Consider the following 230686-nt stretch of genomic DNA (forward strand, 5'->3'; position numbering starts at 1 on the left):
CAGGAAAAAGGACCGGTACGCTATCGCTATAGAGGCAGGCAAGATTATTGAGGAAAAGGTTCTGGATAAAAGAGATGAATATGTCAGGTTGATTTTTAAGCCACTTAAAAAACTGGCGGACGACTCCGTTCTTAACCCCGTTACCGGTGAAAAAATGGTCTTTAACGCAGCATTTCTTGTAAAAAGTGATCATATTGAAATTTTCGATCAAGCCGTAAAAGATTTGTATGATAAGTACCAGGAAAGATTTATCTTTAAGTATTCAGGCCCCTGGACCCCCTATAATTTCGTTAAGGTTAGCTGGTGACCTGGAGGTAGTGTATGTTTATAGTTGACGATATACTTTTGTCTCCATTTAAAGGGCTCATGTTTGTATTTAAAGAAATTCATAAAGAGGTTATGAAGGAATTCTGTGACGAAGAAAAAGTATATGAAGAGCTCCGCAGGCTTCAATATTTGTTGGATATTGGAGAAATAAGCGAAAAAATGTACGAACGTATGGAGAATGCCCTGATTGAACGCCTTCAAGAAATTGAAGAATATAAGGAACAAATGGAAGAGGAATCGGATGAATACTCAGAATAACAAAACCATTCTCCTCCGAATTTTCTGTCATTATTACTTCTGCCCCCGTCACCTTTGTCGGAGCATCCCATATACTATACAAACAAAACCTGTAATGTGCTTGGAAAAGCTTTTTTTTTGAGAACTTTTCGATATCCCCGGAGCGATCCGGACGGCCGGAGGTGTTATTTAGTGAAAAACGATAGCGATGGCGATATTCTGGGTAGTATTCTGAGAGGCATCGGTGAGATGGTTGATCTGGTACAAAAAATGGATTCCGAGAGAAAGACTGAGATAAACAGGACGGGGACCTTCGGCAATTTAACGGATCGTAAGGGACTCGGCTGCTGTTATGGTTTTACCTTGAAGACCGGTTTGCCGGGGAAAAAACCTCCCGGCGACTGCGACACTATGCCTGGCGGCGCACAGCAGGATATTATCTTTAAAAATAGCGATCCGGTAATAGACGTATTTGACGAGGGTGACTTTGTCCGGGTAGTAGTAGAGATACCTGCAGTTTCAGATGAAGATATAGTCCTTCACATCAAAGAAAATATCCTTTATTTAACCGTCTGGGCCAAGGATGAGCCTTTCAACAAATCCATAGCTCTGCCTCACCGGGTAAAACCCGGCACTATGCGAAAATCCATCCGTAACGGCATCCTGGAAGTACTCTTAGACGTGCAGGACTAAGTATCAAAAGCAGGTGAATAATTTAAATTGAATGAGCAGCTGACTTTTATTGTAGCCAAGGCCTTGGGCAAGGATGTCGGCAGGGGTATCGCCCGGATGGACCCTGCCGATATCCAGGCGCTGGGACTGGAAATCGGGGAACTGGTGGCTATCAGCGCCGGACGCCGGACGGCTGCCCGGGTCCTGCCTGCCCACTCCGAATACAGGGGTAAAAAATTACTGCAGATTGATGGGATTATCCGGGAAAACGCCGGTGTTAGCCTGGGTGACACAGTTCCAGTCAGCAGTGTGGCCAGCCGGAACGCCAAAAAAATAATTATGACCCCCATCGGCTCTGGAACTACCCAGATGGACGCGGCCTTTATCAGCCGTTCGCTGCAAGGCATGCCCCTGATTAAAGGAGACAAGGTAAGAATTTCATTATTGGGCTTAAGAAACCAGGAATTTGTGATAGAAGACACAATACCCGAAGGATTTGTGCTGCTTAAAAAGGACACCGTGGTAGAAGTGTTGCAGCTCAAAGGCTCGGGTATAAAAAAGGCCAATCAAATCACCTATGAGGATATCGGCGGCATGGGTAAGGAACTGGGCCGGATTCGGGAAATGATTGAACTGCCCCTCAAGTATCCGGCTTTATTTCAGCACCTTGGTGTTGAACCACCGAAAGGTGTGTTATTGTGTGGCCCTCCGGGCACAGGCAAGACATTGATTGCACGTGCTGTGGCCAATGAAGCAGGCGCCTATTTTTTATCCGTTAACGGACCGGAAGTTATCAATAAATTTTACGGCGAAAGCGAAGCCAAGTTAAGGGAAATTTTTGAAAAGGCCGCTCAAAAGAGCAGGAGCATTATCTTTCTGGATGAGATCGACGCCATTGCGCCCAAGCGGGTCGAAGTTACCGGAGAGGTCGAGAAACGTGTAGTGGCCCAACTGCTTACCTTAATGGACGGACTGAGCTCGCGCGGCCAGGTGATCGTCATCGGCGCCACCAACATCCCCGATGCGCTGGATCCCGCCCTACGTCGTCCCGGCCGGTTTGACCGCGAAATAAACATTGGTGTGCCTGATTACAAAGGAAGGATGGAAATCCTGCAGATCCACACCCGCGGCATGCCCCTGGAAGAGGATGTCGACCTTGAGCGGGTGGCAGAATTAACAGGTGGCTTCGTAGGAGCAGACTTACTAGCTCTCTGCCGTGAATCAGCCATGCATCGCATCAGAAAATATTTACCCCATCTGGAACCGCTCACGGAAGGGCTTCCCGCTGACCTGGTCGCCAGGCTGCGAGTATCTATGCAAGATTTTCTGCAGGCCTTGGAAGAAGTTGAACCGTCAGCCACCAGGGAATTTCTGGTGGAGGTGCCTAACGTGGGTTGGGAAGACGTAGGGGGACTGGACGAGATCAAGCAGCACCTGTGTGAAACTGTCGAATGGCCCTTGAAATATGAAGAGCTCTTCGATCAGGCGGGAGCACAGGCGTCGCGAGGGATACTCTTATACGGGCCACCCGGCACAGGCAAAACCTTGCTGGCGCGGGCGATGGCCAACGTGGCCAACGCCAACTTTATCTCGATCAAAGGTCCCTCCCTTTTATCCAAATGGGTGGGAGAATCTGAAAAGGCTGTACGGGAGGTTTTTCGCAAAGCGCGTCAGGCAGCGCCTTGTATCATTTTTTTTGATGAAATAGATGCCCTGGTTTCTTCCCGTGGCATGGGGGGCGGCGCTGTCGCAGAGCGGGTGTTGAGCCAACTGTTGACCGAGATGGACGGAATTGAAGAATTGCGGCGGGTGGTAGTGCTGGGCGCCACCAACCGGCTGGATCTGATCGATCCGGCCCTGCTGCGGCCAGGCCGTTTTGACCTGCAGTTGCAATTGGGGCTTCCCGACTGTGCCGCCCGCCGGCAAATCCTGGCTGTGCACACCCGGAAAAGGCCTGTGGCAGAAGATGTTGATTTGGACGGGTTGGCCGTCGAAACCGCAGGTTTCTCCGGCGCGGAAATCCACCATCTATGCAACCGGGCAGCGCTTGCTGCAGTGCGTGAGTATTTGACCCAAAATCTCAAGTCTCAACCGGAACCTCCGGCTATAACGCTCTGCAATAAGCATTTCCGCCTGGCCTTGGCGGAACTTAAGTCGTGGGCGACACCGGACGATCCGCGCAAAGCTCGACCCGAAGCAACAGAATAGAAGAGGTTGGAGGTTTTGGCATGGAAAATGGGCTGCGACCCAGAAAGCAAAGAGATGAAGACACGCTGGTGGTTCTGGTAGACCGCCTGCTGGACAAAGGCATCGTGATTAATGCCGATATCGTAGTGTCCGTGGCCGGGGTGGAACTGCTGGGAGTAAAAATAAGGGCGGCGCTTGCTTCCTTTGAAACAGCAGCCCGCTATGGCCTGGAATTCCCCTCCGGTACCAACATTGAGACCGCCGCCTGGAAAGAGGCCATTATCGAAAAAGAAAATTGCCCGCAGTGTGAAAAGCGGATACCGAAGGAAGAACTCCTGACTGAAGGGTGCCCGTGGTGCGGGTGGATTTCTGCCAGAGGGAAAAAACAAAAAGAGGCGATCGCATCTTTGCCTTAAATATTGACAGAAAGAGGGACGTCATGATGAAAATGGATGACCAAAAATGAAACAATTCCTGGCTGCACTGGATTGCCGGAGCAGGGCTATATGGTGGCACTTGTGCAGCCACGGCCATGCAAAACTCAGCGACCTGGCACACGCAGCCGGTCTGGACAGCGACATGGAGGTTATACTTTGCCTGCGCCAGGTAATTAACCCTGTTGCCACAACCCTTTTAGGCGAGCCGGTTGTAGAATTTGCTTCTTGCCGTGTTGATCAGGCGACAGGCGAAAAAATAAATTTCCATTGGTGGCTTAAGCCCGCCTTTTGGTCGAGGCCAGCTAAAGGGCAGCCCCTTGTTGATGTATTTGAAACTGGTAACGAACTGGTGATAATTGTTGATCTCAATGACAGGGCAGACTCCTGCCAACCGGAAGTAACCTGCCGAAATGGTATCGTTATGATTAGATTCGACCATTCAAGCGACCGGTGATCATTTTGATCTCCTAATACAAATAAGCGAGGTACAGCCATGCCTCTGGAAATCGATGCCGATAATTTAAAACACGGTTTACTCGGTCTTGTCATAGCCCTGCTTGAGATCATCAAGGATGCTCTAAAATTACAGGCACTGGCTCGCATGGACGACGACAGCCTGGAAGAGGATGAAATAGAGCGATTAGGCCGGGCACTGCGTGATTTGGACCGGGCAATTGAAGAGATGAAGTTGGAGCAAGGTGTAACCGAGTCCGTTAAAAATGTCCGGGACGGTCTGGATCGTATCGTCGACGATGTGGTTGACCGGATCCTTAATCCCCGTCGTTGGGAAGAAGAAGTAGATTGAGGGGTGAAAGAATGAATCAACGGGCAGACGACGGTGCAAAAGAGGCTGCGGACCGGAACTCGCCTGCGGTGAAAGCGCTGGCGCGCCTGCTGGTAAAGGCTGAACTGGAAAGAATGGAACTGGAAAAAGAAATACGAACTGCAGTGCGGGAAATTGTGCGATTAACCGTTCAGGACGCTGTCCACATCGTCCTGAACGAAATGGCGCAGCAAAATAACATAGTGGAATCCTTAAACCAGGCGCCTGCGGCAGCACTGGAACCCGCGGATGATGTAATACTTACTGATATTCTACAAACGCCGGATCAGAAGCAGCTGTACCGGCAGCCTCAACCGGCCGCACATGAGCCCGCAGGCCTGTATCTTTACGGAGTAGCCGCGGCAGAAACAGGAATTGAACTGGGTATTACCGGTATTGACGGTCGCCGGGTTTATTCCCTGGCCGCTGCAGGCTTATGCGCTGTAGTACATGACTGTGCTGCCGAACCCTACCGGCCGGATAACGATGAACAGGCCAAAGAATGGCTATTCGACCATCAGGATGTGTTGGACCGTGCTAAAGAAAAGCTGGATACTATCTTGCCCTTTGGTTTCAACACCATTATTTACGCTGCAGACCGCCCTCCGCAAGAGGTGTTGCAAGAATGGCTGTCACAGGAAAGCAAGCAATTGCAATCGCTGCTTGAGCGCCTGAAAGATAATGAAGAATACGCGGTCAAAATCCTGGCGCCTGAAGAAGCTTTAAAACAGGCCGCCTTACGGGAAGACCCCCACCTGCAAAAACTGCAGCGTGAACTGGAGGGTAAGCCGGAAGGAGCACGCTACCTCTATCGGGAAAAACTGGAACAAGCGGTTAAGGAAGCCCTGGAAGATATTGTGGAGGTTTACTTCAGAAAAGTTTACAGGGCGCTGCGTCCTTTATGCTCAGATATACAGGTAGAAAAAATAAAAAAGACATCGCCCGGAGCACGCATGGTCGCCAATCTTTCCTGTCTGGTACAGAAAAACCGGTTGCAGGAATTAGGCGTCGCACTGGCGAAAATTCAACAACATGATGGTTTAACAGTGGATTTTACCGGGCCCTGGCCGCCTTACAGTTTTGTCGGCCAGCTTGCTATGCCGACTTAAATACTAATTCCCGGTTGTCCATCGCGAATTCATTCGCACTGTGCAAGTTCGATTCATAGTTTATTATTGAAGAATCATGGTTTGTTCATTTGAGAGGTAGAAGATATGGTGAGCAAGAGCAAACAATTATATCCTTTGCAACGCCGGGAAGCGACGCTCAACGATCTTCTCGACCGTCTTTTAACTAAAGGGTTGATGTTAAACAGCGACGTGGTGGTTACTGTGTCCGGCATTCCACTGCTTGGGCTAAATTTACGACTGGCCCTGGGCGGCATGTCCACCATGCTGCGCTACGGTTTTATGACGGACTGGGATGAGGCCATCCGCTCCGTAGCTAAAAAAAAGCAGGTCGAGGCAGGTCCACGCCTGGAAGATGGAGAGCAGCTGCTCCTTTCCCTGTTTGGTTCTTGCTGGTACAGCAAGGGTATTTATTCCGCCTGGCGGCCGGGATTGATTCACCTGACCAATCGCCGCCTGCTGCTCTACCAGCAGGAACCCTCAGAAACGCTGCTGGATATTAATTTATGGCTGATCAGTGGAATTGATACCCGGCAGGTAGCGCACTTCAGCGATCAAAACAGGCAGGAAGTTTGGCTCACCATGACTTCCGGCGACGTGGTGCGGCTGCATTGTGTAGACATTGAGAACTTATTGGACACCCTGAAAAAAGCACAAGCCCTGGCCGGCTCTAAAGACATTAATCTTGCGTCTCCGGATATAGACGAGACAATCTGGTACTTGACGACAGACGGCGCCGGCAAGTTTGCCTGGCAGTCCGGCGCCTTTTGCGTGCGGGATGGCGCACTATGCTGGTTGGGACGCTCCGGACAAAGCCTGTCGTTCCGCATGGCAGCCGCTGATGTGCTGGCAGTAGAGTTTATCGCAGAAGATATTATGAGCGGCCCGGACGGCAAGCTGGTATTGGAAATGCATTACCTGGGCCGCACTAACACGGAAAAAGCTTACTTTGCAGGTAATATGGACGCTTTACGTCCGTGGATCCGTCTGCTCCGGGAGGCCCGCCGCGATATTCTGGAAACCTGTCCGGTTTGCGGAGCGCCCGCGCCCAGAGGCCGGTTACTGAATAAGGGGTGTGACGCCTGCGGCTGGCTCAGCGCCCGGTTAAAACGGCTCCTGCCTTAGAATCATTGAGCTGATACCCGGCGCTTGTTCCAATTAACCAACTGGTCTTTGTTTCAGCGCGCAATGCTTTCCAGATATTTTTCAGCTGCTACGGCTGCCGTAGCGCCGTCGGCAACGGCCGTTACGACTTGACGCAGCAGCTTTTTGCGCACATCGCCGGCTGCAAAAAGGCCGGGACAGCTTGTCGCCATGTTTTCATCGGTGATTACATAACCCTGGTCGTCCAGTTTTACCAAATCGCGAACCAGCCCGGCGTTGGGCCTGGTACCGACATAGAGAAATACTCCGTCAACTTTTATCTCCTCCACATCGCCGCTTTGTACGTTTTTCACCCGGATCCCTTCGACAAAGTAAGCGCCGAGGATTTCCTCCACTACGGAATGCCATATGAATTCAATTCTCGGATTGCGCCTCGCCCTCTCCTGAAGGACTTTTGTCGCCCGCAGCTCGCCCCGCCGGTGAATGATATATACTTTCTCGGCAAAACGGGTTAAAAATATCGCTTCCTCCACCGCGGCGTCGCCGCCGCCCACAACCGCGACCGTCCTGCCTTTAAAGAATGCCCCGTCACAGGTGGCGCAGAAAGACACACCCAGCCCGTGGAGTTCCTCCTCCCCTTTAATACCTAATTTTCCCGGCTGAGTCCCGCTGGCCAGAATCACCGCCCTGGTGACAATCTCTCCCTCCCCGGTCCTTACGGCAAAGCCGTTTTCCATACGCAACAGCCTTTGTACGTTGGCATCAAGCACATTTAACCCGAAGCGCCTTGCCTGCACGTCCATCCGTCTTGCCAACTCCGGTCCGCCAATCCCTTCTTCAAACCCGGGGTAATTTTCAATACGCTCCGTACCGGCTGCCTGCCCACCCAAGGCGCCCTGCTCGATCAACACGACATCCAGAGCCGCCCTGGCGGCGTAGAGGCCTGCCGCCAACCCCGCCGGTCCCCCGCCGATAATAACGATATCTTTCATTTCCATAGCCAATTGCCTCCAAACTTTTTCAATATATAGTTAAAGCTAATTATCCGTACTCTCTTTTGTTTGGGCGCCTCTTATGGTTGAGCAAATAGGCGTTTAATTTCGGCCAGTAGTTCAGCGCTGGACATAGATCCGTCAGCGCTTTACTTCGGCAATAACAGCTTACAACTGTTTTGAAACGGTTTTATGGTTTTTTTAATAACAACTCTGCTAGATATTCAAATATTTCCCTTCTTCTCACTATCCCTATAAAGAATCCACCATCATCCACTACAGGGACAAAATTTTGAACGATGGCAAGCGAAAGCAAATCTTCGATTTCAGCGTCAATCTGTACAGGATTATTCTTCATACGCTGTGGTATATCCCGCAACAGAATTGTTTCTGTATCTTTAAAGCTCAGGTCATGAGTATTTTTTAACTTCCACAACAAATCGCCCTCGGTTATTGTTCCTGCATATTTTCCTTCATCATTAATTATTGGCACAGCCGTATACCGGTGATATTCCATTTTTTCTAAGGCTTGCCGCATCGTAGATTTTAATGGCAAATAAACGACCTCACTTTTTGGTAAAAGGAAAAAAGCTATTTTCATGGAAACCCCCTTGATATGTAAAAAAGTTATTATAAATTAAACCACAAAATTGTTAATAATTCATTAAAATAACACAAAGAAGCCCCGTCAGGAGTTTTAATCACCCCGAGGAAGAAAATGACTTGTCTTACGGCAAGTTGTATCGATATACCCAGATCGAATTGAGGTCGATATTTGGTATAATGAATATTGCGCATAGTTAGGCGGACTTGGAAGAAACCATGCCTTGTACATAGAACCCTATTCTCAGGACGAGCTTGTCATGATTTCTTCTCATAAACACCCTTATAGCCAAAAAGAAGTGATTTCTACGAAAGACCTTCAAAAAGAAACTCTCCTATGGAGAGAAAAAGGTTCTGCTGCGCGAACTCTTGTTGAACAGTTTTTAAACGACAAACAATTCCATTTTAAAAACCGGATGGAAGTAAGCGACACGGAAACAATAAAGCATATGGTTATTGCCGGTGTAGGAATTGCGTTTGTACCGAAACTGGCTGTCAGACAAGAGCTCTCCTTGTTACTGCTCCGTACCGTAAATGACAGCAAGTTTCTTATCCCCATTCATTTTACTGTCATATCGGCCAAGGACCAGCATACTTACCCGACGGTACTTGCATTTTCAAGCTTTTTAAGGAAGTGGCCTTTAAACTGACCGGTACCCATAAAGACTCCACCTCGCTGTCAACGGCATCCATACAGGATGGAAAAACTGGTCCAACTGGCCAAAGAACACAAGGCGGACGTCGTCATCCACTGTTTCACTTACTTTCTGTGACCCTTATCTGGTCGAGGCCAACCGGGTTGAAAAGGTACTGAAAGAGTACGGAATCCCCCTTTTGAAATTGAAACCGACTACGGCCAGGAAGATTCCGGACAGCTAAAAACAAGGTCGAAGCATTAGATACTTTCATAGATCCTGTCCCTGTAAACCTTCACCCATCGCCGCAACCAATAATCTATTATCGAAAGTCAATAAATGCAATTCCGGTAACCTTTTTTGTAACGTCTTTGCAGTGGCCAGGTGCCATAAGTCGGCGCCCCGTAGCGGCCATTTTTGAGATAAGGATTTAAACTTATCCCAATCCGGTATTAGGTACAGACGCCTCCATGGACCTTCTTCCAAGGATTCAAAACCGGCATTTACAAGCACATCGGCCAGAAGACCTTCACGCCTTATACGAGATATAACCGCATAAACCTCGGCGTAGGAAAGAGAAGAAATAAGATGAGTACCTTCCCGGCACGACCAGTTTACCGCCTCTTCACTGTGTTTATCCTTAAAAAGCGCGGACAAAACGGCTGAAGCATCCCAGTATATGACAACGGGATTATTGTTATACACTAACCTCTGTCCTCCTCCAACATTTTACGGGCCAATTCACCCGGCAAGGGTAAAGGAGGAGGTAAATTTCTCACCTTTTTTTTCTTTTTAGCAGTTTGGATCAAACCCTCCCTCTCCAGGCTTGCTATACGCTCGGCAAGGGGAAGGTCTTCTTCTGCAGAAACTGGAATGATTCGCCCTACGGGCTTATCCCGGTCGGTAATAATAACTTCCGCCCCTTTTTGGACCTCCTTAAGCAACTTGCTAAGATTTATTTTAGCGTCACGGATACCAATACTTATTGGCCTCAACTCTACCCCTCCCCTCAAGTTAACCACAGTAACTATGATTATATTATAATCACTATAACCACAATAATCAAGGACATCGGCTATATCAAAAAAGGTATCTTGTAAAACTGGATACCCGAGTGTAACTGTGCGGTTATTTGCTTCGATAATCTTCTGGTTCTGATCAAATAGCTATAGTATCTTTGGCATACTTGGTCAGGTAGTAGTAGTGCTGTGAGAGTGCCTGGCAGGAGTCCAGTTAAGAGGTAATCCCTCTCTTAAAAAACGATAGCGCCGAAGTCTGACTCCGGCGCTACACTGATGTTTCATGGTGGGCGATGACGGGCTCGAACCGCCGACATCCTGCTTGTAAGGCAGGCGCTCTCCCAGCTGAGCTAATCGCCCGTATTATGGTGACCCCTACGGGATTCGAACCCGTGTTACCGCCGTGAAAGGGCGGTGTCTTAGACCACTTGACCAAGGGGCCATTTTGGTAGTTGGTGGTGTGTGGTTGGTGGTTGGTGGTTTAACCCAACGACTCACGACCCACGACTAACGACTCAAATGGTGGGCCCACCAGGATTCGAACCTGGAACCAGCCGGTTATGAGCCGGATGCTCTACCGTTGAGCTATGGGCCCAAGAATGGCTCCCCGAGTAGGATTCGAACCTACAACCTACCGGTTAACAGCCGGTTGCTCTACCGTTGAGCTATCGAGGAACATCGGCAAGGACTATTATACGATAATTTGTACTCGCCGTCAATGAATCTCTTGCTGATAATTTATTCCGAAAATATACTTAATGAAACAACCATGATTTTAAACCACCAGCCACCCTGAAAATGCAGGTGCGAATTCTCATTCGCACCTGCATCGAGACGTATTTTTTATTTTACATTTAATCCAGGTAGTCCTTTAACTTCTTGCTGCGGCTGGGGTGGCGCAGCTTGCGCAGCGTCTTGGCTTCTATCTGCCGGATCCGTTCCCGCGTTACCCCAAACTTCTGGCCGACCTCTTCCAAGGTCCTGGCCCTGCCGTCGTCAAGGCCGAAGCGGAGGCGAAGCACCCTTTGTTCCCGCTCGGTTAAGGTCTTTAAGACCTCGTCCAACTGTTCCCGCAGAAGGGTGAAAGACGCTTCCTCAGCCGGCGCCCTGGCGTCGTGGTCCTCAATAAAGTCACCCAGGTGGGAGTCTTCCTCTTCCCCAATCGGCGTTTCTAAAGATACCGGTTCCTGTGCTATCTTCTGTATTTCCCTGACCTTCTCCTCGGAGATGTTCATCTCCTTGGCTATTTCCTCCGGGCTTGGTTCCCGGCCCAATTCTTGCAGCAACTGCCGCTGCACCCGGACCAGTTTATTAATAGTCTCAACCATGTGCACTGGAATCCTGATGGTCCTGGCCTGGTCGGCAATGGCTCTGGTTATGGCCTGACGAATCCACCAGGTCGCATAGGTGCTGAACTTGTAGCCCTTGCGGTAATCAAACTTTTCAACAGCCTTGATCAAACCCAGGTTGCCCTCCTGAATCAGATCCAGAAAAAGCATCCCGCGCCCCACATAACGCTTGGCGATACTGACTACCAGCCGCAAGTTGGCCTCAGCCAGTCTTCTTTTGGCCCCGTCATCACCAAGTTCCATACGTTTCGCCAGATCCACTTCTTCTTCGGGAGTGAGCAGGGGAACGCGACCGATTTCTTTGAGATACATACGTACGGGATCATCTATGCCCACGCCTTCAGGGACGGTAAGATCTACTTCAACCTCTTCGGCCGGGGTTTCTTCTATTGTTGAACCGTCAATAGGTTCTATTTCCGGTACTTCCGGAACAACTTCTATGCCCAAACCTGCCAGTTTTTCATAAATATCATCAATTTGTTCAGGAGTTAGGTCGGTACCCTGGAGACTGTCCATAATCTCATTATAGGTCAGGACGCCGCGTTTCTTTCCTTTTTCAATGAGTTCCATAACGCTTTCAGTTTTGAGTTCGTCTCTCACATGCCATCACTCCCCTCTTTAGGGCACTTCCCGGTATTACTTACAATCAGTTTCTGGTAATCTTCCTGCAGTTTCCTGGAGCGGGCCTGGTCTCCAACCTTCTCAGCCTCATCTATGCCCTGTAAAATCATCAGCTCACGCAGCAAATGGTAATGGCTCCCCAACTTTTCAGCCTCACCTATTTCTTTCAGTATTTTTTCTCTTCGCTCCTGCCTCCGGCAACGAACGACCGACTTAATGTGGCTGTGTAATATTTCAACCGGGTCATCCCCGGGTATTTCCTGGGTCAGCAGCATGCCCAACAAGGCCTGCTCATCATCATCAAGGTATTGTGCTATTTCTGCCGGCTGGTATTGCGGTTTTCCGGCAATTTCCAGGCAATATTTAAATATTTTTCGGTAGCGCGGGTCCTGAAAATGCTCACCGCCCATTTTTTCATGGACGGTCCGGGCCAGGGAGGGGTCCTCCAATGCCAACCTCAACAGGACTGCTTCAGCTTTACTTCGAGCGTCGCTAGTATCCACTTTACTAACGATAGTATGCATGTTTTTAGCAAGATTATCCGGATTTGTCCATTTTTTACCCGAAATTAGCTTAAGTCTCTTAAATTCTCCATAAACCGTTTCCCAACTCAAATTTAGAGTGCGGGCTGCCTGCTTTAGTCCCTCTTCCCTTTCTATTTCGCTGCTGAAGCCGGCCAGGCTTGGAAACACTTGCCGAAGTACTTCAAGCTTATCAGCGGGCGTCTTGAGTGGTCTTGCTCCCGCTGCCTGCTCAAGTTTGTATTGAAACAGCAGCGGCGCCCCGTTAACAAGCGTTTCCCATGTCTGGATGCTATGTTTCTTCAAGAACTCATCCGGATCCTTCCCGTCCGGGAGCCTTAAAACCCTTACCTGGCAGCCCAACTCTTCCAGCAGATCCAGACTGCGTGCGGTAGCGGCTTCCCCAGCTGCATCCGCGTCATAGGCAATCACTACATCCCTGCTGTAGTGAGTCAGCAGCCTGCCATGCTCGTGGGTCAAGGCTGTACCCAGGGAAGCAACCGCGTTTTTAATCCCGTGCTGGTGGGCGGTAACCACATCCATGTAGCCCTCCATCACCACCACGCAGCCCTTTTCCCTGATTGCAGTCCTCGCCAGGTGTAACCCATAGAGCAGGCGGCCCTTGCTAAAAAACAAGGTTTCAGGGGTGTTCAGGTACTTCGGCAGGGAATCGTCAAGAACACGTCCTCCGAAACCAGCTACCTGCCCGGTGGCATCCCAGATGGGAAAGATGAGCCGGTTGCGAAACCGGTCATAATACCTTCCTGCTTCATTTTTAACCGCCAGCCCGGCCTCGACTGCCTGTTCAGGTGTTAACCCCTTCCTCTCCAGAAAACCGAGCAGGGAATTCCATTCAGAAAGAGCAAATCCCAGTTGGAATTCTTCCTGCAGCTCCGGAGTAACCTCCCGCCTTGCCAGGTATTTCCTGGCGTTGGCTGCGGCGCCATGAGTCTTTAAGGTTTGGCGAAAGTAATCACGGGCCAGTTTGTTGGCCTCGCGGAATAGACTTAAGCGCCGCTCCTTTTGCTGTTGAGCCGGGCTTTCGCCGGCCGGTATGGCGACACCCACCTGCTGCGCCAGCACGGTTACCGCCTCATGGAAGCTGAGGTTCTCTTTAAGCATTAAAAATTTAAAAACGTCACCACCGGCTCCGCAGCCAAAACAATAAAAGATCTGCTTTTCCGGCGTGACTGTAAATGAAGGTGTCCTTTCATTATGAAACGGGCAGGAGCCGGTATGGTTTTTGCCCTTTTTCTTAAGTTGTACATAGCGGGAAACCACTTCAACGATATCAGACCGCTGGCGGACTGCCTCCACAATGTCCTCAGGAATTAAGCCCACCCAAACCACCTTCTGCTAACAAAACATATAAAATGATTTCAACAAATAATTATATTGTCCTGCTACAGCGTATATTAAATAAATTCAGCAAAAAACTCTGTATTTAAAGAATATTCGCTGCGAAAAGAAATTTTCCTCCTAATAACGACAATATTTTGATTAGTATTGCCATAATATGTAATTCATAACCTTATATTGCAACTTATTCCACCCAGGGAAGCGGTAAAAAGGTTCTTTGATAGAAACGGATAGCAAACCTGTCGGTCATACCTGCAATGTAATCACAGATAACCCGCTCCGTGTTTGCATTCCGGACCCTTAAGAGGTATTCTTCAGGCAAAGCCTCACCGTGTTCTGAGAAATGATGAAACAGCCTTTGGACAACATGTTTTGCTTTGGCCTCCTCCCGTTTCGCATCGGAGCCGATATAGACATGCGCAAAAAGAAAATCACGCAGTTGGTCGGTCGCCGACTGGATTGCCGGACTCATTCTAATAACACCGGGTTCCTCCCAATTCGTTTGAACCAAGTCCAGCACCATCGTGTTAATCCTGTTGCGGTGTTCCCGCCCCAGAACCGCCAGGCACTCCTCAGGAATATTTCCCATGGTCAGGATACCGCCGCGTATGGCGTCATCAATATCATGGTTGATGTAGGCGACTCTATCTGCGATTTTTACGATCTGCCCCTCCAGGGTGGCGGGCCGGGTGTCCCCGGTGTGGTTTAGGATACCGTCTCTGACTTCATAGGTCAGGTTCAGCCCTCTCCCCCCCTCAAGCACATCCACCACCCTCAGGCTCTGCTGGTTATGCTTAAAGCCGCCCTCCATGACCTCGTTAAGAGCATCTTCGCCCGCATGACCAAATGGAGTGTGGCCGAGGTCGTGTCCCAGAGCGATCGCTTCGGTAAGGTCCTCGTTAAGCCTTAAGGCGCGGGCAACGGTACGGGCAATTTGAGCTACCTCCAGCGTATGTGTTAGCCTGGTCCGGTAATGGTCCCCTTCCGGGATGGTGAAGACTTGGGTTTTATATTTAAGCCTGCGGAAGCTCTTGGAATGAAGTATCCTGTCCCGGTCACGCTGAAAGCAGGTGCGGACATTGCATTCATCTTCCGGCCGCTCTCTGCCCTTGCTCGCGCTGCTGAGGCAGGCGTAGGGCGACATGATGCGGCGTTCCAATTCCTCGGCGCGCAGGCGAATATCCATGCTCCATCACCTATCTTAAAAATAAGAGTTCAGATCACATCAAGAAATGTAGGTACGGTCTATTCGTACACGACCCTTTAGAAATGCAGTACATATGATGATTAGCAGTAACCCCTTAAACTGCTCGCACCTACCCGCATCGCTAAGATTTCATTTTCTGCCGGCGCAGCGCCGGCGGCATGTGGGACTATCCGATAAGGTAGTATCACTATTGAAATGTGCAACAATAATTCTACTAAGAAAGTTGTTTATCCTGCCTGAATCCTTGAAACGTTTCAGGGGGAAAGCAATCCCGGCATATTGATCCGCCGGGATTGGTCATTAAAAATTTATGCCTTTTCTTCTTTGTTTAGACCAGGAGCTGCCACAGAGACAACTATGATAAGGGCGCTCTGGACAGGACAAAATAGCTTGGACCTTTAGCCTGCAGGTCACTTAACATGAGTTCAATCGAATCGATCCTGACAGTCCCGAAAGCTTTACCCGTATCCTCTCTGGCCTTTTCCATAACATCGATAAAACCGTATGGAGACCGGGCGCGGGCTAATGTTAGGTGAGGGGAGAATTTTCTTTTTTCCGGCTCAAAGCCCATAAATCCCATTTCCCTTTGCACCTGGCGTTGCAGTATTAGGAGGGGGGCGGTTTCACCGCCTATCCCTACCCATAATACACGCGGCCGCTCCACTGAAGGAAAAGCGCCGGCGCCCTTCAGGACCAGTCTAAATGGAGCAATCCCCGTCACTGACTTCTGCAGGGCCATGCTCACGGCGGGAACCTGTTCTTCGGGAACATTACCCAGGAACTGTACCGTCAGATGCAGATTTTCCTCCCTCACCCACTTCAGGTCGGAGGGGATCTGACTCAGGCTCCTGATGAAGGCGCCCAAGGTCCTTTTAATTTCCTCAGGAAAGTTGACGGCGATAAACAGCCTCATCTGCCTCAAAGGTCTCACCTCTTTAAATTAGCCTCAATCAGTTTTTGGCCTGCTTGAGGCTTGCCCAATTTACAAGGCTTCTATAACTTTACCTGCCAACAAAAGGTGTATGACGTTATGCTTTTATTAAGGATTAAATAAGCTTTACAGTGTGCTGTGGTCCTGTTTTCCATCCGTTGCAGCGTTGACCTCGGCCTGAGCAGCTGTTAGCAAAATAGACCAATCTCCGTTTTTTCGCATTATTGAACGCTTTTAATAATAATTGTTCATCATTACACATTACTTTGAGTATGGCTACTTATTTTGCTTGCATAATTTTAACTAGTATGGAAAATAGTTATTATCTTTTAGCGTTGACGTATTCAATGGCTTCCTTGCCAGTTATGTGCTCGACGTCAATCGCAATAATATAAGTTTGCGTACATCCGGTTATTTCCTTATGTTTGGCTTCTTCAGGTCGATCTCCTGAATACTTTTCAACTAAAGCCTTAAAAGCTTCTAGCCATTCATCACCTTCTACAATTCTTGCTTTACCAAAAGCTATAACGCTACGAAAATAAGTTGTATATTTTTCACTTACTATCGTATCTTCATCTATTACTGAAAAGGATACCTTTGGGTTCTTCGTAATAGCATCGATTTTATGTCCGGCTTTTGCTGAATGAAAATAGATTTTGTCATTGAAATAGACATAGCTAAGTGGAACTGCGTAAGGATAATCTTCATCACCTAAGCACGCCAGGACACCATTTGTGCATCTGTCCATTACAGCTACGGTGTCTTCCATTGATAATAATTGCTTACCTCTTCTTATTTCTCTAAACATTAGTTATTTCCTCGCTTTCATCGCATAATCATTAAATATTGGTACTATGCAAACAACGTAAATAGACATTGTCTACTATAACATATTTGGCCAACCATATAAGATGGCTCTGACTAACTTATCATTAAAAATAGACTTCAATCCTTCAACTAATTCATTATTAATTACATTATCCATCAGATGACATTTTCAGTCCAATAATTCCTATTAATATAAATCCAATAAAGATTAATCTTATCGTATCAGCTGGTTCTTTGAATAGAATTATCCCCAGTGCCACAGTACCAATTGCACCGATTCCTGTCCAAATTGCGTAAGCTGTTCCTAATGGAAGACTTCTTAATGCCAACGATAAAAAATAAAAACTTGCTATCATCCCCATTACAGTAAAAATACTCGGTACAAGCTTTGTAAAACCTTGAGAGTATTTCAAGCCTACAGCCCAACCCATTTCTAAAAGTCCTGCTATAACTAATAGTACCCATTTCATGTTCTTCACACCTCCTTAAATATCAAACATAAAAAAGCCCGAGAGATACACATAATATCTCCCAGGCTTTTATCCTTCCGTGAACACAGAGAAACTGTGCGTTTTATCTTGGTCCAGACCAGTGCTTTTTATAAAAACTGCGGAACCCTATAAAACCTTAAAATATAAAATTTTCTCTTAAAATAGTACCATAAGTCATTAACTATTTCAATTCTTATTTTGATTGGTCTTTGTTGATTACAGCGGCTTGAGCTGCTGCCAGCCTGGCGATAGGCACCCGGAAAGGCGAGCAGCTTACAAAGTCAAGACCAATAGAATGACAAAATTCAATGGAACTGGGATCCCCGCCATGCTCCCCGCAAATACCGATTAACAGACCGGGGCTGGTTTTGCGGCCAAGTTCTACGGCTATCTTCATCAATTTACCGACTCCCTTGCGGTCCAACACCATAAAGGGGTTGTCTGTAAGTATTTTTTGGTCTAGATAGGCCTGCATAAACTTCCCTTCAGCGTCGTCCCGGGAAAAGCCAAGGGTCGTTTGGGTAAGATCATTGGTGCCGAAGGAGAAAAAGTCGGCATAGGACGCTATTTCATCGGCCAAGAGAGCGGCCCTGGGAATTTCAATCATGGTACCAACTGTATAGTGAAATTCTACTCCCGCAGCTTTCATCACTTCCCCGACTACTCCGGTAACCATTTCACGTAAGGAAGAAAGTTCATTTTTATCGATCACCAGCGGTATCTCAACTTCTGGAACAGGTTGGCAACCTTCCTTAACTAGCTGGGCAGTCGCGTTAAAAATTGCCCGTGCCTGCATGGCATACACCTCGGGGAAGGTTATACCCAGGCGACAACCCCGGTGACCCAGCATCGGGTTTGCTTCGTGCAATGCCCGGACCTTGCGCAAAAGGTCCTCTTTACGGCGCAGCTCTTCCCTGTCTCCGTTACTCAAGCGTAAAGTGGTTATTTCCACCATCAAATCTTCCATATTAGGAAGAAACTCATGCAACGGCGGGTCGAGCAGGCGAATTGTTACCGGAAGCCCATCCATCGCCTTCAATATGCCGTAAAAGTCACCCTGCTGCATGGGCAGCAGTTTATCAAGAGCAATGTTCCGTTCTGCTGCGCTGGTTGCCAGGATCATCTCCTGTACTATAGGCAGGCGATCCTGCGCCATGAACATGTGCTCGGTCCGGGTCAACCCAATACCCGCGGCTCCGAACTCCCTGGATTTAAGCGCGTCCTCCGGTGTCTCGGCGTTGGCCCTCACTCCGAGGGTACGTACCTGGTCGGCCCACTCGAGGAGCAGCCGGAACTCAGGGGAAAGGACGGGATCCAGCATCGGCACGGTACCCAAGATAACGTTGCCGGTGGCTCCATCAACCGAGATAATATCGCCCTGCTTGATTACCAGCCCGGCGACTTCAAACAGATGTTTATGATAGTCAATCCGCAGCGCCTCGCAGCCGCAGACACACGGCTTGCCCATCCCCCTGGCCACAACAGCGGCGTGACTGGTCATACCGCCCCTGGAAGTGAGTATACCCTGGGCTGCAACTATCCCGTGGATATCGTCCGGGGTGGTTTCCGTGCTCACCAGAATGACCTTCTTGCCTTCCTGACCCATTTTTTCAGCCAGGTCGGCGTCGAAAACAACCGAGCCTGAGGCGGCGCCGGGAGAAGCGGGCAGTCCCTTAGCGATAATATCCAGCTTTGCGCCCGGGTCAATCCGGCGGTGCAGAAGCTGGTCAAGCTGGCCGGGCTCGACCCTCAAAATTGCCTCGTCCCTGGTGATCAGGCCTTCATCCACCATATCCACGGCAATCTTGATGGCAGCCTGGGCCGTCCTTTTCCCGTTGCGGGTCTGCAGCATCCACAACTTGCCCCGCTCAATGGTGAACTCAATATCCTGCATGTTGCGGTAATGTTGTTCCAACAGGCTGCAGATGCCGGCAAATTGCTTGTACACCTGCGGCATATCCTGCTCCAGGGCATCAATAGGCTGCGGGGTACGTATACCGGCTACCACATCCTCGCCCTGAGCGTTGATCAGATACTCGCCGTAAAGTTTTTTCTCGCCGGTAGAGGGGTTTCTGGTAAAGGCCACACCGGTGCCGCTATCATTCCCGATATTGCCGAATACCATGGCCTGGACATTGACGGCAGTGCCCAGGTCGTCGGGTATCTTGTTGATCTTGCGGTATACTATGGCACGGTCATTATTCCAGGAATTAAAAACAGCGTGAACAGCCATGAAAAGCTGCTCCATGGGCGACTGCGGGAAAGTCTTACCGGTTTCCTTCAAAATCAAGCTCTTGTAATCCGCAACGACCTTGCGCCATTCCTTGGCGGGAAGCTGGTTGTCAAAATAAACCCCGGCCTTTTCCTTGTGGTTCTCAAGGAGTTTTTCAAACTTGTGGTGGTCTACTCCCATCACCACCTCGCCAAACATGTTGATAAAGCGGCGGTAACAGTCCAGGGCAAACCGTTCGTTGCCGGTGCCTGCGGCAAGGGCCTCCACTGTGAGGTCATTAAGACCCAGGTTAAGCACAGTATCCATCATGCCGGGCATGGATATGGGAGCGCCCGACCTGACTGACACCAGCAGCGGGTCTTGTTCGTCGCCAAACTTTCTTCCCAGCATTTCCTCCAAAACTGTAATACCTTCACAGACCTGCTCTTCCATGCCTTTGGGAAACGCCTGCCCTTGAGCTGAAAAGTCCCTGCAGGCCTCGGTGGTAATGATCAGGCCGGGCGGCACCGGGAGACCAATATTGGTCATTTCGGCCAGATTGGCTCCCTTACCGCCCAGTAGATTTTTCATGCCTGCGCTGCCTTCTTTGAATAGATAGACGTATTTCTTACCTGACAAGCCTTTCACCCCTATAGTATATTTCCAAAACACGGCTGGCAGTTTCTTCTACCGCCCTGTTGGTAACATCAATAACCGAACAGCCTATTTTCTTCATAAAACCTTCAGCATAATCCAGCTCCTTCAGGATACGTTCCATGCTGGCATAGTCGGCGTTGGATGTGAGTCCCAGGCTGTTAAGGCGTTCACGGCGTATTTCATACAGTTGCTGAGGCTTGATGGTGAGACCGATCAGCCTGTGCGGCGGCAGGTTCTGGAGTTCTTCCGGAGGGGACACCTCAGGTACCAGCGGCACATTGGCGGCTTTAAGCCGCATATGGGCCAAATACATGCAAAGCGGTGTTTTCGAGGTGCGGGAGATGCCGACTACCACCAGGTCGGCGCGTCCGATGCCCCGCGGGTCCTTGCCGTCATCATACTTTACTGCAAATTCAATGGCTTCGACCTTATGGAAATATTCGTCATCCGTCCTGCGTACCAGGCCCGGCTCAAGTTTGGGCGAATTGTGGACCAGGCTGGCCACGGCGTCCATCATCGGGGTGAGGAGGTCCACCGTAGGAATGCCCAGGTTCCTGGCCTCCCGCACCAGCCTGTCTTTTAGTTCCGGTATAACCAGGGTGTAGGCGATAATGCATTTGAAGTGTTTGATCTCCTCTAAGAGTTCTGGTATCTCGTTTGGGTCATTGACATAAGAAAGCCTTCGTATCTCTACACCACCGTGGTTAAACTGGCTGGCTGCGGCCCGCGCCACCAGTTCTCCGGTTTCACCGATTGAGTCGGATACGATAAATATAATCGGTTTAAGATCATTGGAAATGATAAACACCCCCTTATTGTCCCTCTCCCAGTTCAACAAAAAGCCGGGTAATATTGGTCTTGCTTAAACGGCCTATTACTTCCAGTCCCTCGCCGCCATCGGCCTGGGTCGCGCTGCGTACCACCGGTAAAGCATCCACCTGGTGCGTAATCAATTTCTTGGCGGCCGACCAGACCGTCTCGTCACTGGTGGTGTATATTACATTCGGCATACGGGTCATAATGACCCCCACCGGGAGCTGGTGAATATCATGTCCTCCCAAGGTGGTCTTGAGCAAGTCCTTGCGAGAGAGAACCCCCTCCAGCAAACCCACCTCCTTGACCACAAACAGTGTACCCACGTCTTTAATAAACATAGCTACCACAGCGTCGTAAACAGAGCAATTTTCCGTAACAACGGCGGGAATCGATATGATCGTCCCGACCTTTACGCTGCATAGTTTTTCCGCCACAACCCGGTTGGGCGACCTGCCGCTGTAGTAATAACCCACTCTGGGACGTGCTTCCAACAAGCCGGACATAGTCAGGATAGCCAGGTCTGGCCGCAAGGTGGCTCTGGTCAGGGAAAGCCTTTCGGCGATTTGATCGCCTGTGATTGGTCCTGATCTTTTTACTATTTCTAAGATTGTCTCCTGCCGCCTGGTTAACTCCAAATCCATCGCCCCTTAGAGCATATATGACATACTATTTATAAAAAGCCTCTATATAATATATATTATATAGAGTATAAATTCCCTCCTTTAATCAGGAAAAAATTTATATTAGGCTCCCTGTCCCTCAATTACAATTTTACCCAGATCCGCCACCTGCTTCACCAGAGCAGCCAAGCCGGCCAAGAGAGCCAAGCGGTTAGCCCGAACCTTTTCATCCTCCACCATTACCATCACCGAGTTGAAGAAACTTTCCAGGGGTTCCTGCATAGTGGCAATGGCAGCCAGTACGGCTTGATAATCCTGTTTCATCTGAGCATCATAGACCTTTTGCTTAATATCCAACAGGCTTTCATAAAGCCCCTTCTCACTGGCGTCCTCCAGCAGGGAGGGGTCTATGGCGCGCGTGCCAGCGTTTTTACTGAGGTTATTGGCCCTGATAAAAGCTGTCAGGAGGTTGCCGAAAGCCTGATTCTGCCGGAAGCTGTGCAAAGCCTGGAGCCTTAACAGTGTGTCGCTAAAATTGTCGAAACCTGCGGCAAGCACTGCTTCTATGGTATCATAGGAATAGCCTTTATCGCTAAAAATACCTCTGAGGCGCTGTTTAAAGAACTCCGCCACTTCTTCCTTGACATCGGTTAAGCCTAGCTTGAGCCGGACCTTCCCTTCATAGCCCCGGTAGGCCGTTTCAACCAATTTTCCCAGAGAAAGGGCAAAATCACCCTCAAGCAAAATATGGCTTATTCCCAGGGCTTGACGTCTTAAAGCATAAGGATCCTGGGAGCCGCTTGGCTGAATGCCGATAGCAAAGCAGCCGACAATATTGTCGGTCTTATCCGCTATACTCAATATTTTCCCGGGCAGCGTGGCAGGCAGTTGATCACCGGCAAAACGCGGCAGATAATGCTCATAGATAGCCGTAGCCACCGATTGCTCCTCACCGGAGCGCACCGCATACTCCCTGCCCATAATCCCCTGGAGTTCGGTAAATTCGAAGACCATATTGGTCACCAGATCGGCCTTGGCCAGGTAGGCGGCCCTGAGGGTATCCTTCAGCTCTTTTTCCTCAGCTCCCATTGCCACGGCTAAGGCGCCGGCCAGTTCCCCAAACCTTACCACCTTATCGTAAATGGTCCCCAGTGTCTCCTGGAATACCACCTTTTTTAAAGCCGGTACTTTATCGGCCAGCGCTGTTTTCAGGTCCTCCTGATAGAAGAAATTGGCGTCGGCGAGGCGGGCCCGCAGCACTTTTTCATTACCCGCCCGGACTATATCAAGGTGTTCCGACTTACCGTTCCTGACCGCAATAAACTTTGGCAATAATACGCCGTCAGGTCCGAGTACCGGAAAATAGCGCTGGTGCTCCCGCATTGGTGTTACCAGTACTTCCCTGGGCAACCCGAGGTATTCCCGGCTGAATTCGCCCACTAACGCAGTCGGGTACTCCACCAGGTTGTTGACCTCGCTCAATAGTTCCTCGTCTTCTTCCACCCTGCCGCCTGCGGCGCGAGCCTGTTCCTGGACCTGCTGCCAGATCGCCTGTTTTCGTTCAGCAGGGTCAACCAAAACATAATTACTCCGCATTTTCTCGAAATATTCCTGCGGCGATACTAGTGTTACAGCTTCCCGGGTTAAAAAGCGATGACCGCGGGTGGTCCGCCCGGCTTTCAGCCCGGCAAATTCAAATTCCACTATATCAGGGCCGAAAAGCGATACAATCCAGCGGATTGGCCTGGCAAAGCGGACGTCCAGGTCCCCCCAACGCATCGGCTTGGGAAAGTGAAGCCCGCTGATCAAACTCGCCCCTGCCTGGGGTAAAACGTCCAGGGCCGGACGGCCCGGCTCCCGTTTTACAGCAAAGACATATTCGACATGGCCGACCGGTTTTTTGAGCAGGTCACCTACCGCGACTCCCTGGCTCCGGGCAAAACCTTCGGCCGCTCTGGTCGGCGAACCGTCAGATTTGTAGGCCACTTTTACCGCAGGTCCCTTTACTTCCATCTCCAATGACTGCTGGTGGATAGCCAGGCCCTCCACATACAGCGTGATGCGGCGGGGAGTGCCGTAAGCCGCCAGCCGTTTATATGAGAGACGCTGCTCCTGAAAAAGGGCGGCCGCATTGTCCTTGAGCTCCGCCAAAGCCGGCTCCAGAAACCTGGCCGGCATTTCTTCCACACCTATCTCAAGCAGGTAATCCTGCGCGTTAATTGTCATCACCTACGCCTCCTTCCTCTTCAGGAGCGGGTAACCCATCGCCTCACGCTGCGCAACGTAGGCCTGGGCACATACTCGCGCCATGTTTCTAACTCTGCCGATGAAGCCGGTCCGCTCGGTTACGCTGATAGCCCCCCGGGCGTCTAATAAGTTGAAGGTATGGGAGCACTTGAGCACGTAATCGTAAGCCGGCAGGACAAAACCTTTTTCAACCACCCGCAAGGCCTCCTGCTCATACATTTCAAATAGCTTAAACAGCATATCCGTATCCGCCAATTCGAAGTTATAGTGAGAGTGCTCAACTTCTCCCCGGTGATGCACATCACCATAAGTTATATGATCAACCCAGGTAATGTCGTAGACACTGTCCACGCCCTGGATGAACATGGCCAGACGCTCCAGGCCATAGGTGATTTCAGCGCAAACAGGGCGGCAGTCAATACCGCCGCACTGCTGGAAGTAGGTGAACTGGGTCACTTCCATGCCATCCAGCCAGACTTCCCAGCCCAGGCCCCAGGCGCCCAGGGTGGGGGATTCCCAGTTGTCTTCAACAAAACGGATGTCATGTTGATCCGGGTCGATCCCGATAGCCCTGAGGCTGTCCAGGTAAACCTCCAGCACATCATCGGGTGACGGCTTTAAAATTACCTGATATTGATAATAATGCTGCAAGCGGTTGGGGTTCTCCCCATAACGGCCGTCGGTAGGCCGCCGCGAGGGTTCAACATAGGCCACCCGCCACGGTTCGGGACCAAGCGCCATCAAAAACGTTGCCGGATTCATCGTACCGGCTCCTTTTTCAACATCGTAGGGCTGCTGAATGAGGCATTTCTGCCGTGACCAGAAATCATCCAGCTTGAGAATAAGTTCCTGAAAGTTCATAATTACCTCCCTCTATGAAAAAATATTATTGTATATTTTGGAATAAATAAAAAACTCCCGGTCCCAGGTATCACTACCAGGGACGGGAGTTCGTTCCCGCGGTTCCACCCTGCTTGGCTGTGTTTCGGTCGTCAGACGTCGGAGGTCAGGCGTCAGAAAAAGAACAGCCCTCTTTTGGAAGCAAGCTTTACTAACTTTCACCGGTTCTATTGTGCTACGTGAAAATACATATGGCTTCTGCAGTGTCGGCCCAATGTAGGTGCGAATTCATTCGCACGATGCAACATTAACCTCAACAAGTTCGGCGCTGACGCGCCGTTGTGCGATTGAAACGGCGCCTACATCGGCTGGTATTTTCATAATACATGGCGCCGCGATAGCGGCGTGGGCAACTACCCTGCAAAAGACCGGTTGCAGCTTTCCTCTTGCGGCTTGGAAACCCCTTCACCGGAGCTGTTTTACCCGTTTCCACCAATACGGGCTCTCTGACAAAACAATAATCCGGCTACTATTTTTCCTCATTGCCTGATATTTTTTTACCAATTTAACAGATCCGGTGAGTAAAGTCAATGCCTGTGTCAATATTTACTTGTCATATCAGAGGCTTCCAGACGGTACTTTTCGGTTATAATCCTTCCTTTTCTGCTGTACAGGGCTCACCAACAGGCTCAATGTCCCGGCGCTCAAACTCCAGGGTGTACTTATGGGCCATCGCCGTCACCGTGCCAAGCGCACCCAGAATAGCTATCTCACTGCTGGCCAGAGCCCCGATAAGCCCCAGCGCCCCCACGGAAGCAGGGACTTCAAATACGGTTTCGTCACCTTTTTTTAATTTAATCCTATAGTTTTGCCCCTTGTGGAGCAGGCTCTTAAACTGCCCTACCATTTCCTGCCCGCGTGCCTGAAAGCGCTCACCTATATTGCGTCCCTTTTCCTCGAGATCAACCAGCGCCTGGACCACATCGCCCCCCGCCTCCTCAAGCGCTTCCCTGGCCTCCTTGTACCCAACTCCCAGCCGGGCCCTCAGTATGTCAATCTTTTCAAGATCACTGTTCATTTTTATCCCCTCTCTTCATTTTTTCTATTTACTCCCCATAAGATGATTTTTATACATAACGGGATAAAAAAGCAGCTGATTTTAATTCCCCCTCCAGGTGGTACCGGATGTATTTCCGGAGCATGTTCTGGAGTTGTTTCCTGGTGGGCTCGTCCACTTTGAGCTGGTGCAGTCTGGCGGGATCCCAGTCGGCCAAGATTTTCAATACCTCCACCTGCCCCCGGTTGCACGGCGCCGCATCCAGGTCGGCCGTACTGCAGTCGCCGCACAGTACCCCTCCCATGGACGGACTGAAGGAAAGCGGACCCTGCAACAACTCGGCGCCGCAACTGGCACAGGCATCTAAAACCGGGCTGTAACCTAAAAGTCCCGCGGCTTTGATTTCAAAGGCCCGTATCAATAATTCCGGATCTTTCACCGCCAGCAAGCGAAGAGCGGCCAAAAGAAGCAAAAAAAGAGGCCCATTAGGTTCTCCTTCGGCGGTAAAGGCATCAACCAGTTCAGCCATGTAGCTGGCCCGGCTGATGCTCCCAAGGTCCCGTCTGAGCGCAGGAAACATCTCCACCACCTCACACTGGCTCACCGAGTCAAGTTCCCGCCCGCGATGGATCAAAAAATTGGTGCGGCTGAAAAGCTGAACGGCCCCCCGTTTCCGGCTGGAAGGCTTGGCCACGCCATGCGCTATGACCCTGAGCTTGCCGTATTCACGGGAATAGAGGACTAAGATTTTATTTCCTTCACCACAGTCTCTTGACCGCAGCACAATGGCATCCGCTTTATATAATTTCACAAGCTGCACCCCAGCTTTTTTGTGCTACTCTTCCTCCTGGTAACCGAAGTTATGCAGCTGACCCTCCCGGTTGCGCCAGTCAGCTTTTACCTTGACCCACAGTTCAAGGTAAATTCTGGAGCCTAAAAGTTTCTCCATCTCTTCACGGGCCAACCGGCCAATTTGCTTCAGCATCCTGCCCTCTTTCCCGATCAGGATCCCCTTTTGAGATTCTCTTTCCGTATAAATAAGGGCCCGCACAGCAACAACACCGTTTGGCCGCTCGGCCAATTCCTCGATTACCACTGCGACAGAGTGGGGTATTTCCTGAGCCGTCAGTTCAAGCACTTTTTCCCTGATCAGCTCAGACATGATGAAGGTCTCGGGCCTGTCGGTAATCATACCGTCAGGGTAGTACTGCGGACCGGCGGGCAGGTAACCAGCTACCGTGTCAAGCAGCCGTGCTACGTTATCACCAGTGAGCGCGGAGACCGGTATTATTTCGGAAAAATCGTACAGCTTGCTGTACTGCTCTATCAAGGGAAGCATTTCTTCCCGCCTGACCAGGTCAACCTTGTTGATCACCAGCAACACTGGTGTTTTGATTCCTTTGAGCTGTTCCATAATAAAGAGATCCCCGGGACCGGGCGATTGAACAGCCTCTACCAGGAAAAGGACGACGTCAACCTCCCTCAGGGACCTCAATGCTACCTGCACCAAATGCTCGCCCAACCGGTTTTTCGGCTTGTGAAAGCCGGGCGTATCCAGAAAAACCACCTGGCAATCATCCTTTGTAAGAACACTCAGGATCTTGTTTCTGGTGGTTTGGGGTTTGTCGGACACAATAGTTACTTTTCTGCCGACCATCTTGTTTAAAAGTGTCGACTTGCCGACATTGGTCCGGCCAATCAGCGCCGCGAACCCGGATTTGAAATCATCTTTCACGCTATTCAAAGAATCACCTGTTTTCCTGTCCTTAGTAATTAGCAGCGGCTGGATAATTTATATTAGACGCCACGCCGGCAGCGGCGCCACGTATCATAAAAACACCAAGCGATGCAGGTGCAAGTTCCAGCCTAATGTTTAACGCAAAACCTATAACTATGAGTATTACCTATTCACCGGTTCAATCAGTTTTGGGAAGGTTTTTTGTTCCCGGGCGGCACGGCCTGGTCGGCTTTATCCAGTCTAAAGGCAGAGGGAAGCAGTTCAGCCACCGTCCGGACCAAATAATCACCCTGTTTATTAGCCATAAAGACTTTGATTTCGCTGCCGAACTCAGACAGAGCCTGACGGCAGGCGCCGCAAGGGGTACAGTATTCTTCAGTTCCCGCCGTTACGGCGATTGCTTCAAAATCGCTCGCCCCGCAGGAAACAGCCTTGAATAAAGCCACCCGTTCAGCGCAGCAGGTCAGGCTATACGAGGCATTTTCGATGTTACACCCCGTGTAATATCGTCCGTCCCTGGTTAGAATCGCGGCTCCCACCCTGAATTGGGAATATGGCGCATAGGCCCTATCACGGGCCTCCATTGCCGCCTTGATTAACTTTTCGACAGGAAAATCCAAAACAATCCCACCTTTTTGGACGTGGGTCGTGGGACGTGAGACATGGGTATCTGCTGCATTCCTCCGGGGTCAATGTGTACAAAACACACCCATTGTCATCGTGGTTTTGTTGTAAGTACGATTTCTAGCACACTCGCACTTCGAAGCAGCTTAAGAGATTTCTACTGCTTTCCCGTTGGCTTTGCCGCGAATGAATTCGCACCTGCATTTTTGGGTCCCGCGTCCATAATATCAATAGGCATATCTTCTATGTATTATTGCCAACTTCCTACACTTTACGACTAGGCAATCCCATATTTATTCAAATAAACCCGCACCGATACTCATACATCCCTCGTCTGGCATTCCATTCTTCTATGTATTATAACTTACGCCTTCCGACCTGCTACGTCCTAATTTACACGATAAAAGCATCACCTGCTTACTCACGTCCCACATCTCACTCACCAGCCTGCCAGTTTAAAAACTACCATGGTTGCGAGTATACCCAGCAGGGCTCCGGCAACTACCTCAAGCAGGGAGTGCACTTGCGCGTCCAAACGACTGTGCGCTACCAGCAGGGCTATCACCAAAGCGATGCTGGCCACCAGGGCGCTTCCGGTATACAGAGCCAGGGCAGTACACCCTGCAAAGGCTACGGCTGTATGGCCGCTGGGCATACCCCCCTTAACGTAGGTACCCTTGCTGGTTATAGCTTTACCTATTGTCACCAGAACCATCACCAGCAACAGCGCTATCATAGTAACGGAAAGCGGTGTTGCTTTTACTCTGGCGCCAAGATTAAATGAAGAACCTTCAAGGCGGGGGTAGAATATGATGTAGGCCACCACCAAAGAGTTCAAGGCGGTCATCAGCACGGCTCCGGCCGCGACGTTTTTGGCTATCTTCGCCAGGGGATGAAACTCCTGGACACAAAGGTCCACCACCGCCTCGATCGCGGTATTAAAGAGCTCTGCCATAATCACGAGGGTAATCGCGAAAAAAATTAACAGCAAATCCCTTGAGCTTACTGGTATATAAAGACCCAGTCCCAGTACCAGCAAGGCCGCAGTTAAGTGGATACGCATATTTCGCTGGGTCTTAACCGCATAAACAACTCCAGCCACAGCGTAGTTGAAGCTGTCTAAAATTTTGCGCAATCCCACAAAAGTTTCCTCCACTTCATCGATCGAAATACTTTTATAATGCTGTGTAGTGTCCGGTGCATGGGCAATTACCCTGAAAATGCAGGTGCGAATTCATTTGCACAAAAGTGACTTCAGATGCCCAAGTTCGGCGCTGGCGCGCCGTGTGCGATTGAAATGGCGCCTACATCGGATGGTATTTTCATGATACGTGGCGCCTTGATAGCGGCGTGGGTAACTACCCTGGAAATTACACTGAACGCTAGGTTTTCATTCTCTGCCGGCGCATATAAAGCATGGTTTCCAAGTAACTAATTATCAAAGTTCCTTAAAGTCCTTGCTCATGCCCCGGCCTAACATACTTTTTATCCGCTGATTGCAACAGCAGCTCAAGACCCCTTGGCAAGTTGTGAGGCTTGCTAAAACGCGGTTACTCCTTTAACAGACGTACAGCTACCTGGATATGTTCAGGCTTGCCAGGATCTCCTCTTCTTTCAGGCGCATCATTTCGCGACCTTCTTCCTCCTGGTGATCATAACCCAGCAGGTGCAGGACTCCGTGGGCGGTCAGGTAGGCAGTCTCACGCCGGAAGCTGTGGCCATATTCGTCAGCCTGGCGCCGGGCGGTCTGGACAGAAACCACCACATCGCCGAGGATTAACTCTTCCTCCTGACCGGGTAAAGCTTCCCCTTCCAGCATGGCAAAGGACAGCACATCGGTAGGGCTGTCGATACCGCGGTATTCGGAGTTCAAACTCCGGATGTACGTGTCATCGACTAATACCAAACTTACCTCGGCATCTTCCCCATAACCCTCACTCTTCAGCACTGCCTCAGCAACCCCGGACAAAAATTCAGCCAGGTCATCATCCACCGTTACCTCGTCCTGTAAGTTGCTTACGAGCACTGACATTTTTCTTTCTCCTTTCGATCTCCTGGGACATATCGGGATACTCAACCCGGGAGTGGAAAATACCGGACAAAACCCTGACAAAGGAGTTGGCGATGAGGTTGAGATCCTTAAAGGTCAAGTCGGACTCTTCCAGCTGACCGTCGTTCAGCTTATCCTTGATAATCTTGCGTACCAGGCCTTCCACCCGGCCAGGTGTACGATTGTTGAGGGAGCGTACGGCGGCTTCCACCGTGTCGGCCAGCATTACGATGGCTGCTTCCCTGGTCTGAGGTTTGGGGCCTTCATACCGGTATTCTTCTTCCGTAACCGTTTCGGGGCGGTCGCTTTCCAAAGCTTTATGATAAAAAAAGCTGACCAGACCGCTGCCGTGATGCTGTTCAATAATATCAATAATACCCTGGGGCAGCTTGTGTTCCCTGGCCATTTCCACTCCGTCCTTGACATGTGAGGTAAGGATCAGGGTACTCAAAGAGGGTGCGATTTTATCGTGGGGATTGTCGCAGGTCATTTGATTCTCAATAAAGAAGTATGGCCTTTTGATTTTCCCTATATCATGGTAGTATGCCCCCACCCGGACCAGCAGCGACTCGCTCCCGACAGCGTCGGCGGCAGCTTCAGCCAGGTTCCCGACGATAATGCTGTGGTGATAAGTACCCGGGGCTTCCGTTAGAAGCCTTTTTAGCAACACATTGTTGGGGTGGGATAGCTCAAGCAGCCGCACCGGCGAGGTAAGGCGGAAAGTGTGCTCCAGAAAGGGCAGGGACCCGTTGGTCAGGATTGAAGACAGGATACCGCTGGTTATCCCTAAGGCCAGGCTTGACGTAATTAACAGGCCAAAGGGGGTCCCGTATACCAGTCCAACGATAAAAATAGCCACGACATTGGCCCCACTGGTATAAAACCCGGCCCGTACCAGATCACCCCGCTGGCTCAGCTTGGAAACACTGTAGACACCTGTAATCCCGCCGATCAGTCCAACCAGGCCGAAGCGAATCTGGTTTTCTGTCATGATTACCAGGATCAGGCTCATCACCGCGACTACCAGTACGGCCAGACGCGAATCAAGGAGAATTGCAATGAGCATGCCCGCCGCGGCCATGGGTACCATGTAGCCGAATTGCGCGCCGAACTCCGGCCATTGGCTTACGTTAATGGCAATGATGGCCTTGCCGACCGCCAGTACTACCAGGACAATAATGCCTAAAAGGTAAATCAATCCGGGATGGTTGTAAATATCCCGGTTTTGTTGATAAAGGTAGAACAGGACCACGACCACTAGCAGTACCATCAGCAGGAAGACACCGAGGATTGAGGGCCAGGGCAGCTTCGGGCGGGTCAAACCCAGGGCCTGGAGTTTAATCAGGTGATCCTCGGTTACAATTTCACCTTCACCGATAATTTTTTCCCCTTCCTTCACCGACACCATGGTCGGCGGAACCAGGGACATGGCCTCCTCCTGTTTTTGCTTCGTTATTTCCATATTAATGAAGGCGTTTGGCCGCAGGTAGCGGTCGATAGCACCTACAGAAAAATTCTCATAGTGTTTGGGCAGACTCATCCTCGCAATCTGGCTGCTCAGGGTTTTCTTGGCGTCTTCCAGCTCGTCCTGGGACACACCGTCACCAGTTTCCAGTAGACCGGCAACCATAGTGTTGAGAGATTCTTCCACCTGCCGCGTAGTAGCCTGGGGCGACCCGGCCAGCGCTTCAATTTCATCGGCAGGCAGGACAAAAGGCAATATCTCGTGCAGCTTAGCCACCTTGCCGGCCAGGTCAAGGCTGTTGTCGCCCTGGATCTCCCATACCTTACCGGTCAGGTCTGTAATATCTTTCTGCGTACCGTTTACTACCTGAGGGTCCGTGGAATAGACTTTGTCCACTTTTTCCGCAGCCTGCAAGCGTTGTTCGTTGGTTTTTTCCTTATCTTCAAAGACAATACTTTTTTCCGCCTTAAAGGTCCTGGGAGATACCTGCCCGACCACCAGGTTGCTCTTACTGGGCACAATATTGGCGGTGAGGATAAAAGTTAAAAGAAACAAAAACAAAATTGCCGCGCTGCCCCTCCGTACTTTGCGGTGCCTCACCAGCAGGGACAGGACGGCTGTCAATTTATCCTTGATCCTGCCAAAAGTGAGCTTGAGCCGCACTCCTGGCCACCTCCTTACTGCCCCTTGTCATAAGCCTTAATAATTTCCTCCACCAGAGGATGCCGGACTATGTCGTCCCCGGTCATAGTATGGATGCTGAGACCTTTGACATCCTTTAAAACAGAAAGGGCATTAATCAGTCCGGATACCTGCCCCCTGGGCAGGTCGGTCTGGGTAATGTCCCCCGTAATCACCGCCTTGGAACCAAAACCAAGCCGGGTCAGGAACATTTTCATCTGTTCCGGTGTCGTATTCTGCGCCTCGTCCAGAATAATAAATGAATCTTCCAGCGTCCTGCCGCGCATGTAAGCCAAAGGCGCAATCTCTATGATGTTTTTTTCCAGGTATTTTTGGGTGCTCTCAACCCCCAGAACATCATAGAGACTGTCATAAAGAGGACGCAGGTAGGGGTTGATTTTTTCCTGCAGGTCTCCCGGCAGGAAACCAAGCTTTTCCCCTGCTTCTACAGCGGGGCGCGTTAAAACCAGACGCTCCACGTCCTTGTTTCGAAGCGACTTGATGGCCATAACGACGGCGAGATAAGTCTTCCCTGTCCCGGCAGGGCCGACTGCAAAAACCACATCATATTTTTTGATGGTTTCGACGTATTTCTTCTGCCCGATGGTCTTTGGCTTTATTTGCTTGCCGCGCTGCGTCACCATGGCAACATCCGTAGCCAGGCTCTCAAGGGCATGTTTGGCGCCGCTCTGGGAGGCCTTGATGGCGTATCCAACCTCCTGAAAAGTCAAACGGTTTCCGGCACGGCAAAACTTTTGCAATTGGGTTAAGACTTCACGGGCCTGTTCAACTCTCTCCCTGTCACCGGAAATGGTCAGTTCCTGCCCCCGGGCTACTATACGGACCTCCAGCGTTTTCTCAATCTGGTCCAAGTGTCCGTCATTCTTCCCGAATACCTCGGCAGTGGTGCCAATGTCGTCAAGCTCAACCCTTGCCTCAAATTTTTCCGCCAATCAGGCAGTCCTCCTTATTACACTACACAGTCTTTACTGAATAAATATTAAGGTTTGAACAAGCTCTCGGCGCCTATCTCTTCAATGGTTTCAACTGTCACCTTGACCCGGACAATGTTTTCCGGATGACCGGTCTGAACTTCCTCCAGCGAGCGATTGACTATTCCGGCCTCTTCGGGGACCAGTCCGGCTGCTTCTGCCAGAGCCCGCTCCCCAGCAAGGCTGCGCGCTCCTTCAATACCAAGTTCTTCACGGTATTCGGCCATCTCAAAATATTTTATGGTTACTAGTTCGACGGGTACCTCAAGATTCCTCCATTGAGGGATTGTTTTAACAAAAGTCTCGGTTTCATAGAGTTCGTAGGGAATATTTTGGTCGCCAGATAAAATTATTTCCTTACCTTTAAATTTAATACTTACGCGGGTTTCCGACCTTCCAGTAAGACGTCGTCCAGTCTCCGCAATTTTGGCTTCACCATAGCCGTCGTACCAGACCCTGGCCCTGACGATGCCCCGGGCGTGGACGAAGCGGGAGGGCTTTTTAGGCTTATTAGCCTCCTCACCCTGCTTCTGTTCTTCACCAGGCTTGGGCGGCTCCTCAAGCGGGGGTATTTCTCCCGATATTAAAACCTGTCCGGGCGACACGGTGTCTCCCTCCTTAACTGCCGGGTGACCGTTTAATACCAGCACATCCTTGACCAGTCCGGCTTTGGTCGCGATGATATGGGAGGGCCGGTTATCTTCCGCATCGGGGACTACACGCTCCGCTACCTCTATCGTCACTTTGGCGCCTTTAATATATACGCCGGTCCAGGCCACCAGGGGAAGCTTTTCTTCTAAAGCCGCTTCCACCCTGCCGGGCTCGACCCGCCATTTCGGCATACCACGGTTGAGCCCCGCTTCAGCCGCGGCGCCCAGCACTTCGGGAACAGTCAACCGTTCGGTTCCTTTGACTTCGATAAACCAAACAAACGAAGAAAGAAAGTAAAGCGCGCCGAGGAAAAACAAAACTCCCAAAGCCAGCGCTTTTCTGCGCAGCAACCGTTTATATAGAAAAGGAAAACCAACGCGCCGCTCAAAGTGAAAACGGCATTTGGTCCGCCTGGCGATGTGGCGCAGTGCTTTGACAGCGCCCAGGCGAACTTTCAGTAGAACAGCTCCTTCTCTTACCCTTGTTATATCCCAGAGGTAGATGCCTCTGCTGGCAGCCATGTTGACGAATCTTTCCGTCGCTTTCCCGGTTACCAGGATCACCACGTAACCCAGCAGAGCAGACATCAGTCTAAACAATAACATAGAAAATCCCCCGAATTCAAGTTATGATATTTATTTCTTCATCAAAGGAAACTGAGCGACCGGATTTTTCCTTCCACACACAGCTCGTCCGGCAGTATATTACGAAGCATCAGGTTCTCACCAACGACCGCGACTTCGCCTTCCCCTACGCTTACCCTGACCCCTTCCGTAGTGTACTCTATTATTCCGCGGTGGTTTTCAATAAAAAGCTGAATATTGCCGATCATGATTATCTTCGGCAAATTCAGGACCACGTCTCCGGGCAGTTCCATTGCTTCAGAAAACTGCCTTTTAACTTTCCTTTGAAAATCGCGCCAGCCCATAAAAAATCCCCTCCTCGCCACAATTTTATGCGACTGAAGGGGAATAAATTACTATTTAATGGTAATCGCACCTGCAATATCCTTTACATACTGCCATTCCTCTGGGTCATGTGCGAATGAATCAACCATGTTTTTCAATCACATAATACCAATGAAAATTGTTAACCGGTTCTCGAAAAGCCTTTGGGGTAGTGGGCTTGGGGTTATCCTCCGCTCGCTTCGCAATTCTCCATTTGTGAAACAAGAACGTCATCCCGGCCGCAACTCCAGACAGCCCTCCGTTAGCTACGCGCTATTTAAGCTTTTCTGCATGCAACGCACGCGCTAAGGAACACACCCAGGTGCTCCGCTCGCTCCGGATAACCCCAAGCCCGCAAGTCAAGCCTTTTCGAGCAATATTCTTGAGACAGGTGCGCTACACTCGCATTTTATAATAGGTGCAAAACTATGTTTCATATTAATTCGCGCCCACATTTGCTTGGGAATACTTCGTAGGCTGGACACTTGTTTTCAGTGTAGTTGCACATGCCGCTGTCGCAGCACCAGCAGAGAATGAGAGCTTAGTGATGTTATTCTCAGTAGTTCCGCCTTTTGGAACGGAGACCGCCGCGAGGACCCAGTATTTGCGACCAGGCCATTCCCTTGACCACCTGACCAGGGCATAGCATATCGCTGAACGGACCTTCCTGGTCACTGCGCTCGCATCGCTTCCGGGCAGGGCCCCCCTTTTCGCCTTCCATGCCGCACGGAGCTTTGACTTCAGCCCCTGCTACAGGACCTTCAGGGCACAACCCGGACGGCTGTCCTTTCACGGGGGGGGCAGCCATTTCCTCGGCTAAAACTACCGGCTCGCTGTATTCCGCTAACGGCTCTTCCTCCCAGTCCCTTCTCATGACGGATAATTCATCAGGCTGTTCATAGCCAGGCGGTTCTTCGCTGCGCCGGGTAAGGTACTCAGGAATTTTGAGCTTGGGCTTCTCTTCACTTTCAGGCACAGGCCTTCCCATACCTGGCGGGGGCCCGCCCAGAGGGCCATCGAATCTGCCTTTGCCCCCGGCACGTTCCATAAGGCGCCAGATACTTCTCGCCAGGAGGAATAAAAAGACCAGCCAGAATATCGTATTCAATTTAACACGCCCTCGTATATCGTTTTACTCCGGTTGACTGCATGGATTTTGTCCGGCAGGATTATTTCACAGGCAGGTCAGGGCCGGCGTCCTCTCTTTGATGACCGATCCTGGACAACGAATCCCTCATCTGGGTATCAGAGAGCAGGTTTTGCAAATTATAATAGTCCATCACACCAAGCTTGCCCTGGCGCAGGGCTTCTGCCATGGCAAGAGGCACCTCGGCTTCAGACTGGACGACTTTGGCTCGCATTTCCTGTACAGAGGCCTTCATCTCTTGCTCCTTGGCCACGGCCATAGCCCTTCGTTCCTCAGCCTTGGCCTGGGCAATCCGCTTGTCCGCTTCGGCCTGGTCGGTCTGCAACTGTGCGCCGATGTTCCGGCCCACATCCACATCAGCGATATCGATGGAGAGAATTTCAAAAGCTGTTCCGGCGTCCAGCCCCTTGCTGAGAACAGTTTGGGAAATCAAATCGGGATTTTCCAGGACAAGTTTATGGCTTTCAGCGCTGCCCACAGTCGTAACCACACCCTCACCGACGCGCGCGAGAATCGTCTCTTCGCCGGCGCCCCCTACCAGGCGGTCAATATTGGCCCGTACGGTTACCCTGGCGATTACCTTAACCTCAATCCCGTCCTTGGCTACCGCCGAGACCAGAGGGGTTTCCAGCACCTTCGGGTTGACACTCATCTGTACAGCCATAAAAACATCACGCCCGGCCAGGTCTATTGCCGCCGCCCGCTCGAAGGGCAGCGGTATTGCGGCCCGTTCCGCGGCAACCAGCGCATTTACCACCCTATCCACATTACCTCCGGCCAAATAATGCGCCTCCAACTGGTTTACGGTAATGTTAAGCCCTGCCTTATCTGCCTTAATCAGCGGGTTAACAATCTTTGCAGGAGGTACTCTCCGCAGGCGCATTCCTATTAAGGTAAAAATGCCTACCCTGACCCCCGCCGCGAGCGCAGATATCCATAGCCCTACCGGTATAAAACTAAAAACAACTGCAACAGCGATAAAAACAAAGACAACAAGCATCAGCGAAGCGATAAATCCTGCGTTCATAGTTAATTTCCTCCCTATTAATTTATTTTATAGAATTTCTACTGCTTTTCCATAGGGCTTGTGTGAATGAACCAACTAAAGCTTTCATCCACAAACTCTCAATGAGAATATGTACCCACCATTTAATCACTGATCCGGTTATTAATGTAGGTGCGATTTCAATTGCACACGCCGCGCCAGCGCCGGACTTGTGGGAGCTAATGTAACATTTGTGCGAATAAATTCGCACCTACATTTTTTGAGATGCGCTCTGTGTGCATTTTCAGGTTATTTCTTTAACAACCACTCTAGTTCCTTCAACCTTGATAACTTTGACCGCCGCTCCAGTACTGACAAATTCTCCTTCAGTCACTACATCCAGACGGTGACCATCAATTTCGGCAGCGCCGGACGGGCGCAGCGGCGTAAGAGCCGTTCCTTCCCAGCCTGTAAAAAGGCTTAGTTCAGAAAGTGGGGCTACGTAGCCTTCTTCTTTTTGCTGCCTGTTTTGAAGAGTCAGCTTATACCACATATTGTAGCGGGACATCAGCTTAATTCCGACAAACAAGATAATTATAGTGGCGACAAGCGCCATAACAAGTGCTGAAGTAGCCTGAGTGACATCAACCGCAACTAATAATATTCCCCAGCCCACCAATATAATTCCTGTAATGCCAGCCACTCCAAATCCAGGAAATACGAAAATTTCCAATATCAGAGCAATTAAACCCAGTAAAAAAGCAAGATAGGCCAGCCAGATAATAAGCGCGGGAGACATAATATGGGTCCACCTCCTTATTGCAAAAAATGCTTGGCTTAAGGCCAAGCATTATCTTTTGTGTTTTTTTCAGTGAAATTTCCGTTTCCTTGCCGCTTCAGACTTTTTCTTCCTTTTTACGCTGGGTTTTTCGTAATGTTCATGTTTCCTGGCCTCTGCAAGTACACCGGCTTTTTGACAGGTGCGCTTGAAACGCCGGAGGGCACTGTCCAATGTTTCATTTTTACCCACTTTCACTTCCGCCACTAACTTTCCCTCCCTCCGCTAAAACCATAAAGCCGAAATCTATCTAATAGTCAAGCTGCTCTCCCATTGTACAAATACCATGTTATTATACAACAGGTTTTAGCCAGGAGTCAACCGCTACAATTGACTACAATGACCTTGAATAAGCATTTCAGTACAAACATGTTGGTTTGGCCTGCGCGTCCTACCCTGGCGGCCAGTTTAAAGGCCTTCCTGCCAGCAGGTGGTAGTGGATATGCATAACCGTTTGCTGGGCATCACGGCCACAGTTATTCACCAGGCGAAAGCCCTCCTCCGCTAAACCCATTTTAACAGCCAACCGGGCAGCTGTTAACTGAATCTGTCCCATCAGGAAGGTGTCCTTTTCATCCATATCCGCCAGAGCCGGAATGTGCTTTTTGGGAATAATGATAAGGTGGACGGGAGCCATGGGATTGATATCTTTAAAAACTAGTACCTGTTCGTCTTCATAGGCGATCTCGGCCGGTATTTCCTTTTTGATTATCTTGCAAAAAAGGCAGTCCTGCATGTTTTCCACCTCCTCCCACCTGGGAATAACTTCTCTAGAACTTTAATTCAACACAATTTTGGTAATTCCTCCACCTCAGCGAGCGATAATTTTACCTGTTAGGTGGTTCTCCTCTAATCCCTCAATCTTAACCCTGACTACTTGGCCCGACAGGTTTTCATCACCGGGGAAAACGGTCCTGACATAATTGTCGGTCAGCCCTTCGTATAAGCCGTATGAATCCGGCAAGCTCCGTTCGACCAGCACAGGCAGGTCCATCCCAACCAGTGATGAGGCAAACCGGGCAGCCATTTTTTCGCCCAGCCGGATCAGTCTATGACTGCGCTGGTCGCTTGTTGGCGGGTCTACCTGATCCGGGTAGGCAGCAGCCGGGGTTCCCCGGCGCGGGGAATACTTAAAGACATGCAGTCTGCTGTAGGCTATTTTTTCGACGAACCTGTATGTATTCATAAAATCCACTTCCCGCTCACCCGGGAAGCCCACTATAACATCAGTGGTAAGGCCCAGGTTGGGGATATTCTCCCTTAAAACCTCCACCAGGCGCAAATACTCCCAGGTATTATAGCGCCTGCCCATCCGTTCCAGTATTTGATCGTCGCCGGACTGCAGGGGTACGTGCAGGTGCCGGCAAAACTTGTCCGAACCGGCCAGCACTTCAACCAAGTCCAGGGTAATATCATTGGGTTCTATGGAGCTGAGACGCAGCCTCAACAGGCCCGGTATATCACTAAGGCTGCGGAGCAAAGCGGACAGTGTGTGCTCCCCACCCAGGTCCCGTCCATAAGCGCCGGTGTGAATGCCGGTAAGAACAATTTCTGTAAAGCCCGCTTCCACCAGCTGCCGCGCTGTTTTCAGGACGTTCTCCGGTTTCCTGCTGCGCAGCGGACCTCTGGCCACAGGTACGATACAGTAGGTGCAGCAATTGTCGCAGCCTTCCTGAATTTTCAGAAAAGCACGGGCCCGCCCGCTTAGGGGGATGGAAGAAAACTCTTCAAACTGGTCGCTTGCATTATAAGCGCTCACAGCCGCTAGAGGCTTTCCGCCCTTAACGGCGTTTTTTACCAGTTCTACAATCCTGGAGCGCTCCCTTGTTCCCACGATCAGGTCGACACCAGGAATTTTCATAACCTCGCCGGTTGAGGTCTGGGCGTAGCACCCGGTAACTACTACCAGCGCAGCGGGGTTCCTTCTGGCGGCTCGGCGTATTAACTGCCTGGATTTACGGTCACTCAGGTGGGTCACGGTACAAGTGTTGATAATGTATAAATCAGCCTCGTCCTCAAAATCCACGATCTTATAGCCCTGATCCTGGAAAAGCCCGGCCAGGGCGGCTGACTCATACTGATTTACCTTGCAGCCAAGGGTAGCTATACCCACCCGTTTTTCATCCATCCAGTTTCCCCCCCAAATCACCACACTGGTATAGTATTATCGCAAGCACGGCCAGGCCGGCGGTTTCTGTCCGTAAAATACGAGGTCCCAGTGTCACCGGTCTGACACCATGCGAGCGGGCCAGCTCCACCTCTGCAGGGGTAAAACCGCCTTCCGGGCCGATGAAAACATAGATATCCCCCCAGGGTCCACTTACCCCCAGGACTTTTTTAAGCGATTCCTGGTTTTCTTCCTCCCAGGGGATCACTGCGGCAGTGTTGTCAGGCATGCCTGCCAGAGCTTCTTCCCACCCTGCCGGTGGCAATACTTCCGGAACATCAGGCCGGCGGCACTGCTTGGCGGCTTCACGGGCTATACGCTGCCATCGCTCGAGACGACACAGCGGCTTGTCCCCCGCCAACTTAACAACCGACCTGTCGCAGATTAGCGGGATTAGCCTGCATACTCCCAATTCGGTGGCTTTCTGAACGATCAAGTCCATCTTATCATTCTTGGGCAAGCCCTGGACAAGGGTAATCCGGAGCGCAGGCGCACCCCCGGCATTACTTTCCGAAACAACAGCGCAGACTACTGATTCCCGGCCGGCCTGTTCGATCACAGCCTCATAGACCATACCCCGCCCGTCAAGGACGGTCAGGGTGTCTCCCGGCTCGAGACGCAGTACCTTTACAATATGTACAACATCCGGCCCGGTTATAGTGACCCGGCCTGCCTTGACCTGTTCAGGAGAAACAAAAAAACGGGGCATCGTAAAAACTCCATAAGCTTTTTTCAATTTAAAATTATCAAGGATTGGCTTTTGCTACTAAAGCGACCCAGCCGCCGTCCTCCGACTGTTCAACAACAGAGAGCCCGGCTGACTCCAAAGCGGCGATAACTTCAGGACCGCGCTCGCTGATAATGCCTGAGGCAATGAATATGCCGCCGGGAACCAGGGTTTTTGATACATCTACAGCGAGGCCGGCGATTATGCCGGCAATAATATTGGCAACAATCAGGCCGGCCTTGCCCTCTATGCTGGACAACAAATCTCCCTGTATAACTTTTACACGACCGGCAACCCCGTTACGTTCAATATTAGCTAGCGCGGTACGGCAGGCTACAGGATCATGGTCAACTGCAACAACCCGCCCGGACCCAAGCAATGCTGACGCTATGGCCAGGATACCTGAGCCGGTACCGACGTCGTAAACGGTTGCGCCGTCCTGAACATACTTCTCCAGCAGTTTGAGACAGAGGGCTGTGGTCGGGTGGGCGCCGCACCCGAAGGCCATCCCCGGGTCCATATCGATGACCAACTCACCGGCGACAACAGGATAATCCTCCCAGGACGGCTTTACAACCAGCCGCTGCCCCACATGCACGGGCTTGTAATAGGCTTTCCAGCAATTCGCCCAGTCTTCCTCCGCAACACGGCATGTACGCAATTCAGGAGCTGGAGTAAGCTCCAGGCTGTTTAAGGCAGCCCTAAGCGCTTCCAACCGCCCGGCCAATTCAGCGCCGGAAGCCAAGTACCCCTTGACCACAGGACGTCTTTCACCAGGCGACGGCGTCTCGACGCCCCACTCGTCGGGTTCTGCTGCCGCAGCATAACGAAGAATAACGGCGGGATCCTCGATAACAACCCCGCCTGTTCCCATATCTTGAAAAATATCAGCAACCAATTCCACCCCTTCGGGTGGAACCTGCACAGCCACTTCCAACCAATCCAAACGTAACTCTCCTATTCTGTGGTCAGGCGTAGGGCGTAAGGCGTTGGACGTAAATTATACTGCATTCCTTCCAGGTCTTTTATACACCTGAGCCGACGTCAAAAGAAACAGGTTCTTTTCTACGCCTTACGCCTTGCGACCTACGACATCAATTAAACTAAGAAAATCTAAAACCACATGAGTATCTTTATTTGAAAGAATTCACACAATCAACTACCCCATAAACGCGTCTCTCATTTTTCCAAAGAAGCCTTTGTCGGCGCCTGTTGCGGAAGCTTGCGGGTTGTCTGCGCCCAAGCGGGCAAATTCCCTCAATAATTCTTTTTGCTTCTCGGTCAGCTTGCCTGGCGTCACCACTTTGACCAGCACATGCTGGTCACCGCGTCCATAGCCGTTGACGTGCGGGACGCCCTTGCCCTTAATCCGGAAAACAGTGCCCGACTGGGTTCCCTCCGGTATTTTAAGCCTTTCATTCCCTTCCAGGGTAGGGACCTCCAACTCGTCGCCCAGGGCTGCCTGGGTAAAAGAAACAGGGACTTCGCAGATCAGGTCATCGCCTTCCCGCTTGAAAACACGATGGGGCTTGACATGGATGTAGACATAGAGGTCACCGGGCGGCCCGCCCTTTGCCCCGGCTTCACCTTCACCGGACAGACGCAGCCGCGATCCGTTATCCACCCCGGGCGGCACCTTGACTTTGATGCTCCGGGTCTTGCGGACCTGGCCCTCTCCACGGCAGGTCGGGCATGGCTTGTCAACAATCTTGCCGGCGCCGCGGCAGCGGTCACAGGTACGGGACTGGACAATACGTCCAAAAGGAGTACTCTGGGTAAACTGCATCTGTCCGGTGCCGGCGCAGGCCAGGCAGGTCTTGGGCTTGCTGCCGGGGGCCGCGCCATTTCCACCGCAGGTGCCGCAGGTCTCGGTGCGGGGCACCTTGATTTCACGCTCCAGCCCGAAGGCAGCCTCTTTCAAGTTCAGCTCCAGGTCAGCCCTGATGTCGTTGCCCCTTTCGGGGCCGCTACGCCGCCTGCCGCCGCCACCACCGAAGAACATCTCAAAAATGTCCCCGAGGCCGCCAAAATCACCAAAGCCCTCAAAACCACCAAAGCCCTGTCCGTCAGCCCCGGCATGGCCAAAACGGTCATAGCCGGCCCTTTTTTCCGGGTCGCTTAAAACAACATAGGCCTCACTGATTTCCTTGAATTTGGCCTCGGCTTCTTCCTTATTGCCGGGATTGGCATCGGGGTGATGCTGGCGCGCCAGCTTGCGGTATGCTTTTTTAATCTCATCCGCAGACGCATTTTTGGATACGCCCAGGACCTCGTAATAATCTCGTTTTGCCATCTGCACCACCTCTTCTAACTACAACAAAGGAAAGGGGAACCGTAATTCCCCTTAACAAAGGTTACTTTCGGGTTTATTAGTTTGAAATACAAATCCATTCTACCATAAATGAGACAATATTTTTAGGGGGGTTATTTATCCTCTTTTACTTCGAAGTCAGCGTCAACAACATTATCTTTAGGCTCCCGGGCGGCTGTGCCTTCCTGACCTCCACCGGCTGCGCCGTCACCCCCCGGCTGTCCGGTTTTTTGATACATGGCCGAGGTCAGTTCGTACAGCGGCCCGGTCAGCGCTTCCAGCTTAGCCTTGATGTCATCAATATTATTGCCTTTAAGCGCTTCTTTGAGGTCATCGGCAGCCTTCTGCAGCTTTTCAATAGAAGCCGCGTCGGCCTTATCCTTGAAGTCCTTGATGGATTTTTCCGCCTGGTAAACCATGCTGTCGGCCTGGTTGCGGGTATCGATCTCTTCCTTGCGCCTGGCATCCTCGGCGGCATGTATTTCTGCCTCTTTGACCATATTATTGATTTCCTGGTCGTTGAGTTTGGTAGAAGCAGTGATGGTCATGCTTTGTTCCTTGCCGGTGCCCATGTCCTTGGCCGAGACATTGACGATACCGTTGACGTCGATGTCAAATTTGACCTCGATTTGCGGCACTCCCCTGGGAGCGGGTGGAATACCGGTCAGGGTAAAGCGGCCCAGCGTCTTGTTGTCCGCAGCCATCGAGCGCTCGCCCTGCAGCACGTGGATTTCCACAGTGGTCTGGCCATCCGCGGCAGTGGAAAAGATCTGGCTTTTTGAGGTTGGAATGGTGGTGTTGCGCTCAATCAACCTGGTAGAAACACCGCCCAGGGTCTCAATGCCCAGGGACAGCGGAGTCACATCAAGCAACAGCACATCTTTGACCTCACCGGCCAGGACCCCGGCCTGGATCGCCGCGCCAACGGCAACACACTCGTCCGGGTTGATGCCCTTGTGCGCTTCCTTGCCCAGGAACTTACGGATGGCTTCCTGGACGGCGGGAATCCTGGTTGAGCCGCCAACCAGCAAGATTTTGTGGATATCCTTGGGCTGCAGCCCGGCGTCTGAAAGAGCCTGGCGGGTCGGCCCCATGGTCTTTTCAACCAGGTCTGCCGTCATTTCCTCAAACTTGGCTCTGGAAAGAGTTATGTCTAAATGCTTCGGCCCGCTGGCGTCCGCAGAGATAAACGGCAGGTTGATATTGCTGGTGGCTACCCCGGAAAGCTCTATCTTTGCTTTTTCGGCAGCTTCCTTGAGGCGCTGCATGGCCATTCTGTCGTTGCGCAGGTCAATCCCCGTATCTTTTTTGAACTCGGTCGCAAGGTAGTCGATTACCCTCTGGTCAAAGTCATCTCCACCCAGGCGGTTGTTGCCGCTGGTAGCTTTAACTTCAAAGACTCCGTCTCCCAGTTCAAGGATAGATACGTCGAAGGTGCCGCCGCCCAGGTCGAAAACCAAAACAGTCTGTTCGTCTTCCTTATCCAGGCCGTAGGCCAGGGCTGCGGCCGTAGGCTCATTGATAATACGTAAAACTTCCAAGCCCGCTATTTTACCGGCGTCCTTGGTGGCCTGACGTTGTGAGTCACTGAAATAGGCCGGCACCGTGATAACCGCCTTATCCACCTTTCCACCCAGGTAGGCTTCCGCGTCAGCCTTGAGTTTCTGCAAAATCATGGCGGATATTTCCTGTGGCGTGTAATTCTTGCCGTCAATATTTTCTTTGTGATCGGAGCCCATGTGGCGTTTAATCGAACTGATAGTGCGATCCGGGTTGCTGACGGCCTGCCTTTTCGCTACCTGCCCGACCAGCCTTTCACCGGTTTTTGAAAATCCCACCACAGAAGGGGTGGTCCTGGCGCCTTCCGCATTGGGAATAACAACCGCTTCGCCGCCTTCCATTACAGCAACGCAGGAGTTGGTGGTACCCAGGTCTATTCCGATAACCTTAGACATTGTATTCTACCTCCTAGAATCTGTTTCCAAATTATTATAAAGCTACAGCAACTTTAACCATGGACGGCCGGATTACTTTTTCTCTCAGGGAATAACCCCGGCGGAACTCTTCAACAACTGTATTGGCAGGGTGCTCACCGGAATCGTCCTGGGCCACCGCCTCGTGCCTGGTAGGATCAAAAGGTTCCCCAACTGCCTGGATGGGGGTGACACCTTCGGTTGCCAGCACATCCAACAGCTGCTTGTAAATCATCTCCACCCCAGCTTTAAAGCCCTCTATCGAGTCACCCTCCGCCGCCAAAGCCAGACCGAAGTTGTCAAGCACCGGCAGGAGAGCGACCACCAGCTGCTCAGAGGCATATTTATAGTAATCATCCTTTTCCTGCCTGGTGCGACGCCGAAAATTTTCAAAGTCGGCCTGCAAACGAAGCAGCCGGTCATAATAATCTTGTGCCCGTGTCGTCTGTTCGGCCAATAACCTTTGCAGTTCGGCCGGATCACTGCCCGCAGCAGGAACCCCTTCCGCTTCCGCTTCCTGGTGCCCGTTATCCTCTACCGCGCTTGTTGTGGGATCTTTCTCCATAACACTTTGCTCTTTTCCCTCGTCGGAAATTTCCTGAACATCTTTCTCTTTCTTTTCATCTTTTACCAACATTGTTCACCTCACAGACCAGACAAGCTGGAATCTTTTGGCTTGAAGTCTTCTTCCCGTTTCTTAATTATAGTATCGATTCTTAAGATTGCCTCGGCCACCTCACCGGCGGCCTTAAGCGCGTATATTTTTACTTCGGCCGGATCGACAATACCCATTTCCAGCATGTCGGCTACCTGCCCGCTGTCACAGTCGACGGCCAGAGAATTTTTTCCTGTTTCAACTTGTGCGGCAATCACATCCCCCAGTTTTTCCAGGGGATTGAAACCAGCATTGGCGATAATCTGGGACATAGGACGCTTGAGCGCCTCCACCACACAGTCCACCCCGTACGCCGCCATGCCGCGGATACCTTCCCGCACTTTTTCCACCTCGCGGGCTACCGCAAGTTCCAGCGAGCCGCCGCCAGGCACCACCCCGCCCCTGACCGCCGACTGCACGGAGGCAGACGCGTCCTTGGCGATACGCTCACGCTCGCCAACCACCTCGGAAGTAGCGGCGCCTACCAGCACAGTGGCCATCGGCTTGCCTCTTCCTCCCTGGACCCAGACCTGTTCAAGTTTTTCGTCGTTATAGACCCGGTCTGCGAATCCAAGGTATTTTAGGAGTTCCTCTGTAGTTCTTTTCAGCCCGGTCCGCTTGATCATCCTGGCTCCCGTATGTTCGGCGGCCTTACGCAGTTCCTTGTTGGCCACCCGCTGGACCACCATAACGCCTGCGTCCGTTAAAATCTCCTCAGCCGCATCGTTTACGCCGCGGTCGGCCAGTACCAGTCCCACTCCCAGGCTGGTAATTTTTTGGACGTTTTCCTTGAATTCGGCCTGCAGCTGCAGGTAACGCGCAAACCCGGACTCGGTCCCGAGGGCTTCCTCATCAATTTCCTCCGGCTCCAAGGCGTCGTCGATAATCAAGACCTTGACCTCACCCAGTTCCCCGGGCATCTGGCGGTTCATCCGCTCCTTATTAATAATTACGCCCATGAAAACCTGGTTTAAAGCGCCCTCTTCAGCTACAACGGTATCTGAAAACTTAAAAGAACTGTCCTTTAGCTTCTCCTCCCCAATCAACACCGCGGCCCGCTTCACCAGGTCGGCAATGTCCTCGTGGCCGCGGCCCGAAACGAGCGCCACCTGGCGCACAAACTGGTCATGCACCCCGTTGATCTGTTGAGCCTGACTCTCCATCACTGCCAGCGCCTTCTTTAGCCCCACGCGCATCCCCTCAATGACTCGCGCGACAGGGACTCCCTTTATAACCTGCTCCACTCCGAAGCCGACCAGGGCGCCGGCCATCACCGTAGCCGTGGTTGTCCCGTCGCCGACTTCCTCCTGCTGTGCCTTGGCTATGTTGATGAGCATTCTGGCAGCAGGGTGGTTGGCCTCCATCAAGGTCAGGATGGTAACCCCGTCGTTGGTGATCACGACCTCGCCGAATTTATCAACCAGCATCGTGTCCAGTCCTTTGGGACCCAAAGTCCCCTCGACGGCGCTGGTTATAGCCCGGATGGCGTTGGAATTGGTCAGCAAAGCGGCCAGCCTCTCGTCCACCTCGGCCCCCTGAGTCGCTTCCTTTTTCAAGCTCAAATACGGTACCCCCTCACTTTCCCATGCCCTTCATCATGCGCTCCAGAGCTTGTGAAAGGTTCTTGGTCATAAAATCAACTACACTGATTACTTTGGCATACTCCATCCTGGTCGGCCCCAGCACTCCCATGGAGCCCATCTTCCGGCCCGCTACCGAGTAGGCGGCTGTGACCATGCTGCACTCCTTGATTTCCTTGTTCTTTATCTCACCGCCAATGCGCACGGTAACGCCCACATCCTGCTCCTCACCGGTCATTAACCCGTAAAGAAGCTTTTCTTGCTCCAGGATGCTGAGCAGGGTCTTAACCTTTTCCACGTTGTGGAATTCTGGTTGGTTTAACATATTAAATACCCCGCCCAGGTAAATTTTATCCTCGGATTTCATGGTCAGGCTGTCTTCTAACAGCTCCATGGCAAGGTCGAGAATATGTTTGTGCCTGGCCAGTTCAAAATAAATTTCCTTTACCAAAGTAAGCTTGATGTTTTCATTGGTAAGACCCCGCAGCTTGGCGTTTAAAATCCGGGATATGGTTTCCATGTCATCAGTGCTGATGCTTTCAGGAATATCAATCAACCTGTGGTGCAGAGTTCCGTTGTCCATTACCACCACAACCATGGCCTGGGTAGGGTTCATCGAAACCAGCTGGATATGCTTAAACCGGCTGGTACCAATGCTTGGGGTAAGCACCATGGCGGTATAATGGGTGAGTTGTGAGAGAAGTTGGCCCGTTTTCTGTATAACCTGGCCGATATCTTTCACCTTGATGTCAAACTCACTGCGAATTAGATCTTCCTCTTCCGCTGATAAGTCGTGCTTTTGCATCAAATAGTCCACGTAGTAGCGGTAGCCCTGCTCGGAGGGCACTCGCCCCGCGGAAGTATGAGGTTGTTCAATATAACCCTGCTCTTCTAAATCAGCCATTTCGTTACGAATGGTGGCAGGGCTGACGCCAAGCCTGAACTTTTTAGCTATGGTGCGGGAACCAACGGGTTCAGCGGTAGCAATATAATCGTGAACGATGGCCAGAAGCACCTTTTGCTTGCGGTCATCCATTTTCATGCATTACCCCCCCCTTTTGTTAGCACTCTAACCTGCTGAGTGCTAAAAACCCGCTAAATAAAAAATAGCACCAACTCCATCCACTTGTCAAGGAATATAGCGCAAAAGCATTCAATAATTCATATAACCCGGTCGTTTAACACGCCTTCCCGCTGAAATCACACAAATTCCAGGAATACCCGGTTGGCCAGGGGAAGCCCCCTTTCGGTCAGCCTGAAATAATCCCCGTCAATCTCAGTAAGCCCGTCCTTTGTAAGCCTCTTAATTTCAGACCGGTAGACATCCTCCAAGCGCCGGCCAAAACGCTGCCGGAAGGCCGCCAGGCTAACCCCCTGCAAAAGCCTCAAACCCAGGAACATGGTCTCCGACATTTCAGTTTCCACGGTAAGGGTTTCCCTGTCGGCAACCCTGAGTTCTCCCCGCCGGAGCCTGGACCGGTACTTTTCCGGCTCGCGTTCGTTGGCAAAACGTTCCCCCCGGAAGCAGGAGTGGGCAGCCGGTCCCAGCCCCAGGTAGGGCCGGTTTAGCCAGTAAACCAGGTTGTGAACACACTCGCGCCCGGGCCTGGCAAAATTGGAGATTTCGTAGTGATGATAACCGCTCTTTTTTAGTGAAATTATGGCGGTGTGGTACATGGATAGTTCCAGTTCTTCCGGACAAGCCCTCATATCACCAATGGCAACTGAACGCTCCAGAGGAGTTCCCTCCTCCAGTTGCAAGCCGTAAGCTGCAACATGCTCCGGTTCAAAAGCTACTGTCCGGTCGAGCGTTTCCTGCCAAACCGCGAGGGTCTGGCCCGGTATACCGTAAATCAAATCGATATTAATGTTGTCAAAACCGGCCTGCCTGGCCAGCCGCACCGCGGCGCCCGCCTGCGCGGCGTTGTGGACACGGCCAAGCGTCTTTAGTAAACCGTCTGCCAGGGACTGCACCCCGATACTGAGGCGGTTTACCCCTGTCCGCCTTAATTCGTAAAGACCTCCGGCATCAATAGTACCCGGATTGGCCTCAACCGTAATCTCACAATCCGGTGTCAGGCGAAAAATTGACCTTATATATTTAAGAATCTCCCTCAGGTCTCCCACGGGCAAGCAGGTGGGCGTGCCACCCCCGATAAAAAGGCTGGATATTTCTTTCTCAACTTCGTCCAGGAAAGATCCGTATAGCTGGATTTCTCTGATCAGCGCTGCCAAGTAGTCCTTTGCCGCTGTCCGGCTGTAGGGGTAAGAGATGAAATCGCAGTAACGGCACTTTTTAAGGCAAAAAGGCACATGAATATACAGACCTATTGCCATGCTCCGCCCCCTTACCGTGAAAATAAAGCCCGGCTTACTAAGAAGCCGCCCAAAAGAATGTGGGTGAGAATTTCGTATGCAACAAAAGTGAAATAACCCGGTTTTTCCAATCAGGCCAGATTCTTCAGCGCATCTAACAACGAGCGCTTTTTCATATCGTCCTGAAGCCGGACTTTAACCTCCTGCCACACCTCACCGCACCTGTCGGTGTTGCTCTTGCCAACTATCGACCTTATGGCCAAATCTATTTGCTTGCGCTCTTCCTTAGTTTTTGGCTCAATACCCAGTTCACCCAGAACCGGCTTCAGATGTCGAAGGTAGCAGCTCATAAAATGATTCCTCCTTAGTTACGGTGGTTAAGAATAGCTGAGTATGAATAAACTCGCAACCTGTGCTTAGTACGGGTCGTAAGGCGTAGGGCGTAGGACATAGATGAATCCTGCATTTCTAAGAGGTCTGTATATGATATTATGCACACTGTACAATTTAAAATTTTTTGCGTTGGATGGGATTATGTGGGTGGTGAATTCAAATTGCACTTAACCTGCAAAGCAGTAGGAATTTTAGCTCATTTCTCTGGTGACTTTGCGAGAATGAATCCGCCCCACACATTTTTTGATAATACTTCTCTGCGCTTGATTTGGTATGAACAAAAAGATTTTTACTTATCACCTACGCTAAGGACGGCCATGAAGGCTTCTTGCGGGATTTCTACGCTGCCCACCTGCTTCATCCGCTTTTTCCCTTCTTTTTGCTTTTCCAGCAGCTTACGCTTGCGGGTGATGTCACCACCGTAGCATTTGGCCAGCACATCCTTACGTACCGCCTTTACCGTCTCCCTGGCAATGATCCTGCTGCCGATTGAAGCCTGAATCGGTATTTCAAAGAGCTGGCGGGGGATTAGACCACGCAGTTTTTCAACAAAGCTACGCCCCCGGTGATAGGCTTTGTCCCGGTGCACGATAATCGAAAGAGCGTCCAGGACTTCCCCGGCAATCATAATATCAAGCTTGACCAGATCAGACTGTTTATAGCCGGCCAACTCGTAGTCAAGGGAAGCATACCCCCTGGAGCGAGACTTCAACTGGTCAAAAAAATCATAGATAATTTCGCTGAGCGGCAGATCGTAGGTAAGCATCACCCGGCTGATGCTGATATATTCCATGTTGACAAAGATCCCGCGTCGCTCCTGGCACAGTTCCATCACCGGACCGACATAATCTTTAGGCGCCATGATTAAGGCCCTGACAAAGGGCTCTTCAATAAAAACAATATTGCCAATCGGCGGGAGCTTGCTGGGATTTTCTATTTCAACCACGGTATCAGCCGTGGTGGTCACCCGGTACACGACGTTGGGAGCCGTTGTAATTAGACTTAAGTTATACTCACGCTCGAGCCGCTCCTGCACAATTTCCATGTGCAGTAAACCCAGAAAACCGCAACGGAAGCCAAAACCAAGCGCCTCCGAGGTTTCGGGTTCATAAATCAGAGAGGCATCGTTAAGCCTGAGTTTTTCCAGGGCATCTCTCAAATTTTCATAGTCAACGGTATCAACCGGATAGAGGCCGCAATAGACCATGGGTGTAACCTTGCGGTAGCCCGGTAAAGATACCGGGGCCGGGCGTTTAGCGTCGGTCACAGTGTCTCCCACCTGGCAGTCCTTGACGTTTTTAATGCTTGCGGCGATAAAACCAACTTCGCCCGAACGCAACTCACCAATGGAGACAGGCGCCGGCCTAAATATACCGACCTCGTTGACCTCAAATTCCTTGCCGGTGGCTACCATCTTAACCTGCGTCCCGTTTGCAACCGTACCGTCAACAACTCTCACATAGGCTATGACGCCCTTATAGGGGTCATAGTGCGAATCAAAGATAAGCGCCCGCAAGGGCGCCTGCTCCTGACCACCGGGCGGCGGGATCTTGGTCACAATCTGTTCCAGGATTTCTTCAATTCCGATACCGCTTTTGGCCGAAGCCATGATGGCCTCCGAGGTGTCCAGGCCGATGATGTCCTCAATTTCCTGTTTGACCCTTTCCGGCTCGGCGCTGGGTAAGTCGATTTTATTGATTACTGTTATTATTTCGAGGTTGTGCTCAAGCGCCAGGTAGACGTTGGCCAAAGTCTGCGCTTCTATCCCCTGGGCGGCGTCAACTACCAGCAGCGCTCCCTCGCAGGCAGCCAGACTGCGCGACACCTCGTATGAGAAATCTACATGGCCCGGAGTGTCAATCAGGTTCAGTTGATATTCATGACCATCTCCGGCCTTGTATTTAAGGCGTACGGCCTGCATTTTAATCGTAATGCCACGCTCGCGCTCCAGGTCCATCTTGTCCAGCACTTGCTCGGTCATTTCACGGCTGCTCAAGGCGCCGGTATACTCCAGAAGCCTGTCCGCCAGGGTTGATTTGCCATGGTCGATATGAGCAATAATACAAAAATTACGGATTCTATCCTTCTCCCACTCCATTTTGGGGTGCTCCTCCTTGCTTCCTAAAACAACTATATAATTATAACACCCCAATACAAGCGTATCAATTCCTAACGCCCGTCACCCCTGCACCTTTGCAGCTGCTCCTGCAAGGGAATCTGCACGCCTGTCTCAAAAGTGTTCAGAAGCTGTGCAAATTTGCTTTCCAGGGCCAAGTCCTTAATCCTGGCGTCCCAAACCCTACCCCCCCTCTCCAGAGCCTGGTATGCGTTCTCCATGAGGACTTGACGGCTTTGCGTCTCCCACTTGTTCCACAGCTCAAGATCCGGCATTGGCAGTTGGGCTTTTTCCCCCAGGAATTCAATCCGGCAAATCCCCTTTTCACCTGTATCGAGGCTGAAAGCAGCGATACGAGCCGGGTAAACCATCAAGTTAAACTGCCCCAGAACAACGATAAAGCCGAGCAGCACAGCAACCACACATACAGCTGTACCCGCCAGATATTTCAACCCATTCACAAGTCTGCTCCCGCAATAATGTCCCATTTAATTTACAGATACTTATTCCTTCCTTAATATTATGGGTAAAAAAGACCGGCAACTATACTGTTTGGGGTAGGCTTTTTAGAGGCGTAGGGCGTAGGTCGTAAGGCGTAGGTTATCCTGCTTTTCTCTTGGGTCTTTTTAAACTCTTGAGAATATCATCAGACCCACGTCCCACGTCAAATTTTACGCCTTACGACCTACGCCCTACGCCCAACCCAAAATGCTTTACCTTAAAAGAAATAGCTATATCACACCAGTACAATGCTCAGAACAAAAAAACTTTTTCACTGTTGTCTTATTATTGCGGCCAGCGCGGAGGCCATGAGCCTGACCGAGCGGGCCGCCTCTTCAGTCGAGTTTTTGGTTGTTCCCACCTCAACCAGCAAGGCGTGGGGGTGCAGGTTTTGGTTATAGATACCATCTTTCACTCTTATCCCCAGCGAGAGACCGGGGTACATACTATTAATTTTGTCGGAGAGCTCCTGGGCAAAGGCGTGGTTCTGACGCCAGTTGGGGAAAGGACGCCGCGCGTCCGAGCCTACAATAAAGAGAAGGGTGGCTACTTCCTGCCCGTTGATATTGACTATACTTTGTTCCCTTGTTTTGCCGGAGTCGCGGTGGATATCCAGGATTACCATGGTTTTGGGGTTAGCGGCCAACAGTTCCCGCGCCGTTTTTTCCGATTCCAAATAGGACGTGTTATAGTCAGCGTCGTTGATTCGCTCCGACCTGGCAGTTTTAATCCCGTACTTGCCTTCCAATTCCTCCCGGAGCGCAGCCGCAACCGTCACCACACCACCCTTCCGGCCATCAAGCCGTTCCACCCCGTCGGTTAAACTGTAAGTTTCACCGGTATGTGTGTTGTAAAGAGCTACCAGGCAATCGTCAGAAAGGACCGCAGCAGTCCCGGGCGGCTGGGCCGGGACTGCTGTGACCTTCACGGCAGGAGTTTCAAGGCGCGCCAGGAGCGGTATCTCTGACTGCATGACACCGGCCGGGTTACGCAGGTTCGCCCTGGAGACAGCCCCCACCCCATCCAAAATGATTTGCCAGGCTGTCAGGTCGCCGGTGTCACCTTCAAAATCGCTTCTATTGAGGACCGGCATGCCTATTTTCATTATTTTCATGGCATCCCACTGATAGAAATTCTCCGTCCAATCCGAAGCTATTTTGAAAACATGGGAGAATGCGGGACAGGCAGGTAAATGGGGAAATACCTTTATGGAAAAGAACAAAATAAAAACACCTGAGACGACAGCGATAAGCTGACGCATGGCAGCTAACAGCATACCCCTTTGGCGAAAGGCGGGAGCAGGGTACAATAAAAACCCCTCCTTACCAGGCTTGTTCCTAAAACTTTATGCCCGGCAGGAAGGGTTTATGAGGAATTTCCGTCAGCGCAGGACGGTTGGCACAAAAGCGTCAATGAGTCCGATAACAAATGCCGATATCAGCGCTCCTACAAGCGATACGCTGAGCAGGCTGGGAATTATGAACTGGGCCAGGTAAATCACCACCGCGGCGGCAATGAACCCAACCAGCCCCCTGCTCTGCGGTGATACGCGATCACCCAGCAGAGCTTCCGCAACGTACCCCAACACGGCAATCACAAGGGCGGCAATAAGCGCGCCTACCAGGCCTCCCCTCAAAACGAAGCCTGGTGAAAGCCAGCTGACAACAATAAGAACGAGTGCTGAAACTACAAAACGGATAACCAGTCCTAGCCATTGCATAAGTATCACCTCCTGTCTTTTGATCTAGAAATAGCTTTCACCAAAAAAGGTAAGTATATACTGCTGGCCCTTGCATTTTTTTTTTGCACATGGTAAAATTGTTGCCGTTGGGAGGTGAGAATAACATGCCGAACATAAAATCAGCTGTCAAAAGGGTTGAGATTACCCGGTTACGGACATTACGCAACGCCAGGATTAAATCGGCGCTGAAAACCACCATTAGGAAATTTGAAGAGGCCCTGAAAATGGCCGACCGCGAGGACGCCAGTCTCAAGCTGCGCAATGCGGTGCGGGTACTGGATAAGGCCGTGACCAAAGGCATTTTACATAAAAATGCAGCGTCCCGGAAGAAATCCCGCCTGACCAGGCGGTTCAACAAGATTACGGGCTAAACCACCAAAACCACCCGAAAGACAAGGGGGTGGTTTTTTTGTTGCTTTAGCCTGTTAAGTAAAGTACCGCTTCGGCAGAAGCACATGCTCCAGCAGCATACACAACAGCATCCCGGCAATGAAGCCGTTGCCTAAAATGTAGCGGACCAGGGCCGGCGCCCCTTCGAAAGCCCCGGTAGGGAGAAACATTAAGCCGGTCCCAAAAAGCAGCGGCAGACCAACCACAAAATAATCTCTGGACGTGAGTTTCATCCTGGCATAATCTTTTAAACCAAAACCAACCATCTGGCAGAAGGAAGCCAGCAAGGCCGAATACCCTACCGGCTCCGGGATCGAAGCCAGAAAAACACCTACCGGCGGCAGGAGGCCCATAACCAGCAAAGCAGCGGTAAATATAACGAAAGGAAGGCGCGAGGCCACTTTGGTCAGGCTGACCATCCCCGCCCCCGCCGAGTAGGGAACGAACCCAACCGTTGCCCCCAGCCCGGACAGGATATCGGAAAAGCCGGTCAGGGCGACTCCACGGTCATAACTGCGTTTAGGCAGCTCAGCCTCCAGTACCCGCTCCATAGCCAGGACGCTCGCCACCAGATTGGAAAGGACCAGGAGTCCCGTCAGAACACAGGTCAGGACGATGCCAAGGTCAAAAGTGGGGCGCCCCCAGGCAAAGATTTGCGGTAGGGCTACCATAGAACCATATCCCCATGCAACCCCGTGACTGACTCCGGCCAGCGCCGCCAAAATCCAACCGCCGGCGATACCGGCCAGGATGGCGACGCTGCCGAGAAAACCCTTTGCTTTCAGGCTGAACCCAACAACAATGACCACCACAACAAGTGAGATGATACTGGACTTCAAATCGACCTGGCCGTGGCTTGTAGTAATACCCAGCATGCCCCTTACGAAAGTGCCGCTAAGCTGCAGCCCCAGCAAAACCAGCACTGACCCGGTAACAGCAGGCGTGAAAAGCTTCAAAGCACGGCCGATGAGCCCGCTGAGACCAATTACAACCAGGATCAGCCCTGTTATGATGACACCAAATTCCAGATCTGTGCGCAAGACAGCCATGGGCTTACCCAGGCCGGGGGCCATAGCGGCAAGGGTGATAAAAATACCCCACCACATCCCGGAAGGTCCTTCAATAATAGGCAACCTGTGGCCAAAAGAGACCTGGAGAACAGATGCCAGGGCCTGCAAAAAAAAGGTCCGTTGCGCCAGTGAGGCAATACCGGACTGGTCCAGGCCCAGGGCATTACCGACTACAACCGGTACCACGGCTGAATTGGCCAGAGTGAAGATGAGCCACTGCGCGGCATAAGCCAGGGTACGGTTCAGCGGTGGACGTTCATCCAGTCCGTACAAAAGGTTTTCGCTCCGCTGTGGTACACTGTCTGCCATTTTGAATATCTCCCAAATAAACTTGAATTGAAAATATTAATATTAAAATAGCTTGCTTAATCACACCCGCATTAAAAAACTGACTCAAAGAATTATCTTGATGTGGGTGTATAGCAAGTTGTAAAGGAATGGCTTTCTGGTCCGTACACACTATACTGACTCCACTCGCAGTCAACCGCTCTTCCTCCTGCCACTGAGGGTGAGCAGGAAGGTCTCCATGGCCGGGTAAAACTCCATTTTTCCTGTCTTTACCCCCACATCCAGCTCCGAAAGCGCTGCCAGGGCGCCGGTTAAGAGGGGTTTGCTGAAATTCCTGCTCTGGGCCGCCGCCTTCTTGGCTGCAAAGGGGTGAATTTTAAGCCTCTCAGGAATCTCCCTGGCCGGGCAACCCCTTTCGTTCAAATCACGTACCATTAAAAGAATGCGAAACTGCCTGGCAATCATCGAAAGTATCTTGAGCGGAGGCTCCTTTGCCGCCAGCATATCCTTAATGCCAGCCAGAGCTTCCCGGCAGCGCCTGTTTCCTACCGCGTCCACCACCGCAAAGATATTTTCCTCCAGTCTGGGCGGGCACAACAGGTGTACTTCCTCTGTTGTGATAGCATCACGCCCGGCCGTGTAATGAATCAGTTTTTCAATTTCCAAGGAAAGCGCCTGCAGGGATGGGCCGGCTGCGTTCAACAAGGCGTTTGCCGCCCCCGGCGCAAACCTCCTGCCCCCCTGTCCCGCCCGCTTGGTCACCCAGCGGCTCAAGTCCCCAGGGCTAAGATAGACAAATTCCATTTCGCGGCCGTATTTTTTAATGGCCTGAAAGAGCCGTTTTCTTTTATCAACATTCTCCCCCGTGCTAAAAACCAGGCAGGTTGAAGGAGATGGATCTTTAATATACTGCAGCAGCGGCGTTTCCCGGCCGGATGGCTTGGGGCCTTCCCCCTCACCAGTTTCTTCCCCCCGCTTGGAGGCCTTGAAGAAGGAAGGGTTTTTAACCACAACCAACCGCCTGGCAGCAAAAAAAGGGAGTGTTTCAGCCCGGGCCGCAACTTCCGCCGGGTCCGTCGCCTCTCCCTCAATCAGGTCAACATCCAGGCCAGCCTGGCCGCCCTGTTCGAAATGTTCCTTTAAACGCGCCAGAGCAAGATCGCGAAGATAGGTTTCCTCACCGTAAAACAGGTAAACCGGCGCAACAACCCCCCGTTTCAGGCTGGCGTCAAACTCCATAAACGGGTTCACCGCGCCCCTAGACATGAAGTCTGGCCTCCACTGCCGCAACCTTTCCGGACATGGTCAGCTTTTTATCCCTCCGGTCATCGATGCGTACGGTAGTTACGACCCTTACCGCGCCTTTTAAAAAGGGCTGTTCGTGCATTTCCCGGACCAGTTCCAGAACAAGCCCCAGTTCACCCTCAATGATGGTGGACATGGACATCAGTTGGTAAGAAATCCCTTTCGCCTCCTGCAGCACTTTCACACATCCCGCCACATACTCACTCAAGCCGGCAGACTGTGTGCCGACAGGCACCACAGTAACATCAACGACTGCCACTCACACCCACTCCCGCAACATTTTCTTTCCATTATATTAAATATACACAGGCCTTACAACCAGCCTGGAATTGGCGGTATGAGAAAAGCGTATTTGTCATTTATTTAATTTAGTCTCTTCTGTAACAATTCTCTGGAGTTAATAAGTTATCCTAATTTCCCTATGCCCTATTGTTTGGCTTTCCAAAAAAGAAAACTTTGCCTGCCAATAGAGGATTTTGTCATAAATTGCTGGAATTATACTACATTTGTCTGCTACAATTTTTTATGATCTTTTTTCAGGAAAATTCTTAAGTTGAAGGACTGAGTTATGGACACGCCGGAAAGCTACGTGGTTTTTACAATTGACAACCAGGGTTATGCTTTAAACCTTAATGTTGTTGAGAGAGCTGTTTGTGCTGCTGAAGTAACACCTTTGCCGGGAGCTCCCGATATGGTACTTGGTGTTGTTAATATACACGGGCGTTTAATTACCGTTATCAATACACGCAAACGCTTTAACCTGCCTGTAAGGGAATTAGACCCGAAAGACAAGTTTGTAATCTTATCAGATTCAAAACGAATCGCTGCTATAGTCGTAGACGACGTAACCGGTATTATGGAAACCGCCGCGGAGGACGTGCTCCTTGCCAAAGATGTTTTTCCAGACATTGAAAATGTGGAAGGCATAATCAAGCTGGCAGACAGCATCATCTATTGGCTAAACCATGATAACATCCTTTCTTATGACAAAGGACGTGACCAACATTCCTGACAACCTTCCTTTTTCGCAGCTTAATGATTACCTGTCAATAAACCTTGGCTTGCATTTTCCCAAGGAACGCCGGCACGACCTGAAGCGGGGACTCGCCGCCGCCGGTATTGAGCTCGGTTTTGATAATACGTTAACATTCACCCGCTGGCTGATAACCACACCAGCGACAAGAAAAAAAGTTGAAGTTTTGGCAAGCCACCTTACCGTGGGCGAGACGTACTTTTTCAGGGATGAAAACTGTTTCCGAACCCTGGAAGAACATATCCATGCAATTTTACGACAATCCCCACCACCGGGAGGAAAGCGGTTAAAAATCTGGAGCGCGGGCTGCAGTACAGGAGAGGAACCCTATTCCATCGCTATCCTGCTCAGCAAATTCAGTCATTTCATGAAAGACTGGAACGTCACAATTCTGGCCACAGACATCAACCCGCTGTCTCTCAGAAAAGCCGTCCGCGGACTGTACGGCGAGTGGTCATTCAGGGGAACTCCAGAGTGGGTCAAACAAAAATATTTCATAAAAAAAGAAAGCGGCCTTTTCGAAATACAGCCTTCCGTTAAACAAATGGTTGATTTTTCCTACCTGAACCTGGTAGAAGATAGTTATCCATCATATATTAACAACACTTGCGAGGTTGATATAATTTTTTGCCGCAACGTACTCATGTATTTTGGAGCCGCTAGAAGAAATCTCGTGGTTCAACGGCTGCACAGCTGTCTTGCGGAGGGCGGCTGGCTGGCCGTAAGTCCAAGTGAAATGTCACCGGATCTGTTTTCACAGTTTAGCACGGTTAACCTGTCAGGTACGGTTGTATACAAGAAAGACCGGCATCAGTCCACCTCACCGGTTTGCCGGGCTACCGGCGGTATTTCACTTGACCCGGCGGCTTTTATAAAACATGGTCCCGGCAATACAAACAATGGGCCGGAAGCCGGTTTAACAGGACTGTCGTCTGCAAACCATAAAAGTCCCCAATTAGACGAACAGGTTCTTGAAGATGCAGACCGCTTATTCAAAACAGCGTTTGCTATGTTTGAGCGCTGCCGTTATGCTGATGCCGCCGAAAAATTAGCCGTTGCTTTATCCTCAATTTCCGCAGGCGAAACGTCTTATGTGGAAAAGTCCTTGGCCCTCATGGCCCGGGCCAACGCCAATCTTGGGAAACTCCATGACGCCAAAGATTGGTGTGAGAGAGCAATTGCCTTTAATAAGCTTGACCCCTCCCTTCACTACCTGCTGGCAACTATTTTACAGGAGCAAAACCAACATGAGGAAGCTATCTCCGCTTTGAACAGAACGCTTTACCTGGACCGGGATTATTTGCTGGCACACTATGCGCTTGGCAATATTAAAAGGCAGCTGGGGAAACTGGAGGAATCAGACAAGCATTTTGACCATGCTTTAATAATCCTGGGCTCTTATGCTCCAGGCGATCTACTGCCGGAATCAGACGGCATGACCGCCGGAAGGCTTTCGGAAATGATCATTTCCATGAAGTCCGGAGGCTTGCACGCACTTGCCTGAAACGCTAAAAGGCTAAGGGGGGGTTAAGATAATTTCAAAAGAGGAAAAGGAAACAATTCTCAAAGCAAGAGCAAAAGAGCTTGCCCGGAAGGAAGAAACCGGCGCCGTAAATTTAGCGCAGGTGGAAGTCGTTGAGTTTTTGCTGGCTCACGAAAACTATGCTGTGGAGTCCAGGTATGTTCAAGAGATCAGCCCGTTGAAAGAACTTACGGCATTGCCGGGCACGCCGCCGTTTATTCTTGGGATTATCAACTTTCGAGGTCATATCCTGACAGTCATTGACCTGAGGTATTTTTTCAACCTGCCGCAAAAGGGTCTTACCGGCCTGAACAAGGTTATTATAGTACAGGCGTCAGAGACAAAAATCGGTATCCTGGCAGATACAATTCATGGTATCAAATCTATTCCTGTTAACGAACTCCAACCGCCGCTTCCCGCCATGACCGGTATTAGGGGTGAATATATCAAAGGCCTAACCGGCGAGCGGCTGGCTGTTCTGGATCTGGAAAAGCTCCTGTCGGATAAACGGATAATAGTACACGAAGAAGTAGATTAGGGTTGCAGGATTTTTAATAAAACAGGAGGAGCAATCTGTGAAATGGTTTTTTAACGCAAAAATAGGCGCAAAGATTATGACCGGCTATGTATTTGTAGGCATTATTGCTATAGTAACATGCTATATAGGTTTACAAAGTATAAATAAAATTAGCAGGATGAACCAGGAGCTATACGAGGTCAATACGCTCTCTCAGATATACATAGATGATGCAATAGACAAATTCAATGAAACCAGTATTTTTTTGGCTGTCAGTCTTATAGATGGGGACAAAAAAACCGGTGATATTAATTTGGCTGATATCAGCAAAAATGATGAAAAAATCAATGAAATATTGATAAATCTTGAAAATATAAACAATAACGAGGATATTAAACGGGAGATTGCACAAATTAAAACAGCAACAGCTAATCTGAAACTGTTAAATGATAACCTTTTTGACCTTATACTGGCAGGCCGGATGAACGAAGCACGGTCCACGTTTTTCAGCAACACTCCCTATGCGACTAGAATAATTGAAATGTTAAGGCATACGCATGACCTTGTTGAAACCCAGGCTAAACAGAAAGCTGAGGCGAACCTGGCTGAGGGAAAACAAGCTGCAATAGCGATGTTTTTCATTCTGGTTATAGGCCTAACCCTGTCTCTGGGGCTGGGCATCCTGATCACCCGCCGGATTACACGTCCCTTAAAAACTGCGGTGATGATTGCAGACCAAATCTCCATGCGTGATCTCAAAGTCGAAGTTCCAATAAACTATGGGCGTGACGAGGCGGGCTTGATGATCCAGGCTTTTCTTAAAATGGCGGAAAATTTACGGGGTGAAATCAAGCAAATTTTCGGCGGAGTGGATGTGCTGGTATCTTCCGCCAGTGAAATATCCGCTTCTACCATACAGTTTACGGCCAGCGCCACAGAAACAGCCGCAGCCGTGAGTGAAACAACTACTACTATTGAAGAACTTAGACAGACTGCGAAGTTATCCACACAGAAGGCAAATTATATCTCTGAAGTTACCCATAAGGCGGTGCAAGCTTCCCAAGAGGGTCAAAAAAAAGTGGAGCAAACACTCGAAGAAATGTACCGGATACGCCAGCAGATGGAGTCTATCGCCGAAAGTGTCGTGAGACAAAGCGAGCAAAGCCAAGCTATTGGAGAAATTATATCCTCAGTGGACGATATAGCTGAACAGTCAAACCTTCTGGCTGTTAACGCATCCATCGAAGCAGCAAAGGCCGGCGAAGAAGGAAAAGGGTTTGCCGTAGTGGCGCAAGAAATCAAAAGCCTCGCCAAGCAGTCCAAACGGGCCACGGCTCAGGTGCGAACAATCTTAAACGATATTCAAAAAGCCACCAGTTCTGCTGTTATGGCCACGGAACAGGGTAGTAAAATGGTTGAATTGGGAGTGACGCAGTCCACCGGGGCAGGCGAGTCGATCAAGGAGATGGCCCGCAGCATTTATGAAGCGTTACAAGCGGTGACCCAGATTGCAGCATCCGCCCAGCAGCAGTTTGCCGGCACGGAGCAAACCGCCATGGCGATGGAAAACATCCGCCTGGCAAGCAATCAGAACGTTGAAGGATCAAGGAAAATAGAAACAGCGGCAAGAAATTTGGACGATTTGGGTAAAAATCTCAGGCAGTTGGCGGAGCGTTACAGCGTCTAAAGGTATAAAGGGAGCAGCGAGATGGGGAAAAAAGATGAGGATTTGCTGATCAGGCTTCGGACGATGTTCAAAGTTGAAGCGGGTGAACGACTCAAGGCAATTACCTCAGGGCTTATGGAACTGGAGAAAGAACTTTCTTCCGACACGCAGGCAAAGATAATTGAGACTGTTTTTCGTGAAGCGCACAGTTTAAAAGGCGCTGCAAGGGCTGTCAACATGCAGGAAATAGAGACGGTCTGCCAGTCACTTGAGGGCGCCCTGGCACGTTTGAAGCATGGAAAAATAATGCTTTCATCCAATCTTTTAAACATTTTTCACCAAGCTGTCGACACTGTGGGCATGCTGCTTTTTTCGCCCGATAAAAATCCCGGTGAAGCTGAGGTATTGCTAAAGCAGCTTGAATCGCTTGAAAGCTGTAAAGATGTAAGCAGTACTGGATATCAGTCTTGCACTTCGTCAGAAATAAAGGAGGGACACAAGCCCCAAACCGACCCGGCAGGCTGCCCGCAAGTGAAAACCTGCCATGAAATTCCGGCAGAAGATACGCCCGGAAAAATGAACAGCAGCGGGAGTGTAAAGGGCATTTCGGGGAAGAGCATGGCGCCTGTGCAAGAAATCCCACCTTCTACGGAAACAGTAAGAATTGCGACGTCTAAACTTGATTCGCTCTTACTGCAAATTGAGGAATTGCTTTCGGTAAAGCTTGCAGCAAAACAAAGCGCGGAGAATTTATTGGATTTTAAGGCCGGTATCGACCTGTGGGAAAGAGAAGGAGCAAAAATTCAACCGGAACTACTGCTGCTCAGAAAGTACCTGGAAAATGCGGGGAAACCCATAGAAATGAAGCAGGCGGGTTTGCTCTTGGCCAAAGTGCTTGATTTCATCGACTGGAATTATGCTTTTGCAAAATCACTTCAGAACAAGTTTAACGAGCAGGTAAAAACTGCCGAAGCCGACCGGCTGACTCTTGACGGCAAGGTAAACACGCTCCTTGAAGACATGAAGAAGGCGCTAATGCTTCCCTTCTCAACTGTCCTGGAGACATACCCCAAAATGGTCCGCGACCTCACTTCCAGAGAGGGCAAAGAAGTGGACTTGCAGTTGCATGGTAAAGAGGTCGAGATAGACAAACGAATTCTCGAAGAGATCAAAGACCCGCTGATCCACTTGGTGCGCAATTGTGTCGACCACGGAATTGAGAAGCCGGATATACGGGAGCTAAGCCAAAAGCCGCGTCGCGGTAGAATAACGATAGCCGTTACGCAAGTTGAAGGGACCAAAGTCGAAATAGCCGTTACAGATGACGGCGCCGGTATTCATGTTGAAAAGGTAATAGAAGCTGCCGTCAAACGAGGCGTCATAACCCACAAACAGGCAGAAAACATTGGCGTGCAAGAGTCCCTGGCGCTTATCTTCAAATCGGAAGTTTCCACCAACCAGATTGTCACGGAAATCTCCGGCAGGGGGCTCGGCCTTGCTATTGCCCAGGAAAAAGTTAACAAGCTGCGCGGCAGCATGTCTGTGGAAACCAGTCCCGGGAACGGCACATCAATACGGATACTTCTTCCCGTTACCCTTACGGCCTTGAGAGGTATCATGATCAGGGCAGCCGGACAAATATTTGCATTACCCACCTCAAATGTGGAACGGGTGGTAAGGACGCGGCGAGATCAGATTAAGACGGTCGAAAACATGAAAACTGTCTTAGTTGACGGCAGAGTCATCTCCCTGGTAGGGCTTAGTGATGTCCTTGGACTGGACGGGGAAAACAATGAAGATGAAAAATCTGATTACATCAGGCTTTTGATTCTTTGTTACGCAGGGAAGAGTATTGCCTTTCAGGTCGACGAAATACTCAAGGAACAGGAAATCCTATTAAAAAGTCTTGGCAAGCCGCTTTTGCGGGTGCGCAACATTGCCGGCGCCACGATACTTGGCTCGGGCAAAGTGATCCCTGTACTGAATGTCAGCGATTTGATAAAATCCGCAGTAAATATCAATGCCAAAACAAGCGCCATGACCGTATCAACACAGGAAAACAAGCCAAAAAAACGTTCTGTTCTGGTTGTTGAAGACTCAATCACCGCAAGGGTACTTTTAAAAAATATTCTTGAATCCTCAGGGTACAGGGTGAAAACTGCTGTTGACGGAATTGACGCTTATACCAACTTAAGAACCGGTCAATTTGATTTGGTCGTATCGGATATCGAAATGCCTAGAATGAATGGGTTTGATTTAACGGCAAAAATCCGGTCGGATGATCAGTTATCTCATCTGCCCGTTGTGCTGGTAACTGGTCTGGAATCCCGCGAGGACAGGGAGCGGGGCATTGATGTAGGAGCCAACGCATACATTGCCAAAAGCAGTTTCGATCACAGCAACCTGCTGGAAACCATCCAAAAGATTATTTAATTAGCGGAGTATAAAATGATTAAAGTCCTGGTAGTTGATGACTCTCCCGTAGTACAGGCCTTGCTGATACATATTCTCAGCTCGGATCCGGAAATAAACATAGCCGGCGCCGCAAACAACGGTGAAGAGGCGCTTTATTACGTAAAAACTTATAAGCCGGATGTCGTTACCATGGATATGCACATGCCAAAAATGAATGGTTTTGAAGCCACAAGGAAGATCATGGAGACTCATCCTGTCCCTATTATTATTTTAAGCGCCAGTTGGGATCACGTGGATGTTGAACAGACATTCCAGGCTCTCGGAGCCGGAGCGGTCGCTGTTTTGGAAAAGCCTGCAGGGACTACACACCCTGATTTTGATCATATGGCCAGGGTACTGATCCAGACAGTAAAGTCGATGTCCGAAGTGAAGGTTGTTAGAAGATGGGCCAGGTTCCGGCCGGCAAGCTTAGCCGCAACACATCCTCCTGTTGTTTTTGAAAAAAATCCAGCGGAAATCAATTGCGTTGCTGTTGGCGCTTCTACCGGCGGACCAATGGCGCTTCAAACACTACTAGCCGGGATTACCAGCGATTTTCCAGCTCCATTATTAGTTGTCCAACATATCACAAAGGGCTTTCTTCAGGGCATGGTAGAATGGTTGGCTAATTCCACAGGACTTTCTGTCAGTATTGCAACACAGGGTACCTACCCGCTTCCGGGGCATGTGTATTTTGCCCCTGACAGTTCTCATCTGGGAGTCGATAACACCGGGCGTATTTTTTTGAGCAAGAAAGAACCGGAACATGGCCTGCGACCGGCCGTGTCCTATCTTTTCCGCTCGGTTGCAGAGGTTTTCGGACCAAACGCTGCCGGTGTGCTGCTTTCCGGGATGGGTAAAGACGGCGCGGTTGAACTGAGGTTAATGAAAGAAAACGGAGCTGCAACCATCGTCCAGGACAAGGAAAGCTCCGTTGTACACGGCATGCCGGGTGAAGCTGTCAAAATAGGCGCCGCTTCATATATTCTCCCGCCAGACGAGATCGCCTCAACCCTGTTGAGGCTGGCAGGTAAAAAGTAAAACACTACTTAGGGTTTACCCTAAATCATGGCTAACCATTCTGTAATGCAGGGGGGTAAAACTTAGATATGAGTCAAGATATAAAAATATTGATTGTCGAGGACAGCCCCACCCAGGCTGAACAACTTAAGGCCACTCTTGAAAAGCATGATTACAAAGTCGAAATTGCCCACAACGGCAAAGAGGCGCTTGCGAAGGTTAAACTGCAAATGCCCCTCGTTATTATCAGCGATATTATTATGCCTGAGATGGACGGCTACCAGTTCTGCGAGAAAGTCAAGGAAGACGAACGGCTAAAAAACATACCGGTTATACTTTTAACGTCCCTTTCCGAGCCCACAGATGTTATAAAGGGCTTAAAGTGCAAGGCTGACAACTTTATTATCAAGCCATATAATGAAGAGTTCTTACTCTCCCGCATCCGCCATGTTCTGATCAACTTTGAGCTGCGAAAAAACCATGCGGCGGAAATGGTTACAGAGTTTTATTTTGCCGATCAGAAGTATTTGCTTACTTCAGAACGCTTGCAGATTATTGACCTTCTCCTCTGTACATATGAAAATGCCGTGCAACAGAAATCCGAACTTGAGCAATCATACCTGCAACTTCAGAAAGCTCACGAAACCATTAAAATTTTAGAAAAAAACTATCGCACCATTCTCGAAAGCAACGCTGACGCCATGGTGGTAGTAAACAAGGACGGTATAATCCGTTATGTTAATCCTGCGGCGGCAGCTTTATTCAGTCGCAACGCAGAGACATTCCCCGGCGAAAAGTTCGATTATCCCATAGTTGCTGGTGAAATCAAGGAAATTAACTTAACCGACAGCAATGGAGCTGTCCTTACTGCTGAAGTACGCGTGGTGGAAACCAACTGGGAGGGTGAAAACGCCTACCTTGCTACACTCCGGGATGTTACCGATAACGTTAAGTTAAGAGAAAAGCTGAGAATGCTGTCGTTAACCGATGAACTCACCGGCCTGTACAACCGGAGAGGCTTTTTTACCCATGTCCAGCAATACCAGGATACGGTTAACGCCAGGGACGGCGGACTACTGTATATTGATATGGATGACTTCAAACAGATTAACGACACCCTCGGTCACGATGTTGGAGACAAGGCCATTATTGAAGCTGCAAATATTATCAAAAAGAGTTTTCGTGAGTCTGATATTATAGGGCGTATTGGTGGAGACGAGTTCGCTGTTTTTGTTACCGGCGCCGGTAATATAGACTACGACGTTTTTTTGGACCGGCTTCATGAAAACCTTCAGGCCTTTAACTCTGAGAAAGATCACCAGTATAAACTTTCACTTAGTGTCGGCAAAGAATATAACAGTCCGGAAAATCCCCGCTCCCTTAACGAGTTGCTAATCCGGGCCGACCAGTCGATGTATGAACAAAAGAGGCGCAGGTAAAATTTACATAAAGGCTTCCACCTGGTCCAGAAGGATGGTAAACAAATCCAGTCCCTCCTGTACCGGAAGAGGCGCTGAAAGGTCCACCCCGGCCGCTTTAAGCAGGTCTAGCGGGTAGCCGGAGCCACCGCTTCTTAAAAAGTCAAGGTAGCGAGCCACCGCCGGTTCACCCTCTGTCAGGATTTGCCTGCTTAAGGCAACCGCCGCAGAAAACCCGGTAGCGTACTTGTAAACGTAAAAGGCTTCATAAAAGTGCGGAATGCGCGCCCATTCCATATCTATGTCCCGGTCGACAACTATGCCGGGTCCGTAATAATCAAGGTTAAGCTGGTGATAGATCTCACCCAGCAGGTCAGGCGTAAGGGCTTCTCCTGCTTCCACCCTGGCGTGAATGATTTTCTCAAACTCGGCAAACATGGTCTGCCGGAAGACCGTCCCACGAAACTGCTCCAGGTAGTGGTTGAGCAGGTAGAGTTTTTTGTCCCTGTCGGTCACGGTCTTGAGCAGGTAATCCATGAGCAGGCACTCGTTGACGGTAGAAGCTACCTCTGCTGTGAATATTTTATAATGGGCGTAGATATAAGGCTGTGCATTAAAGGCGAAATACGAATGCATGGCGTGCCCCAACTCATGAGCCAGGGTAAAAAGGTTGCTCAGGTTATTCTGGTAGTTCATCAGGATGTACGGGTGGGTCCCGTAGGGCCCCCAGGAATAAGCGCCGCTTGACTTGCCCTTGTTTTCGTAAATATCCACCCAGCCGGCTGCAAGTCCCCTGGCCATGATTTCCCCGTAAAAGCTTCCCAGGGGCGCCAGCGCTTGTTTGATAATTTCCACAGACTCCGCATAGGATATATCCCAGTCTACCTCCCCGGCCAGGGATACATACAGATCATACATGTGCAGTTGATCCAGGCCCAACCTCCTCCGGCGCAGGTCAACGTAACGTTGCATGGCCCCGTTATTGCGGCGCACCGTTTCGATGAGGTTATCGTAAACCTGCGGCTGGATGTTATCTTCAAACAGGGACGCCTGCAAAGCTGACGGGTGCCGGCGCACACGGGCGTAAAAAATATCACGCCTCACACTGGAGCTAAGCGTGGCGGCAAGGGTATTGCGAAGCTTATGATAAGAACTATACATGGAAGTAAAGGCATCGCGGCGCACCCTCCTGTCCCTGCTTTCCATGAGACGGGTATAGCGGCCGTGCGTGACCTCCACCCGCGCGCCCTTTTCGTCTTCAATGGGCTCAAAGGTGATGTCCGCGTTATTGACCATTTTAAATATGTTGGACGGAGCCTCCGTCACCTCTCCCGCCTGTGCTATGATTCTCTCCTCGGCCGGAGAAAGAGTGTGGTCCTTTTGCCGCATAATTTCTTCAAAAGCAAATTCGTACAGGTCCAGGCCGCGTTCCGCCCGCCGAAAACCGGCCAGAGTCTCTTCCGGCAGGGCCAGTATTTCAGGCAGAATAAATGACACTGCCGTCTGCGCCTCGGTGCTGAGGCTGTCGGCCCGGTCGGTCATCGCCTGGTAAATAGAGTTGGTATTGTCCTCATCCCGCCGCATACGAGCATAAGCATAGATCTTTTCATTGAGCTGCTGGAGGCGTTCCTCAGCCCGCAAGGTTTCCAGTAAGACTCCGGGCGACTCACCCAGACGGCCTTTAAAAGCCTGGATTTCCTTGACCATTATCCGCAGCTTTTGGAAATCCCGCTCCCATTCCGCGTCTGAAGCATAAATATCTTCCAAACGCCATTTATACTGCTCCGGTACTTCCGCCCGGGTGGGGATTTTTTCTTGTATAACCACTGGTAGCCCTCCTGTTTTATTTGAATCTTTTAGTGCAATATAGTACTTTCCATCCATTATCGATATAACCTTAATCTCTTCAAGGTGTATGAATTTATACCCGATGGGGATTCTATTTTTGAGGTGATAAAAATGGAACAATGGCCTTGTTTTAATTGCCAGCACTATGATACCTTTGACAGCCACGAGGAAGATGCTCTAGCCTGCAAACTGAACCGTGCCGTAACCCACATGAACTGTGATTTTCAGGAACCTTTGTCCCTGGATCCCGGCCAGACCATCCCTTGAAGTTACTTTTAAACAAATCTGGAGGACAGGCGCCCTTTCCTCGAATACTGCCTGGAGCACGAGGACAGGATGAAGACGAGGAATTGTGCGCCAGATCTGACCGCTCCCTCACGAATCAGTCGCGGCGGAACCAGGCTGTCCAACGGATCCTCCCTGCCGCCTTGGCCGCAACAAGGTATCCGCCTCGATAAAAATGCGGCCCACTGCCGGTACTGCAGTTTTGATGCTCCTTTCAATGCTGTCTATAGCCTGCTCGATCTGGTCGGTTTCCAGCCCGTCTACAAAATGCACATTGATATTAACCAGGATTTCTTCGGGGCTGATGTGCATCGTCAACAACTCCATGCACTCTGAAACTTCCGGTATGCTGTGCACAGCCGTCAAGATTTTGCTCCGGTCCGCTTCGCAGGCGCTTTCGCCAATTAGGAGGTCCTTGGACTCCCTCGCCAGGAAAAACGCAATGCCCGCCAGCATCAGACCGATTACCATCGAGGCGGCGGAATCATAGAAGGCATTCCCTGTGATCTGGGTTAAAAAAATCCCAGTAAAGCAAGTACAATTCCCACCATGGCGGCGGAATCCTCAAAAATGACTGTAAGCAAGGCCGGGTCCTTGGCCTCACGCAGCGAACGCCAGATACCAAACTTACGCGTAGCAGAAAACTGCTTGTAGGCAATACGCAGAGCTATACTTTCCAGGAATATGCCCAGCCCGAGTATAATGTAATTTATGGTTGGGTTTGTAATCCGGTGCGGCTGAAGAAACCCCTTCGCACCCTCATAAACAGAAAAGGTAGCTCCCACTGCAAACATGGAGATTGCCACCACAAAGGCCCAAAAAAAACGCTCCTTGCCATAACCAAAAGGATGCTGGACGTCCGGGGGGCGCATGCTCAGGCGCTGGCCTATTAAAAGAAGCAGCTGATTGCCGCTGTCGGCCAGAGAGTGAAAAGACTCTGCCAGCATGGCCGAACTCCCGGTAATCAGCGCCGCAGCTAATTTCACCAAGCAAATAACAATATTAACGACCAAGGCCGCCCAGATTGCTTTAACCGATTCTCCCAAGAGAGGACTCCCCTTATAGAAAAGACGTCCCCATTATTGTGTTATGTTTATTAGAAAATATTACACAGTAACAATCTGCGCCTTGGGAAAATTCTGTTGTTAGACTTCAAGTAATTTGCTATCTGGGATTTCTATTAAGTATGAGATCCTAAGGGTTATGAATGTTTTGTTTGCCACATCATCATCCGTATAAACTTCAACCCGGGATCAAAGTCCGTACAGACTCTACGATTTGTATGTAGGTCCTTTTAGAACCATCTTTGTTGGTAAGAGTTTTCGTTCTAGCATACATAGCATGTACATTATACCATTCTCACATCAATCTGCTTAGTATATTTTTGACGAAAATGGCACTTCCAGTTGAAGCCTTCAAACAGTAATGCCATTATTTTTTTGATTATTTGTTATAAATACTCTCTTCTATGTCATATATCTTTATCTTTTCTCTATAATACTCACTCACCGAAGAATTTCGGATTATCGAATTTGTAGTAAATACTTTTGCTATTAATCCACTATTAAATAGATCTCCCTTAAATATTGATTCTTCACAATGAGCTACAAGCAAATAAATCTCTGACGCACCAAGCCCCTTTAATTTCTTGGCGCTCCGTATAAATGTTCCACCATAGCTACAGAGATCATCAATGATAATAGCTTTAAATCCTTTTTCTCGAATATCACCCATCACTTCAAGCTGTGTTATTTCACCCGTATCAAAATCCCGTTTTTTGTAGCCTACTAACTGATGCAAATCTAACTCCTTACTATAGCGTTTTGAAGCTCCTGCATCAGGAAAGAATATAAAATCTTTATTTGCATCAAAGTCTATTTCAACCATTACTTGTCCAAGCAAATTAATAGTAGGATAAAACGATGTGCACCTATCCAGCAATGCTGGGGTAACATCTGAGTGTGGTTCAACCACATCAACACCAGAAAACTCCAAAGAATTAATCAAATTACAAACATATTTCAAAGTAAATACTGACCTATTCTCAGTCCTATCCATCCTGCTATAAGGCATGTAATAAATCAGAAGAGAAGTTAATTGCTTGTATTCATCCAAGTAACTTTTGACAAATAACAATTTAATTAGATCATCGTCATTCTCATATTTGAAAGCAATTTTATTAATGCCTTGTTTTATATTGTTGTATATTTGTTTACCATTAACTCTAGTTTCCCCATTAGGATATGTTTCAAATTCAAGCTCCACATCGTTTAGTTTAATCATACACAATCTCCTTCTCCAACGTTAGTGCTGCATCTTCACCCTATAGGCCTCCCTCATCATTTTGTTAATGCAAGTATCTTGTGATGCTTTTACACAAGGTTTTCCCATTCAATCATATTTAAATTCAATTTTCCCCATACTATGGACATATTATACCATATTATATCACTAGCGTTGCATAAAATTTAATCGCGGATTCAAGTCAGAGTTTTTATACATTCTTAGCCTATTGCCCCTTGAACATTGTAGGCAAGCATCTCCGTAAGAACTTCACAGCTATTTCTTCAAAATCCATATTCCTGCGGCCATCAAGCTAAAACCTACCACCGCCCTACCCACCGAAAGCTTTTCGCCGACCAGAAAGATGGTGAAAACCACAATGAAAAAATAATACGTGAAAGACTGGACCGCAGCAACCAGCGGCAGGTTTTTGACGACATCGTTGGCGCGGATAAAGGCGGTGGCCAGGGCGATATTGGCGGCCAGGATCAAGGGCAGCATCAGGACATTGTAACGGACCACCGGGTAGAACTCCGCCGGGACATGTTTGACCTGCCAGGAGAGCATAAAAGAAAGCGCCATTGATCCAAATATAAGTAAACCAGCAATTACCGCCATTTTTTAGCAGCCCCTGTCCTTTATAAGAATTGATTACCAGAAAATCTTTTTGTAAACCTGGATGCTTATCTCTGAAATAATATAAACATTTCCCCAAATACATAAACCATACCATACCGGGAACAAAAGAGCGCGGCGGTATTATCAGGAAAATATTAAATCTTTATCAGTTTTTATGCTCTTCATTGTTTTCCCGTATCGGCGGTTTTGCCGGAACTTCTTCTGGTTTATCCTGCTCTTGTACTTCACCTTTTGGTGTCTCCTGCTTTTTTTCGTCACCTTTTGGTGTTTCAGTATTTTCTGGCGTTTTCTCTTCCTGCTCCTTAATCTGCTCCTGTTGGTCATCTTTTTTCGGCTCTTGTTTTTCTTTTCCCTGCGTGTCGACCTGCTTGTTTAAAGCCTCCTGTTTCTGTTCGTCTTCCTGCGCCTGGACATCTTGAAGCCTTACGGCCGGTTCCGCACTGAGCCCCATGGCGCCGGCCATTATCGTTCTGAATATATCCGCCGGCTGATTGCCGCCGTAGGAGGTCAGATAGTGATACCTGTCCATGTCTTTCTCATCGTAGCCCATCCATACCGCGGCGGTGTAACGGGGGGTAAAACCTACAAACCAGGCGTCTTTATTGCCGCTAAGCCCTTTAAATACTGGCGTGTCAGGCAATTCGGTGGTACCCGTCTTGCCGGCAACCTCAGCGCCGCGAATCCCTGCCCTGCAGCCGGTACCCGACTCCACGGCCGTGCGCAAAACATCTCTGATAGCGTTGGCCGTGGAAGCTTTCATAACGGCAGTTCCCTCCGGGTGGCTGTAAATAATTTTACCCTCCGGATCTTGTATATATTTGATGGCATGCGGTTTTATATATACGCCCTGATTTGCAAACGCTGCATAAGCCCCGGCCATTTGCAGCGGGGAAACCCCTCTGGTTAAGCCTCCCAGGGCCAGCGGCAGGCAACGGTCATCATCTGTTAAATTAAAACCCAGTTTACCGGCCATCTCATAACCTTTATCGACCCCAATCTGGTTCAAGAGCCGTACCGCGGCGACATTGCGCGACCATTGCACGGCTGTCCGTATACTTATCTGCCCGTAAAAACCCCCATCTGAGTTTTTCGGTTCGTAGTTACCAACTTTAAATGGGGTATCGGAAACTATTGAATCAGGGCCGTAACCCGCTTCAAATGCCGGGACATAGACTGCAACCGGCTTAAAGGCCGAGCCGGGCTGCCTGGCAAGTTGAGTCGCCCGGTTGAAACCGTGCCTTGCCACATACTTTCTTCCCCCAACCAAAGCCTTTATTTCTCCCGTGCCGTTTTCCAGCAGGGCCACCGCAGCCTCCACTTTTGCAGAAGGAAATAAATCAGACTGTTCGAATACTTTCTCAGCCTTATGTTGTATTTCGGGATCCATTGTTGAGTAGATTTTTAGGCCGCCTTTCAGCACTTTTTCCTCGCCAACAGCGCTGATAGCTTCGTCAATTATATAATCAGTAAAATATGAGTCGTTGCTTTCAATTTCCCGGCCGTCATTTAAACTAATAGGCGCTTTAAGAGCTTCATCACCTTGTTCTGTAGTAATAAAACCCTGCGCAATCATTTTTTCGATAACAATATTGCGCCGCTGGGTGGCAAAAGCCGGGTTTAAATATGGGTCATAACTGCTGGGCGCCTGGATCAGGGCAGCGAGCAGCGTCCCCTCGGCGACAGTGAGTTGTGCAGAATCCTTATTAAAATATACCTTTGCCGCAGCTTGTATTCCGTAAGCGCCTTCCCCGAAATATGCGCGGTTTAAATATAATTCCAATACTGTATCTTTTGAGTAACGACGTTCAAACTCTACAGCCAGGACGGCCTCTTTAATTTTTCGCCACAGGCTTTGCTCCGGGGTTAAGAAGTACAGCTTCATGGTTTGCTGGGTGATAGTGCTGGCGCCCTCCGTGATCCGGCCTTCCTTGGAGTAGTTATAAAGCGCGCGTATGATTGCTTTTGGATCTACCCCATGATGCTTGTAGAACCTTTCATCTTCAATTGCCACAAAGGCCTGTTGAACGTGTTTGGGAATTTTCTCGACCGGAACAGGGATCCGGTTTATTTCACCGTGAATTACTTTCAACAAAGTCCCATTGTTGCCGTATATAAAGGAGGTCTGGTCGAATAGAGCTGCAACAGGACTTATACCGGACAAAGTGGAAAAAACATTGTTAGCATAAAAATAACCCCAGATCGAGATGTTCAATGCTAAAAAAATAAAAACCAGGCTACTTATTATGGCGGCTCTAATAAGTGCCTTGCTCCATTCTCGGGCCATGTTGAATTATCTCCTTAATTTCGATCAGTGCAAGGAATGATTACCACAGTGGAAATATTCGCCAACGGCGAGAAATATCCTACCGTGGAAAAACGAAAAAACAAATTGGATAACACTGCAGTCTAAATCCTGTTCCCGCCGGCGCAACAGAGAATAAAACAACAGTACAAGTTTAACATGAAATTAATGTATTTATAATCAACAGTTAATCGAAGGTAATATTCTTTTAACTCAACTGCTTTAAAGTATTGATTGAGGTGGTGATGGAGCTGCCGCTAATCCTGGTTGTAGACGACGAAACCAACATTCTTGAACTTTTAAAGTTCAACCTGGTTAAAAACGGCTACCAGGTGGTCGGCCTGACCAATGGCCTAGATGCCATTAAGTTCATGGAAAAAGACAAGCCGGACCTCATCATTCTTGATATCATGCTGCCTTACATGGACGGTTACGAGGTCCTGCGCATCCTCAGGGCCGACCCTGAAACCACCGGTATACCCATAATAATGCTGAGCGCCAAAGACGAAGAAATCGACAAGGTCCTGGGGTTGGAGCTCGGTGCGGATGATTACGTCACCAAGCCGTTTTCACCCCGTGAGATGGTGGCCAGGGTAAAGTCGCACCTCCGCCGGAAGGCCACAGCGTCCCAGAAAATTGAGCAAAACAATGAGATTCAGGTAAAACGGCTGATAATCAAACCGGAAAAGTATGAAGCAAGTATGGATGGAAAAAAACTTGACCTGACCCCCAAAGAATTCGAGCTTTTGCACCTGCTGGCGTTAAACCCCGGCCGCGTTTTTACCAGGGATATCCTGCTCGAGAGAATCTGGGGCTACGATCACTCCAGAGAAACACGCACAGTTGACGTTCACATCCGGTACCTGCGCCAAAAGCTCGAACGGGACCCGGCAAACCCTGAGTATATTGAAACGGTACGGGGAGTTGGTTACCGTTTTCATGAAACAAGCTAAATACGTGGCCGTTAAGCCACTTAAAATATAAACAAACAAAATAATCTTAGGAGGAGATGCATATGCACAACAAGTTAAAGGGACTGGTAGTTGTAATTCTGTGTCTGGGAGTAGTTCTGGCCCTGGCCGGTTGCGGCGGCGGAGGCGACAGCAGCGCCAAACCGGCTGCCGAGAGTAAATTGTCCGGCAATATCACGGCAGTTGGCTCAACTGCTATGCAACCACTGGCGGAACAAGCTGCCACGCAATTTATGGCTAAAAACCCGGACGTGAAAATCGTGGTCCAGGGCGGCGGCAGCGGCACCGGCCTGACTCAAGCCGCACAAGGCGCGGCTCAAATCGGCAACTCCGACATCTTTGCGGAAGAAAAGAGCGGGATCGACGCGTCACAGCTGGTTGACCACCAAATCTGTGTTGTGGGCATGGCGGCGGTCGTAAACCCGTCCTTAAATATCGATAACCTTACCAGACAACAACTTGTGGACATCTTTACAGGCAAAACCACCAACTGGAAAGACGTGGGAGGATCCGACCAAAAAATAGTACTGGTGAACCGCCCGAAGGCCTCCGGAACAAGGGCTACTTTCAAAAAATACGCGCTGGGCGGGGCCGAAGAAGCTGCCGGCATTGAAGAAGACGCTTCCGGCACAGTCCGTAAAATTGTTAAAGATACCCCCGGGGCCATCGGCTACCTGGCGCTGTCCTACCTTGACGGCAGCGTTAAAGCCGTGAGCATTGACGGCGTCGCGCCAAGCAAGGAAAACATCACCACGGGAAAATATCCGGTGTGGGCTTATATGCACAGTTATACCAAGGGCCAGCCGGACACGGCAGTGGAAGCCTTCTTAAGTTACCTGATGACCGACGACGTCCAAAAGACCATCGTCCCCCAGCTCGGCTATATACCGGAAACAGATATGAAAATAACCAGGGACAGCGCCGGCAACATCAAGAACAAATAATATAGAAAACAACACTATAAGCCTGGCGAGCCGGCCCAATCCGGCCCGCCTCCTCAACATTACAGGAGCTTCAGATTTATGAAAATAAACAGTGATATGCTGGGTAAAGTTTTGACCATGGGCGCGGCGCTGCTGGCCATTGTTTCTACCATTGTAATTATCATTTTCATATCCACCAAAGGGCTGTCTACCTTTATCAACACCGGGATCAGTGTCAAAGAATTCCTTTTCTCCACCACCTGGTTTCCCGACCGTGCGGTGGAAGACGGCGGCCCTCAGGTCGGGGTGCTGGCTTTCCTGCTTGGCTCCATTATCGTCTCCCTGCTGGCAGTTTTGGTAAGCGCCCCCTTAAGTATCGCCTGCGCGGTCTTTATTCAGGAAATTGCCCCCTTTTGGGGGCAGCGGCTGCTGCAACCAGCCATTGAAATTCTGGCCGGCATCCCTTCCGTCGTATACGGCTATATCGGCTTAAGCCTCCTGGCGCCTTTTATCCGCAACAACATAGGCGGTCTCGGCTTCAGTGTTTTGGCTGGTTTCCTGGTGCTGTCGGTAATGATCCTGCCGACTATCGTCAGCGTCTCCACCGACACCTTGAGAGCCCTGCCCCAGGAATGGAAAGAAGCGTCTTACGCCCTGGGCTCCACCCGCTGGCAAGCCATCCGCCTGGTGCTGCTCCCGGCAGCCCGCTCCGGCTTGGTTACCGGGATAGTCCTGGGGCTGGCCCGCGCCTTCGGCGAAGCCCTGGCCGTCCAGATGGTTATCGGCAATACCAGAAAAATTCCGTCTTCGATTCTGGATCCCGTAATCACACTCACCAGCGCCATCACTATGGACATGGGCAACACCCCCATGGGCTCCCTTTGGAATAACGCACTGTGGACAATGGGACTGCTGCTGCTCTTAATTTCCTGCTGTTTTATCCTGATTGTCAGATTTGTAGCGCGAAGAGGAGGAATCACTTCATGAGCGCACGCCTGGCTGATAAGGTTGCCACAATTGTATTCTGGGCATGCGCCCTGATGGTGATCGTAATATTGGGGTCAATGATCGGGTACATTCTGTACCACGGTGGAAAATCAATCGACTGGGACTTCTTAACTAAACCACCCCAGGTCATCCAGGCTGGGGGCGGCATCGGCCCGCAGATTTTCAACTCCTTTTACCTGCTGGTACTTTCGATGTTGTTCACCATTCCCATTGGCCTACTGGGCGGGGTTTACCTGGCTGAATATGCCCGCAACAGCCGGCTGACCGAAATCATCCGTCTCTGCATTGAGACGCTCAACTCGTTGCCTTCTATTGTCGTAGGACTTTTTGGGCTCCTTGTTTTTGTCAATATGACCGGTTGGGGTTATTCTCTTATGTCCGGCGCGCTGGCACTGACCGTAATTAACCTGCCGCTCATGGTCCGTTTCACTGAGGAAGCCGTACAGGGCGTGCCGGACAGCTTGCGGGAAGCCAGTGTAGCCTTGGGCGCCAACCGCTGGCAAACCATTATTAAAGTCGTGCTGCCCTGTGCTTTTCCCGGTCTGGTCAGCGGCGCCATAATTACCTCCGGACGGGTGTTTGGCGAGGCCGCGGCGCTTCTATTCACTGCCGGCATGTCCAGCCCGGCCCTTGACTTCAGCCAGTGGAACATATTCAACTCCAGTTCGCCTCTGAATCCTTTCCGCCCGGCTGAGACCCTGGCCGTTCACATCTGGAAAGTGAATACCGAGGGACTTATTCCAGACCTGCGCAGGGTAGCTGACGGGTCCGCAGCAGTGCTGATCCTGATCGTGCTGGGCTTTAACCTGTCTGCTCGCTGGCTGGGACGCAAAATTTACCGGCACATGACAGCGACCTAAAATACACGCTAAAACCTTAATACAGAAATAGTCTCTAATCAATGGCTCCTTTGGAAGTTTTTCCCTTTTTAAAGAGCAATTTACCAATGCTGCAACAGACGTAGAGGCTTCCGGCTGGGCAATTTTAGTCTGGCAGCCTGCCTGGAACCGGCTTGAAATACTGACTGCTGAGAAACATCAACATTTGACCCAATGGGGCGGTATTCCCGTACTGGTGTTAGATGTATGGGAACACGCCTATTACGTGGATTACCAGTACCGGCGTCCCGATTACGTCAAAGCCTGGTGGAGCATCGTAAACTGGCGCGAACTGGAAAGGAGACTTCTGTTAGCAAATCAGGGACAATTACCGTTAACTCTTTCAACATAGTGACGGTCCGTTGGCAGATGAAAACTTAGACTGGTCTGGTCCCCAGGCAAGGTTGATATGATTTATTTATTACCCCAGCGGTGAAATAACATGTTTTCCACACCAATCAGTTCCAGTGCCCGCCCGGCTGAATGGTTGACGATCTCCTGAACAGTTTCCGGACGATGGTAGAAGGCAGGCATGGGCGGCATGATCACTACCCCGATACGTGACAGTTTTAGCATATTTTCAAGGTGAATAGGGCTCAAGGGAGCTTCTCTCGGCAACAGAACCAGTCTGCGTCTTTCTTTAATAGCGACATCCGCAGCCCGGGAGATCAGGTTATCCGAATAACCGGACGCAATAGCAGCAAGGGTTTTCATACTGCAGGGAGCAATAATCATGCCCTGGTGGTTAAAGGAACCACTGGAGACAACTGCAGCCATATCGTCTTCCGGATAGCAACAGTGGGCCAGTTCCATTACCTGCTCTACCGTATAGTCAGTTTCAAGTTCAATAGTACGTCTGGCCCAGCGGCTTAAAATGAGATGTCCTTCAATTTGACACTGCCTCAAATATTTTAGAACAGTTATCCCGTAAACAGCCCCGGAGGCTCCGGAAATTCCAACTACAACTCTCAAAAAAACACTCTCCCTTTAAATTTAGTTTGAAGCAACGATTAAATATGCTGAAAATGCAGGTGCGAATTCATTGGCACAAATGCAACATTGGCTGCCACAAGTTCGGCGCTGGCGCGCCGTGTGCGATTAAAATCGCACCTGCATCGCCGGCATTTTCATCATACGTAGCGCCATAATAGCGGCGTGTGGAACTACCCGGTTAAGATTTAGAATAAGAAGGTGCTGTTGCCAGGAAAGAACTTGCTGACAAAAAACAGCACCAGGAAAATATAAATAAACGGGTCTAAGCCGACGACAAATTGATACCGCGGGGCAAGTATCTATTGCTTACACCAAATAAGGCTTGTCTATTTCTCTTGGGAACTAACCTAAAACAAATTTATTTTCCAATTCACGGATCTCCGCCAGGCCGATAAGTTTATTAAACTCGGTAAAGGAAATCATCTGTCTCAAAATATTTTGTGTCGTACCTGTTTTCCTTAATTCTTCCATCAAATTTTTCACAGCCTGAGCTGTTATGTAAGTCGAGGAAGTCGGGAATATAACAATATGATAGCCCAAATATTCCAACTCCTGAGCAGGCAGGAGCGGCGTCCGGCCCCCTTCAACCATATTCGCCAAAACCGGAACCTTGAAGGTTGATGTAATCTCTTTCATTTCATCAACAGTCTCCGGCGACTCAATAAACACCACATCAGCCCCGGCTTCTTCATAAGCCCTGCCGCGGCGAATCGCCTCCTCAATCCCCAATACAGTCCTGGCATCGGTGCGGGCAATGATAACAAGATCCGGGTTTTGGCGAGCCTCCGCAGCCGCCTTGATTTTGCCGACCATTTCTTCTATTGAAACGACTTGACGCCCCGTCATGTGTCCGCATTTTTTTGGCGCAACCTGGTCTTCCAATTGAATTGCCGCTACGCCGGCCTTTTCATATAAGCGCACAGTGCGCATTACATTGACGGCGTTGCCGAAACCGGTGTCCCCGTCAGCAATAACCGGAATATCAAGGGCACTGGCAAAATTGGCAGCCCGCTCCACCATCTCGGTCATGGTTAACAGCCCCACATCAGGCATACCCAGATGGCTGGCCGCCTGACCGTAACCGGTCATATAAACGGCTTGAAAACCGGCTTTTTCAATAATCTTTCCTGTTAATACATCGTGGGCTCCAGGAGCAACCAGTATTTCCCTGGCTGCAAGTAGTTGTCTTAATAGTTTCCCTTTACTCATAGTTGTGACTCCTCTTGACCATTAAATTTTTATTTGCAGATTATTAAGGACCAGGCTCAGGGCATCGGCAGGGCACTCTTGGGCCAGAACGCCAACGGCATAAAGTAAATAATTTTTATCAATAAAAAAAATTGGTTCTTCCGGTAACAGGGAAATCCCGGGATCAGCAAAAGCTTTATTGAGAATCTCATAAACCTTTTCCGGTGGGGAATGGGTAAAAATACCGCCAACCCCAATAACAGACTTAACTTTGCGTAAATCCCGCCCTATCGGAGTACCGGGCACTATCCCCAGGACCGGATCAAAACTCTGGGACAAATATCCGGCGTGCCGTTTAACCGCTATTTCAATAGCAGTGATGGCCATAGCCTCGTCAAAGAGCTTCTCCTTCTCCGTAACGCTGATATGTTCCGGCTCTTTTTCCAGGTAATTGGCGTAAGCCTGAATTTCCCTCGCCAGCTCTTCTCCTTGCAGGCCCACCTTGGCCAGAACCCGGCCGACGCCGGCGGTTTCTATGATACCAGTGGCGCTAACCCGCAAACCCAGGTTGCCCTCCACTGTCCGGTAAGAAACCTGCTTTTCGTTTAATACAACCAGCCCTTTTTCTTCAATTGTTAAATCAGCTAAATCAGGTAAAACCGAGTGGACGTCAGTCGTAGCCCCGCCAATATCAATCACCAGCACACTTCCCAGACCCTCTTGTTCCGGGGCGCCAACCGCTAAAAGTTCGGTCCCCAGCAAAACAGCTCCGGGGGTTGGCATTACCCTGGCGTCGGAGACAATCTCCAATAACTCCCCCAACCCTTTTGCATGGGTAATTTGCTTGATAAACTCCCGGTGGATGGCCTCCCGGGCAGGTTTGACTTTGAGTTCGTGAATCGTCGGCATCACATTCGGCACTCTGACGGTTCCAATTCCTGCAGCTTGAAGATCTTTTTCCACTTGGGGCTGGGCCTCAATATTACCGGCGATAATCACTACTCCCCGGGTCCTGCTTTTTACGATCACCCCGGTATTTTCAAGAAGGGATTCCGCGTCACCGCCATCAGTGCCGCCCGCCAGGAGGATAATGTCGGGCCTTATTTCCTTAAGGACCTGGATCCGGAAATCCAGCGGAGTCTCATGGGATATAACCTCCAGCACCCTGGCCCCGGCGCTCATTGCCACCTCTTTGGCCGCCTTGGCGGTAACCCGCGGCATGTAACCCAGCGCTGCCATACGCAATCCCCCGGCAGCCGAGCTGGCCGCCAGCGTTTTGACAGAGCTGATGTCCGTGCAGCCCATTTGTTGCGTCAGGTTCTGACGGGCGTTGAGCAAGCCTGTTTCAATATTCTCTATTGTCGTCGGCGCCTGAGAACGACCGGCAAAAACCAACGCTTTACCCTTGCGGATAAAAGCAGATACCTTGGTATAGGTGCTTCCCACATCATAAACTAGCAGATCAACCTGTGCCATCAAGTTCCCCCTTAAGACAGCTGTAAAGTTGAATCAGTCTATTGTCATGTCAAAGCTTGGATATGAATTGGACATCCCTGATGAGCTGAATTTATAGGCTAGTTAAAGGTACACGTAACCGTCCATGATCCGGCGCGCCGTACGTCCAAAGGCCGCCCTCTCCAACCGTACCTCATGACCTTCTGCCTGGACTTCAACCTCAATATCAATAACTCCGGCCGGATGGCCAATCCGGACCAGAGAGGATGGCATTCCAGCCATTTCGTTGACAATTGTTCCCGGGATCCTGGCTGCCACCCCTGTACAGGTGGCGCCGGTACCGGCGTAGGTCTTGTGCATAACCTGCATATACATCAGCCTTGACACCAAATCAACCTGACCGGCTTTGATTTTGTTGCCGGTCGTAAAAGCAACGTAATCCTGGGGCCCGCTGACGAACGCAATCATCGGAAAAGCGGGAGAGCGTTGTAATGCGTCCGCCTCATTTTTGGCCATGCCAATAATGACGGCAGTCTTGCCACGGATCTGTTCCAGAAGCGCCAACATCTTTTTGTCACCGTTAATCTCAGACGGGGTTTCAATACCGGTCAGCCCCAAATCACCGGCCCGTACAAAAACCATCGGATTGGCCACATCCACAATGGATGCTTCCAACTTGCCGAACCCGGCAATATCCAGGACATCAACCAGGTTGCCGGTAGGTAAAATTTTACCGGTAGCAGCGCCCGCTGTTCCCGCAAAATCCATCATTATTTTGGCGCCGGCGCCGGGGACCCCGTCGATTTTGTAATCACCCGCCACCATGGCTTTGCCGTTACGCACAGGGACTTCGGCAACCAGAATTTTTCCGGTGTTGGTGTTGTTGATGCGCACCCTGGTGACCGGTTCTACAGCCCTTACCAGACCTTCATCAATAGCGAAGGGGCCGACTCCCGAGGATATATTGCCACAATTCCCGGAGTAATCTACCAGCGGATCTGTAATACCGACCTGTCCAAAGGTATAGTCCACGTCGGCATCCGGGCGGGAAGGCGGCCCGATAATCGCTACCTTGCTGGTTAAAGGATCGGCTCCGCCCAATCCGTCAATCTGCCGCACATCCGGACTACCAAAAATTTCCATGATTTTCCGGTCCCTTTCCCGCGGGTCATCCGGCAAATCATTTTCCTTTAAAAATATACCTTTGCTGGTGCCAGCCCGCAAAATAGCGCAGCTAATCCTCCGTATATCAGACATTTTCATTCTCCCTCTTGCTTAAATAGTCGGAAACCCACTTGACAACATCCTGTGGGTTGGTTCCGGGACCAAAGAAACCATCTATACCTAAGAAACCCGTCCCTTTTGTTTTTATTTTTTCTTCGAATAAAGCATGTTCCTCTTCCTTTTCAGCAATGCGTCCGCCGCCCATGACCAGCACCTTATCCCTGATTTCCAGTTCTTTTAGGCGCCGGTCCAGCCTGGGAAACAAGCTGAGCCCCAATCCTAAAAGGTTGCTCACGCCGACCACATCCGCTTTAGTCTCGGCAGCCACCTCAGCTACCGTTTCGGGTAAATTCATGCCCCGTAAAAATATGACTTCATAACCGGACTGTTCAAACACTTCCCGGATAATATTGATACCAACCACGTGGGCGTCTGCCCCAACTGTGGCTAAAAGCACCTTTCCCTTTTGAGTAACCTCGGGTTTAGCTTCCACAGCAACTTTTTCTCCGGTAAAGGAAAGTCTCTGTGGAGAAATGTTCACCGGGCCGTAACCAGGCACATAACGGCGAATACCATCTTTTCCACGGTGCGTCCGCACCCCTCGCTTCAGGTCCCAACCACCCGCTCTGGGGGCATCCAGGACGCCCTTTTTACCGGCGGAAACAATCCTGTCGATCAGCTCCTCGGCCCCGTACTTCAACCATAAACCGGGGCAGATTTCCTCCGGAGACAACTCTCCGGGCAGTTCAAGGGCGGCCGCCAGCACAGCCAATGCCTCGGTGATAATCTCAGTCTGCCTGCGTTCTATGAAAGGCTCGCTGATTTCGTACGACGCTGTGTTTTCAAAAACATTTTGGGTGGCCCAAATCGCTTTGGCCATCGAAGAGCCGGTCGGAATACCTACGTTTTCTGCAGCTTTAGGCCGGTAAAAGTTCGCTCCTCCCAGCTTGGCGCTGATGGCCATCCGGGCAAAGTGGGCTTGCTCGGCAATCAGGTCGGCCGGCGGGTTCTGGAAGGTCTCGGGCACTACAACCAGCGACTCGCTCCACATAACCTGTCTGAAGGCCCGCATCAAGGCAAGGTCGGCCAAAAGATTAATCCCCGCCACATTAATCTGAAGCGCGCTAAGGGCGCATGGCAGACCGGCATGGATGGCCAGGCCCTCGGACAATAGACACATGGCTAAAGCCATGCCGTCGGTTCCGCCGATATTGACAAGGTGCTTGTGGGAATCAGTTTGCACGAAAATATTGTTGTCCGCGCATACCTGAAGCGCTTTATAGCCGTTTAGTACTTTGGTCCTGTAGTCATGAATACCGCGGCCCCCAAAATGGACATGGATAACCGGGCCTATATCGGTACCGTCAAATCCGGCAATGAATGAATTGATGATCGACAGATGCGGCGTATCCCCCGTGGCGTTGATCCGCATCGGGTGCTTCGAGCCTCCGCCAAGCCGGACCAATTTCCGCTCCCCGGACGGCGTAATGCCGCCTTTCCCCCTGGACTGCTCAATTAACTCCGCCCCGTCCAGGGGATCAATATGGCGGGTGGCTTCCGAATGGACAAAATGAAACAGGGTTATGCCGAGCTCCCCGGCCGTTTTATACATTTCCAGGGACTCTTTATATGTTTCTTCTCCGGAATTACGGCCCAGGATCGGATTCTGGACGGGGATTCCGGTCATAGCCGCCCGCCTGCCCAATTCTGTAATCCGGTAACCACTGCGTTCCACCCCGCTGACAACGCGGGGATACGGCTTTGGTAAACCGCTAACCGAGCCGTCCAGGCCGATCCTGGGCATCTCCACGCCAAATACTTTTTCGTATGCCTGAACCCTCTCATAGTCATCCAGGATGATTTTTTTAGTTCTTTCCTGCATTATCTCCGCCTCCCAAGAAAATGGCAATCAAGTGGCTCTGTATGGAAGTGCATTAATCCAATGTAAAGCCTAGTCAACTAACACAATTCCCAACCGCCTGGCTGCTTTCCGCGCCTCCTGCAGGGACGGGCTCGCGTTTTTCAGCGTCAGGCGGGCGCCGCCCCTGTTAAGGGTCTCCACCATTGCATTCTGCCCGGCAGCAAGTACAGTAACCCGTTGCATCTGGGGTTCATCCACCTGCAGGATTTCCACATTTATTTTCATTTCTCGAACCTTCTGCATAATCTTCCGGTAGGCCGCGCTGTCATCGGTGCCTACCCCTAAGACCGCCCCCATTAAAATTCCGGGAACGTTAATGCCGCGGCGGGCAAACAATTCAGGATACAACTCAATTTTTACGCCTTTGATTTCACCTTTGGCCAAGACATGGGCAATCCGAGCGGCATTTGTGGGCGAACCCACAGCCTGGCTGCTGCCTCCAACCACGGCCTCGCCAAAAGGTTTGACAATGGAATTTGCTTTTTCCGCTAAAGCACGGGCCTCATGCAAAGCATAAGCCATGGTATCTTTAATTGTTTGCTGTTCCTGTTCTTTAATCTGGCCGTTTACATAGTAATCAACATCAAGATTTGTCTTAAAAAATGGCTGCATGTATTTAATCACTACCGGTACTATGTGTTGAGCCGATACGGGATGAACCGCCGCCGCCATGGCGATCATCACGTCAACCGGCACGTTGACCGGAATGTTGGTATGCAGGGCCAGGTTAGCAGCCAGGTTGCCGATAAGCACTCCTCCGCCGATATGAGTGGCGCAAAGTCCCGCAACCGTTACCCGGGGAGTACACGGATTACCGATGGTGGGAGACAGGGCCAGGACCACCGCTTTAGCCATGGCCTGGGGAGAGCCTTTACGGAGTTCCACCAGGGTTGCCGCGGCAGCAGCCGCCCCGGCGCCAAAGCCTTCCATATTGCAGCCGGTTGAAGTCTTACCGGCCCGGAAAATGGTGCCCACTTTGAGCATGACAGCTACCGCTCTGGCCAGTTCTTCCTTATCCTCAACAGTTTCTTTCAAGGCCTTGAACAACCCGGTATAGGTACACGAATCTCCTGTTCCGGCACAGGGCTGCAGGCCGCATGAATGGTTACCCACCTGAGCGGCCAGAGTATAAACTAAAATTCTATTGATCAAATCATCTTCAATTAAGCGTCTGGCAAAGTTTTGCTCTGCCAGTTCTTTGGCTACTTTACCGAATAAAAAGCTTGAGCCGGAGGTAATACCGACTTCAGCAGCATAAAGATTATGAGCAAAAGCGTTTATCACAGCATTCAATACTTCTTGTTTTGTCATGGAATTCCGGAACATGGCCTCCGCCAGGACAACCTCGCTCACGGGCAGATCCAGTTCAGAGGCAATCTCAATAGTCTCGCCAAAGGTTAGACTGCCAATCCGGTACCTTTTTTTTTCAACTAGCTCCAGGATCTTATCCAACACCAATCACCTTCCGGTTAAGCGCTCTATAACCTTACTTCAATACCCAACAATTCCTCCAGCGGTTTAATCACGGCACAGATATCTTCCCGGCCCAGCCCGGCGGCCCGTGCCTGTTCAAAGATCTGTTGAACCGTGCAGGTCAAAAGCATCGGGACCTTAAGCTCTTTTGCTGTTTGAATCGCTAATTCCAGATCCTTGTACTGCAGATCGACGGTAAATCCGGGAGCAAAATTTCCTTTGAAGATAAAATGCGGCATTTTTGCCGCGAGAGCATAGCTATCGCCAGAACTAGCTCTAATTACGTCAAACAACGTCTGAGGATTTAATCCTAATTTTGTTCCCAGGACGAATCCCTCGGCCGCCGCCGCCATATTGACAGCCAGCAAAAGGTTGTTGACAAGCTTGACGGCGTCACCGGCCCCCACGTCACCCACATGGTAAATCTTCTTGCCGATAACCTCCAGCAAAGGGCGGAAACGATTCACCGTTTCCGGCGCTCCTCCCACCATGATGGTAAGGGCGCCCTCAGTCGCGCCTTTCACACCGCCGCTTACCGGCGCATCCAAGTAATTTAACTGCCGCTTGGAGGCGATTTCGGCCATTTTCCGGCTGAAGCCGGGCGCTACACTGGACATGTCGATAACTGTCGAACCGGGCTTTGCCCCGGCAAAAAAACCCTGTTCGCCTAGAAGCACTTCTTCAACAATGGGTCCGTTCGGCAGCATGGTAATCAACACATCCACCTGTCCGGCCAGCTCCTTCGGTGTGGCGGCTCTCACAGCCCCTAAAGCAACCAGTTCCTGTACCACTTTTTTATTTACGTGGGGATTGACAATCAGGCTGTATCCGCCACGCAGTATATTTATAGCCATCGGTTTACCCATGGCGCCAAGTCCGATAAAACCTACCCTCACCGTTTTTCCCCCTTACTACCTAAGCCCGTCTTCGCCTTTTACTTCCTCCCTCTGCAATCCGCCGATACGCGCGTGGGGGCGTCCGGCATCCGTCACGACCAGAGCAACCAGTATTTCGTTACTCCGCGGGGCGTCGGCCAGCCTGACTTCCATCGCGTCATAGTGGGTACGTACAAAAGCCGCGTCTTTATAGTGAACCGGTACATCCAAAGACGTCCCTATTCCACCAAGCTTTTTGGCGGAAGGAATGATAGCTTTGCCCCCACCGACCTGTTCTCTGAAAGGCTTGCCTAAACGGGGATGAAGGATAGCGGCGGCATGTTCAAGTTCACCGTTTTCACCAACAATAGCGCCCTTGCCATAACTTTGGACATCTTCTTTTTTAATTCCTAAAGCGCTCACGGCACGTTCGGCCAGCAACGCCCCTAATTGTTCCCCTACGACCATCAATTCGGTCAAATCTTCAATATACCGGCCGGCAAAGGGGTTTTTGATCACAGCAATGGCCGCGGCTTTACGGATTGGCCTGGCAACCTCTTTTTCTCCGTCCTTGTGAGTTTCTTCCACCACAGCGACAATTTTGCGAATCTCCATTTTCAGTCCTCCTTTATTATTTTGGTTGACATAATCCTTCCGGGACCATGGCTACCCCGGTATCCAAAAAGATTACCGCCCCATAAATAACATCTTTGTCAACAAGCTCCTTTGCTTTAGCTAACCCGTTAGCCAGGGCTTTTTCTTTTGTCCCCGGTTTTAAATTTCCCAGGTGAACCGTAACCAGATGACCGGGTATATCCGTGTTGGGATCTATTTTCTCCGCGGGCAATTGAATAATGCCCGGGTCCACGGCAAAGCAATGGTTGGCGACAATGGTGGCGCAGGCGTCTGCAACCCTGGCCGTATGAGCCAAAACAGTCACCGCGCCGGCAATGCCCTTGGTAAAACTGCGCCCTCCCAGACCACTGGTGGCCACCCCGCCGATACAACCCTTGCCTGCCAGGTTAACCACATGAGTAAAGCCGGTTGAGTCGATGCCTGGCGTCAATCCGATCCTGGTCTTTTCTTCATCGCATAACCTTACGGCAATATCACCTCCGTTATTGATCAGAACCTTTGACGCGCCCTTTGCCGCCAGCAGATCCGCAACGATATCGGCAAAGGCTCCGGCTACCGCCGCCATTGGCGTGAGGGTTTCATCACCGGCAACCTCCACTGCCTCCACCATCAACTTCAACGCCAACGGCGCTTCCGCCGGGTCAAGCCTGTTTGCCGTATTTCTTTCCTTAGCCAGGCTTTGCACTTCAGCTAATTCTTTCAGAACTTTGACGGCATAAGCCGCCGCTTGCCGTAACTCGGCGGTCATGGCGCGATCGCCGGCGCTGGCTGCCAGCAACATCTGCATGGGACCGTAATCCAGAAACACCCGGTCATTGGACAAGGTTGTAATCATGCTCATTGTTCCTTCCGAGTCAACACCACTTTTGACTCTTTAAACTCGCTCAGCCTTTTAATGGATTTTATGTGTCCGCCTATTTCTTCGTATTTTTGGCGCGTCATGGTATATTCGACCGGAGCGACGGTAGCCGGCGCAGGCACCCAGGTGAAGGCCTTCGGTACAACTTTTTGCACATCCACCATGAAATTGATGCCGCCGCCCGGAAATACAAAGGCCGGCGCTCCGCCTATGGTTAATCTGGCGGCGCCGTTATGCACCGCCTGGGTTACTTTGATTGGATGCGCCGCCACCCCGGCCCGGGCGCTGCCGCCGGTTCCCCCCGTGTAAAGGGCCGAAACCATAGCTTTTTCGCAGTTGCCGGCAATTAGTTCAATAACTTTCCGCACGTCAGGAGTTATGGGAATTTCTTGCACCGAACCGTCGTTTCGCACCCGGAAAAGAGCAGCTTTTTGGGCTGTAGTTTCAGTAACCAGAATCTTTATTCCCGCCTTTGCCACTGACATATCAACGGATTTTATGGCGACCTCCGGGTTTTCAATACTGGTACCGCCCCAGCCATGTCCAGGTTCACCAAAATAACGGCCGCGGGTGCTCTTTCGCGCATTCGGTATGACCCCGCTCCAGGACATGCCCACCGCCTCGCCGGCCAGGTGTTCGGAAAGGAGCCCCACCACATGATGGTCAAGAATGATGGCTTCATCCACAACTTCTTTCAGGTGGGCCGCAAACATGCCGATGGTGGCGCTGCCGCAGCCGACCCGCATTTTGGTGTCTTCCACCCCGTTGATAACCGGTGGATGGCCGACTTGCAGCTCTAAAGCGCTTCCTTCCTCAACCTTGAGCTTCACCCGCTCGCCGTTGGCAATTTCCACAATGGTACGGGCAACAATGAATCCGTCTTGACCTGTTAGAAGGTTGGCTCCTCCGACCGAAAGCATTTTTGAGCCGTACTCTTCCGTGTCAACCATACCTACTACCTTGCCTTCACGTTTAACCTTGCTGCCCTCTTCTCCAATGTAAAGATTGGTATCGATCTTCACTTTGACGCCGCTGTAACTTAAGGGAGCCTCCGTAACCACCGTGACTACCTCAACCCCGTCAACGGTGTCCTGAACGATGTGCGGCGCCGGCCGGCAGCAGGGATAATTGGTTCCCGCTCCCACCGCGGTAATCAACGGCCCGTCCTGAGACACTTCGGTCACTAATTTCCGGTTGCGCACCAGTTGTCCGTTTACGTTCTGGTAGCGCCGGCAGGCCCCCAGGTAGCCTTCCAGAATTTCGCACTGGACCGGACAAGAGGAACACTTGACCGCTCCCTGTTTTCTTGCGCTTCTGGTCGCTGCCTGAACGGGGCAAACTCTGGTACATATTCCGCAGCTGCTGCAGTTTTCCCTGACAACAGCTTTCTTGTTTTCAATAAAGACGGCTTTATTCGGGCATTCTTTTTGGCAAATCCCGCACCCTTTGCACAACTGCAGATCGATAACAATCATTCTTTTACCCACCTCACTTTGTCATGTGGGAAGATAATTATTTTACCGCGTATTTGCGATTGGGCGGTGGTGTGTTCCGGCTTTTAGTCACTTTGACCACTCCGTCCACCAGCACCATCGCTACCGCCGGCAGATCGCCGGCCGCCAGGGCCGCCAAAGCGTCAGCTCCCACCGAACCCATAGGCGCGTCCATCACTACCAGGTCCGCTTCTTTCCCTGCGGCAATGAGTCCGGTTTCAAGTCCAAAAGTCCTGGCCGTATTTCCGGTGGCCATAGCCACCACCTTTTCCGGCGGCACTTCCGACATAGAGGCAAGAAAACTCATGCTGCGTAAAATACCCAGGGGTATAATACCGGAGCCGGAAGGGGCGTCATTACCCAAAATGACCCTGTCCAGGGCGCCTTTTTCAGCAAGCTTTCGTACTGTAAAATCAGCAATCTTTTGATTGCCGCACTGCACAATTTCCAGGGTTAAGTCCGTATCATTAATTAACTTGTCAATCTCGTCACAGGCTACCGCCGTAGGCCCGCCGTTAACGTGGGAAACAACAGTAGGCTGAACGGCGATAACATCGCCGGCCGTTACTGTGGAGCTCCCCGGAATTGAGGTGCCGCCAGTATGCATGGCCACTTTCATGCCGTATTTTTTGGCCCACTCCACCATCGGCGCTGCATCTTCCGGTTTTTTCACACTGCCCAGGCCGACTTCCCCAACCAGCCAGACGCCTTCTGCGGCCATTTCCGCAAAATCTTTTTCAACCAGACCCTTTTCCAGGATCACAGCCCCGCCGTGGACCTTCAAACCTGACGAATGTAAGTTGGCAAAAGATTTATGCGCCAGGATAGCCAGGGCCTTAGTGCCTGCCGGATCCTTGGGGCGGCCCGGCATGTGGGCTTCACCGGCTGAAATGAAAGTCGTCACCCCCCCGTGCACCGCGCTGTCCAGGTAATCCTGGGTCTTTTGCCGGGGCGTGTAATCACCGAGTACGGGGTGAACGTGGGAATCGATGAGGCCGGGTGTCACGGTCATGCCGCTGACGTCGATGAGCTTGTCCACAACAATATCCTTGAGTATTTCAGCCCCGCCGATACCGGCAATCCTGCCGTCCCGGATTAGGATAGTGTCGTCTTTACGCAAGGGGTTGCTAATGTCCCCTGTGACTAGCGTCCCAATGTTCGTTATCGCAATAGTTGCCATAAGGCATACCTCCTTGGAGGGCTCAATATTTTTTAAATTGGTCAAAAATTTCTTTTCCGATACTGTTAATTACACTTTCGGGTGGCTGCGCCTTCATGGCGTAAGGCTGCCCCACAGGCACGGTGGCGTTTATGATCATAGCGGACCCCGCAATTTCTTCAGAAAGGGACGGATCCAATACCTGGCCCTGGGTCCTCTTGATAATATTGATGTCTTTGTCGGCCTGCACCCTGGTGGACCACGCCCACATGACCTGCTTCAGGTTTCCCGGGTCGATGTCGTCGTCAACCACGATCACGTGCTTGATGAAGTTGCTCAGGCTCATTGCCGCCATGGCCGCCCTGACCGGCTCGCCCTCGGTCTTCTTGTCCATGCTGATAACCATATTTAACGGGCCGCCGGAATCAACCCAGCTGATATCCTTGACAGCCGGCATGATATTCTTCAGGTCGTGGAATATATCGGCCTGGATGGGCATGTGGGCGTACAGGTTTTCCTGGTGCGCCCCGAAAACGCTGATGATGGCGCCACCTTTTCTGGCCGTAACAGCCTTAATCTCCACCAGCCAGGAAATGCGCTGGGGCCCCGAATAGCCGGTAAATTCACCGAAAGGCCCCTCCACCGACCTCCGTTCCGGCAGGATCAGACCTTCCAGTATGATTTCCGCATCCGCAGGAACCAGCAGCTCCCCGCCGAAAGCCTCGGACTCTACCACCCGCAGGCCTTCTCCCAGTACACCTCCCGCCACTTCGTACTCGTCCTGGGATATCTTGGTCAAGCCGGCGCCGGCCATGAAAAACGCCGGGTGGTGGCCCAGCACTAGGGCAATAGGTAAAGCCTCTCCCCTCTGTTCGTATTTTGAAAAAGTGCTCCACAGGTGGCGCGGCGACATCCACAGTCCCAGGTGGTTTCTGTCGATCACCATCGCCCTGTTCCAGGAAATATTGTACCGCCCGCTATCACCGTCCCTGGTGACAACAATCGGCGTCAAGTAAGGTCCTCCGTCCATTTCATTGATCCTGGGGATGGGTAAAACACCGAGCTCCACTTCCTGCTCCCGCCATACCAGCTCCTTGACAGGGGCGCCGGTATGGTTGACACGGACTACGGGTTTGGGGTTCATGGAGCCCTGGTAATATTTTTCCATGATCAATTTTCTTACCGGCTGCTCCACCCCAAGGGCCACGGCCATTTTTTCTATGTTCGAAAAGGCGTTAAACAAAAGTTTAAAAGCTGTGTTTTCCTGTTTTAAGTTGACCAGGTTGTTAAATAAGACCAGGGGATGCCGCTCATCCCTCTCAAACAACTCCATTACGGCCGAAGCCTCATATTTATGGGGCGCCACGAGCGTATCGGTCCGCTTTATCTCATCCGGAAAGGCGGCTTCCAGCTCTTCAAGAAAAGAATTCAGGTCCTTCATTTAAAATTAGCCTCCTTAACCGGTTACTTTTTGGGAATATAGATGATATCCAGCATATTTTCCTCTGTCAGCGGCTTGTTCAGTCTGGCCAGAGTGGTATCCTTTGTGCCCTCGGAGACTTTGACATACTCCTCGTACTGATAGTACTTGTCACATCCGGGGCAATGAATGGGCGCTTTAAGCTCGATTAAGGTATTGTCCCCGTAAAAGAACTTGCCGCACCTGGGGCAATTGAAATTAAACATTTTCATTTTTCTTTAACCTCCTTCCATACCCGCAAATTGCACCCGGTTATTTAAAACTCCAGCTGCGCGCCGGCATTTAAAGGCATAACCTTTTCTTTGAATTCCCGCTGCAAGCGGCACATAGCTTCAAAACCCGTGCAGTGGCCCACAACAAACTTATCAATTTCAAACCTTTTTAAATGTTCGACAGTCAGTGCCAAACGAGCCGCCGAGGCGCCGGACAGATGCAGGCCGCCCACCACAGCGAGTATGTTTTTGGCGCCAAAGCAGCTAACAGCATGCTCGATGGTGTTGATGATCCCCGCATGCCCGCAGCCAGTTACTATAACCAGGCCGGAATCGCTGTGGATGAACAACGCCTGCTCATCTTCAAAGCCATCCCGTACAAATGTCTCTCCATCCCTTATAAAAAAGCTGCCCTCATCCTCTTCCCATGCATGAACCCTGGGGATCGGCCCGGAAAGCGCAACCCTCTCGCTCACAGCCAGTGTTTTCCTGTTAAACTTAAATACCGCGCCGGCTTCTTCCAGCTCCTTCACTGAGAAAGGAACACCGATGTAATTCATCCGGGATCCGTTTTTCCCGTATTTTTCATCAAAAATGCCCGGGTGGCAAAAAACTTCTGTTTTTCCTCTGGACTGCAACAGGGGCAGCAGCGCTCCGGTATGATCCTTGTGGCCGTGGCTAATCACTACCTTTTCGATATTCTCAGCCCTGTGTCCGGATTGCTCGATATTACCCAGCAGGGTGCGTCCCCTTCCGGTATCGTATAGTATTTGCTCTCTCCCGTTGTCAATCAGCACGGCCAGGCCGTGCTCGCCCAGCAGTCCCTGCAAGTTGCCGGGCAAAAACGGAAAGGCCACGCTGTTTTCAACAAGAACCGTAAGCTGGATTTTATTCCCCTGAAGATGCTCAACCCCGGCAGTCGTCATATTCAATTCACCTTCCCTTCTTTTTTTGCCGGCAGTTCAAACGTAAAACCATTTCGAAACTGGGCATGGCCTATTACCAACAGATTGCGGCCGGTCAACCAGCCGCAATCTAAAAAAACCGGCCCGTTACCTTGTCTTTCCCGGCTTATATAACTAACTATACAATGGGCGCCTGCCGCTACTTGATCCAGCCTTGTTCTTTGTAGTACTTCAGGGCGCCGGGATGATAGGGTATGCCCATATCCCTGCCCATTTCCTCTTTTTTAGCCAGAGACATAGCGCTGGCAACTGTGGGATAGCGGTCAAAATTCTCTGCTATGGTCTTGACAATGCTGTAGGCAACGTCGTCGGGCATATCCTCACGGACGATAATGTTGCAGAGGGTTGCGATGCCATTGACAGGGTAATCCACACCTTTATAGGTTCCCGCGGGTATAGTGTAGGGAATTGTGCCTGTATTGGACTTGACTATTTGATCAATCGCGGAGTCTGACAGGGACAATAATTTTATCTGCTTTTGTGAGTTGACGTTTACGATATTGGGCGCCGGACAAATCATCGCGCCGTAAAGAATAGAGTCTATGTGCCCGTCGAGCATTTGCTGGGCTGCCTCGTCAAAACTTATCATCTGGCTCTGAAAGTCATTATAGGTCAAGCCATAGGCGTCCAGTACCCGCTTGGTGTCCTGTTCCACAGCCGAACCTTTTGGCCCGGGGGTTATCCGCTTGCCCTTCAGCTGCTCAATAGAGTTGACGCCTGAATCAGCCAGAACTGTTATATGTGTCGGCTCAGGGAAAAGCGTGGCCAAAATACGGAAATTTTTCAACTCACCTCTCTCCTCAAAAGGCCCTTTGCCTTCCCAGGCATCTCCTGTGGTGGCGGACAGGGAAAAGGCTACCTGCAGTTTCCCTTCGGATACTCCGATAACGTTGGCAAAGCCTCCTATAGGAGAGGTGGAACCACTAATGTTTGGATTGGCCTTGGTCACATCCTCAAGCATGGCCGTCCCGATTACCTGCCAGGCCCCACCAGCGGGAGCTGTTCCCCAGGCAACCTGATATTTCTCCGAATTCGCGCCTGACTGTGCTTTTTGCTCTGTTTCCTGCTGAGCGCCCTGGCCGCCGCATCCGGCCATAAGAAAAATACCCAGCGCTAAAACCGCTATAATGCTATAAATCTTTGTCCTCTTAAACATTTTTAACCTCCCGGCATTATTTAAATTTAACCATCCGACTTCCTCAACACGTACACACAAGCTGGCTTTTAAAACATGGTTATTGATCAACCTCCCTAATTAATATTTATCTCGCTTTGCGCAATCTCTCGCCGGTGCGTAAACTGCAGCCAAAAGGACGCCCGCCATCAGGACCATACCTATGGAACTCAACCACCAGGACGGCACAATTAATAAAATTGCGGCAATCCCGGCTACAATCCGCTCCGGCAAGTTTAAATCACGCTTAAAATAGCCTTCACAGGATACGGCCAGGCAAAATACGCCCATACAAGCGGTAATCACGCTTACAATAACATTACCGGCGGAGCCAAGCAGCAAAAGTGACTGGTCATAAGCAAACATGAAGGGAACGATATAGGCCACCAGCCCCAGACGGGCGGCCACCCAGCCTGTTTTCCAGCCATCGGACCCGGCGATGGCAGACGCGGTATATGATGCGGCGGCTACCGGCGGGGTAATCAGGGACAGGCAGGAATAGTAGAAGGCAAACATATGGGCGGCGATCGGGGGAAGTCCCAGGGCAATCAAGGCGGGAATAACAGTGGCCACCTGGATAATGTACGCCGGGGTGGTAGGCAGCCCCATGCCCAGGAGCATGGCAATCAGCATGGCCAGGAACAAACCGATCAGCAAATTCCCGCCGGCCAGGCTGATAAAGGCGGCGCCAAGCCGCTGGCCCAGCCCGGTCAGGTCCACCGACCCCACGATTATGCCGGCTGTGGCACAGGAAACTATCACCACCAGCATGCCCATGGCGCCGCTTTCCAGGGCGGAGAGGATGGTCGGCAGGTTTAAACGGGTGGACGGACGAAGTTGGCAGGCAACCAGGGCGGTGACGATACCAAGACCGCCGGCCAGCCTGGGTGTGTAGCCGACAAGAAGTAAATAAACCAGGACAAGGATGGGAATAATCATATGTCCGAAATTCTTCATTGTCTCCTTGATGGTCATTTCCGGCTTCGAGCCTGACAGCTTCAGGCGCCTGGCCTCCAAATCCACGGTTACAAAAAGGCTCAGGTAGTAAAGTACGGCCGGGAAAATGGCGTAAATAATGATATCCGAATAAGCAATACCACTGAAAGCGGACATTACAAAGGCGGCCGCGCCCATGATGGGGGGCATGATCTGCCCTCCGGTGGATGACACGGCCTCCACGGCGGCAGCAAAGCTGTCTTTATAGCCCGCCTTCTTCATCATGGGGATGGTCACGCTGCCAATAGTGGCCACGTTGGCCGTCGCGCTGCCTGAAATAGTCCCCATGAGCGAACTGGCCACCACGGCCACCTTGGCCGGCCCGCCTACCGACCGTCCCGAAAAAGCCGAAGCCACGTTGCTGATTAAAAAGCTCCCGCCGCTACGCACCAAAATCGCCCCAAAGATAATAAACAGGGCTATGTCCGTGGCCGACACGCCCAGGGGAATGCCGAAAATGCCGCCCAGGGAAAGATAATTAAAATCCAGGACCGCCGTCCAGTGCGACGGCGTCGAATACAGTACTCCGGGCAGATAAGGAGCCACAAAGGGATATAGCAAAAACACCACACCAATACCGGCTAACCCATTTCCCACAACCCTGCGCGTTGACTCCAATACCAGTATGATGGCTGCTATGGCGAGGATTATTTCATACCAGCTGAGGGAACTGATCATGGTGAAGCGTTCCGCTGTGACCCAGTCATAAAAGGCAAAAAGATAAGCGACTACAGCTGCCAGGGCAATTAACAGCAAAAGGTCAATCCAGCTCACCCCAGCCTTTTTTTCCCCTCTGGAATAGACTAAAAAAACAAGCGCCAAGCCAAGACCCAGGTGGATGGTCCTCTGCGCCAGGACGTCCAGGCAGCCAAACAGGGAGGTGTATATGTGAAAAAGGGACAAAATCACCCCAATGATCGCTCCCACCCTCTGGTAGACCGGCCGGTCATGCCAAAACTCATTCCAGGTAGTTAAAGTTACCAATTTTTTCGGACCTCCGTGTTCTTAGTTCTCAATTCCTTTGTTTTATGGACTATGTCTTCCGGCCTTAACGGCAGGTTAAAAAACTGCGCTCCCACGGCCCGGGAAACGGCGTTGGCAATGGCAGCCGCGACCGAAATGGTGGCAGGCTCCCCTATTCCCACCGCGCCGTAGGGGCCTTTCTGGTCGTTAAGGGGCAGTACAACGCATTCAACCGGCGGGATGTCAAGGGAAGTAAGCAGAAGATAACTGCTGAATCTGGGGTTTAGCACCTTTCCTTCTTTTAATTTTATCTCCTCTGTCAGGGCGTAACCTGCACCCATGGATACCCCCCCTGCCACCTGCCCTTCCAGTAAAATTGGGTTGATGGGCCGGCCGATGTTTAAAACGCTGACAAGTTTTTTTAAATGAACTTTCCCGGTACACGCATCGACGCTTAGCCCGGCCAGTTGCACCCCGTAGGTATAAACGCCATAAGGACTACCCTGACCATTTTCCGGGTCCAGAGATGTTGTCGCATACGTGTGACTTTTGGTGACCTCAAGGTTGATAGCCCGGGCCCGGGTCTCCCTGTATATCTCCCTGAAACCAAGATACCCCCTGGAACTGACCAGCCTGGGTTCCCCTGTGCTGGAATCAAACCGCAGATCTTCCACAGGCACCCCCAAAATGGTTGCCGCCGTCAGGAGCATTAGCCCTCGCCATTCTTCAGCGCCATCCTTGACGGCCTTACCCACTACGGCGGTGAGCCTGGTGCCCGAAGTGGTGCCTGAATCCAGGGTCTGTCTGGTATCGGCTGAGACAAAACTTACCTGGTCTATTTCCAGCCCCAGGCCTTCCGCCGCTATCTGTACCAGAACGGTGCCGGAGCCCTGGCCGATGTCGGGCGATCCTACAGCCACCTGCACCCTGCCGTCCTCCAGGAGACGGAAGGTGGCCACCCCTTCATCCCCCATGCCGGTTCTGCCGTTCCCGTAATAGAAGCAGGCCAATCCCCAGGCCGCTTTTTCCTCCGGATGGCTTGGTGATGGCGGAAAGGCGGCCATTATTTCCCTTGCTTTGAGCAGCCCTTCTTTCAAGCCGGGCTCATGGTCCACCGCCTGACCGGTGGTAAAAATGTCACCTTTTTTCAAAACATTTTTCATCCTTAACTCAACCGGGTCAATACCGAGCTTCCCGGCCAGGCGATCCATCTGTCGCTCACAGGCAAAGGCCACCTGGGGCGTCCCAAAGCCGCGCATGGCCCCGCACACCGGGTTATTGGTCAACACTCCCCATCCTTCCAGCCAGACGTTTGGCACCCGGTACGGCCCCGCCCCATGGATAATCATCCTCTGCATGACCGAAGCGGTATAGTCTACATACCCCCCGGCGTCACCGATTGCCTCCATTCTTACTGCGATGAGCCTTCCCTGGGCGTCTGCCGCGTGGATATACCTTAATACACAGGCATGCCTCTTAGTAGTTGTTTGGATGCTTTCTTCCCTTTCAAGAGTCATTGAAACCGGCCGCCCCGTCTTCCAGCAGAGCAGGGACGCCATACAGTTCAAGGGCAGGTCGGACTTTCCGCCGAAACTCCCCCCGATATAGGCGGCTGTTACTTGCACCCGTTCCAGCGGCCAGCCCAGGATCCTTGCAATCTCCCTGCGGTCCAGGTGAACGCTTTTAGTGGAAGACCAGACCAGAATTCCGTCATCCACAGGTTCGGCCAGCACTGCCTCGGGTTCTAGATAGGCGTGTTCCACCCTCGGGGTGCGGTATTCCCCTCTAACTACCGCGGCTGCCTCCTCTACAGCCGCCGCCCAGTCGCCACGCACCACTTTCTTGTGCCAGCAAAGGTTTCCCTCGGGAGAAATCTTTACAGCACCGTCCCAAAGCCCCTGTTCGGGTGTTTCAATCACCGGCAGCGCCTGGTATTTTACCGCTACCCGGCCCGCCGCCTCCTCCGCCGCTTCCTGTGTTTCGGCCGCCACTACAGCCACTGCCTCTCCCAGGAAACGGACCTTCTCTTCCGCCAGGACAAGCTGGTCCTTGATTCCGGTCATGCCCACATGATTTTCACCGGGAATATCACGTGCGGTCAAAACCGCCTGTACTCCCGGAATATCCAGCGCCGGTCCGGTGTCGATTGACAGGATCAGGGCGTGGGCATAGGGACTGCGAACAGCTTTCCCAAAGAGCATACCGGGCCTTTTCAGATCTCCCGCGTAAAGGGCCTGCCCGGTAACCTTATCGTAAGCGTCGGGCTTGACTATGTTTTTCCCAACCACCCTCAGGGTCATTTCACCATCACCTCTTCTTTGAAAAACCATCAACGCATTTCTCTGAAATGATATTTTTTGCCCGTTCATACTTACTTCCGATCATAGTTGATCGAGCAAACTCATCCGGCTCACCCCCCTTAATTGAGAAAAAAGTACATATTTATTCATTATCATAGTGAAAGGAGCTGTTAACTGCGCCATTGCAGTTCAAGCACGATATCTCCAACTGCTAAGGCCTTATAAACACAAAGAGACCATCATTTCGTTCATTCCAGTCTTGAACGAAATGATAGTCTCCATCGACTAAAAAAAGGTCATCCTTAATTTAAACTTCACTGTTTATGTATAACTCGATCGAACAGTGATCTTTTAACGCAAGTTATTATTTTAATTACTAGCAAATACTGTGCCAAAGGAAAAACCGGCTTTATATTGTGTCATAATCCTGTAATAGCCAGAAAAGAACAACCTTTAATCAATTTGCCTGTAAATGCAAAACAACCTTTTGATTTCAATTTTGCAATAGTCAGCTCATATCCCCACAAAAACACCCAATCTCAGGAGAAAAGCAATATTACAATATTGAAATATTTAGTTTCAATATTGTAATAGAATACTCCATAATTCATATAATTGTCCCGGAGTCTCAATCACTCCGCCTCTTTTTCCAGTCCATACTCGGCTATCTTACGCCATAAGGTAGTGGTGCTGATACCTAACACTTGGGCTACCTTTACTTTTTTATATTTTTCGACCTCCAGGGTTCTTTTGATCACAGCCCTCTCAGTTTCACGTAAAGCTTCGTTTAAATTATTTCCCCCGGTCTGGATCTCTACTACTACAGATTCTTTGGCGCCCCCTGCTCCCGATCGCAGATATGCAGGCAAATGCTTTGGTGAAAGAATTTTTTCCTCATGCTTTACCATATTCATAGCGTACTCAATACAGTTCTGCAGTTCCCTTATATTCCCCGGCCAATGGTGGCTCTGCAGTATCTTCATGGTCTCAATGGCTATATCTTCAATAAATTTACCAAAGGTTTTATTGTATTGCTGTACAAAATGACTTGCCAGTAAAGCGATATCCTCAACCCTCTCCCTTAAAGGAGGGACTTTTATTTGGATTACGTTCAGCCGGTAAAACAAATCCTCACGGAACTTCCCCTCAGAAATCAAGTAATTTATTTCTTTATTAGTCGAAGCGATAACTCGCACGTCAACCTTAATAGGTTTGCCGCCCCCGATACGTACAACCTCTCTTTCCTGAAGAACACGCAACAATTTAGTCTGAAGGCTGATTTCCATTTCACTGATTTCGTCAAGGAAAATAGTGCCGCCATTTGCTTGCTCAAAAACACCGGTGCTGCCACCTTTTTTCGCCCCAGTAAAAGCGCCTTCCTCATAACCAAAAAGATTGCTTTCAATTAAAGAGGCCGGCAAGGCCCCACAGTTCAGCGCCACAAAAGGCCGGCAACAGCGTTCACTGGCATTATGAATCGACTGGGCAAACATTTCCTTACCCGTACCCGTTTCACCGTAAAGAAGAATTGAGGAGAAACCATCTGCCACAAATTTAGCCATATGTTTAGCTTTAACTATGGCTTCAGTTTCCCCGATGATATCGTCAAAAGTAAAGCGGGTTTGCTGCAGTCTTTTAACTTCTTCATAAAGCTTTTGCTGCTGGCGAGTTGACTTTTCATTGTTAAAGCCAAGACCAAAGTTCTCGGTGATGGGGATACGGACCGCCATAGCGCCACTGATTGAAAAAGATTTGCCGACTTCCGGCTCAAAGGCTTCAATGGCCTGGCGGGCTTGCTGACTCGTCTTGCCTTTATATTGAATCCGTTCCGTTCCTTCAGCGTTATAGACAAATAACCTCTCGCCCTTCTCATTAAATAGTACCGCTTCACCCCCGGCCACACGGGCTATCATCGGCAAAGCCCTCTCCAGGGAAGCCCGCAGTTTATGCTCTTTTTTAACCCGTTCGTCGTTGCTGCAAGTCAATATATAGTTCCCAATCGGAAAAGCCCAGTCTCCTGCCCGATCCACAATTCGGGACAGGCCGGCCAAAGGCCGGCCGGCTTGCGCCGCCTCCCTGGCTAATTCACATACTTGTCCAGCCAGTTCTCCAACCTCCTGACCATTTGCGTCTACCATACATATTCTTCGCCCTGAAAAGTCTGTAACAGACGCAAAACCACCGGTCAACCTGGCAAGAAAGGGTAACATTGAGACAAGTTGCTCTAATTCCATATTGTTTTTTTCCATAAAATTACCCTCTTCTCAAGTTTTTTTGATATCGCCTAGCTAGAGATAATGCTATATTACTGTCTTTGGACTATGGCCTCCGGAAGAACTTTACCCTGGTCGAAGAACACCCTCTATGATTTCATAAACAACAAACTCTCCTTTTAATTTCCTGAAAAATAAAAACGCCAGTGATCAAGTGCGTCACTGGCATCTTTGCCGTTTGTAAGGTCAAATACAACAACGTATATCAATATTTGGATTGAATTTATCTTATAACAAGGCTTTGAAAAATGTCAATCAAAAGCCGCTATAAAATTGTTCCTTTTTTTCACCAAACCTGTTTCAATCCATACTTTTCCAGTTTCAACTCTTTTTCCCTGTCTCAACCTCAATATTGCTACCATCCGTTTCTATTTTCTCCACCTGTACTGCTCTACCTGTGCTTATATCGTCCTTGAAATAAAAAATATATACGTACAAGCTTCCATAGTAATAAGCCCGGCTGTCGTATAACAGCCGGGCCTTCACCATTGCCGCAACTTGAAACCATATAATTCTTCCGCTGTTAGAGGACATTCAAAATTTTGACGACTACGATGGACACAAAAACCATCAACAGTGGTATGATACCAACATTCAAGACCCTATCCAGCGCACCAGGCAGGATAAGTTCCGGAGCGGATGAATTCACCGCGGCCACCCCCGCCAGCTCCTTAGTGATAAGCATTGCGATCAAAGTTATCGTGGCAATCACGCCAACCCCGGACACTAAGGATGTGGCTGTGGCAGCCGTGCTCGCGGCAGCCGTTGTTACGGTGCTTACTGTGGAAATCATGGTTTCTCCCCCCCCTTTATGCAGCATATCGTTCACCCTGATTCCTTTGATTGCTGGAACAAGAAAACCTTATTGTTTTATTAACTTATATCTCACCTCCCTCCCTAATATAACATACATTATTTTTACCTAATTTATTGAATCAACAATTAGTGAACATTGAGTATCTCGGAAAAAGTTAAAAAGCACCAGGTAAAAGGCGGTGAACATTCCATTTAACGTATTTACAGGAAAAGAAGCACAGCAGGAGGGTGAAGAAGAGACAAAGAGATTTCACAGGTAAATAATACCATCTAAAAATGGCAATAAAAAACCAGGCCTTTAAAAAGATACATTTTTAAAGGTAAATGGGCTTGAGAGGAAGCTTTGCAAACAAGCTTTCAAGCTGCTTTCAGCGAGGCGCCCAGTGCCTCAAGCCAGATATCAAAATCCTGATTTTCATATTGCTCCACCCAGGCATCAAGGTGTTGATTAATGGCAGCGAAGTGGGTCCGCCAATACCATGCCTTAAGGCTCCTTACCCGGCAGCGTTCCAGGTCATAGTCCTTCTTTTTGCGGGAGAAGGAACGTTCCGAGCCGGAACGCAGCTTATAAACAGACTTCCACGCCTCAGAGCCGCGGGGAGTGGCGGTAAAAAAGCGCAGGTCGCCATGCGGCTTGGTGTAAACCGTGCGGCCGTAGGCGGATGGCGAACACGGCTCATCACAACAAGCCTGGTCTTAACAAGCCTTTTGCCGGCAACCTTGGGGCAGTGCCACTTTAAGCGGTTACGGTTTTTTTTGGCAGCCCCAGAAAACCATAGGAAAGCCCTTGGGGCCCAAAGCAACGCCAAAGACCTCCTGGATCAACCTCTCAGGGCGGGCGGGAAAAGGCTCGCGGCCATCCATAGCCTGTTCAACAAGCTTATCCACTACCCTGGGATGTTTTACCGGCAACTTTTCACCGGCCTTAAGCTTTTTAGACGGTTTTCTAGAGGGCTTTCTCAGCCGCTTACGCCGTTCAGCCTGACTGGTATCATCCTCAAGCCAGAAGCGGTCAATAAAGTCATAGAAAGTGCCGACACCAGGAGTTTTGCCGGGATCGAAACCCGAGAGGACAGCCAATAATTTATCAGAACGCAGCTTGTCAACCCATTCAGTAATACCAAAAACCTTCATATCGCTCATTAATATAAGAGAGCGCAGGAGATCGACAGGTTCAAACTCGACAGGCCTTCCAAAACTCGGGTACTTTTGCGAAAGCAGTGGTATGGCAGGGTCCAGATCCAGTAGCCAGACCTTGGTCAAAGGTTCTGCAAACGACTCAACCCTGCATGGATCCCCGGCCCAAAGCAGCGGGATCCACCCGCGGAGGAATTGTTGGTACTGGTAGTGAGAGCGACAAGATAAAAGCATAGAAAAAACCCCCAATCAGAATTAATGGTAAATAATACCATCACTTTGATTTTGGGGACCTTTCAGAAAAGTCAATAGTTATATTTGCTTATTTTTAGCCAATGAAAATAAATATGTAAATATATCTAGCAATTACTAATAATATCAACTATTTTCGCTCCCATTGCTTTAGGGGGTGAAAAAATAATAGCCCTCGCTGGAGGGCTTGGGGATAGTCAATTATGACTTTCCGAAAACATTCAACATTATTTAAGGAGAGTATTTTTCCACAAGAAAATCTCCATCTCTTTCGTTATAAAAATAATCAAGTACCGAATATAAAGTTTCGGACCATTAATAAGATCGAGATTAAAACTCGAACTCCACATCTGAAAACCTGTCTCTTATCTCGTCAATAACCCTTTTCTCTTCCTCGATACCGTTTGCTATAAAGGTTACTGAGAAGCGGACATAACTGCCGGCGTCATCCCAAGGGACGGTTGAGATAAGTTTTTCGGTGATAAGGTACTGCGAAAAGTCTTCGGCGTTATCGAACCTTCTGCCACCCTTTATGCCTTTGGGTGCTTTTACATAAAGATAAAATGATCCTTTTGGCTTTCTGGCATTAAATCCAACTTCATTCAATGCTGATACCAACATATTATGCCTTCTGGAGTACTTCTCGCTGATTTTTTCTGTAATCTCGGGGTGCTCGAGGGCGTAAATCCCAGCTTTCTGTATAGCGGCGAACTGGCCGGAGTCGTTGTTGTCCTTTACGGCGCCAAATCCTTTTATAATCAACTCGTTCCCGGCGACCGCCGCCAGCCTCCAGCCGGTCATGTTGAACGCCTTGGACAAGGAGAACAGTTCAACCCCCACATCCCTGGCCCCTTCAACCGACAGGAAAGACAGAGGTTTCTCCCCGTCGAACGTCAACCCGGCGTAAGCGGCGTCATGAACTACTATGATGTTTTTTTCCTTGGCAAACCGCACTACCTTTTCGAAAAACTCTCTGGTTGCGCTTGCCCCGGTAGGATTGTTGGGATAATTCAGGTACAACAGCTTGGCCCTTCTACAGGTTTCCTCATCGAGAGACTCTATATCGGGTAGAAACTCGTTCTCCGGCGTTATCGGAAGGTTGACCACCTGGCCGCCAAACCACCTGGTCAGAGTTCCCAGCACCGGATAATTAGGCACCGGCATTATAGTAATGTCACCGTGGTTTATAAACACTGCCGGGAGCATCGCCAGCACCGGTTTTGAACCGATACCGTGTATTATTTCCGTTTCGGGATTCAAACCTTTTACGCCGTAGACCTTCTCGATGTATTTGGCCGCCGCTACTTTAAACGCCTGGATCCCATTATCGGAATATCCCCGGTTCTCAGGCCTTGCGGCCTCTTCCGCCAACTTGTCCACAATTCCCATATCAGCCATTTCATCGGGTTCCCCTACTCCCAAATCGATTATTTCCACACCTGGATGAGCTTTTCTGGCTGCATCTTTAGCGCGTTTAATCTTTTCGAACTTGTAAATAACCGTATCCTTACCGAAGTTCGAGCCCCCGATCCTTTCAGCAAACATTTCCTGAATAAAACTTTCCGACACGACTTATCCCCCTTTTATCCACATATATTTGAATTGTGAGTACCATCTATTTTTCAATCAGGCAATATCAATCTCCTTGTAATAAAAGTCTTTTTGGCTTGCGGGCTCTTTTATGGTAATCGTCTTTTATAGTTATACCAATTAACCCCGCCAACAGAGGAAATAGTACCAATAGATGTATAATCGTGTTAATCCCCCAGTATTCAACGGGTAATCCTATCAAAGCCACTCCCAGTCCCCCAAGGCCGATTGTAAAGCCCAGCATTAAACCGCCATTGCCTTATTTTCTTTTAATATGTCCTGAGCTAATACAACGGTCACTGAAAAAGAAGACAGGAGAAACGTACCAGCCAGAATCACTAAAAAATAACTTAAAGCTCCGCTGCTGTTCAAGTAAAGGTATAACAGTGGGGTAGCCAGAATTAATGAGTCAACAATTACCGGCTTGCGCCCAATAATATCAGAAATATATCCGCCAATCAACCCTCCCACAGCACCGGCAAAAAGCATCAGAGACAAGTAATGACTTCCGGCAATCAAAGATATATTTTGTTGCTGATAATAAAGGGGAAGGAACGCCACCAGTCCAAAGTAGCAAAATGAGCGGAAAGCGACCATTACAATGATCCTTATCAGGTTGCTTTGCTTGGCCGGACTGCTCCCCGCGAACCGGTCGCTGTTGACCAGGCGGCCTTTCCGTATACCGCATCCACTGCGAGCATCATCAGCAGGGACAGGCTCCCAAGCCTGGTGAGGTCTCGCTGGCCTATCATGGGGTAGCTTGGCTTAGCAAAACCGAGTAGCTCAGAAACAGAAATGCACGGTTCACTGCCTGACAAAAAATTCTTACATATCATGTAGCATCCCATAATAAAACCTTATTCCGTCTACAAAGCTTTAGCTGCTCTTTTTCCCCGTCTTAACCTCAATCCTGTTCCCGTCCGTTTCCATAATCACCGCGCCGTCCTGGTCGGTGCGGTAAATCGTGACGCCTTCCTGGTACAACAGGTCCACGGTGGATGGCGCAGGGTGGCCGAAGGTGTTGTGGGCTCCTACGGTTATAACGGCAATGTACGGATTTACCTTGTCAACCAGTTCAGGCAACAGGGAGCGGCTGCCATGGTGAGGCAGTTTGAACACATCCGACTTCAGGCCCTCGCCACTGAGAAGCATTTTCTGCTGGGCTTCCAATTCTATATCACCGGTAAAAATAAACGAGCTGTGGCCATAGGTCAACCTTAAAACCAGGGAGGCGTTGTTTAATTCGGCCCCTCCTATGGACCCATTTTCTTCCGGCCACAGCACTTCTATATATATCTCCGGGTCAAGCCGCAATATATCCCCTGACCCGGCCGCCTGCACCTGGATTCCGCTTGCGATCATCTTTTTCAACAATGCGATGTAGGCTGGAGGTGCCTCCTCGCCTGTTTTCTTTGTGCCGTTAGCAACGCCGCCAGCTGGTTGGTCAGTTGACGCGGGTTCACCATCCAAGGTCCCGCCACCTACAGGCGATACCAGCGCCAGGTCCACGGGAAAGTTGTTAATCAGATATGCCGCTCCCCCGCAGTGGTCCTCATGCGGGTGGGTCAGCACGAGCGCATCAAGCCGGTTCACCCCTATCTTCCTCAAGTAGGGCGCCACTACCTGGTCACCAGTGCCGGTACCGGTCTGGAATTCCTCCCGCCTGCCGCCGGTATCAATCAGCATATTTTTACCGCCGGGCGTCTGCACCAGAATGCTGTCACCCTGCCCCACGTCAATGAAATGCACCACCATCCTTTTGCCGCCCGGCCAGGGCCACCAGATTATGAGCAGGACCAAAACCAGAGCGGCGCCTGCCGGAGCCCAGCTTTTCAGCCTCTGCCGTGCCGGAGAACCGGATTCAGTGTAAGCGGCACCGGCCGCATAAAGGAGCCCGCCATACCAGGCCACGGCCAAAAGAGCCGGCGGCGTAGCCAGATATACTACCGCACCGGGCAACTGCTGTAAGAATTGCACCAAACCCAGGAACAGGTCCACCACAATGACGGTACCAGCGTTGACCAGACCGGCCAGCGGCAGCCAGACCTGGCCCAGTCCCGCCGCCAGCAGCCCGAGGGCCAGGATCAATCCGACCAGGGGGACGGCCAGCAGGTTGGCCGGGATGGAAACGGGTGAGATAAGGTTGTAATACCAGGCCACCAGCGGTATGGTAGCAAGCTGCGCCGCCAGGGGAATAGCGATACCCTGGGCCGCAGCCCGCGCAATTGTTGGAGAAATTCCTTTAAACAGTTCTATGAAAAATTTCGCAAGCAGCGGGCTCAGATAAAGTAAACCCCAGGTCGCCGCAAAAGAGAGCTGAAAGCCTGGGTGGTAAATCTGTAAGGGGTTCCAGAGCAAGATAACCAGTGCGGCCAAAGCGAGAGTGGTGGGCCAATCCTGATCGCGGCCCAGGTGGCGCGCCCAAAGAAAAAGCAGCGCCATCAGGGTGGCGCGCATAACGGCCGGATTGATACCTGTCATAATAGCGTAAAAAAGTAAAACCGGGGTGGCCAGAGGCGCGGTCAGGCCCGGCGAAATCTTCAGCATGCCGAAAAGAGAAACCAGACCGGCCAGCAACAGGCCCACATGCAGGCCGGAAACGCTCAGGATGTGCACTATACCTGTTTCATTAAAAGCTTCCCGTGTTTCCCTGTCTATCAGCCCCTGGGTTCCGAAAACCACTCCGTTTAAAACCGCCGCTTCAGAGGGCGGGAGTGTATAGGTTGCAGCGGTCGAAAGCTTCTGCTTGACCCACAGGGCGAACCGCCCCACCAGATTACCTCCGTCCTCGCCAATTTTCTCTACGGAATTCTTGTTGTTGACGGAAAGGGTAACCCAGACACCCTGTCGCTCCAGGTAGGTCCGGTAATTGAAAGCGCCGGGGTTGCCGGGGGGATCCGGGCGATACAACAGGCCGGTGATTCTAAGCAGATCACCGTAGCTATATAACTGCTCGACGTCCTTTACGGACAGGCGCACCTGTCCGCAGACCGGTTTCCGCTCACCCCCTTTAACCAATTCCCTGGCCTCGCAAAGATAAAAGACCTTATCGCTTCTTAAATCCGCTCCGGAGACCAAACGACCGATCAAAGTTACCTGCTGTCCCGCGTAATCAACCAGGGGGGTCCTGCTCTCTTCGATGGAAAGCCGGGAAAAAGCCAGTCCTAACAGAAGAAAAAGCGCTAAAATAACCCCCGGGTTGTACCGCCAGGCGAAAGTATAACCTGCCACAGCAACCAGGAAGCAGCCAACAGCCAGGGCTAAGGCGACTGAAACCTTGAAACCGGTCAAATCACCCAGCAAAACACCTGCCATATATAAGGCGGTAAAAATCACCAGGGGCCTTTGCATTGCACACTCCGTTTTGCAGTTGGATTCATATAAGCTAATTCTATGTCCTCCACACATAATCCTACCATGAAATGCACAAGGTTCATAATTATGTAAATTAAGGCCCTGCTGCTTTTCACAAAAATGTGAGGCGCAAATTCTTCGCACCCACCCATTGAAAAAGCTTTATTAGATTGGAGGATTTAATAAAAATCCCTTAAACTGCTCCACAGTGTTAGTATGATTAAAATCGCGCCTGCATTGGCTCAAGTTGTTATTCTCTGCCGGCGCCGCGCCAGCAGACCGTGGAACTTGTGCGGGTAATTATTGTTAACTACGAAACCGCTTCAATCAAATCTGCATTACTTGATATACAGCCTCCCCCACCTCTTCACTGCCGTATAAGTAATTACACATCTACATGGGTTCGAGAAGATTGGTTCATAGAGCTGTGGCATTCTTTCTTTTACACGACGGTAAATTTCGAGAGGTCCTGGGTTGCAAGCAAATTAAACAGTAATAAATCTGTTCAAAGGGTTCTTCATTGGCATTTCCACAATATCCTATGAGATCACTGGAATTGACTTCCGCATCGCCGAAACAGCAGCAAGCATAAATACATCCGTTTGGGGTAATGGTCGGGGTCAATATCACAAAGGGGCAACTTCCGTTGAAATACTGTTCATACTGTGTATCAATATAGTTTTCTAAACGGATGGCCTGAGCTGCGCGTCCTAATCTTAAAGGCCAATATCAAATTATTCTGCATATCCGCTGGAGAAAGCGCTAGTAAATTGGGAATATCATTTTTGCATATGGAGCCATCTTTGGTAACAACGGTATTGACGGTAACAGAAATACCAAGCTCAAACCACCCTGCGGATTGATTCTACCGGAACATACTTCAGATGAAAGCTGTCGCAGTTACCATCATTGAGCGCAGTCCGCTATGGTACAGCTCCGTCATAATTTGTTTTACTATTTCTCTGGAATTTGCCCAGAAACAGTCGTAACAACTCCCCCGAAAATTCCATATTGCTGATATGTATAATCAGTCAACTCCCGTACCATGTCATACAGGAGGCATGTGCTGTTTGGCCCTGCCGGAAAGAACCGGACTGGATTCCCTGAGCCAGGCCTTATTTACGTCTTCCAGTTCATCTTTGGAAATGCCCAATACTTTATGAACATTCTCCTTTGTGACCCCGCTGTTTCGGCTCATCAGCAGATTGACGCCTGCCCTGATTTGCAGTTTAATAACTGTCTTTTAATGATGTCGTTGGCAAGCTCCGGGAGAGTATTGGCAGTATCCACATTCACCCTTAATTTAGTATGAATCCTGTTTGCTTGCAGTACTCTGCTGATTGAATCCATTAATTCTTCGTATTTACTCCCAATTCTTCTTTTGTCATGGACCTCATAGGGTCCATCGACGGTTACCTGGATCTCGTCAACAGGGAACTCTTCAAATATCCACATATAGTCATTCAAGCAGACTCCATTGGTAGTTATTTGCGTATACCATTTTTTCCACAAGTCCTGATTTTACCATGCCATTAGTCCTATTTTTTATGACCTTTGTCCTGAAAACAATAAACAATCCCGGCCAATACCGGGATTTCAGAACCTTTAACGGATCGAACCTTTTCGCTCAGCAGTCGTCATAATGATCACTTCACCAATCGCTAATAATAATAGCCGATTGGTGGTGATGTAACTCTTTCGAAACGGTGACGATGCTTTGGCCTGCCATTTAAGCTCGTTTTAGTGCTTATCCGGTGATAATGCCCATGTTTATTATAAATGGCAGGGCCGGTCATTATTTCTATTACGTGGTCATGACCATGGGGTCTATCCTTTACAACTATAACAATGATGCGGTGATAATGGCTATGACCCGATTCGTAAGACAACTCGGTATATCCTGAACATTGATGCGAGTGATCAAACTCGAAAGATGTAGACCCGGCATACCAATGACGATGTTCCTTTTCAAGCAATTGCCTCACCCTTTTTCATCATCATATACAAACGGGTCCCCGGTTGCCACATGAAAAGGGAGTTTTTTTGCCATCGTCCCCACTTTTTCACTGAACCGTGATCAGGTCTTTCAACTGCTCAAACCGTTTATCCCCGATCCCGGATACCTGTTTGATGTCCTCAATGGTTTGAAAAGGACCGTTAATCTCCCTGTATTGAATTATCCGTTGGGCATACGCCGGTCCAACCCCCGGCAGCGTGTCCAGCTGAGCCTGGTCGGCTGTATTTATGTTCACCTTTCCACCGGCCTGTTGAGCCCTATTTCCCGCCCCTGCTGAAGACGCCGCAACGGGCGAAACAGCAGCCGCCGCTGATGGATTCGTTGACCCTACTGCTCCAGGCTGGCCTGCCGCTCCCTTAACCGGCACATAGATGGTCTGCCCGTCGGTTACCGGCGTCGCCAGCTTTAAAACATCCAGGTCGGCCTCACCAGTGGGGCCGGCCTTATTTACCGCGTCGATGATCCTCGAACCCGCAGGTAACTGGTAGACACCGGGCTTTACCACAGCTCCTGTGACGTGGATTAACAGATCCTTGGTTTTGCTGTCATCCGCCACCTCTTCCCGGTCAAGGGCGGCTTTGTTTTCCTCGGCGGCACGTTCTTTCATTTGGGCAAACCGGTAACCCCCGCCGAAGATAATTATGCTCACCAGCACCAGGATTACCAGCTGTTGTTTGCGATCCAGCTGCAACATGCGCTCCTCCCGCCTGTCCAAGGGCAAACCCTTTAAGAGTATTTTTAGGTTAATTCTACCAAGAGCGACTATTTCCTCCTTTATTTTTTGCTGACAAACAGGCGGCCGTCGGTCCCGAGGGTGGCCAGCAGGACTTTTCGCGGGGTCAGTTCACGCTTCTTTAAGGCCTCTGTCAGCCACTTCTCATCCAGTTCGATATCCTGTAAATTTTTGCGCATGATATTGCCGTCCATAACCAATACCGTGGGCAGTCCTTCGTAGGGTGTTTGGATCCCGAGATCAGCGGGGATTACCGGACGGTACTGGGACTTTGGTATAATGCTGAGTTTACCGGAAGTTTCCAGGACTGCAAATTCCACCTCGGACGGGTCGACGATTCCTTTATCGCGCATTTGAGCCAGCAGGTCATCAAGGTTGTAGCGGGCCTTGCGCATCTCCCCCCGTAAAAGTTCCCCATTTTTAATAATCACCTGGGGGGCGCCGCAAATAATACTGCGCAGGGTATGGCTGAAAAGGGTCGCATACGAGACCACAACTTCTAAAGCCCCCAACATGGCCAGAGGGAGGATGCTGTGCCACAGCGGCGCCTCTTTGGCCTCCAACGGTATGACCGCCAGTTCCGCAATAATGATGGCGACAACAAAGTCAAATGGAGAAAGCTGACCGATTTCCCGCTTTCCCATTAACCTGATTACCAACAGGACCACAAAATATACGAAAACCGTACGGTATACATATTCCCATATCAGCATTTGGACACCGGTCTTTCGAATTGATTTATATTTATACAAATTTATGAATTGCCGCTTTTAATAAAAATTATTACTTTACAATGTGTTAAAAACGAGTAAAATATTTATAAGGATGCTCACTTGTATTAAAATGAGATATATCTCAAAATAAGACAGTATTAATTCTCCTTGTCTGAAACACAGTTCATCTCATATTGCTACATAAAAAACCATGTCTGTTGAATGTAAAAGACCTTTAAACTTTATACAACTAGACAACGGAGGTAAGGACAGTGTCAGAAACAATGCCCCACCGCAATCCCAAAAATATTCAAATAAATAAGAGTTGGTGCAAGGGTTGCGGGATTTGCGCCGGACTCTGCTCCAAGGTTTTGGCCATGGACGGCGGCGGCAAGGTTTTCGCGGCGAACCCTTCCCTCTGTACCGCTTGCCGCATTTGTGAGACCCACTGCCCCGACTTTGCCATATCAATTGGAGTGGATGTGAATTAATATGAATGATGTTGCTCAGCTGGCCCGTTTAATGCAGGGTAATGAAGCTATTGTGGAGGGCGCGCTGGCCGCCGGCCTCCGCTTCTTTGCAGGGTATCCCATTACCCCGTCCACTGAGATTTCAGAACTATTAGCTGCCAGATTACCTCTCTATGGGGGCAGGTTTATCCAGATGGAAGACGAGATGGCCAGCATGGCTGCCATCATCGGCGCCTCCCTGGCTGGATTGAAGTCACTTACCGCTACCAGCGGTCCCGGCTTTTCACTTAAACAAGAGAACATCGGCTTTGCCTCGATGGCTGAGGTGCCCTGCGTGGTGGTCAATGTACAGCGTCACGGACCAAGTACCGGTATTCCCACCGCCCCGGCTCAGGGGGACGTTATGCAGGCGCGCTGGGGCACCCATGGCGACCACCCGGCAATCGCGCTCTGTCCTGCTTCCGTACAGGAATCATATTCGCTGACCGTGGAAGCTTTTAATTTTGCAGAAAAATACAGGACACCGGTAATTCTTCTTACCGATGAGGTCATCGGCCACATGAGGGAAAGGGTGATCCTGCCCCAACCGGATAAACTGAATGTGATCGACCGCAAAAAACCACCGGCCGGTCTTGAAAAATACTATCCCTACAGGCCTGGCGAAGACGGCGTTCCAGCTATGGCTGATTTTTGTGAAAATTACCGCTTTCACGTAACCGGTCTGGTACACGACGAAAGCGGCTTCCCCACTACCGACGCGGATGTTGCCGAAAAATTAATCAGACGCTTAAACAATAAAATTATGGATAACTTGGACGATATTGTCCTGAGTGAGTCCTGGCTGACTAAAGACGCGGACATTATTATCGTAGCCTACGGCGCCGTCTCACGTTCAGCCAAGAAAGCGATCAAAGAAGCGCGCGTGGCTGGTTTTAAGGTTGGCCTGTTCCGCCCCATCACCATCTGGCCGTTTCCGGAAAAAGAAATCGCTGTCCTGTCCCGGCAGGCTCACACCATGATAGTACCCGAGATGAACCTGGGCCAGCTCAAATTGGAAGTTGAGCGTGCCGCCTCGGGCAGGTCCAGGGTTATTGGAGTCAATAAGGTCAACGGTGAATTGATTACTCCCGGCGAAATTTTAGACGCAATCATAAAACAGTAAAGTCGGTGAATCATTGGTGCAAAATAATGTTAATAAATATTTGCGCTCTGAAAAGCTCCCTCATATCTGGTGTCCCGGCTGCGGCAACGGGATTGTATTGGGCGCCATAACCCGTGCTTTCGGCCTTTTAGACTGCGACCAGGACAATACCGTCGTTGTTTCCGGGATCGGCTGTTCTTCCAGGGCCACCGGTTATCTTGATTTCTGCACCCTGCACACCACCCATGGCAGGGCCCTGGCCTTCGCCACCGGGATCAAAATGGCCCGGCCGGAGCTTAAGGTGTTTGTTTTAATGGGTGACGGCGACAGCACCGGTATTGGCGGCAACCACTTTATCCACGCTGCCAGGCGCAACATCGACCTTACTGCCATTATTTTCAATAACAGTATCTATGGTATGACCGGGGGGCAATCCTCCCCTCTCTCACCGCTCAACTCAAGGGCAACCACCGCTCCCCAGGGGACGTTTGAACGACCCTTTGACCTGGCGGAACTGGCGCGGGGAGCGGGGGCCACTTACGTGGCAAGAGGCACCACCTACCATGCCAACATGCTGACCCAGTTAATCAGGAACGGAGCTGACCACAAAGGCTTCAGCGTCGTGGAAGCTGTCACCGCCTGCCCGATCTCTTACGGCCGGCGTAATAAGATGGGTAACGGCTACGACATGCTGCTCTGGCAGAAAGAGCACAGCGTCCCTGTTGAAAAAGCCAGAAAGCTGACGCCGTTAGAAATGGAAGGAAAGTTTGCAATTGGTGAACTGTATAAAGCAGATGCTCCCGAGTTCACTGACATTTATGAGCGTTTCATAGAGGAGAAGCAAAAAAAGAACGAGGAGGAGCGGCATCGTGGCGTTAACTAGTGAAATTATACTAAGCGGCACAGGTGGTCAGGGGTTGATCCTGGCGGGACAAATCCTGGCGGACGCCGTGATCAGAGACGGTAAGAATACTGTCCAGACACAATCTTACGGGCCGGAAGCCCGTGGCGGGGCCAGTAGAGCAGAAGTCATTATCAGCGACGGAGAAATTGATTACCCCAAAGTCACCAAACCCGACATTTTGCTTGTTATGAGCAGGGAAGCTCTTAAAAAATATGCGGGCAGCATCAGCGAAAACGGGACATTGATCATCGACGACACTTATATTACGGACCAGCTCCCAATAGGCGCCAATGTTTTCGCCGTACCTTACACCCGCATCGCCAGGGAAAACCTCGGCAAGGAAATGTTCGCCAACGTGGTGGCGCTGGGCGCTCTGGCCGCAATTACAGGTATAGTTACCAAGGAATCACTACAGTTGGCTCTGATGTCCCGGATACCACCGGGGTCGGAAGCTTTAAATAAAAAGGCGCTGGAACTCGGCTGGAAAAGCGCACACCAGGCCGCGGCCTAACAGTTTGGTCGTAGGTGGTTAGGCATAGGGCGCAAGGTATATTCTGTATTTCTTTGGGTCGAAGTAAATCACCTCTATTTGGTGGGAATAAACGGTTTTGATTTGAGTTAGCAGTTGTTGTTTTTTGGCGTCTAAAACACCCGCTTGGGGGTTGCAGGCGCTTTCATATTATATTGCGCTTGCGGCAAACGATTGATTTTGTTTGAAACCCTGGTAGGAATTAATTAGAAGTTAAAGAATAATATTACTAACCGCCCCAAGAGTTTATAGTATGGGAGTACTAATCAATGACAAGACTCGCCCAGGTCAGTGAAAGTGGCCAGAAAGTAGCCGAGGCCATTGCCACGGTGCTAAAAGTCGATGTAGAAATAATCGATACCGATCTGGTCCGCGTGGCCGGCACAGGTATAATTCGTTACGATGTCGGAACCAGGCTGTTGCGCGGCTTTGTCAATAAACACGTCCTGCAGACCGGTAACCATATTTTCATCAGGGAGGCCGGTTTTCATGAGATTTGCCTGTCCTGTCCCCTGACCGGGCAGTGCTTTTACAAGGCTTCCATTGTTTATCCCATCACCGCAGGCTCGGAAACTATCGGGACTATCAGCTTGATTGCCTTTAATGAAGAACAAAAGGAAACCCTCGGGACCAACTCCGATTCTTTGATCGAATTCATCGGCCGCATGGCGGACTTAATAAGCAGCAAGGCCCTGGAAAGCGAGATTTTAACAGAACGCATGGTAATGTCAAACCACCTTGAAGCTGTTGTCGACTCTGTTGACGAATGCGTTATCGCCGTCAATAGCGAAGGCTTTATCACCCACTTCAACCGTTCTGCGGAGCGTGTCTTCGGCACCAGGAAGAAACAGATCCTTGGCAAGGACTCCAAACAAATCCTGCCCACCCTGCCCTTTTGGGAGGTGCTGCAAGAAGGCAAGGGCTTCAACTCGCGCGAGGTTTTCATTGCTTATGAAGGGCGCAAGCTCCATCTGTTGAGCACGCTCAAGCCAATCAAGCTGGACAGCGGACAGGTAGTCGGTGTTGTGGGCACCTTCCGGGACTTTAAAGAAACACAAAAACTCGCTTACGAAATCATGAGCAACCAGGAAATGATCGTTTTTGAAGACATCGTGGGGATCAGCAGGCCGATGCTGGAGATAAAGGCCAAGGCCCAGAAAGTAGCAGCCAGCAACTCGACCGTCTTAATTGTGGGAGAAAGCGGCACCGGCAAAGAAATCTTTGCCAGGGCAATTCATGCTGCCGGGCCACACGGTCACCGGCCTTTTATCTCCATTAACTGCGCTGCCATGCCGGAAAACCTCCTGGAAATAGAGCTTTTTGGGTATAACGAGGGCGCCTTCAGCGGAGCGCGGCGCGGGGGCAAACAGGGCAAATTTGAGTTGGGCGCCGGAGGCACTATTTTCCTGGAAGAAATCGGCAATATGTCCCTGTACCTGCAAACAAAGCTCCTGAAAGTCCTCAAAGAGAAAGGGATTGAGCGGGTTGGCGGCACGCGGGTAATCCCGGTGGATGTCAGGGTCATTGCCGCAACCAACACTGACCTGCGGGAACTGGTAAGGAAAAATATCTTCAGGGACGACCTCTACTACCAGCTGAGCGTCATTCCCCTGGTGATACCCCCACTGCGGGTACGGCAGGAAGATATCCCGATCCTTCTGGACTTTTACATGAAACGGTTCAGCAAGCTACTGGGCAAAGAAATCAAGGGTTTTGACGACGAGGCGCTGAACTCCTGTATAAAATATTACTGGCCAGGCAATGTTCGGGAGCTGGTCTACGCTGTGGAATACGCCATCAATCTGGAGGAAAACGACTTGATTACCATGGAGAGCCTGCCTCAGGCCTTGCGCGAGTCGGTCAAAAAAGGAACATCCGCCGGCATTACCGGTGACGGTAAGCTGATGCCCCTGGCTCAGTTGGAAAAAGAGGCCATTATAACTGCCCTGGACCAATTTGGTTGGACTGATGAAGGCAAAACCAGGGCCGCCAGAGTCCTCGGGATCAGCCGGGCGACCATCTACCGAAAAATTCAGAGGTACGACCTGGCGCCCGCTTGAAGAACACATAAGACTTCGCCTAAACCCGCTGCCTTTATTGGAGCGGGTTTTGTTATATTATATGACTGTTGCCCAGTATAACCAGAGAAACTAAAATTTTCATATTAAGATAAATTACACCGTTTTCCACAAGGAAATTTCCAATTGATGTCGAAAACTGAACAGTCACAACAATCCAAAAAATGTTCATTATGAGAAAGGAGGAAATTCCTTTTTGGATAAAGCACCTACCGGAATAAAGGGCTTTGACGAATTGTTGTACGGCGGAATTATACGTGGCAATACTGTTCTACTGGAGGGAGTCCCCGGCGCCGGTAAAACCACTTTTGGTATAGAGTTCATCTACCACGGGATCACCGAATTTAATGAGCACGGGGTAATTGTTACATGCGAGGAATTACCCGAATCAATATACCGTGACGCTCTTAACTTTGGCTGGGACCTGAAGGATCTGGAGAAGGCCAACAAACTGCGAATCCTATGCACCTCTCCGGAAGTACTGGTGGATCCTGATGTTAACCTTATAGAAACTGTTGTTCGCGAGGTTGGCGCCAGGAGAATCCTGGTCGACAGTATCAGCCATTTTCAAAATGTTATTAATAACCCGCTGTTCCTGCGTAAATCAGTTTATAGTTTTTGCAACGGTTTGCGCCGTCTGGGCTTGACAGCCTTTTTGGTTAAGGAGCGGGTTAGCGATGGGACCCGGGATTACGCATTTGAAGAATACGTGGTTGACGCGGTAATCCATCTGGAAAACAGGGAACGTCCGGGCCTGCACCGGCACCGGGTGATGGAAATAACCAAAACCCGGGGCCAGGAGCACATCCCCGGGAAACAGACCTTTCGCATTACTAATGAAGGGATTAAAGTTTTTCCTCTGGTTGGTTCAGTGGACATTGGTGTCGTGGAACACCAGGAAAACGGGCTGCTGCATACAGGTGTGCCGGGGCTCGACGAATTATTGCAGGGTGGGTTACCCAGGGGTTTTAGCGTAGCGGTTGCCGGCAGTTCCGGAACCGGTAAAACAGCATTGGGTATGCAGTATCTGGTTAAGGGAGCCCAGAACTTCGGCGACAAAGGGTTATTTCTGTCTCTCGAGGAAACCCCGCAGCAATTAATGGCCAACGCCCGGCGCTTTGACTGGGATATGTCCGCCCTTCAAGAACAAGGACAGCTTCGAGTTTTGTATATGCCTCTTTCCAAGATGGAAATAGATGAGACTATTATCAAGCTGGGCGAGATGGCAAAATCATTTGGAGCCCGCCGGCTGGTAATAGACTCCATTTATGTTTTTCTTTCGCGTATTGACAACGCAGCTGTCCTGCATGAAAAATTCTATAGCCTGGTCACCTATTTAAACAGCCTTAACTGCACCACTTTATTAATCAGCCCGGCCTGGGAACTGGCAGACAACGGCAAAATTGAAGTAATTCATTCAGTAGTCCAGGGAACCATCCTGCTTAAGTCAATTCTATCGCAAAATCGCCGGGTCAGGCAGTTGGAGCTATATAAAATGCGGGGAGTCAACCATGCCATGGGCAACCACTTGTTGGAAATCAATTCTTCGGGTATACAGGTATTCCCCCGGCTAGGAGGATAGTTTCAGATGAGTAAAAGAGCTTATTTTGGAGTGGAAGGTCTGGATCGCAACCTTGAGAAAGGCTTGTTGTATGGTTCCCAGATTATGGTGGAGGGCGATTCCGGTATTGGTAAAACCGTGCTGGCGGGGGAATTTATTAAAGAGGGTTTGCGATGCGGCGATACTTGTGTCTATGTAGCCTGTGATGAGCCTCCCATGGCGATGCGCGAGCATTTACTGAACTTCAAAGTCGGCACCCCTGCTTATGAAGAAACGGGCAGGTTAATCTTTGTCGACGCCTATGAAGAAGGAGAAAGCCTGGAAAAATACGCCCTTTCGGATCTTCGCAACCTGGATAAGTATTTTGCCCTGGAAACAGAAGTACTGCGTGGCAGCGCCGGTCGCAGGGTGAGGTTGGTGGTAGACAGTTTGAGCACCCTATTTACTTCCATAGATCCCGCTGATATTTTGGATTTTCACAGGGCCCGGATTAAACATCTCCGGAAAAAAGGGATCCTGGCTATGGATATATTTGTAAGCGGGGTCCTGGAACCCAAGCTGGTAACCATCACCGGTCATCTCTATAATTTTATGCTGAAGATGAGTTTCAGCGGCAACAGGCATAATCCTGTGCGCCTATTGCAGATTGGCAAGGTAAAAAGCCAGCAATTTGTATCCACTCGCCACATATTTACAATAAGTCCTGTGTACGGCATCCTTGTGCCCGCTGATATGGGGGTGATCGTATGAAAGATGACGTAATTTCCAAGGAAATAATCAACTATTTGTATATGAGCATATGTAAGACACTCAAAAATGTTCCCTTCAGCAACCGCTATTGGGTGGAGCAGATTATGATGGGACCGGCCCGATATATCCTCGAAGAGTACGATGATGAGCTGCATTTTACATCAAAGGACCCCGTAGAGGTTTGTATAACCTTTCTCGACTTTCTGGAAAGCAAGGGTTTTTTGCTTAGTGAGGATTACCACATGGAAGAATTTAGGGATGACCTGTTGGTACATATTGAGCGTGATAAATGTATTTACCGGAAATATTGCATGCACGCCCCGGAGGAAGGGTTACTTTTTTACTGCGCGCGTGTCGGTACTTTTCAGGCGGTTTTACACAAAATCCTGGGTAAAAATTATGAAGCGACAGTTGAAACAGACCAAAGCGGAATCTGCCACGGGAAGCTGTCCCCCACAACCAGACCTAAAGAGGAGATTGTTAACCGCGATGGACACATGCTGAAAATAGCAGGCCGGCGGGCTATACTTCTATCACATCTGACCTTTGCCTCCCTGCTGACGTCGATTAAAGAACACGCCCCCCACACTTTAAAGCACGTGCTTTATGACGCCGGTTACCGGTCGGGGTCTTCCGTCGCTCTTAAAACCAAAAGTTTATACCCAGACCCGGTTGAGTGCTTACAAGCACTTTTAGATGAAATTAAAAATCTTGGGTTGGGTTATGTAGAACTGGTTTCCTTCAAACCCTCCCATGGCCGTGCCAGGTTAAGGTGTTATGATTCTATCCAGGCGTTCATAGCAAAAGAGCACGGCTCCCTTTACCGGACTCCGCAGGTGAATTGCGACTTCTTGAGAGGGATATTTGCATCTTTTGTCAGCATCATACTGGATAAAGAAATCATTTGCGAAGAGATGGACTGCCAATCAATAGGGGGAGATTACTGCGAGTTCCTGGCCATGCCCCTTCCAAAGAACCTGTTGGATAAAGGAGGAGCACCGTGACAGGAGGATTGACTGATGAATTTGATCAAGTCCTACAAAGTATCATAAGGATTGAACTGTTAACCTTTTTTCAGGCAAATCCGCATACACGAGATACAGTTGGCGGTTTGGCCCTTCGTTTGCACCGCTCTCAACACCAGGTTGAGCTGGCGCTTAATACACTTTGCGCCATTGGCATTCTGGAAATAGGCGGAACAAAAAAGGTCAATATTTATTACCTGAGCAATAGCAACATGGTCAGCGTCTATTTCCAGGAACAATGCGAGAAATATGGCATTGAGCCGCACTTAAGGTAACTTATGGTGTTTACGGTTGTGGAGGTGTGCTCATTTTGTTGGAATTAGCAGAAGAATGGTCCCGCTTGGCTTTAGATCACCTGCCTGTAGGATTATTAGTAATTAACCGTCACAGGAAAATTCGCATTTTTAACCAGACCCTGTCAAGGTTTCTCGGACTAAAGAGTGAAAAAGTCCTGGGCCGGCCATTGCTGGAACTTATGGACGATCGGGGAACTGAATTTAACATATTGCTGCAGACCCTTATTACAGGTAAAGAGTTTCAAAATGTTAAGCCCCAAGCCGTGACTACAGTCTCCTGTTGTGTTGCCTGTCTGGTAAACACCTACCCGGTCAGGAACAGGACCGGTATAACGGTGGGCGCTATGGCCGTGTTTTCACCGGCAGCACGCCTGCAAGAGATGGAAAACGCAGTTGTTAAAGCCGAAAAGCTGGCTATCCTGGGACAGATGGCGGCTGGAATGGTGCATGAAATAAGAAACCCGCTCACAGCAGTCGGCTGTTTTTTGCAATTATTGCATAAGTGTTTAAAGGGAAATCCCAAAGAAGAATATATACCCATAATGCTGGCCGAACTAAACCATGCTAACAGGCTTATTTCAGAGTTTTTGCAGTTTGCCAAGCCCGGTTATTCCAGACCTGGCAGGTGTTCTATAGTTGAAATAATAAAAGATGTGGTTTTGCTTGTGGAAAGTGAAGCGCTGTCTCGCCAATTTAACATAGAGGTAGACCTTGATGTTAATATTCCAAAAATCATTGTTGACAGTGGTCAACTAAAACAAGTTTTCATAAATATTATAAAAAATGCCTTTGACGCCCTCTCCGAAGGTGGAAAAATTTTTGTACAAACCACATGGAACGAACTTGAAGGTTTTGTGCAAATTTCTTTCAGGGATACCGGCGTGGGGATCGATAAGGAAACTCTAGAAAATATGTTCAACCCGTTTTTTACTACCAAGGAAAGCGGTACCGGCCTGGGCATGTTTACAAGCAAAAAAATTATTGACAACCACGGAGGCCGGATTGAAATACAGAGCGAACCTGGTAAAGGGACCACAGTAACAGTGTTGCTGCCCGTTGAGCAACAACATGCATATACTAGAACAGGTATTTAAAGTAGCGTTATGGGCTTAGGATTATTAGTCGTGAGACGTGAGACGTGGGACGTGGGTATATTCTGCATTCCTGTAGGGTCGAGAAAATGAATTCGCACCCACATTTATAAACAGTTTGCAATTTATAAGCATAGCGGGGGTTGCCATCATGGCGCCACCCGCTCGGCTACATGGCTAAAAACACTATTATCAGTACTTACTTCACCACAATGTTGACCAGTTTGCCGGGAACCGGGATGACTTTAATGATTTGCTTACCCTCTGTCAGTTTCAGCACCCTCGGATCCTGTATTACTTTTTCCTGCATCTGCGCCGCGCCAATCCCGGCCGGTACCAGCATGCGGTCACGGACTTTGCCGTTGATCTGCACGACGATGGTGACTTCATCCTCCACTAGCGCCGCCTGGTCGAAGGAAGGCCAGGGCTGCCGGTGGATGCTGCCGGTATGACCGGTCTCCTCCCACAATTCTTCAGTTATATGCGGGGCGAAGGGCGCCAAGAGGAGCAGCAGGCTTTCCACTGCCTCTCTTATTACTGCCGGATCACGGTCAGTTTCGGGTAGTTCCTTGTACTGGTAAAGAGCGTTGACCATCTCCATTACTGCACTAACGGCGGTATTAAAATTAAACCTGGCGCTGATGTCCTCCGTCACTTTCTTGATGGTGGCGTGGGTAACTCTCCGCATCGACCGGTTTAGGCCAACGAGTCCACTGGACGGACGCTTTGGCGCGGTTTTCAGGGTAGACGCCAGTGAAGCCACCAGACGCCAGACTCTTTTGAGGAAACGGAAACAGCCCTCCACCCCCTGGTCGCTCCATTCCAGGTCGCGCTCCGGAGGCGCCGCGAAGAGAATGAACAGCCTGGCGGTATCAGCCCCGTAACGGGCCACAATATCCTCCGGGCTCACCACATTGCCCTTGGATTTGGACATCTTGGTCCCGTCTTTTAGAACCATCCCCTGCGTAAGCAGGTTGGTAAACGGCTCCTGATTGCTAATCAGTTTCAAGTCATAGAGCACTTTGGTGAAGAAACGCGAGTATAAAAGGTGCAGGATGGCGTGTTCCACCCCGCCGATATACTGGTCTACCGGCAGCCAGTAGTCCACCTTGGCTTTATCCCAGGGCCCGTCAATATCTCTCGGGCTGGTGTAACGGTAGTAGTACCAGGAAGAGCACATAAAGGTGTCCATAGTATCGGTTTCTCTGATCGCCGCCCCGCCGCATGAGGGGCAAGCGGTGTTGACAAAATCAGGGCAGTCAGCCAGCGGCGACCTGCCGGTGGGTTTAAACTCCACGTCCATGGGCAGCAGCACCGGCAGGTCAGTCTCTGGTACCGGAACAACCCCGCAACGTTCACAATATATGATCGGAATTGGCGCGCCCCAGTAGCGCTGGCGGGAAATCAGCCAGTCCCTCAGACGATAATTGACCCGGAACTTACCATTACCCATACCTGCAAGTTCGCTGGTGATTTCTTTCATGGCGCGAGTATTGGGCAGTCCGTTAAAGCGACCGGAGTTGACCAGTAAGCCTTCCCCATCATAGGCTGATTCCATGGTCGCCGCATCCAGCTCAATGCCCTCCGGCTGGATCACCACACGGACTGGGTAGCCGTACTTACGGGCAAATTCAAAGTCACGCTGGTCGTGGGCAGGCACGCCCATGACACAGCCTGTGCCGTATTCCAGCAGGACGTAGTTGGCAATCAGTACCGGAACTTTTTCCCCATTCAGGGGGTTGATACAATATGCCCCGGTCTGCAAACCAACCTTTTCTACCTCGTTCGAAGTACGGTCGATTTCGCTCAAGTTCCGCACCTTGCGGATAAACTCTTTGATCTCCGCTTCCCGCTCTGAGCCTGCAATCAGCTTTTCCACCAACGGGTGTTCCGGCGCCAGGACCATGTAAGTTACCCCAAAAATGGTATCCGGCCGTGTTGTGTAGACTGTGATGACCCCGTCGAGTCCGTCCAGCTTAAAATCTATCTCCGCGCCCTCGCTGCGACCGATCCAGTGCTCCTGCATGGTCTTGACCTTATCAGGCCAGCCCGGCAGGAGTTCCAGGTCTTGCAGCAGGCGCTCCGCATAGTCGGTAATCTTAAAAAACCACTGCGCCAGTTCCTTTTTTTCCACAGGGGTATTGCAACGCTCACAACCCCCGTCCTTGACCTGTTCGTTGGCCAACACCGTGGCGCAGGCAGGGCACCAGTTGACGGCAGCTTCCTTTTTGTAAGCCAGTCCGTTTTTAAAAAGCTGGAGAAAAAGCCACTGCGTCCACTTGTAGTACCCGGGATGGCAGGTTGCAACTTCCCGGTTCCAGTCGTAGCTGATTCCCATCTGCTTTAACTGGGCCCGCATGTTGTCGATATTAGCAAAAGTCCAGTCGGCCGGATGGATGCCGCCGTGTTTGATCGCCGCATTCTCAGCCGGCAGGCCGAAGGCGTCCCAACCCATCGGATGAAGGACGTGCAAGCCCTGCATCGTTTTAAACCGGGCTACCACATCGCCGATGGAGTAGTTCCTGACATGGCCCATATGTAGTTTGCCGGACGGGTACGGAAACATTTCAAGGCAGTAATACTTGGGACGATCCGAATAATCGGGGATTTCATATGTTCCCTCTTCTGCCCAGCGGGTCTGCCATTTGGCTTCAACTTCTGAAAAATTATATTTGTCGTTAATAGGACATCCCCCTAATAGCAAAAGTGCGCGCTACTGGATTAAAGCGGGCAAAAGCCCGCCTTCCCCCAAAAATTCTATCACAAAATCTGTAAATCCTCAAGTTTCTATCATAATTGATAGTGTTTTCGTAAAAAAATGCGGGCGTATTCATTCGCATACGACATCATAGAAAAGCAGAATAAATAAAAAAACCCTCTTCATCCCAACAGGGACGAGAGGTTTTTCCCGCGGTACCACCCTTTTTGGCAAAGCAACCTGTAGCCAACCACCATCAGAACAACATTTCCTTTTTTGAGGAAACCGGCTCGATGACGTTAAGCCCCCGCGTCTTTACCCGCTTCACGCGATAACGGCGCGTCCGGCACGGAGTACTGCTTCCCCCGTGCGGCTCCTGGGCGAGTTCGCCAGCCTGACCCACCGCCTTGCACCATCCGGCGGCTCTCTGAATAAGTTGCGCTGCCTACTGCTCCCTATCATTGCCTTTCTAGTTAAACTGAGACTTATTGTAAGATACCCAAAACTTCTGTCAACATATAACTAACTATAATTAGCAGCCAGCTGTTTAAATATTTACCGGAACCCCTACCACCGGCGCGTCTCCCCAAAGGCGCTCAAGATTGTAGAACTGGCGAACAGCATCCTGAAAGATATGGACTACAACATCACCGAAGTCCAAAAGTACCCATTCACCTTCCCTGAAGCCCTCCCGGCGCTGGGCGGTGACCCCTTCTCTTTCCATTTTTTCCAGAATGTTCTCTGCGATGGCCTGCACCTGGGTCTTGGACCTGCCGCTGCAGATGATAAAATAATCAGCAATAACAGTGATTTTCCTGATATCAAGTACGGTCACGTCCCAAGATTTTTTTTCTTCCGCCGCCAGCACAGCAATATTCACCATTGCCTGTGGACTTAATAACAACGTCACTCCTCCTTGTTGGTGGGGGTATCTTCCAATACACCATAGTATTCTACTACGACAGGAAGTTTCCTGCTTCAATAAAAGGTTAAGAAAAAACCTCCTCTTGGGAGGTTTCTATTTCTACTGGTCGTCTCTTGCCTTGGCTTCATTGACGGTAATTACCCGCCCGCTTAGCTCAGTCCCGTTCATTGCTGCGATCATGGTCTCTGCATCTTCATCCCGGACTTCAACAAAGCCAAACCCGCGGGAGCGACCGGACTCACGATCAGTAATAACGCGACTGCTCAACACTTCACCGTGCGCAGAAAAAGCGTCAGCAAGATCTTCAGCTTTTGTCGCCCAAGGTAAATTGCCTACATATAGGGTTCGCGCCATTGACTAATCACCTCTTTCCCTTTAAGAAACTGTTTTTAATGAAGCTATTATTTGCAAAAGGGAATAACCTAATGCAATCTTAACCAGTCAAAGATTTTTCCATATTTCAATCCAGGTAAATATTATTGCTCGTTATATACGTCTCAACTGGTTCGGGAAGAAGGTACTTAATCGGCTTTCCCTTGCGTACGCGCTGCCGTATATCGGTGGAAGATATGGCCAGGGCAGGTACTTCCATGTAAAAAATATTATTTTTAAGACCCTGCGGCAAGGCTCCTATTTTCTTCCATATCTCTCCCTGTTTATAACCAGGCCGGGTGGCTGCTATAAATCGACAAATTGATAAGAGTCTTTCGACCTTTTTCCAGTTAAGTATTTCCGCAACTGCATCGGCCCCAGTTATAAAAAAAATCTGGGCGCCAGGATAAAGGCGGGATATCTCCTGAACGGTATCAATAGTGTAGGTCGGGCCTGGACGCTCTATTTCGATAGGCGACTCTTCGAAAAATGGATTCGTGGCCACGGCCAGTCTGGTCATCTCATACCGGCGCCAGGCTTGAGTTCGTTTAAAATTTGGCTTATGAGGGGGCTGACCGGCCGGGATGAAAATGACCTTTTCCAGATCGTATTCATACCTGGCGCCCTCCGCGGTCACCAGATGCCCATAATGAATGGGATCAAAGGTGCCCCCCATAATGCCAAGCCGGGATATTTGTTTTGGCTCTTTACTCATAAAGCAATTGTAACGTCTGATCTGGAGAAAAGCAAGTAAAATGTAGAAACAACTTACATGTTAGACTCGTTAACCATATATATGAATATTACAGTTCCAGAGCCAGGTTGTTCCGGTGAATAACTTCATCAAAATCCTTGTGCCCCAGGATGCGTGCTATGTCCCTGGTCTGCGCCCCTTTAATCCGTTCAATATCTTCCGAGGAGTAGGAAACGATGCCCCTGGCTATCTCTGTGCCGTCCGGTCCGGCGATAACTACCGTGTTGCCTATATCAAAAGAGCCTTCCACTCTGGTTATGCCGGATGGCAGCAGGCTTTTACCCTGTTTAGCCAGCGCCCGGGCGGCTCCCTCATCAACGAATATCTTACCGCAAATTGAGGAACTGAAAGCTATCCAACGCTTTTTGTTTTCCATTTTATTGGCGCAAGGCCAAAAAACGGTACCCACCGCCTCTCCCTCAATAACCCGACGGATGATATTTTTTTCCTCCATATTGGTTATAACCGTGACAGTACCGGAATGCATGGCAATCCTGGCGGCCTGAATTTTGGTAGCCATCCCGCCGGTTCCCAGTTTGGAGCCTGCGCCACCGGACAAGGCCTCAATTTCAGGAGTCATTTCCGTTACGTCCCGGATCAGTTGGGCGCTTTTCTCTTTGCGCGGATCCGCAGTAAAAAGTCCATCTATGTCAGACAGCAAAACCAGTAGTTCGGCGTCGATCAGGGTGGCCACCAGGGCCGACAGGTTATCGTTATCACCCAGCTTGATCTCATCCACCGCCACTGTATCGTTCTCGTTGATGACGGGGATGACCCCGAACTGGAGCATCGCGTGCAGGGAGTTCCTGGCGTTTAAAAAGCGCTTGCGGTCGGAAAAATCCTCGCGGGTTAACAGTACTTGACCCACGGTGACCCCGTACTCGGCAAACAGCTTTTCATAAATATGCATCAGGACACCCTGACCAACTGCGGCGGCCGCCTGTTTCTCCGGGATGGTCCTGGGGCGCCCCGGCAGGCCGAGCTTGCCTGCTCCCGTTCCGATGGCCCCCGAAGTGACCAAAATTATTTCTTTGCCCATATTATAGAGGTCCGCCAACTGCCTGACCAGGCTTTCAATCTTAAAAAGGTTGGGCTTGCCGGTGGCATGAGCAACAGAACTGGTGCCCACTTTAACCACGATCCGCTTGAAAACCTGAAAATTACGTTTACCCATGCACTACACCCGTATCATTCAAAATTAACCTGGAAAAAGTATACCATACCCATATTCACGAACAAAGTTCAAAAACCTAAAGGAAGCAAGGGGGCGGACAGAAAATTGCTCGAAAAGGCGCCGGCTCATTCGACATATTCAAATTCAAAATCTCCGATTTTAACCGTGTCGCCCTCTTTTATGCCGGCCTCCTTAAGGGCGTCATCGATACCCATGCGCTTGAAGATCCACTGCAGGCGCTCGACCGCCTCATCGTTTTCCAGGTCGGTCATGGCCACGTGGCGTTTGATTTCCTTGCCGCCTACCAGAAAGATCCCTTCCTCACGTGATATGCTGAAACGCGGTTCGGCACGGTGGACGACATGCTCCGCCGTTTCTTCCTCAGGGGGAGTTATACCGGGAAGGTCTTCCAGCAGCGCGGCTACTTTGTAAATTAAAGGGCCAAGCCCGCTGCCGGTCGCCGCCGAGATGGGAAAGATCTCATAGTCATTGCCATAGGCTTCCTTAAGCCTTGTCAAGTTTTCCGCAGCTTCAGGCAGGTCCATTTTATTGGCGACAATAACCTGTGGCCTGGACCCGATCACAGGATTGTACAAGATTAGTTCGCGGTTGGTTACCTTAAAATCCTCCACCGGATCCCGTCCCTCGCTACCCGCGGTATCCAGCACATGGATCAAGAGCCTGGTGCGTTCCACGTGACGCAGAAACTCATGTCCCAGGCCGGCGCCTGCGTGAGCGCCTTTTATAAGGCCCGGAATGTCGGCCATAACAAAACTGCGCCCGTCATCGACCCGTACCACACCCAGGTTGGGCGTAACCGTGGTAAAGGGGTAGTTGGCTATCTTCGGTTTAGCTGCGGATACCTGCGAAATCAGAGTTGATTTACCCGCGTTGGGGAAGCCCACCAAACCAACATCCGCCAGAAGCTTGAGTTCCAGACTGAGCCAGCGTTCCTCACCCGGCTCGCCTTTTTCCGCCAGTTTGGGAGCCTTGTTGTTGGGAGTGGCGAAGTGGGCGTTGCCCCTGCCACCGCGACCGCCGCGGGCTACTACCACCTGCTGGCCATTTCTGACCAGGTCCGCGATCAATTCGCCCGTGTCATCATCCCTGATTACCGTTCCGACCGGCAACCTGACCACCAGGTCGTCAGCAGAAAGCCCGTACCTGTTTTTGCCTTCGCCGTGCTTGCCCCGTTGTGCCTTATAGTGGCGCTTGTAACGGAAGTCCACCAGGGTGCGCAGTCCTTCATCGGCCTGGAACACAATATCCCCGCCCCGGCCCCCGTCACCGCCCCACGGGCCGCCTTCCGGTACGTATTTTTCCCGCCGCATGGCGACACAGCCGTTTCCTCCGTCGCCGCCCTTGACAAAAATCCTTGCTTTATCAAAAAACATGTATATCACCCGTTCATATTTTAACCAATTTTATTAAGCCCTTGACGGGGCAATGTAAAAAAGATCTCAATGCCGTTATTGGCCACGGCCAGATTCAATCTCCCCCCATACGGGCTGAGAAGTTCCCCGGCCGGTATAAGCGCGGTCTCGAAACGGCTGAGATCAGCCAAAAGGGGTTCCGGGAAAAGCAACCGGCAAGTGTACTTCCTCTCACTTTCACCAAGGACCACTTCGATGCGCCTATCCACAATTTCAGGCGCCGACATCGTCTCAAAAGCGCTCCTGAGGCAGAGTTCCAGCACCTCCCCTACTACCGGTCCCGGGACTGCGCTCTCCGACAGGTCAGAAGTTATATTGAGCACAAGCTCTATCTGGTACATGGCGGCATCGTTGATGGCAATTATCAGGGCAGCGGTCAGCTCCGGTATGGCCACCCTGGCCGTCTTACTGTACTGGGCTATCTCTACGCAAACCTGATTCAGGTAGTCCATAACCCGGTCTACCTTATTCATCTGCAACAGCCCGGAAATAACTTGAAGATGATTTAAAAAATCATGCCTTTGCACCTGAATAGCGTCTAAGAGCTTTTCCAGATTCAAATCGTAGCCTCCTTAAATGTTTCCCAAAGCACTTTTTTGACGATTGCCAAATGGTGACATATACATTCTACGAAACATTCTTTAAACCCTTCAAAAAAATAAGCGGTCCGCTGGAGGACCGCTGTTCTTCAATGCATTTTATACAATTTCCTCGACCTTATTAATACTGACAACCTTCTTATCACGGCCTTTTCTTTCAAAACTGACCACACCGTCTACCTTTGCAAACAGGGTGTCGTCCCCACCTTTGCCGACGTTTAAGCCCGGGTGTATTCTGGTGCCGCGCTGGCGGACTAAAATATTGCCGGCCAAAACAAACTGGCCGTCTGCCCGCTTCACGCCGAGCATTTTGGGCTGGGAGTCGCGTCCGTTCCGGGAACTACCTACACCTTTCTTATGTGCCAATGCAATTCACCTCTCTTTTCAAATACTTTAAATTCTATCGAAAGGCCAATCAAGCTTCAATTTTTTCAACAGTCACCTGGGTGAACGCCTGGCGATGGCCCTGTTTGCGACGGTAATTCTTCTTAGCCTTATACTTGAAGACTATAATTTTCTTACCCCTGCCGTGGCGAACCACTTTTAAAACTACCCTGGCTCCATCCACAAGCGGAGAACCGATTTTCACGCTATCGCCGTCGACCAGCGCCAGAACACGGTCTATTTCAACCGTTTCATCAGGTTGGGCGGGCAGCTTCTCAATATAGAGGGTGTCACCCTCGCTCACCCGGTACTGCTTGCCGCCTGTTTCGATAATCGCGTACATTAAACTAAAAACCCCCTTATATTTCGGGACTCGCCGGGGATGGTAGGGACTTAAACCAGCAGTCCCGTTTTTAAACCTGTCCCGTGCGGTTACCGCATAGTAAAAACGCCTACAATTTAATATTTTAACACACCGGGAGGTTTTGTCAAGAATTCAATCAGATTTTGACCGGGCGCGCCTTAGCATAGGTCCGGTAGACCTTGCTGACTTCAACAGGTATGGTCTCACCAACCAGGGTCCCGGCGCCCTCGATGTCCAGGATAAAACCGTTAACCCTGGCAATACCGTCGTTGGTATTGGAAACATGAGGTTCTTCCACCTTGACTTCCAGTACTTCACCGGGCTTAACCGGGAAGTTGTGCGCCTGGATGCCCTCGTTGTCCTGCAGCGGACGGATAGCCACCGACTCAATATGCTGGTTGGTCGAACCCCGGATATAGAGGTTTTTGCCGGTCTTGCTTTCCAGGTCGCGCAAATTGGCTCCACCGCTGCCAATCAGCCGCGCCGCAACCACGGGGTTGGCCTCCACCAGGATGGTCTGGGCCGTGGTCTGGCGGGCCATATTGTAAATTTGGTTCTTGTAGTGGATCCCCAGGGTCTCCTCGGAAAGCACCCTTCCTCTGCCATCGCAATAAGGACAGTGCTTCTGTAAAACTTCCGACAGGCTGGGACGAACCTTCTTACGGGTCATTTCCACCAGCCCCAGTTGGGTAATGCCCAAAATATTGGTTTTAGTTTTATCACGTTTAATCTCTGCTTCAAGCGCCTGCAGCACCTCCTGCTGGTGACTTTCCTCGGTCATGTCAATAAAGTCAACGATAACAATGCCACCAATGTTGCGCAGGCGCAGCTGCCTGCTGATTTCACGGGCGGCTTCCAGATTGGTCTTCACTACCGTGTCTTCAAGGTTGGTGGTACCCACATACTTCCCGGTGTTGACGTCAATGGCGGTCAGCGCCTCGGACTGGTCTATCACCAGGTACCCACCGCTTTTAAGCCAGACCTTACGCTTTAACGCCTTCTCTATTTCCTGCTCAATACCATATTCCTCAAAAATATTTTCCCGCTCGTCAAGAAAAACTTTCAGCTTCAGGCGGGGACCCGTGATGTCCAAAAGGTCCAGCACTTTTTCATACTCGTAGCGGGAGTCCAGGGTAAGGCGATCGACGTCCTCGGTAAAAATGTCTCTAAGAATCCGCTGGACCAATTCCAGGTCGCGGTGAACCAGGTTTGGTACGGGTCCGTACGCAGCCCTGCTGAGAATTTTGCGCCACAGTTTGGTCAGCAGGTTAATGTCCTGGCGCAGTTCTTCCTCCTCCACCCCTTCCGCCACAGTACGGACGATTAAGCCCATACCTTCCGGCTTAACCCTGGCGGCAAGATCCTTCAGCCGCTCACGCTCCTTGTCGGACTCGATCCGGCGTGAAATACCGATGTAATCCACTGTGGGCATCAGCACCAGGTAACGTCCGGGCAGGGTAATATGGATAGTCACACGTGGTCCCTTGGTACCGATTGGCTCCTTGACGATCTGTACCAGAGTTTCCTGCCCCTGCTTTAAAATATCACATATGTTGGCGCTCCCAAGAGCCGAACCGCTCATCCCGTTGGTTTCCGGCGTGCGTGCGGGCAGGGCGTCCTCAACGTATAAAAAGGCATTTTTTTCCAATCCTATATTAACAAAGGCCGCCTGCATGCCGGGCAGCACATTCTCCACCCGGCCTTTAAAGATATTGCCTACCAGGCGCTGGTTAATCGCCCTTTCAATATATACTTCAACAGGGACTCGATCTTCCAGTACGGCGACCCTGGTTTCCTCTTCGGCAACATTAACGACAATTTCCCTAAACATAAAAATCCTTTCTCCTCTATAAATACGTCAAGATACTTCTAAAACACCCGATAGGTTATATTTTTATTTATTAGGTACAGCACCTTACCACAGCGTTTTATTATCTTTGTCTACCGCGCTAAAAAGGCAGGTCCTGTACAGCACATATTTTCCCTCTATTGGTAGTTCGCTGCTTGTTGAAAAAGCCTCCACCACCTCCTCAAACCTAATATTATCACGGCTTCCGGTTTTTAACTCGGTTTCAATTATTATTATATCATTATCCAACCTGCCCGACATGGCAAAAATGCCTGGCCTGATATCGTAAACTCTATTTTCCCCCGCCTTGTTTTTTCTCTGGACCAGTATCTCGGACCGGCCAAGAAAGGCTTCTATAGCCCGGTCCAAAGCACCTTGGCTAACCGCGCTTTTGAGCCTGGCCTCGCCCCGGTAGGTAGCACGCTCAACCATAGACATCAGGGCGGGCGCCCGCTCCCCAAGCCTTCTCACCTCAACCAGGCGCAAGCCTTCCGGCAGTGTCCCGGACAAGTCTCTCTGGATGGAGGACACAGGTACCTCCCTGACCAGCTCAAGGTCCGCATACTCTGCTTCCCCCGCCGTTCCCACCGCCAGAGGGGCCGCGAAGGCTATTTTGGGATGGGGGTTGAAGCCGCTGGTAAAGGCTATGGGCAACCCGGCCCTCCTTGCCGCCCGCTCAAAAGTCCTCAACAAATCCAGGTGGGAGATATAGCGGGCAGGCCCTTCCTTGGCATACATCATACGGTACACAGGCATATTTATACCCCCCCCGCCAAACTGGGTTTGGCCTCCAGATCTGGACACAGCCCGCAGCCTGGACAGTCTCCTGTCCGGCAGTCTACAGTGGTCACACCCGACAGGGCCCGGCGATGCTCTTCCGCCAGGTAGCGCCTGGAAACACCGCTGTTGATATGGTCCCAGGGCAGAGGGCCTTCATAATCATAGCGGCGGCCTGCGTACCAGGCCGGCTCAAGGCCGGACAAGCGGAAGGCTTCCAGCCAGCGTTCCAAATTGAAATACTCCGACCACCCGTCAAACTTGCAGCCCAACTCCAGGGCATGGATTAAAACTGTTTCCAGCCGGCGATCCCCCCTGGCAAAAACCGCCTCCATGAAGCTTAGCCCGGCGTCATGGTAGTTGAAGACAAGGCCGCGCTCCTTCAAGCGGACGGCCAGATAATCCTGTTTCCTTTTAAGCTCGGCAAGGGTATCCTGGGGCTCCCACTGGAAAGGCGTGTGCGCCTTGGGGACGAAAGATGAAACGCTTACCGTAACCCTCAGCTTGTTGCGCGGTACACGCGCTTTGCGGCCAAGGTCAAGCACTTCTTTGGCCAGCCGGACAATGCCGTCCAAGTCCTCGTCTGTTTCCGTAGGCAGGCCGATCATAAAATATAGTTTGATCGCGCGCCAGCCTTCCCTGAAAGCCGCGGCGGTGGTTTCAAGCAGGTCTTCTTCGGTAACACCTTTATTGATGACGTCCCGCAGCCGCTGGGTACCGGCCTCGGGAGCAAAGGTCAGCGAGGAGCGCCGCACCCGCTGCACCTCCTTGGCCAGTTCCACCGAAAAGTTATCCACCCGCAGGGAAGGAAGCGATACCCCCACCCCACGTTGAGCGTGTTGATCAAGAAGGGATTTAATAACCTTGCTGACCGGTGTATAGTCGCTGGTGCTGAGAGAGGTCAGAGAAATCTCGTCGTACCCGGTGCTCTCCACCAGTGCGGCGGCCTGTTCCAACACGGTCGAAGGCTTTTTTTCACGCACCGGACGGTTGAGCATGCCGGCCTGGCAAAAACGGCATCCTCTGGTGCAGCCCCGCAGCACCTCCAGCATAATCCGGTCATGCACCACCTCGGTGGAAGGGACCAGCGGCCGCCTGGGAAAAGGCGCCTGATCAAAATCCCGCACTATTCTTTTGGTAACCCTGGCAGGCACACCTTCCTGTACCGGTTTCACCTTTGACACAGCTCCATCTGTCCGGTATTCGACCCGGTACAACCCCGGCGCATACACACCCGGAAGCCTTGACGCCTCAAGCAAAAAGTCCCGGCGTGGAAGAGCCCTTTGCTTTCCCTTTCGAACACTGTCCAGCAATTCACTGATTAACTCCTCCCCCTCGCCTATGGCGAAGAGGTCGATAAAAGCAGCCATTGGCTCCGGGTTGAAGGCACAAGGCCCCCCGGCTATCACCAAAGGGCATTTTTCGTCCCGCTCCGTGGATTTCAGGGGAATACCCGACAGATCCAGCATATTAAGCACATTGGTAAAGGACATCTCGTACTGCAGGGTAAATGCCACCACATCGAAGTCCCCCACCGGCCGGCGGGATTCCAGGCTGAATAAGGGGAGATTGTACTCCCGCATTTTTTCTTCCATATCAGGCCAGGGCGCAAAGACTCTTTCCATTAAGGTATCCACGCGCCGGTTTACAATCTCATAAAAAATTTGAAGCCCCAGGTAGGACATACCCACCTCGTAGACATCGGGAAAAGCAAAAGCCACCCTTAAGTCCACATCGCTCCACTCCTTGTGGACTGCATTCCATTCCCCCCCGGCGTAACGGGCGGGTTTTTTTACCAGGGGCAGTATCTGATCAAGCACATCCATATACTCTATATCTCCTAAGCTCTCCGGCATTCCTTTTCCGAGCGGGTCAAACAATACTCTACCAATAGTATAACCAAAAAAAGCCGGAAGAATATTCCGGTACAGGTTATTCTACAACCAGTCAATAAAAACCTGCATCCAAAATAAGAGGCAGGTCTGGCGTTAGAAGTAAGGGGACAGCTATCATGCTACCTGAGAACAAACCGCAACCTAACAGTCGTAAGGCGTAAGGCGTAAGGCGTAGGGCGTAGATTATACTGCTTTTCTATTGGGTTTTTTAAACCCGGAGAATATTATCATACCCACGTCCCACGACAATTTTTACGCCTTACGCCCTACGCCCTACGACCAAAATCTAACCTGCTTTTAACACGGTACAATGAATGGCATTCAGCAACTTTATGTAAATAAAACCACAATTACTATTTGAGTAGTCTGCCGACAGGGCTATCTATGCCGTCTTTAAGCAGGGCGTCAACAATCTGGGCCTCGCTGACCACACCGCGATACTGATAATCTTTATCCACAAGAAGGACCAGGTGAAAGCGCTTGGGGACGAACAACCGGATGATATCTCCCAATCGGACTGTATCAAACGAAACCAGCGGCTCGCCCGGCAACACGCCGGCCGAGGCCAGTTCCTTTTTTTTCTGGGCCAGGTGCCTGATAAAATGGTATGAAGCCAGGGACTTTTCATTTGTAGCGGCATAAAGGAGGAAAAGGCCGGTTACCATTATATCGAGCCCGGACATTCCCGCAGCCAGCCCCGCGGTTCCACCCAGCACGATGGCCGCGCCCCAGAACTGCCCCCACCTTGCGGCCCGGTAAGTCGCCTTTTTAAAGCCTATGCGCCTGGCCAGGTAAGCCCGGTAAACCCTCCCGCCGTCAAGGGGAAGCGCCGGAAGCAGGTTAAAGGCAGCCACCATCAGGTTGCACTGAAGGAAGAAAGGGCCGAGGTCGTTGTCCCACAACCCATTGTTTTTCAGTGCGGCGCCCAGTCCAAACAGCAGCAGGTTGGTGGCAGGGCCGACAGCAGCCACGTATACTTCTCTGGAAGGATCGAACACTACCTCACCGCCGATGCGGCTTACACCGCCGAAGGGCAATAGTTCAACATCGGAAACATTGACTCCAAACCAACGGGCCGCCGCTATATGGGCCATTTCATGGAGCAGTACCACGGCAAAGGCAATCAGCCCCTTACCCAGCACCCCGGCTATAAAAAACAGCCCCAGAAGGGCCAAAAAACCATTGTTGAGGTTGATATTCACGCCATTTATGCGGCCGACTTTCAAAGAAAAATCCCCTTCCTCTTTACCTAAAACTGCAACCTGGTTAACGGATCAATGAGCTTATTGTTTTCCCTCATTTCAAAATGCAGTCCCCCTCCGGGGATATCACCGGCAGTTCCCACCTCACCTATGACCTGCCCGGCCTGGACAGACTGTCCTTCCTCCACCGTCAACCGCGCCAGTTCACCGTAGAAGGAAAAAGAACCCTGTGCGTGTTCGATCAAGATATACTTGCCTAATTCAGGGCTGTCTCCCAGCCGCTGTACCGTACCGTCCTGTACCGCTCTCACCGGGCTGCCCACCGGCGCGGCAATGTCAATCCCCGAGTGAAAACGCTCCATGTTGTCAATGGGATCCGTAACCATACCATAGCCACGCACCACCTGGCCGGAGACCGGAACCTGCAGGCTTTCCGGCGCAGCGGTCAGACCGTTTTTAGAAATAACAGGCTGGGGGTTGCTGAGCAAAGGCCAGTCAGTACTGGCTATTTCCAGACCAAACTGGACCACCCTGTCAAATACAGGCTGGTAATTCCATTCCGTGGTCAGGACACCCTTGAGGGTTTCCCTGGCTTCAACACCCCAGGGGTTGGCGGTTTCTTTGAGAGCGAGGAAGACTACCAGGATTAGCAGCGCTGCAAAAATCCTGAACAGGCCATGGCTTTTATAGATCACACGCTTTGGCTTCTTCCAGTGAGGAGGCCGGTAGGTGGACATAAGGTCCTCCGGCTTGAATGCTCCGCTTGGCTTAATACCTGTACCTTTCAAAGTATATCCCCCCGTGAAGGCTTGTCTGATAAAGTATATTTCCTTATATAGGAAATATGACAGTCCTTCTCATAAAAATAGAGCCCGAAGGCTCAGAAGATAGCGCACAAAAATTAATATGTTATTATACACCTACCGCAACGAAGCGGCAGTGCATGAACACCATCGATTGGTCGCGATAGACCGATCGTTTCAGGGAGTTGCCGGCGCCGTTAGCACGGCGCCGCGATCATGAAAACATCAGGCGATGCAAGTACGGTTTCAGTCCTGCCAGCGCCGCACTTGCGGCAACTTAATGTTACATTTGTGCAAATAAATTTGCACTTTTTTTGGAATTCGCACTGTGAGCTGAACAGCTGTACGGCTATCTTCAGAGAAAAGGAAGCAAAAGAACCGTCCCCCTGCTTCCAAAGAACCGTCCCCCTGCTTCCGTTAAAATACAATCTTCTGCCTTCGCATGTTGATATTGAGAAGAATACCGAGAGCCGCCAGGTTGGTTATCATATTGCTTCCACCGTAGCTGAACATCGGTAATGGTATACCGGTGACCGGCATAATCCCGGCGGTCATACCCACGTTAACCAGGACGTGGAAAGTAAGCATGGAGACCACGCCGACCGCCAACAAGAATCCGAAATTATCCTTGGCGTTGATGGCGATGTAGATACACCTGTAGATCAACACAAAGAACAAAAAGAGGAGAAATATCGCCCCGGCAAAACCCAGTTCTTCCCCCACCACTGAAAAAATAAAGTCTGTTTCCTGGATCGGTAGAAAGTTCCCGTGCGTCTGGCTGCCGTTAAACAGGCCTCGCCCGAACAACCCGCCCTGGCCAATGGCAATTTGGGACTGAATGATATGGTAGCCGTCTCCATGCCAGTCCTGCCAGGGATTGACAAAAATAATCAGGCGTTTTAACTGGTATTCTTTTAAAGGTATCCAGAGATTAAAACCACTGTGGGCTTCCAACCAAAAATGAGCCCAGATCCACAGGGTAGCCAGGGCCAACCCCCCCAGGAGCAAACCGATTAACAGTGAAGGCCGCGCTCCCGCCGCAAAAAGCATACCAAACATGATGGCCATAAACACCAGGGAAGTACCCAAATCCGGCTGTTTCAAAATAAACAGCAGGGGTACGCCGATAAAGGCAAAGCAGGGCAAAAGGTCCTTGAAGCTGTTTAACCTGCCCTGTCGCGAATTCAAAAAAGCAGCAAAACAAATGATAATAATTAGCTTTGAAAATTCCGAAGGTTGAAAGCGGAAAGGGCCAATTTCTATCCAGCGCTGCGCTCCCAGAGCCGAATCGCCAACAAAAAGCACCGCGCCCAGCATGATCAGGTTAAGGATATAAAGGGCTTTGGTGTGCTTGGCCAGGTCCTCGTAATGGATATACAGCGCCATCGCCATGGCCACAAAACCAAGGACGATGTTGATAAATTGTTTTTTGACAGATGCGAAGGCATCGGCGCTATTGTTCACACCTTCAACCACCGGCAGGACTTCGGTAGGTTTGGTGGCGCTATAAATAATCACCAGGCTGAAAAGGATGATCGTGGTGACCGTCAATAACAGGGTGTAGTCTACTTTTTTTAGCAGTCTGCTTTGTGTGAACATAGTTGACACACTTTCTAATATTTTTAAACATACTTACTATATTATATTACACTGTTTTACATAAAAAAAGCCCGTTATATGGATAACGGACTGGTATTAATTCACTACCGGAAAATTAATAAGCTGTACCAGTTCTTTTCATGCCAACCACAGGAATATTGGCTACCAGCGCCACTGTATTGCCGCTGGAGTCCAGGCTGACCTCCAGGCCGCTCTCATCGATGTCCATGTAGTTGGAGATAACCTGGATCAACTCGGACCTTAAAGTCTCAAGCAACTGGGGTGATATGCTGCTCCGGTCGTGAACCAGAACCAGGCGCAGCCTCTCCTTGGCCACGTGCTTGCTTCCGCTATCCCTCCCAAAGACCTTTTTCAGTAAATCCAGCACTTTAAGCGCCCCCTTCCTGCTACTTCAGGCCGATTATTTTCTTCAATTTTTTAAAGAAGCCGCTTTCTTCATCGAGGTTCATCATCGGCACTTCATCGCCTGCAACACGGCGGACTATATTCTGGTAGGCCTGTCCCGCCCGGGTGTTTTGGTCAGTAACCACAGGCTCGCCACGGTTGGTGGTTATGACGATCATCTCGTCTTCCGGAATGACCCCCAAAAGGTCCACCGCAAGAATATCAATGATGTCTTCAATGCCCATCATGTCTCCTTGCCTGACCATTTTAGGCCGGATGCGGTTGATGATTAACTTCGGTTCGCGCAAATCCGCAGCTTCCAGAAGGCCGATAATACGGTCTGCATCCCGCACCGCCGATACCTCGGGGGTGGTCACCACCACGGCCTTGTCAGCTCCGGCTATGGCATTGCGAAAACCCTGCTCTATACCCGCCGGGCAGTCGATGATGATAAAATCAAAATCGCTTTTTAAGTCCTCGCAGAGTTGACGCATCTGGTCAGGGCTAACCGCGGTCTTATCTTTGGTTTGAGCCGCCGGCAAAAGGTGCAGCCCTTCCAGGCGCTTGTCTTTGATCAGGGCCTGCTTAAGGCGGCAGCTGCCGCTGGTGACGTCCACAATATCATATACGATTCTATTCTCCAGACCCAGGACCACATCCAGGTTTCTCAGGCCGATATCGGTATCGACTAGCGCCACCTTATAGCCCAAAGCTGCCAGGCCTGTGCCGATATTGGCCGTGGTGGTGGTTTTGCCCACTCCGCCCTTACCGGAAGTAATAACGATTACTTCACCCATTCGTAAAGCTCCCCCTCTATTAAGTGGTAACACGCCGTAATAAAGAAAATATGGCTCCCTTAGACGACTGATAATTTAAGACTCGTGGACACTTTAGATAGCCTTCCCCTGACGCTCTCCACCGGTCTGGAAAGCTTCAATGGTGACAACCCCATCCTTGATCCGGGCTATCTCCGGCAAATCCATATCCACTGTTTCGTTATCCGGCGGGCGGGTAATGTGATTGGCAATCCTCAATTGCGTCGGGTTCAGACGGAAGGCCATCACTACTGCTGTTTCGTCGCCGTTGGCCCCGGCATGCACCACACCCCTCAGGGCGCCCATAACGATTATATTGCCGGTTGCCGCCACTTCGGCACCCGGATTGACATCCCCAAGGATAACCACATTGCCGCTGTAACGGACACTCTGGCCGGAACGCAGGGTGCGCTGGACCAAAATCGTATTCTCGTCAACCAGATTATCATCGGTCTGGCTGCCCTGACCAAAACCCGAAAGGATATCTCCCTGGGCGCTCCCCTTTAAATAGGCCACAGTTATCTCCTCCATAAACAGCAACTATCAGTTTATTCTACGGGAGGCAACCAAATCCTTCTAAGGAAAGAAAAACGTTTTGTGACAAATTCCCATAATTAGTGAGGATAAAACGGGTCAGATTTCATTATTCGGGACTATTTATCGTTTTTTGTCCAGGTATGGGCAATCCCAAGTAGGCCGCCAGCATAGCCTCGGCCACCGGCCCGCCAATGGTCCCGCCGTGACCGGCGTATTCGATCACCACCGCTACGGCAATCTCCGGTTTATCATAGGGGGCAAAGGCTACAAAAAGGGCGTGGGAGTCGTGATTGAGCACCTCGGCGGTACCCGTTTTAGCGGCAACCGGGGGGAAACCGTTAAAGAAGCCATACGCGGTCCCGTCAGGCGGCAAGGTCACCTCGAGCATACCCTGCTTTACCGCTGCCATAGCCTCCGGTGAGACGCTTACACGTCCCAGCTCAACCGGATTGTTTTCCTGAATAAGCCTGCCGTCCGGGCTGACCACCCTTTGTACCAGGTACGGCTTATAACGGGTGCCTCCGTTGGCCAGGGTTGCAATATAATTGGCCAGTTCCAGCGGCGTGTAGCGGTTGTCGCCCTGCCCAATGGAGGAAATGATGGTGTCATAGTCATGCCAGTCCAGTTCCCACCAAACTGCCTGCAATTCAGCCGACCGTTTGCTCATAAGTTCCTTGCGCTGGGCTTCGTCCGTGGTTTTGCCAAGCAAGTCATCATAACGCTGTTGAATCTCTCTAACCTTTTTTGTATCTTCTGCGCTTAAATAGGGGATTCTTTGCTCGATCTTGGCGACCGGACCAGGCACTACACCGCTTTCTTCGCCGGGCAGCTCGATCCCTGTCTTTTCACCCAGACCGAATTCCCTGGCCACACGGGCAATGTCATCGATGCCAAGCCTCAGGCCCAATTGATAAAAATAGGTATCGCAGGAAACCTTGATCGCCTTGACCAGGTTTACAGTGCCGTGGCCATCCAGTTTCCAGTCATTAAAAGCCCTGCCCCAGAAAAAGTAGCCGGGGTCGGAGATGGTTGACTCAAGGGTGGTCTTTCCAGTATCTAAGCCGGCCATGGCTACCACCATCTTAAAGGTTGAACCCGGCGCGTAGGCCAGCAGCGCCCGGTTTAGCATGGGCTTCCAGGGCGAGTTGAAGATTTCATCGGATTCTTTTTGGGTTAACACCCCGGATAATTTGACCGGATCGTAGCTTGGGTAGCTGGCCATCGCCAGCACTGCGCCGCTGTTCACATCCAGGGCCACCGCCGCGCCGGCGCGCGCTTCGCCATAGCCCTGACTGACAGCCAGCTTGGAGCTCCTGTCCAGGGCTTCTTCCGCTGCCTTTTGCACCCGCTGGTCGATGGTGAGGACCAGGTTGTTGCCCGGCACCGGCTCCTTGACCCCGAGGTCCCTAACCGGCCGGGCCTTTGAATCAACCTCTACCTGCCTGCCCCCGTCCTGCCCGCGCAGGTACTTTTCATAGGTATATTCCAGGCCGGACTGGCCGAAGGGATCCCCCATCTTGTAACCTTCGCTCTGGTGCGCCGCCAACTGTTCCGGGTTGATCTGCCGCACATAACCCATCACATGGGCCAGGATGCTGCCGCTGGGGTATTGCCGCTGGGGCTCTATATCAATTACGACCCCGGGGAGTTCCAGCCGCTGCTCCTCAATTCTGGTTACAATTTCCGGGGATACCCTGGTTGCAATCTTTACCGGCTCATAGAGCTGCTTTTGATCCGCGATCTTTTCTTCAATTTCCGTAGGGTTTATACCCATTATGGAGGCCAGCCTGGATACGACATCACCGGTGCTTTCACCGGCAAGGTTGACCAGGGAAACTGTATAGACAGGTTCATTGCCCACCAGTTTCACCCCATAGCGATCAAACACCTCTCCCCTGGGAGCTGTTATGTTGGTCAGTCTCATCCGGTTTTCTCTGGCCAGGGTTGAGAATTTATCGTTTTGGATTAGCTGCATGTAAAACAATCTAGATGTAAGCAGGGCAAAGATAGCGCAGACAACCACCAGGAAGACCTGCATTTTCCTCTCCATCAATTTTCTTTCCATATAATGTCCCTCATTTCCAGATAAGAGGTGATATCAAGTAACATGAAGGAAGATCAAACTTAAGAGGCGGATAATTCGTACCTGCATTTTTGTGGTATCTCTATGCGCACGAACGCCGTTAAAAATCTTTGCTGCGCACCTGTAAGTAACGAAAGATGCGACCAAATACGAAAGGAGCCAAAAGTGAAGTATAAACCGCTGTAGGCAGCGCCAACCTCAACAAAGCATAGTATGGAGACACGTGCAAGTCCAGGTAAAAAAGCAAAAGGTAGTTCACCAGCAGGCCGGCGCCGGCAGAAAAAAAGGTTACACCGGTGGCAACCATTATATTCTCTTTGTAAAGTCGTTCTCCGGCCACCCCGGCCAGGTAACCCGCGGCCATCTTGGATATAGCGTTAAGACCGATGTACTCCCCTAAAAAGAGGTCCTCAACTATGCCACTGATATAACCCAAAAAAGCCCCCTCCCTGGGACCCAAGAGGAAGCCGTTGAGTACTACAATAAGCATGACCAGGTCGGGTTTTACCCCCGCCACAGACACAACTTCCAGCACCGAAGTCTGCAGGAGCAATGTTGCCAGCAACAAGATCAGCAAAAAAGGAAGCGGCATTTCCTAACCTCCTCCCGCCGGAGGAGTACCGGCCTCGGGGTATACCTTGGTAACGATCAACACCTCTTCCAGCTGGTTCATACCGGCAAAGAGGCGAATATCCGCACTTTTAAACAGGCCTGCAGACTCTATACTGACACTGGCAATCTGACCTATGGGTATACCTTTGGGGAAAATACTGCCAAGTCCGGATGTCACCACAACCTGTCCCTCTTCAACCTGCGCGTCATTGGGTATATGAATGATGCGGGCGGTTCCGGAACTGCCGACTGTCCCTTCAACAATGCCGGGGGTACGGGTTTCCTGTATAAGTGAACCCACTCCGCTGCGCGGGTCAGTTATTAGTAAAACCTCACAATTTGCGTTGGTAACCGTTATAACCCTGCCCACCAACCCCTGCGGGGTCAGGACAGTCATGTTTTCGTGCACGCCATCACGGCTGCCCCGGTTCAGCGTTACGGTAGCAAACCAGTTACCCGGGTCTCTGGCAATTACCGAAGCAACCAGCAGGTCGTACTGTTGGACCATCACCTGCTTATAGTTTAGCAGGTCGGTCAGCCTCTGGTTTTCAGCCTTATATTCATTCAACTGGATAATCTCGCTCTGCAGGCGTTCTACCTCCTGCTCCAGGGCTTGGCTGCGCTCGGCGGCCCCGTACAAAGAAACAGGCAGGGAAACAACTTGACGGGCCTGCCTGCTGAGCCAGGTTAAGCCGGACTGTGCCGGCGCTAGAACATCCCTGAATTTAGAACCCAGAGGTGTGAGCCGGGCCGGCTCAGGGATGGTAACATGTATGGCCGCCAGAGTGACCGCCACCAGGACGACAAGGAAAAACAGCCTCTTGGCAGTAACCCAACCCACCCCATTGCTCACTCCCAACAATACTTAATGATTTGTAACAAACAAGCAAATCTCTGTGCGAATGAATTCGTACCCACATTTATTGGGTATTGCTTAAGTATGCCGGGCACTATCTCCCGGGCCACGAGCAGTACCAGCAGTTATCTTAATCTTTGACCCTAAAGGAATACGGAATATACCGACGTCAGACATCTGACGACCGACGACTGATTACGCCAGCTTTTTAGGCTGGATCAACACTTTGCGCAGGACGTCGATGTTTTCCAGGACTCGCCCGGCCCCGTAAGCCACGGCCAGGAGAGGTTCGTCCGCCAGATGTACCGGCATGCCGGTCTGCTCACTGACCAGGTGATCCAGTCCCCTTAAGAGCGAGCCGCCACCGGCCATAACGATGCCGCGATCCATAATGTCGGCGGCCAGTTCCGGGGGGGTCTGCTCAAGAGTTGCCTTGATCGACTCGATGATACTGGACACAGGCTCGGAGAGAGCCTTATAGATTTCCTCAGAAGTTATTGAGACTGTTTTGGGCAGCCCGGTAACCAGGTCACGGCCCCTAACTTCTTCTGTTTCAACGGTTTGAATGGGGTAAGCCGTGCCGATTTGCATTTTTATCTGTTCTGCCGTGCGCTCACCGATCATCAGGTTGTAGGTTCTCTTGACATGATTGATAATGGCTTCATCCATTTCATCGCTGGCAATGCGTATGCTTCGACTGGTTACGATGCCGCCAAGAGAAATAACAGCTACCTCTGTAGTACCCCCGCCGATATCTACAATCATGTTGCCGGTGGGCTCGTGCACGGGCAGTCCCGAGCCTATGGCGGCAGCCATCGGTTCCTCTATCAGGTAAGCCTCCCTGGCGCCGGCCTGTAAAGCCGCCTCGCGCACCGCCCTTTCCTCTACGGCGGTTACACCGGAGGGAACCCCTACAACCACTCGCGGCCGGACCAGGAAAGTGCGGCTACGCAGTGATTTGTTAATGAAATACTTGATCATGCTCTGGGTAACATCAAAATCAGCAATGACACCATCCCTGAGCGGTCTGATAGCAATGATGTTGCCCGGGGTACGGCCAATCATCCGTTTTGCCTCTTCACCTACGGCCAATACCTGACCGCTGTCCTTTTGGATGGCTACCACCGACGGCTCTCTGATTACAATTCCTCTTCCCTTGACATACACCAGGGAATTAGCGGTACCTAAATCCATCCCCATATCTTTTGAAAACAGACCGACGCGCATGTTCCGGCCCCTCTCGTAAAATATTACTCTATTAGCCCCTTGGCCTTGAAACTGGTAAACCTATTATCTCCAATAATAATGTGGTCTAGGACATCTATGCCCACAATCTTTCCCGCCTCCCTCAGCCTGCCGGTAATAGCCAAATCCTCCCGGCTGGGCGCAGGGTCGCCGCTGGGGTGATTGTGCACCAAAATGATAGATGCGGCGCTTCTCTTGATCGCGTTGCGAAATAGCTCCCTGGGGTGAACGGTGGAACAGTTAAGTGTACCAACTGAAACTTTGTCCACACCGATGACCTGATTTCTGGTGTTGAGCAGCAGAGCTCTAAAATGCTCCCGGTCAAGACGGCGCATTTCCTCCATAACCAGGCCGGCTGCGTCATCCGGCGAGGTAATCACCGGGCGCGGCTGGTCTGTTAACTGAGACAGCCTCCTGGCCAGTTCCAAAGAAGCCTTAATCGTGCAGGCTTTGGCAAGACCGACTCCCTTAACCCCACTTAACTCTTCTACCGTAGCGTCCCCCAGCAAACGGAGGCTGTGAAAGCGGGATATAACCAGGGAAGCCAGTTCCAGAGCGGTGGCTTCGCGGGAACCAGTCGCCAGAAGGATGGCCAGCAACTCAATATCTGACAGGACCTCGACCCCTTCCTTCAACAGCCTCTCCCGGGGGCGGGTATCCTCGGGAAGCTCTTTCAGGGTAAGCCGGTATGTAACGGAAACCATAGGCAACCGCTCCCCATAACAATACGAAGGTACCTACAATTTTAGGTGGTATTAAAGAACTTCATAGCCTATCTGTTTCAGCATTTTTGCCAGCCTGGCCAGAGGCAGGCCAACCACGTTGGTATAGCATCCTTCCAGACGGTTGATAAAGAGAGCCGCCAAACCCTGAACACCATACGCTCCAGCTTTATCCAAAGGTTCACCGGTGGCTACGTAACGAGAGATTTCTTCTTCTGTCAGGGAATTAAAAAATACACGTGTCAGCTCATGCCCTACCAACGTTTCGCGTGAGGCGGCGTTCACCAGGGCAACTCCAGTATAGACCTCGTGACCGCTTCCCTGCAGGAGACTTAACATAGCAGCCGCTTCCTGCGGCCCGGAAGGTTTGCCGAGGATCCGGCCGTCCTGAACAACCACAGTGTCGGCGCCGATGACGATCCCGTTGTTCAACCCGGCGGCAACAGCGTTCGCCTTTCTTAAAGCGAGCAGCTCGACCAGTTCGTACGGGGCCAAGCCGGGGGCGGGGGTTTCATCAACCTCACTGACCATGATGTTGAACTCCAGCCCGGCTTGCTTCAAAAGGTCCGCACGGCGGGGCGATGATGAAGCAAGCACAATTTTAGCGTCCATCTTACAATTTGCGGTAGACAATGTAGCCTAAGATCATCCCCAGGGCGGTCAGCGGCCCGAGAGCAAAAGTAAACCCAAAGGTCAGGTTGAAAAACTGCAGGTCCAGGGTAGAGGGCTTTAAACCTACCTGTGTGGTCGAATTCAGCCACGGGAGGGACGGCGCCAGGGCATTGCCAAGGGCCCCGCCACTCAACCCACCCACCAGCAGCAGCAGGACAAGGACCCAGACACTTCCCGTATTTTTTATGCTTCTAGCCATAAAAATACCCCCGGATCAAAAAAAAGAGCTCGAATAAGCACATACTTCTATAACAGTTTATCATTTCAAGTATTTAATGACAAGCTATGGTCGATATTTGATGCTGTCAAGTTAAAGTGGGTCGTATCCGATAATTTCCAATGCAACTCAACCAGGTTATAAATTTGACACGATATAGATTGCAAAAAATTTAAAACACGGTGGCGGCGGCCTTGACTGCCACCCCCACGCATGGTCTGATAAAACATGCCGACGGGGTGGCTCCGGGAACATGTCTACAAAGATAGCGAACCCGTCGTTTCTCCCATTATACCATGCGTGTGGCCCCCGGCAGTCAAGGCTACCCTGACGGCGCCGCCCAAAAAAAGCCTCAGGGATTCACCAAAAACATGTCTAAAAAATCCAATCTAAAGTGAGACGGCTAATTAGTAATGCCAGTTCCCGGCTTTTCTGATTGGGTCCATAAGCTGCCGGCAAGGATGCCCGTACCCAATCCCCAGGATCTTTTGCAGCCAGGCCATCTGTTTGTCTTCTGGCCCAATAGCCGTCCTGAACTCGTACCGGCTCACTCTCTGGAGTAGGCGGCCCTGGCAGGCGAAGAATATCTATAAGATTACCGTTTCTTTTTGCACAACGAACATGGGCGAGATTGTCAGATCCGTTTACCGACCAGGAAGCCCCCTGATGTTTAAACCGACGGGCAATGGTATGCCCCACATTGGGTTCGATAACTCCCAATCCCCGGGCCGGGGAAGGGCAGGGACGGTTTCTTTCCCGCCAGTCGGTAATCCCTTCCCAAACGCTATTGATTAGGCTTTGGAAAGCTCTTAGTTTTTCTTTTCTGGTTTCGTTTGGTTCTTCAATGATCAACGTCCTTAAAAACATATTGAAAGCGGCCCGGCTGTTCGTGTCGTTCGTATAGAGGATTTTCTCGAGTTTTTTTCTGTGCTGGGGGTTAAACAGGCTAATAAGATCCCTTTTTAAGTGGAACCGGCAGTATTGATATTCGGCCCCTAAAAGATCGGCTCCTTCCCGGATCCAGTCGGCTCCGTCCCCGGCAATAATTTTTCTTGGGCAGCCGTCAAGATCGTAGAGCCGGCTTAAACGCCGTTCTAAGGCGCCCCAAAATTCTTCTCCTTTTCCGTGGTAAATGAAGTAAGTGGGGTTGATCAGTTTTGCTCTGCCATTCGGACCTTCTTCCCACCCTTCATAAACTACCGCTGTTTTTAACTCAAAGCGTCTCTGCTCACTTCTTTTGTGCCGGCGCTGTTGTTTGATCATCGCTCCGTCTACTTCGACAACCAATAAAGGGACAACACGGATACCGGTACCGTCTAAGCCAGTTTCCCCATCCCATTTCTTGAGGTGTTCACCGGCTACTTGGACATCCCGATGGATGGTCTCGTGGCTGATGCTCACCCCCAAAGTGGTCTTTAAGGTTTCTTTTGCCTTCCTGTAGGTTTGTTCGGCGGCAAGCATTACGGCTATTTCGCTCAACCGGGCAGAGACATGCGCTCTTGCTGGTATACCCAGCAGTTCGTCCAGCAAAAAGGTGTAAGCGTAAGCTCCGCTTAAAGTGCGCTTTTTGTAGTAGCGTCTTGGGTAGCTGAGCACCCCCAGGGTGGTTTCGAGGCTTCGCTCCCTTATTTCAACTACTTCCCAACCCTCCCGTTCGGCCGAGTAAAGTATGAGCCGATCAAGGTGTTCTAAAAATGCAGTCAGCATCTGAATCAAGTAGTCTCTGGCAATGGTAAATAGTTCTTTTTCTAAAGTATTGAAATTTGTCTTTCCGGCAAGTACACTGTTAAGTAAAGTACTCACTCTTTTCTCTTGCAGCCAGGAACTTTCTTTCAGATAGTCTTGGGCTGCTTGGATTTGGGGTGATGTATTCACTAGAAGAAACCTCCTTTGTCGGTTTGGCTTACTTGCATTGGAGGTTTTCTTCTTTTCTCCGTGGAAAAACTCCTTGTCTTTTCGCCTGGAGATTACTGGTGATCACCCACAGTTATTTTACAGCTACTCGATATTTTAAAATCAGGTCAGCATACTCTCTATAAATTGGGTGACCGGCTTAAAAACCGCATCTATTCCTTTGGTGGGATTGGGCACAGGCAGCTTCAATGCCTGCCCGAAGCTGAGGACCATACCTATGAGCAGCAGCACGCTGAAAGCAGCCAGTTCCCGCCACATTTTCTTTTTCACCAGGCCAGGCGCTTCAAAAGCAATTATGGCAATAAATGCCAGGATAAGTAAAACTATCATCTTAAAGCCTCCGTGTTTTCATGTTTTTTGTAAAGCGCCAAAGCTTTCCGGCCGCCCCGGATATGCCGCTTTACCAGGACTTAACGGCGCACTTGCGCCGGCTTGTTAACCAGCCCGGTGCGCGTGATGACAGCATTGACCTCAATATAAACCGGCAGGCCGGGATAAATATCTATCCAGTTCTCCTTTATTTCTTTCCAGACTACCGGGTACTTTCGGTGAAATACTGTCCCAAACCCGAATACATCGGCCTTGTATTCCCTCTGCGCTTTGGTCAAAGCATCTTCCACCTCACCCTGGACCGCAGTAGCCAGTAATTGCTCAATGGATGCAATGACCTCCGGCTTATCCAGTTCCTCCGGGCATTCGGCCTCAAGGATGTTTGCCTGTATATCAACCCTGACAGTAACGCCCAGCTCACCTTCGGTAAGCTCTGGTTGAATTTTGGAAGCATTGCGGATTATTTCCAGGGAAAAGCGCGGACCTTCAACGCCTCCTTCGCCACTAATGCAGGGCACGGTAATTACTCCGCCTTTAACTCTACCCTTGACCCAAAGCAGTCCCCGGCTCTCTCTCTCATCTAACCAGCCAGCCATTTTGTTGCCTTTAAAAACCGCCGTACCACCTATTTTTATAATTGCTCCGATTGGCTTTGGACGCCCATCCAGAAGGGAAGAACTCCCGCTTATCTTGTCTCGCACTTCAGCCTCATTAGGCTCCACCTGTATTCCGGCAGCATAAGCGTCGCTGCCTTCAGTCTCCAATGTTTCTAAAAAGTCCCCCAACTGTACATCCGGATAATAAGAACTGAGCCTTTGCTGCCTGATTGTACTTGCAATAACTTGCGACGGGGGAGGAACCAGTTCGCCGGGTGTTTCTAAAATGCTGCTGATATCGCTGCGGGCAATCAGGACATAGTTGTTGCGCCTTATCTGCGGGTTGCGTTCAAAAAAATCCATAATCTCCTCTATACCTCTATTTCTGGCAAACTCTTCAGAAATCATGATAGCCATATTGTGGGCAAAATAAAGCTCACGGGGTGATTCAAGTGAAAGCAGCCGGATGCAATCAAATATTGTACTACCTTCTACACTGACGTTCCGAAAGCCTCTGGCTCCCCCTACCCCTCCGCCGACCCCGCCGACCCCGCCGACTCCGCCGCCTACCAGGCTCTTAGGGTTGACAACCTGGACCGTAAGCATTACCCTTCCGTCCGGCGCCAGGTCTATTGCCGTAGTTAGGACGATACCCAGCCGTTCAACTTCCTGTTGATCCCAGCATCCCTGAAGGCTTAAAGCCGTAACAACTATCAGCGCACATAAAGCCAGGCATTTAAGCCCCTTGCCCACTTCCCCCGCCCCCTTTCGACCCGGCTCTGGAGACGGCAGGCGTCCTGACCTTGTCATGTTGGGCGGAGCCATTGGTTCTGGTATTGGGACCGGCGCTCCCATCGCCTGACGCAAAGGCCTTTTCATCGCCACTCTCTGAGGGAGGTTGCGGCTTTAAGTCTGGAGCAATCCGCCGTACATTCCTTTTTGCAAGCTCCGACGGACGCTTATGCATAGCCCACCACGGCGCGCGGACCGCGAAGTCTTTCAGATCGGAAATTTTCAACGGGGCCAAAGGCGACAGGTAGGGTACACCGAAAGAACGCAAGCCGGCCAGGTGGATCAGCATCGCCAAAACGCCGGTCATCACCCCGAACAGACCCAGGGTAGCGGCCAGAAACATGAGTGGAAAGCGGATCAGCCGCAGCGCCAGGGCCAGGCTATAAGAAGGGCTCATAAATGACGCTATTCCCGTTACAGCGACTACAATCACCATCAATGGAGATACAATACCCGCCTGTACCGCCGCCTGGCCGATGACCAGCGCCCCGACGATACTGACCGCCTGGCCAACTGCCCGGGGCAGCCTCAATCCGGCCTCTCTTAACGCTTCAAAGGTAATTTCCATAATCAACGCCTCCACCAGGGCGGGGAAAGGCACCCCTTCCCTGGACGCGGCGATACTGATCAGTAACTGGGTGGGAATCATCTCCTGGTGAAAGGTGGTTATGGCAATATAAAAAGACGGCAGGAGCAGGGCTACCGCCAAACCCAGGAACCGTATAAGCCTGATCATGGTAGCAAAGTGGTACCGTTCATAGTAATCCTCGGGATTCTGAACCAGGTCACTGAATGTGGCCGGCATAAAAAGCACCATCGGAGTGCCGTCGGTAAAGACACATACCCGCCCCTGCAGGAGAGCCGCCACCACCCGGTCCGGCCTTTCGGTATAAGCTATCTGCGGGAAGGGGGAGTAAGGATCGTCCTGGATTAACTCCTCGATATAGCCGCTTTCCAGAATCCCGTCGATATCGATCCGGTCGATCCGCTGCCTTACTTCCTTGAGAAGTCCGGGAGAGACCACTCCTTTCAGGTAGGCGAGGGCAACCGAAGTGTGGGTCATGCGTCCCAGGTTAAGACCCTCGATGACAAGATTGGGTGTGCGCAGCCTGCGTCTGACCAGGGAGGTACTCACACTAATGGTCTCGTTGAAGCTTTCCTTTGGCCCGCGGACCGTCCCTTCCACATCAGCTTTATCAACCGGGCGCTGAGGCCACTCTTTCAGGATAGTAATGACAGCCTCTTCACAGCCATCGATAAATAAAGCCGAACCCCCGTACAGTATTTCACTGACAACGTCTTGCATATTATAGACCTTGGAGCGGATTTCGGCGGCGACTAAAATTGATTTTCCAACTACATCTGTTAAATTATCGCCAGGACTGTCAACTCCAGCCACCCCCAGCAGCAGCGGTTTTAAAATATTATCGCTGATCCGGGTCTCGTCGGTGAGGCTGTCAAGGTAAACCAGGCAGGCGTTCTCTTTTTTTCCCGCGCCCAGCCTGAACTCTCTGAACACGGCGTCTACATTCCGGCCCAAGATGGTATCCAGGTACTCCACGTTTTTTTTAAGGCTCCTGGAGATCTTTTCGTTTTTCAATTCTTCATCCTTAAATACTTTACTATCTACAGACCCAGGCTCGCTTGTGCAAGGTTCCGGCTTTTTAGCCGCTTTTCTGATTAGACCGGAAAAAATATTTAACCTCAAAACGCATCCCCCGTTGGAATATCCAATAAGAAAAAGGAGTTTCATATACTCCTTCATTATTATGCTAATAACTATTATGGCTAATAAATCTTCAATTATTAGCAGTTACCGGAAATAACAAAAATATAGCGGTACGCAAGTTCATCACCACTTATTGCCTGCCAAAAGAATATATCCCTCCACGGAAGGGATACTATTGTAATGGCCATATAATTATGATTTACGGGAGCGGGCAGGTTTGCTTGAAAAGGGGAAAATCTCCAGTATTGCGCTGGTATTCTTGTTAATAGATCTCGTAGGAGCGACGGCGGTGGTGTTTTTACCAGCCTTAACGGCTAAATTTGCCGGGCGGGACGCCTGGCTGGTACCAGTTATCAGCACCATCCCGGGAATCGTCGTAATCCTGCTCGTTACCGCATTGGGCCGCAGGTTTCCCGGTAAAACAATCATCGAATACCTGCAAATTATCCTGGGTAACTGGCCCGGAAAAGCCGTTGCTGTTCTTTATATATTCTTTTTCATCCATACCAACGGGGTAATCATCAGGCAATTTGGAGAACTGATTACAACCATGATGATGCCTCGCACACCCATTGTAGTTCTTCACACAATATTTGTCCTTTTGGCTGCTTACGCGGTGCGTTCCGGTTTGGAAGTAATCGGCAGACTGTGGGAATTAACTTTTCCCTGGGTTTTTATATTGTACGTCATTTTGTTATTATTTAGCTTCCAAAAGGCGGAATTTCACCGCCTCCTGCCCGTGCTTGAAAACGGTTTCAAGCCTGTTCTTCAAGGCTCGATCACGCCTTCGGCGTGGCGGGGGGAGGTTATCATTCTGGCAATGTTCCTGCCATATCTGGCAGAGCCCTCGCAGGGGAGAAGGATGGGAATATGGTCGGTGATAATTATAGGGGCTATATTGATAGCTGACGCCGTTCTTAACACTGCTATGTTCGGCCCCTCTACCGACCGGCAGGTTTTTCCCAGTTTTACAATAGTAGATGAAATAATAATCGGCGGGTTTTTTCGTGCCGACGTCGCTATAGTCATCATTTGGCTGGTAACGATGTTAATCAAGATAACTCTGTTTTATTACGCAGCGGTATTGGGTACCGCGCAGCTGCTTAACATGAAAGATTACAAGCCAATAACTCTACCTATAGGTGTAATCCTGACCGCCTTATCAATTTTGTCTATAGAAAACGCAACAGGGATCCCCGCCTATGCGACAACCGGTTACCCGCCGTTCGCCTACCTGGTGGAATGGGTAATCCCGCTGGCTGTGCTGCTTATTGCTGCTGTCAGAGGGGTTAAACCAAAATATTAAAACGAAAACCAGCCGATAAATCAGGCCGGTTTACCCGGCTTTTGAACAAATACGGACTTTGGATAGAGGAGTTAAAATAGATGCTTGAGAGGGGCAAAATATCCGGCATAGCGCTGGCGCTTATTTTAATAAACCTGGTTGGCGCCACGGCTGTAGTGGCTCTCCCTGCCGTAACGGCCAGGTCCGCCCTAAGGGACGCCTGGCTGACGCCTGCCGTCTCCGCTGTTTCCGGAATCGTTGTAATCCTGCTGGTTACGGCGCTTGGCCGGAGGTTTCCCGGCAAGTCCTTGATTGAGTACACGCAGGATATCCTGGGTAGTTGGCCCGGCAAAGCCGTAGGCGTTCTTTATCTGTTTTTCTTTTTTCAGAGCTCCGGGGTGATCCTCAGGGAATTCGGTGAACTGCTCAGCGCAATGATTATGCCCCGTACGCCCATTTTAGTTTTCAACACAATAATCGTCCTGTTAGCGGCTTACTCTGTACGTTCCGGCCTGGAAGTGATCGGCAGGTTATCGGAATTGCTTTTACCCTGGGTGATTATCCTCTATTACGTTATTATCTTATTAGGCTTGCAGAAAGCGGATTTTTCCCGCCTGCTGCCCGTGCTGGAAAACGGTTTTGCCCCGGTTTTATTGGCTTCGCTTACACCTTTGGGATGGATGGGCGAAGTGTTGCTCCTGGGCATGCTTTTACCTTACCTGTCGAAACCGTGCCAGGGGAGAAAAATAGGTATCTGGTCGGTAGGAATTCTGGGGTTTTTACTGGTAATCGACGAAATCGCCAATATTACGGTATTTGGACGAGAGGTCACCCGGCTGAAATATCCAACTTTTATGATTCCAAGTGAAATTTTACTGGGCGGATTTTTAAGAATTGACGCTTTATTTGTGATCCTTTGGACGGCGGGACTACTGACAAAGCTGGCAATATTTTATTACGTTTCAGTTTTGGGTACCGCCCAGCTATTGAACCTGAGGGATTACAAACCCACAGTTTTGCCCATTGGTGTTATTCTAACCGCCTTCTCAATTTTGTCCTTTCAAAACGCCGTTGAAATTCCCACCCACATCACAAAGGGCTTCCCCCCCTTCGCCTATCTTTTTGAATGGGCTCTCCCGCTGGCTTTGCTGCTCATCGCCATCATCAGGGGGTTTAAACCGAAGTATTAGATAAACAGTTCCCGAACCTCAGCCACCATGTAGAGCGAGCCGGTGACGCACACCAACTCCTCCGGCCCGGCCAGGGAAAGCGCCTTGTCCAACGCATCCCTTATGTCCTCTATCGCGTAGACCTCTGGAGTGTAGCGTTTAGCTTCCCGGGCCAGTTCCTGCCAGTTCCCCGCCCTGGGGCTGTTGGGTCTGGTCACCACCACCGTCCTGGCCAACGGCGCCAGCTCCGCGACCACCCTGGCCCGCTCCTTGTCTCCCAGCATGCCGATTAAGAGCACTATGCTCCTGCCGGGAAAGGTTTCTTCCAGCGCCAGGCGCAAGGATCTGGCGCCGGCAAAATTGTGAGCGCCATCTATGATCACCAGGGGCTCCCGGCGCATGATTTCCAGCCTGGCGGGCCAGCGAGCTGCCGCCAGCCCGGATCGTACCGCTGCCGGGCTGATTGACACACCCAGCTCCGTCAAAATTTCGGCGGCCGCCACAGCGGTGGCCGCGTTGACCTGCTGGTGCCTGCCGATCAGGTAGAGCGTAAGGTTTTCATAAACCCTTACGCGCCCCCGGATGGTAAATCTCTGCGCAGCCGGAGAAAGGGAGATATGCTCCCAGGTAATATCCTGGCCCACCCTGATGAGAGGGCAATTATTCTCACGGCTGACCGCCTCGATCACATCGAGCCCCTCTCCTTCAGCCGCCGTCACCACCGGAACCCCCGGCTTTATGATACCGGCTTTTACCCCGGCAATTTCCCTGATCGTATGGCCCAGGTAATCCATGTGGTCCATCGTCACATTGGTAATTATCGAAAGCAGGGGCATGGCTACATTGGTCGAATCGATAGCCCCCCCCAGCCCCACTTCGAGGACCAGATAATCTATCTTCTCCCGGTTAAAATAAAGGAAAGCCACGGCAGTAGCCACCTCGAACTCGGTCGGGTGTTCAAACCCTTCCGCCACCATGGCGTCCAGGTGCGGGCGAAGTTCACTAATCAGCGCGGCTATGCTTTCCTCCGGTATGTTGACCCCGTTGATACGAAACCTCTCCGTGTAAGAATGGAGGTGCGGTGAAGTAAAGGTCCCCACCCGGTAACCCGCTTCCTGCAGGATAGCGGCCAGCATCGCTGTGGTGGAGCCTTTGCCGTTGGTTCCCCCAATGTGAATAATGCTTAGCTTGCGGTGGGGATTGTCCAGCCTGCCCAAAAGCTCCTCAATACGTTCCAGCCCGAAATTAAAACCAAACTTGCCCAGGCTTGCCACATACTCCATAGCCTCATGGAATTTCACTTCATCGCCTCATTAGAAGGAAGCAAGGGGACGGTTCTCCTGCTTCCTTTTATTGTAATCAACCTAATATAACCCATTTGTTTCCTTAAGACGGGTTTAATATGGGCGAGATTTCAATCACACACGGCGCGCCAGCGCCGTACTTGGACATCAAATGTAACTTTTGTGTGAATTCGCACCTACATACTGGCTCATTGATAGTTTACATCATTTCAAGCCCACGTCTTCAACAGTCAGACAACACTCTGCATGGAACGAATCTTGACCCTACAGGAATGCATAGCATACCTACGGCCTACGACTTACGACTTACGTCCTACTTGCCCCCCGTCAGTACAGCCAGCCTGTCCCTGATCGCGGAGGACTTTCCGGATAGCTCCTCTTCCTTGGCCTTTTCCTTTTCCACCACGTCAGCCGGAGCCTTGCCGAGAAAGCCCTGGTTGCTAAGCTTGCCCTTGACCCGGACCAGGTCCTTCTCAACCGAGGCCAGTTCCTTCTCCAGACGCGCAGTTTCCTTATCCACATCGATCAACCCTTTGAGCGGGACGAATACCTCAAGGCCGCGGGTGACAGCATGGGCTGCCTGTTCCGGTACACCCGGCAAGGACGTCATTATTTTCAGCTCAGCTGCGGCCAGCCCTTCAATATACCCTGCATTCTTCATCACCAATGCCCGCGTGGTGTCCTCGGGCGCCACTAATAGAGCTTCGGCTTTGCGTCCCGGCGGGACGTTCATCTCACTGCGAATATGCCTGATGGCCTTGGTGACATCCATCAGCAGTTCCATTTCGCTTTCCGCCTCCGGGTCCACCAGTTCACCACGGACGACCGGCCAGGCAGCCCGCATGATGGTTAAGCCGCGGCCCGGCAGGTTTTGCCAGATCTCCTCGGTAATAAACGGCATAAAGGGATGCAGGAGCTCCAACGTCCCTTTTAAAACCGAAGATATCACGTACTGGGCGGTAACACGGTCGGCTTTACCGGTTTTACCATACAGCCGCGGTTTGGCCAGCTCAATGTACCAATCGCAAAACTCGTTCCAGATAAATTCGTAGAGCACCCTGGCCGCTTCACCAAGTTCATAAGACTCCAGGAAGCCCGTCGCCTCAGCGATTGCCTTCTGGTAACGGCTAAGAATCCAGCGGTCGGCCAGGGAATACTTACCGGGCCGACCTTCCGGCTCAAAGTCCTCCAAATTCATCAGCACAAAGCGGGAAGCGTTCCAAAGCTTGTTGGCAAAGTTGCGGGCGCCGTCCAACCTTTCAAAATGGAAACGCAGGTCATTGCCGGGTGTGTTGCCGGTAACCAGCATGAACCTCAGGCTGTCCGCTCCGTGTGACTCGATCACATCAATGGGGTCCACGCCATTGCCCAAAGACTTGCTCATCTTGCGTCCCAGGGCATCCATAACCAGACCGTGAATGAAAACTTGCGGAAAGGGGACTTCGTTCATAAAAGCCAGGCCGGAAAATATCATCCTGGCCACCCAGAAGAAAATGATATCGCGCCCGGTGACCATGACCGAGGTGGGATAGTAATAAGCCAGGTCCAAGGTCTGTTTTGGCCAGCCCAGCGTCGAAAAGGGCCACAGGGCAGAGGAAAACCAGGTATCCAGCACGTCAGGATCCTGCTCGCAGTGCCCGCTGCCACACTTGGAGCAGCTTTTGACCGGTCCCTTGGATACGATTATTTCACCGCAATCCTGACAATACCATACCGGGATGCGGTGTCCCCACCAGAGTTGACGGGAGATACACCAGTCACGGATGTTCTCCATCCAGTGCAGGTAGATCTTGGTGAACCGTTCCGGAATAAACTCTACCCGCCCTTCCCTGGCCGCTTGAATAGCCGGTTCAGCCAAAGGCTTCATTTTAACAAACCACTGGCGTGAAAGCATCGGTTCTATAACAGTGTTGCAGCGGTAACAGTGCCCCACCGCGTGGGTATGGTCTTGTGTTTTGAGCAGAAAACCGTCCGCTTCCAGATCCCGCACAATTTTCTTGCGGCACTCGTAACGATCCAGCCCCTTGTAGCGCTCACCTGCGGCTTCATTCATTTTCCCTTCCTTATTGATTACAATAACTTGAGGCAGGTTGTGACGGTGTCCAACCTCAAAGTCGTTTGGATCATGAGCGGGAGTAATTTTCACAGCGCCCGTTCCGAAAGAGGGATCGACGTATTCGTCGGCAATAACCGGCATTTCCCGGCCAACTATGGGCAGGATTAATGTTTTGCCCACTTGCGAGGTATAGCGTTCATCGCCCGGGTGTACCGCGACAGCCACGTCACCCAGGATAGTCTCGGGGCGTGTGGTCGCAACCACAATATAACCGCTTCCGTCTTTATACGGGTACCTTACGTGATACAAGTGACCCGGGCGGTCCAGGTGCTCAACTTCTATGTCGGAAATCGTGGTGGCGCACTTGGGGCACCAGTTGGTAATGTAATAGTCGCGGTATATCAGCCCCCGCTGGTAGAGCTTGATGAATACCTCCAGCACCGCCTCCGAGCAGCCCTCATCCATGGTAAAGCGCTCACGCCGCCAATCGCAGGAAGCACCCAACTTACGCAGTTGGGCAGTAATCCGGTTGCCGTACTGTTCCTTCCATTCCCACACTTTTTCTAAAAATGCCTCCCGGCCTATATCGTAGCGGGTCAGTCCTTCCTTGGCCAACTGTTCCTCCACCTTGGCCTGGGTGGCAATACCCGCATGGTCGGTGCCCGGTACCCACAAGGCGTTGTAGCCCTGCATGCGCCGCCAGCGGGTCAGGATGTCCTGCAATGTATTATCCAGGGCATGACCCATGTGCAGTTGTCCCGTTACATTGGGCGGCGGCATGACAATGCAAAACGGCTCCTGTTCAGGGTTGACCTCAGGGTGAAAGAACCCGTTTTGCTCCCAATAGCTATACCATTTATCTTCGACCGCACGGGGATCATAAGTACTGGGCAAATCAAATTTTGGCAAAAAGCCTCACTCCCCACATTACATATTAATAAAATTCACCTCTGCACTCACAAAAACAAAAGCCCCTTCCGCCTCAAGGACGGATAAGGGGTTCATCCGCGGTACCACCCTGAATTCCACCAAAAAAGATCGGTTCGCGGGTTTCCGGCTTCTCACGTCCCACGTCCCGTACCCAATAGGCGGCTCTTTAACAAAGCTGTAACGGGCAGGCCCGCCCGTGCTTACTTACAATTCAGCGCGGGGACTCCGGGGCGACAGGAGTAAACACGGGCAGGAAACCTTACAGCCTGGGGTCTCCCTCTCTGGAAGCTAAAAGCCGGTCCCCGTGGGACACTCCCCTCCCTTTCATCGCCGGTAAATATAACTATTTTCCAACATCTTAACTATTTTAAAGGCCAGTGTCAACAATAGAATAAGTCTCCCAAATGGTCCGGAGAAAATTCAGGCCGGCTCCACAACCGCTGACGCTGACGCAACGCCGGCACAGGATGAAACCTCCATGATTTCTCCAGTGTTCATGTGCGTGCGATTTCAATTGCCCACGGCACGTTAGCGCCGAACTTGTGGATGCTTACGTTGTACTAAATTGGTCTTTAATATATTAAGGCCACCGCTCCCAAAAAACTCCGTGGCCTGATATTGCTGCTTTAGTTAGACAGCGGTCTGGCGATAACGTTAGCTTTAGTTTCTCCGGGGGAAGAGTAAATCCTTCTGCAAAAATTTTCTTCCAGCCCTTTCAGGCAGTCTCCTGTTTACCATAAACTGAATGTTTATTCCCAATAAACCGCCCAGAGCTCCTGCAATCCCCAGTAACAGCGCCCGCGCCATTATTTCCACAGGGACAAAGCCAGCATTGCTTCCCAGCATAAACAGGGCCAAAAGCAGCAGACCGTAGCACAAACCCACCAAAAACCCGTGCAGTAAGCCAAGTGTCCGGGCCGCCCGTCCTGCCGCAATCCCGCCGGCGAGCGCGCCCAGGACCGCGCCGGCAATAATCAGTGCCCCCAAATAATAAACCGGGCTAGCCGATAGTACTACCCAGGCATACATCAGGATACAGGCAGCCAGGGTGGCGCTGAAAGCCCAGGCCAGGCCGGACATGACGGCGACCGGCTTAATCCTTCTGACCAGAGGTTTTTTTTCGGCAGTCCAGCTCATCAAAGTGAGATTTTTCATAATTATCACTCCCCTTCCATTTAATACTAACTTATGCGATTTAACGGAGATTATTCGGACGACCTCTCTTTTTAGCATGAAAACCTTAAACTAAAAATAAAAATGTTAAAACAGTAAACTGTTGGGAGGGGACAAATTGAAGCGGTTGCTCGGGCGTAAAAACATTTTGCTCTTGGCGCTCTTAATAAGTGTAATCGGATTGGGTGTCAGACACAGCCTCAAAGAACCTGCCCCCGTTACACATATAGAAAATGTCCGGGTGCTGGAGTCTGTCCGCTCACCGTATTTCCTGCCCCAGTACCTGGCATTAAATCTGGGCTACTTTAAAGAACAAGACCTCTCCGTAAGCATAACTACTACCAGCCAGGAGGCTATCAGGGCCGCCCTGTCTGACGGAAGAACCGATATTGCCCTCTGCGGGCTGCAGAAAATACTTTTCAATCCGGGCGCCAAAGGCCCCCAGCCTAAAGTATTTGCCACCCTGGCGAGGCGAGACGGATCCTTCCTCCTGGCCAGAAAAGATGCGGACAACTTTCAGTGGCAAAACCTTAAAGATAAATCAATTATCGGGGGCTCCCAGGATGACAGCTCTGAAATTGCCCTGGAAGAGGCCTTGCGGCAACAGGGACAAACACCCAACCGAAGCGTGAGCATCTATCATAATATCCCTGATACCCTTCGGTTGGGAGCCTTCCGGGCCGGAACCGGCAACTATATTCAACTGCTGGAGCCTGCCGCCAGCCTGGCAGAATCAAAAGATTACGGAAGAGTGGCGGCGTCAGTCGGCATCATCACCGGTGACATGGTAGTAACCGCCTACGCCGCCCTGCCGGGCTACATCGAGTCCAAAGCGGCTGTAATTCAACGGTTTACCAATGCTATCTACAAAGCCCAGCTCTGGCTCGGCCAACACAGCTCAGAAGAGGCTGCTGAGGTGGTCGCCCCACTCTTTACCAACGTCGATCGGCAGGTATTAATTAAATCCATTGAACGCTACCGTACGCTTGGGGTGTGGTCCAGCGACCCTCTGATTCCCAGGCAATCTTATGATAAGTTTCAGGCGGCCGCAAAAAAAGCTGGTGAAATAACTTCACCAACAGCATATGAAACCGCGGTAATAAATGACTTTGCCCAGCAAGCGGTACAGACCGTAGTCTATGTTAAGGAAGAACCAAAGCCGAAGAAAAACCTCTTCCAGCGAGTATTTCAATAGAAAATCCGTCCACCAATGAAAATATGCGCCCACATTATCATCTTTAAGTTGGTTTTGATATAGGTGCGATTTCAATCGCACAAAGACTGCGTACAGTTTAAGGAATTTCAAATGCATTCCTTGTGTGTCTGTGCGAATGAATTCGCACAGACATTTTTGGGGCGGCTACCAGGTACTTCACCAGGTTAATCATTGACTGTATTGGAACGCAGGATACTCACCTGTCTCACGTCTCACGTCCCACATCCCATGTATTAATCTAATCCTCCCAGAAAAAAATATAAGAAACAACGATGGGAGGGTATTTTGCAATGCAAAAAATTATGATTGGGCTTCTACTTATTATTTTCTGCCTTGGCACTGCGGGTTGTCCGGCTCAAAAGCAGGTGCAGGAACCAGCCCCCAAGCCGCTGGTAGTCCCTGAAACATCGAAAGTGGGCTTCAGCCCGGTTGATTTGAATAATGCTCCGGATGTAGTAAAGAATATTGCTTCCGATATTTCCAAAAGGGAACAGGCAACCTGGGTACAGGTCAACGGGACCAATTATCTCCTGGCCAGCGCCGGCGAAAAAGCCACCGGCAGCAGGGTGGAAATCACGGACATCACTCAAAAGATTCCGGCCCAGGACTTCGTGTGGCTGGACGTCAAGGCAAAATACACCAGCGTCAAGGAGGGGGACAAAAGCAATCCGGTCACAGCTGTAAGCCTGAACCTGACCAGCAACAGGAGCATCAACGGAGTGGGTTTTGAAATCACCAAAACAGCAACCGTAACCCAGACAACACCAACACCGGCCACACCCTCCCCTTCCACCACAACTCCGGCGACTCCGGCGACTCCTGCGCCTACGACCCCCACCCCGGCTGCGCCTTCGCCTACCCCAACGCCAACACCCGCCCCAAGTAAAACAGCCCCTGAAACACCGGCTAAGAAGACAACACCTGCAGAGTCAAAAACCGAGCTTGAAAAAAACCAAAATAATTAGGGGAACCAAGATAATGGTTCCCCCCTACAGCCAAGAAACTAGACAGTGCGAATTAATTCGCACAAGAAATGCAGTAGAAATCCCTTAAACTGCTACGCAGTTTTTGTGCGATTGAAAGCCGGTCGAAACTTGAGATTAAATGTTACGCGTTATGTAGGTTTGTTGTGGTTGTCCAGCGGTTTATTACTTCTAGTAATTCCTCACGACCCTGTCCTGTTTCAGCTGAAAAAGGGATCAGGGCGTCTCCTTCGGCCAGCGCAAGTTCCGCCCGGATTACTCTGAGAGACTGCAGCAGCCTGGAGCGCGAGAGCTTATCGGCCTTGGTTGCCGCCACCGCCGCGGGGAGCCCGCGAAACTTGAGCCAGCCATACATCTGCAGGTCCATTGCGGTAGGGGGGTGGCGGCTGTCTACCAGCAGCAAAACCCCTTTCAAGTTTGGCCTGGTTTTAAGATAGCTCTCAATCATCTTCCTCCAGCTATCCCTCTCTCCGACCGGTACCCTGGCATATCCGTAGCCAGGCAGATCCACCAGATGAAAGATGCCGTTAACCAGGAAAAAGTTGATCAACCTGGTGCGGCCGGGAGTGTTGCTGGTACGAGCCAGGCGCTTCCTGTTGATCAACTTATTCAAAAGGGAAGATTTCCCTACATTGGAACGCCCGGCCAGGGCGACTTCAGGCAGTTCCCCGGCCGGGTAGTGAGGCGGTTTGACCGCACTGGTCACAAATTCGGCGCTTGTTATTTTCATGAAGGGATATGGGCGCCTCCCTCGTTTATTACTGCCGGCTGGTAGGCAGGCGGTTGCGGCACTACGGGAGAGGTATCTGATAAGTCGACAGGCTCAAACTCCTTTTCGGTAAGGGCCTCATCCAGGACTTGATCCATGTGCTCAACCAGGACAAAATGCATTTTATCCTTGACCTTTTTAGGAATCTCATCCAGATCCTTTTTATTATCCTTCGGCATAATGATAGTTTTTATTCCGGCCCGGTGGGCGGCCAGCACCTTTTCCTTGATGCCCCCCACGGGTAAAACCCGGCCGCGCAGGGTAATCTCACCGGTCATGGCTACATCATGGCGCACCTTGCGCCCGGTAATGGCCGAAGCCAGGGCACAAGCCATGGATATGCCGGCCGAGGGACCGTCCTTAGGTATAGCCCCTTCGGGAATATGGATGTGGATATCCTGCTTGTCATAGTACTCTTCATCAATTCCCAACTCTACAGCCCGGCTGCGGATGTAGCTGTAGCCGGCCTGAGCGGATTCCTTCATCACATCGCCAAGCTTGCCGGTCAAAGTAAGCTTGCCGTTGCCCTTGTAGATGGTTACTTCAATTGCCAGGGTATCGCCGCCCACTTCCGTCCAGGCCAGACCGGTGGCAACACCCACCTGATCGTCCTGTTCAGCCACGCCGTAACGGAAGCGGGGCGTACCGAGGAACTGGTTAATGTTCAAAGGCGTCACCTGGACCTTCTTGACCTTGTCTGAAACGATCTGCCTGGCAGTCTTGCGGCAAACGGTGGCAATCTGCCTTTCCAGGTTGCGCACGCCGGATTCGCGGGTATACTCGCGGATTACTTTACGGATCGTATTCTCAGTCATCTTCAACATGCTTTTGTCCAGCCCGTGCTCTTTAATCTGTTTGGGCAACAGGTAGCGCATGGCTATCTGCACTTTTTCCTCCTCAGTGTAACCGGACAGGTAGATAATCTCCATCCGGTCCTGCAGCGGGCGGGGAATATTATGCTGGAGATTGGCGGTGGTGATGAACATAACGTTGGACAGGTCAAACGCAGCCTCGATATAGTGGTCGCTGAAGGTGTTGTTCTGCTCGGGGTCGAGCACCTCCAGGAGAGCCGCCGAGGGATCCCCGCGAAAATCCATGCTCATCTTGTCGATCTCATCCAGCAGGAATACCGGGTTTTTGGAGCCGGCCTGTCTGATGCCCTGAATAATCCTGCCCGGCATGGCCCCGACATAAGTTCGGCGGTGACCGCGAATTTCGGCCTCATCGCGAACCCCTCCCAGGGACATCCGTATAAATTTGCGCTCCAGAGCCCGGGCAATGGAACGTCCCAAAGAGGTCTTGCCGACACCAGGCGGCCCGACAAAGCAAATGATCGGGCCCTTCATCTTTTTGGCCAGCTTCCGGATGGCCAGGTATTCCAAAATCCGCTCCTTAACGGTCTTCAATCCGTAATGGTCTTCCTCCAGGATGTTTTCCGCAGACTTGATGTCCAGCCGGTCACGGGTGCTTTTGTTCCAGGGTAGGGCCAACAGCCAGTCCAGGTAATTGCGCACCACGGCAGCCTCAGCAGCCATGGGGGGCATCTTCTCCAGCCGTTCTACTTCTTTAATGGCCTTTTCTTCAACTTCTTTGGGAAGTTTGGCCTCGGCGATTTTTTCTCTGAGTTCCTCGCCCTCGGCCATGCGCTCGTCCTTTTCACCCAACTCGCGCTGGATGGCTTTCATCTGCTCGCGTAAGTAGTATTCTTTCTGTGTCTTTTCCATCTGCTTGCGCACACGGATGTTAATTTTGCGTTCAAGTTCAACAATTTCCAGCTCTTTGGCCACAATGGCGCAGAGCTTCTCCAACCTCTGGATGATGTTAACAGCCTCAAGGATATTTTGCTTATCTTCTAAACGCAACGACAGGTGAGAAGCAATAATATCCGCCAACCGGCCCGGTTCCTCCAAATTCACAACTGAAACAACCGTTTCCGGCGGGATCCGTTTGGACAGTTTGACATATTGCTCAAACTGGTAGATCAGGCTGCGCATCAAAGCTTCAATCTCACTGGTCTTTTGAAAGTCCTCGGAATACTGCTCTATTTCCACCTGGAAGTAGGGCTCGTCGGAAATAAAGCGGCGGGCTTTGGCTCTGGCAATACCTTCGACCAAGACCCGGATGGTCCCTCCGGGCAGCTTCAACAACTGTTTAACCTCAGCAACCGTGCCGATTTTGTAAATATCATCTTCACCGGGATCATCAGTCTGGGCTTCTTTTTGAGTGGCCAGAAATATGACCCGGTCCTGGATCATGGCTTCCTCAATAGCCTGAACAGACTTCTCACGCCCCACGTCGAGGTGAATCACCATATAGGGGAAGACCAGAATACCCCTCAAAGGCAGCAAAGGCAAGATCTTAATTTCGGAATTCAAAGCTGCACCTCCTTTTCCAAAAACCTGTTGCTTTTCCTGTAGCTATACAAGATTTGTTACGTTTTTATTCTATCATAAATGTCAGAAACACGGCTATAGCAATAATTACATAGGTACACATGAAACCCGGCCTCTTGCCGGGTTTGCCAGGATACTGGTATTCGTGGAAAACATATCATTGATATGCGGTTTTACTTTGTCAGTGGCTGCCCGGCGCCAAAGATTGAGGCGCTTAAGGGGACATCCAGCGGAATTGGAGCTGCCAGCTCCAGCTTTTTCTCCACCGGCAGCGGGTCGGTCAGCGCTACCTTGATTACCTCCTCAAGACGCTCAACCGGTATAACCTGCACATCCGTATATTCCCTGAATATCTCCTGATAATTTTCAGCAGGGATGAGGATCTTGTCAGCCCCCGCCTGACGCGCTGCCTCAACCTTGGCCATCACCCCGCCTACCGGTTTAACAAAGCCGCGAATGGAAAGCTCGCCCGTCATGGCCACCTTGTTGTCTACCTTTAACCCCAGGAGGGCGGAATAGACAGCCGTGGCAATGGTCACACCCGCGGAAGGTCCGTCGGTTGGGGCGCCGCCAGGAAAATTGACATGGATATCATAGTCGCGGTGATCGACTTCCATAGTGCGGCGAAGCACTGTAAGCACGTTTTCAACCGAACTCCTGGCCATACTCTTGCGCCGTATCGTCCTGCCGCTGTCCCCTATTTCTTCCTCCTCCACCATACCGGTAACAGTTAGTTTACCCTGACCCTTGCCAACCGGCAAGGCGTTGCACTCTACTTCCAGCAAAGTCCCCATATTGGGCCCGTAAACGGCCAGACCATTGACCAGGCCCACTTGGGGCTGCGGCGGTATCTTTTTCTCAGGTCTCGGTGAGTACTGCCCGCTGTTGATGACCCACTCGATATCCGCAGTACGGATTTCTTCGCGGCCCTCGGTGATCACGATACCGCCCGCAATTTGGACTATATTAACAGCTTCGCGGCCATTCCTGGCGTATTTTTTAATGACCTCCAGGGACCCGTCCTGCAGCGGCAGTTGTATTTTTTGGGCCGCGTTGGAGGCTATCTGCTCGATTTCGTCGGGCAGGAGCTGGCGAAAAAATATTTCCAGGCAGCGTGAGCGGATGGCAGGGGCGATGTGCTCAGCCCCTCTGGTGGTGGCTCCCACCATGCGAAAATCAGCCGGCAGCCCGTTTTGGAAGATATCGTGTATATGAGTGGGGATATTGGTATCTTCCGAATTATAATAGGCGCTTTCCATAAACACCTTGCGGTCCTCTAAAACTTTTAACAGCTTATTGAGCTGAATTGGATGAAGCTCACCGATTTCATCAATAAACAACATCCCCCCGTGCGCCTTGGTAACAGCACCGGGCTTCGGCTGTGGGATCCCCGCTACGCCCATGGGTCCCGCCCCCTGGTAGATCGGATCATGCACCGATCCAATCAGCGGGTCCGCTATACCACGCTCATCAAAGCGCGCGGTAGTCGCATCCAGTTCAATAAACTTGGCGTCTTCTTTAAACGGCGAGAGCGGGTTCTTTTTGGCCTCTTCCAGTACCAACCTGGCCGCAGCGGTCTTGCCTACACCCGGCGGGCCGTAAATGATAACGTGTTGAGGGTTGGGCCCGCAGAGAGCCGCTTTCAAGGATTTTATCCCTTCCGCTTGCCCAATAATTTCACTAAAAGAAGTAGGGCGAGTTTTTTCGGCAAGCGGTTCATTCAAAGAGATCGAACGCATTTTCTGCAGTTTCTCCATCTCTTTGCGTGATTCTTTTTCCACTACGGTCTTGCTGCCTTGCTGAGCTTTAAGCAGGTTCCAGAAATAAAGTCCGATGATGACTGCAAAGAAAACCTGGACAAATGTCAAAATACTCCCAAAACCATAGGAATTTTCTCCCATTTATATCACCTCATCAAAAAAGGGCTTCTAACCCTTAGTATTGCTAAGTTTTGCAAAATTTAATCTGTCCAGTAATAAAAAAAAACAGACATTAATTCCTTTAAAGGAAAATAACGGCTATTTTTTTAGTAAATTTTAGTATATAATGCAAATAGTATGAATATTTTTAAGGTAAAGGGAGTGATTATCAAAGGAGCATCCGGTCAACCAACCAGCAATTAAAATTTTTTGGAGGTGCAATCATGGCTGATAACAAAGTCTACGAAATCAAAGAATCCGCCATAGCCGACCCCGGGCCGTTAGGCCTGGCCTGTTTTGCTCTAACCACTTTTTGCCTTAGTATGGTAAACGCCGGCCTGGTTGTCAAAGAGTCTGTAGCCGTGGTCATCGCCTTAGCCCTGGTTTACGGTGGGGCAACTCAAATACTGGCTGGTATGTGGGAGTTCAAGAAAAACAACACTTTCGGCGCGACCGCTTTTTCCTCTTACGGCGCTTTTTGGATTTCCTTAGGCGTATTTGAACTGTTTGGAGCACAAAAGATCTTAGTTATCCCGCCACAGGGTGTCTGGCTGTTCCTGCTGGCCTGGACCATCTTCACCTTTTATATGTGGATCGGCAGTTTTGGTACCAATAAAGCTCTCGTGGCCACTTTTACCCTATTACTACTGGCCTTCATATTACTTACTATCGGCGCGGCTGGGAACGCATCAGCTCATACCATGGGCGGTTATGCGGGTATTCTTACCGCCATTGTCGCCTGGTATACCTCGTTTGCCGGAGTATTAAACAATACTTTCGGGCGAGTCGTGCTTCCGGTAGGCCCCTGCAAGAAGTAGCTCCCCTGGAGATTAAAAAATCCTGGCTGTTTTAAACAGTCAGGATTTTTTTACTGGTTTAGCTTTTCATTCAGCCCGGCTTTCTTATGGCTATGCTGTTTCTTCCTTCTTTTTCTTGCGGTCAATGGCGATAATGCGGGGAGGCTCCTTCTTTTGAATGGTCTCCCTCGTCACGATACATTTGGCAATATCAGTGCGGGAAGGTATATCATACATCACATCCAGCATAACCTCTTCAAGAATTGAGCGCAGGCCGCGCGCTCCGGTATTGCGCTTGAGCGCCTCCTCGGCCACCGCCGTTAGCGCATCCCGGGCAAATTCCAGGGCAACCCCGTCGAGATCAAACAACTTCTCATACTGTTTCACGAGCGCGTTGCGCGGCTCGGTGAGAATGCGGATTAACGCGTCCTCGTCCAGTGCGTCGAGGGTTACGATAATAGGCAAACGGCCGACAAACTCAGGAATCAGTCCGTATTTCAAGAGGTCCTCGGGCAGAATTTTGCTTAATATTTCCCCGATCTTCTGCTCTTTCCTGGGCTTGATATCAGCCCCAAACCCCATCGATTTTTTACCTGTGCGGTTCTGAATAATCTTATCGACCCCGTCAAAAGCGCCGCCACAGATGAACAGGATGTTGGTCGTATCCAGCTGGATGAACTCCTGGTGAGGGTGCTTGCGACCACCCTGGGGCGGTACACTGGCAACAGTACCCTCAAGTATTTTCAACAGCGCCTGCTGTACACCTTCACCGGAAACGTCCCTGGTAATGGAAGGATTTTCCGACTTGCGGGCTATTTTATCTATTTCATCGATGTAAACAATGCCCTTTTCCGCCTTCTCCACGTCATAATCCGCTGCCTGGATCAGTTTGAGCAGGATGTTTTCAACATCCTCACCGACATAGCCGGCCTCAGTCAGAGATGTGGCGTCGGCAATCGCAAAGGGAACGTTCAAAAGGCGAGCCAAAGTTTGGGCCAGCAGGGTTTTACCGCTGCCGGTAGGCCCAAGCATCACAATATTGCTCTTCTGAAGCTCAACATCATCGATTTTGCCGCCCAGGTTGATTCTCTTATAGTGGTTGTAAACAGCAACCGCCAGAGATTTCTTGGCGCTTTCCTGGCCGATGACATACTGGTCGAGTATTTCTTTGATCTCTTTTGGCTTTGGTATGTCACCCAGTTCCAGGCCCATGTCCTCACTGAGTTCTTCTTCAATAATCTCATTGCATAGTTCGATGCACTCATCACAGATGTAAACGCCGGGACCGGCAACCAGCTTCTTGACCTGATCCTGCAGCTTACCGCAAAAGGAGCATTTCAATTGTCCTTTGTCACCGAACATATTACCACCTCTTTTACCTTTGCTTCCTGCCATCAAACACCTCGTCAATTAAACCGTATTCTTTGGCCTCCTGAGCGGACATAAAGAAGTCCCGCTCGGTATCATGTGATATCTTTTCAATGGGTTGACCCGTATGATTGGCAAGGATTCCGTTCAGGAACTCCCTCATCCGCAGGATTTCCCTGGCGTGGATATCAATATCCGTTGCCTGGCCCTGGACCCCGCCAGCCGGTTGGTGAATCAAAATCCTGGCGTAAGGGAGGGCGTATCTTTTCCCTTTCGCCCCTGCAGCAAGGAGCAGCGAACCCATGCTGGCCGCCTGGCCGAGGCAGATAGTGGACACATCAGGCCGCACGTACTGCATGGTGTCGTAAATTGCCATCCCCGCGGTGACAACACCACCGGGAGAGTTAATATAAAAATGGATGTCCTTTTCCGGGTCCTCTGCTTCCAGGAAAAGCAGTTGGGCGATAATCAGGTTGGCGACATTGTCATCAACGGGCCCGCCAAGGAATACGATACGGTCTTTTAAAAGCCTGGAGAAAATATCATAAGACCGTTCACCGCGATTGGTCTGCTCTACAACTATAGGAACAAGGTTCAATTTATTCAAGCCTCCTAGCACGAATTAAAGTCGCTTCTAGATTATTAATATTACTATTCCTCAGTCTGTTCTTTGGTGTCCTCTTCTGTAGTCTGTTCTTTAGTGTCCTCGACCATGAAAGTGGAGACGTCTACAATTTGAGCATTGTCCACCAGTAACTGCACAGTCTTTTCCATGACCAAGCTTTCAGTTATAAATCCTAATTGCCTTTCTTTTTTCAACGTATTGTAGAATTCTTCCGGGTCCTGCTGGTAATGGGCAGCCACCTTGGCGCTTTCCGCTTTTATTTCTTCTTCACTGGCAACAATCCCCTCGTTTTTGGCGATCGCCTCCAAAACCAGATTGGTCCTTACTCTCCTCTCAGCTTCGGGCCGCAGCTGCTCACGCAGTTCCGGCATGGAACTGTTGGTATACTCAAGGTAGGTTTCGAGATTAATACCTTGACCGGAAAGGCGATTGTTCATGCCGCGAATCGTTTCTTCAAGTTGGCTATTAATCATGCTCTCGGGGACTTCCACTTCAGCGTTGCCGACCGCCAGGTCAATCAGGTCCTGCCTGAACTGGTATTCAGCCCTGCTCTCGGCAGTCTGTTTTAATTTATTCCTGGTGTCAGCCCTTAATTCCTCCAGGGTGTCAAACTCACTGACATCCTTGGCGAACTCATCATCCATATCCAATAGTTCTTTACGCTTGATGCGATTAACGGTGACCTCAAAAGTAGCCTCTTTGCCCGCTAATTCCTCGGACTGGTAGTTTTCCGGGAAGGTTACATTGATTACCTTGTTTTCACCAATGGACATACCGATCATCTGGTCCTCAAACCCTGGAATGAAAGAACCTGACCCGATGGTCAAGGGATAGTTTTTGCCTTCCCCTCCTTGAAAAGGTTCCCCGTCAACTTTACCCAGAAAATCTAATTCAACCTGGTCACCGTCTTCAACAGTACCTTCTTCTATAGTCAGCAACTTGGCATGTCTATTGCGAAGGCGCTCCAGCTCAGCCTCTACATCTCTTTCCTGGATCTCAGTTACAGATTTGGATAGCTCAATGCCTTTGTACTGTCCCAGTATAACTTCCGGCTTCACCTCAACCGTAGCTTTTAACAGCACTGGTTTTCCATCTTCAGCCTGAACGATTTCCATCTTGGGCTGGTCGATCGGCTCAATCCCGGTATCTTCAACCGCTTTAAAGTAAACCTCCGGAACCAGTGACTCCATAGCCTCCTCGTAAAGGGCTTCTTTACCTACAAAACGCTCAAAGATGGGTCGTGGTGTTTTGCCTTTCCGGAAGCCCGGGATATTTACTTTTTTCACCATCTTGCGGTAAGCTTTATCCAGAGCCTGGGAGACTTCTTCAACGTCTACCTCTATTTCCATTTCTACAGTATTTTTTTCGATCCTTTCCGCGTTAGCCTTCATATATGCTCCCCCTTAAATTGTGGAATTATAAACCGTGTATACAATAAGAATAAAAGAATACTTTGCCTAGCAGTATGTACCATTAATTGCAATTATTATATTGTAACCAATTTTAATCATTTATTCTCCGGCTAAAGGCTGTTTTCCTCCCATTCAAACTAAAAATACCAAGGCCTATAGCCCTGGCTACCAAAATTGCCATATAAGGTTGGGCTTCCCAACTGCAACCCGAGCAAGTGTTGCAGCGGCATACCTGATATGTTATCATTTATTATAACTGCCCCAGAATTAATTATCAATATAAACCCAAGCTTTAAGGGCAAAAAAATAACAGCGCGCGACATTATTACAGAGCTATAACATGATGCCCCTTAATCCTTGACAACACTTTGATTATTTGTTAACATATCATGTGCGGACAGTGGGGTAACCCAAGTCTGCAGCCAAGAAAACATGGTGGGTGTAGCTCAGCTGGTTAGAGCACCAGATTGTGGCTCTGGGGGTCGTGGGTTCGAGTCCCATCATCCACCCCATTATAAAATTGGGGCGTCGCCAAGCGGTAAGGCACCGGTCTTTGGAATCGGCATTCGTTGGTTCGAATCCAGCCGCCCCAGCCATTTAATTTTATGGGCCATTAGCTCAGTCGGTAGAGCACCTGACTTTTAATCAGGGTGTCCCGCGTTCGAGTCGCGGATGGCTCACCAAGAAAAGACTTCCGTAAAAACGGAAGCCTTTTTATTTTTTATGGTTGGTTGACTGACCATGCATCACATTTTTCTGTTAATCTTTCTGTCATTTTTAATATACTAAAAACTTTTTTTCAATAACCATGGAACTTGTTTAAATTGTTCAAATGATGATAATATTTTTAGGAATACTTTTGCATTTCGGAGGTATATAATATGAATCACCTTATTCAAAAGTTAATTGAATTTAGAGACCAACGAAACTGGAAACAATTCCATAACCCCAAAGATTTGGCCATATCACTTGTACTGGAAGCTAGTGAACTTCTAGAAAATTTCCAATGGAAAAGCAGTGAACAAGCCGTTCGAGAGAAAAGTAAGAGCATCGAAGAAGAAATGGCTGATGTTTTTACCTATTTACTTCTTTTATCTAACGAGATGGGCATAGATTTAGAGAAGGCCGTAATAGATAAAATAGCAAAAAACGCTACAAAATATCCTGAAAGCAAATCATTTGGATCTAACAAGAAATATACAGATTTATAGTTTTGTTGTAGATTCAATAATTTTTGGCATGCCATATATTACCAGATATAATTTATATACTTATACTGGCGGCATTATACACTATGTACTTTATATTACTTTTATTGTCCCTTCACTCCCATCCCATATGAACCAAGCATAGGCAGCTTGATCTGTCTGGTAATCATCATCAAAATAAGGCCTGTCCGACAAAGCATATAGGAAGGAAACGGGATAATTCTGCCAAAAATCGTACCTATCCCCAGACTCCAAATATGCTGTTTTCATGAGCATAATTATTTGACCTTTTTCTGAGACCACCTCAAAACATTTCATGATTATCTCTTTTGCAATATTATAAGGCGGGTTGGTGATAATAGTGTCATACTTCTGATCAGGTTGCCAGGTTAAAAAATCAGCGATAAATACGTTGCCGAATTCCTGCAGTTTCTTCTCTTCTGCTTTGCGAATTTCAACAGAGGTTATGGAATTTTTATATCCAAAATTCCTGATAGCTTTCAATACCGCTCCGTCTCCGGCGGTGGGGTCTAAGATATGACCGTAAAGTCTTCTATGTTCCAGTAGTTTTCTTACCACCCATTCGGGCGTTACATAGTAATCATAATCATTTCTTTTCTTAGTCACTCCCTATTCCTCCTTTTTATACTAATAGCATGAAACTTAGGTCCCAGAACAGGTCCTGCCAGGATACTTTGATGCTTTTGAGAACATATGAATTCAGACAATAGGATCACCGAAGAAGGGCCTCTAGAAGCCCTATTTTTTGGGGATTACTAGAAGCCCTTCGCATGCAATTATCCTATCTACCGGAGGTTTTGTCAACGGGCCTAACTTTCTGCGTCCACATTTTTATGCAAAGTTAGTTAATGGCACTTAGCCAATGCTTGCAAATACTCTCTCCCTGATTTCAGACAAGCTTTCTTCTCTTAATAGCTGGCCGTCCTTAAATACAGGCTCCAATAGATCAACGGACTCATATTCTTTTTGTTGTTCTCTATTAAGATTATCAATGAAATTTATATTTCCATTATCGTCCTTAGTCACAACGACCAATCCAAGTTGAGATTTTTTCCATCTTTGTGGATCTGTGATCGGATCCTTGTAAATTTTACGTTCCTCCCCGCCTACCACCGCATACGTCGACTTCAGTGAAAATCCAAAATCATCTCTTGTCTTACGTTGATAGGTGAAGGAACCAATGCCGAAGACCATGTTCGTAGAAGCAAAGCCTTTATCAGCTAATTGCTGCAAGATATCCCGGCAGCTATCAATAGTGATAGCCTCTCCATAAATACAGCCAATATGGGTATCCAGGTGTTTGAAACCCTTATCGGTAGTGGAACCACCAAAGATATCCCAGAGGATTTCTACAACACCCTTGCGTTCATTTTCGGTCTCACCATCGGGATCCCCACACATAATCTTAACCGGATCACCCGAATCAGGCCTGATAACCACCCGGCCCTCCCTGGCCATAATGACGTCTTTCAGTGGCTTAACAACGTTATCCAGAACATTCCACAGATCCCAGGTATCAGAGACAATGGAAAGGAATCCGGTCGGGTAGACTTCGGTCATTAAATACTTATAGCTTTCGTATTCATTCCTGCCGAAGACCTCCATCACACTGTGTTCCGTTGCGGGGATGGCAGTTCCGACAAGTTCTTTTTCAATATCGGCGTTATAATATTTTTCCAGATACAAAACTGCTGGAGGAGTATCTGTACCGGTAAAGGCCAGCAGGTGTCCGGCGCCGCTCAACTGGGCCGCAGACAGCGAAGCTAAACCACGCATTGAAAAGTCATGCCCGCAGAACTGCACGAATTCCTTGGCGCCACCGGTCATGTCACAAAAGGAATCCATGATTTTCCGATATTCAAGAGCGAGAGTCGCTGACGTTGATGGCATCCATAATTGGCAGGACAACAATGTTTCAAGGTAATTTGTCACCCAGAAAAATTCTGGTTTAGTATTTTCAATTGTTAACATAGGAACCCTAATCGGCACTAAAGTTCCTTCTTTAACAGCCTTGATTAATACTGGAACATACCCCAGATCATGCAATTTTTCAATGTGCTGCGTTTCCGGGTTTTCACGTCCAAGCGTATATTTGATGAATCTCCTGTATTCATCAACCACTTCTTTTTTGGGCCTGGAGAAGAAATACTCATTAAAGTAGTCAAGAAGAAATTCTTTAACAAATCCTTGGAAGCCAAATGCTACAACCTTATCAACGCCATTAATCCTGGACGCTCTCGGAGTCCAGGTTGAATATACTACTTCAGTGTCTTTTGGATACTGTTCCCTATGCGAAATCTTATAAAAATCGCACAGTAATGAAGCTGGATAAATATACTTTTTTGTACTCACACTTGACATCTCCTTAATTTGTTTACTAAAAAATTAATTACTTCTCCCCATGCATAATGCTTAAATCCACCAAAGATGAGTCAATTGCCAGAAAACTATGAAACATCGATGGAAAACTCCTCACATATTCAATACAAGCAGCTAATACTGTCAATAACTTTTTCAGCAAAAAGATATCACAGGATTCCAATTTAATCAAGCCCTAAAACGTCCATCAACGATAATTTTTTGAATTTTATTATATAATTCGATTCATATTGCAGCCTTAATTAAAATTTGGAGGTAAGGTATTTTTGTGAAAACTTTGTGCAATAAATCACTAGCGTTACACAAAAATTGCAGGTAAGGGAGTATCAACATAAAGTTTAAAGTTCTATTCAATAGAACAGCATCTAATTATAGAGTTTTCGCAGCACGAAAGTTAAAGCCGGCCCTTTAAAAATGCAGTCAAGCAAGGGGACAAACTGTTGATTAAATCCTATAATCACAATCCGATATTGTAAGATGCTTCACAAGGTTTATTTTAAAATTTGTCAGATATTATTTGAAATGCTTCCGAAATTATTCACGCGAGGGTTAAATTTTAACTTCATAATTGGTTTGGTAAAATACATTTCATAAAAACATCCTTTCGTCTTGTTGGAACGGTTCTTTAGGGGTAATTGTACCTTTGCCGCAATGAGGATGCCTTTTGTTGTTTTCAAGTCCATCAACTCAAGCCAGTTTCACCAAGGCTTCATGGCTATTTTTATGTGCGGAAATTGAGTAATATAAAATTAATTATATCATAAATAATTGATATATTTTGTCGTAAGTAGTCGATGCTAATGTACAATTCTCATTAGCATCTTTATGTTTTTCCATTATTAAATTGGTTAATTTGAAAAGTTGAACATGGCCTTAGTTGCTGAACTTACCAGCTTAAATACTCATGATTTATACTCCAGACTTATTGCAGAAAAAAAACTGAAGCCGTTCATAATTTATCCACCAAGCAGTTGACAATCAGAATCACATATACTATAATCACAAAATAATTAAAAATTAAGTTAAAAGGCGGTAACAGTTAATGGCATTTGAAGTATACAAACCACGTGGTGAAAAAGTCAATAAAATCCCATTAGTATCACTGTCAAAGAATTCAATAGTTTTGAATAAAACATCCAGGGAAAAACTAAACGCTACAAGTATTGAATTGGCTTTTGACAAAGACACTAACACTCTTAGAATCAAAGAATCTGCTGACGGGCAAACACTCAAGAAAACAAAGGTTTTTGCTAAGGGTTTCTTCAACCATTTTGGTATAAATAAAAAGGGTAAATTTCCTGCCAGCTATGATGAAACAGAAAATGCTTTATTTGTTGAACTAAAATAACCTGCAAAAGCAGGTTTTTTTATGAGTTATTATTATTTTACACATTCAATACTATGTGTAAACATCCAGTTTTCATATAATCTAGTTACTAATTATTCCCCTTTTTATCGCTATTAATCACCCGTCATCCATACAGTGATTTTGAAACCCTAAAAATGATGTATATTTCTGTCTTAATCCATAGATCCTTAAAAATATGTTACATGTTAATTAATTGTTTTGCTATTGTTTTAAGGGAATAATTTTCACTACCTAAACATATAAATTATATGGCATATAATGTTATCCCTTGACAGTAATAGTCCTGTGTAGTAAATTATATAAGTAAACTTTCGTATCAACTGGATTATAAGACCCCGTTAATGAGATTAACAACTCAGAAGTTTAAAAAATCATACAATCCTTTGATAATGAACAATTACATGCGGGCGTGGCGGAATGGCAGACGCGCTGGACTTAGGATCCAGTGGGGTTAAACCCGTGAAGGTTCAAGTCCTTTCGCCCGCACCAAATTTGAGGGCCTTTCAACCAGTGGCAAAAGCTCTGTATTTTTCACCTAGTCCATTGTGTCTGGAAAGCGTCCGTCAAACACAATGGACTTATCCCCTTCGTGAATCTAACGGAAGGGGGTTATTTATTTTATGACGTATCCCATGCATTGAAAAAACATCCCTTCCTACAACTAGCCTCAATTTTCATTTAATCGGCCAGCCGGTACCGCAGGGGATGTTGAGTTTGTCGAAGTGCAGGTAAGTGTTTCATGACAAAGATGCCCAGGGCCACCGGTAAGAAGGTTGTATCAGCTCTCAAAAGCGCCGGCTTTATCGTAATAAGAGTAACCGGCAGTCATGCAGTATTACTATAAATTAATCTTCCTTGCTATCTTCCTCAGAATCTTCTTTATTATCTTTAGCTCCGGACTCCTTTGCTCCGTTATCTTCCTTATTAGGTGATATTTGATTTCCTGTATCCTGTATGCTTTTATTGACATCCTGAACGGCTTTGTTAACGTTCTGGATGCTGTCATTAACATTTTTAATGCCGTCGGTAATGTCCGGCGCATTGCCACACCCGTAAGTAAACAAAGAGAACATAAACATAACAGCTAATATACAAAATGTTTTTTTCATCTGAAAATACCTCCTGAAAAAAATAATTTATTTTGTCTACAGCCATGGCAAAACATTCAGATCGCATTTTACCGCAGTTCCGGTAGAATCCCCCCTCCCTCAATATTTTATGTATTCCCTTTTTTATTCAGAACATTCCATGGCATGTACGTAAACCAATATCTTTTTGTAAGTAGCGTCTGTTTTCCAGATGCTTTTACAGCCAGGAGAGTTCTTCGACAGCTGCGGAGGCCGGCCTTCCCTGGTTGTGTGTACCCTTATGGCCATCGCTAGATTGGACTTCCGTCACGCTCCTCTCTGGGATTGGTGAAAAGATGACAGCATACATTGACGATGATTCCCAGTATCAGGAACTTATTGACAACCGGTGGATAACCCGGTTGATAACTTGCAAATTTTGGTTATTGCATAGCCCGGTGTCCGATCTGCCTGAAAGTCAACAAATAAGTCACCCGGCATAACGATCTTACCGGGTGACTTTGTTTTTTCGTGTTCACTAAAAGTAAGTTTTGGTGGACACCTTAAAAACTGTAATATTTAAAAATTGGATTTAGGCTGCTGATAATAATTTTTTGGGACACTTTTCAACACACACATTACATTTTAAGCAGTCAGCGTCTAAGATCTGTCCTTGCTCTTTATGGTCTAACACGTTAATCCCTACCGGACAGTCCTTTGAACAAAGATTACATCCCTTACAAGAGTCAACATTAAATGTAACGTGATTGATTTTAGTTTTCAATGCTTCAATACTAGCAACATAATATGACATTGTTCCCATCGGGCAAATTGTGCTACAAAAAGCTATTAGTACAATCCAAAACCAATCGTGTATAAATTTTTTCACCGCAACCATCTGACAAGCTCCTCATCAAAATATTATTTTTATGACGCCTCATGGGGTACATAAAAATAATACTCGACAACGCTATATTTGTCAATCGTAATATTACAATATTACGATATTTAGTTATATACGTCTCCCTCCTAACGCGGGAATTCCATCCAGTGTTTGGTAAAGATATTTACATATAGTACAACACATTATAAAATACATTTAAGATAATGGCAGGGGGCGAATATGATGGACAACGGCTTATCGAGATTCATAGATACAGCTAAAAACCTTGGTGCTTATGATGCAAAAATTATTGATCCAAGTACTATAAAAACAGCAGCATGGGTAAGAATGAAGTGTATGTACGGTTGTAAACATAGAAAAGTGCACTGTTGTCCTCCAAATACTCCCACCCCTAAAGAAACTCAAGAAATAATTGATTGTTATAAGACTGCTTTGCTTATACATTGCAAGGATAAGGACCCTTCAGAAACCGTTTTAAAACTTGAAAGAGCAATTTTTTTAGAAGGGTTTTATAAAGTTATAGGCTACGGGTGTGGAGCCTGTATGTTATGTAAAACCTGTCAGGATGAGAAATGCGCCAATCCCAAAGATGCAAGACCATCAATGGAAGCATGTGGTATTGATGTGTATGAAACAGTAAGAACAAATGGTTTTCCTATTGAGGTTGTGAAGGACAGGAAAAGTAATGGTAATTATTATGGTTTATTACTGATTGAATAGAATTTATCACTATATCCACATAGTCCCTGCAAACGATTTGCAGGTTTTTAGAGTTTGCAAAGAAAAGAGCCCAAGGCTCTTTTCCCTTTCAATCTAATGCTGCTGCTTAACAAAAACCACATTAATGGCCTTTACTAAAGCATTTACTTTGTCACCTTTTTTAAATCCGGCTTCTTCAAAACTGTCTCTCGTCATCACGGACGTGAGTCGGATATTATTATCCCCTCAGTCCCCTACTCACATGCTAACCTGCGCCATAACATTGTCTGTCTTTATATCCTCAATTTCACCATTAATGTTATTACGTACACCAGCTTCCATAAAATTCACCTCCCCTAAATAATATCTTGATCATTGTCTTATTCTCCCCGACATCAGCTTTTTTAGTCATCTCAAGAAGCCATATGTGATTAACCCTGGATAAATACTTTGTATAAATAAAAAGCAACACCCCGTTGATTGATGGGGGTGTTGCTTTTTATTAGGCCTTAGGTCAAGCTTACGTATAAGGCTCTCTCTTCTTCCTCAAACCTTGCCTCGTATCTGCCCTTCTTATTGATACCAAAGTGATTGAAGAAACCCCTGGCAAAGACTTTGGTCTTCTTGACAGTCTGACCTTCACTTGCTGCCTTGATCCTGATCGTGTTGGTGTCATTATCAAAGGCCAACTCAACATTATCGGCTTTGAGTTTTTCACGTGAAATCTTGTTGAGCACAATCGAATTTTTAGAAAGTGAGACCAGGGGCACCTTTCCCACTTTCTCGCCGCGCGGTTTGTATACTTCAAATGCCATGATTTACCCTCCATTACGTAATATAGAACTAATAGGTATTATAGATCATTGTTTTGCTTGTGTCAATTTTTGCCTTCAATAATTATAAAAACCGGCTATTGAAGGAGCCTTACACCATCTAGTTTGCCCGGATTTTAATGTTAATATATGATTCAGCCCTAAATTATATGCCTATTCGTAATAATTTTGCAATAATAACAAGATATTATTGATAAACCATCTCAACACCGAGCAGTTCCGCTATCCGGCCCAGCGGCAACATTAAATAGCCGCCCTTATCGTAAGGTATAATTTCCTGGTAAACTGTCTGACCATTTACTAAAAATTCCGCTTTTCCAGCGCTCACCCGGACAGTTTTCCCTGCCTACATCAGGGTAACAGCTCCGGTTGTTTGATCCTGTTCTATTGTTGTTTCCAGCGCATCGGCAAGTGAGATGGCTAAATGTATCACTTGTTTTGATGTCGGCGGTAACCGGGTAAACTACCTTTCTTCCGTTGACTGTCAAATAATCAATGTTTACTGATATTCTTCTGGCGCCGTTTTTTGCGGGACCAGTCAGCTGGTTATACAGTTTGTTGATAATAGTTTCTTCTATACTTGTAAAACCGCTTTCTGTATACCTGTAATGTCCTCCGTTGATGATAAGGATCACACCGCTATTCTCGTCACGGTCAAAATACATATCACTGATAAGGCCGTAACTCTGCCCGGCATGACCGGTAAGCCTCCGGCCGGCCAAACTATCAGTAATATAGAAGTTCAGACCTTTTTGCTTGTAAAAACCCTCAAGCCCACTGCCAAACCACTGCATCTGCTGCATTAAATCCACGGTGTCCGGGTTTAAAATACAGCGATATAATCACACGCGGGTACGAATCCCCCCTCGCTGTCCGGTGTATAGAGCACGGCAACCCTGTCGAGTTGGGCTATGCCGGCAAGATCATAACTCGCCTCCATCCCCAAAGGCCGAAAGATGCGGTCATTACAGTAGTCATTGAACCTTTCGCCTGAAATCTTTTCCACCAGGCTGGCGATAATTCCGGAGCCGAAGTTGGAATAAGTAAAACCAGCGCCGGGTCTGTAGGCAGCCCAAGTTGCGCTATCGTTAAAACTTCCGCCAGGCAACAGGATATCCTGAAGCAGGGGTGTATTGGCAGAATTTATCGCCACATTATAACCACCCTTGCCGCCGTTGTCCAAAATGCTGGAAGTATGAGTGAGCAGCATGCGAAAAGTGATTTTATCATCCGGATAGTTGGGATTTCTAACTGTGAATCCAAGGTAGTCGCTGATTCGTCGTCCAGTCCAAACCTGCCCTGCTCCCAGAGTTGCATCAGAGCAGTGGCTACCACTGTTTTGGATAGCGAGGCGATACGGTAAATGGTATCGGCGCCCGCCGGCCTATCCCTTTCCAGATCGGAGAAGCCATAACCTTTTGACCAGACGACCTTGCCGTCCTTGACAAAGACGGCGGATAGCCCCACAATCTGGTCTTGCTCCATGGCTGTTAAAATTTCAGCGTCCAGATCGCCGCCCAAAATATTGGTATAAGGGCTCAAAGCAACTTCACCGGAAACGGGATTATGAGGCACAATATCAGGCTTTTCCCCAAACATCGGTGTTATAGTTGTTATCAGCATCAACTGCGCCAAAAATAACAGAATTGCCATTTTGAACCGGGAATTATTGTAATACTTCATAGATATTTACTACCTTTCCCGCCAATTAAACGCTTACTTGGCATTATTACTTTATTATTCAGATTCCTCTTGTTTAAAAAATTCGTCCCGCCCTTAACAGGTCCCTGCGCAATGCATTTGAAAATTATTGCCTGTTTAACCATTACACAAGAATTAGTCCAAATATGACAAAAAAATACCCTCTCCAACAATTGTTTTCAAGGATATTATCAATTCAAACTATTGATAGCTACAGACGGGCTCATTTACTGCAGGATTTTTAACGACTCCTTCAACTTCTTAAAGGTTACCTCCAGGGACTCAGAAATCACCCTGACATTTCCGATTACCGGCATAAAATTGGTATCACCGCCCCAGCGGGGGACAACATGGATATGAAAATGTCCGGGCACCCCGGCGCCGGCAGCTTTGCCGATGTTTGCGCCCACATTAAAGCCTTCGGGATTAAAAACCCGCAGGACCTTGACCATTTTTTGAGTCATCAGAACAAGCTCAGCCGCTTCTTCCCCGGTCAGGTCTTCGATGTCCGCCACATGCCTTTTGGGCATTATTAAAAGGTGCCCGTTGTTGTAAGGGTAGAGGTTCATTAAGACAATTGTTTTGTCTCCCCGCAGCAATACGAGATTTGCCTCATCCTCATCAGACTGCAATTTTTGACAAAAAACACAGCCCTCCCCGTGGCTGCCTCCTACATAAACCGATCGCCACGGCGCCCAAATACAATCCAAAAGCCCTGCCTCCCTACGTGTGAATTAAAGAAAAAGCCCGGAGGCTTTTCCTTGATACTTTCTTTTTGAAGGATAAACCTATAATATATTCAGATCATACCACTTCCGCATTGTCATCGCAACTCACTTACTTTCTGCGGCAATTTGCATGCTAATCTTTTTTAATAAACCCTCTTTGGATACTGCATAACAGAGTTTTGTTAAACCGGACTCCAGCCCTTTTCCATACCAAAGTATATCTCTACTTTTGTACCACACGGAGCATAAATATCTTTTGCCCCCCACTTCAATCTGTACATACTCCTCCTTTTTAGCCAGCATCAGAAAGCCCCCTTCCTAACATTAGCTTCCTACCATTAGTTAATTCATTCGCCAAAATAATGGATAATCCTTTAGGAATTTTCCGACAATTCTCAACATTTAAACACTATTTCCGCCATTTATCTCTGATTGTCGGGGGGGGGGAAGGGGTGATTCTTCCTGCGTCTAAAAAGCGTCCCTCCTAATTTTTAATTTGGACAGCCTCCATTTATGACATCTTTTTTAATCCTTATTTTACCGTCTCAACATTAATATTTTTTCCGTCAGTGGTAAAAACAATTGTCCCTCTCTCGTCAGTACGTAAGATGTCCACGCCGGCTTTTTTCAACTTAGCCAGGGTAGTCGGGTGGGGATGGTGGTAATCGTTATCTGCCCCGAGTGAAATGACGGCGTATTCAGGCTTAACTATACTTAAAAAAGCCGGAGAAGTGGAGGAATTGCTGCCATGATGGCCAACCTTGAGGACATCAGCCCTGACGTCGGCGCCACTGTTGAGCATCTCTTTCTCGGACTCCGATTCAGCATCGCCTTCCAGAAGGAACGATACCTCACGGTAGGTGATCTTGATTACCGCTGAATAATTGTTCAGGTCATTATAGGAAGAGCCAATAGGGGCCAGGACTTTCACCGAAAGCCCCTCTTCCTCCAGGATATTCACGCCGGCTTTGGCCGTAGTTACCTGCAGCCCTTTGCCGGCAATCGCTTCCAGCAGTTCCCGAAAAGTCCTGGTATTGGCCGTAACTTTGGGCAACAGGATTTCGCCAACAGGGAATTCCTGAATAACTGTATCAAGCGAGCCGATATGGTCTTCATGAGGATGGGTGCCAACCAGGTAGTCCAGCCTGGCAATTCCTCGTGCTTCTAAATAGTCAATAATTGCGACGGCGCTGTCATTCTTTCCTGCATCCACCAGCATGTTCCGCCCGTCTGGAAACTGTACGAGTATGCAGTCTCCTTGCCCAACATCTAAAAAATGGACGCGTAAAGCGCCGGGGGAAACCTCCCGCTCCGACAACCCGTTGGACTGTTCGGGGGGTGTGGTTAACCCGCAGCCGGCCAACCCAAAGGCTAAAAACAAAATCAACAACAAGATCGATAATCTTTTCACACTATACCTCTATCTTAAACTGCTACGCAGTTTTGCGCGATTGAAATCGTACCCGTATGGCAAAGTCTTCATACTCTGCTGGCGCCGGACAAGCGGTACGAGGCTATCTTTAATCTTTAAATACCTGGCGCGCCAGCCTTTTGATATCCTCCTTAACAGTGGCTGTAGCCTTGGCGTCGACGCCAATGGAAATTGTAACCACATCCCCCTCCAATGCTTCCGGGGGCAGAAGTTGTCTCGGCAGGTTGAATGTCTGCCGTTCATACTCAATTACAACCCAGTCACCTTCAAAGCGGTCAATTATGTACATAAGGGACCTCCGGTTATTGATTCTTAACATTTTATTTTAATTTTTACTTCGCCAGAGTTATGTCTTTGTCCTTCCTCAAAAAAAGAAGTCCCCGCTTCTTTTGAGCGAGGCATGAAAAAGTGGCATACACAATAAATGTACCCGGTTCTAGACCTTTTTATACAATAACACCATCTCGCTGCCCACCGCCTTATGAACAAAAAGTCCCGGCGTCAGCCGGGTCCATTAATACAGATTCCTTAAAAAATTTTGCTATTTATATTGACATCACCCCAAGGGCAACTTATAAACTAAAGATGTGCCCTGAAGCAGCAGTTATTAAACGCTTGCCTGGCAGCAAAAAAACATTGGAGGTAATGAATTTGACTGAAGAAAAACGTTATGATATACGTGCAAAAGATTTAGATGAAATCCCTGTGCGAACTATGCGCGGGAAGGTTACAGAATATCCCAACGACCTCGCCACTTTGATGACGGCCAGTTTAGAAGAAATTATTTCTATGGGCGGTAATTGTTCAGGACCTCCGATCGTACTCTATGATAAGGAAGTAGATTTCAATTCCATGGAGACAGAGCTGGAAGTTGCCTGGCCGGTAACAGACAAAGCCCTGGCCAATAAGGTCTTGCCGCCTGTCCATGCGGCGTCGGTAATAGAACATCTGGACCCGGATAATAGCCTGGAAGGCGCTTACGGGGCCTTGTACGCCTGGATCAAAAAAAATGGTTACCATCCGGCTTACCCTATTCGTGAAATATATGATACTGATCCGCAGGCAACATCACCCGAACAACTTTTGATTGAGATCATCCTGCCACTTAAAAAAGAACACGATTAAAAAATATGGGAGTCCAGGTATGCTCAAAATACCAGGACTCCCTTTTTTTGCAACACTCATATGGACGCAATTTAATCGTACTTGCTCTACACAGTTTTGAGGGTTTATTAAGCAATATTTTGGGGTCTTGTGCGAATGAATTCGCACCCAAATTATGGAATATTTTTGTATTAATTTGCAATTATAATTGAATGTTTTAGAAGATTAAATCAGCGCCGGGATAAATTTAGCCAGGATGTACACATCCCCTCTATTGGCGACAATCTTATGTTCAACGCTGTCAGGCACTACAACGGTGACACCCGGCTCATAGACTATTTTCCGGCCTGCCATGTACCCCAAACCGGTTCCGCCCACTACCTCATGCAGTTCCCATCTTCCTTCATGGATATGGTCCCCGATTTCAAAACCGTCTTCTATTTTCACAAGGTGGCAGCTGAATTTACCACCGTTGGTATCCCCTTTGACCATGTTCTTCTGAAAAACCCCTTTGAATTTGGCGTGTGGATACCACTCCAGGTCTTCAACAACTAAATCCTCCTGGCCGAGATAACCTATCTTTCCGGCCAGTATCCGTTCGACAAAATGGTAGTCTCCGCTCATCATTTAAAACCTCCCCTTGCTTATTAATAGAATCCGTTTCCTGCTTAACCTCTTATCCTACCTATTATCAGCAGAAAACCGGGCTTATCGCTATAGTACCATATAATTCACACAATATCAGCCTGTCTTATCCATCTGTTGCAAAATTTTGATAATGTTAAAGGGTAAGCGCTGCCGTTATCGCATAATGATGAAAAACACCCCCTGCATAATGACGACAGAAGGTGTTTTTGTGAACTTTAGGCCTTTTGCAGATTTTCCCTTAAACGGGTGGCTCATTGCCCACCGTTTTCATAGGAATAACCAGGTACTTATGGAAATACCATTCTCCGAATGCAATCAGGGCAAGTGTGATAATCCAGCCTGCCGCCGTTATCGTCATCGTGTAGTGCAGTATTTGATCGGCTATCCCTATTACCAGGGCTGCCATAACCACATCTGCAATAGTTGTATAAACATTCCCGTAGCGATGCAGTATCCACAAATCACCTGCTAAGTAGGCCACTATCGTCAGGACCAGAGCTATAACAAAAGCCTGGATGGCGGTTATTTGGCTGAATAGAGGCAATAACACGATGCTTATGATAGCAATCATAACAAATTTTATTAACAGTGCTGTAACATGTCTACTAAATATCATCATTTCACCTCCTTTTTTTTAGTATGAATCATTTTTTGTTTTTTATACATAAAAAACCCCATCATTGGGGTCCATAACCAACATGTATTCTGGTTTGTTAACTCGACTATTCTTTTATAATGAGTATAAAGTTATTATCAGCACATAGCAACTATTCTGCTTTGGCGGATCATTTCCGCCCGGCAATATTTAGCTTTATTATGCCGAACGCCCGCTGCCGGCCAAACGTTCTTCGCCGTGGTCTGCCGGATTATCCTCAATCTGTCTGAAGCGCTGCGCAGAGAGCTGGATATTCTGGCGCTCCAGTTCCAGGACACGTTTCTCCAACTTTTCAATATTTAATTGCAGACAAGAGAGCACGTCTGCTACCGGGTCGGGGAGCAGGTCGTGACGCAGGTCAATTTCTTTTTCCCCGCTTCTTTTTTCATCTAATACCTTTTTCCCATTTTGAACTACCACCCTACCAGGTACCCCCACAACTGTACTGTCCGGTGGAATGGCTTTTAGAACAACCGATCCGGCGCCAATTTTAACGTTATCACCAACGGTAAAGGAACCTAAAACTTTGGCGCCCGAACTTACTACAACGTTATCGCCTATGGTTGGATGCCTCTTGCCCTTTTCTTTACCCGTGCCCCCCAGAGTGACACCCTGGTATAGGGTAACGTTATTGCCGATTTCAGCGGTTTCGCCAATAACCACGCCCGAACCGTGGTCAATGAAAAGGCCCTCCCCTATTTTCGCTCCAGGGTGGATTTCTATCCCGGTCAAAAAGCGCCCAAACTGGGAAATCAACCTGGCCGTAACAAACCAGCGCCTCTGATAAAAGGCGTGCGCTACCCTGTATATCAACAGGGCGTGCAAACCAGGGTAGCAAAGAATTACTTCCAGTGTTGATTTTGCGGCAGGATCCCGTTCCATTACTGCACTTATGTCCTTTCTAAGCCGGCTAAACATAGCTGTCATCCTCCCAAGTGAGATAGTTGAAAATAATCACACTATTTAGATTGATTTAATAATAATTATTCCGGCAGTCGATCCTTATCTTGAGTGGTAGGTCGGCCTGCGACGGAAATATATGGTTAGTTTAGTAACCTAATTGAAAAAGTATACTTTAATCATATTAAAGTACTAGGTTTTTGTCAACTACAATAATGCTCGCCACAATAAAAAAGTCACCGTGGTTAGCACTCACAGGAGTGCAGAAAAGAAGGTACCAATTATGTTAATATCTACTACCTTAATTGACAAAAACAAGCAATAGGCCGCAATAATTACGTTTTATAACATCTATTTCAAATGATACCGCTGGATGTATATATTACCACCAAATATTGTGGGCATTACAGAACACAAATGTATAAAAAATACATATTTTACAGAGACGAAGATGAAAGGAGCGAGACAGTTGATAAACGAAATAACAATTCTTCCCGGTTTGGATAAAAGAGGGTTAAGAGAAAAATTTGATCAAATTACGCTTGCTGCCGGAGAAACCATATCGATCGTCGGCCCTACCGGCAGCGGTAAAACTGCTTTTATAACCGACATCGAGCTTCTTGCCCAGGGGGATACCTCTACCAAGCGCCGCTTGCTGGTCAACGGCCAGGTTCCCGGTGATGATGTCAGAAGCAATCCCTCTCTTAAGCCAATCGCCATGATTACGCAAAATACCAAATGTTTTGCAGACGTCTCAACTGAAGAGTTTTTGGGGATCCATGCCCGTGCCCGTGGAATTCATGATCATATGGTTGTCTATGAAACCATAGACCTGGCCAACAAGTTTACAGGAGAAAAAATCGAAAAAGATAGCAGAGTTACCGTCCTGTCCGGCGGACAAACCAGATCCCTTTTGGTGGCCGACGCCATGTTAATTGGCGCTGCTCCTGTAATCCTGCTGGATGAAATCGAGAACGCCGGGATTTTCAAGCGTGAGGTCGTCAGAATGATTCAGGATACCGGGAAAATAGTTGTTTTCGTGACCCACGACCCGGTCATTGCCCTGTTAACCCAAAAGCGCATCATCATGGAGAACGGGGCGGTCAAAAGAATCATCCACCGCAGCGACCTGGAGGTTAAAGCTGCGCACAACCTGCTCGAACTTGATGATAGGGTAGATATCATCAGAGAGAAATTAAGAGCAGGAAAAATGATTACCAAAGAACTTATTGCAGTAAATTTCGCGTAATACTTAAGATTAGTGGAGGTGCCTTTTTTTGAAACTTCTGGTTATCGCCGGGCCCCCCTCAGCCGGTAAAACTGCGCTGGTGAAACAGATTGTCAGGCGACTGCAGGGTGAAATGCGTATTGCTTTTTTAAAAATTGACGTGGTAAAAGCCTTTGAGGATATCGAATTGCGAAAAGAATTCAATATCATAACCAGGAAATGGTATTCCGGCGACCTGTGTCCCGACCATGCCGGTGTTATGATTATGGCTGACGCTATCGAGTGGGCGGCCTCTAACTACTCGGACCTGTTAATTATAGAAAGCGCAGGTCTATGCCTCCGCTGTTCGCCCTACCTGAACCAGGGTCTGGGCGTGGTCGTGCTCAGCTCAATTTCCGGCATCCACACCCCGGAAAAAATGGGCGCCATGGTAAGCCTCGCGGACATAGCCATCGTTACCAAAATTGACCTGATCAGCCAGGCCGAACGGGAAGTGATGACCCAGAAAATCAAGGAGGTCCACCCCGGGGTCATTCTAATGGAAACAAACGCCCTGCAGGGTACTTCCCTGCACCACCTGTATGCTTTGATTAAAGATTCACCGGATATTGAGGAGGAAAACCTGCTCCTCAAGGGTAACCCGCCTCTTGGAACCTGTACCATCTGTATTGGCAAAAAAGAAATTGGCTGGAAGCATCACTTTGGCATCATCCAGAAACTGGATGGTCAAACTGCCGAATACCTGTACCGAGGTGAATGATATGCCGCCACTGGAGTCTTGGCTTCCGCCGGGGAAAAACTGCGGGCTATGTGGTGAAAGCAGCTGTAAAAGCTTTCTGCGCATGATCAATACAGGACAGAAAAATTATAACGACTGCCCTTTTTACAGTGACAGGCAAACGTGCCGGCAGTCTGAACATTCAAGTGAAGCAATTTATACGGGTAAAGATATTTTGGGCCATCCTTACGATTTTGTACTGGGCCCTCTGCCGGGTGAAATCTCAGCCCGTAAAATTGTCCTGCCTTTCCGTTCAGATTTGGTAGAAAAAATGAATATCCAAAAAGGTGACCTGGTCCTCGGCCGCCCGATGGGGGCCGGTTGCCCGATACCGCATGTACTGAAGGTCATCAAGGCGGAAAAAGTCACCGGGCTTTTATATACTTGGGTGGTCGGTCCCAAGTACTCCAGGGAACAAGAAGTCAAGGACGTTAACGCTTATCATATGATTGGGTTTGAGGGAATTGCCAACAGAGTAACCAGGGAACCCGCCTTTGGTTGCCGGGTCACTTTTCTACCGGGCTTTTGTATGATGGCTTTAAACCATACCGGACTTATTAACATGATTTTACAAAAGAGCTGCGGCATGCATGTGCGTATCGAAGATATCCGCATTCTGGCCGGTATGGATTAGTGAAGCACAACTACAGATGATAAGAAGCCATTCCTTTGTGAACAGCTTCTTATCATCTTCAAACCTGGAAAACAACACTTTCAAAGACCATGCATGGCCTCGCCCAGGTCGCGGGAAACTTCGGGCAAAACATGTGGGTCGTTGTAATGGGTGGTGGCTGCGACAATGGCCTTGGCCCTGGCCGGTGCCATGCGGGCACACCGCCGCCCGGATATCGGCCGGAACCCTCTCCAGCGCCATTACGGCGCAGGCTCCGGCCTCCTCGGCAATTTTGGCCTGTTCGGGTGAGGTGACATCCATGAGCACACCATTTTTGAACATTTCGGCCAAGCCTTTTTTCAAGGTCAAGGTCCCGTTTTCTACCAACTATAACCCTCCCGTTCGTATCCCCCCAACTTATGCTTAACCGGTTATTACGGCTCCTGGAAGAGTGGTGTGCTCAAATAACGTTCACCTGTGTCAGGTAATATTGCTACAATAAGTTTGCCTTTATTCTCGGGTCTTTTCGCAAGCTGGATGGCGGCAAAAGCAGAGGCACCCGAAGAAATCCCCACTAAAAGTCCTTCTTCCCTGGCTAAACGACGGCCAATTTCAAAAGCCTCTTCATTTTTGACTTTAAATATCTCATCGACAAGCTTTAAATCCAATACATCCGGTACAAAGCCGGCGCCAATTCCCTGTATCTTATGCGGTCCCGGATTTCCCCCGGAAAGCACCGGCGAGTCAAATGGTTCCACTGCTACCACCTTGAAGTCTGGTTTACGGGACTTAATAACTTCTCCCACACCAGTGATGGTCCCGCCGGTACCTACCCCGCCGACCACAATATCCACCTTGCCGTCTGTGTCGTTCCAGATCTCTTCGGCAGTCGTGGCGCGGTGAATGGCCGGGTTGGACGGGTTTTTAAACTGCTGGGGAATAAAGGAATTGGGGATTTGGGCGGCAAGTTCCTCGGCCTTGCGGATAGCGCCTTTCATGCCGTCTGACCCGGGGGTCAGGACCAGTTCAGCGCCGTAGGCTTTTAAGAGGCTGCGTCTTTCTATACTCATTGTGTCCGGCATGGTCAGGATTAAGCGGTATCCCCTGGCCGCGGCTACAAAAGCAAGGGCTATCCCCGTATTACCGCTGGTAGGTTCAATAATAACACTATCCTTGTTGAGCAAGCCTTTGTCTTCCGCGTCTTTAATCATGCTGTAGCCGATACGGTCCTTGACGCTGCCGGCGGGGTTAAGGCCTTCCACTTTAACAACTACTTCTGCTTCCAACCCGGCCGCAACTCGCTGCAACCTGAGTAATGGGGTCCTGCCGATTAACTCCGTAAGGTTATTTGCAATTTTAGCCATGTTTCATCTGCCTCCTGTGTTTTTTACTTATTTAATTTGTTAAATTTAATTTGTTAAAATTTTTGCTCCTGAAAGTTCTTTTCCTTCGTTTAGCGCTGGTGCAAATTGGTGTACACACCGGTCGGCGCAAACGATCAGAACTGTCATGTCTGCCATTCCTCTTACGATTTGAATCCTAAAAATATAGCAACATCCAAAACATAGTATTATTATATGAATACTAATTTTATATCACATACAATAACTTCAGTCAATAGCTGTATAAGAGAATTTTTGTGGCGAATACTTTCCTGTACCTCTTGATATCCGGTCATTCCACGAGCAACATGTTTATTCAACCAGTTGCTTATAAAAAAGGCCGTATCTCATAATTAATGAGACACAGCCCTTGATTAACCAGTTAGCAGTTTTATCCTTTATTATTGAAATTTATACTTTAGCAAGCGCTTGCTCCAAATCATCGATTAAATCATTGACGCCTTCGATCCCGATTGAAAGTCTTACCAAATCCGGGGTAATACCAGCAGCTTTTTGCTCTTCCTCATCCAGTTCCGCGTGAGTTGTACTTGCCGGGTGAATGACAAGTGACTTGGCGTCCCCAACATTGGCCAACAGAGAGAACAGTTTTAAACTATTAATAAAGTTCTTTCCCGCTGCCACTCCACCTTTTATCCCAAAGGTAAATATTGAACCTGCGCCTTTTGGCAGGTATTTTTTTGCCAGGGGATAATACTGGCTTCCTTCTAGTTCAGGGTAATTAATCCAGGAAACTTTGGGATGCCGGCTTAAATATTCTACAATTTTTCTGGTGTTGGCAACATGTCTTTCAATTCGTAGAGATAAAGATTCCAGCCCTTGCAGGAATAAGAATGCACTGAATGGACTAATTGCCGCGCCTGTATTTCTTAAAAGCTGCACTCTTGCTTTTAAAATGTACGCCCGTGCCCCTAAGTCCTGTGCATATCTAATACCACCATAACTCTTGTCCGGCGTGGTGAAATCGGGGAATCTACCGCTTCCCGCCCAGTCGAATTTGCCACCGTCAACTATGACTCCTCCAATGGTAGTGCCATGCCCGCCAATGAATTTAGTAGCGGAATGAACGACTACATCCGCACCGTATTCTATAGGTCTGAGGAGGTATGGGGTTGTAAAAGTACTGTCAACAATAAGCGGCAATTTGTTCTCGTGAGCTATTTTGGCAACAGCTTCAATATCCAAAACATTTATTCTGGGGTTTCCGATAGTTTCACCATAAAGTGCCTTTGTCTTATCAGTGATAGCTTTTCTGAAGTTTTCCGGATCATCAGGATCAACAAAGATTACATTAATTCCCAATTTTCTCAAGGTAACTGAAAACTGCTCATAGGTTCCGCCATATAAGGTACTTGCAGCAACTATTTCGTCACCTGCACTGGCAACATTAAGAATAGCATATAAGATTGCCGCCGACCCTGATGATGCTGCCAGTGCGCCAACGCCGCCTTCCAATGCTGCAATTCTTTTTTCAAAAACATCCTGAGTCGGATTCATAATTCTGGTATAGATATTTCCCGGCTTTCTTAAATTGAACAGATCTGCAGCGTGATCTGCATCTTCAAAGACATACGATGTTGTTTGATAAATTGGGACTGCTCTTGCTCTTGTTGCCGAATCCGGCTCTTCCTGCCCTGCATGCACTTGTAGTGTTTCAAAACTTAGTTTCTTATTGCTCACTTTTATCTCTCCTCGTTAATAATATCTTTAAGACATACTATCATAAACCATAATTATTAAGTATTTTCCTCAAATTAGAGACATACGTCTTAACCTCAGTATAATATGATAACAACACTCTCCCTTCACCCGCATAGCCATATGATTTATTCTCAAAAACCTCCTTTATCCAATTTCGTTTATGTTATAAGGTGTTTCCTGATATACGTAATAATTGAGCCAGTTTGAAAACAGCAGGTTGGCATGACCCCTCCACTTTACGACAGGTGTCTTTTCCGGATCATCATCCGGAAAATAATTTTTGGGAATATTAATTGGAAGCCCTTTTGCCACATCCCGGTCATACTCTGATTTCAATGATAGTGGGTCGTATTCCGAATGTCCCATAACAAAAATTTGGCGGCCACCTTTAGATGACACTATATAAACACCAGACTCTCTTGATTCAGACAGTATTTCCAGCTCTTTTACTTTCTCAATGTCATCTCTTCTCACTTCTGTGTGTCTTGAGTGGGGTGCAAAGAAAATATCATCAAATCCCCTGAGCAGCCTGATATTCTTTTTGTTTACTACATGGGGAAAAACACCAAACATCTTTGCCGGAAGTTGATACTTGGGAACACCAAAATGGTGGTATAACCCGGCCTGCGCTCCCCAGCATATGTGAAATGTTGAGTATACATGGTGCAGGCTCCATTCCATAATCTTGACCAACTCCGGCCAGTAATCAACCCCCTCATAATCCATCTGTTCAACGGGGGCGCCGGTTATGATCATACCGTCGAATTTCTTTTCTTTGATCTCTTCAAATTTTTCATAGAACTTAAGTAAATGTTCCCTAGGGGTATTCTTTGAAGAATGAGTTTCCGGGTGCAGTAGAGTTACATCCACCTGCAAAGGTGAATTACTCAAATGTCTTAGTATCTGTGTTTCAGTTGTGATTTTGTTGGGCATCAGGTTTAACAAAACAATACTGAGCGGTCTTATATCCTGGTGGACTGCACGCTCTTCATTCATAACGAAAATGTTTTCATTATTTAAAATCTCTGATGATGGAAGATCATCAGGAATATTAATAGGCACCTAACACACCCCTTTCAAAATTAAAAATCCTCTTTCCTAATGAAAGAGGATAAATTTGGCATAATCTCTCTCTCATCTCTCAATGTTTCCATTGCAGGAATTGGCACCGCTGTATTTTTAACAAAATACCGGTTGCCGGGCTTCATCGGGCCAGTCCCTCCACCTCTCTGGATAAGAGTCCTAATATTAAATTATCGATTGAATTCCTACTAATGATATTTCATTAGTGTTATTAATTGAGATTTATTTTATTGCTTTTATCAAGGTTTGTCAATAACTTTTTTAGGAGGTGTGTGTTCATTCTGTGATAATGTCACCCTGAAATATTTCTGAGAAAATGTCACCCTGTAAGTGGTCTGAGGTTTTTTGGAGGAGTGACTGGTCAGTAGCGAGAGGGTCCCCGGGACCAGCTATGGCCAACTACCGTTATCTCGGGCAGAGTTCCAGAGCCTGGCTTACCTTATCCAGGGACTCCTCCGGCGTGAGAACCGCACGGCATACCACGGGCCTTTTTTCCCACTTATTGAAACCGTGCTTGCAGAAGCGGCACTGGATGTTGCAGGACAGGCTGACCGGCAGGTGAATCCTTCCGTATTTATGGTGGGCTTCTCCGTTGAAGCAAGGATGCTTTTTAATCAGGTGATTGTGGACTGATAACTCCACCTTATGCGAAGCTTTGCATAACCCGCCCTGAGGTGTGCCGAAATCAGTAGATGGAATTTGCCTTCTTCCATGTATCCGGCTTTGAGCCATGCCCATTATCATGTCTAGTACTGTTCCATCTGCAATGTGTATTTTGTAAGCAGGTTATTAAAGTAGTAACTCAGTGTATTTTATTTATAAGCTTCTTCCTATCAACAAGACGTGGCGGCTCCTCAAACCAGCTGTTGTCTATCATAATATTTGTTCCGTCCTCTGCAAAGTCTCCGGCTTCAGTCATGATAAGAAGATACTTCGCCTTGAGGTCATGTCTAAAGTTCAAGGTCATAAGATAAGCATATTCCATTGCACCGCAGGTACTTATCAATCCGATGTGAAACATCATCAATTTATCCGAAACGGGAGGTTCAATTGAGTCTGTCACCATAGCGTCCCAAAACATGGGGACAGGAATATCTTCTTCTCTTAAATGAGCGCTAAATATGCCCATTATTTTATCTGAAAGTTTTATACCTCTTTCAATGTAATTCCTAACCTGCTTCGACTTGGCTACCTGCCTGAACCCGGTCATAAGATTCTTCCCCACGGAGTTTAAGAAAACTATGTGAAAAGACGTAGCAATCTCTTGAGCGAGAGAAGGTCTCTTCATGCCGAGGAACCCGGTTAAGAAGTTTTGTTTTTTAACAAAATCAGTTACTTTAGAAATAGTAACATTAGGATACCTGATATAAAGGCCCTTAGAAAGCAGGGTGTTAGTAACCTTGTCAAAATACTCCATAGACGAGACGATACTCTTATTGAAGACCTCCCTTACATCAGAACGGGTTAATAGCCCCCATGTAAGGGTATTTCTGGGCATAATAAATCTTTCAAGACAAAATAAATAGTAAATACAGAAGATATCGGAATAGAGACGAGGCGCCCCTAGGTTAATATCTTCTGCAGTAAAACCTACCGGTTGTGGTAAGTTATCCTGTTCCATGATATTTCTAATGTCTTTTGCCCTCTGCTCATATAACTGGACGGCTTCTTCAACTAAAGGTTTAATATCACTATCCTCAACGTGCCGGGAAAGGTGTTTTACGAAGACGGAAACCATATCGACATTCAGATATGTGTTCCAAAGGTTACCGATTTCCGATGAATTTAATCCAGGGTAACAACAAAAAGGTTCTTCATTAATAATGTTACTACTACCTATTAAAGGTGTTTCCATTTAATGGGCCATCCTCCCACCGTGATGTAAGTCAATAGCTATATTTTTTTCTTTACTTATTTTGCCGTTGTCTGTAGCTATTATGCGTTATTTGTATTTGGACCCGCAAACCCAGATGACCTAGGAGGCTTCCGGTAGCAGCCGAGATTTAACCAACAGGGATAGTACAGCTTCTTTCACTGTGATGTGTTGCAGGTAGAGCCTTGCTCGAGGCGAGGAACTATGTTTCGTAGCGATTTTCAAAAAAACAGGTAATCATGAACCAAACTTAGCCCGCCTATCTGGTTTCCGTTAAATACTACGTCGAACTTTAACTAGTAAGGCCCCCTTTAATACAAAATATCCCTATTTCTCCCCCCCTTCCGATATGGCTGAATTCATTATAAGAAAAACTTTTTACGAAACCATCTCAAAGATGTTACATTTCTATCACATTTCAGGCCTATTACTTAAAGTCAAAAAATTGGGACGGGAGTTTAATCTCCCCGCCCCTGGCTTGTTGATATTATTCTTATATTTGGTCTCCTTCTGCCGTCACACCCCCACCGCAATGGTTGATAAAGAGCCATCTTTCGTGCTATTCATCCATACAGTTCATCGGGCCAAGACCGTTCTTGCTGTGAAACTTATGCATCAAAAATTTGTTCCAGATATTAGCAATTAAGCCATAGTCTGCATAACATAATAGAAACCTGACGGTGAGGGGGTATTACATGGATATCCATTGAAGATTGTCGGCTTGCATAATAGTTTCATTTATAGAAAGGAGAATTGTTATGTCTGAAAACCTCTCTAGTTATGCCTACTACCCCATCGCTTCCCATGAAGGTGTATTGAAAACCGTCCAGAACTGCGAAGCTGTCTGCGAAAATACCTTCACCGCCGTCCTCTGTATGCATGACTGCCGCATGAGGGTAATGCAGCTCCAACTTTTACGCGACTGCGCGGACATCTGCACCCTTACCGCAAAGTACATCGCCCGCTGCAGCATGTATGCCAGACCCCTGGCCGGCTTATGCGCGCAAATTTGTCAAGATTGTGGAACCCACTGCTTACAGCATCCCGATCAGCAATCGCAGTTTTGTGGTCAGGTTTGTCTGAAATGCGCTCAAGAATGTGCCGCTTTTGCCGGAATGGCAATGCCTTGTCCCGGTGGTGTCCAAACCGGTCCCTGCATGCCTGGTATGCCTGGTATGCCGGGCATGTTTTCCCAAGCGGAAAAGAAAGAAGAGAAGGAATAGGGTTGCAACATAAACACACTTACCTTTGTCTAACAAAACTGTACCCTGAACCGTTCAGGACACTTGCGCCCTCAAGATAACTTATATGGCCGGGCTCACAAAATATAGGGGTGTTGGACCTCCCCCACCCCTATATTTTTGATATGATTGAACATAATGCTAAATAGTGTTAGGAGGAATCCATTGGCATTAATTCAACCCAAGCCGGCATATACGAAAATCATGCTTGCTCCTAATGGAATTGTGTGATATATTTATTTGAAAATCAAAGTATATGAAAAACAAGATGTTTGGTTCTCTAATGATTCATTTGCAAAGTCCTTATATAATGCATTACCTCATACTAATTAAATATGATATCGTTCAGAATTCATTCATATATACAGGAAGAGACAAGCTTCAATTCACCAAGCTTGCCTGATATTCTTAACCCCCATGCTAAATCACCTCCAGCTCTTTTTGCAGGAGCTCCCAACCAACTCTATCAAGGGTATTTCTAAAACGTTCACCCGGTTTTCCAAAATTATAAAAATTGAAAAATAGTGTTTACTTTTTATTATTAAAGAAGGTACAATATTGTAAACCTGGCTTAGGTTCTTGGTTGACACAATGGACATGCAAATTTTTTTATTATTAATGTCAACCTAATCTTTTAGGTTAGTTGACAAGGAGGGACGGTCTGTGGATTTTGAAAGTTACAATTTAATATTCTCGTTGGGAAGGAAGGTCTTGGACGGAGGAGATATATCCTGCGACGAAGCCTTGGCACTCACCGAACTTGAAGACTGCGACGCTCCAATACTTTTAGGGATTGCAAATAAGATCCGGTATTACTTTACGGGCAATCAGATTGACACGTGTGAAATCATCAACGCACGCTCAGGCGGCTGCACTGAAAATTGCAAATTTTGCGCTCAGTCGGACCACTATATCACGGAAGCTCCCTGCTACTCCCTATTAAGCGAGGATCAAATACTTGAAGCTGCCAACAAAGCTGAAGCCGACGGCGCTTTTCGATTCTGCATCGTTACTTCGGGCCTGGGTATGAACGGCGATTCGGACTTTGAGCAAATAATCAGAGCAATCAGGCTTGTTGGTCAAAAAACTTCACTTAACCAATGTTGTTCTCTGGGTACATTAAGGGATGAACATGTTGAAGCCTTAAAGGATGCCGGAATCACACGTTACCATCATAACTTGGAAACAAGTCAAAATTTTTTCAAGGAGATATGTACCACACATACTTACGGGGAGAGGATTTCTACAATAAAGAAGGTGAAAGCTGCAGGACTTCAAGTTTGTTCAGGCGGCATTATAGGGATGGGTGAATCCTGGCAAGAACGTATTGAAATGGCTTTCCTGCTCAAAGAACTTGATGTGGATTCAATTCCCATTAATATTCTCAATCCGGTGAAAGGGACAGCCCTTGAAAACCAGGACAGGTTAAAACCTATGGATATACTCAAAACCTTTGCGGTTTACCGCTTAATTCTTCCTGATAAAATAATTCGCTTTGCTGGGGGACGTGAACAGAATCTAGGCGAACTAATGCCTCTCGGCCTGCTGTCCGGTATCAACGGTATGCTTATTGGAAATTACCTCACAACTAGTGGACGAGGCGCCGCTAAGGATATAGAAACGCTGGCAGGCCTTGGTTTTAATCCTTGTACTCCCATAGAAAAATTATGAAAATTAACCTAGTATATTATCAACATTAAAACTATAATATAAATTGTTTTCATGGTATACTCTCCATAGAGGGGAGTGATATGCCTTGCCGAAAGTGAGATACCATGTCCGTCTTCCTGAGAGTGAACGGAAAACCCTGCTCAAGATGGTTTCCAAGGGTTCCGCCTCAGCAAAATCCATCATGCACGCCAATGTGCTGTTGGGTGCTGATGAGAACAGTGAGGGCGGTAGAAAGAGCGAAGCCGAGATAGCACAACTCTTTCATGTTCACCCCCAGACTGTTCACACCATTCGGCAAATGTATTCTGAAAAAGGGCTACAGGCTGCGCTCGGCAGAAAGAAGCGGGAGACACCGCCCGTTGCACCCAAGATTACCGGCGAGATAGAGGCCAAGATCATTGCGCTCAGTTGCAGCTCTCCGCCACCGGGACGATCCAGATGGTCATTAAGGCTGCTGGCAGACAAGGCGGTTGAACTACAGTACATTGACAGTATCTCCTATGAGGCCGTGGGACGGCTTTTAAAAAAACGAACTAAAACCTCATCTTCGTAAGTGTTGGTGCATTCCGCCTGAACAGAACGCCGCCTTCGTCTCCTGTATGGAAGACATTCTGGACCTGTACCAGAAGCAATATTGTAGACTATATCCGGTCATCTGCTTAGTGATGGATAACCTGAACACTCATACCCTGGCATCGCTCTACGAAGCATTTACGCCGGATGTGGCCAGAAGGCTGGCCAAACGTTTGGAAATCCACTATACACCGAAGCACGGAAGTTGGCTCAACATAGCCGAAATCGAACTGAGCGTAATGACCAAACAGTGCCTGGAATGCCGGATTTCTTCAATCGATTCCCTCCGCCTTGAACTGGCGGAATGGGAAACTACAAGAAACAGAAACCAAAAAGCTGTTGACTGGCAGTTCACGACCGATGATGCAAGAATCAAGCTAAAGCGGCTTTATCCACAGTTTAAGAGTTGACACTATACTAGATTCCCTGTTAAGACTACTTAAAGCTGATGATCAACTTTCCATCTTCAAATTTTATAAATCTTCTGGAATTACTTACAGGAATCTTCGTGGTTGAACCTACCAAATCATTCCTACGCCAAACGGATAAAATGATTCCCACAAATGCCATGTTTACGACATATCCTGTACCGCCGTATGATACGAATGGCATGTTCATACCAAGTATAGGGGAGAGGTTGAAGTTCGATAAAATGTTAATTATAAACTGCACCGACAAAGCTGTAGATGCTGCCAGTGAAAGATAAAAACCATAATCGTTTTTGATTTTTTTGGTTGTCATAAACATTCTGATTATAAATAAGGATATTATAAGCACAAGTGCAATTCCAACCATCCAGCCAAGAGTCGCTATCACATTTACAAGTACATAGCCCGTAGTAACTTCCGGCATTCCCAACCCTAAACCATAACCGCTGACCGTTGCCGGTGTTTTGCCAAACCAATTCGAAACCGCAAGCCACTTGTCTACTCTATCGTATATAAAGCCACTACTTGATAAAAAAGCTGTTATGCGATCAAATTTATACGGATTTAATAAAATATCATTAACTGCAAGAAAAATGGCTATAGCACCCAGACCGCTCAAATATAACAACTGTTTTTTTCTATTGCCAGCAAAATAATTTTTTATAACTGCCGCTATAATCAATACTGTATACCCTATCAGTAAAATAACTGTTTGTGAAAGGTGTGGCAACATCATAATGGGAATAACAGAGACAAACGCAAGCACAAGCAACTCCACAATTGCTAAGCCCCCTTTACCGCGTCTTTTTTCCATAAATCCTGAAAAAGCAATCAAAAACAGTATTGTTAGGTAATCCGACGATATCAAAACGCCACCGAGCACTAAAAACTTCCTTCCGTTGACTTCTGCACCACCAAGCAGTGTAAAAATTAACAATGCAAATGCAATAAGGTACATTGGCAACGCCAGTTTTTTAAGTCTTGTATAGTCAAAAAAGTAAAATCCGATCATAACCCCTATTCCAATTAGTGCAAATAATAAATATTTTTCAAAGCTCACGGTTTGGGCCGTTTCAAATTTACTGCTTGCAAACATGATAATACCGCCAATGACTACAATCATGGAACCCAACCCAATCAATGACCATTCGGTTTTTGGCTTATGCTGCTTATTAAGCCTGGTACCTATTTCTTCACAGTCCCCCATCGCAGTTATTGCCATATCAAGCGCCTTTTCATCGTCCTGTCCCTGCCTCAGATATTCAGCCTTTAAATCCTCAATATGATGCGTAAGCTCGTCACGAATATCCTTATGTACCGCTTTGCAGTGTATATACATACACACATTATCCAAAAAAGCGGTTATCCTTTTATTCATAGCAAACATCTCCGATAACAGAATTAACCGCATTGATATAAGTTTGCCACTCGGCTTTTTTGTACATTAATAATTTTCTGCCTTCTTTGGTGATTTTATAATACTTTCTGCGTTTACCGTTGTCAGCGTCAAACCAAAAAGACTCAATGGCTTTTTCGTTTTCAAGCCGATGGAGCATGGGATATAATGTACCCTCTTTTAACTCAAAAACATTTTTTGATGCCTTTTTGAGTTCTTGCGTGATTTTGTAACCGTACATATCCTCCTTGTCAAGCAGGGAAAGGATAAGAATTGACGTACTGCCCTTCATAAGTTCCTTATCAATTTTCATGCATAACACCCCAATACATATAGCTTCTATATACAACTAGTATCTATGTATACAGAATAACATTATGAAACTATATTTGTCAATAGGTCCTTCCTAATTTTGTGTTTGTTCTGTGATAATGTCACCCTGAAATATTTCTGAGAAAATGTCACCTCTAGGGGTACAATGGAAGGATGATATTATTAATGACACAGGACGAACGAAACAAGCTTTATGTTGCCAGGTGCTTACTAGACGGGAAAATGCCACCAGTGAAGCAGCAGAGATTCTCGCCTCAGTGAACGCCAGGTAAAACGCCTTAAAAAGGGCTCAAAGAAAACGGCGAGTCGTTCGTAATCCATAAAAACAGGGGCCGGAAACCTCCATATGCTTTGACTGATAAAATTCGAAACTTAGTGGTTAATCATAAGAAATCGGAGAAATATTCCAAGCCAATTTTTCGCATTTTCAGGAGTTACTTGGAGCATGAGTCTATCAGCCTTAGCAAGCCTTCGGTGTATAGAATACTTGTTTCCAATAGGTTTACAAGCCCCAAGAAGCATAGCAAAGTAAAACGTCACAAGCACAGGAAAAGAAAATCCCAAACAGGTATGCTGGTGATTATTGATGCCAGTCCCCACACCTGATTTTTTAACAATGAGCAATGTTCACTGCATGGCGCCGTTGATGCTGCCACAGGGGAAATTTTAGCCCTATTCTTTACGCCTAACGAATGCCTTGCAGGGTATTTCCGGCTTATGGAAAATATAATTTTGAAAAGTATTCCTGTCATACTTTACAAATTTTTTTAAATCACCGTGTCTATACCATGATAAACGCCTCCTCATCCCGCGCAAAATCTCCGGCAATTGTAAAAGATACTTATTGGAACACGATTCCGGCTTACCGCTTTAACACTTTTTTCTTTTGGATGGACTCACTTACCAATGCTGAATCAAAAGCCCTTTCCCCTTACATCAAAAGGCTGCATCCCATAATGAATGGGACACAGCCTCTAGTCAACCAGCCAGCAGTCTTTCCCCGGTTTTATACAAAGAGTTTGTCAAATGGCAGGCAGACGCATACGGTTACATTCTTTCAAACGGCATTAAAATATCAGCCATAGCAACTGTTCATGTTCATCACTGGTCTGGAACAGGGGAGTTGGTCGTCCACCCCCCGGTTTTTGTCTTATTTCTCAGATGATACTGACACGGTAAACAATGGCTCCGGGCTGTGAACGTTAAGAGTCTCGTTCATACTCCCTGTCCGGTAACCTAAAAGGTCAAGCGCTACATAAGTATAGCCCAATACCCTCAGTTTGCTTTCTATCTCAACTGCATGTTCCACCACAAACTTTAAATACGCGCTCGGCGCCTCAATGCGGGCCAGGTTTCCGTGGTGTCTCACCCGTACCTGCGGGATGCCCAGCTTGCGCAAGAAATTTTCAGCCGCCCCGACTTGCCGTAAACCCTGTGTGGTAATTGGGGTTCCATACGGAAAGCGTGAGGCAAGGCAGGGGTTGGCAGGCTTGTCAGCGGTGGGAAGACCTAATTTTCTTGAGAGCGCCCGGATTTCTTCCTTCCTGAGGCCGGCGTCTTTTAACGGGCTGGAGACTCCCAGCTCAATTCCGGCGCGGATTCCCGGCCGGTAGTCGTTTAAATCGTCGGCGTTGACCCCGTCAATAACCACCTTGACGTCCCGGGCACCAGCCACCGCAAGGATTTCCCCGTATTCTTTTTTCTTACAATGGTAGCACCGGTCGGGCGGGTTACTGGTAAACACAGGGTTATCCAGCTCGCTGCCGGCAATAATAAGGTGCTCCGCGCCAATGAAGCGGGCCAGTTCGACAGCTTCTTCAATTTCACCGGGCGAATATAGTTCCCCGGTGCTGGTAACAGCTATCGCTTTTTCTTTAAGAGTATCGACTGCAACCTTTAGGAGCAGTGTGCTGTCAACACCTCCCGAAAAAGCGACCATTACACTCCCGTAGCCCTGAAGGATTTCTTTTAGGTGTCCGTACTTCTGTTCCAGGCAATCCATTATACTCCAAAGCACCCCACTAAACATCAACTTTTTTTAGAAATTCATGAGCTGAAGCAACGCCAGTAGATTAGCACCCACATTTTTTGGGTTATCGCTTTAGGTATCCAACGGAAAATATTACATCGCTAGTTTTACTTCAGATCGCACACCGGCTGTTCATAGTCAACCAGTTCGAGAATCGATGCAACTCCTTTAACTGTTCAGAGTCCGTTCCTTTCTTCATAGAAGAATATTTCTGCTATGAAATTCCTGCATCATCGATCCGTGACTAGATGGTTTCCCATCCCCGACAGAGGGATCTCTACAGGCGTTAATTCCCGGAGAACTTCCGGTACTCAAATTTTAAGCAACGCTTATTGCATATTTCTTCAGGTTGACAGCTGCATTAACGTCACGGTCATGATGAACTCCGCAGCAAGGACAGTCCCATTCACGAATAGACAGGGGCATGCTATCCATTACATAACCGCAAGATGAGCATGTCTTGCTGCTGGGATAAAATCGGGGAGCGACTATCAGTGTTGACCCGTACCACACAGTCTTATATGCTAATTGCCGCCGGAATTCTCCCCAGCCCACGTCCGTGATATGCCTGGACAACCGGTCATTTTGCAACATCCCGCGGACATTCAAATCTTCGATCACGATCCCCGACTTGGTTTTCGCCAGAGCTGTCGTGAGCTTGTGCATGAAGTCCTGCCGGCTGTTGCGGATGCGCCGGTGCAGCCGGGCTAATCCAAGAGCGCTTTTCTTCCGGTTGTTGGAGCCTTTTTGCATCCTGCTGTGTTTCCTGGATAATCTCTTGAGTCTTTTCAGATACTTGCCCAGAGGTTTAGGGGCTTCGATCTTTGTCCCGTCAGAAATGATCACAAAATGATTAAGTCCAACATCCATACCGATAACTTCGCCGGTGACTTGTTCTGGTTCTGGAATCTCCACCTCGCAGGTTAAACTGACAAACCAGCGATCCGCTTCCCGGCTGACAGTGGCCGAAAGAATCCGGCCGGCTATCCCTGTTTCTTCTTTGAGGCGGAGCACCCCCAGACGGGGAAGCTGGACGGCCTTGTCTTCAACTCTGATCGCTCCCGTCAATCGAAAAGAGTCATGCACGCCCTTCTTTTTGAACTTGGGAAAGCCAACACGCTCTCCAGCTTTCAGGCCGGCGAAGAAGTTCTTGAAAGCCCGGTCCAGATCCCGAAGGGCTTCTTGGGGAGCGCACTTGGATACCTCGTACATCCAGGGAAAATTCGTTTTCTTGAGTTTATTCAATTCCCGGTGTTGCGTTATGGCATTGGTAGACTTCTTTTCCGTTTGATATAACGCTATCCGGCGGGCTAAACCCCAGTTGTAGGCGAAGCGGGCGCATCCGGCATGTTTGGCCAGGAGGATTCGCTCTCGCACATTTGGCTTTACCTCATACCTATAGGCACGGTTAATGATCATGCTCTATAGCCTCCATTGCTTTTTTGGCCTTGTTTTTAGCTGCTCTGCGGCCATACAGCCTGGCACAGAAAGATGTCAGGACTTCAATCATATCCTGAACTAAGTCATCTTTCATTTCAGACTGATCCATCACGATCACACGTCTACCCTGGGCGGAAAGACAGCTTTCCACGTATTCAAAGCCAAATCGCATGAGACGCTCACGATGTTCCACCACGATCACTCGGACCTTTGGATCTGACAGCAATTTCATTAATTTCGGGCGGCGCCCATTCAGGCCGGAACCGATCTCTGTTACGGCTTTACCGATTTCCCAACCTTGTCCGTTGGCATAGGTTAGCAGGCGGGAAATTTGACCGTCCAGATCGCTTTTCTGGTCTGCGCTGGATACTCTCGCATACAAAGCGACTGTTCCTGATGATTCTCCGCTTTCTTTGATCAGGATTGTTCCTGTTGGGGTTTGTTCCGCGGGAACAGGTAATTTTCCTGACTTGAACCATTTCCAGGCAGTCCTGTAGGTAATTCCGTTTTTCTTTGCCCATTCACTTAGCTTCATGGAAGCATTGTACCATGCAAGGCAATATATTTCTATATGTTAATTAACAGCTTGGTACCCTATTGATATTTGGAACTACTAATTGCACTGGGGTGATTTTCAAATACAGTACATGTCAGCTTCGTTAGATCGCCGTATTTTTTCAGCCTCCCGGCAAAGGTCCTCAAGAGTTGTGCCATCCAGGACCTCAGCCACCGACTCCCTTACTCTCTCCCAGAGCACTCTGGTTACACAGAAATCAGCCCGCGAGCATTGTTCCGGGTTTTCCTCACTAACACAACCTGTTGGGCTAAGCGGCCCTTCCAGGCATCTGATAATCTCTCCCGCTGTAATCCTGTCTGGCTCCCTGGCCAGAATATAGCCGCCCAGAGCTCCTCTGACACTTCGCACCAGCCCCCCTTTGCGCAAAAAACTCATCATCTGTTCCAGGTATCCTTCTGATATACCCTGCCTTTCAGCCACCTGAACCAGCGGTATGGGTTCATTGGGATTATAGTGCAGGGCCAGTTCCAACATTGCCCGCAACCCGTATCTTGCTCTTGTAGAAAACCTCAAATCCCGCAACTCCCCTCTTATCGTTGGTCTACAGTCAAGGCAATTTTATACAGCGCCAGCGCTAATAGCCTATTTAACACAATACCTTTAATTCCTATTGATTTAATGTTGTTTGTTTATATATTATTGCATTAATAGGGGTTTGTCAAAATATTTATTTGACATTAAACGATTTCCGTATCAAACCAGCGATGGAAAAAATGTTATTTTTTAGCTATGATGTATGCCTGTATCCTTAAACCTTGCTGGTTTCCTACAGAATGTAGTACCATAGAAAGGTATGCTAAAGGATGCGAGGTAAAATAAATAGTTGTACTGCTCTGTTAAATAAGCGGATTCTACGTTAGAATAGAGTATTGAGAAAAAACTTGCTGAATACAATTAAGATGTTTTTCGGGAGGGATATATTTTGGAAACAAAACCTGGAGTTTTGAACAGCAGTCAAGTAACGGAAGGGGTGGCCAGGGCGCCGCACAGATCCCTTTTTTACGCGATGGGGTATACCCCGGAGGACCTCAAGAAGCCGATTATCGGCATCGTCAACGGCTTCAACGAGATTGTCCCCGGCCATGTCCACCTCAGGGATTTGGCTCAGGCCGCTAAAATGGGAGTTGCGGCCGCCGGAGGGACACCGGTGGAATTTCCGGTCATCGGCATCTGCGACGGGATCTCCATGAACCACGACGGCATGAAGTACCCGCTGGCCAGCCGCGAACTGATAGCCGATTCTATCGAAACCATGGTCATGGCCCACAAGTTTGACGGACTGGTCCTCATCGGCAACTGTGACAAGACTGTCCCCGGCATGCTTATGGCGGCCTGCCGGCTCAATATCCCGGCTGTTTACGTGAGCGGCGGCCCTATGCTGACAGGTAGGCACGACGGTGAAAAAGCCGATCTAGTACGGGGCCTGTTCGAGGCCGTGGGCCAGTACGCGGCAGGGACCATCGGCGCAGAGGAACTTGAAGCTATGGAATTAAGCGCCTGCCCCAGCTGCGGCAGCTGTGCCGGTCTCTTTACCGCCAACAGCATGAACTGCCTGGCCGAAGCGCTCGGGATCGGCCTGCCGGGCAACGGCGCCATTCCGGCCCCTTACGGACAGCGCAAGGCACTGGCCAAACTGGCCGGACAGCGGGTTGTGGCCCTGTCTCAAAACGGAGTACGGCCGCGGGACATCATGACTCTCAATGCTTTTCGCAACGCTATTACCTTGGACATGGCCATAGGAGGCTCCAGCAACACCGTCCTGCACCTATTGGCTATCGCCCACGAGGCGGACGTGCCGCTGCAACTGGAGACCTTTGATGAAATCAGTAAAAGTGTGCCGAACATCTGCAAGCTGAGCCCGAGCGGGTCGCACCGGCTCTTTGACCTTTACGAGGCGGGGGGGATATCCGCCGTGCTGAAGCAGCTGGCCGACCAGGGGCTGTTGGAACTGGGAGAGAAAACTGTTACGGGCAAAACTCTTGGCGAAAATATAAGCCGGGCTTTTGTCCGCAATGCCGAGGTAATCCGGCCCCTTAACGCCCCCTATGCCCATGAGGGAGGCATTGCCGTCCTGCGCGGCAACCTGGCCCCGGACGGAGCGGTGGTCAAACAATCGGCGGTGGCCAAGGAAATGCTGTCGCACTCCGGTCCGGCCAGGGTATTTGACGGCGAGGAAGAGGCGTTCGACGCTATTATGGACGGCAAAATCAATAAGGGTGACGTGCTGATCATCCGTTACGAGGGTCCCAAGGGCGGCCCCGGCATGCGGGAAATGCTGAGCCCCACTGCGGCGATTTCAGGGATGGGCCTTGACAAGGACGTCGCGCTGATCACCGACGGCCGTTTTTCAGGAGGGACACGGGGCGCCAGCATCGGCCACGTGTCACCGGAGGCGTCCGAAGGCGGCCCCATTGCTCTGGTACATGAAGGTGACATTATCGAAATAGACATACCCGGGCGGCGACTGAACGTCCGGATTTCCGACGCCGAGCTGGCTAAAAGGCACGAGCTTTGGCAGCAGCCTGCTCCCAAAGTCACCGGGAAAAGCTACCTGGCGCGTTACGCCGCACAGGTTACCTCGGCCAGCAGCGGAGCCGTCTTTAAGGTAATTAAATAGCGCCACTAACAACTTGTAAAATGCGAGTCATGGCAGCAGGCAACGGCAGTCTAAAAAATGCGCCCTACGCCCTGCGGCTTACGGCAACCTGGAATGAAACCATAAATTAGAAAAGAGGCAAGCTCAAATTCATCAAGCTTGCCTCTTTGATATCACAGCCGGCTATATGGATCATTTTTGTTCCGGGGTTAGCCAATTGCCTATTTTTCGGTAGGGATTCTGCAGTTCTTTGTAAAGACTCCTCTTGGCAAGAAACTCCTGTTTCTTATCGTTTAGAAAATCAAGGTGCTGCTGTATGCCTGCTTTACTCCAACGATAATCCTCTTCAGGGAAAAATTTAAGTTTAACCTCGTCACCCTCCATACCTATTTCACCTTTTGTCCCGCAGAAGGGGCAAATCACGTTTTTTCCATCATATCTTAGTATATCGCTCCAACAGACCGGGCACTCGTTTGCCCTGGGGGTGCGTTGATATCCCGGAGCAAAAAGAGCCTTGCCCATCTGCTGCGCCCTTTTCAGGTTAGCCGGATCCTCTAAAACTGAAGCAGGATTTGCTCCCAAAAAGCTCTCACTATCAACAAGTCGCCAGTTGAAAAGTTTTGCCGTAAGGTTTAAAGCCGCCTCAGTGTAACCACTCCAACCAGACACTCCGTAAGTAGTAATCGTTATACAGGCTTTACCGCCGTATTGCTCATGTTTATTTTCCACCGATAAAAACCTGTCCTGGAAAGCTTTAATCCTGCTATTTGGTCCCAGAGAATAAGCCGGCGCGGCCAGGACTATGGCATCAGCCAGCCAGATTTTTTCCAGCAGGAAACTGAGATCATCTTCAATACGGCAAGGTTTATCCTTGGGCAAACAAGCGTAACAAGCTTTACACGGTCTTATGTCCAGGTCTGTCAATCTGATCAATTCCAGCTGATTGTCTGCTCCGGTTGCCTCCATTGCCGCCTTCGCCAGTATCTCCGAATTCCCTAAATTCCTTGGTGAAGCTACAATCCCCAAGACTCGTTTCATAACAGCTTTCCCCTCCTTATGCATTCAGTATAATGCTATATTCTTTGTTGCTTTTTCTTCACATTTCCGTATTTTCCTCCTTGCCGTTTATTATAGCTCCGCTCATTTCTTCCCCTATGGGTGAAATGAGAGGGCAGTAGCTATCAAAAAAAGCAAAGAGGCAAGCTCAATTTAATGAGTTTGCCTCCAGGTGACTATCTATTGGCGCCGTCGATGGTAAGCAACGGCCCGTACAGATCCGGCCGGCGATCCCTGAAAACACCCCAGACGGCCCGCTGCATTTCAACTTGCTCGAGGTCAAATTCCACTACTAGAACAGTTTCAGAACTGTGGTCCGCTTCTTTTACTACCTCCCCCTGCTGATTGGCAATAAAGGAGGAGCCGTAAAAGTTAATTTTAGAGCCGCAGATAACCTCCACACCCACCCGGTTGGAAGCGATCACCGGTACCAGGTTGGCTGCGGCATGTCCCCGCATGCAAATCTGCCAATGTTCTTTGGAATCAATATGGTCGTCCTGTGGCTCCGAGCCGATCGCAGTGGGGTACAAAAGCATCTCGGCTCCCTGCAGGACCATGCAGCGGGCAGCCTCGGGAAACCACTGGTCCCAGCAGACACCCACTCCAATTTTTGCATAGCGGGTATTCCATACCTTAAACCCCGTGTCACCAGGATTGAAATAAAATTTCTCTTCGTACCCCGGACCGTCCGGGATATGGCTTTTTCGGTATACCCCCAGCACCTCTCCATCAGCATCAAGCACCGCCACAGAATTGAACATGGCATTGTTCTTTTTTTCGAAGAAGCTGACCGGTAGCACCACTTCCAGTTCCTTGGCCACCTCCTGAAAATGCCGGATCGTCTCCTGATTCTCTACTTCCCTGGCCAGTTTGAAATATGCCGGATCCTCCACCTGGCAGAAATAAGGGGCTTCGAAAAGTTCCTGGAGAAGGATGACCTGCGCCCCCTGTGAGGCGGCATCCCTGACCAGCCTTTCCGCCTTGGCGATATTCTCCTTGCCGTCACTCGTACAACTCATCTGCGTGGCAGCAACAACAACCTTACGCATATGAATACCTCCGGGTTTCTTCCAGCATTCTCGCGGGCATCTGCTGGGTAATGCAGTGCACGTTGCCGCCGCCCTTGATAATGGGCATCCCGTATATGGGCGCCACTTTCCTGTCCGGAAAGATATCCCTCAACAATGCGGCGGCAAATTCATCGGTTGCGCAACAACATTCCCCGAAACAGGGCAAAATGATACCGCCATTTACAAAGTAGAAGTTGACATAGCTCAAAGGCAAACGGGTACCGTCCATATATACTGGATTAGGTTGCTGAAATTCCATTATTTCCAGCTTCCTGCCCCTGGCGTCGGTTGATTCTTGCAGGATCGCAATATTCTCCTCCATAATATCGTAATTGGGATCTGCCGGGTCCGGGCAATTCTGAACCAATACCAGGCCCGGCTTGACAAAGCAGGCCACGTTATCCACGTGCCCGTCTGTTTCATCCCCCTCAAGCCCCTGTTTCAACCAGATAATTTTTTTGATTCCGAGATACTGCTTCAGGACATTTTCAATTTCTTTCCTGCCCAGACGGGGGTTTCGGTTTTTGTTAAGAAGGCACTGCTCGGTTGTTATTAAGGTGCCTTCTCCGTCAACATGGATGGAGCCGCCTTCCAGTACGATGGGCGCGTCAAAACAAGGCAGCTTAAGATGGCTCAAAAGCCTTGGGGCAACCAGGTTGTCCCCTTCCCAAGGGCTGAACTTTTCGCCCCAGGCGTTAAACTTCCAGTTAACTCCTGCCACTTGGCCCTTCTGGTTCACAACAAAAGTCGGCCCGTTGTCACGTAGCCAGGCATCATCATGCTCCATAGGCAGGATGTCCACAGCAGGCCCGCATAAAAGGGCGGCTTCCTCAACCAGCTCAGGCCTGGCAATCATTGTTACGGGCTCAAAACCTGCTATTGCCCTGGCCACTTCGGCGTACGCCCTGCAGGCGTCTTGATAGCCGTCAGGCCATTGTTCCTCGCTGGCGGGCCAACCCATAAAGGTGCGAGCATGTGCGCCCCACTCGGGTGGCATTCTATAATTCAGCTCCTGCGGCGTCATAGCAAAACACCTCTCCTTAGCAGCAGCTTTCAGCTTCATGGCCAGGGGCGCCTGAGCCTGAAAGCAGTACATTTTTATTTTGGAGGGTTAATAAAATAGTTATGTTCTATCTTAAGCAGTTCTAATCCTGTCAATAAATAAAAGATTATGCCGTGTAATCGCAGCTATTTCTAAGTATCCGGCACGGTTCAGTTTTAACTGCATAATAAAAGGACAGGTTTTGCCTGTCCTTTTTGCTAAAGAAACCAGTTATGATTTCTCAAACACAAAAATCAGCAGACCGGTTTACTCGCCCTGATAAAGGCGCTGACGACCGAACCGTTTGCTTCAACGCGCTTGTCTTCCGACACACTTGGAAAGAGCTGACCTACGATCATATCGGTCAAATCGTAAACTCTGGTTACTTCCACTTCAACCCCTGTGAAACCCGCGGCAGCCAGCTTGGCCCGGTATTCCTCATCCAGCAGCGCGCCACCCAGGCAGCCCGCCCAAGCCAGCAGGTCCTCCCGCACCTTGTCGGGCAGTGGTCTGGTTAACACTATATCCGACACAGCAAAGCGGCCGCCCGGCTTTAAAACCCGGAAAGCTTCACGCAGGACCAGGTCTTTGTCGGCCGAGAGGTTGATGACACAGTTGGAAATAATGACGTCAATACTGTTGTCCGGCAGAGGGATGTCTTCAAGGTGCCCTTTTAGAAATTCCACGTTCTCCAGCCCCGCTTTGGCCTGGTTATTTCGTGCTTCAGCCAGCATTTCATCGGTCATGTCCAGTCCGTAGGCCTTGCCCGACGGCCCAACCCGGCGTGCCGACAGCAGGACGTCCAGTCCTGCCCCGCTGCCCAGGTCAAGCACAACCTCACCCTCATGCAGCTGGGCCAGAGCCGTTGGATTACCACAACCAAATGTTGCCGCCACCGCCTCTGCCGGCAGCCCCTCGACCTCCTCCGGCCGGTACAGCCCCCCGGTGATCATATCAGTCGCATTACCAGGCGTGCCGCAGCAGCACGAGCTTCCTCCGGGGCTACAACAACCGGTTTTTCGAGTAATGGCTTCGGCGTACTTTTGCCGTACAGTTTCCCTGATATCCTTACTCATTAAAAGATCCTCCTATATATCAAATTATTTTGATTCTCACGGCTAAAAAAATTACTCCAGCATGAGATCCTGATAAAGCTGTTGGACAAACTGCTGCAATGTCTTACTATTAATGGAGTAAAATTTCCACCTGCCTCGCGGCTCCTCTGTAACCAACCCGGCTTCGGTCAATTCTTTCATGTGGTAGGAAACCCTGGACTGGATCATGCCCAGCTCGGCCATCAGCTCACAGTTGCACAAACCCGGCCGGGACCCTTCACTGCCGGGCAGGGCACAGCAGCCAGACTCACTACGGGCCAAGATCTTCATGATGTTATAACGGATGGGGTCGCCCAACGCTCTGGCAATTATTTCCGGATTGATCATGACTATATTATATCAAATTATTTTGATGAATACAAGCAGTTCCTTTCCCGGAACTCAAAAAGCAAACAAAACCCTTGGTCTCACCTTCTAGTGGGAACAAGGGCGTAAGACTTTTATTCGAACGGTACATAGCCCTGCTATGAATACTTTTATTGTCTCTGCGGATTTTTACTTCTGTCGTACCTTTTATTGTCCAGCCAGTGCCAAAAGTTGGATCGGTACATATCGTAAGGTGTTTTTTGGGGTTTTCTATCCCGTCTCAGGTTCCTCCGGCTGCTTTCCGCCTCTGCAGCGGTCACTTGCACCGGCGCCTCCGGGAAGGCTGCTGTAAAAGTTGTTACACTCCCTTCGCCCCAACCTGCCAAGTTGTGCGCCATTGCTTTGAATTCATAGGTGGCGTCCGGAATAAGCCCGGTGATGGTGAAGCTGAATGACTCAGGGCCGAATGAACCAGTCTCGATTCCGGCATCGGTCCAGCTTTCGTTGCCCTGTTCCCTAATTCGAAACTTTCTTTGGTCGCAATGCTCCCAATTGGTATTATTTATGCGCCCATTCAAAGTAACAGCGTTCGTGCTGACATTTGTGGCTGCATCTGTCTGAACAGTTGGCGCCACTACCACTGGAAGTGAATTTTCATCAACCCGGCTTATCGATACAGTTAAACCCTTTTCTTCCCGTGTTTTTGTATATTCATCTGCAGCCTTTTCAATGCCTGATTCCACGTTCTTGCTTTCATCTGTCTCACCTTCTGTTACGGGATCATCAGCGTGACGTTCCGCCAACACACCGACTGTTTTATCATCAAGAATTTCTTCTTCCGGCGCACATTCTTCATCTGGACGTTCCTTGAAATTAACCGGATTATCAACTCCATAAGGCAGTATATATGCCTTGCCGGCCCTCACTTTAAACCCAATCAGCCCATGATAATCCGGTATCTTTGGTATACTGATAAAATACATACCTTCCCTATCGGTGAAAGTGGATCCCAGCAATCTTTCAGTCCCCCCGATATAGCAGGAGAATACGATCACTACCGCACCTTCCACAGCAGCAGTGTCGGTATCCTTCACTACACCATAGAAATTCAATAAACCATCCACTTTCTGACCCTCAAAAAACTCTCCGGGGTCCGGCCTTATCAAACTATTCTCCATACATATCCGCTCCCCCAAAATTGATTTGCTGCAACCCCACCTTTACTGGAAAATTATAAAAATCCTTCAAACTCAACCGGCGGAGCCGCCATTTCACAGGAAGCTCCGCTCAGGTCGAATCGAATCCGGACCCGGCATTTAAATGCTGGATGAATGTTCGTTGGCGCTGGCCCTGATAATTATTGCAGTGGAATCTCCAGATATTTTCGTCTTATCAATATGCAGCAAGTAATGGCCGTCTCTGCTGCTGAAAGTTTGGCAAAGCGGCTCTTCTTTGCCATCGTTTACACGGGCATATACCATTACCAGCGCTCCCGGAACAGGTTTCTTTCCTTCGCTTTCCGTTACAAAGCCCTGTAATACCAGCGCGTCTACCTTTGTCAACACAATGTTGCCCTCAAAATACTCCTGATTTTCCGATGGATTCTCAAATTCGATAGCGCCCGACACCCAAGCCATTGAAATACCTCCTTAATAAATTGGTAACTGTTAACAGAAATACATTTGTTAGTTAGCTCTGTCTTTAAAATATTCAGAAGGCATTAAAGTCGTTACGCAGGAATGGTGGGTTTGTTAAAAAACATATCTAATTTTCTTTCCTAATTATGTTTTAATAGTTCAAATAACATAAATTACATTAAATAACAAATTCTGCACCTATGAAAAATGTCTTTGTATTATAATGTCAATAATGGTCGCGTTATCATAATATGGTACAGGCGAGCAAGAAAATGGAAAAAACTATAGAAATTCCATTCCTCCTTATTTCTAGCCCGTCAAAATTCTATATTTCAAGGAGGAGAAAAATAATGCGAGATAAGAACCTACAAGCAGAAAGGATAATAGTACTCAATGGACAAAAAGATCTTGATAATATTTCCAATCTAAATCTAGATCTTCATCTTTTAGAGAGCCGAACGAACAACAAGAGTAATTTGCTGGAAACCATGCAGGTAACAAAACCGGAAACCAGATCACCAATTAAGACGCACCCAACAGCATCTGTCAAAGTAAACTCTATAATAGCAAAAGCGAAAGTAAAGCATGTAAGAAGATAGTATTAAAACAGAGTCCTTGATGCTACCTGCCGGCAGTATCAAGGACTCTTGAGGTTTGCGTTTGGCTTTTTACGACATCACTACAAATATTGAATTACGAAGGATCCTTTCTTTCTTAACAATCGGTGCAAACTGTACTGGGGGGTATGCAAACCTGCTGGTTTTGCAGTACTTTGAATACTAGTCTGATAACGCTTTTCTCGTCAAATTCAGTAAAGGTTCTTTCTTCAAAAGGACCACCAGTGACAGGTATCCGGTTGATGAACTCATCGAACTCAGTAATGGTGCTACTGATTAATTCACAGAATGGAAGCTCATTAAAGAATTCAGTGCTTTCCTGGTTGAACTCAGACAGGTCGCCGGCCAGCAAACTATCCTTTTCTGGAAAATCTGTAGTTGGAAGAGGGGTAGTTGCGAGATACTCAAACTCAGTGTTAAAACTGGGCATGGCATCAAGTGGTGGACTAATAAATGCTTCAATTTCTGTTACACATCTGAAGGGGGCATCAAGAACGCAATGGCGAATTACTCCGCACACGCTATTCATGCTTACACATTGTTCAGTTGTGGCATACTCGATATTCTTGCGGATAAATCCTTCCAGGAATAACTTATTGGTGTTCTGGATAAGCCTGCATTGGGTGATTTTTAAACGTTTTTTAATTCGCTTGATCTCAAGTGCAGGTGTAGGCAGGGTAATTGTGGAAAAGAGATCGATCTGTACATCCAAATTCGCAAGAACAACCGGTATTTTCCCTATTACAAAATTGGTTGTGTTTACTACAGTTGGAGTTACCGGGTCGCTTTCACACAAAGGTACGGTTTCGGATGCAACTGTCGCACACACTTGCACCGGTTTCGGACACGCCAACGCATCGATTTGGTCATTTTTGACTGCCATTTTTATTCCTCCATTTTTTTAATTTAAGATGGCAGGTAAACTATAAAGCATTGATACGTAGAACCAAGTATTACCAAAGCTTTGATTTACTTACCAGCCCTAGTTCATATTAAATAATATTCAATATGGATTTACGCTGCTACTATTTAATGTTAAAATATCCAAATTAATAAATTAGTAACTTAATTTAACACCAGCGGACAACTCTGAGTTATCTAACCGATAAATAAGATTAGCAATAAAAGAAAAACGCCCTTTAAGAGCGTCCCAGATATAGTACATAGGCGGGTGTTTTAAGCCTTGCCCGGGAATCGATAAATCCACTGTATAGGCATACTGACCACAGGACATGATTGCTTGATGTAATTTTGTGTCGTGGCAAAATAGTTCTCAGGATGGCATTTTGCACATGGTTTTAACCTAACCATGCTTACTTTTTCCTTACTAGTGGGTAACAACTGGTACTGACTCTTTGTTCATTATGCCTATACGTTCAAAGCCGTTGAAAAACATCTCCTGGTTTTCCGGCGAAACGTAACCCAGGTCAATGTTCAGTGCTTTCGACAGGAACGGGTCGAGAGCAACAAGGTCGTTACGGTCAATGTCGCTCAAAGAAACCTTGCCTGTGGTAACGGCCACCATTTCCATTTCACGTACGCAGGCATTCAGGAAATAAAAAACGTTCTGTACGGCTTTGTCGATATCGAGGAGGCCTGTCCTTTTACCCGTGTACACCACCATGTCTGTGGGCGGCTCAAAGGGCAGCGCTTTGGTAGACTGGTCAGACAGCATCGCCATTACCGCGGCGGTCCCGATGTAAACAGCGTCGGCGCCCAGGGCCATTGCCTTAAGCATGTAGCCGGGAGTGACCAGGCCGCCCGTGGCGATCAGGCTCACCTCCCGGTTGGCGCCCTTTTTAGTCAGGAACTGGGCCGCGCGGCTGACAGCGAACATGGTGGGCAGTCCTACGTCATCCTCAAGAATCGGGGCGCCCCCGTGCGTTCCTCCCTCTGCTCCGTCCACCGTGATGAAGTCACATTCGGCCTCCAAGGCAATCTCTATTTCCTTTTCCAGGTAATGTGTCGCCGCTATTTTCAATCCCACGGGAACACCGGCCTCATTTTTCAGTTCCCTGACCAGATTGATAAAGTCCTCTTTGGTATGAACACCCTCCAAACGGGAATGGATGACCGCGTCCTGGCCTCCCGTTAGTTCGAAAACCTCCCGGTAATCCTCCCCAATATTTTTAGCTGCCGTCCGCTGGTTAGTTGAGCCCTGGGCTCCCTGCCCGAGCTGGATTTCGATGGCGTCAAGCCTTTTGTACTTTTCCGGAGTGTTGAGCCATCCCCCACGGTTGTACTGCCCGATCAATAACTGAGCGGCTTCTCTTTCTTCTTCGAGAAGGCCGGCTTCACCGGTATTGGTGGCAGTGCCGGCCAGAGTTGCGGCGCGAGCCAGGGCTATTTTGGCGCTTTTACTCAACGCTCCGCCGAACGACATGCCGGCAAACATAATGGGAATTGTAAGTCTGAGCGGTTTCCTGGCCTTCGGGCCGATCTGAACGGAGGTATTGATGCCGACGTTTTCAGGCGTCGGGAACCTGAACAAATGGACAGGATTGAACATAAGCTTGTCCCAGGCGGAAAACCGGATATGGCTGCCAAGCGGGCGGGACACAGGTATACCCTGCTTTGCCCTCATCATTATTTCCGCAAGATAGATGGGGTTGACCTTCTTTGCCGCCGGCGCCATTTCGAAAATGTTCTCGATATATTGGTCTCTGGCCAGAGTCCGGACAGCGTCGTCAGCTACCTCGTTGATGACTCCTCTAAAAAGCCTGGCTAGTATGCCCAAGGTTCGCACCCCCTATTTCTTACCTATTGAATGCTGAATTTCATCTATTTTCTGGGCCATGGAAATACAAATCTGCTTGATTTCACCCAGTTGCCTGGCGCTGCTCTGCTCCGCCACGGCAATGCTGGAAAGTTTCTCGTCCTCATACTTGGTTAAATCAGTGTAATGCTGGCGTTCAATCTGCGAAAGGGTCCCGGCCACGGTCTGAATCCGGTTCAAATCAGAGTGAAAAGACGCAAGTGTTTCAGCAAGGTTTGGCAGGTTTGCCAAATTAAAGACCTCCTTTTTAGCATTTGTTACATTATCCTCTCCATTACCCGGGAACTCATACAATAAATTAAGGATTTATGGCCTAAAATAACAACACAACCGGCTACAGACGTCGCCGGTTGTGTTGTTATTTTATAGGCAGTTTAAAGTCTTGCCCGGGACTCAGTTCGGCACCCTCCTTTGCAGTGGGCAACCTCTCTAAGCATCCATTGTCTTCTCAGCAACTTACACACCACCCTTCGTAGAAATTTTGTTTAGACCAGTCGATAAATTTGCATGGCTGCTCTTGAAAGCTTCTAAGCCGCTTGCTATATTCTACGAAATTAAGATTACGAAAATATATCGAAAGTATCACAAAATTATTACGAAAACTTTGTAAAAATTTCCTGGCTACACTGCCAGGTAGCATTATTTAAAGACAGATAAATATCAGAATATTTATAAATTTATTTATCAACCCAATTTCGAATTCTGGTAATTTTTAATATTATATTTAGTAAGAGCAGTTGGGTTCCGATTGATATTATTGAAAAGAGGGTGGTAAGATGCAGCCGCTCTATAAAATATTTGAATATAATTTTTTATACGGAGCAAGACTTGCCACTGCTTATGAACTGGGACAGGGTGTTAAAATAATTGGTTTTGAAGAGCGGGACAGCTTTGAGGTCAGAGTATTGTCCATCGGCAAAAATCCAAAGAGAACAGGTCTTGGGAAAAAAGCCTTGCAGTTCCTGCGTTCGAAATTCAATAAAATCACGGTTTCTGAAATTTATGAGGGAGCGCTCCCTTTCTGGCTTAAGATGATGGAATGCGGTTTGGTTGATGAACTGCTGTCAATTAAGGATGGAAGCTCTATATACCGGTTGGTTGAGACAAACATTGACAGGATGCAGGACGATTCAAATAATGGCCTGCTTGTTCATGAAATATGAAGAAACTAAAAAGTAACCTGAACCAAAATAATAATTTCCAATATGTAACAAACGCAACACTATCCACATACACTAAAAAAAAGAAAATATTGGGAGGCTTTTTTGTGAGTGAAAATATTGTTGCTGAAGGTTTACCAACTTTTGAAACCGTCTGTATCGAAGTGCCCAAGGTCTATGATTTTTGTTTTGAGGCTGACCGGCGTGAAAACATCTGCACACCATTAGGTACCTGTATGCCGTCGGAAGGGGCAACGGTCAACTGCATTATCACCTCCGCCACCTGTACCGAGGTAAGCCGGACCACGCCGGATGCTACGGGGCGGGCCAACGTGACTTTCGCCATTGTGGTTACCTACACTCTTGAGGTACTCTGTCCTAACGGAGAGGTCGATTGCAGGTTTGAGGATCTGATGTTCACCTTTACGAAAACGATAGTTCTCTGTGCGCCGGAAGGGACCTTTACCAACTGTGAAATCGTTAGCTCCGCATGTGTCTGCCTGATTCTCGGCGAACAAATCTGCTGCAACTTCGACCTCTGTATCATCGTCCAATCCCTGGCCATAGTCAAATTACTCGTCCCGAGCTTTGGTTTCTGCACTCCGGCAATGTGCGAACAGGTTTCACCCGAACCCCCGTTTGTCTGCCCGCCGACCTTATTCCCACCACAGTGCACACCCGTAACGGGAAGCAGGTAAGATATTTGGAAGGGTGGTTGAGCCACCCTTCCTTTTTTTCCAGCGCTAATGTGTAAATACATTATAAATCAGTTCCCTTGTTCTTGCTCCCCAATCCCCGGGCCATCGCTAGCACCAGCAGCAAAAGAGGGATCCCCGCCTCAAAGGTCAGGGCGTAAAAAGGCCAGACATCCGATACAAATGCAGCAGTTACGGTAACATCCTGGTACATGTGCAGAGATCCTGCCACCACAACCGCCCCTACCGGCAGCACCAGCGGGCGGTAATCTTCAAGCCCCAGGCACTGAGCGGCGCCCAGAACTGCAGCGTAGCGCAAAATACACACTTTAATAATACCTCCGGCTATCCAAATAACGACTGGAATTGCTTCCAACCGCTCCAGGAAATTGGCGATGGAGATAAGTCTGACCGCGCTATATATAGGGTAAAAAAATGAAGCGGTCAGGTCGGGTCCGAAAATAGCCAAAGGATACACCACATTTAAAGTCATTATAAAACCGCTCACCAGCGTAGCCAGGAATGCCACCCGCAACGCCCTACCCGGTTTGTTCAGATAGGGGATGATCACGGCCAGGACGATAACTTCACCCAACCAAGCAATTTGGGCAGCGGAGCCCTTCATGATAGTAGCCACCCCGTCATCAAAAACCGGGAGCAGTCTCGTTGACTCCATGTCCTTAAAGGCAAGCAAAGCCAAGAACGTCATTGAGAACAAGAAAAACGGCAGGAACAGCCCGTTGAACCGGCTTATTACTTCCAGTCCGTTGCGGGTGATGTAGGCTATCATGACCGCCGCCACTACATCGTTAACAACCATGGGTGTACCGGGCAATACTGAAGAAAGCATAAAGTTTCCGAATTCCGAAAATACAAGGATCTCAATGTGAATAAGCCACAAAACAAAAAGGAACGCGATTATTTTGCCAGGCACTTTACCTAATACCAGTTCCGGAATTTCAAAAATGGTTTTCCCCGGAAAACGCAAAATTAGCCTCACGATCATCCAGGCTATGAGCAGCGCCGCCAGTGTGGCGAAGATTACGGAAAGCCAGGCGTCCTGCCTGGCCGCATTGACCGCAACGACCGGAGCATAAACACCTGCTGTTGCAACGACAAGGGTAATCATCAGCCAAATAGCCTGCCGGCTGTTGATTTTGCCGGATTCAAGCATGACATTTCTCCTATTTTCATTATTTCAGCCACTCCGAAAGGGGCTTATATAACGCTTCAATTGCATCGGTCGGGTTGGGCGCCTCTAAACCCAGCACCTGGGACAGCGCCAGAGCGAAGCCCAAAAGCAGGAAGAAAGAAAAAGCCGCCAGTTCCCGCCACGCCTTCTTTTTGACCAGACCCGGCACTTCCAGCGCAATCATGATCAGAAACGCCAAAACCAATAATACGACATAACCGAGCATATCTAGTCCCTCCGTTTAAGCCCAGCGGTCCTTTAAAATCTTTCCAGTTCCCAACACCTCTAAACCCAATACCTGGGGAAAGGCCAGGGCGCAGTCCAAAAGCAGGAAGAAAGAAAAAACCGCCGGTTACCGCCACTCCTTCTTTTTAACCACCCCCGGCACTTCCAACGCAATGATTAAGGCCGGCTATTTCTTTACAGAAGCTGGCTTACTCAGCAGGCCGGTACGCCGCAGGTGAGCCTCCACAGAGATGTTGACCTGTGCCTTGGCAAAAGCATCGTTCCATTGGTACTTTAATTCTTTCCAGTCCTTTTTGTACTTGCGGTGGAAGGCTTCCCCGAATTTGAAGATATCCACCCCGTATTCCCCCTGGGCTTTTTCCAGGGTAGCCGAACATTTTCTAAATACATCCCCGGCCGCCGCCGTCTCGATTTCTTCAACCTTGTCCGGTGTTGTTAGCTCCTCGCTGGACTGCTGCTCTAAAAGCTCCCCTTCAAAGGTCATGGTAACATTAAAACTGATGTTTTCCCCGTCATACTCCGGCTCCACCCTGGTCTTAGCGCGGGCAACATTGATCGAGATCAGTTTGTCCGGCTGGCCGGGTGAGGGAACAGTAATAATGCCCTTATTTATTTCACCCCGCAGCCACAAAAGGCCCCTGGTTTCAGAAGTGTCCAGCCACCCCACCAGGTATTCATCTTTGAAAACCCCCGTGCCGGTAATAACCACCTCTTCGTGCTGCTTCTTATCTTCCATACCTGACCCCTGGGGTTCTCCCAATTTTTGCAGTTCCACCCCTGGTAAGGCGGGGTTGGTTCCCCGGGAAGCCAGCGCCATGGCAAAGTCCTTTAACATCACAGAAAAGCCGGCTTTGTTCCTGGCAAGAAAACCAATTGACTGGGCCGAGGTTTTTTCCAGCTCCGAGTGGCTCTCCAGGAGTTTCTTGGCCTCCCCCCTGGTTACCAGCACCCAGGTGGTTTCCCGTGGCAGGGGATCGCGCATAAAGAAATCGATATAATCGCGCACCCCCGCTTTAGCCGCTTCTTCCCCCAACACCAGGATGATGTCATGCGCCCAGTAAATGCGGCGGGATATTTTCAGGGCCAGATTCCGTTCGGCTTCGAAGATGGTGTCGCCCGTCTCGGATAACACCCAGGTAATGTTCTGCCTTTCTGCGGTCCCGGCGCCAGTTTCGGCTCCGCCGCCAAAGGCGCCAGGCCTGGCCAACTGCAGGGTGAGCCGGATCCTGTTGTCCGGCGTGCGGTCCACCCCGGCTCCCATGACAATGGCCAGTTCGGACATCTCCCGGCGGCTCCAGCAGCCGCTTAAGCACACCAGGGTCAGCAGGATCAATAACAGGGAAACGGCCTTTCTGGTCATCCAAGCTTCTCCCCCTTCCCCCTGGCCAGGGCTGCAAGCAGCAGCAACAGCGGTATGGCTGCTTCGAAAGTGAGGGCAAAAAAAGGAAATACCTGAGCCACAAAGTGCTGCAAGTGAATCGCGCTGGGGTGATCCAGGATGGACATGGCCATCAGTACCCCCCCTACAGGAAGCACCAGCGGGCGATAGTCTTTTAGCTCCAGCACCTGGGATATGCCCAGCGCAGCTGCCCAGTAAAATATGGAGATCTTCACAAAACCAGCGGTAACCCAGGCTGTCATTGCCAATGCCTCCAACCGCCCGAGGAAATTGGCGACATTTACCATCCGGTACTTGTTTAGACCTGGAAATACCATTGCGTCGATGAGGTCCGGTCCAAAAATGGCTATGGCATTAGACACAACCAACATAAAAATAACGCCACTGACCAAAACGGCCGTCACCGCCGCCTGGTGGGACTCCCGCGGCTTGCTGAGATAGGGGATTACCAAAGCGATTGCAACAATCTGGCCGAACCAGGCTAAAGGGACCATCGCTCCCTTAAAAATACTCATCGCGTCAACATCTGCAACAGGAAGCAGTCTTTGTATATCGGTTTCCCTACTTACTAAAATAGAGGTAATAATTATTAACCCCATGATTAAGGGAAAAAAGATTTCATTGGCCCGGGTAAAGACTTCCAGGCCGTTTCTGACTGTATAGGCGGCAATAGCCACAGCCACAAGGTTAAAAACAATAAGAGGGGTTGCCATCCTAAAAGCAGTTACTAGAAATTCGCCGTATTCCCTGATTACCCCCGCGTTAATATCCAGGAACCACATGATATATAAAAAGCCCACCAGCTTACCCGGCCACCTGCCCAGGATTTCAGCGGGATATTCAAATATGGTCCGGTCCGGGAAACGCAAACCCAGGCTTGTCACCAGACGCGCGATGAAAAGCCCGGCCACGATGGCCAGACCAATTGAAATCCAGGCGTCCTGCCGGGCGTGTTTGACGGTGATGGCCGGAACAGAGAGAATAACCGTGGCAAAGATCATAGTGATCATCAAAAATACGGCCTGTCTACTGCTGATTTTACCCTCTTCCAGTATTTCCCTCACCGCCTTTCTTCCCGGTCCGGGTTTCCGGCGGGACGGGTTCTTGGCCCGGTTCCTGCCTCTTTAAGTTTTTCCACCCGATTAACCTGGGTCGGGTGAACATGGCCCACCAGGGCGCCCGGACGACCAGGTCTTTCATATCCCCAAGACTCATCGGGGCTATTGGCGACAGGTAAGGTGTCCCGAAGGAACGCAGGGCGCACAGGTGCACCACAATGATGATCAAGACGGAAATCAGCCCATACAGCCCCAGGGTGGCCGACAGGACTATCATCGGGAAACGCAGCAACCGGATGGCAAAACTTGCCGAATAAAAATATACAAAGGAAGAGATTCCGGTAAAGGCTACCACAATCACTGTGGCCGGAGCCACCAGACCGGCCTGCACGGCGGCCTCCCCGACAATCAAGGCGCCTACAATACTGACCGCCTGGCCCACCTGCCGGGGCAGCCTGATCCCGGCTTCCCTTAATATTTCAAAGGTGAGCTCCATCAGCAGTGTTTCCACGAAAGCCGGAAAAGGAACCGCCTCCCGCTGGGCGGCCAGGCTCAACAGGAGCGCGGTGGGCAGCATCTCCTGGTGAAAGGTGATAATGGCAATATAAAAGGATGGCATTACCAGGGACAGGAACATCGACAGAAAACGGACTATTCTTACAGCCGTCGCGATTTGGAACCGCTCGTAGTAATCCTCCGCTGCATGCAAAAATTCAACAAACACTGTAGGAACGGTAAGAACTATAGGTGTCCCGTCCACCATAATACCCACCCGGCCCTCCAGGAGCCGCGCCGCCAACCTGTCCGGTTTCTCGGTATGGTTGATTTGAGGAAAGGGGCTCCAGGTGTTGTCCTCGATCAACTCCTCGACATACCCGCTTTCCAGGACGGAGTCAAGCTCAATCCCCTGCAGCCGGCTCTTCACCTCTTCCACCAGTTTATCGTTAGCGATCCCTTTTACGTAGACCACAGCCACATCGGTCTTCGTTAGCCGGCCCAGCTGCATCATTTCGAGCTTAAGGTCGGAATTTTTGATTTTGCGGCGGAGCAGCGCCGTATTGGTCCGTAAAGTTTCCACAAAGGATTCCCGGGGTCCCCGCACAACCATCTCGTTTTCCGACTCAGAAACTGGACGGGCTTCCCCACCCCGCATCCCGTTAATAATAGCAAACGGGTGTCCTTCCACCAGGAGCACGGTATCACCGGACAGGACGGCCTCAATCACGTCTTCCAGCCTGTCCGTTTCTTTAACCTGGTGGACGCAAAGGCCCCGCTCCTTGATCAAATGGTAGGCGCTGGCTTTCGTGATGTCGGCGTCCGGCGCTGCCATGGGCGCCTCCAGGGACAGGGCGCGCATGATCTGCTCGCTGACCTGGTGTTTGTCGGCCAGTCCATCGGTGTAAATCAGGACCAGCCGGATATCTTCCCGCTGGGCAAAGAGGAATTCCCGGTAAACGATATCGCTGCAGTTTTGAAAAATCCCCTTTATCCTCGCCAGGTTGCTTGCCAGGTCTGCATCAAGAAAAGAAGAAGCTTTATCCGGATCCGTGTTGTCTTTAGGTTTTTCTACCGGGGCTTCACCAGCGCCGCCTGTATTTTTTTTTGCAGCCAGCAGCTTAGCCCTAACCGGCCTAATCAATTTCCGCATCTTTTTCCCCTCTAAAAAACGAAATGACCATGGTTATTATTAACAACCATGGTCATTTCATACATCACAGGATTTTTTCAACCTGCTTACCCCGACAATTTTTAACCTATCATTATTTTACCTTCCGGATAACGTACTTGAGCTTGCTGTTGACGGAAAACCAACGCGTAACCTATGGTGATAGGTCCTAAACGTCCCAGGAACATGGTAATAATAATTATTATCCGGCCAAATTCGTTTAATTCAGTCGTTAAACCAAGGGATAAACCCACAGTGCCTAAAGCGGAAACGACCTCAAATAATATTCTAACAAGGTCGGATTGATTTGTTAAAGAAATTAAAAAGGTCATGAGAAAGACTACAAATATTGATAGTAATGTAATTGCCAGCGCCCTGGAAACCTCATGGGATTCAATTCTACGCTTAAATATTTCAGTATCTCTCTTGCCCCGCAATATGCTGTAAATGGCAACCCACAACAATGTAAAAGTCGCTGTTTTTATACCGCCTGCCGTAGACCCAGGTGAACCACCAATAAACATAAGGAACATGATCAATAATTGTGTGGGTAATAGCAGCGTGGTAAGGTCTATTGTATTAAACCCGGCAGTTCTTGGTGTTACAGCCTGAAAATAGGAGGCTAATAATTTATGCGATGGTGTTAATCCATGCAAAGCATGGTTATACTCCGACGCAAGTATCAATACTGTTCCCAAAACAATCAAAGCGCCTGTAGTTATAAGGACAACCCTTGAATGCAACGATAGCTTTCTTGTTTTCTTATACGTGTATATTTCATATATGACTACAAAGCCTAACCCTCCTAAAATAAATAGGCTTGAGATAACCATATTGGCTACACCGTCAACAGTAAATTCAGTAAGACTTTTAAAGTTACCAAACAAATCGAAACCTGCGTTATTAAAAGCAGAAATAGCATGAAAAATTCCAAACCATATGGCTTTCGTAATACCCATAATGGGTATCCAATGCAAAGCCAATATTACAGCGCCTATTATTTCAAATGAAAATGAGAAAATTAATAGATATTTAAAAATATTTACGATTCCTTGCACAGTCAAGTTGCCTAAAGCTTGTTGCATTATTATCCTTTGTCTGAATAATATTTTCTTACCTAATAACAAGGCAAATAAAGTTGAGAAAGACATTATTCCCAAGCCGCCTATTTGTATCAGAAGCATTATTACAATCTGCCCAAAAACCGACCAGTTCGTTGCGGTGTCTACTACAACTAAGCCGGTAACGCATACTGCTGAGGTAGCGGTAAACAAAGCTGTCAACCAATCCCTGGGCATTCCTTCGTTTGATGCCCAGGGTGTAGACAGTAGTATGCTACCCAATAGAATTACAGCCATAAAACCCAGCACCAATAATTGGGATGGTTTCAACGCCGAAATTTTCATTTTTGCCAAGCACCTCAAAAAATTATTATTCCATATCATAAAGTTTCTTTAAATCAGCGTTTTTACCTACCGCTACCAGCACGTCCCCCCTATCTATAACTTGAGCCGCACGAGGAGCGACGATAATTTGCTCACCTCTTTTAATTGCTAAAATGGTAATCCCCATCATTTTTCTCACACCTAACTGATCGAGGGTTTTCCCGATATAAATTTCCGGGGCCCTGAACTCCATGATACTGTAATGAGGTGAGAGTTCTATGTGGTCCATGATGTTTTGAGAAACCAGCATGCGGGCGAGTCTTTTCCCCATGTCCCGTTCCGGGAAAATCACGGTTGCCCCAATTTTTTCCAACACCTTACCATGCAGGTTGTTTTTTGCTTTGGCTACAACTTTTTTAACGCCTAACTCCTGTAAAATAATCGCAGCTAAAATATTGGCCTGGACATCCTCACCAATAGATACTACCACTACGTCAAAATTTCGGATGCCCAGAGACTTTAGAGCCTGCTCGTCCATCGCGTCAGCCTGTACCGCATGGGTACACGTATTAACCACGCTATTAACCTTTTCGCTATCATTATCGATGGCTAAAACATCGTAGCCCAGGAGGGTCAGTTCTTCTATTAGACTAATACCGAAGCGGCCCAGACCAATTACTGCAATTTGTTTTTTCATATTATAACCTCATTTGCATATATTTTTGACTTTCACTATATTAGTTTATAGCTTCTATTATGATACTTGTCAATAAAAATAAAACTGGCAGAAAAACGATGGTATAATAAATAGTAGTGTGATGGAAGAACTGGTATACAGTAAAACATCTATATCAAGAAGGGATGTTTGATGATGACGCTAACCTTTGAACAGGGACCAATCAGACCGCCCAGTGAGGCCAACAGTCTTTTAATCAGGCTGACCAGGAACTGCCCGTGGAACAGGTGCGCTTTCTGCAACGCCTACAAGGGCACAACTTTTTCGGTGCGAACAGTTGAAGATATTAAGAAGGATATTGATACTATAGCAGAGATGTGCCGTTTAATTGGTCAGGTATCCCGCGCTGGTGAAATGCCTTCTGAACTGTACCAGGCAAATGAATACCAGGTCTACCACATTGCCGACTGGCTCGCCCACGGCGGTAAAACGGTTTTTTTACAGGACGGAAATTCAATACTGATGAAAACTGCCGACCTTATTGAAATCCTTGAATATTTAAAAAAGAAGCTGCCCTCTGTGGAGCGCATCACCAGTTACGCCCGCTCCAGTTCTCTGATCAGGAAGAGTGTTGATGAACTGGCCCAACTGAAGGAGGCCGGGATTTCCCGTCTCCATGTGGGTCTGGAATCGGGCTGTGATGAAGTGCTGAAATTCATGGACAAGGGAGTTACTGCCGAACAGCACATTGATGCCGGCAAACGGGTCAAAAAAGCGGGAATTTCCCTCTCGGAGTATGTTTTGTTGGGTCTGGGCGGGCGAAAATGGGCCCAGGAACATCCGTTTGAAACGGCTAGAGTGCTAAATGCCATCAATCCCGACTATATCCGCCTGCGCACCCTGGCCATCGTCGAAAACACGCCCCTCTACACTAAATTGCAGCAGGGTGAATGGGAAGAACAACCCGATGAGGAAACTGTAAAAGAAGAAAAGATTTTAATCGAGAACCTGGGCGGCATTAAGAGCAGGCTTCTTTCCGACCATTCCATGAACTTGCTGGGAGAAATCAACGGCAGGCTGCCGGAAGATAAACCTGCCATGCTTAAGGTCATTGACCATTTTCTGGCCCTTCCGCAGGCAGAAAAAGAAAACTTCATCCTGGGCAAAAGGTGGGGCTTGTATAACAGACTCAATGACTTGCAGGACCCGGAACGGCACGGGCGGGTTGAAAACACCCTAAACAAGCTAAAAAGCCAGGGCCTGCTTGAAGCAACCATAGCCAACCTGAAGTACCAGATGGTCAGGGTATAAGCCATGCAAAAGGGTATAATAAACGAAAACTTTTTGGAAAGGAATAAATTATGATTACATTAATTGCAAAACTTAAAGCGCAACCAGGTAAAGAAGCTTTGCTGGCCGATGAATGTGTAAAGCTGGCAAAAAATGTCCGGGAACACGAGCAGGGGTGTTTAATGTATATACCCCACGTTTCCACAGAAAACCCCGCAGAAATAGTCTTTTTCGAAAAATATATCGACCAGGAAGCATTTCACGCCCACGGCCAAACCCCATATTTTAAGGCGTACAAAGAAAAATGTGGTGAGTTGGCAGAAGGAAATTCTCAAATACAATTTATTAAGGAATTGATTTGAGTTTTTTTGACACCTGGTTGTCCAGTCTTCAACGTTCCACATGTCAGTTACCCGGTCCTGATAAAAATCCGGGTCACGGGACACTAAAACAACAGTCCCTTAAATTCTTTTAGCGCTTTTTCAACGCATCTTTTTTCAACGCATCTTTAGTTAAGCAAATAGAAATTTAAGAAAGGTCGCTTCCAGCATAATGGCCAAGGACAAAACTCCCGTTACTCCAGCTATCCGTTTTCTAAAAAAGGAAAAGGTAGCCTTCACAGGCCACCTGTACGACTACGAGGAACATGGTGGAACAGCGGCTTCCGCACGTGAGCTGGGTGTGGATGAACACAGCGTCATTAAAACCCTTGTTATGGAAGATGAAAACAAGAAACCTCTGGTTGTCTTAATGCATGGGGACCTTCAGGTATCGACCAAGAACCTGGCCCGGCGCCTTGGAGTTAAATCCATTACCCCTTGTACCCCGGAAACAGCTACAAAGCATACCGGGTATCTGGTGGGCGGGACTTCCCCCTTCGGCACTGTAAAGAGAATGCCGGTTTACCTGGAGGAAACCATCCTTGACCTTCCCCAAATCCATATTAACGGCGGGAAACGGGGCTTTCTTGTGATCATCGACCCCAAGGAACTGGTGCGGGTTTTAAACCCCATATTGGTAAAGGTTGGTATCAATCACTAGTCGATTAATAACAAACCATAATAGTTTCCGTCGCTTTCAAAGTCCTTTAAGACCATGATAGGCCAACCATTTGTTCTCACTGTTTCAAACACATCAATACCACACGCTTCCATTGACGGCCTTGCATTTTTGGGCTGTGCGCATTTCTCCGGATTGCAGGTTTTACATATCATGCAGGGTCCGGCCCCGAACCCTATCACTTTATAATATCCGGCTAAAAAAATCTCTCTTTCCAGTTTTAAAACCACTTCTGAAGGATCATTCCAATTTGCTTTGCAATGCACCAGCAGAGCACGCTTATAGCAGTCAATCATTTCTTGGGTTTCTTTATGTGTCGGCGTATTGGGAGGACAACAGTGCCTTCTTCTGGGGCCATATTTACAACCGAAGCTGCATTTCATTCTGACCCACGCCGCGGTTTTGATGGTGCCTGGATCAATAATTTTCGCATCAACAGAGCCAAGTT

Annotated in this window: 214 protein-coding genes, 8 tRNA genes, 5 pseudogenes, 2 riboswitches and 1 other annotated feature (2 of these 230 cut by a window edge); of the genes and pseudogenes, 60 read left to right on the forward strand and 167 right to left on the reverse strand. The window is 49.2% G+C overall.

Translation table 11 applies throughout. The annotated features are described in order from the left end of the window. The 9 genes from Psch_RS03585 to Psch_RS03625 all read left to right on the forward strand — a co-directional run. Positions 1–307, forward strand: the end of a protein-coding gene (locus Psch_RS03585; protein WP_190239147.1) for a GvpL/GvpF family gas vesicle protein. It extends 419 nt beyond the left edge of the window; only the last 307 of its 726 coding nucleotides appear in the window; the start codon falls outside the window, past its left edge; it ends in the stop codon at positions 305–307. 14 nt (positions 308–321) lie between these two features. Then, entirely contained in the window at positions 322–585 is a 264-nt protein-coding gene (locus Psch_RS03590) for a gas vesicle protein GvpG (protein ID WP_190239148.1), read from the forward strand. Positions 586–756: 171 nt separating this feature from the next. Then, on the forward strand, positions 757–1257 hold the full coding sequence (locus Psch_RS03595; protein ID WP_190239149.1) for an Hsp20/alpha crystallin family protein: 501 nt from the start codon (positions 757–759) through the stop codon (positions 1255–1257). 27 nt (positions 1258–1284) lie between these two features. Further along, entirely contained in the window at positions 1285–3444 is a 2160-nt protein-coding gene (locus Psch_RS03600) for a CDC48 family AAA ATPase (RefSeq protein WP_206663717.1), read from the forward strand. Between the two features lie 20 nt (positions 3445–3464). Beyond that, on the forward strand, positions 3465–3839 hold the full coding sequence (locus tag Psch_RS03605) for a gas vesicle protein (RefSeq protein WP_190239150.1): 375 nt from the start codon (positions 3465–3467) through the stop codon (positions 3837–3839). Positions 3840–3885: 46 nt separating this feature from the next. Continuing rightward, positions 3886–4314, forward strand: coding sequence for a hypothetical protein (locus tag Psch_RS03610; RefSeq protein ID WP_190239151.1), 429 nt, complete (start codon positions 3886–3888; stop codon positions 4312–4314). Positions 4315–4353: 39 nt separating this feature from the next. Continuing rightward, positions 4354–4665: a gas vesicle protein GvpK gene (gvpK, locus tag Psch_RS03615; RefSeq protein ID WP_190239152.1), complete on the forward strand. Its 312-nt coding sequence runs from the start codon at positions 4354–4356 to the stop codon at positions 4663–4665. An 11-nt stretch (positions 4666–4676) separates the two neighbouring features. Next, positions 4677–5792, forward strand: a complete 1116-nt coding sequence (locus Psch_RS03620) for a GvpL/GvpF family gas vesicle protein (RefSeq protein WP_190239153.1) — start codon at positions 4677–4679, stop codon at positions 5790–5792. A 105-nt stretch (positions 5793–5897) separates the two neighbouring features. Continuing rightward, positions 5898–6935 carry a gas vesicle protein gene (locus Psch_RS03625; RefSeq protein ID WP_190239154.1) on the forward strand — a complete coding sequence of 346 codons (1038 nt, stop codon included), beginning with the start codon at positions 5898–5900 and terminating at the stop codon, positions 6933–6935. Between the two features lie 53 nt (positions 6936–6988). Here the strand turns inward: Psch_RS03625 and trxB are convergent, their stop codons facing one another. Further along, positions 6989–7912 carry a thioredoxin-disulfide reductase gene (trxB, locus tag Psch_RS03630; RefSeq protein ID WP_190239155.1) on the reverse strand — a complete coding sequence of 308 codons (924 nt, stop codon included), beginning with the start codon at positions 7910–7912 and terminating at the stop codon, positions 6989–6991. Positions 7913–8096: 184 nt separating this feature from the next. After that, positions 8097–8507, reverse strand: a complete 411-nt coding sequence (locus tag Psch_RS03635) for a CBS domain-containing protein (protein WP_190239156.1) — start codon at positions 8505–8507, stop codon at positions 8097–8099. A gap of 226 nt (positions 8508–8733) precedes the next feature. Here Psch_RS03635 and Psch_RS03640 point away from each other — a divergent pair, with 226 nt between their 5' ends. Then, positions 8734–9159, forward strand: a complete 426-nt coding sequence (locus Psch_RS03640; RefSeq protein WP_190239157.1) for a LysR substrate-binding domain-containing protein — start codon at positions 8734–8736, stop codon at positions 9157–9159. Between the two features lie 255 nt (positions 9160–9414). Here the strand turns inward: Psch_RS03640 and Psch_RS03645 are convergent, their stop codons facing one another. From Psch_RS03645 to Psch_RS03870, 46 genes are all read right to left on the reverse strand, one after another. Continuing rightward, positions 9415–9849: a type II toxin-antitoxin system VapC family toxin gene (locus Psch_RS03645; protein WP_190239158.1), complete on the reverse strand. Its 435-nt coding sequence runs from the start codon at positions 9847–9849 to the stop codon at positions 9415–9417. After that, positions 9849–10139 (reverse strand): type II toxin-antitoxin system Phd/YefM family antitoxin, encoded by a 291-nt coding sequence (locus Psch_RS03650; RefSeq protein WP_190239159.1) that lies wholly within the window; start codon positions 10137–10139, stop codon positions 9849–9851. Before Psch_RS03650 ends, Psch_RS03645 begins: the two co-directional genes overlap by 1 nt. 308 nt (positions 10140–10447) lie before the next feature. After that, a tRNA-Val gene (locus Psch_RS03655) sits at positions 10448–10523 on the reverse strand. 6 nt (positions 10524–10529) lie between these two features. After that, positions 10530–10605, reverse strand: a tRNA-Glu gene (locus tag Psch_RS03660). Between the two features lie 78 nt (positions 10606–10683). Beyond that, positions 10684–10758: transfer RNA gene (locus Psch_RS03665), tRNA-Ile, on the reverse strand. Positions 10759–10763: 5 nt separating this feature from the next. Then, positions 10764–10838 (reverse strand) — tRNA-Asn (locus Psch_RS03670). Between the two features lie 179 nt (positions 10839–11017). Then, positions 11018–12112 carry an RNA polymerase sigma factor RpoD gene (gene rpoD, locus Psch_RS03675; protein WP_243123942.1) on the reverse strand — a complete coding sequence of 365 codons (1095 nt, stop codon included), beginning with the start codon at positions 12110–12112 and terminating at the stop codon, positions 11018–11020. Beyond that, a complete protein-coding gene (dnaG, locus tag Psch_RS03680; protein ID WP_190239160.1) occupies positions 12109–13995 on the reverse strand; it encodes a DNA primase in 1887 nt (628 codons plus the stop codon). The genes rpoD and dnaG overlap by 4 nt, the downstream gene beginning before the upstream one ends. A gap of 202 nt (positions 13996–14197) precedes the next feature. Next, positions 14198–15199 (reverse strand): deoxyguanosinetriphosphate triphosphohydrolase, encoded by a 1002-nt coding sequence (locus tag Psch_RS03685; protein ID WP_190239161.1) that lies wholly within the window; start codon positions 15197–15199, stop codon positions 14198–14200. 376 nt (positions 15200–15575) lie between these two features. Further along, positions 15576–16133: an RNA 2',3'-cyclic phosphodiesterase gene (gene thpR, locus Psch_RS03690; RefSeq protein WP_243124025.1), complete on the reverse strand. Its 558-nt coding sequence runs from the start codon at positions 16131–16133 to the stop codon at positions 15576–15578. Positions 16134–16473: 340 nt separating this feature from the next. Then, a complete protein-coding gene (locus Psch_RS03695; RefSeq protein ID WP_190239163.1) occupies positions 16474–16959 on the reverse strand; it encodes a pyridoxamine 5'-phosphate oxidase family protein in 486 nt (161 codons plus the stop codon). A gap of 169 nt (positions 16960–17128) precedes the next feature. Next, positions 17129–17449 carry a quaternary ammonium compound efflux SMR transporter SugE gene (sugE, locus tag Psch_RS03700; RefSeq protein WP_190239164.1) on the reverse strand — a complete coding sequence of 107 codons (321 nt, stop codon included), beginning with the start codon at positions 17447–17449 and terminating at the stop codon, positions 17129–17131. 56 nt (positions 17450–17505) lie between these two features. Beyond that, positions 17506–17611: riboswitch (guanidine-I (ykkC/yxkD leader) on the reverse strand. A gap of 52 nt (positions 17612–17663) precedes the next feature. After that, positions 17664–20321, reverse strand: coding sequence for a pyruvate, phosphate dikinase (gene ppdK / locus Psch_RS03705; RefSeq protein WP_190239165.1), 2658 nt, complete (start codon positions 20319–20321; stop codon positions 17664–17666). Next, complete coding sequence (locus tag Psch_RS03710; protein ID WP_243124026.1) at positions 20311–21138, reverse strand: pyruvate, water dikinase regulatory protein; 828 nt, start codon at positions 21136–21138, stop codon at positions 20311–20313. Before Psch_RS03710 ends, ppdK begins: the two co-directional genes overlap by 11 nt. 13 nt (positions 21139–21151) lie before the next feature. Further along, the gene (gene ccpN / locus Psch_RS03715; protein WP_134218530.1) at positions 21152–21790 is read right to left on the reverse strand and encodes a transcriptional regulator CcpN; all 639 of its coding nucleotides are present in this window, start codon (positions 21788–21790) and stop codon (positions 21152–21154) included. Positions 21791–21898: 108 nt separating this feature from the next. Further along, positions 21899–24001 (reverse strand): glycine--tRNA ligase subunit beta, encoded by a 2103-nt coding sequence (gene glyS, locus Psch_RS03720; protein WP_190240216.1) that lies wholly within the window; start codon positions 23999–24001, stop codon positions 21899–21901. 3 nt (positions 24002–24004) lie between these two features. Beyond that, complete coding sequence (gene glyQ / locus Psch_RS03725; RefSeq protein WP_190239167.1) at positions 24005–24883, reverse strand: glycine--tRNA ligase subunit alpha; 879 nt, start codon at positions 24881–24883, stop codon at positions 24005–24007. A 625-nt stretch (positions 24884–25508) separates the two neighbouring features. Continuing rightward, complete coding sequence (locus Psch_RS03730) at positions 25509–25940, reverse strand: DUF4342 domain-containing protein (RefSeq protein WP_190239168.1); 432 nt, start codon at positions 25938–25940, stop codon at positions 25509–25511. Positions 25941–25989: 49 nt separating this feature from the next. Beyond that, positions 25990–26730, reverse strand: a complete 741-nt coding sequence (recO, locus tag Psch_RS03735; protein ID WP_190239169.1) for a DNA repair protein RecO — start codon at positions 26728–26730, stop codon at positions 25990–25992. Between the two features lie 24 nt (positions 26731–26754). Continuing rightward, on the reverse strand, positions 26755–27693 hold the full coding sequence (gene era, locus Psch_RS03740) for a GTPase Era (RefSeq protein ID WP_190240217.1): 939 nt from the start codon (positions 27691–27693) through the stop codon (positions 26755–26757). Positions 27694–27839: 146 nt separating this feature from the next. After that, complete coding sequence (gene cdd, locus Psch_RS03745; RefSeq protein WP_345789056.1) at positions 27840–28277, reverse strand: cytidine deaminase; 438 nt, start codon at positions 28275–28277, stop codon at positions 27840–27842. A 443-nt stretch (positions 28278–28720) separates the two neighbouring features. Continuing rightward, positions 28721–29422, reverse strand: coding sequence for a diacylglycerol kinase (locus Psch_RS03750; protein ID WP_190239170.1), 702 nt, complete (start codon positions 29420–29422; stop codon positions 28721–28723). A 432-nt stretch (positions 29423–29854) separates the two neighbouring features. Further along, positions 29855–30313 (reverse strand): rRNA maturation RNase YbeY, encoded by a 459-nt coding sequence (ybeY, locus tag Psch_RS03755; RefSeq protein WP_190239171.1) that lies wholly within the window; start codon positions 30311–30313, stop codon positions 29855–29857. Further along, positions 30267–32459 (reverse strand): HD family phosphohydrolase, encoded by a 2193-nt coding sequence (locus Psch_RS03760; protein WP_190239172.1) that lies wholly within the window; start codon positions 32457–32459, stop codon positions 30267–30269. The genes ybeY and Psch_RS03760 overlap by 47 nt, the downstream gene beginning before the upstream one ends. A gap of 14 nt (positions 32460–32473) precedes the next feature. Next, a complete protein-coding gene (locus Psch_RS03765; RefSeq protein ID WP_190239173.1) occupies positions 32474–33430 on the reverse strand; it encodes a PhoH family protein in 957 nt (318 codons plus the stop codon). A gap of 47 nt (positions 33431–33477) precedes the next feature. Beyond that, the gene (gene yqfD / locus Psch_RS03770) at positions 33478–34725 is read right to left on the reverse strand and encodes a sporulation protein YqfD (protein ID WP_190239174.1); all 1248 of its coding nucleotides are present in this window, start codon (positions 34723–34725) and stop codon (positions 33478–33480) included. 41 nt (positions 34726–34766) lie between these two features. Further along, positions 34767–35048, reverse strand: coding sequence for a sporulation protein YqfC (yqfC, locus tag Psch_RS03775; protein ID WP_190239175.1), 282 nt, complete (start codon positions 35046–35048; stop codon positions 34767–34769). A gap of 575 nt (positions 35049–35623) precedes the next feature. Further along, on the reverse strand, positions 35624–36175 hold the full coding sequence (locus tag Psch_RS03780) for a hypothetical protein (RefSeq protein ID WP_190239176.1): 552 nt from the start codon (positions 36173–36175) through the stop codon (positions 35624–35626). Positions 36176–36236: 61 nt separating this feature from the next. After that, a complete protein-coding gene (gene floA / locus Psch_RS03785; protein ID WP_427910086.1) occupies positions 36237–37214 on the reverse strand; it encodes a flotillin-like protein FloA in 978 nt (325 codons plus the stop codon). Between the two features lie 289 nt (positions 37215–37503). Then, entirely contained in the window at positions 37504–37998 is a 495-nt protein-coding gene (locus Psch_RS03790) for an NfeD family protein (protein ID WP_134218516.1), read from the reverse strand. Between the two features lie 69 nt (positions 37999–38067). Beyond that, the gene (rpsU, locus tag Psch_RS03795) at positions 38068–38244 is read right to left on the reverse strand and encodes a 30S ribosomal protein S21 (RefSeq protein WP_134218515.1); all 177 of its coding nucleotides are present in this window, start codon (positions 38242–38244) and stop codon (positions 38068–38070) included. Between the two features lie 184 nt (positions 38245–38428). Continuing rightward, positions 38429–38773: a histidine triad nucleotide-binding protein gene (locus tag Psch_RS03800; RefSeq protein WP_134218514.1), complete on the reverse strand. Its 345-nt coding sequence runs from the start codon at positions 38771–38773 to the stop codon at positions 38429–38431. A 75-nt stretch (positions 38774–38848) separates the two neighbouring features. Continuing rightward, positions 38849–40165: a tRNA (N(6)-L-threonylcarbamoyladenosine(37)-C(2))-methylthiotransferase MtaB gene (gene mtaB, locus Psch_RS03805; protein ID WP_134218513.1), complete on the reverse strand. Its 1317-nt coding sequence runs from the start codon at positions 40163–40165 to the stop codon at positions 38849–38851. Then, positions 40158–40913: a 16S rRNA (uracil(1498)-N(3))-methyltransferase gene (locus tag Psch_RS03810; RefSeq protein WP_190239177.1), complete on the reverse strand. Its 756-nt coding sequence runs from the start codon at positions 40911–40913 to the stop codon at positions 40158–40160. Before Psch_RS03810 ends, mtaB begins: the two co-directional genes overlap by 8 nt. Positions 40914–40950: 37 nt before the next feature. Next, a complete protein-coding gene (gene prmA, locus Psch_RS03815) occupies positions 40951–41877 on the reverse strand; it encodes a 50S ribosomal protein L11 methyltransferase (protein WP_190239178.1) in 927 nt (308 codons plus the stop codon). Positions 41878–42090: 213 nt separating this feature from the next. Further along, a complete protein-coding gene (gene dnaJ / locus Psch_RS03820) occupies positions 42091–43224 on the reverse strand; it encodes a molecular chaperone DnaJ (RefSeq protein WP_190239179.1) in 1134 nt (377 codons plus the stop codon). Positions 43225–43355: 131 nt separating this feature from the next. Next, on the reverse strand, positions 43356–45197 hold the full coding sequence (gene dnaK, locus Psch_RS03825; protein ID WP_190239180.1) for a molecular chaperone DnaK: 1842 nt from the start codon (positions 45195–45197) through the stop codon (positions 43356–43358). Between the two features lie 34 nt (positions 45198–45231). Further along, on the reverse strand, positions 45232–45852 hold the full coding sequence (grpE, locus tag Psch_RS03830) for a nucleotide exchange factor GrpE (protein WP_190239181.1): 621 nt from the start codon (positions 45850–45852) through the stop codon (positions 45232–45234). Positions 45853–45860: 8 nt separating this feature from the next. Continuing rightward, positions 45861–47432, reverse strand: a complete 1572-nt coding sequence (locus Psch_RS03835; protein WP_190239182.1) for a TCP-1/cpn60 chaperonin family protein — start codon at positions 47430–47432, stop codon at positions 45861–45863. Positions 47433–47445: 13 nt separating this feature from the next. Further along, positions 47446–48492: a heat-inducible transcriptional repressor HrcA gene (gene hrcA, locus Psch_RS03840; RefSeq protein ID WP_190239183.1), complete on the reverse strand. Its 1047-nt coding sequence runs from the start codon at positions 48490–48492 to the stop codon at positions 47446–47448. Between the two features lie 158 nt (positions 48493–48650). Further along, positions 48651–49787: a radical SAM family heme chaperone HemW gene (gene hemW, locus Psch_RS03845; RefSeq protein ID WP_190239184.1), complete on the reverse strand. Its 1137-nt coding sequence runs from the start codon at positions 49785–49787 to the stop codon at positions 48651–48653. 110 nt (positions 49788–49897) lie between these two features. Continuing rightward, a complete protein-coding gene (locus Psch_RS03850; RefSeq protein ID WP_190239185.1) occupies positions 49898–50116 on the reverse strand; it encodes a hypothetical protein in 219 nt (72 codons plus the stop codon). A 332-nt stretch (positions 50117–50448) separates the two neighbouring features. Further along, positions 50449–52257, reverse strand: a complete 1809-nt coding sequence (gene lepA, locus Psch_RS03855; RefSeq protein WP_190239186.1) for a translation elongation factor 4 — start codon at positions 52255–52257, stop codon at positions 50449–50451. A 71-nt stretch (positions 52258–52328) separates the two neighbouring features. After that, a complete protein-coding gene (locus Psch_RS03860) occupies positions 52329–52736 on the reverse strand; it encodes a hypothetical protein (RefSeq protein ID WP_190239187.1) in 408 nt (135 codons plus the stop codon). A gap of 311 nt (positions 52737–53047) precedes the next feature. Further along, positions 53048–54085 (reverse strand): stage II sporulation protein P, encoded by a 1038-nt coding sequence (gene spoIIP, locus Psch_RS03865; RefSeq protein ID WP_190239188.1) that lies wholly within the window; start codon positions 54083–54085, stop codon positions 53048–53050. Between the two features lie 72 nt (positions 54086–54157). Beyond that, on the reverse strand, positions 54158–54496 hold the full coding sequence (locus Psch_RS03870) for a phage holin family protein (protein WP_134218908.1): 339 nt from the start codon (positions 54494–54496) through the stop codon (positions 54158–54160). A 125-nt stretch (positions 54497–54621) separates the two neighbouring features. Between Psch_RS03870 and rpsT the strand changes: the two genes are divergently transcribed. After that, positions 54622–54888, forward strand: coding sequence for a 30S ribosomal protein S20 (rpsT, locus tag Psch_RS03875; protein ID WP_190239189.1), 267 nt, complete (start codon positions 54622–54624; stop codon positions 54886–54888). A gap of 54 nt (positions 54889–54942) precedes the next feature. Here the strand turns inward: rpsT and Psch_RS03880 are convergent, their stop codons facing one another. From Psch_RS03880 to Psch_RS03890, 3 genes are all read right to left on the reverse strand, one after another. Next, positions 54943–56286: a purine/pyrimidine permease gene (locus Psch_RS03880; protein ID WP_190239190.1), complete on the reverse strand. Its 1344-nt coding sequence runs from the start codon at positions 56284–56286 to the stop codon at positions 54943–54945. 171 nt (positions 56287–56457) lie between these two features. Further along, positions 56458–57531 (reverse strand): DNA polymerase III subunit delta, encoded by a 1074-nt coding sequence (gene holA / locus Psch_RS03885; protein ID WP_190239191.1) that lies wholly within the window; start codon positions 57529–57531, stop codon positions 56458–56460. Continuing rightward, a complete protein-coding gene (locus Psch_RS03890; RefSeq protein WP_190239192.1) occupies positions 57524–57829 on the reverse strand; it encodes an MTH1187 family thiamine-binding protein in 306 nt (101 codons plus the stop codon). The genes holA and Psch_RS03890 overlap by 8 nt, the downstream gene beginning before the upstream one ends. 309 nt (positions 57830–58138) lie before the next feature. Here Psch_RS03890 and Psch_RS03895 point away from each other — a divergent pair, with 309 nt between their 5' ends. The 7 genes from Psch_RS03895 to Psch_RS03925 all read left to right on the forward strand — a co-directional run bounded on the left by Psch_RS03895 (position 58139) and on the right by Psch_RS03925 (position 67221). Then, positions 58139–58582: a chemotaxis protein CheW gene (locus tag Psch_RS03895; RefSeq protein ID WP_190239193.1), complete on the forward strand. Its 444-nt coding sequence runs from the start codon at positions 58139–58141 to the stop codon at positions 58580–58582. Continuing rightward, entirely contained in the window at positions 58554–60107 is a 1554-nt protein-coding gene (locus tag Psch_RS03900) for a CheR family methyltransferase (RefSeq protein ID WP_190239194.1), read from the forward strand. The genes Psch_RS03895 and Psch_RS03900 overlap by 29 nt, the downstream gene beginning before the upstream one ends. Positions 60108–60246: 139 nt before the next feature. Further along, complete coding sequence (locus tag Psch_RS03905; RefSeq protein WP_206663718.1) at positions 60247–60663, forward strand: chemotaxis protein CheW; 417 nt, start codon at positions 60247–60249, stop codon at positions 60661–60663. A 37-nt stretch (positions 60664–60700) separates the two neighbouring features. After that, on the forward strand, positions 60701–62329 hold the full coding sequence (locus Psch_RS03910; RefSeq protein ID WP_190239195.1) for a methyl-accepting chemotaxis protein: 1629 nt from the start codon (positions 60701–60703) through the stop codon (positions 62327–62329). A gap of 21 nt (positions 62330–62350) precedes the next feature. Next, entirely contained in the window at positions 62351–64741 is a 2391-nt protein-coding gene (locus Psch_RS03915) for a hybrid sensor histidine kinase/response regulator (RefSeq protein ID WP_190239196.1), read from the forward strand. A gap of 15 nt (positions 64742–64756) precedes the next feature. After that, on the forward strand, positions 64757–65803 hold the full coding sequence (gene cheB / locus Psch_RS03920) for a chemotaxis-specific protein-glutamate methyltransferase CheB (protein WP_134218898.1): 1047 nt from the start codon (positions 64757–64759) through the stop codon (positions 65801–65803). Positions 65804–65871: 68 nt separating this feature from the next. After that, on the forward strand, positions 65872–67221 hold the full coding sequence (locus tag Psch_RS03925) for a diguanylate cyclase domain-containing protein (RefSeq protein WP_134218897.1): 1350 nt from the start codon (positions 65872–65874) through the stop codon (positions 67219–67221). 3 nt (positions 67222–67224) lie between these two features. On the opposite strand, the gene pepF is transcribed toward Psch_RS03925, so the two are convergent. Beyond that, entirely contained in the window at positions 67225–69084 is a 1860-nt protein-coding gene (gene pepF / locus Psch_RS03930) for an oligoendopeptidase F (RefSeq protein ID WP_205079564.1), read from the reverse strand. 75 nt (positions 69085–69159) lie between these two features. On the opposite strand from pepF, the gene Psch_RS03935 reads away from it, so the two are divergent. Further along, the gene (locus tag Psch_RS03935) at positions 69160–69315 is read left to right on the forward strand and encodes a hypothetical protein (protein WP_190239197.1); all 156 of its coding nucleotides are present in this window, start codon (positions 69160–69162) and stop codon (positions 69313–69315) included. Positions 69316–69423: 108 nt separating this feature from the next. Here Psch_RS03935 and Psch_RS03940 read toward each other — a convergent pair whose 3' ends face one another. The 5 genes from Psch_RS03940 to Psch_RS03960 all read right to left on the reverse strand — a co-directional run bounded on the left by Psch_RS03940 (position 69424) and on the right by Psch_RS03960 (position 74539). Continuing rightward, positions 69424–69804, reverse strand: a complete 381-nt coding sequence (locus Psch_RS03940) for a cation diffusion facilitator family transporter (RefSeq protein ID WP_134218895.1) — start codon at positions 69802–69804, stop codon at positions 69424–69426. Between the two features lie 41 nt (positions 69805–69845). After that, positions 69846–70379, reverse strand: a complete 534-nt coding sequence (locus Psch_RS03945; RefSeq protein ID WP_134218894.1) for a cation diffusion facilitator family transporter — start codon at positions 70377–70379, stop codon at positions 69846–69848. 397 nt (positions 70380–70776) lie between these two features. Then, on the reverse strand, positions 70777–71616 hold the full coding sequence (locus Psch_RS03950) for a ribose-phosphate diphosphokinase (protein ID WP_134218893.1): 840 nt from the start codon (positions 71614–71616) through the stop codon (positions 70777–70779). 276 nt (positions 71617–71892) lie between these two features. Continuing rightward, positions 71893–72234: a hypothetical protein gene (locus Psch_RS03955; protein ID WP_134218892.1), complete on the reverse strand. Its 342-nt coding sequence runs from the start codon at positions 72232–72234 to the stop codon at positions 71893–71895. Positions 72235–72400: 166 nt separating this feature from the next. Continuing rightward, entirely contained in the window at positions 72401–74539 is a 2139-nt protein-coding gene (locus tag Psch_RS03960) for a transglycosylase domain-containing protein (protein ID WP_190239198.1), read from the reverse strand. A gap of 269 nt (positions 74540–74808) precedes the next feature. Between Psch_RS03960 and Psch_RS03965 the strand changes: the two genes are divergently transcribed. The 5 genes and pseudogenes from Psch_RS03965 to Psch_RS03985 all read left to right on the forward strand — a co-directional run. Beyond that, complete coding sequence (locus Psch_RS03965; RefSeq protein ID WP_282432448.1) at positions 74809–75510, forward strand: response regulator transcription factor; 702 nt, start codon at positions 74809–74811, stop codon at positions 75508–75510. Between the two features lie 62 nt (positions 75511–75572). Beyond that, on the forward strand, positions 75573–76472 hold the full coding sequence (locus Psch_RS03970; RefSeq protein ID WP_190239200.1) for a phosphate ABC transporter substrate-binding protein: 900 nt from the start codon (positions 75573–75575) through the stop codon (positions 76470–76472). A 78-nt stretch (positions 76473–76550) separates the two neighbouring features. Then, positions 76551–77438, forward strand: coding sequence for a phosphate ABC transporter permease subunit PstC (gene pstC / locus Psch_RS03975; protein ID WP_190239201.1), 888 nt, complete (start codon positions 76551–76553; stop codon positions 77436–77438). Further along, a complete protein-coding gene (gene pstA / locus Psch_RS03980) occupies positions 77435–78319 on the forward strand; it encodes a phosphate ABC transporter permease PstA (RefSeq protein WP_190239202.1) in 885 nt (294 codons plus the stop codon). The genes pstC and pstA overlap by 4 nt, the downstream gene beginning before the upstream one ends. Positions 78320–78365: 46 nt before the next feature. Then, positions 78366–78689: pseudogene (locus tag Psch_RS03985) on the forward strand (superoxide dismutase); the annotation flags it as partial. Between the two features lie 62 nt (positions 78690–78751). Here the strand turns inward: Psch_RS03985 and Psch_RS03990 are convergent. The 28 genes from Psch_RS03990 to Psch_RS04125 form a co-directional block, all read right to left on the reverse strand. Beyond that, a complete protein-coding gene (locus Psch_RS03990) occupies positions 78752–79309 on the reverse strand; it encodes a UbiX family flavin prenyltransferase (RefSeq protein WP_190239203.1) in 558 nt (185 codons plus the stop codon). A 363-nt stretch (positions 79310–79672) separates the two neighbouring features. Then, positions 79673–80539: an isocitrate lyase/PEP mutase family protein gene (locus Psch_RS03995; RefSeq protein ID WP_190239204.1), complete on the reverse strand. Its 867-nt coding sequence runs from the start codon at positions 80537–80539 to the stop codon at positions 79673–79675. 21 nt (positions 80540–80560) lie between these two features. Beyond that, complete coding sequence (locus Psch_RS04000) at positions 80561–81994, reverse strand: glutamate mutase L (RefSeq protein ID WP_190239205.1); 1434 nt, start codon at positions 81992–81994, stop codon at positions 80561–80563. 102 nt (positions 81995–82096) lie between these two features. After that, complete coding sequence (locus tag Psch_RS04005; protein WP_190239206.1) at positions 82097–83230, reverse strand: 2-methylaconitate cis-trans isomerase PrpF family protein; 1134 nt, start codon at positions 83228–83230, stop codon at positions 82097–82099. Then, entirely contained in the window at positions 83223–85079 is a 1857-nt protein-coding gene (locus Psch_RS04010) for a cobalamin-dependent protein (RefSeq protein WP_190239207.1), read from the reverse strand. The genes Psch_RS04005 and Psch_RS04010 overlap by 8 nt, the downstream gene beginning before the upstream one ends. Positions 85080–85148: 69 nt before the next feature. Then, positions 85149–86573 (reverse strand): L-serine ammonia-lyase, iron-sulfur-dependent, subunit alpha, encoded by a 1425-nt coding sequence (locus Psch_RS04015; RefSeq protein WP_243123944.1) that lies wholly within the window; start codon positions 86571–86573, stop codon positions 85149–85151. A 23-nt stretch (positions 86574–86596) separates the two neighbouring features. Further along, positions 86597–87487 carry an NAD(P)-dependent oxidoreductase gene (locus tag Psch_RS04020; RefSeq protein WP_190239208.1) on the reverse strand — a complete coding sequence of 297 codons (891 nt, stop codon included), beginning with the start codon at positions 87485–87487 and terminating at the stop codon, positions 86597–86599. Positions 87488–87502: 15 nt separating this feature from the next. Further along, a complete protein-coding gene (locus Psch_RS04025) occupies positions 87503–88081 on the reverse strand; it encodes an amino acid synthesis family protein (RefSeq protein ID WP_206663719.1) in 579 nt (192 codons plus the stop codon). 16 nt (positions 88082–88097) lie between these two features. Beyond that, positions 88098–88937, reverse strand: a complete 840-nt coding sequence (locus tag Psch_RS04030) for a UPF0280 family protein (protein WP_190239209.1) — start codon at positions 88935–88937, stop codon at positions 88098–88100. Positions 88938–88939: 2 nt separating this feature from the next. Beyond that, positions 88940–90436 carry a DUF362 domain-containing protein gene (locus Psch_RS04035; RefSeq protein WP_190239210.1) on the reverse strand — a complete coding sequence of 499 codons (1497 nt, stop codon included), beginning with the start codon at positions 90434–90436 and terminating at the stop codon, positions 88940–88942. Positions 90437–90473: 37 nt separating this feature from the next. Further along, complete coding sequence (locus tag Psch_RS04040; protein WP_190239211.1) at positions 90474–91634, reverse strand: amidohydrolase family protein; 1161 nt, start codon at positions 91632–91634, stop codon at positions 90474–90476. Between the two features lie 22 nt (positions 91635–91656). Then, on the reverse strand, positions 91657–93054 hold the full coding sequence (locus Psch_RS04045; protein WP_190239212.1) for a UbiD family decarboxylase: 1398 nt from the start codon (positions 93052–93054) through the stop codon (positions 91657–91659). Between the two features lie 23 nt (positions 93055–93077). Continuing rightward, positions 93078–93305 (reverse strand): hypothetical protein, encoded by a 228-nt coding sequence (locus Psch_RS04050; RefSeq protein ID WP_190239213.1) that lies wholly within the window; start codon positions 93303–93305, stop codon positions 93078–93080. Positions 93306–93349: 44 nt separating this feature from the next. Beyond that, positions 93350–94231, reverse strand: coding sequence for an MBL fold metallo-hydrolase (locus Psch_RS04055; RefSeq protein ID WP_243124028.1), 882 nt, complete (start codon positions 94229–94231; stop codon positions 93350–93352). A 178-nt stretch (positions 94232–94409) separates the two neighbouring features. Beyond that, positions 94410–95426 carry a TAXI family TRAP transporter solute-binding subunit gene (locus Psch_RS04060; RefSeq protein WP_190239215.1) on the reverse strand — a complete coding sequence of 339 codons (1017 nt, stop codon included), beginning with the start codon at positions 95424–95426 and terminating at the stop codon, positions 94410–94412. 99 nt (positions 95427–95525) lie between these two features. Then, positions 95526–97424, reverse strand: coding sequence for a TRAP transporter permease (locus tag Psch_RS04065; protein WP_190239216.1), 1899 nt, complete (start codon positions 97422–97424; stop codon positions 95526–95528). Beyond that, positions 97418–99703, reverse strand: coding sequence for a xanthine dehydrogenase family protein molybdopterin-binding subunit (locus Psch_RS04070; RefSeq protein ID WP_190239217.1), 2286 nt, complete (start codon positions 99701–99703; stop codon positions 97418–97420). The genes Psch_RS04065 and Psch_RS04070 overlap by 7 nt, the downstream gene beginning before the upstream one ends. A gap of 632 nt (positions 99704–100335) precedes the next feature. After that, entirely contained in the window at positions 100336–101952 is a 1617-nt protein-coding gene (locus Psch_RS04075) for a sigma-54 interaction domain-containing protein (protein WP_190239218.1), read from the reverse strand. Between the two features lie 547 nt (positions 101953–102499). Beyond that, complete coding sequence (locus Psch_RS04080; protein ID WP_190239219.1) at positions 102500–102769, reverse strand: hypothetical protein; 270 nt, start codon at positions 102767–102769, stop codon at positions 102500–102502. 767 nt (positions 102770–103536) lie between these two features. Beyond that, positions 103537–104163, reverse strand: coding sequence for a hypothetical protein (locus Psch_RS21055; protein WP_243123945.1), 627 nt, complete (start codon positions 104161–104163; stop codon positions 103537–103539). Between the two features lie 348 nt (positions 104164–104511). After that, on the reverse strand, positions 104512–105750 hold the full coding sequence (locus tag Psch_RS04090; protein ID WP_190239220.1) for an LL-diaminopimelate aminotransferase: 1239 nt from the start codon (positions 105748–105750) through the stop codon (positions 104512–104514). A gap of 264 nt (positions 105751–106014) precedes the next feature. Beyond that, positions 106015–106452 (reverse strand): MFS transporter, encoded by a 438-nt coding sequence (locus tag Psch_RS04095; protein WP_243124030.1) that lies wholly within the window; start codon positions 106450–106452, stop codon positions 106015–106017. A gap of 195 nt (positions 106453–106647) precedes the next feature. Next, positions 106648–109122: a DNA internalization-related competence protein ComEC/Rec2 gene (locus tag Psch_RS04100; RefSeq protein WP_190239221.1), complete on the reverse strand. Its 2475-nt coding sequence runs from the start codon at positions 109120–109122 to the stop codon at positions 106648–106650. A 1051-nt stretch (positions 109123–110173) separates the two neighbouring features. Further along, entirely contained in the window at positions 110174–110323 is a 150-nt protein-coding gene (locus Psch_RS04105) for a hypothetical protein (RefSeq protein WP_190239222.1), read from the reverse strand. Then, positions 110323–110592 carry a hypothetical protein gene (locus Psch_RS04110; protein ID WP_190239223.1) on the reverse strand — a complete coding sequence of 90 codons (270 nt, stop codon included), beginning with the start codon at positions 110590–110592 and terminating at the stop codon, positions 110323–110325. Before Psch_RS04110 ends, Psch_RS04105 begins: the two co-directional genes overlap by 1 nt. A gap of 194 nt (positions 110593–110786) precedes the next feature. Next, positions 110787–111110 (reverse strand): YmaF family protein, encoded by a 324-nt coding sequence (locus Psch_RS21585; protein WP_427910070.1) that lies wholly within the window; start codon positions 111108–111110, stop codon positions 110787–110789. Positions 111111–111188: 78 nt separating this feature from the next. Further along, positions 111189–111836 (reverse strand): ComEA family DNA-binding protein, encoded by a 648-nt coding sequence (locus Psch_RS04120; protein WP_190239225.1) that lies wholly within the window; start codon positions 111834–111836, stop codon positions 111189–111191. Between the two features lie 80 nt (positions 111837–111916). Next, positions 111917–112588, reverse strand: coding sequence for a DUF421 domain-containing protein (locus Psch_RS04125; protein ID WP_134217686.1), 672 nt, complete (start codon positions 112586–112588; stop codon positions 111917–111919). A gap of 272 nt (positions 112589–112860) precedes the next feature. Here Psch_RS04125 and Psch_RS04130 point away from each other — a divergent pair, with 272 nt between their 5' ends. The 10 genes from Psch_RS04130 to Psch_RS04175 all read left to right on the forward strand — a co-directional run bounded on the left by Psch_RS04130 (position 112861) and on the right by Psch_RS04175 (position 122436). Continuing rightward, complete coding sequence (locus tag Psch_RS04130; RefSeq protein WP_345789057.1) at positions 112861–113079, forward strand: 4Fe-4S binding protein; 219 nt, start codon at positions 112861–112863, stop codon at positions 113077–113079. Position 113080: 1 nt separating this feature from the next. Beyond that, on the forward strand, positions 113081–114220 hold the full coding sequence (locus Psch_RS04135; protein ID WP_134217687.1) for a 2-oxoacid:acceptor oxidoreductase subunit alpha: 1140 nt from the start codon (positions 113081–113083) through the stop codon (positions 114218–114220). Between the two features lie 16 nt (positions 114221–114236). Further along, positions 114237–115082 carry a 2-oxoacid:ferredoxin oxidoreductase subunit beta gene (locus Psch_RS04140; protein ID WP_134217688.1) on the forward strand — a complete coding sequence of 282 codons (846 nt, stop codon included), beginning with the start codon at positions 114237–114239 and terminating at the stop codon, positions 115080–115082. Next, on the forward strand, positions 115069–115614 hold the full coding sequence (locus tag Psch_RS04145) for a 2-oxoacid:acceptor oxidoreductase family protein (RefSeq protein WP_134217689.1): 546 nt from the start codon (positions 115069–115071) through the stop codon (positions 115612–115614). The genes Psch_RS04140 and Psch_RS04145 overlap by 14 nt, the downstream gene beginning before the upstream one ends. 287 nt (positions 115615–115901) lie before the next feature. After that, a complete protein-coding gene (locus Psch_RS04150; RefSeq protein WP_190239226.1) occupies positions 115902–117692 on the forward strand; it encodes a sigma-54 interaction domain-containing protein in 1791 nt (596 codons plus the stop codon). 214 nt (positions 117693–117906) lie between these two features. Continuing rightward, positions 117907–119292 carry an ATPase domain-containing protein gene (locus Psch_RS04155; protein WP_190239227.1) on the forward strand — a complete coding sequence of 462 codons (1386 nt, stop codon included), beginning with the start codon at positions 117907–117909 and terminating at the stop codon, positions 119290–119292. 6 nt (positions 119293–119298) lie between these two features. Continuing rightward, a complete protein-coding gene (locus tag Psch_RS04160; RefSeq protein ID WP_134217692.1) occupies positions 119299–120021 on the forward strand; it encodes an RAD55 family ATPase in 723 nt (240 codons plus the stop codon). Further along, a complete protein-coding gene (locus Psch_RS04165) occupies positions 120018–121025 on the forward strand; it encodes a V4R domain-containing protein (protein ID WP_190239228.1) in 1008 nt (335 codons plus the stop codon). The genes Psch_RS04160 and Psch_RS04165 overlap by 4 nt, the downstream gene beginning before the upstream one ends. Beyond that, positions 121022–121321, forward strand: coding sequence for a hypothetical protein (locus tag Psch_RS04170; RefSeq protein ID WP_190239229.1), 300 nt, complete (start codon positions 121022–121024; stop codon positions 121319–121321). Before Psch_RS04165 ends, Psch_RS04170 begins: the two co-directional genes overlap by 4 nt. Before the next feature lie 35 nt (positions 121322–121356). Further along, positions 121357–122436: a two-component system sensor histidine kinase NtrB gene (locus Psch_RS04175; RefSeq protein ID WP_190239230.1), complete on the forward strand. Its 1080-nt coding sequence runs from the start codon at positions 121357–121359 to the stop codon at positions 122434–122436. 196 nt (positions 122437–122632) lie between these two features. On the opposite strand, the gene leuS is transcribed toward Psch_RS04175, so the two are convergent. From leuS to Psch_RS04320, 29 genes are all read right to left on the reverse strand, one after another. Then, the gene (gene leuS / locus Psch_RS04180) at positions 122633–125116 is read right to left on the reverse strand and encodes a leucine--tRNA ligase (RefSeq protein ID WP_190240223.1); all 2484 of its coding nucleotides are present in this window, start codon (positions 125114–125116) and stop codon (positions 122633–122635) included. A gap of 204 nt (positions 125117–125320) precedes the next feature. Further along, positions 125321–125602 (reverse strand) — a binding site (T-box leader). Between the two features lie 76 nt (positions 125603–125678). Continuing rightward, complete coding sequence (rsfS, locus tag Psch_RS04185) at positions 125679–126035, reverse strand: ribosome silencing factor (protein WP_134217696.1); 357 nt, start codon at positions 126033–126035, stop codon at positions 125679–125681. Positions 126036–126155: 120 nt separating this feature from the next. Then, entirely contained in the window at positions 126156–126410 is a 255-nt protein-coding gene (locus Psch_RS04190) for an RNA recognition motif domain-containing protein (RefSeq protein WP_134217697.1), read from the reverse strand. A 106-nt stretch (positions 126411–126516) separates the two neighbouring features. Then, entirely contained in the window at positions 126517–127143 is a 627-nt protein-coding gene (gene nadD, locus Psch_RS04195) for a nicotinate-nucleotide adenylyltransferase (RefSeq protein ID WP_190239231.1), read from the reverse strand. 88 nt (positions 127144–127231) lie between these two features. Then, on the reverse strand, positions 127232–128356 hold the full coding sequence (gene proB / locus Psch_RS04200) for a glutamate 5-kinase (RefSeq protein WP_190239232.1): 1125 nt from the start codon (positions 128354–128356) through the stop codon (positions 127232–127234). Positions 128357–128481: 125 nt separating this feature from the next. Next, a complete protein-coding gene (gene obgE / locus Psch_RS04205) occupies positions 128482–129750 on the reverse strand; it encodes a GTPase ObgE (protein WP_190239233.1) in 1269 nt (422 codons plus the stop codon). Between the two features lie 20 nt (positions 129751–129770). Further along, a complete protein-coding gene (locus tag Psch_RS04210; RefSeq protein ID WP_190239234.1) occupies positions 129771–130349 on the reverse strand; it encodes a Spo0B domain-containing protein in 579 nt (192 codons plus the stop codon). A gap of 138 nt (positions 130350–130487) precedes the next feature. Further along, positions 130488–130754, reverse strand: coding sequence for a 50S ribosomal protein L27 (gene rpmA, locus Psch_RS04215; protein ID WP_190239235.1), 267 nt, complete (start codon positions 130752–130754; stop codon positions 130488–130490). A gap of 49 nt (positions 130755–130803) precedes the next feature. Further along, positions 130804–131115: a 50S ribosomal protein L21 gene (rplU, locus tag Psch_RS04220; RefSeq protein ID WP_134217703.1), complete on the reverse strand. Its 312-nt coding sequence runs from the start codon at positions 131113–131115 to the stop codon at positions 130804–130806. A 157-nt stretch (positions 131116–131272) separates the two neighbouring features. Beyond that, positions 131273–132967: an Rne/Rng family ribonuclease gene (locus Psch_RS04225; protein ID WP_190239236.1), complete on the reverse strand. Its 1695-nt coding sequence runs from the start codon at positions 132965–132967 to the stop codon at positions 131273–131275. Positions 132968–133051: 84 nt separating this feature from the next. Further along, on the reverse strand, positions 133052–133741 hold the full coding sequence (locus Psch_RS04230; protein ID WP_190239237.1) for a TIGR03936 family radical SAM-associated protein: 690 nt from the start codon (positions 133739–133741) through the stop codon (positions 133052–133054). Positions 133742–133743: 2 nt separating this feature from the next. Further along, a complete protein-coding gene (locus Psch_RS04235) occupies positions 133744–135588 on the reverse strand; it encodes a TIGR03960 family B12-binding radical SAM protein (RefSeq protein ID WP_190239238.1) in 1845 nt (614 codons plus the stop codon). Positions 135589–136010: 422 nt separating this feature from the next. Next, positions 136011–136883, reverse strand: coding sequence for a M50 family metallopeptidase (locus tag Psch_RS04240; RefSeq protein WP_190239239.1), 873 nt, complete (start codon positions 136881–136883; stop codon positions 136011–136013). 23 nt (positions 136884–136906) lie between these two features. Continuing rightward, positions 136907–137647: a M23 family metallopeptidase gene (locus Psch_RS04245; protein WP_190239240.1), complete on the reverse strand. Its 741-nt coding sequence runs from the start codon at positions 137645–137647 to the stop codon at positions 136907–136909. Positions 137648–138079: 432 nt separating this feature from the next. Continuing rightward, positions 138080–139261, reverse strand: coding sequence for a rod shape-determining protein RodA (gene rodA / locus Psch_RS04250; RefSeq protein WP_190239241.1), 1182 nt, complete (start codon positions 139259–139261; stop codon positions 138080–138082). 115 nt (positions 139262–139376) lie between these two features. Then, positions 139377–139649, reverse strand: coding sequence for a cell division topological specificity factor MinE (minE, locus tag Psch_RS04255; protein ID WP_190239242.1), 273 nt, complete (start codon positions 139647–139649; stop codon positions 139377–139379). A 19-nt stretch (positions 139650–139668) separates the two neighbouring features. After that, positions 139669–140463, reverse strand: a complete 795-nt coding sequence (gene minD / locus Psch_RS04260) for a septum site-determining protein MinD (RefSeq protein WP_134217711.1) — start codon at positions 140461–140463, stop codon at positions 139669–139671. A gap of 93 nt (positions 140464–140556) precedes the next feature. Beyond that, positions 140557–140964 carry a septum site-determining protein MinC gene (gene minC / locus Psch_RS04265; RefSeq protein ID WP_243124031.1) on the reverse strand — a complete coding sequence of 136 codons (408 nt, stop codon included), beginning with the start codon at positions 140962–140964 and terminating at the stop codon, positions 140557–140559. Between the two features lie 160 nt (positions 140965–141124). Continuing rightward, positions 141125–143083 (reverse strand): penicillin-binding protein 2, encoded by a 1959-nt coding sequence (mrdA, locus tag Psch_RS04270; RefSeq protein WP_190239244.1) that lies wholly within the window; start codon positions 143081–143083, stop codon positions 141125–141127. Between the two features lie 118 nt (positions 143084–143201). Further along, the gene (mreD, locus tag Psch_RS04275; RefSeq protein WP_190239245.1) at positions 143202–143693 is read right to left on the reverse strand and encodes a rod shape-determining protein MreD; all 492 of its coding nucleotides are present in this window, start codon (positions 143691–143693) and stop codon (positions 143202–143204) included. A gap of 3 nt (positions 143694–143696) precedes the next feature. Then, a complete protein-coding gene (gene mreC, locus Psch_RS04280) occupies positions 143697–144554 on the reverse strand; it encodes a rod shape-determining protein MreC (RefSeq protein WP_190239246.1) in 858 nt (285 codons plus the stop codon). Positions 144555–144764: 210 nt separating this feature from the next. Then, positions 144765–145796, reverse strand: coding sequence for a rod shape-determining protein (locus Psch_RS04285; RefSeq protein ID WP_134217716.1), 1032 nt, complete (start codon positions 145794–145796; stop codon positions 144765–144767). 23 nt (positions 145797–145819) lie between these two features. Then, a complete protein-coding gene (gene radC, locus Psch_RS04290) occupies positions 145820–146518 on the reverse strand; it encodes a RadC family protein (protein ID WP_190239247.1) in 699 nt (232 codons plus the stop codon). A 51-nt stretch (positions 146519–146569) separates the two neighbouring features. After that, positions 146570–147148, reverse strand: a complete 579-nt coding sequence (locus Psch_RS04295; protein WP_190239248.1) for a Maf family protein — start codon at positions 147146–147148, stop codon at positions 146570–146572. 1 nt (position 147149) lies between these two features. Beyond that, the gene (locus Psch_RS04300; RefSeq protein ID WP_134217719.1) at positions 147150–147407 is read right to left on the reverse strand and encodes a DUF4321 domain-containing protein; all 258 of its coding nucleotides are present in this window, start codon (positions 147405–147407) and stop codon (positions 147150–147152) included. Between the two features lie 393 nt (positions 147408–147800). Then, complete coding sequence (locus tag Psch_RS04305) at positions 147801–149300, reverse strand: ISLre2 family transposase (protein ID WP_190238768.1); 1500 nt, start codon at positions 149298–149300, stop codon at positions 147801–147803. Between the two features lie 141 nt (positions 149301–149441). Next, positions 149442–149669: a hypothetical protein gene (locus tag Psch_RS04310; RefSeq protein WP_190239249.1), complete on the reverse strand. Its 228-nt coding sequence runs from the start codon at positions 149667–149669 to the stop codon at positions 149442–149444. An 80-nt stretch (positions 149670–149749) separates the two neighbouring features. Continuing rightward, positions 149750–151018: a Ger(x)C family spore germination protein gene (locus Psch_RS04315; RefSeq protein WP_190239250.1), complete on the reverse strand. Its 1269-nt coding sequence runs from the start codon at positions 151016–151018 to the stop codon at positions 149750–149752. Continuing rightward, positions 151002–152765 carry a spore germination protein gene (locus Psch_RS04320; RefSeq protein ID WP_190239251.1) on the reverse strand — a complete coding sequence of 588 codons (1764 nt, stop codon included), beginning with the start codon at positions 152763–152765 and terminating at the stop codon, positions 151002–151004. The genes Psch_RS04315 and Psch_RS04320 overlap by 17 nt, the downstream gene beginning before the upstream one ends. Positions 152766–153003: 238 nt before the next feature. Between Psch_RS04320 and Psch_RS04325 the strand changes: the two genes are divergently transcribed. After that, positions 153004–154092: a GerAB/ArcD/ProY family transporter gene (locus tag Psch_RS04325; protein WP_190239252.1), complete on the forward strand. Its 1089-nt coding sequence runs from the start codon at positions 153004–153006 to the stop codon at positions 154090–154092. 80 nt (positions 154093–154172) lie between these two features. Next, positions 154173–155261, forward strand: a complete 1089-nt coding sequence (locus tag Psch_RS04330; protein WP_190239253.1) for a GerAB/ArcD/ProY family transporter — start codon at positions 154173–154175, stop codon at positions 155259–155261. Here Psch_RS04330 and Psch_RS04335 read toward each other — a convergent pair. The 3 genes from Psch_RS04335 to Psch_RS04345 form a co-directional block, all read right to left on the reverse strand. Continuing rightward, positions 155258–156541, reverse strand: a complete 1284-nt coding sequence (locus Psch_RS04335) for a bifunctional folylpolyglutamate synthase/dihydrofolate synthase (RefSeq protein ID WP_190239254.1) — start codon at positions 156539–156541, stop codon at positions 155258–155260. The two genes, Psch_RS04330 and Psch_RS04335, sit on opposite strands and share 4 nt — an antisense overlap. A gap of 316 nt (positions 156542–156857) precedes the next feature. Beyond that, complete coding sequence (locus Psch_RS04340) at positions 156858–159509, reverse strand: valine--tRNA ligase (RefSeq protein ID WP_190239255.1); 2652 nt, start codon at positions 159507–159509, stop codon at positions 156858–156860. 681 nt (positions 159510–160190) lie between these two features. After that, a complete protein-coding gene (locus tag Psch_RS04345; protein WP_190239256.1) occupies positions 160191–160685 on the reverse strand; it encodes a TIGR04086 family membrane protein in 495 nt (164 codons plus the stop codon). 136 nt (positions 160686–160821) lie between these two features. On the opposite strand from Psch_RS04345, the gene Psch_RS04350 reads away from it, so the two are divergent. Both Psch_RS04350 and Psch_RS04355 read left to right on the forward strand, forming a co-directional pair. Further along, positions 160822–161898: an ABC transporter substrate-binding protein gene (locus tag Psch_RS04350; RefSeq protein ID WP_190239257.1), complete on the forward strand. Its 1077-nt coding sequence runs from the start codon at positions 160822–160824 to the stop codon at positions 161896–161898. 311 nt (positions 161899–162209) lie between these two features. After that, entirely contained in the window at positions 162210–162884 is a 675-nt protein-coding gene (locus Psch_RS04355; RefSeq protein WP_190239258.1) for a hypothetical protein, read from the forward strand. Between the two features lie 142 nt (positions 162885–163026). Here Psch_RS04355 and yihA read toward each other — a convergent pair whose 3' ends face one another. From yihA to lonB, 3 genes are all read right to left on the reverse strand, one after another. Continuing rightward, on the reverse strand, positions 163027–163632 hold the full coding sequence (yihA, locus tag Psch_RS04360) for a ribosome biogenesis GTP-binding protein YihA/YsxC (RefSeq protein WP_134217730.1): 606 nt from the start codon (positions 163630–163632) through the stop codon (positions 163027–163029). After that, the gene (gene lon / locus Psch_RS04365) at positions 163629–166046 is read right to left on the reverse strand and encodes an endopeptidase La (RefSeq protein WP_190239259.1); all 2418 of its coding nucleotides are present in this window, start codon (positions 166044–166046) and stop codon (positions 163629–163631) included. Before lon ends, yihA begins: the two co-directional genes overlap by 4 nt. 191 nt (positions 166047–166237) lie before the next feature. Continuing rightward, positions 166238–167965, reverse strand: coding sequence for an ATP-dependent protease LonB (lonB, locus tag Psch_RS04370; protein WP_190239260.1), 1728 nt, complete (start codon positions 167963–167965; stop codon positions 166238–166240). Positions 167966–168207: 242 nt separating this feature from the next. Between lonB and Psch_RS04375 the strand changes: the two genes are divergently transcribed. Next, complete coding sequence (locus Psch_RS04375; RefSeq protein WP_190239261.1) at positions 168208–168801, forward strand: acetate uptake transporter; 594 nt, start codon at positions 168208–168210, stop codon at positions 168799–168801. A 90-nt stretch (positions 168802–168891) separates the two neighbouring features. On the opposite strand, the gene clpX is transcribed toward Psch_RS04375, so the two are convergent. Genes clpX through tig form a run of 3 tightly spaced genes read right to left on the reverse strand, consistent with a single transcriptional unit; the run spans position 168892 to position 172164 of the window. Next, positions 168892–170142: an ATP-dependent Clp protease ATP-binding subunit ClpX gene (clpX, locus tag Psch_RS04380; RefSeq protein ID WP_190239262.1), complete on the reverse strand. Its 1251-nt coding sequence runs from the start codon at positions 170140–170142 to the stop codon at positions 168892–168894. Between the two features lie 13 nt (positions 170143–170155). Then, positions 170156–170746, reverse strand: a complete 591-nt coding sequence (gene clpP, locus Psch_RS04385) for an ATP-dependent Clp endopeptidase proteolytic subunit ClpP (RefSeq protein ID WP_134217735.1) — start codon at positions 170744–170746, stop codon at positions 170156–170158. Positions 170747–170799: 53 nt separating this feature from the next. After that, complete coding sequence (tig, locus tag Psch_RS04390) at positions 170800–172164, reverse strand: trigger factor (RefSeq protein WP_190239263.1); 1365 nt, start codon at positions 172162–172164, stop codon at positions 170800–170802. 456 nt (positions 172165–172620) lie between these two features. Here tig and Psch_RS04395 point away from each other — a divergent pair. The 4 genes from Psch_RS04395 to Psch_RS04410 all read left to right on the forward strand — a co-directional run bounded on the left by Psch_RS04395 (position 172621) and on the right by Psch_RS04410 (position 173396). Continuing rightward, a tRNA-His gene (locus Psch_RS04395) sits at positions 172621–172697 on the forward strand. 9 nt (positions 172698–172706) lie between these two features. Next, positions 172707–172781 (forward strand) — tRNA-Gln (locus Psch_RS04400). Positions 172782–172792: 11 nt separating this feature from the next. Continuing rightward, positions 172793–172868: transfer RNA gene (locus Psch_RS04405), tRNA-Lys, on the forward strand. A gap of 198 nt (positions 172869–173066) precedes the next feature. Next, positions 173067–173396 carry a nucleotide pyrophosphohydrolase gene (locus Psch_RS04410; RefSeq protein WP_134217737.1) on the forward strand — a complete coding sequence of 110 codons (330 nt, stop codon included), beginning with the start codon at positions 173067–173069 and terminating at the stop codon, positions 173394–173396. Between the two features lie 90 nt (positions 173397–173486). Here the strand turns inward: Psch_RS04410 and Psch_RS04415 are convergent, their stop codons facing one another. Next, positions 173487–174020, reverse strand: a complete 534-nt coding sequence (locus Psch_RS04415) for a methyltransferase (RefSeq protein ID WP_190239264.1) — start codon at positions 174018–174020, stop codon at positions 173487–173489. A 249-nt stretch (positions 174021–174269) separates the two neighbouring features. Next, on the reverse strand, positions 174270–175766 hold the full coding sequence (locus tag Psch_RS04420; RefSeq protein WP_206663720.1) for a nicotinate phosphoribosyltransferase: 1497 nt from the start codon (positions 175764–175766) through the stop codon (positions 174270–174272). Between the two features lie 1069 nt (positions 175767–176835). Here Psch_RS04420 and Psch_RS04425 point away from each other — a divergent pair. Beyond that, a complete protein-coding gene (locus Psch_RS04425; RefSeq protein WP_190239266.1) occupies positions 176836–177141 on the forward strand; it encodes a hypothetical protein in 306 nt (101 codons plus the stop codon). 424 nt (positions 177142–177565) lie between these two features. Then, positions 177566–177651 (forward strand) — tRNA-Leu (locus Psch_RS04430). 356 nt (positions 177652–178007) lie between these two features. On the opposite strand, the gene Psch_RS04435 is transcribed toward Psch_RS04430, so the two are convergent. Both Psch_RS04435 and Psch_RS04440 read right to left on the reverse strand, forming a co-directional pair. Continuing rightward, entirely contained in the window at positions 178008–178271 is a 264-nt protein-coding gene (locus Psch_RS04435) for a hypothetical protein (protein ID WP_190239267.1), read from the reverse strand. Positions 178272–178821: 550 nt separating this feature from the next. Next, positions 178822–179127: a 4Fe-4S dicluster domain-containing protein gene (locus tag Psch_RS04440; RefSeq protein WP_190239268.1), complete on the reverse strand. Its 306-nt coding sequence runs from the start codon at positions 179125–179127 to the stop codon at positions 178822–178824. 225 nt (positions 179128–179352) lie between these two features. Here Psch_RS04440 and Psch_RS04445 point away from each other — a divergent pair, with 225 nt between their 5' ends. After that, complete coding sequence (locus Psch_RS04445) at positions 179353–179853, forward strand: DUF2284 domain-containing protein (protein ID WP_190239269.1); 501 nt, start codon at positions 179353–179355, stop codon at positions 179851–179853. 488 nt (positions 179854–180341) lie between these two features. Here the strand turns inward: Psch_RS04445 and Psch_RS04450 are convergent, their stop codons facing one another. From Psch_RS04450 to Psch_RS04485, 7 genes and pseudogenes are all read right to left on the reverse strand, one after another. Next, positions 180342–180647, reverse strand: a complete 306-nt coding sequence (locus Psch_RS04450; protein ID WP_134217748.1) for a hypothetical protein — start codon at positions 180645–180647, stop codon at positions 180342–180344. 205 nt (positions 180648–180852) lie between these two features. Further along, complete coding sequence (locus Psch_RS21590; RefSeq protein ID WP_427910071.1) at positions 180853–180993, reverse strand: stalk domain-containing protein; 141 nt, start codon at positions 180991–180993, stop codon at positions 180853–180855. A 495-nt stretch (positions 180994–181488) separates the two neighbouring features. Further along, a pseudogene (locus Psch_RS21595) lies at positions 181489–182348 on the reverse strand (serine hydrolase domain-containing protein). Positions 182349–182593: 245 nt separating this feature from the next. Then, positions 182594–183076 (reverse strand): HIT family protein, encoded by a 483-nt coding sequence (locus Psch_RS04470; RefSeq protein WP_190239273.1) that lies wholly within the window; start codon positions 183074–183076, stop codon positions 182594–182596. A 123-nt stretch (positions 183077–183199) separates the two neighbouring features. Beyond that, complete coding sequence (locus Psch_RS04475) at positions 183200–183397, reverse strand: hypothetical protein (RefSeq protein ID WP_134217751.1); 198 nt, start codon at positions 183395–183397, stop codon at positions 183200–183202. Between the two features lie 229 nt (positions 183398–183626). Continuing rightward, positions 183627–184505, reverse strand: coding sequence for a ComEC/Rec2 family competence protein (locus Psch_RS04480; RefSeq protein WP_190239274.1), 879 nt, complete (start codon positions 184503–184505; stop codon positions 183627–183629). Positions 184506–184614: 109 nt separating this feature from the next. After that, the gene (locus tag Psch_RS04485; RefSeq protein ID WP_190239275.1) at positions 184615–184815 is read right to left on the reverse strand and encodes a DUF3006 domain-containing protein; all 201 of its coding nucleotides are present in this window, start codon (positions 184813–184815) and stop codon (positions 184615–184617) included. A gap of 362 nt (positions 184816–185177) precedes the next feature. Here Psch_RS04485 and Psch_RS04490 point away from each other — a divergent pair, with 362 nt between their 5' ends. After that, complete coding sequence (locus Psch_RS04490) at positions 185178–185651, forward strand: GyrI-like domain-containing protein (RefSeq protein ID WP_190239276.1); 474 nt, start codon at positions 185178–185180, stop codon at positions 185649–185651. 204 nt (positions 185652–185855) lie between these two features. Here the strand turns inward: Psch_RS04490 and Psch_RS04495 are convergent, their stop codons facing one another. The 3 genes from Psch_RS04495 to cysE all read right to left on the reverse strand — a co-directional run bounded on the left by Psch_RS04495 (position 185856) and on the right by cysE (position 187851). Further along, positions 185856–186257 (reverse strand): cupin domain-containing protein, encoded by a 402-nt coding sequence (locus Psch_RS04495; protein ID WP_190239277.1) that lies wholly within the window; start codon positions 186255–186257, stop codon positions 185856–185858. A gap of 259 nt (positions 186258–186516) precedes the next feature. After that, entirely contained in the window at positions 186517–186897 is a 381-nt protein-coding gene (locus tag Psch_RS04500) for a DUF2512 family protein (RefSeq protein WP_190239278.1), read from the reverse strand. A gap of 195 nt (positions 186898–187092) precedes the next feature. Next, positions 187093–187851, reverse strand: coding sequence for a serine O-acetyltransferase (gene cysE, locus Psch_RS04505; RefSeq protein ID WP_190239279.1), 759 nt, complete (start codon positions 187849–187851; stop codon positions 187093–187095). 451 nt (positions 187852–188302) lie between these two features. On the opposite strand from cysE, the gene Psch_RS04510 reads away from it, so the two are divergent. The 3 genes from Psch_RS04510 to Psch_RS04520 are packed head-to-tail and all read left to right on the forward strand — an operon-like array spanning position 188303 to position 190473. Continuing rightward, a complete protein-coding gene (locus Psch_RS04510; protein ID WP_206663721.1) occupies positions 188303–189082 on the forward strand; it encodes an ATP-binding cassette domain-containing protein in 780 nt (259 codons plus the stop codon). A 28-nt stretch (positions 189083–189110) separates the two neighbouring features. Next, positions 189111–189821: a GTP-binding protein gene (locus Psch_RS04515; protein WP_134217758.1), complete on the forward strand. Its 711-nt coding sequence runs from the start codon at positions 189111–189113 to the stop codon at positions 189819–189821. Position 189822: 1 nt separating this feature from the next. Next, on the forward strand, positions 189823–190473 hold the full coding sequence (locus Psch_RS04520; RefSeq protein ID WP_134217759.1) for a (Fe-S)-binding protein: 651 nt from the start codon (positions 189823–189825) through the stop codon (positions 190471–190473). Positions 190474–190674: 201 nt separating this feature from the next. Here Psch_RS04520 and Psch_RS04525 read toward each other — a convergent pair. From Psch_RS04525 to Psch_RS04550, 6 genes and pseudogenes are all read right to left on the reverse strand, one after another. Then, positions 190675–190839, reverse strand: a pseudogene (locus Psch_RS04525) (pyridoxal 5'-phosphate synthase lyase subunit PdxS); the annotation flags it as partial. Positions 190840–190886: 47 nt separating this feature from the next. After that, positions 190887–191816, reverse strand: coding sequence for a cysteine synthase A (cysK, locus tag Psch_RS04530; protein WP_134217760.1), 930 nt, complete (start codon positions 191814–191816; stop codon positions 190887–190889). 429 nt (positions 191817–192245) lie between these two features. Beyond that, the gene (locus Psch_RS04535; protein WP_134217761.1) at positions 192246–193532 is read right to left on the reverse strand and encodes a homocysteine synthase; all 1287 of its coding nucleotides are present in this window, start codon (positions 193530–193532) and stop codon (positions 192246–192248) included. Positions 193533–193697: 165 nt separating this feature from the next. Beyond that, positions 193698–194615, reverse strand: a complete 918-nt coding sequence (gene metA, locus Psch_RS04540; protein ID WP_134217762.1) for a homoserine O-acetyltransferase MetA — start codon at positions 194613–194615, stop codon at positions 193698–193700. 69 nt (positions 194616–194684) lie between these two features. Further along, a riboswitch (SAM riboswitch) is annotated at positions 194685–194793 on the reverse strand. Positions 194794–194987: 194 nt separating this feature from the next. Continuing rightward, positions 194988–195278: pseudogene (locus Psch_RS04545) on the reverse strand (radical SAM protein); the annotation flags it as partial. Between the two features lie 160 nt (positions 195279–195438). Beyond that, positions 195439–196491 carry a DUF3231 family protein gene (locus Psch_RS04550; protein ID WP_134217764.1) on the reverse strand — a complete coding sequence of 351 codons (1053 nt, stop codon included), beginning with the start codon at positions 196489–196491 and terminating at the stop codon, positions 195439–195441. A 776-nt stretch (positions 196492–197267) separates the two neighbouring features. Here Psch_RS04550 and Psch_RS04555 point away from each other — a divergent pair. The 3 genes and pseudogenes from Psch_RS04555 (at position 197268) to Psch_RS04565 (ending at position 200404) form a co-directional block, all read left to right on the forward strand. Next, positions 197268–197732, forward strand: a complete 465-nt coding sequence (locus Psch_RS04555; RefSeq protein WP_190239281.1) for a four-helix bundle copper-binding protein — start codon at positions 197268–197270, stop codon at positions 197730–197732. Between the two features lie 681 nt (positions 197733–198413). Next, the gene (bioB, locus tag Psch_RS04560; protein WP_190239282.1) at positions 198414–199421 is read left to right on the forward strand and encodes a biotin synthase BioB; all 1008 of its coding nucleotides are present in this window, start codon (positions 198414–198416) and stop codon (positions 199419–199421) included. A gap of 145 nt (positions 199422–199566) precedes the next feature. Next, positions 199567–200404 (forward strand): annotated as a pseudogene (locus Psch_RS04565) (transposase). Positions 200405–200429: 25 nt separating this feature from the next. Here the strand turns inward: Psch_RS04565 and Psch_RS04570 are convergent. The 6 genes from Psch_RS04570 to Psch_RS04595 all read right to left on the reverse strand — a co-directional run bounded on the left by Psch_RS04570 (position 200430) and on the right by Psch_RS04595 (position 206710). Next, a complete protein-coding gene (locus Psch_RS04570) occupies positions 200430–201800 on the reverse strand; it encodes an FtsW/RodA/SpoVE family cell cycle protein (RefSeq protein WP_190239283.1) in 1371 nt (456 codons plus the stop codon). Further along, positions 201793–202131 carry a PadR family transcriptional regulator gene (locus Psch_RS04575; protein WP_134219221.1) on the reverse strand — a complete coding sequence of 113 codons (339 nt, stop codon included), beginning with the start codon at positions 202129–202131 and terminating at the stop codon, positions 201793–201795. Before Psch_RS04575 ends, Psch_RS04570 begins: the two co-directional genes overlap by 8 nt. A gap of 1170 nt (positions 202132–203301) precedes the next feature. Next, a complete protein-coding gene (larE, locus tag Psch_RS04580; protein ID WP_134219222.1) occupies positions 203302–204153 on the reverse strand; it encodes an ATP-dependent sacrificial sulfur transferase LarE in 852 nt (283 codons plus the stop codon). Positions 204154–204498: 345 nt separating this feature from the next. Next, a complete protein-coding gene (locus Psch_RS04585; protein WP_134219223.1) occupies positions 204499–205599 on the reverse strand; it encodes an RNA-guided endonuclease InsQ/TnpB family protein in 1101 nt (366 codons plus the stop codon). Further along, positions 205589–206155 carry an IS607 family transposase gene (locus Psch_RS04590; protein WP_134219224.1) on the reverse strand — a complete coding sequence of 189 codons (567 nt, stop codon included), beginning with the start codon at positions 206153–206155 and terminating at the stop codon, positions 205589–205591. Before Psch_RS04590 ends, Psch_RS04585 begins: the two co-directional genes overlap by 11 nt. Positions 206156–206254: 99 nt before the next feature. Next, on the reverse strand, positions 206255–206710 hold the full coding sequence (locus Psch_RS04595) for an RrF2 family transcriptional regulator (RefSeq protein ID WP_190239284.1): 456 nt from the start codon (positions 206708–206710) through the stop codon (positions 206255–206257). 430 nt (positions 206711–207140) lie between these two features. Between Psch_RS04595 and ilvD the strand changes: the two genes are divergently transcribed. Then, a complete protein-coding gene (ilvD, locus tag Psch_RS04600; protein ID WP_190240224.1) occupies positions 207141–208814 on the forward strand; it encodes a dihydroxy-acid dehydratase in 1674 nt (557 codons plus the stop codon). Positions 208815–208985: 171 nt separating this feature from the next. On the opposite strand, the gene Psch_RS04605 is transcribed toward ilvD, so the two are convergent. The 7 genes from Psch_RS04605 to Psch_RS04635 all read right to left on the reverse strand — a co-directional run bounded on the left by Psch_RS04605 (position 208986) and on the right by Psch_RS04635 (position 215019). Next, positions 208986–209831 (reverse strand): NAD(P)H-dependent oxidoreductase, encoded by an 846-nt coding sequence (locus Psch_RS04605; RefSeq protein WP_190239285.1) that lies wholly within the window; start codon positions 209829–209831, stop codon positions 208986–208988. Positions 209832–210025: 194 nt separating this feature from the next. Continuing rightward, the gene (aguB, locus tag Psch_RS04610) at positions 210026–210898 is read right to left on the reverse strand and encodes an N-carbamoylputrescine amidase (RefSeq protein ID WP_190239286.1); all 873 of its coding nucleotides are present in this window, start codon (positions 210896–210898) and stop codon (positions 210026–210028) included. Next, a complete protein-coding gene (gene aguA / locus Psch_RS04615; RefSeq protein ID WP_190240225.1) occupies positions 210891–211943 on the reverse strand; it encodes an agmatine deiminase in 1053 nt (350 codons plus the stop codon). Before aguA ends, aguB begins: the two co-directional genes overlap by 8 nt. A 272-nt stretch (positions 211944–212215) precedes the next feature. Further along, complete coding sequence (locus tag Psch_RS04620; RefSeq protein ID WP_190239287.1) at positions 212216–213037, reverse strand: arsenite methyltransferase; 822 nt, start codon at positions 213035–213037, stop codon at positions 212216–212218. 51 nt (positions 213038–213088) lie between these two features. Then, a complete protein-coding gene (locus tag Psch_RS04625; protein ID WP_190239288.1) occupies positions 213089–213403 on the reverse strand; it encodes an ArsR/SmtB family transcription factor in 315 nt (104 codons plus the stop codon). Positions 213404–213552: 149 nt separating this feature from the next. Beyond that, entirely contained in the window at positions 213553–214560 is a 1008-nt protein-coding gene (locus Psch_RS04630; RefSeq protein WP_190239289.1) for a fibronectin type III domain-containing protein, read from the reverse strand. Between the two features lie 138 nt (positions 214561–214698). Then, positions 214699–215019 carry a hypothetical protein gene (locus tag Psch_RS04635; protein WP_190239290.1) on the reverse strand — a complete coding sequence of 107 codons (321 nt, stop codon included), beginning with the start codon at positions 215017–215019 and terminating at the stop codon, positions 214699–214701. Between the two features lie 350 nt (positions 215020–215369). Between Psch_RS04635 and Psch_RS04640 the strand changes: the two genes are divergently transcribed. Beyond that, entirely contained in the window at positions 215370–215618 is a 249-nt protein-coding gene (locus Psch_RS04640; RefSeq protein ID WP_190239291.1) for a hypothetical protein, read from the forward strand. Positions 215619–215733: 115 nt separating this feature from the next. On the opposite strand, the gene Psch_RS04645 is transcribed toward Psch_RS04640, so the two are convergent. The 3 genes from Psch_RS04645 to Psch_RS04655 all read right to left on the reverse strand — a co-directional run bounded on the left by Psch_RS04645 (position 215734) and on the right by Psch_RS04655 (position 218643). Then, positions 215734–216519: a CsxC family protein gene (locus tag Psch_RS04645; protein WP_190239292.1), complete on the reverse strand. Its 786-nt coding sequence runs from the start codon at positions 216517–216519 to the stop codon at positions 215734–215736. A 444-nt stretch (positions 216520–216963) separates the two neighbouring features. Beyond that, positions 216964–218373, reverse strand: coding sequence for an FMN-binding glutamate synthase family protein (locus tag Psch_RS04650; RefSeq protein ID WP_243123946.1), 1410 nt, complete (start codon positions 218371–218373; stop codon positions 216964–216966). A gap of 12 nt (positions 218374–218385) precedes the next feature. Continuing rightward, positions 218386–218643: a hypothetical protein gene (locus Psch_RS04655; protein WP_206663722.1), complete on the reverse strand. Its 258-nt coding sequence runs from the start codon at positions 218641–218643 to the stop codon at positions 218386–218388. A gap of 545 nt (positions 218644–219188) precedes the next feature. Between Psch_RS04655 and Psch_RS04660 the strand changes: the two genes are divergently transcribed. Further along, a complete protein-coding gene (locus tag Psch_RS04660) occupies positions 219189–219575 on the forward strand; it encodes a hypothetical protein (RefSeq protein ID WP_190239293.1) in 387 nt (128 codons plus the stop codon). 104 nt (positions 219576–219679) lie between these two features. Further along, the gene (locus Psch_RS04665) at positions 219680–220270 is read left to right on the forward strand and encodes a hypothetical protein (protein WP_190239294.1); all 591 of its coding nucleotides are present in this window, start codon (positions 219680–219682) and stop codon (positions 220268–220270) included. 61 nt (positions 220271–220331) lie between these two features. Here Psch_RS04665 and Psch_RS04670 read toward each other — a convergent pair whose 3' ends face one another. The 7 genes from Psch_RS04670 to Psch_RS04700 all read right to left on the reverse strand — a co-directional run bounded on the left by Psch_RS04670 (position 220332) and on the right by Psch_RS04700 (position 227910). Then, a complete protein-coding gene (locus tag Psch_RS04670) occupies positions 220332–221441 on the reverse strand; it encodes a GerAB/ArcD/ProY family transporter (protein WP_190239295.1) in 1110 nt (369 codons plus the stop codon). Positions 221442–221460: 19 nt separating this feature from the next. Continuing rightward, on the reverse strand, positions 221461–221685 hold the full coding sequence (locus tag Psch_RS04675) for a hypothetical protein (protein WP_190239296.1): 225 nt from the start codon (positions 221683–221685) through the stop codon (positions 221461–221463). Between the two features lie 186 nt (positions 221686–221871). Then, the gene (locus Psch_RS04680) at positions 221872–223065 is read right to left on the reverse strand and encodes a Ger(x)C family spore germination protein (protein WP_190239297.1); all 1194 of its coding nucleotides are present in this window, start codon (positions 223063–223065) and stop codon (positions 221872–221874) included. Then, positions 223062–224168: a GerAB/ArcD/ProY family transporter gene (locus tag Psch_RS04685; protein WP_243123947.1), complete on the reverse strand. Its 1107-nt coding sequence runs from the start codon at positions 224166–224168 to the stop codon at positions 223062–223064. Before Psch_RS04685 ends, Psch_RS04680 begins: the two co-directional genes overlap by 4 nt. Further along, positions 224143–225810: a spore germination protein gene (locus tag Psch_RS04690; protein WP_190239298.1), complete on the reverse strand. Its 1668-nt coding sequence runs from the start codon at positions 225808–225810 to the stop codon at positions 224143–224145. The genes Psch_RS04685 and Psch_RS04690 overlap by 26 nt, the downstream gene beginning before the upstream one ends. Before the next feature lie 101 nt (positions 225811–225911). Then, entirely contained in the window at positions 225912–227234 is a 1323-nt protein-coding gene (locus Psch_RS04695) for a TrkH family potassium uptake protein (RefSeq protein ID WP_206663723.1), read from the reverse strand. A gap of 25 nt (positions 227235–227259) precedes the next feature. Beyond that, the gene (locus Psch_RS04700) at positions 227260–227910 is read right to left on the reverse strand and encodes a potassium channel family protein (protein WP_190239300.1); all 651 of its coding nucleotides are present in this window, start codon (positions 227908–227910) and stop codon (positions 227260–227262) included. A gap of 171 nt (positions 227911–228081) precedes the next feature. Between Psch_RS04700 and Psch_RS04705 the strand changes: the two genes are divergently transcribed. The 3 genes from Psch_RS04705 (at position 228082) to ybaK (ending at position 230220) form a co-directional block, all read left to right on the forward strand. Continuing rightward, the gene (locus tag Psch_RS04705) at positions 228082–229200 is read left to right on the forward strand and encodes a radical SAM protein (protein ID WP_190239301.1); all 1119 of its coding nucleotides are present in this window, start codon (positions 228082–228084) and stop codon (positions 229198–229200) included. A 50-nt stretch (positions 229201–229250) separates the two neighbouring features. Then, positions 229251–229541: a putative quinol monooxygenase gene (locus Psch_RS04710; protein WP_190239302.1), complete on the forward strand. Its 291-nt coding sequence runs from the start codon at positions 229251–229253 to the stop codon at positions 229539–229541. A gap of 190 nt (positions 229542–229731) precedes the next feature. Further along, positions 229732–230220 (forward strand): Cys-tRNA(Pro) deacylase, encoded by a 489-nt coding sequence (gene ybaK, locus Psch_RS04715; RefSeq protein ID WP_190239303.1) that lies wholly within the window; start codon positions 229732–229734, stop codon positions 230218–230220. On the opposite strand, the gene Psch_RS04720 is transcribed toward ybaK, so the two are convergent. Then, positions 230217–230686, reverse strand: the 3' portion of a protein-coding gene (locus Psch_RS04720; RefSeq protein ID WP_190239304.1) for a DUF2284 domain-containing protein. It continues 40 nt past the right edge of the window; 470 of the gene's 510 nt are visible here — the last part of the coding sequence; the start codon falls outside the window, past its right edge; the stop codon is at positions 230217–230219. The two genes, ybaK and Psch_RS04720, sit on opposite strands and share 4 nt — an antisense overlap.

This window comes from Pelotomaculum schinkii (genome assembly GCF_004369205.1).
Classification (GTDB): domain Bacteria; phylum Bacillota; class Desulfotomaculia; order Desulfotomaculales; family Pelotomaculaceae; genus Pelotomaculum_C; species Pelotomaculum_C schinkii.

Coding starts and splice junctions, on each gene's coding strand:
- Psch_RS03590 (WP_190239148.1), top strand. CDS start 322: ATGTTTATAGTTGACGATATACTTTTGTCTCCATTTAAAGGGCTCATG.
- Psch_RS03605 (WP_190239150.1), top strand. CDS start 3,465: ATGGAAAATGGGCTGCGACCCAGAAAGCAAAGAGATGAAGACACGCTG.
- Psch_RS03610 (WP_190239151.1), top strand. CDS start 3,886: ATGAAACAATTCCTGGCTGCACTGGATTGCCGGAGCAGGGCTATATGG.
- gvpK (WP_190239152.1), top strand. CDS start 4,354: ATGCCTCTGGAAATCGATGCCGATAATTTAAAACACGGTTTACTCGGT.
- Psch_RS03620 (WP_190239153.1), top strand. CDS start 4,677: ATGAATCAACGGGCAGACGACGGTGCAAAAGAGGCTGCGGACCGGAAC.
- Psch_RS03625 (WP_190239154.1), top strand. CDS start 5,898: ATGGTGAGCAAGAGCAAACAATTATATCCTTTGCAACGCCGGGAAGCG.
- trxB (WP_190239155.1), bottom strand. CDS start 7,912: ATGGAAATGAAAGATATCGTTATTATCGGCGGGGGACCGGCGGGGTTG.
- Psch_RS03635 (WP_190239156.1), bottom strand. CDS start 8,507: ATGAAAATAGCTTTTTTCCTTTTACCAAAAAGTGAGGTCGTTTATTTG.
- Psch_RS03685 (WP_190239161.1), bottom strand. CDS start 15,199: ATGGATATTCGCCTGCGCGCCGAGGAATTGGAACGCCGCATCATGTCG.
- thpR (WP_243124025.1), bottom strand. CDS start 16,133: ATGAGGCTGTTTATCGCCGTCAACTTTCCTGAGGAAATTAAAAGGACC.
- Psch_RS03695 (WP_190239163.1), bottom strand. CDS start 16,959: ATGTTTAGAGAAATAAGAAGAGGTAAGCAATTATTATCAATGGAAGAC.
- sugE (WP_190239164.1), bottom strand. CDS start 17,449: ATGAAATGGGTACTATTAGTTATAGCAGGACTTTTAGAAATGGGTTGG.
- glyS (WP_190240216.1), bottom strand. CDS start 24,001: ATGACAATTAACGCGCAGGATTACCTGCTTGAGATAGGTGTGGAAGAA.
- glyQ (WP_190239167.1), bottom strand. CDS start 24,883: ATGAACTTTCAGGAACTTATTCTCAAGCTGGATGATTTCTGGTCACGG.
- Psch_RS03730 (WP_190239168.1), bottom strand. CDS start 25,940: ATGAACAGTGATCTTGAAAAGATTGACATACTGAGGGCCCGGCTGGGA.
- ybeY (WP_190239171.1), bottom strand. CDS start 30,313: ATGTCAGTGCTCGTAAGCAACTTACAGGACGAGGTAACGGTGGATGAT.
- yqfD (WP_190239174.1), bottom strand. CDS start 34,725: ATGTTATTGTTTAGACTGATGTCTGCTCTGCTGGGTTACGTGGTGATC.
- yqfC (WP_190239175.1), bottom strand. CDS start 35,048: ATGGGCTGGCGCGATTTTCAAAGGAAAGTTAAAAGGCAGTTTTCTGAA.
- floA (WP_427910086.1), bottom strand. CDS start 37,214: ATGCTTGTTGTCTTTGTTTTTATCGCTGTTGCAGTTGTTTTTAGTTTT.
- Psch_RS03790 (WP_134218516.1), bottom strand. CDS start 37,998: ATGTCTCCCGCGCTTATTATCTGGCTGGCCTATCTTGCTTTTTTACTG.
- Psch_RS03800 (WP_134218514.1), bottom strand. CDS start 38,773: ATGCAGGACTGCCTTTTTTGCAAGATAATCAAAAAGGAAATACCGGCC.
- mtaB (WP_134218513.1), bottom strand. CDS start 40,165: ATGGATGAAAAACGGGTGGGTATAGCTACCCTTGGCTGCAAGGTAAAT.
- Psch_RS03810 (WP_190239177.1), bottom strand. CDS start 40,913: ATGCCCCGTTTTTTTGTTTCTCCTGAACAGGTCAAGGCAGGCCGGGTC.
- dnaJ (WP_190239179.1), bottom strand. CDS start 43,224: ATGGCAAAACGAGATTATTACGAGGTCCTGGGCGTATCCAAAAATGCG.
- dnaK (WP_190239180.1), bottom strand. CDS start 45,197: ATGTCTAAGGTTATCGGAATAGACCTGGGTACCACCAACTCCTGCGTT.
- grpE (WP_190239181.1), bottom strand. CDS start 45,852: ATGTTGGTAAAAGATGAAAAGAAAGAGAAAGATGTTCAGGAAATTTCC.
- hrcA (WP_190239183.1), bottom strand. CDS start 48,492: ATGAAAATGGATGACCGCAAGCAAAAGGTGCTTCTGGCCATCGTTCAC.
- hemW (WP_190239184.1), bottom strand. CDS start 49,787: ATGGCAATAGGTCTGTATATTCATGTGCCTTTTTGCCTTAAAAAGTGC.
- Psch_RS03850 (WP_190239185.1), bottom strand. CDS start 50,116: ATGAGCTGCTACCTTCGACATCTGAAGCCGGTTCTGGGTGAACTGGGT.
- lepA (WP_190239186.1), bottom strand. CDS start 52,257: ATGGAGTGGGAGAAGGATAGAATCCGTAATTTTTGTATTATTGCTCAT.
- Psch_RS03870 (WP_134218908.1), bottom strand. CDS start 54,496: ATGCAATGGCTAGGACTGGTTATCCGTTTTGTAGTTTCAGCACTCGTT.
- rpsT (WP_190239189.1), top strand. CDS start 54,622: ATGCCGAACATAAAATCAGCTGTCAAAAGGGTTGAGATTACCCGGTTA.
- Psch_RS03880 (WP_190239190.1), bottom strand. CDS start 56,286: ATGGCAGACAGTGTACCACAGCGGAGCGAAAACCTTTTGTACGGACTG.
- holA (WP_190239191.1), bottom strand. CDS start 57,531: ATGTCTAGGGGCGCGGTGAACCCGTTTATGGAGTTTGACGCCAGCCTG.
- Psch_RS03895 (WP_190239193.1), top strand. CDS start 58,139: ATGGACACGCCGGAAAGCTACGTGGTTTTTACAATTGACAACCAGGGT.
- Psch_RS03900 (WP_190239194.1), top strand. CDS start 58,554: ATGACAAAGGACGTGACCAACATTCCTGACAACCTTCCTTTTTCGCAG.
- Psch_RS03915 (WP_190239196.1), top strand. CDS start 62,351: ATGGGGAAAAAAGATGAGGATTTGCTGATCAGGCTTCGGACGATGTTC.
- cheB (WP_134218898.1), top strand. CDS start 64,757: ATGATTAAAGTCCTGGTAGTTGATGACTCTCCCGTAGTACAGGCCTTG.
- Psch_RS03925 (WP_134218897.1), top strand. CDS start 65,872: ATGAGTCAAGATATAAAAATATTGATTGTCGAGGACAGCCCCACCCAG.
- pepF (WP_205079564.1), bottom strand. CDS start 69,084: ATGGATGGAAAGTACTATATTGCACTAAAAGATTCAAATAAAACAGGA.
- Psch_RS03935 (WP_190239197.1), top strand. CDS start 69,160: ATGGAACAATGGCCTTGTTTTAATTGCCAGCACTATGATACCTTTGAC.
- Psch_RS03940 (WP_134218895.1), bottom strand. CDS start 69,804: ATGGTAATCGGTCTGATGCTGGCGGGCATTGCGTTTTTCCTGGCGAGG.
- Psch_RS03950 (WP_134218893.1), bottom strand. CDS start 71,616: ATGATTAAACTAAACGATGTGGAGCTTGAATTTGAAACATATCCTAAT.
- Psch_RS03955 (WP_134218892.1), bottom strand. CDS start 72,234: ATGGCGGTAATTGCTGGTTTACTTATATTTGGATCAATGGCGCTTTCT.
- Psch_RS03960 (WP_190239198.1), bottom strand. CDS start 74,539: ATGGCCCGAGAATGGAGCAAGGCACTTATTAGAGCCGCCATAATAAGT.
- Psch_RS03970 (WP_190239200.1), top strand. CDS start 75,573: ATGCACAACAAGTTAAAGGGACTGGTAGTTGTAATTCTGTGTCTGGGA.
- pstC (WP_190239201.1), top strand. CDS start 76,551: ATGAAAATAAACAGTGATATGCTGGGTAAAGTTTTGACCATGGGCGCG.
- pstA (WP_190239202.1), top strand. CDS start 77,435: ATGAGCGCACGCCTGGCTGATAAGGTTGCCACAATTGTATTCTGGGCA.
- Psch_RS03995 (WP_190239204.1), bottom strand. CDS start 80,539: ATGAGTAAAGGGAAACTATTAAGACAACTACTTGCAGCCAGGGAAATA.
- Psch_RS04000 (WP_190239205.1), bottom strand. CDS start 81,994: ATGGCACAGGTTGATCTGCTAGTTTATGATGTGGGAAGCACCTATACC.
- Psch_RS04005 (WP_190239206.1), bottom strand. CDS start 83,230: ATGTCTGATATACGGAGGATTAGCTGCGCTATTTTGCGGGCTGGCACC.
- Psch_RS04010 (WP_190239207.1), bottom strand. CDS start 85,079: ATGCAGGAAAGAACTAAAAAAATCATCCTGGATGACTATGAGAGGGTT.
- Psch_RS04025 (WP_206663719.1), bottom strand. CDS start 88,081: ATGGAGATTCGCAAAATTGTCGCTGTGGTGGAAGAAACTCACAAGGAC.
- Psch_RS04030 (WP_190239209.1), bottom strand. CDS start 88,937: ATGATTACAACCTTGTCCAATGACCGGGTGTTTCTGGATTACGGTCCC.
- Psch_RS04035 (WP_190239210.1), bottom strand. CDS start 90,436: ATGATTGTTATCGATCTGCAGTTGTGCAAAGGGTGCGGGATTTGCCAA.
- Psch_RS04040 (WP_190239211.1), bottom strand. CDS start 91,634: ATGGCAACTATTGCGATAACGAACATTGGGACGCTAGTCACAGGGGAC.
- Psch_RS04045 (WP_190239212.1), bottom strand. CDS start 93,054: ATGAAGGACCTGAATTCTTTTCTTGAAGAGCTGGAAGCCGCCTTTCCG.
- Psch_RS04050 (WP_190239213.1), bottom strand. CDS start 93,305: ATGAAAATGTTTAATTTCAATTGCCCCAGGTGCGGCAAGTTCTTTTAC.
- Psch_RS04055 (WP_243124028.1), bottom strand. CDS start 94,231: ATGACGACTGCCGGGGTTGAGCATCTTCAGGGGAATAAAATCCAGCTT.
- Psch_RS04060 (WP_190239215.1), bottom strand. CDS start 95,426: ATGTTTAAGAGGACAAAGATTTATAGCATTATAGCGGTTTTAGCGCTG.
- Psch_RS04070 (WP_190239217.1), bottom strand. CDS start 99,703: ATGACCCTGAGGGTGGTTGGGAAAAACATAGTCAAGCCCGACGCTTAC.
- Psch_RS04075 (WP_190239218.1), bottom strand. CDS start 101,952: ATGGAAAAAAACAATATGGAATTAGAGCAACTTGTCTCAATGTTACCC.
- Psch_RS04080 (WP_190239219.1), bottom strand. CDS start 102,769: ATGATTTCCACAGTAAGCACCGTAACAACGGCTGCCGCGAGCACGGCT.
- Psch_RS21055 (WP_243123945.1), bottom strand. CDS start 104,163: ATGCTTTTATCTTGTCGCTCTCACTACCAGTACCAACAATTCCTCCGC.
- Psch_RS04100 (WP_190239221.1), bottom strand. CDS start 109,122: ATGCAAAGGCCCCTGGTGATTTTTACCGCCTTATATATGGCAGGTGTT.
- Psch_RS04105 (WP_190239222.1), bottom strand. CDS start 110,323: ATGAGCCGAAACAGCGGGGTCACAAAGGAGAATGTTCATAAAGTATTG.
- Psch_RS04120 (WP_190239225.1), bottom strand. CDS start 111,836: ATGTTGCAGCTGGATCGCAAACAACAGCTGGTAATCCTGGTGCTGGTG.
- Psch_RS04125 (WP_134217686.1), bottom strand. CDS start 112,588: ATGCTGATATGGGAATATGTATACCGTACGGTTTTCGTATATTTTGTG.
- Psch_RS04135 (WP_134217687.1), top strand. CDS start 113,081: ATGAATGATGTTGCTCAGCTGGCCCGTTTAATGCAGGGTAATGAAGCT.
- Psch_RS04150 (WP_190239226.1), top strand. CDS start 115,902: ATGACAAGACTCGCCCAGGTCAGTGAAAGTGGCCAGAAAGTAGCCGAG.
- Psch_RS04160 (WP_134217692.1), top strand. CDS start 119,299: ATGAGTAAAAGAGCTTATTTTGGAGTGGAAGGTCTGGATCGCAACCTT.
- Psch_RS04165 (WP_190239228.1), top strand. CDS start 120,018: ATGAAAGATGACGTAATTTCCAAGGAAATAATCAACTATTTGTATATG.
- Psch_RS04190 (WP_134217697.1), bottom strand. CDS start 126,410: ATGGCGCGAACCCTATATGTAGGCAATTTACCTTGGGCGACAAAAGCT.
- nadD (WP_190239231.1), bottom strand. CDS start 127,143: ATGAGTAAAGAGCCAAAACAAATATCCCGGCTTGGCATTATGGGGGGC.
- proB (WP_190239232.1), bottom strand. CDS start 128,356: ATGGGTAAACGTAATTTTCAGGTTTTCAAGCGGATCGTGGTTAAAGTG.
- obgE (WP_190239233.1), bottom strand. CDS start 129,750: ATGTTTTTTGATAAAGCAAGGATTTTTGTCAAGGGCGGCGACGGAGGA.
- rplU (WP_134217703.1), bottom strand. CDS start 131,115: ATGTACGCGATTATCGAAACAGGCGGCAAGCAGTACCGGGTGAGCGAG.
- Psch_RS04225 (WP_190239236.1), bottom strand. CDS start 132,967: ATGTTTAGGGAAATTGTCGTTAATGTTGCCGAAGAGGAAACCAGGGTC.
- Psch_RS04230 (WP_190239237.1), bottom strand. CDS start 133,741: ATGCCTGTGTACCGTATGATGTATGCCAAGGAAGGGCCTGCCCGCTAT.
- Psch_RS04235 (WP_190239238.1), bottom strand. CDS start 135,588: ATGGATGTGCTTGATCAGATACTGCCCCTGGTAAAAAAACCCGCCCGT.
- rodA (WP_190239241.1), bottom strand. CDS start 139,261: ATGTTCACACAAAGCAGACTGCTAAAAAAAGTAGACTACACCCTGTTA.
- minD (WP_134217711.1), bottom strand. CDS start 140,463: ATGGGTGAAGTAATCGTTATTACTTCCGGTAAGGGCGGAGTGGGCAAA.
- mrdA (WP_190239244.1), bottom strand. CDS start 143,083: ATGGAAAGAAAATTGATGGAGAGGAAAATGCAGGTCTTCCTGGTGGTT.
- mreD (WP_190239245.1), bottom strand. CDS start 143,693: ATGCCGCTTCCTTTTTTGCTGATCTTGTTGCTGGCAACATTGCTCCTG.
- Psch_RS04285 (WP_134217716.1), bottom strand. CDS start 145,796: ATGCGCGTCGGTCTGTTTTCAAAAGATATGGGGATGGATTTAGGTACC.
- radC (WP_190239247.1), bottom strand. CDS start 146,518: ATGGTTTCCGTTACATACCGGCTTACCCTGAAAGAGCTTCCCGAGGAT.
- Psch_RS04295 (WP_190239248.1), bottom strand. CDS start 147,148: ATGGACGCTAAAATTGTGCTTGCTTCATCATCGCCCCGCCGTGCGGAC.
- Psch_RS04300 (WP_134217719.1), bottom strand. CDS start 147,407: ATGGCTAGAAGCATAAAAAATACGGGAAGTGTCTGGGTCCTTGTCCTG.
- Psch_RS04310 (WP_190239249.1), bottom strand. CDS start 149,669: ATGATAGTTTTACTTATCCTGGCATTTATTGCCATAATTGCTTTTGAA.
- Psch_RS04330 (WP_190239253.1), top strand. CDS start 154,173: ATGCTTGAGAGGGGCAAAATATCCGGCATAGCGCTGGCGCTTATTTTA.
- Psch_RS04345 (WP_190239256.1), bottom strand. CDS start 160,685: ATGAAAAATCTCACTTTGATGAGCTGGACTGCCGAAAAAAAACCTCTG.
- Psch_RS04355 (WP_190239258.1), top strand. CDS start 162,210: ATGCAAAAAATTATGATTGGGCTTCTACTTATTATTTTCTGCCTTGGC.
- yihA (WP_134217730.1), bottom strand. CDS start 163,632: ATGAAAATAACAAGCGCCGAATTTGTGACCAGTGCGGTCAAACCGCCT.
- lonB (WP_190239260.1), bottom strand. CDS start 167,965: ATGGGAGAAAATTCCTATGGTTTTGGGAGTATTTTGACATTTGTCCAG.
- Psch_RS04375 (WP_190239261.1), top strand. CDS start 168,208: ATGGCTGATAACAAAGTCTACGAAATCAAAGAATCCGCCATAGCCGAC.
- clpX (WP_190239262.1), bottom strand. CDS start 170,142: ATGTTCGGTGACAAAGGACAATTGAAATGCTCCTTTTGCGGTAAGCTG.
- tig (WP_190239263.1), bottom strand. CDS start 172,164: ATGAAGGCTAACGCGGAAAGGATCGAAAAAAATACTGTAGAAATGGAA.
- Psch_RS04410 (WP_134217737.1), top strand. CDS start 173,067: ATGAATCACCTTATTCAAAAGTTAATTGAATTTAGAGACCAACGAAAC.
- Psch_RS04425 (WP_190239266.1), top strand. CDS start 176,836: ATGGCATTTGAAGTATACAAACCACGTGGTGAAAAAGTCAATAAAATC.
- Psch_RS04435 (WP_190239267.1), bottom strand. CDS start 178,271: ATGAAAAAAACATTTTGTATATTAGCTGTTATGTTTATGTTCTCTTTG.
- Psch_RS04440 (WP_190239268.1), bottom strand. CDS start 179,127: ATGGTTGCGGTGAAAAAATTTATACACGATTGGTTTTGGATTGTACTA.
- Psch_RS04445 (WP_190239269.1), top strand. CDS start 179,353: ATGATGGACAACGGCTTATCGAGATTCATAGATACAGCTAAAAACCTT.
- Psch_RS04450 (WP_134217748.1), bottom strand. CDS start 180,647: ATGGCATTTGAAGTATACAAACCGCGCGGCGAGAAAGTGGGAAAGGTG.
- Psch_RS04475 (WP_134217751.1), bottom strand. CDS start 183,397: ATGCTGGCTAAAAAGGAGGAGTATGTACAGATTGAAGTGGGGGGCAAA.
- Psch_RS04485 (WP_190239275.1), bottom strand. CDS start 184,815: ATGTACATAATTGACCGCTTTGAAGGTGACTGGGTTGTAATTGAGTAT.
- Psch_RS04495 (WP_190239277.1), bottom strand. CDS start 186,257: ATGATGAGCGGAGACTACCATTTTGTCGAACGGATACTGGCCGGAAAG.
- Psch_RS04500 (WP_190239278.1), bottom strand. CDS start 186,897: ATGATGATATTTAGTAGACATGTTACAGCACTGTTAATAAAATTTGTT.
- cysE (WP_190239279.1), bottom strand. CDS start 187,851: ATGTTTAGCCGGCTTAGAAAGGACATAAGTGCAGTAATGGAACGGGAT.
- Psch_RS04520 (WP_134217759.1), top strand. CDS start 189,823: ATGCCGCCACTGGAGTCTTGGCTTCCGCCGGGGAAAAACTGCGGGCTA.
- cysK (WP_134217760.1), bottom strand. CDS start 191,816: ATGGCTAAAATTGCAAATAACCTTACGGAGTTAATCGGCAGGACCCCA.
- Psch_RS04550 (WP_134217764.1), bottom strand. CDS start 196,491: ATGGAAACACCTTTAATAGGTAGTAGTAACATTATTAATGAAGAACCT.
- Psch_RS04555 (WP_190239281.1), top strand. CDS start 197,268: ATGTCTGAAAACCTCTCTAGTTATGCCTACTACCCCATCGCTTCCCAT.
- Psch_RS04570 (WP_190239283.1), bottom strand. CDS start 201,800: ATGAATAAAAGGATAACCGCTTTTTTGGATAATGTGTGTATGTATATA.
- Psch_RS04575 (WP_134219221.1), bottom strand. CDS start 202,131: ATGAAAATTGATAAGGAACTTATGAAGGGCAGTACGTCAATTCTTATC.
- larE (WP_134219222.1), bottom strand. CDS start 204,153: ATGGATTGCCTGGAACAGAAGTACGGACACCTAAAAGAAATCCTTCAG.
- Psch_RS04585 (WP_134219223.1), bottom strand. CDS start 205,599: ATGATCATTAACCGTGCCTATAGGTATGAGGTAAAGCCAAATGTGCGA.
- Psch_RS04590 (WP_134219224.1), bottom strand. CDS start 206,155: ATGAAGCTAAGTGAATGGGCAAAGAAAAACGGAATTACCTACAGGACT.
- Psch_RS04605 (WP_190239285.1), bottom strand. CDS start 209,831: ATGAAACGAGTCTTGGGGATTGTAGCTTCACCAAGGAATTTAGGGAAT.
- aguB (WP_190239286.1), bottom strand. CDS start 210,898: ATGCGTAAGGTTGTTGTTGCTGCCACGCAGATGAGTTGTACGAGTGAC.
- aguA (WP_190240225.1), bottom strand. CDS start 211,943: ATGACGCCGCAGGAGCTGAATTATAGAATGCCACCCGAGTGGGGCGCA.
- Psch_RS04620 (WP_190239287.1), bottom strand. CDS start 213,037: ATGAGTAAGGATATCAGGGAAACTGTACGGCAAAAGTACGCCGAAGCC.
- Psch_RS04625 (WP_190239288.1), bottom strand. CDS start 213,403: ATGATCAATCCGGAAATAATTGCCAGAGCGTTGGGCGACCCCATCCGT.
- Psch_RS04630 (WP_190239289.1), bottom strand. CDS start 214,560: ATGGAGAATAGTTTGATAAGGCCGGACCCCGGAGAGTTTTTTGAGGGT.
- Psch_RS04635 (WP_190239290.1), bottom strand. CDS start 215,019: ATGGCTTGGGTGTCGGGCGCTATCGAATTTGAGAATCCATCGGAAAAT.
- Psch_RS04640 (WP_190239291.1), top strand. CDS start 215,370: ATGCGAGATAAGAACCTACAAGCAGAAAGGATAATAGTACTCAATGGA.
- Psch_RS04645 (WP_190239292.1), bottom strand. CDS start 216,519: ATGGCAGTCAAAAATGACCAAATCGATGCGTTGGCGTGTCCGAAACCG.
- Psch_RS04660 (WP_190239293.1), top strand. CDS start 219,189: ATGCAGCCGCTCTATAAAATATTTGAATATAATTTTTTATACGGAGCA.
- Psch_RS04670 (WP_190239295.1), bottom strand. CDS start 221,441: ATGCTTGAATCCGGCAAAATCAACAGCCGGCAGGCTATTTGGCTGATG.
- Psch_RS04675 (WP_190239296.1), bottom strand. CDS start 221,685: ATGCTCGGTTATGTCGTATTATTGGTTTTGGCGTTTCTGATCATGATT.
- Psch_RS04680 (WP_190239297.1), bottom strand. CDS start 223,065: ATGACCAGAAAGGCCGTTTCCCTGTTATTGATCCTGCTGACCCTGGTG.
- Psch_RS04690 (WP_190239298.1), bottom strand. CDS start 225,810: ATGCGGAAATTGATTAGGCCGGTTAGGGCTAAGCTGCTGGCTGCAAAA.
- Psch_RS04695 (WP_206663723.1), bottom strand. CDS start 227,234: ATGAAAATTTCGGCGTTGAAACCATCCCAATTATTGGTGCTGGGTTTT.
- Psch_RS04700 (WP_190239300.1), bottom strand. CDS start 227,910: ATGAAAAAACAAATTGCAGTAATTGGTCTGGGCCGCTTCGGTATTAGT.
- Psch_RS04705 (WP_190239301.1), top strand. CDS start 228,082: ATGATGACGCTAACCTTTGAACAGGGACCAATCAGACCGCCCAGTGAG.
- Psch_RS04710 (WP_190239302.1), top strand. CDS start 229,251: ATGATTACATTAATTGCAAAACTTAAAGCGCAACCAGGTAAAGAAGCT.
- ybaK (WP_190239303.1), top strand. CDS start 229,732: ATGGCCAAGGACAAAACTCCCGTTACTCCAGCTATCCGTTTTCTAAAA.